Source organism: Bacillus sp. FSL M8-0166, assembly GCF_038008825.1.
Classification (GTDB): domain Bacteria; phylum Bacillota; class Bacilli; order Bacillales; family Bacillaceae; genus Bacillus; species Bacillus safensis.
The window spans coordinates 3,220,656-3,451,341 of sequence record NZ_JBBOZZ010000001.1 but is presented as its reverse complement, the minus strand read 5'-3'; the positions used below and the strand labels follow the sequence as shown (position 1 = coordinate 3,451,341).

General features: G+C 41.8%; 222 protein-coding genes, 1 tRNA gene, 1 other RNA gene and 1 other annotated feature (2 of these 225 only partly in view). Of the genes, 50 read left to right on the top strand and 174 right to left on the bottom strand.

The features are described 5' to 3' along the window. Nucleotides 1-600: the 3' portion of a metal ABC transporter permease gene (locus NSS92_RS17750; protein ID WP_267586644.1), read on the top strand. Its footprint begins 273 nt before the window's first position; 600 of the gene's 873 nt are visible here — the last part of the coding sequence; the start codon falls outside the window, past its left edge; it ends in the stop codon at nt 598-600. A 13-nt stretch (nt 601-613) separates the two neighbouring features. Further along, nucleotides 614-1,552 (top strand): metal ABC transporter substrate-binding protein, encoded by a 939-nt coding sequence (locus tag NSS92_RS17745; protein WP_267586645.1) that lies wholly within the window; start codon nt 614-616, stop codon nt 1,550-1,552. Between the two features lie 37 nt (nt 1,553-1,589). On the opposite strand, the gene NSS92_RS17740 is transcribed toward NSS92_RS17745, so the two are convergent. Continuing rightward, nucleotides 1,590-2,138: a hypothetical protein gene (locus NSS92_RS17740; protein WP_034280914.1), complete on the bottom strand. Its 549-nt coding sequence runs from the start codon at nt 2,136-2,138 to the stop codon at nt 1,590-1,592. 89 nt (nt 2,139-2,227) lie between these two features. Here NSS92_RS17740 and NSS92_RS17735 point away from each other — a divergent pair, with 89 nt between their 5' ends. Then, nucleotides 2,228-2,833 carry a TetR/AcrR family transcriptional regulator gene (locus NSS92_RS17735; protein WP_340869676.1) on the top strand — a complete coding sequence of 202 codons (606 nt, stop codon included), beginning with the start codon at nt 2,228-2,230 and terminating at the stop codon, nt 2,831-2,833. A gap of 19 nt (nt 2,834-2,852) precedes the next feature. Here NSS92_RS17735 and NSS92_RS17730 read toward each other — a convergent pair whose 3' ends face one another. From NSS92_RS17730 to NSS92_RS17685, 10 genes are all read right to left on the bottom strand, one after another. Next, complete coding sequence (locus tag NSS92_RS17730; RefSeq protein ID WP_267586647.1) at nt 2,853-3,785, bottom strand: response regulator; 933 nt, start codon at nt 3,783-3,785, stop codon at nt 2,853-2,855. Beyond that, a complete protein-coding gene (locus tag NSS92_RS17725; RefSeq protein ID WP_340869672.1) occupies nt 3,782-5,098 on the bottom strand; it encodes an ATP-binding protein in 1,317 nt (438 codons plus the stop codon). The genes NSS92_RS17730 and NSS92_RS17725 overlap by 4 nt, the downstream gene beginning before the upstream one ends. A 116-nt stretch (nt 5,099-5,214) precedes the next feature. Further along, nucleotides 5,215-6,660: an aspartate ammonia-lyase gene (gene aspA / locus NSS92_RS17720; RefSeq protein ID WP_024426050.1), complete on the bottom strand. Its 1,446-nt coding sequence runs from the start codon at nt 6,658-6,660 to the stop codon at nt 5,215-5,217. A gap of 18 nt (nt 6,661-6,678) precedes the next feature. Continuing rightward, nucleotides 6,679-7,956, bottom strand: coding sequence for a cation:dicarboxylate symporter family transporter (locus NSS92_RS17715; protein WP_024426051.1), 1,278 nt, complete (start codon nt 7,954-7,956; stop codon nt 6,679-6,681). A 175-nt stretch (nt 7,957-8,131) separates the two neighbouring features. Next, the gene (locus tag NSS92_RS17710) at nt 8,132-8,266 is read right to left on the bottom strand and encodes a hypothetical protein (RefSeq protein ID WP_267586649.1); all 135 of its coding nucleotides are present in this window, start codon (nt 8,264-8,266) and stop codon (nt 8,132-8,134) included. Further along, nucleotides 8,263-10,698, bottom strand: a complete 2,436-nt coding sequence (locus NSS92_RS17705) for a heavy metal translocating P-type ATPase (protein WP_340869667.1) — start codon at nt 10,696-10,698, stop codon at nt 8,263-8,265. The genes NSS92_RS17710 and NSS92_RS17705 overlap by 4 nt, the downstream gene beginning before the upstream one ends. 80 nt (nt 10,699-10,778) lie before the next feature. After that, a complete protein-coding gene (copZ, locus tag NSS92_RS17700; RefSeq protein WP_024423475.1) occupies nt 10,779-10,985 on the bottom strand; it encodes a copper chaperone CopZ in 207 nt (68 codons plus the stop codon). A gap of 72 nt (nt 10,986-11,057) precedes the next feature. Continuing rightward, nucleotides 11,058-11,363 carry a metal-sensing transcriptional repressor gene (locus tag NSS92_RS17695; RefSeq protein WP_075611915.1) on the bottom strand — a complete coding sequence of 102 codons (306 nt, stop codon included), beginning with the start codon at nt 11,361-11,363 and terminating at the stop codon, nt 11,058-11,060. Nucleotides 11,364-11,469: 106 nt separating this feature from the next. Beyond that, the gene (locus NSS92_RS17690; protein WP_267586651.1) at nt 11,470-11,925 is read right to left on the bottom strand and encodes a DUF6376 family protein; all 456 of its coding nucleotides are present in this window, start codon (nt 11,923-11,925) and stop codon (nt 11,470-11,472) included. A gap of 256 nt (nt 11,926-12,181) precedes the next feature. Then, the gene (locus NSS92_RS17685; protein ID WP_340869662.1) at nt 12,182-13,783 is read right to left on the bottom strand and encodes a histidine kinase N-terminal 7TM domain-containing diguanylate cyclase; all 1,602 of its coding nucleotides are present in this window, start codon (nt 13,781-13,783) and stop codon (nt 12,182-12,184) included. A gap of 239 nt (nt 13,784-14,022) precedes the next feature. On the opposite strand from NSS92_RS17685, the gene NSS92_RS17680 reads away from it, so the two are divergent. Continuing rightward, the gene (locus NSS92_RS17680; RefSeq protein ID WP_340869660.1) at nt 14,023-14,262 is read left to right on the top strand and encodes a hypothetical protein; all 240 of its coding nucleotides are present in this window, start codon (nt 14,023-14,025) and stop codon (nt 14,260-14,262) included. Nucleotides 14,263-14,467: 205 nt separating this feature from the next. On the opposite strand, the gene ssrA is transcribed toward NSS92_RS17680, so the two are convergent. The 7 genes from ssrA to NSS92_RS17645 all read right to left on the bottom strand — a co-directional run bounded on the left by ssrA (nt 14,468) and on the right by NSS92_RS17645 (nt 19,825). Then, nucleotides 14,468-14,830: a transfer-messenger RNA gene (gene ssrA / locus NSS92_RS17675) on the bottom strand. Between the two features lie 174 nt (nt 14,831-15,004). Next, on the bottom strand, nt 15,005-15,475 hold the full coding sequence (gene smpB / locus NSS92_RS17670; RefSeq protein WP_012011279.1) for an SsrA-binding protein SmpB: 471 nt from the start codon (nt 15,473-15,475) through the stop codon (nt 15,005-15,007). 139 nt (nt 15,476-15,614) lie between these two features. Beyond that, nucleotides 15,615-17,954, bottom strand: coding sequence for a ribonuclease R (gene rnr / locus NSS92_RS17665; protein WP_340869657.1), 2,340 nt, complete (start codon nt 17,952-17,954; stop codon nt 15,615-15,617). A 19-nt stretch (nt 17,955-17,973) separates the two neighbouring features. Then, on the bottom strand, nt 17,974-18,720 hold the full coding sequence (locus tag NSS92_RS17660; RefSeq protein ID WP_267586655.1) for an alpha/beta hydrolase: 747 nt from the start codon (nt 18,718-18,720) through the stop codon (nt 17,974-17,976). Nucleotides 18,721-18,844: 124 nt separating this feature from the next. Then, nucleotides 18,845-19,078, bottom strand: a complete 234-nt coding sequence (secG, locus tag NSS92_RS17655; RefSeq protein ID WP_003212746.1) for a preprotein translocase subunit SecG — start codon at nt 19,076-19,078, stop codon at nt 18,845-18,847. 185 nt (nt 19,079-19,263) lie between these two features. Then, a complete protein-coding gene (locus NSS92_RS17650) occupies nt 19,264-19,554 on the bottom strand; it encodes an AbrB/MazE/SpoVT family DNA-binding domain-containing protein (protein ID WP_340869655.1) in 291 nt (96 codons plus the stop codon). Between the two features lie 37 nt (nt 19,555-19,591). Continuing rightward, the gene (locus tag NSS92_RS17645) at nt 19,592-19,825 is read right to left on the bottom strand and encodes a helix-turn-helix domain-containing protein (RefSeq protein WP_024719830.1); all 234 of its coding nucleotides are present in this window, start codon (nt 19,823-19,825) and stop codon (nt 19,592-19,594) included. 154 nt (nt 19,826-19,979) lie between these two features. Between NSS92_RS17645 and NSS92_RS17640 the strand changes: the two genes are divergently transcribed. The 3 genes from NSS92_RS17640 (at nt 19,980) to NSS92_RS17630 (ending at nt 21,306) form a co-directional block, all read left to right on the top strand. Then, nucleotides 19,980-20,375 (top strand): helix-turn-helix domain-containing protein, encoded by a 396-nt coding sequence (locus NSS92_RS17640; protein WP_034280928.1) that lies wholly within the window; start codon nt 19,980-19,982, stop codon nt 20,373-20,375. A 138-nt stretch (nt 20,376-20,513) separates the two neighbouring features. Continuing rightward, nucleotides 20,514-20,915, top strand: a complete 402-nt coding sequence (locus NSS92_RS17635; RefSeq protein WP_324290830.1) for a helix-turn-helix domain-containing protein — start codon at nt 20,514-20,516, stop codon at nt 20,913-20,915. A gap of 70 nt (nt 20,916-20,985) precedes the next feature. Next, entirely contained in the window at nt 20,986-21,306 is a 321-nt protein-coding gene (locus NSS92_RS17630; RefSeq protein ID WP_024423485.1) for a winged helix-turn-helix transcriptional regulator, read from the top strand. A 72-nt stretch (nt 21,307-21,378) separates the two neighbouring features. Here the strand turns inward: NSS92_RS17630 and NSS92_RS17625 are convergent, their stop codons facing one another. The 4 genes from NSS92_RS17625 to NSS92_RS17610 are packed head-to-tail and all read right to left on the bottom strand — an operon-like array spanning nt 21,379 to nt 24,836. Continuing rightward, nucleotides 21,379-22,068 (bottom strand): ABC transporter permease, encoded by a 690-nt coding sequence (locus NSS92_RS17625; RefSeq protein WP_142945215.1) that lies wholly within the window; start codon nt 22,066-22,068, stop codon nt 21,379-21,381. 21 nt (nt 22,069-22,089) lie between these two features. Then, nucleotides 22,090-23,007 (bottom strand): osmoprotectant ABC transporter substrate-binding protein, encoded by a 918-nt coding sequence (locus NSS92_RS17620; RefSeq protein ID WP_267586658.1) that lies wholly within the window; start codon nt 23,005-23,007, stop codon nt 22,090-22,092. Nucleotides 23,008-23,020: 13 nt separating this feature from the next. Next, the gene (locus NSS92_RS17615) at nt 23,021-23,674 is read right to left on the bottom strand and encodes an ABC transporter permease (RefSeq protein WP_024423488.1); all 654 of its coding nucleotides are present in this window, start codon (nt 23,672-23,674) and stop codon (nt 23,021-23,023) included. A gap of 13 nt (nt 23,675-23,687) precedes the next feature. Next, nucleotides 23,688-24,836 (bottom strand): betaine/proline/choline family ABC transporter ATP-binding protein, encoded by a 1,149-nt coding sequence (locus NSS92_RS17610; protein WP_267586659.1) that lies wholly within the window; start codon nt 24,834-24,836, stop codon nt 23,688-23,690. 269 nt (nt 24,837-25,105) lie between these two features. Here NSS92_RS17610 and NSS92_RS17605 point away from each other — a divergent pair, with 269 nt between their 5' ends. Next, nucleotides 25,106-25,642: a GbsR/MarR family transcriptional regulator gene (locus tag NSS92_RS17605; protein ID WP_095410056.1), complete on the top strand. Its 537-nt coding sequence runs from the start codon at nt 25,106-25,108 to the stop codon at nt 25,640-25,642. Between the two features lie 55 nt (nt 25,643-25,697). On the opposite strand, the gene NSS92_RS17600 is transcribed toward NSS92_RS17605, so the two are convergent. Next, nucleotides 25,698-26,330, bottom strand: coding sequence for a MarC family protein (locus NSS92_RS17600; RefSeq protein ID WP_267586660.1), 633 nt, complete (start codon nt 26,328-26,330; stop codon nt 25,698-25,700). A gap of 122 nt (nt 26,331-26,452) precedes the next feature. On the opposite strand from NSS92_RS17600, the gene NSS92_RS17595 reads away from it, so the two are divergent. Together NSS92_RS17595 and NSS92_RS17590 are read left to right on the top strand one after the other, a co-directional pair. After that, a complete protein-coding gene (locus tag NSS92_RS17595; protein WP_340869642.1) occupies nt 26,453-26,701 on the top strand; it encodes a hypothetical protein in 249 nt (82 codons plus the stop codon). Between the two features lie 15 nt (nt 26,702-26,716). Further along, a complete protein-coding gene (locus NSS92_RS17590; protein ID WP_340869639.1) occupies nt 26,717-27,181 on the top strand; it encodes a GNAT family N-acetyltransferase in 465 nt (154 codons plus the stop codon). Between the two features lie 22 nt (nt 27,182-27,203). Here the strand turns inward: NSS92_RS17590 and NSS92_RS17585 are convergent, their stop codons facing one another. From NSS92_RS17585 to NSS92_RS17525, 13 genes are all read right to left on the bottom strand, one after another. Continuing rightward, nucleotides 27,204-27,485, bottom strand: a complete 282-nt coding sequence (locus tag NSS92_RS17585) for a hypothetical protein (RefSeq protein WP_048237467.1) — start codon at nt 27,483-27,485, stop codon at nt 27,204-27,206. Then, on the bottom strand, nt 27,482-27,850 hold the full coding sequence (locus tag NSS92_RS17580; protein ID WP_340869636.1) for a hypothetical protein: 369 nt from the start codon (nt 27,848-27,850) through the stop codon (nt 27,482-27,484). Before NSS92_RS17580 ends, NSS92_RS17585 begins: the two co-directional genes overlap by 4 nt. Further along, nucleotides 27,847-29,244, bottom strand: coding sequence for a hypothetical protein (locus NSS92_RS17575; protein WP_340869634.1), 1,398 nt, complete (start codon nt 29,242-29,244; stop codon nt 27,847-27,849). The genes NSS92_RS17580 and NSS92_RS17575 overlap by 4 nt, the downstream gene beginning before the upstream one ends. Continuing rightward, complete coding sequence (locus tag NSS92_RS17570; protein WP_267586666.1) at nt 29,216-29,983, bottom strand: ATP-binding cassette domain-containing protein; 768 nt, start codon at nt 29,981-29,983, stop codon at nt 29,216-29,218. The genes NSS92_RS17575 and NSS92_RS17570 overlap by 29 nt, the downstream gene beginning before the upstream one ends. Before the next feature lie 58 nt (nt 29,984-30,041). Continuing rightward, nucleotides 30,042-30,311 (bottom strand): hypothetical protein, encoded by a 270-nt coding sequence (locus NSS92_RS17565; RefSeq protein WP_039181508.1) that lies wholly within the window; start codon nt 30,309-30,311, stop codon nt 30,042-30,044. 256 nt (nt 30,312-30,567) lie between these two features. Further along, nucleotides 30,568-31,860, bottom strand: coding sequence for a phosphopyruvate hydratase (gene eno, locus NSS92_RS17560; protein WP_003212752.1), 1,293 nt, complete (start codon nt 31,858-31,860; stop codon nt 30,568-30,570). A 30-nt stretch (nt 31,861-31,890) separates the two neighbouring features. After that, nucleotides 31,891-33,426, bottom strand: coding sequence for a 2,3-bisphosphoglycerate-independent phosphoglycerate mutase (gene gpmI / locus NSS92_RS17555; protein ID WP_267586667.1), 1,536 nt, complete (start codon nt 33,424-33,426; stop codon nt 31,891-31,893). Continuing rightward, nucleotides 33,419-34,180: a triose-phosphate isomerase gene (gene tpiA / locus NSS92_RS17550; RefSeq protein WP_017359213.1), complete on the bottom strand. Its 762-nt coding sequence runs from the start codon at nt 34,178-34,180 to the stop codon at nt 33,419-33,421. Before tpiA ends, gpmI begins: the two co-directional genes overlap by 8 nt. 30 nt (nt 34,181-34,210) lie before the next feature. Continuing rightward, nucleotides 34,211-35,395, bottom strand: a complete 1,185-nt coding sequence (locus NSS92_RS17545) for a phosphoglycerate kinase (RefSeq protein WP_340869629.1) — start codon at nt 35,393-35,395, stop codon at nt 34,211-34,213. 213 nt (nt 35,396-35,608) lie between these two features. Further along, nucleotides 35,609-36,616 carry a type I glyceraldehyde-3-phosphate dehydrogenase gene (gene gap, locus NSS92_RS17540; RefSeq protein WP_007500174.1) on the bottom strand — a complete coding sequence of 336 codons (1,008 nt, stop codon included), beginning with the start codon at nt 36,614-36,616 and terminating at the stop codon, nt 35,609-35,611. Between the two features lie 31 nt (nt 36,617-36,647). Then, a complete protein-coding gene (locus NSS92_RS17535; protein WP_267586669.1) occupies nt 36,648-37,685 on the bottom strand; it encodes a sugar-binding transcriptional regulator in 1,038 nt (345 codons plus the stop codon). 309 nt (nt 37,686-37,994) lie between these two features. Further along, nucleotides 37,995-39,368: an amino acid permease gene (locus NSS92_RS17530; RefSeq protein WP_340870073.1), complete on the bottom strand. Its 1,374-nt coding sequence runs from the start codon at nt 39,366-39,368 to the stop codon at nt 37,995-37,997. Nucleotides 39,369-39,507: 139 nt separating this feature from the next. Further along, nucleotides 39,508-40,701, bottom strand: coding sequence for an ornithine--oxo-acid transaminase (locus tag NSS92_RS17525; RefSeq protein ID WP_267586670.1), 1,194 nt, complete (start codon nt 40,699-40,701; stop codon nt 39,508-39,510). A gap of 209 nt (nt 40,702-40,910) precedes the next feature. On the opposite strand from NSS92_RS17525, the gene NSS92_RS17520 reads away from it, so the two are divergent. Further along, the gene (locus NSS92_RS17520; protein ID WP_340869622.1) at nt 40,911-42,350 is read left to right on the top strand and encodes a sigma-54 interaction domain-containing protein; all 1,440 of its coding nucleotides are present in this window, start codon (nt 40,911-40,913) and stop codon (nt 42,348-42,350) included. A 30-nt stretch (nt 42,351-42,380) separates the two neighbouring features. Here NSS92_RS17520 and NSS92_RS17515 read toward each other — a convergent pair whose 3' ends face one another. Both NSS92_RS17515 and rpoN read right to left on the bottom strand, forming a co-directional pair. After that, nucleotides 42,381-43,118: a FadR/GntR family transcriptional regulator gene (locus NSS92_RS17515; protein WP_340869620.1), complete on the bottom strand. Its 738-nt coding sequence runs from the start codon at nt 43,116-43,118 to the stop codon at nt 42,381-42,383. A 172-nt stretch (nt 43,119-43,290) separates the two neighbouring features. Then, the gene (gene rpoN / locus NSS92_RS17510; RefSeq protein WP_340869618.1) at nt 43,291-44,589 is read right to left on the bottom strand and encodes an RNA polymerase factor sigma-54; all 1,299 of its coding nucleotides are present in this window, start codon (nt 44,587-44,589) and stop codon (nt 43,291-43,293) included. Between the two features lie 70 nt (nt 44,590-44,659). Between rpoN and yvfG the strand changes: the two genes are divergently transcribed. Next, nucleotides 44,660-44,875 (top strand): protein YvfG, encoded by a 216-nt coding sequence (yvfG, locus tag NSS92_RS17505; protein ID WP_024423509.1) that lies wholly within the window; start codon nt 44,660-44,662, stop codon nt 44,873-44,875. Between the two features lie 20 nt (nt 44,876-44,895). On the opposite strand, the gene NSS92_RS17500 is transcribed toward yvfG, so the two are convergent. The 19 genes from NSS92_RS17500 to NSS92_RS17410 all read right to left on the bottom strand — a co-directional run bounded on the left by NSS92_RS17500 (nt 44,896) and on the right by NSS92_RS17410 (nt 65,276). Next, nucleotides 44,896-46,221 carry an MATE family efflux transporter gene (locus NSS92_RS17500; protein WP_340869614.1) on the bottom strand — a complete coding sequence of 442 codons (1,326 nt, stop codon included), beginning with the start codon at nt 46,219-46,221 and terminating at the stop codon, nt 44,896-44,898. Between the two features lie 141 nt (nt 46,222-46,362). Then, nucleotides 46,363-47,178, bottom strand: coding sequence for a nickel import ATP-binding protein NikE (gene nikE / locus NSS92_RS17495; RefSeq protein WP_340869611.1), 816 nt, complete (start codon nt 47,176-47,178; stop codon nt 46,363-46,365). 13 nt (nt 47,179-47,191) lie between these two features. Beyond that, nucleotides 47,192-48,007, bottom strand: a complete 816-nt coding sequence (gene nikD, locus NSS92_RS17490; RefSeq protein ID WP_340869607.1) for a nickel import ATP-binding protein NikD — start codon at nt 48,005-48,007, stop codon at nt 47,192-47,194. A 4-nt stretch (nt 48,008-48,011) separates the two neighbouring features. Next, a complete protein-coding gene (nikC, locus tag NSS92_RS17485) occupies nt 48,012-48,845 on the bottom strand; it encodes a nickel ABC transporter permease subunit NikC (protein WP_340869605.1) in 834 nt (277 codons plus the stop codon). Beyond that, nucleotides 48,842-49,786 carry a nickel ABC transporter permease subunit NikB gene (gene nikB, locus NSS92_RS17480; RefSeq protein WP_267586678.1) on the bottom strand — a complete coding sequence of 315 codons (945 nt, stop codon included), beginning with the start codon at nt 49,784-49,786 and terminating at the stop codon, nt 48,842-48,844. The genes nikC and nikB overlap by 4 nt, the downstream gene beginning before the upstream one ends. Nucleotides 49,787-49,804: 18 nt before the next feature. Then, nucleotides 49,805-51,427 (bottom strand): nickel ABC transporter substrate-binding protein, encoded by a 1,623-nt coding sequence (gene nikA / locus NSS92_RS17475; RefSeq protein ID WP_340869602.1) that lies wholly within the window; start codon nt 51,425-51,427, stop codon nt 49,805-49,807. 149 nt (nt 51,428-51,576) lie between these two features. Beyond that, nucleotides 51,577-52,755: a DegT/DnrJ/EryC1/StrS family aminotransferase gene (locus tag NSS92_RS17470; RefSeq protein ID WP_340869601.1), complete on the bottom strand. Its 1,179-nt coding sequence runs from the start codon at nt 52,753-52,755 to the stop codon at nt 51,577-51,579. Beyond that, the gene (locus NSS92_RS17465; RefSeq protein WP_340869599.1) at nt 52,755-53,441 is read right to left on the bottom strand and encodes an acetyltransferase; all 687 of its coding nucleotides are present in this window, start codon (nt 53,439-53,441) and stop codon (nt 52,755-52,757) included. The genes NSS92_RS17470 and NSS92_RS17465 overlap by 1 nt, the downstream gene beginning before the upstream one ends. Next, complete coding sequence (locus tag NSS92_RS17460; RefSeq protein WP_340869597.1) at nt 53,401-53,997, bottom strand: sugar transferase; 597 nt, start codon at nt 53,995-53,997, stop codon at nt 53,401-53,403. The genes NSS92_RS17465 and NSS92_RS17460 overlap by 41 nt, the downstream gene beginning before the upstream one ends. A gap of 20 nt (nt 53,998-54,017) precedes the next feature. After that, a complete protein-coding gene (locus NSS92_RS17455) occupies nt 54,018-55,532 on the bottom strand; it encodes an MATE family efflux transporter (RefSeq protein ID WP_340869595.1) in 1,515 nt (504 codons plus the stop codon). Between the two features lie 28 nt (nt 55,533-55,560). Next, nucleotides 55,561-56,589: a polysaccharide pyruvyl transferase family protein gene (locus tag NSS92_RS17450; RefSeq protein WP_445661647.1), complete on the bottom strand. Its 1,029-nt coding sequence runs from the start codon at nt 56,587-56,589 to the stop codon at nt 55,561-55,563. 5 nt (nt 56,590-56,594) lie between these two features. After that, nucleotides 56,595-57,617, bottom strand: coding sequence for a glycosyltransferase family 2 protein (locus tag NSS92_RS17445; RefSeq protein ID WP_340869594.1), 1,023 nt, complete (start codon nt 57,615-57,617; stop codon nt 56,595-56,597). A 27-nt stretch (nt 57,618-57,644) separates the two neighbouring features. Further along, nucleotides 57,645-58,748 carry an EpsG family protein gene (locus tag NSS92_RS17440; RefSeq protein WP_142945246.1) on the bottom strand — a complete coding sequence of 368 codons (1,104 nt, stop codon included), beginning with the start codon at nt 58,746-58,748 and terminating at the stop codon, nt 57,645-57,647. 14 nt (nt 58,749-58,762) lie between these two features. Beyond that, the gene (locus NSS92_RS17435) at nt 58,763-59,893 is read right to left on the bottom strand and encodes a glycosyltransferase family 1 protein (protein ID WP_340869592.1); all 1,131 of its coding nucleotides are present in this window, start codon (nt 59,891-59,893) and stop codon (nt 58,763-58,765) included. Next, nucleotides 59,886-60,725, bottom strand: coding sequence for a glycosyltransferase family 2 protein (locus NSS92_RS17430; RefSeq protein WP_340869590.1), 840 nt, complete (start codon nt 60,723-60,725; stop codon nt 59,886-59,888). Before NSS92_RS17430 ends, NSS92_RS17435 begins: the two co-directional genes overlap by 8 nt. Further along, complete coding sequence (locus NSS92_RS17425) at nt 60,718-61,866, bottom strand: glycosyltransferase family 4 protein (RefSeq protein WP_340869588.1); 1,149 nt, start codon at nt 61,864-61,866, stop codon at nt 60,718-60,720. Before NSS92_RS17425 ends, NSS92_RS17430 begins: the two co-directional genes overlap by 8 nt. Further along, nucleotides 61,832-63,706, bottom strand: coding sequence for a polysaccharide biosynthesis protein (locus NSS92_RS17420; protein WP_267586689.1), 1,875 nt, complete (start codon nt 63,704-63,706; stop codon nt 61,832-61,834). The genes NSS92_RS17425 and NSS92_RS17420 overlap by 35 nt, the downstream gene beginning before the upstream one ends. Nucleotides 63,707-63,871: 165 nt before the next feature. Continuing rightward, a complete protein-coding gene (locus tag NSS92_RS17415) occupies nt 63,872-64,555 on the bottom strand; it encodes a CpsD/CapB family tyrosine-protein kinase (protein ID WP_267586690.1) in 684 nt (227 codons plus the stop codon). After that, nucleotides 64,545-65,276, bottom strand: coding sequence for a YveK family protein (locus NSS92_RS17410; protein ID WP_340869585.1), 732 nt, complete (start codon nt 65,274-65,276; stop codon nt 64,545-64,547). Before NSS92_RS17410 ends, NSS92_RS17415 begins: the two co-directional genes overlap by 11 nt. 257 nt (nt 65,277-65,533) lie before the next feature. On the opposite strand from NSS92_RS17410, the gene slrR reads away from it, so the two are divergent. Further along, the gene (gene slrR / locus NSS92_RS17405) at nt 65,534-66,004 is read left to right on the top strand and encodes an HTH-type transcriptional regulator SlrR (RefSeq protein WP_251215945.1); all 471 of its coding nucleotides are present in this window, start codon (nt 65,534-65,536) and stop codon (nt 66,002-66,004) included. Between the two features lie 85 nt (nt 66,005-66,089). Here the strand turns inward: slrR and NSS92_RS17400 are convergent, their stop codons facing one another. From NSS92_RS17400 to NSS92_RS17385, 4 genes are all read right to left on the bottom strand, one after another. Then, complete coding sequence (locus tag NSS92_RS17400) at nt 66,090-66,314, bottom strand: phage holin (protein WP_024423530.1); 225 nt, start codon at nt 66,312-66,314, stop codon at nt 66,090-66,092. A 144-nt stretch (nt 66,315-66,458) separates the two neighbouring features. Beyond that, nucleotides 66,459-67,355 (bottom strand): iron-hydroxamate ABC transporter substrate-binding protein, encoded by an 897-nt coding sequence (locus NSS92_RS17395; RefSeq protein ID WP_340869580.1) that lies wholly within the window; start codon nt 67,353-67,355, stop codon nt 66,459-66,461. 20 nt (nt 67,356-67,375) lie between these two features. Next, nucleotides 67,376-68,377 (bottom strand): FecCD family ABC transporter permease, encoded by a 1,002-nt coding sequence (locus NSS92_RS17390; protein ID WP_340869579.1) that lies wholly within the window; start codon nt 68,375-68,377, stop codon nt 67,376-67,378. Next, entirely contained in the window at nt 68,374-69,399 is a 1,026-nt protein-coding gene (locus NSS92_RS17385; protein ID WP_267586692.1) for a FecCD family ABC transporter permease, read from the bottom strand. The genes NSS92_RS17390 and NSS92_RS17385 overlap by 4 nt, the downstream gene beginning before the upstream one ends. A 323-nt stretch (nt 69,400-69,722) precedes the next feature. Here NSS92_RS17385 and NSS92_RS17380 point away from each other — a divergent pair, with 323 nt between their 5' ends. Next, nucleotides 69,723-71,132 carry a polysaccharide deacetylase family protein gene (locus tag NSS92_RS17380; protein ID WP_324290836.1) on the top strand — a complete coding sequence of 470 codons (1,410 nt, stop codon included), beginning with the start codon at nt 69,723-69,725 and terminating at the stop codon, nt 71,130-71,132. A 14-nt stretch (nt 71,133-71,146) separates the two neighbouring features. Here NSS92_RS17380 and abc-f read toward each other — a convergent pair whose 3' ends face one another. The 3 genes from abc-f to NSS92_RS17365 all read right to left on the bottom strand — a co-directional run bounded on the left by abc-f (nt 71,147) and on the right by NSS92_RS17365 (nt 74,977). Beyond that, nucleotides 71,147-72,706: a ribosomal protection-like ABC-F family protein gene (abc-f, locus tag NSS92_RS17375; protein ID WP_340870068.1), complete on the bottom strand. Its 1,560-nt coding sequence runs from the start codon at nt 72,704-72,706 to the stop codon at nt 71,147-71,149. Nucleotides 72,707-73,098: 392 nt separating this feature from the next. After that, nucleotides 73,099-74,265, bottom strand: coding sequence for a macrolide family glycosyltransferase (locus tag NSS92_RS17370; RefSeq protein ID WP_340869577.1), 1,167 nt, complete (start codon nt 74,263-74,265; stop codon nt 73,099-73,101). A 636-nt stretch (nt 74,266-74,901) separates the two neighbouring features. Then, nucleotides 74,902-74,977: transfer RNA gene (locus NSS92_RS17365), tRNA-Arg, on the bottom strand. A gap of 252 nt (nt 74,978-75,229) precedes the next feature. Between NSS92_RS17365 and clpP the strand changes: the two genes are divergently transcribed. Beyond that, nucleotides 75,230-75,826: an ATP-dependent Clp endopeptidase proteolytic subunit ClpP gene (clpP, locus tag NSS92_RS17360; RefSeq protein WP_340869575.1), complete on the top strand. Its 597-nt coding sequence runs from the start codon at nt 75,230-75,232 to the stop codon at nt 75,824-75,826. Nucleotides 75,827-75,884: 58 nt separating this feature from the next. Here clpP and NSS92_RS17355 read toward each other — a convergent pair whose 3' ends face one another. Then, nucleotides 75,885-76,463, bottom strand: coding sequence for an LOG family protein (locus tag NSS92_RS17355; protein ID WP_340869573.1), 579 nt, complete (start codon nt 76,461-76,463; stop codon nt 75,885-75,887). Nucleotides 76,464-76,600: 137 nt separating this feature from the next. On the opposite strand from NSS92_RS17355, the gene NSS92_RS17350 reads away from it, so the two are divergent. Beyond that, nucleotides 76,601-76,942 (top strand): MazG-like family protein, encoded by a 342-nt coding sequence (locus NSS92_RS17350; RefSeq protein ID WP_340869571.1) that lies wholly within the window; start codon nt 76,601-76,603, stop codon nt 76,940-76,942. Nucleotides 76,943-76,969: 27 nt separating this feature from the next. Here NSS92_RS17350 and NSS92_RS17345 read toward each other — a convergent pair whose 3' ends face one another. Further along, the gene (locus NSS92_RS17345; protein ID WP_340869569.1) at nt 76,970-78,592 is read right to left on the bottom strand and encodes a SulP family inorganic anion transporter; all 1,623 of its coding nucleotides are present in this window, start codon (nt 78,590-78,592) and stop codon (nt 76,970-76,972) included. A gap of 37 nt (nt 78,593-78,629) precedes the next feature. Continuing rightward, nucleotides 78,630-79,211, bottom strand: coding sequence for a beta-class carbonic anhydrase (locus NSS92_RS17340; protein ID WP_340869567.1), 582 nt, complete (start codon nt 79,209-79,211; stop codon nt 78,630-78,632). A gap of 552 nt (nt 79,212-79,763) precedes the next feature. On the opposite strand from NSS92_RS17340, the gene NSS92_RS17335 reads away from it, so the two are divergent. Both NSS92_RS17335 and NSS92_RS17330 read left to right on the top strand, forming a co-directional pair. Next, nucleotides 79,764-80,741: a 2-hydroxyacid dehydrogenase gene (locus NSS92_RS17335; RefSeq protein ID WP_340869565.1), complete on the top strand. Its 978-nt coding sequence runs from the start codon at nt 79,764-79,766 to the stop codon at nt 80,739-80,741. A gap of 375 nt (nt 80,742-81,116) precedes the next feature. Continuing rightward, the gene (locus NSS92_RS17330; protein WP_024423547.1) at nt 81,117-81,605 is read left to right on the top strand and encodes a ribonuclease; all 489 of its coding nucleotides are present in this window, start codon (nt 81,117-81,119) and stop codon (nt 81,603-81,605) included. A 50-nt stretch (nt 81,606-81,655) separates the two neighbouring features. Here the strand turns inward: NSS92_RS17330 and NSS92_RS17325 are convergent, their stop codons facing one another. The 17 genes from NSS92_RS17325 to NSS92_RS17245 form a co-directional block, all read right to left on the bottom strand. Beyond that, entirely contained in the window at nt 81,656-82,399 is a 744-nt protein-coding gene (locus NSS92_RS17325; RefSeq protein WP_340869562.1) for an arylamine N-acetyltransferase family protein, read from the bottom strand. A 38-nt stretch (nt 82,400-82,437) separates the two neighbouring features. Further along, on the bottom strand, nt 82,438-82,695 hold the full coding sequence (locus NSS92_RS17320) for an HPr family phosphocarrier protein (RefSeq protein WP_024423549.1): 258 nt from the start codon (nt 82,693-82,695) through the stop codon (nt 82,438-82,440). 26 nt (nt 82,696-82,721) lie between these two features. Then, a complete protein-coding gene (whiA, locus tag NSS92_RS17315) occupies nt 82,722-83,672 on the bottom strand; it encodes a DNA-binding protein WhiA (RefSeq protein ID WP_034281025.1) in 951 nt (316 codons plus the stop codon). 17 nt (nt 83,673-83,689) lie between these two features. After that, the gene (locus NSS92_RS17310) at nt 83,690-84,649 is read right to left on the bottom strand and encodes a gluconeogenesis factor YvcK family protein (protein WP_340869558.1); all 960 of its coding nucleotides are present in this window, start codon (nt 84,647-84,649) and stop codon (nt 83,690-83,692) included. Then, nucleotides 84,650-85,537, bottom strand: coding sequence for an RNase adapter RapZ (gene rapZ, locus NSS92_RS17305; protein WP_041108504.1), 888 nt, complete (start codon nt 85,535-85,537; stop codon nt 84,650-84,652). Between the two features lie 39 nt (nt 85,538-85,576). After that, nucleotides 85,577-86,041 (bottom strand): 8-oxo-dGTP diphosphatase, encoded by a 465-nt coding sequence (locus NSS92_RS17300; protein ID WP_340869556.1) that lies wholly within the window; start codon nt 86,039-86,041, stop codon nt 85,577-85,579. Nucleotides 86,042-86,398: 357 nt separating this feature from the next. Next, the gene (trxB, locus tag NSS92_RS17295; RefSeq protein ID WP_048238006.1) at nt 86,399-87,349 is read right to left on the bottom strand and encodes a thioredoxin-disulfide reductase; all 951 of its coding nucleotides are present in this window, start codon (nt 87,347-87,349) and stop codon (nt 86,399-86,401) included. Between the two features lie 234 nt (nt 87,350-87,583). After that, nucleotides 87,584-88,972: a C40 family peptidase gene (locus tag NSS92_RS17290; protein WP_340869554.1), complete on the bottom strand. Its 1,389-nt coding sequence runs from the start codon at nt 88,970-88,972 to the stop codon at nt 87,584-87,586. A 364-nt stretch (nt 88,973-89,336) separates the two neighbouring features. Further along, the gene (locus tag NSS92_RS17285; protein WP_340869551.1) at nt 89,337-90,797 is read right to left on the bottom strand and encodes a tetratricopeptide repeat protein; all 1,461 of its coding nucleotides are present in this window, start codon (nt 90,795-90,797) and stop codon (nt 89,337-89,339) included. Between the two features lie 130 nt (nt 90,798-90,927). After that, nucleotides 90,928-91,557: a bifunctional phosphoribosyl-AMP cyclohydrolase/phosphoribosyl-ATP diphosphatase HisIE gene (gene hisIE / locus NSS92_RS17280; protein WP_340869550.1), complete on the bottom strand. Its 630-nt coding sequence runs from the start codon at nt 91,555-91,557 to the stop codon at nt 90,928-90,930. Continuing rightward, nucleotides 91,554-92,312: an imidazole glycerol phosphate synthase subunit HisF gene (gene hisF, locus NSS92_RS17275; protein WP_340869548.1), complete on the bottom strand. Its 759-nt coding sequence runs from the start codon at nt 92,310-92,312 to the stop codon at nt 91,554-91,556. The genes hisIE and hisF overlap by 4 nt, the downstream gene beginning before the upstream one ends. Then, nucleotides 92,309-93,046 carry a 1-(5-phosphoribosyl)-5-[(5-phosphoribosylamino)methylideneamino]imidazole-4-carboxamide isomerase gene (gene hisA, locus NSS92_RS17270; protein ID WP_267586705.1) on the bottom strand — a complete coding sequence of 246 codons (738 nt, stop codon included), beginning with the start codon at nt 93,044-93,046 and terminating at the stop codon, nt 92,309-92,311. The genes hisF and hisA overlap by 4 nt, the downstream gene beginning before the upstream one ends. After that, the gene (hisH, locus tag NSS92_RS17265; RefSeq protein ID WP_340869544.1) at nt 93,043-93,681 is read right to left on the bottom strand and encodes an imidazole glycerol phosphate synthase subunit HisH; all 639 of its coding nucleotides are present in this window, start codon (nt 93,679-93,681) and stop codon (nt 93,043-93,045) included. The genes hisA and hisH overlap by 4 nt, the downstream gene beginning before the upstream one ends. Continuing rightward, complete coding sequence (gene hisB / locus NSS92_RS17260; RefSeq protein ID WP_041115604.1) at nt 93,681-94,265, bottom strand: imidazoleglycerol-phosphate dehydratase HisB; 585 nt, start codon at nt 94,263-94,265, stop codon at nt 93,681-93,683. The genes hisH and hisB overlap by 1 nt, the downstream gene beginning before the upstream one ends. Beyond that, entirely contained in the window at nt 94,265-95,551 is a 1,287-nt protein-coding gene (gene hisD / locus NSS92_RS17255; RefSeq protein WP_340869540.1) for a histidinol dehydrogenase, read from the bottom strand. The genes hisB and hisD overlap by 1 nt, the downstream gene beginning before the upstream one ends. Then, nucleotides 95,548-96,195 carry an ATP phosphoribosyltransferase gene (gene hisG / locus NSS92_RS17250; RefSeq protein WP_059376603.1) on the bottom strand — a complete coding sequence of 216 codons (648 nt, stop codon included), beginning with the start codon at nt 96,193-96,195 and terminating at the stop codon, nt 95,548-95,550. Before hisG ends, hisD begins: the two co-directional genes overlap by 4 nt. 1 nt (nt 96,196) lies before the next feature. Continuing rightward, nucleotides 96,197-97,363 carry an ATP phosphoribosyltransferase regulatory subunit gene (locus tag NSS92_RS17245; protein ID WP_340869536.1) on the bottom strand — a complete coding sequence of 389 codons (1,167 nt, stop codon included), beginning with the start codon at nt 97,361-97,363 and terminating at the stop codon, nt 96,197-96,199. A gap of 232 nt (nt 97,364-97,595) precedes the next feature. Here NSS92_RS17245 and NSS92_RS17240 point away from each other — a divergent pair, with 232 nt between their 5' ends. Continuing rightward, on the top strand, nt 97,596-98,390 hold the full coding sequence (locus NSS92_RS17240) for a C39 family peptidase (RefSeq protein ID WP_340869534.1): 795 nt from the start codon (nt 97,596-97,598) through the stop codon (nt 98,388-98,390). A gap of 40 nt (nt 98,391-98,430) precedes the next feature. On the opposite strand, the gene NSS92_RS17235 is transcribed toward NSS92_RS17240, so the two are convergent. From NSS92_RS17235 to hprK, 8 genes are all read right to left on the bottom strand, one after another. Further along, on the bottom strand, nt 98,431-99,063 hold the full coding sequence (locus NSS92_RS17235; protein WP_340870065.1) for a DsbA family protein: 633 nt from the start codon (nt 99,061-99,063) through the stop codon (nt 98,431-98,433). Continuing rightward, nucleotides 99,056-99,697 carry an NAD(P)-dependent oxidoreductase gene (locus NSS92_RS17230; RefSeq protein WP_340869532.1) on the bottom strand — a complete coding sequence of 214 codons (642 nt, stop codon included), beginning with the start codon at nt 99,695-99,697 and terminating at the stop codon, nt 99,056-99,058. Before NSS92_RS17230 ends, NSS92_RS17235 begins: the two co-directional genes overlap by 8 nt. An 87-nt stretch (nt 99,698-99,784) precedes the next feature. Then, nucleotides 99,785-100,213 (bottom strand): Rrf2 family transcriptional regulator, encoded by a 429-nt coding sequence (locus tag NSS92_RS17225; RefSeq protein ID WP_024423567.1) that lies wholly within the window; start codon nt 100,211-100,213, stop codon nt 99,785-99,787. A gap of 69 nt (nt 100,214-100,282) precedes the next feature. Then, a complete protein-coding gene (locus NSS92_RS17220) occupies nt 100,283-100,801 on the bottom strand; it encodes an acyltransferase (RefSeq protein WP_024423568.1) in 519 nt (172 codons plus the stop codon). Between the two features lies 1 nt (nt 100,802). Continuing rightward, nucleotides 100,803-101,453 carry a pyrophosphatase PpaX gene (gene ppaX, locus NSS92_RS17215; RefSeq protein WP_024423569.1) on the bottom strand — a complete coding sequence of 217 codons (651 nt, stop codon included), beginning with the start codon at nt 101,451-101,453 and terminating at the stop codon, nt 100,803-100,805. After that, entirely contained in the window at nt 101,450-102,394 is a 945-nt protein-coding gene (locus NSS92_RS17210; RefSeq protein ID WP_340869529.1) for a nucleoside recognition domain-containing protein, read from the bottom strand. The genes ppaX and NSS92_RS17210 overlap by 4 nt, the downstream gene beginning before the upstream one ends. A gap of 19 nt (nt 102,395-102,413) precedes the next feature. Further along, entirely contained in the window at nt 102,414-103,238 is an 825-nt protein-coding gene (lgt, locus tag NSS92_RS17205) for a prolipoprotein diacylglyceryl transferase (protein ID WP_340869528.1), read from the bottom strand. Nucleotides 103,239-103,249: 11 nt separating this feature from the next. Next, nucleotides 103,250-104,182 (bottom strand): HPr(Ser) kinase/phosphatase, encoded by a 933-nt coding sequence (hprK, locus tag NSS92_RS17200; RefSeq protein WP_024423572.1) that lies wholly within the window; start codon nt 104,180-104,182, stop codon nt 103,250-103,252. 177 nt (nt 104,183-104,359) lie between these two features. Here hprK and nagA point away from each other — a divergent pair, with 177 nt between their 5' ends. From nagA to NSS92_RS17185, 3 genes are read left to right on the top strand one after another with little or no spacing between them, the layout of a single operon-like run. After that, nucleotides 104,360-105,550 carry an N-acetylglucosamine-6-phosphate deacetylase gene (gene nagA, locus NSS92_RS17195; protein ID WP_340869523.1) on the top strand — a complete coding sequence of 397 codons (1,191 nt, stop codon included), beginning with the start codon at nt 104,360-104,362 and terminating at the stop codon, nt 105,548-105,550. Next, the gene (gene nagB / locus NSS92_RS17190; protein ID WP_340869521.1) at nt 105,550-106,275 is read left to right on the top strand and encodes a glucosamine-6-phosphate deaminase; all 726 of its coding nucleotides are present in this window, start codon (nt 105,550-105,552) and stop codon (nt 106,273-106,275) included. The genes nagA and nagB overlap by 1 nt, the downstream gene beginning before the upstream one ends. Before the next feature lie 18 nt (nt 106,276-106,293). Continuing rightward, nucleotides 106,294-107,019: a GntR family transcriptional regulator gene (locus NSS92_RS17185; RefSeq protein WP_340869519.1), complete on the top strand. Its 726-nt coding sequence runs from the start codon at nt 106,294-106,296 to the stop codon at nt 107,017-107,019. Between the two features lie 29 nt (nt 107,020-107,048). Here NSS92_RS17185 and NSS92_RS17180 read toward each other — a convergent pair whose 3' ends face one another. The 5 genes from NSS92_RS17180 to NSS92_RS17160 form a co-directional block, all read right to left on the bottom strand. Beyond that, on the bottom strand, nt 107,049-110,903 hold the full coding sequence (locus NSS92_RS17180; protein WP_340869516.1) for a metallophosphoesterase: 3,855 nt from the start codon (nt 110,901-110,903) through the stop codon (nt 107,049-107,051). Between the two features lie 94 nt (nt 110,904-110,997). Further along, nucleotides 110,998-111,384 (bottom strand): phage holin family protein, encoded by a 387-nt coding sequence (locus NSS92_RS17175; RefSeq protein ID WP_024423577.1) that lies wholly within the window; start codon nt 111,382-111,384, stop codon nt 110,998-111,000. Further along, entirely contained in the window at nt 111,385-111,579 is a 195-nt protein-coding gene (locus NSS92_RS17170) for a PspC domain-containing protein (protein WP_024423578.1), read from the bottom strand. A gap of 6 nt (nt 111,580-111,585) precedes the next feature. Further along, a complete protein-coding gene (locus NSS92_RS17165; protein ID WP_340869513.1) occupies nt 111,586-112,677 on the bottom strand; it encodes a DUF4097 family beta strand repeat-containing protein in 1,092 nt (363 codons plus the stop codon). Nucleotides 112,678-112,688: 11 nt separating this feature from the next. Then, the gene (locus NSS92_RS17160) at nt 112,689-113,024 is read right to left on the bottom strand and encodes a hypothetical protein (RefSeq protein WP_267586720.1); all 336 of its coding nucleotides are present in this window, start codon (nt 113,022-113,024) and stop codon (nt 112,689-112,691) included. Between the two features lie 197 nt (nt 113,025-113,221). Here NSS92_RS17160 and NSS92_RS17155 point away from each other — a divergent pair, with 197 nt between their 5' ends. Beyond that, nucleotides 113,222-113,452, top strand: a complete 231-nt coding sequence (locus NSS92_RS17155) for a hypothetical protein (protein ID WP_024427654.1) — start codon at nt 113,222-113,224, stop codon at nt 113,450-113,452. A 31-nt stretch (nt 113,453-113,483) separates the two neighbouring features. On the opposite strand, the gene uvrA is transcribed toward NSS92_RS17155, so the two are convergent. From uvrA to NSS92_RS17140, 3 genes are all read right to left on the bottom strand, one after another. Then, a complete protein-coding gene (uvrA, locus tag NSS92_RS17150; protein ID WP_048237530.1) occupies nt 113,484-116,360 on the bottom strand; it encodes an excinuclease ABC subunit UvrA in 2,877 nt (958 codons plus the stop codon). Between the two features lie 7 nt (nt 116,361-116,367). Next, nucleotides 116,368-118,353, bottom strand: a complete 1,986-nt coding sequence (gene uvrB / locus NSS92_RS17145; RefSeq protein WP_340869505.1) for an excinuclease ABC subunit UvrB — start codon at nt 118,351-118,353, stop codon at nt 116,368-116,370. 292 nt (nt 118,354-118,645) lie between these two features. After that, a complete protein-coding gene (locus tag NSS92_RS17140; RefSeq protein WP_024426229.1) occupies nt 118,646-118,891 on the bottom strand; it encodes a CsbA family protein in 246 nt (81 codons plus the stop codon). Nucleotides 118,892-119,172: 281 nt separating this feature from the next. On the opposite strand from NSS92_RS17140, the gene NSS92_RS17135 reads away from it, so the two are divergent. The 6 genes from NSS92_RS17135 (at nt 119,173) to NSS92_RS17110 (ending at nt 127,106) form a co-directional block, all read left to right on the top strand. Beyond that, a complete protein-coding gene (locus NSS92_RS17135; RefSeq protein WP_340869503.1) occupies nt 119,173-121,704 on the top strand; it encodes a PEP/pyruvate-binding domain-containing protein in 2,532 nt (843 codons plus the stop codon). 90 nt (nt 121,705-121,794) lie between these two features. Continuing rightward, complete coding sequence (locus tag NSS92_RS17130) at nt 121,795-122,367, top strand: TetR/AcrR family transcriptional regulator (protein ID WP_267586724.1); 573 nt, start codon at nt 121,795-121,797, stop codon at nt 122,365-122,367. 40 nt (nt 122,368-122,407) lie between these two features. After that, nucleotides 122,408-123,742: an MFS transporter gene (locus tag NSS92_RS17125; RefSeq protein WP_267586725.1), complete on the top strand. Its 1,335-nt coding sequence runs from the start codon at nt 122,408-122,410 to the stop codon at nt 123,740-123,742. 273 nt (nt 123,743-124,015) lie between these two features. Next, nucleotides 124,016-124,999 carry a YncE family protein gene (locus NSS92_RS17120; RefSeq protein ID WP_267586726.1) on the top strand — a complete coding sequence of 328 codons (984 nt, stop codon included), beginning with the start codon at nt 124,016-124,018 and terminating at the stop codon, nt 124,997-124,999. Next, entirely contained in the window at nt 124,996-125,682 is a 687-nt protein-coding gene (locus tag NSS92_RS17115) for a response regulator transcription factor (RefSeq protein WP_340869498.1), read from the top strand. Before NSS92_RS17120 ends, NSS92_RS17115 begins: the two co-directional genes overlap by 4 nt. Beyond that, on the top strand, nt 125,679-127,106 hold the full coding sequence (locus NSS92_RS17110) for a HAMP domain-containing sensor histidine kinase (protein WP_267586728.1): 1,428 nt from the start codon (nt 125,679-125,681) through the stop codon (nt 127,104-127,106). The genes NSS92_RS17115 and NSS92_RS17110 overlap by 4 nt, the downstream gene beginning before the upstream one ends. Nucleotides 127,107-127,287: 181 nt before the next feature. On the opposite strand, the gene NSS92_RS17105 is transcribed toward NSS92_RS17110, so the two are convergent. Beyond that, a complete protein-coding gene (locus NSS92_RS17105; RefSeq protein WP_267586729.1) occupies nt 127,288-128,637 on the bottom strand; it encodes an amino acid permease in 1,350 nt (449 codons plus the stop codon). Nucleotides 128,638-128,712: 75 nt separating this feature from the next. Beyond that, nucleotides 128,713-128,938 (bottom strand) — a binding site (T-box leader). Between the two features lie 89 nt (nt 128,939-129,027). Beyond that, nucleotides 129,028-129,702, bottom strand: a complete 675-nt coding sequence (locus NSS92_RS17100; RefSeq protein WP_251215979.1) for an NAD(P)H-dependent oxidoreductase — start codon at nt 129,700-129,702, stop codon at nt 129,028-129,030. A gap of 228 nt (nt 129,703-129,930) precedes the next feature. On the opposite strand from NSS92_RS17100, the gene NSS92_RS17095 reads away from it, so the two are divergent. Beyond that, nucleotides 129,931-130,296, top strand: coding sequence for a winged helix-turn-helix transcriptional regulator (locus NSS92_RS17095; protein WP_267586731.1), 366 nt, complete (start codon nt 129,931-129,933; stop codon nt 130,294-130,296). A gap of 10 nt (nt 130,297-130,306) precedes the next feature. Here NSS92_RS17095 and NSS92_RS17090 read toward each other — a convergent pair whose 3' ends face one another. The 3 genes from NSS92_RS17090 to ctpB all read right to left on the bottom strand — a co-directional run bounded on the left by NSS92_RS17090 (nt 130,307) and on the right by ctpB (nt 133,699). Further along, nucleotides 130,307-131,494: a PDZ domain-containing protein gene (locus NSS92_RS17090; RefSeq protein ID WP_267586732.1), complete on the bottom strand. Its 1,188-nt coding sequence runs from the start codon at nt 131,492-131,494 to the stop codon at nt 130,307-130,309. Between the two features lie 68 nt (nt 131,495-131,562). After that, a complete protein-coding gene (locus NSS92_RS17085) occupies nt 131,563-131,916 on the bottom strand; it encodes a swarming motility protein SwrAA (protein ID WP_007500014.1) in 354 nt (117 codons plus the stop codon). A 343-nt stretch (nt 131,917-132,259) separates the two neighbouring features. Then, nucleotides 132,260-133,699: a carboxy-terminal processing protease CtpB gene (gene ctpB / locus NSS92_RS17080; RefSeq protein WP_340869494.1), complete on the bottom strand. Its 1,440-nt coding sequence runs from the start codon at nt 133,697-133,699 to the stop codon at nt 132,260-132,262. Nucleotides 133,700-133,852: 153 nt separating this feature from the next. Between ctpB and NSS92_RS17075 the strand changes: the two genes are divergently transcribed. After that, entirely contained in the window at nt 133,853-134,593 is a 741-nt protein-coding gene (locus NSS92_RS17075; RefSeq protein ID WP_024423598.1) for a sulfite exporter TauE/SafE family protein, read from the top strand. 49 nt (nt 134,594-134,642) lie between these two features. Here the strand turns inward: NSS92_RS17075 and NSS92_RS17070 are convergent, their stop codons facing one another. The 5 genes from NSS92_RS17070 to NSS92_RS17050 all read right to left on the bottom strand — a co-directional run bounded on the left by NSS92_RS17070 (nt 134,643) and on the right by NSS92_RS17050 (nt 139,192). Then, nucleotides 134,643-135,905, bottom strand: coding sequence for a murein hydrolase activator EnvC family protein (locus NSS92_RS17070; RefSeq protein WP_267586734.1), 1,263 nt, complete (start codon nt 135,903-135,905; stop codon nt 134,643-134,645). A 110-nt stretch (nt 135,906-136,015) separates the two neighbouring features. Next, the gene (gene ftsX, locus NSS92_RS17065; RefSeq protein WP_267586735.1) at nt 136,016-136,906 is read right to left on the bottom strand and encodes a permease-like cell division protein FtsX; all 891 of its coding nucleotides are present in this window, start codon (nt 136,904-136,906) and stop codon (nt 136,016-136,018) included. Next, nucleotides 136,899-137,585, bottom strand: a complete 687-nt coding sequence (gene ftsE, locus NSS92_RS17060) for a cell division ATP-binding protein FtsE (protein WP_024423601.1) — start codon at nt 137,583-137,585, stop codon at nt 136,899-136,901. Before ftsE ends, ftsX begins: the two co-directional genes overlap by 8 nt. Before the next feature lie 380 nt (nt 137,586-137,965). Then, complete coding sequence (cccB, locus tag NSS92_RS17055; protein ID WP_267586736.1) at nt 137,966-138,295, bottom strand: cytochrome c551; 330 nt, start codon at nt 138,293-138,295, stop codon at nt 137,966-137,968. A gap of 48 nt (nt 138,296-138,343) precedes the next feature. Beyond that, nucleotides 138,344-139,192: a YitT family protein gene (locus NSS92_RS17050; RefSeq protein WP_340869486.1), complete on the bottom strand. Its 849-nt coding sequence runs from the start codon at nt 139,190-139,192 to the stop codon at nt 138,344-138,346. A 189-nt stretch (nt 139,193-139,381) separates the two neighbouring features. On the opposite strand from NSS92_RS17050, the gene NSS92_RS17045 reads away from it, so the two are divergent. After that, nucleotides 139,382-140,116, top strand: coding sequence for an alpha/beta family hydrolase (locus NSS92_RS17045; protein ID WP_340869483.1), 735 nt, complete (start codon nt 139,382-139,384; stop codon nt 140,114-140,116). Between the two features lie 16 nt (nt 140,117-140,132). Here NSS92_RS17045 and NSS92_RS17040 read toward each other — a convergent pair whose 3' ends face one another. The 24 genes from NSS92_RS17040 to NSS92_RS16925 all read right to left on the bottom strand — a co-directional run bounded on the left by NSS92_RS17040 (nt 140,133) and on the right by NSS92_RS16925 (nt 162,216). Continuing rightward, nucleotides 140,133-141,926: a M3 family oligoendopeptidase gene (locus NSS92_RS17040; protein WP_340869481.1), complete on the bottom strand. Its 1,794-nt coding sequence runs from the start codon at nt 141,924-141,926 to the stop codon at nt 140,133-140,135. A 124-nt stretch (nt 141,927-142,050) separates the two neighbouring features. Then, nucleotides 142,051-143,152 (bottom strand): peptide chain release factor 2 gene (gene prfB, locus NSS92_RS17035; protein WP_098677688.1). Its coding sequence is split into 2 segments (ribosomal slippage): nt 142,051-143,079 and nt 143,081-143,152, totalling 1,101 coding nucleotides; the frame shifts between segments, so codons are not numbered across the junction. Nucleotides 143,153-143,219: 67 nt separating this feature from the next. Beyond that, nucleotides 143,220-145,745, bottom strand: coding sequence for a preprotein translocase subunit SecA (gene secA / locus NSS92_RS17030; RefSeq protein WP_095409666.1), 2,526 nt, complete (start codon nt 145,743-145,745; stop codon nt 143,220-143,222). A gap of 198 nt (nt 145,746-145,943) precedes the next feature. Continuing rightward, on the bottom strand, nt 145,944-146,507 hold the full coding sequence (gene hpf / locus NSS92_RS17025; protein WP_024423608.1) for a ribosome hibernation-promoting factor, HPF/YfiA family: 564 nt from the start codon (nt 146,505-146,507) through the stop codon (nt 145,944-145,946). A gap of 187 nt (nt 146,508-146,694) precedes the next feature. After that, a complete protein-coding gene (locus tag NSS92_RS17020; RefSeq protein WP_340869475.1) occupies nt 146,695-148,380 on the bottom strand; it encodes a methyl-accepting chemotaxis protein in 1,686 nt (561 codons plus the stop codon). A gap of 33 nt (nt 148,381-148,413) precedes the next feature. Continuing rightward, nucleotides 148,414-148,794, bottom strand: a complete 381-nt coding sequence (locus NSS92_RS17015) for a hypothetical protein (protein ID WP_039181775.1) — start codon at nt 148,792-148,794, stop codon at nt 148,414-148,416. 13 nt (nt 148,795-148,807) lie between these two features. Then, nucleotides 148,808-149,149, bottom strand: a complete 342-nt coding sequence (gene fliT, locus NSS92_RS17010) for a flagella biosynthesis regulatory protein FliT (RefSeq protein WP_046313066.1) — start codon at nt 149,147-149,149, stop codon at nt 148,808-148,810. Further along, complete coding sequence (fliS, locus tag NSS92_RS17005; RefSeq protein ID WP_340869473.1) at nt 149,146-149,550, bottom strand: flagellar export chaperone FliS; 405 nt, start codon at nt 149,548-149,550, stop codon at nt 149,146-149,148. The genes fliT and fliS overlap by 4 nt, the downstream gene beginning before the upstream one ends. 17 nt (nt 149,551-149,567) lie before the next feature. After that, the gene (locus NSS92_RS17000) at nt 149,568-151,082 is read right to left on the bottom strand and encodes a flagellar hook-associated protein 2 (protein ID WP_340869471.1); all 1,515 of its coding nucleotides are present in this window, start codon (nt 151,080-151,082) and stop codon (nt 149,568-149,570) included. A 20-nt stretch (nt 151,083-151,102) separates the two neighbouring features. Continuing rightward, nucleotides 151,103-151,444 carry a flagellar protein FlaG gene (gene flaG / locus NSS92_RS16995; RefSeq protein ID WP_340869468.1) on the bottom strand — a complete coding sequence of 114 codons (342 nt, stop codon included), beginning with the start codon at nt 151,442-151,444 and terminating at the stop codon, nt 151,103-151,105. Between the two features lie 161 nt (nt 151,445-151,605). Continuing rightward, nucleotides 151,606-151,830 carry a carbon storage regulator CsrA gene (gene csrA, locus NSS92_RS16990; RefSeq protein WP_008360181.1) on the bottom strand — a complete coding sequence of 75 codons (225 nt, stop codon included), beginning with the start codon at nt 151,828-151,830 and terminating at the stop codon, nt 151,606-151,608. Then, a complete protein-coding gene (fliW, locus tag NSS92_RS16985) occupies nt 151,824-152,258 on the bottom strand; it encodes a flagellar assembly protein FliW (RefSeq protein ID WP_041088051.1) in 435 nt (144 codons plus the stop codon). Before fliW ends, csrA begins: the two co-directional genes overlap by 7 nt. 28 nt (nt 152,259-152,286) lie before the next feature. After that, nucleotides 152,287-152,865 carry a DUF6470 family protein gene (locus NSS92_RS16980; protein ID WP_340869463.1) on the bottom strand — a complete coding sequence of 193 codons (579 nt, stop codon included), beginning with the start codon at nt 152,863-152,865 and terminating at the stop codon, nt 152,287-152,289. 46 nt (nt 152,866-152,911) lie between these two features. Beyond that, the gene (gene flgL / locus NSS92_RS16975; RefSeq protein ID WP_340869461.1) at nt 152,912-153,820 is read right to left on the bottom strand and encodes a flagellar hook-associated protein FlgL; all 909 of its coding nucleotides are present in this window, start codon (nt 153,818-153,820) and stop codon (nt 152,912-152,914) included. A gap of 9 nt (nt 153,821-153,829) precedes the next feature. Next, nucleotides 153,830-155,350, bottom strand: coding sequence for a flagellar hook-associated protein FlgK (gene flgK, locus NSS92_RS16970; RefSeq protein ID WP_340869459.1), 1,521 nt, complete (start codon nt 155,348-155,350; stop codon nt 153,830-153,832). 15 nt (nt 155,351-155,365) lie between these two features. Next, nucleotides 155,366-155,848, bottom strand: coding sequence for a flagellar protein FlgN (locus tag NSS92_RS16965; RefSeq protein WP_024423619.1), 483 nt, complete (start codon nt 155,846-155,848; stop codon nt 155,366-155,368). A gap of 18 nt (nt 155,849-155,866) precedes the next feature. Next, nucleotides 155,867-156,130 carry a flagellar biosynthesis anti-sigma factor FlgM gene (gene flgM, locus NSS92_RS16960; protein ID WP_340869456.1) on the bottom strand — a complete coding sequence of 88 codons (264 nt, stop codon included), beginning with the start codon at nt 156,128-156,130 and terminating at the stop codon, nt 155,867-155,869. A gap of 79 nt (nt 156,131-156,209) precedes the next feature. Further along, nucleotides 156,210-156,629, bottom strand: a complete 420-nt coding sequence (locus NSS92_RS16955) for a TIGR03826 family flagellar region protein (protein WP_142945312.1) — start codon at nt 156,627-156,629, stop codon at nt 156,210-156,212. 56 nt (nt 156,630-156,685) lie between these two features. After that, nucleotides 156,686-157,342 (bottom strand): ComF family protein, encoded by a 657-nt coding sequence (locus tag NSS92_RS16950; protein ID WP_340869451.1) that lies wholly within the window; start codon nt 157,340-157,342, stop codon nt 156,686-156,688. A gap of 26 nt (nt 157,343-157,368) precedes the next feature. After that, nucleotides 157,369-157,662, bottom strand: coding sequence for a late competence development ComFB family protein (locus NSS92_RS16945; RefSeq protein WP_267586748.1), 294 nt, complete (start codon nt 157,660-157,662; stop codon nt 157,369-157,371). A 49-nt stretch (nt 157,663-157,711) separates the two neighbouring features. After that, nucleotides 157,712-159,109, bottom strand: a complete 1,398-nt coding sequence (locus NSS92_RS16940; RefSeq protein WP_340869449.1) for a DEAD/DEAH box helicase — start codon at nt 159,107-159,109, stop codon at nt 157,712-157,714. 119 nt (nt 159,110-159,228) lie between these two features. Further along, nucleotides 159,229-160,071: a DegV family protein gene (locus NSS92_RS16935; protein WP_267586750.1), complete on the bottom strand. Its 843-nt coding sequence runs from the start codon at nt 160,069-160,071 to the stop codon at nt 159,229-159,231. 215 nt (nt 160,072-160,286) lie between these two features. After that, nucleotides 160,287-160,976: a two-component system response regulator DegU gene (degU, locus tag NSS92_RS16930; RefSeq protein WP_008348273.1), complete on the bottom strand. Its 690-nt coding sequence runs from the start codon at nt 160,974-160,976 to the stop codon at nt 160,287-160,289. A gap of 64 nt (nt 160,977-161,040) precedes the next feature. Next, nucleotides 161,041-162,216 (bottom strand): sensor histidine kinase, encoded by a 1,176-nt coding sequence (locus NSS92_RS16925; protein ID WP_003213166.1) that lies wholly within the window; start codon nt 162,214-162,216, stop codon nt 161,041-161,043. A 221-nt stretch (nt 162,217-162,437) separates the two neighbouring features. On the opposite strand from NSS92_RS16925, the gene NSS92_RS16920 reads away from it, so the two are divergent. Further along, on the top strand, nt 162,438-163,106 hold the full coding sequence (locus NSS92_RS16920) for a YigZ family protein (protein ID WP_012011434.1): 669 nt from the start codon (nt 162,438-162,440) through the stop codon (nt 163,104-163,106). After that, nucleotides 163,091-164,182 (top strand): LCP family protein, encoded by a 1,092-nt coding sequence (locus tag NSS92_RS16915; RefSeq protein ID WP_340869447.1) that lies wholly within the window; start codon nt 163,091-163,093, stop codon nt 164,180-164,182. Before NSS92_RS16920 ends, NSS92_RS16915 begins: the two co-directional genes overlap by 16 nt. A gap of 35 nt (nt 164,183-164,217) precedes the next feature. On the opposite strand, the gene NSS92_RS16910 is transcribed toward NSS92_RS16915, so the two are convergent. The 15 genes from NSS92_RS16910 to NSS92_RS16840 all read right to left on the bottom strand — a co-directional run bounded on the left by NSS92_RS16910 (nt 164,218) and on the right by NSS92_RS16840 (nt 181,835). After that, on the bottom strand, nt 164,218-165,285 hold the full coding sequence (locus NSS92_RS16910) for a glycosyltransferase family 4 protein (protein WP_267586752.1): 1,068 nt from the start codon (nt 165,283-165,285) through the stop codon (nt 164,218-164,220). Between the two features lie 134 nt (nt 165,286-165,419). Then, nucleotides 165,420-166,616, bottom strand: coding sequence for a teichuronic acid biosynthesis protein TuaH (tuaH, locus tag NSS92_RS16905; protein ID WP_267587100.1), 1,197 nt, complete (start codon nt 166,614-166,616; stop codon nt 165,420-165,422). 19 nt (nt 166,617-166,635) lie between these two features. Next, nucleotides 166,636-167,391: a teichuronic acid biosynthesis protein TuaG gene (tuaG, locus tag NSS92_RS16900; protein WP_041115571.1), complete on the bottom strand. Its 756-nt coding sequence runs from the start codon at nt 167,389-167,391 to the stop codon at nt 166,636-166,638. A gap of 24 nt (nt 167,392-167,415) precedes the next feature. Beyond that, entirely contained in the window at nt 167,416-168,093 is a 678-nt protein-coding gene (gene tuaF / locus NSS92_RS16895) for a teichuronic acid biosynthesis protein TuaF (protein WP_267586753.1), read from the bottom strand. 61 nt (nt 168,094-168,154) lie between these two features. Then, nucleotides 168,155-169,615 (bottom strand): teichuronic acid biosynthesis protein TuaE, encoded by a 1,461-nt coding sequence (gene tuaE / locus NSS92_RS16890; RefSeq protein ID WP_267586754.1) that lies wholly within the window; start codon nt 169,613-169,615, stop codon nt 168,155-168,157. A gap of 39 nt (nt 169,616-169,654) precedes the next feature. Next, nucleotides 169,655-170,584 carry an NAD-dependent epimerase/dehydratase family protein gene (locus NSS92_RS16885; protein ID WP_267586755.1) on the bottom strand — a complete coding sequence of 310 codons (930 nt, stop codon included), beginning with the start codon at nt 170,582-170,584 and terminating at the stop codon, nt 169,655-169,657. Between the two features lie 14 nt (nt 170,585-170,598). Beyond that, nucleotides 170,599-171,936, bottom strand: coding sequence for a UDP-glucose 6-dehydrogenase TuaD (gene tuaD, locus NSS92_RS16880; protein WP_324290845.1), 1,338 nt, complete (start codon nt 171,934-171,936; stop codon nt 170,599-170,601). Nucleotides 171,937-172,015: 79 nt separating this feature from the next. Then, nucleotides 172,016-173,200: a teichuronic acid biosynthesis protein TuaC gene (tuaC, locus tag NSS92_RS16875; protein WP_267586756.1), complete on the bottom strand. Its 1,185-nt coding sequence runs from the start codon at nt 173,198-173,200 to the stop codon at nt 172,016-172,018. Beyond that, complete coding sequence (tuaB, locus tag NSS92_RS16870) at nt 173,197-174,648, bottom strand: teichuronic acid biosynthesis protein TuaB (RefSeq protein WP_340869440.1); 1,452 nt, start codon at nt 174,646-174,648, stop codon at nt 173,197-173,199. The genes tuaC and tuaB overlap by 4 nt, the downstream gene beginning before the upstream one ends. 18 nt (nt 174,649-174,666) lie before the next feature. Beyond that, nucleotides 174,667-175,326: a sugar transferase gene (locus NSS92_RS16865; RefSeq protein ID WP_034281119.1), complete on the bottom strand. Its 660-nt coding sequence runs from the start codon at nt 175,324-175,326 to the stop codon at nt 174,667-174,669. 199 nt (nt 175,327-175,525) lie between these two features. Continuing rightward, on the bottom strand, nt 175,526-176,113 hold the full coding sequence (locus NSS92_RS16860; RefSeq protein ID WP_445661646.1) for a hypothetical protein: 588 nt from the start codon (nt 176,111-176,113) through the stop codon (nt 175,526-175,528). A gap of 137 nt (nt 176,114-176,250) precedes the next feature. Continuing rightward, complete coding sequence (locus NSS92_RS16855; protein WP_340869437.1) at nt 176,251-177,747, bottom strand: N-acetylmuramoyl-L-alanine amidase; 1,497 nt, start codon at nt 177,745-177,747, stop codon at nt 176,251-176,253. Between the two features lie 117 nt (nt 177,748-177,864). Beyond that, on the bottom strand, nt 177,865-179,355 hold the full coding sequence (locus NSS92_RS16850; RefSeq protein WP_340869435.1) for an N-acetylmuramoyl-L-alanine amidase: 1,491 nt from the start codon (nt 179,353-179,355) through the stop codon (nt 177,865-177,867). A gap of 23 nt (nt 179,356-179,378) precedes the next feature. Then, entirely contained in the window at nt 179,379-181,487 is a 2,109-nt protein-coding gene (locus NSS92_RS16845; protein ID WP_340869433.1) for a SpoIID/LytB domain-containing protein, read from the bottom strand. 24 nt (nt 181,488-181,511) lie between these two features. Next, nucleotides 181,512-181,835: a LytA gene (locus NSS92_RS16840; RefSeq protein WP_267586761.1), complete on the bottom strand. Its 324-nt coding sequence runs from the start codon at nt 181,833-181,835 to the stop codon at nt 181,512-181,514. A gap of 182 nt (nt 181,836-182,017) precedes the next feature. Between NSS92_RS16840 and tagU the strand changes: the two genes are divergently transcribed. Beyond that, a complete protein-coding gene (gene tagU, locus NSS92_RS16835; protein ID WP_267586762.1) occupies nt 182,018-182,938 on the top strand; it encodes a polyisoprenyl-teichoic acid--peptidoglycan teichoic acid transferase TagU in 921 nt (306 codons plus the stop codon). Between the two features lie 32 nt (nt 182,939-182,970). Here the strand turns inward: tagU and wecB are convergent, their stop codons facing one another. Continuing rightward, nucleotides 182,971-184,110 (bottom strand): non-hydrolyzing UDP-N-acetylglucosamine 2-epimerase, encoded by a 1,140-nt coding sequence (wecB, locus tag NSS92_RS16830; RefSeq protein WP_340869429.1) that lies wholly within the window; start codon nt 184,108-184,110, stop codon nt 182,971-182,973. Nucleotides 184,111-184,379: 269 nt separating this feature from the next. Here wecB and galU point away from each other — a divergent pair, with 269 nt between their 5' ends. After that, nucleotides 184,380-185,261 (top strand): UTP--glucose-1-phosphate uridylyltransferase GalU, encoded by an 882-nt coding sequence (galU, locus tag NSS92_RS16825; protein ID WP_008343198.1) that lies wholly within the window; start codon nt 184,380-184,382, stop codon nt 185,259-185,261. A gap of 26 nt (nt 185,262-185,287) precedes the next feature. Here galU and tagH read toward each other — a convergent pair whose 3' ends face one another. Both tagH and NSS92_RS16815 read right to left on the bottom strand, forming a co-directional pair. Continuing rightward, nucleotides 185,288-186,889, bottom strand: coding sequence for a teichoic acids export ABC transporter ATP-binding subunit TagH (tagH, locus tag NSS92_RS16820; protein WP_267586764.1), 1,602 nt, complete (start codon nt 186,887-186,889; stop codon nt 185,288-185,290). Between the two features lie 19 nt (nt 186,890-186,908). After that, nucleotides 186,909-187,736, bottom strand: coding sequence for an ABC transporter permease (locus NSS92_RS16815; RefSeq protein WP_267586765.1), 828 nt, complete (start codon nt 187,734-187,736; stop codon nt 186,909-186,911). A gap of 293 nt (nt 187,737-188,029) precedes the next feature. Here NSS92_RS16815 and NSS92_RS16810 point away from each other — a divergent pair, with 293 nt between their 5' ends. Together NSS92_RS16810 and NSS92_RS16805 are read left to right on the top strand one after the other, a co-directional pair. Next, nucleotides 188,030-189,580, top strand: coding sequence for a CDP-glycerol glycerophosphotransferase family protein (locus NSS92_RS16810; protein WP_340869423.1), 1,551 nt, complete (start codon nt 188,030-188,032; stop codon nt 189,578-189,580). A 143-nt stretch (nt 189,581-189,723) separates the two neighbouring features. Then, nucleotides 189,724-190,566 carry a glycosyltransferase gene (locus tag NSS92_RS16805; RefSeq protein WP_340869420.1) on the top strand — a complete coding sequence of 281 codons (843 nt, stop codon included), beginning with the start codon at nt 189,724-189,726 and terminating at the stop codon, nt 190,564-190,566. Between the two features lie 110 nt (nt 190,567-190,676). On the opposite strand, the gene NSS92_RS16800 is transcribed toward NSS92_RS16805, so the two are convergent. The 3 genes from NSS92_RS16800 to tagD form a co-directional block, all read right to left on the bottom strand. Next, nucleotides 190,677-192,953, bottom strand: a complete 2,277-nt coding sequence (locus NSS92_RS16800; protein WP_340869419.1) for a CDP-glycerol glycerophosphotransferase family protein — start codon at nt 192,951-192,953, stop codon at nt 190,677-190,679. Nucleotides 192,954-193,001: 48 nt separating this feature from the next. Continuing rightward, nucleotides 193,002-194,468, bottom strand: coding sequence for an alpha-glucosyltransferase N-terminal domain-containing protein (locus NSS92_RS16795; protein ID WP_340869414.1), 1,467 nt, complete (start codon nt 194,466-194,468; stop codon nt 193,002-193,004). Between the two features lie 95 nt (nt 194,469-194,563). Further along, a complete protein-coding gene (gene tagD, locus NSS92_RS16790) occupies nt 194,564-194,953 on the bottom strand; it encodes a glycerol-3-phosphate cytidylyltransferase (protein ID WP_034281137.1) in 390 nt (129 codons plus the stop codon). Between the two features lie 366 nt (nt 194,954-195,319). Here tagD and NSS92_RS16785 point away from each other — a divergent pair, with 366 nt between their 5' ends. Both NSS92_RS16785 and NSS92_RS16780 read left to right on the top strand, forming a co-directional pair. After that, nucleotides 195,320-196,090 (top strand): WecB/TagA/CpsF family glycosyltransferase, encoded by a 771-nt coding sequence (locus NSS92_RS16785; protein WP_024426277.1) that lies wholly within the window; start codon nt 195,320-195,322, stop codon nt 196,088-196,090. Between the two features lie 11 nt (nt 196,091-196,101). After that, on the top strand, nt 196,102-197,292 hold the full coding sequence (locus tag NSS92_RS16780; protein WP_340869409.1) for a CDP-glycerol glycerophosphotransferase family protein: 1,191 nt from the start codon (nt 196,102-196,104) through the stop codon (nt 197,290-197,292). Between the two features lie 17 nt (nt 197,293-197,309). Here the strand turns inward: NSS92_RS16780 and NSS92_RS16775 are convergent, their stop codons facing one another. The 12 genes from NSS92_RS16775 to NSS92_RS16720 form a co-directional block, all read right to left on the bottom strand. Beyond that, nucleotides 197,310-199,940, bottom strand: a complete 2,631-nt coding sequence (locus tag NSS92_RS16775) for an N-acetylglucosaminidase (protein WP_340869407.1) — start codon at nt 199,938-199,940, stop codon at nt 197,310-197,312. 124 nt (nt 199,941-200,064) lie between these two features. After that, nucleotides 200,065-201,015: a mannose-6-phosphate isomerase, class I gene (gene manA, locus NSS92_RS16770; RefSeq protein ID WP_267586771.1), complete on the bottom strand. Its 951-nt coding sequence runs from the start codon at nt 201,013-201,015 to the stop codon at nt 200,065-200,067. Nucleotides 201,016-201,162: 147 nt separating this feature from the next. After that, nucleotides 201,163-201,984 (bottom strand): carbohydrate ABC transporter permease, encoded by an 822-nt coding sequence (locus tag NSS92_RS16765; RefSeq protein ID WP_024426281.1) that lies wholly within the window; start codon nt 201,982-201,984, stop codon nt 201,163-201,165. Then, nucleotides 201,981-202,952: a carbohydrate ABC transporter permease gene (locus tag NSS92_RS16760; protein WP_340869402.1), complete on the bottom strand. Its 972-nt coding sequence runs from the start codon at nt 202,950-202,952 to the stop codon at nt 201,981-201,983. Before NSS92_RS16760 ends, NSS92_RS16765 begins: the two co-directional genes overlap by 4 nt. Before the next feature lie 56 nt (nt 202,953-203,008). Then, a complete protein-coding gene (locus NSS92_RS16755) occupies nt 203,009-204,274 on the bottom strand; it encodes an ABC transporter substrate-binding protein (protein WP_267586773.1) in 1,266 nt (421 codons plus the stop codon). Between the two features lie 102 nt (nt 204,275-204,376). Further along, a complete protein-coding gene (locus NSS92_RS16750; protein WP_340869399.1) occupies nt 204,377-205,795 on the bottom strand; it encodes a response regulator in 1,419 nt (472 codons plus the stop codon). Further along, nucleotides 205,789-207,231, bottom strand: a complete 1,443-nt coding sequence (locus NSS92_RS16745) for a sensor histidine kinase (RefSeq protein WP_340869397.1) — start codon at nt 207,229-207,231, stop codon at nt 205,789-205,791. Before NSS92_RS16745 ends, NSS92_RS16750 begins: the two co-directional genes overlap by 7 nt. Beyond that, nucleotides 207,228-208,229, bottom strand: coding sequence for a sugar-binding protein (locus NSS92_RS16740; protein WP_340869394.1), 1,002 nt, complete (start codon nt 208,227-208,229; stop codon nt 207,228-207,230). The genes NSS92_RS16745 and NSS92_RS16740 overlap by 4 nt, the downstream gene beginning before the upstream one ends. Before the next feature lie 68 nt (nt 208,230-208,297). Beyond that, nucleotides 208,298-208,753, bottom strand: coding sequence for a GNAT family N-acetyltransferase (locus NSS92_RS16735; protein ID WP_254805997.1), 456 nt, complete (start codon nt 208,751-208,753; stop codon nt 208,298-208,300). Between the two features lie 120 nt (nt 208,754-208,873). Further along, nucleotides 208,874-209,473, bottom strand: a complete 600-nt coding sequence (locus NSS92_RS16730; RefSeq protein ID WP_267586777.1) for a bifunctional 4-hydroxy-2-oxoglutarate aldolase/2-dehydro-3-deoxy-phosphogluconate aldolase — start codon at nt 209,471-209,473, stop codon at nt 208,874-208,876. Next, complete coding sequence (locus tag NSS92_RS16725; RefSeq protein WP_340869387.1) at nt 209,445-210,461, bottom strand: sugar kinase; 1,017 nt, start codon at nt 210,459-210,461, stop codon at nt 209,445-209,447. The genes NSS92_RS16730 and NSS92_RS16725 overlap by 29 nt, the downstream gene beginning before the upstream one ends. A gap of 86 nt (nt 210,462-210,547) precedes the next feature. Continuing rightward, entirely contained in the window at nt 210,548-211,558 is a 1,011-nt protein-coding gene (locus NSS92_RS16720) for a LacI family DNA-binding transcriptional regulator (protein ID WP_340869385.1), read from the bottom strand. A 258-nt stretch (nt 211,559-211,816) separates the two neighbouring features. On the opposite strand from NSS92_RS16720, the gene kduI reads away from it, so the two are divergent. The 5 genes from kduI (at nt 211,817) to NSS92_RS16695 (ending at nt 217,239) form a co-directional block, all read left to right on the top strand. After that, nucleotides 211,817-212,644, top strand: coding sequence for a 5-dehydro-4-deoxy-D-glucuronate isomerase (gene kduI / locus NSS92_RS16715; protein WP_340869383.1), 828 nt, complete (start codon nt 211,817-211,819; stop codon nt 212,642-212,644). A gap of 5 nt (nt 212,645-212,649) precedes the next feature. Continuing rightward, nucleotides 212,650-213,423 (top strand): 2-dehydro-3-deoxy-D-gluconate 5-dehydrogenase KduD, encoded by a 774-nt coding sequence (gene kduD / locus NSS92_RS16710; protein ID WP_340869381.1) that lies wholly within the window; start codon nt 212,650-212,652, stop codon nt 213,421-213,423. Between the two features lie 103 nt (nt 213,424-213,526). Continuing rightward, a complete protein-coding gene (locus NSS92_RS16705) occupies nt 213,527-214,993 on the top strand; it encodes a spore germination protein (RefSeq protein WP_340869379.1) in 1,467 nt (488 codons plus the stop codon). A gap of 3 nt (nt 214,994-214,996) precedes the next feature. Then, on the top strand, nt 214,997-216,097 hold the full coding sequence (locus NSS92_RS16700; protein WP_267586782.1) for a GerAB/ArcD/ProY family transporter: 1,101 nt from the start codon (nt 214,997-214,999) through the stop codon (nt 216,095-216,097). Next, on the top strand, nt 216,094-217,239 hold the full coding sequence (locus tag NSS92_RS16695; RefSeq protein ID WP_267586783.1) for a Ger(x)C family spore germination protein: 1,146 nt from the start codon (nt 216,094-216,096) through the stop codon (nt 217,237-217,239). The genes NSS92_RS16700 and NSS92_RS16695 overlap by 4 nt, the downstream gene beginning before the upstream one ends. A 13-nt stretch (nt 217,240-217,252) precedes the next feature. On the opposite strand, the gene NSS92_RS16690 is transcribed toward NSS92_RS16695, so the two are convergent. Further along, nucleotides 217,253-218,650: a bifunctional glycosyltransferase family 2 protein/class I SAM-dependent methyltransferase gene (locus NSS92_RS16690; protein WP_340869376.1), complete on the bottom strand. Its 1,398-nt coding sequence runs from the start codon at nt 218,648-218,650 to the stop codon at nt 217,253-217,255. Nucleotides 218,651-218,786: 136 nt separating this feature from the next. Next, nucleotides 218,787-220,151, bottom strand: coding sequence for a sugar porter family MFS transporter (locus tag NSS92_RS16685; RefSeq protein ID WP_340869374.1), 1,365 nt, complete (start codon nt 220,149-220,151; stop codon nt 218,787-218,789). A gap of 258 nt (nt 220,152-220,409) precedes the next feature. Between NSS92_RS16685 and NSS92_RS16680 the strand changes: the two genes are divergently transcribed. After that, complete coding sequence (locus NSS92_RS16680; protein ID WP_267586786.1) at nt 220,410-221,375, top strand: LCP family protein; 966 nt, start codon at nt 220,410-220,412, stop codon at nt 221,373-221,375. 163 nt (nt 221,376-221,538) lie between these two features. Further along, nucleotides 221,539-222,420, top strand: coding sequence for a Cof-type HAD-IIB family hydrolase (locus NSS92_RS16675; protein ID WP_267586787.1), 882 nt, complete (start codon nt 221,539-221,541; stop codon nt 222,418-222,420). A 56-nt stretch (nt 222,421-222,476) separates the two neighbouring features. Here the strand turns inward: NSS92_RS16675 and NSS92_RS16670 are convergent, their stop codons facing one another. The 5 genes from NSS92_RS16670 to pgsB form a co-directional block, all read right to left on the bottom strand. Next, nucleotides 222,477-223,700, bottom strand: a complete 1,224-nt coding sequence (locus NSS92_RS16670) for a C40 family peptidase (protein ID WP_340869371.1) — start codon at nt 223,698-223,700, stop codon at nt 222,477-222,479. Between the two features lie 109 nt (nt 223,701-223,809). Beyond that, on the bottom strand, nt 223,810-223,980 hold the full coding sequence (locus NSS92_RS16665) for a hypothetical protein (protein WP_087976066.1): 171 nt from the start codon (nt 223,978-223,980) through the stop codon (nt 223,810-223,812). Beyond that, nucleotides 223,977-225,143, bottom strand: coding sequence for a CapA family protein (locus NSS92_RS16660; RefSeq protein WP_340869367.1), 1,167 nt, complete (start codon nt 225,141-225,143; stop codon nt 223,977-223,979). Before NSS92_RS16660 ends, NSS92_RS16665 begins: the two co-directional genes overlap by 4 nt. Nucleotides 225,144-225,161: 18 nt before the next feature. After that, nucleotides 225,162-225,611 (bottom strand): poly-gamma-glutamate biosynthesis protein PgsC, encoded by a 450-nt coding sequence (pgsC, locus tag NSS92_RS16655; RefSeq protein WP_007497520.1) that lies wholly within the window; start codon nt 225,609-225,611, stop codon nt 225,162-225,164. Nucleotides 225,612-225,626: 15 nt separating this feature from the next. After that, entirely contained in the window at nt 225,627-226,808 is a 1,182-nt protein-coding gene (gene pgsB, locus NSS92_RS16650) for a poly-gamma-glutamate synthase PgsB (protein WP_039181962.1), read from the bottom strand. A gap of 747 nt (nt 226,809-227,555) precedes the next feature. Between pgsB and NSS92_RS16645 the strand changes: the two genes are divergently transcribed. The 3 genes in view from NSS92_RS16645 to NSS92_RS16635 are tightly spaced (each overlapping or abutting the next) and all read left to right on the top strand, a layout consistent with a single transcriptional unit that may run on beyond the window. Continuing rightward, nucleotides 227,556-229,037: a spore germination protein gene (locus tag NSS92_RS16645; protein WP_267586790.1), complete on the top strand. Its 1,482-nt coding sequence runs from the start codon at nt 227,556-227,558 to the stop codon at nt 229,035-229,037. After that, entirely contained in the window at nt 229,027-230,124 is a 1,098-nt protein-coding gene (locus NSS92_RS16640) for a GerAB/ArcD/ProY family transporter (RefSeq protein ID WP_340869363.1), read from the top strand. Before NSS92_RS16645 ends, NSS92_RS16640 begins: the two co-directional genes overlap by 11 nt. Then, on the top strand, nt 230,114-230,686 hold the 5' portion of the coding sequence (locus tag NSS92_RS16635) for a Ger(x)C family spore germination protein (RefSeq protein ID WP_267586792.1). 570 nt of this gene lie beyond the right edge of the window; 573 of the gene's 1,143 nt are visible here — the first part of the coding sequence; the start codon lies at nt 230,114-230,116; the stop codon falls past the right edge of the window. The genes NSS92_RS16640 and NSS92_RS16635 overlap by 11 nt, the downstream gene beginning before the upstream one ends.

Below are 230,686 nucleotides of genomic sequence, written 5' to 3'. Positions count from 1 at the left end.
TCTGCCATCGGCATTGTCTTCACTGCCTTTTTCTCAATCGGGATTATTTTGATTACATTTTTAAAAAGTTCAAGTGATCTATATCATATTCTATTTGGAAACGTTCTAGCGGTTCGGTCATCTGATATGTGGATTACACTTGGTATCGGCATTTTTATTTTGCTAGCCGTCATCGTTTTCTACAAGGAACTGCTCGTTAGTTCATTTGATCCGGTGATTTCTTCGGTTTACGGTTTGCCGAATCGAATGATTCATTATTTTCTTATGACCTTATTGACCCTTGTGACCGTTGCATCACTGCAAACCGTTGGGATTATTCTTGTCGTTGCCATGCTGATCACGCCGGCAGCCACCGCTTATCTCTTAACGGACCGGCTATGGATCATGATTTATTTATCAGCTTTTTTCGGTGCTGTTTCTGCCGTCGTAGGTCTAGGGCTTAGTTTTACGTATAACTTGTCATCTGGTGCTTCCATCGTGCTGGTCGCGACCATTTTATTCGGCAGTGCCTTTATCTTTTCACCAAAGCAAGGCATTCTATGGAGATCATTAAAATCTAAACGAAAACGAACGCACTTAAAAAAGGAAGCGTCTATGTAAAAGGAGGACATATATGAAGAAGGTATTTGCAATCCGTTTGACCGCAGTATTCATTACCCTTATGGTCATCGCAGGCTGTTCTACCCAGCAAAGTAATTCCGGTAAAGATGACGGCACATTAAAAGTTGTCACGACCTACTCCATTCTTTATGACATTGTGAAGGAAGTAGGCGGGCAGCATGTCTCTATTCACAGCATTGTTCCTATTGGTACAGATCCACACGAATTTGACCCACTGCCAAAGGATGTTCAGTATACGACGGATGCAGACCTTGTTCTATATAATGGCTTGAACCTTGAAACAGGAAACGGCTGGTTTCAAAAGCTGCTTGAATCGAGCGGCAAGGACGGGGATGATGCACCTGTAGCCGAGCTGAGTAAAGGCGTCAAAGTGAAGCATTTGTCTTCAAAAGGCCTTGAAAGCCAGCAGGACCCGCACGCATGGCTGAATGTCGAGAACGGGGTCCTTTATGCCCAAAATGCCCGAGATGCGCTCATTCAAGCAGACCCTGAGCATAAAGAGGATTACGAAAAAAATGCAGAAGCCTATATCAAAAAGCTTCAAGCTCTTCACGATGAAGCAAAAGACAAATTTGATCAGCTGCCAAAAGACAAAAAGCTCCTTGTCACAAGTGAAGGAGCATTCAAGTATTTTGCAGAGGCGTATGGACTGAAAGCCGGCTACATTTGGGAGATCAACACAGAAAGTGAAGGAACACCTGGACAAATGAAGCGCATCATTCATTTTGTTAAAGATCATCAAGTTCCTGCCCTCTTTCTTGAAACAAGTGTTGATAAACGCAGCCTTGAAAGCCTCTCTGAGGAAACCGGGGTTCCGATCAAAGGAAAAGTCTTCACTGACTCTATTGGAAAAGAAGGGGATGATGGAGACAGCTACTATAAGATGATGAAATGGAATATCGACACCATTTACAAAGGGCTGTCATCATAAGAAAAGACAGGTGGAGTGAATCCACCTGTCTTTTTTGTCAGCCTGTTATATTTTCTGGATGTTTTTTCGGCCAAATGACGTAGCTGATGCTAATGATGAAATCAATAGTTAAGATCATCCCCCATGTATTGACAAGCTGCATCAGCGCTTCCGTCCGCTCTGGTGCTTGGATGAGATAGGTCAATCCATATAACAGCCCCGCTCCAATAACATAAGAAATGAAATGCCGCGCCCAGCCGACCATTTCATACACAGACCGCTCTTTCCCGTACTTTGGTTTTCCCTTTGGCTTAGGGCCTCCTGCAAATCGATAAGCAAACCGGGCATCTGCCCATTTCACCATTTGATGGCCAAAGGCCAGACTCACACCAATATAAACAGCCGCAAGCCCGTGGATGACACTCGCCACAGCCCCTTGCCTTAAATCTATATAAGTTGCAGCAAGAAGGATTAAATCCAAAATCGGCGTACAGACAAGAAAGAAAGCACCCAACTTTTTCTGTTTAAACACATAACGCAGCGTTAAGCCCATTAGAATAAACAGCCAAAAACCAATTTCACATGCCACAATCAATAACCCGACCAATTTTTCCACATCCTTTTTTAATACGATTGTATTAAATAAAAAATAACACAGATGTGTTAAAAAAACAACAGCTATGCTAAAATCAATGTATGCCAAAAATCGTCGATCACCATAAACAAAAACAAAAGGTCGCTCAAGCTGCAATGAGAGTGATTAAACAAGAGGGATTGGAAAGCGCTTCTGTACGAAAAATAGCAGTAGAAGCTGGAATTTCAGCCGGCTCTATGCGTCATTATTTTTCCACACAGCAAGAGTTATTTCTATTCTCTATGCATTTAATTCAGGAAAGAGTCAAGGAGCGGATTACAAGGCTTGCATTAAACGGTTCAACGGAGGAAAATGTCCTCACTTTATTGGAGCAGCTTCTTCCACTTGATGAAGAAAGAAAATTTGAAATGGAGGTGTGGCAGGCTTTTACAGTCAAGGCGCTGACTGAACCAGATCTACAGCCGCTCAATGCAAAGATGTATGACGAGCTTTTCCAAACGGTTCAATATTGTTTAATGAAATTGAAAGAGGATGGGCTGCTGCTAGATGATATCGATCTTTTATTAGAAACTGAGCGGCTTTATACGGTCATCAATGGGCTTGCATTGAATGGAATTGTACAGCCCGAACGATTACCGCCTGAGCTCATACGCTCCATACTGCAGATGCACCTGCAATCCATCACAAAAAAAGACATGTCTCCCTAATTGGAGAGCATGTCTTTTTTTAATCTTCCATAAAAATACGTTTTGCTTCGTAGTAAAGCACCTGCACAAATTTCTTCACATTGATGCGGGTGTGTTCTTCTCTTCCGCTCGTCTCTTTGGTCAATTCACTCATTTTCTTTCGAACGATGGTGAAATCGAAAAATTTAGATGCGTAATTTTCAAACGTTGGATGCGAAAAATCGGTTAGCCCAAGTGATGCGATGTGTTTTAATGATTGGTTGATCGCGCGCCTTACCCGCTGTTCAGCTGCCTTTGCTTCTCTTGCGATGTCTGCCGATGTGTAGGGATCACTTAATTTATCCTCCGTAATCCCAGTGAAAATGATCTTTAAAGAAGGAAAGGAATCATGATGATCAGCATGCAGCGCTAAATACTGGTCTGTAAACAGAATCATATCTAATAAATCTTTAGACCCCTTCTCACCAACAATACCAAGCTCCGCCAGCAAAAACTGACCTGCCTCTGCAAGACTTTTCCCCCGCTGCTTCGTTTTCGTCTGACCGCGCTGCTGAAATTGCATGACCGATTTGAGTGAGTGCTGAATATTTTCAATTGAATGCTCCAAATGAAGACGTTCAATCATGAGATGGAGGACACTTAAGACCTCTACACGATTGATCGGCTTTGTCACATAATACTCGACGCCAAGCGTATACGCCTGTCCGATTAATTCCTTTGTTTCAACCTGTGACAGCATTAAGTATTTCCCATGAAACTCATCCTTGATCGCTCGAATCGTTTCAAGCCCGTCCCTTTCCGGCATCAATAGATCAATACATAAGATATCAATGTGCAAATCATTTAAGTAGCTGGCTGTTAACTCTGCGCCATCCTCTGCTTCCCCGGCGACAAAGCCAAGCTCTTCATCTTCAATGAGCTGAGCCAGTGAAGAGCGAACGGCTTCATCATCATCAACAATAAAAAATCTCATCTCCCAATCCCCTCTTTTCTACTGACTTGATCTACTGGTATCGTTAATGTGAAAATCGTTTGTTTATTTGGGATACTCTTCATCTCAACACTTCCGCCAAGCTTCTCCGCAGTATCTTTTACATAGGCAAGCCCGATACCGCTCGATGGATTCCCAGCCTGGTCGTATTTCAAAGTGAAGCCTGGTTTAAAAATAACATGATGATTACGTTCTTTAATGCCAGGTCCGTTGTCGCTGATTTGAAAAATCACGTGGTTCTCTCTCTGAGAAATAGAAAGTGACACCTCACCCTCTACAGGAATGGCCTCAACAGCGTTGGATACGATGTTATTTAACAAAGATAAAATGGTATACACGTGATAGGCGGGGTGCTGCCCATCTTCATCATAATGAAAGACAATGTTTTTTTTAAGAGATTCTGTGTAATTTTCATGAATACGTATCACAAGATCAGCGATATGAGAAGGACTCTCATAAGCCTGGAAATTTTCCTCATGAATCAGCTTTGATAAGGCAGAAAAAATCCGCTGGTTATCCTTTTTGATTTCATGCACCTCTCCTGCAATTTGCAAGGCTGTTTTACCGAGCTTTTTCAAATCCAATGATTCCACATCCTTTGCGTGGTGAAGGGATTGATACAATTGATAGGATGTGGCCGTAATATGCTCAGCATGTGCGAGTGTTTTATGAAAATATGTAGATTCCGTGTAAAGGTTGGAAAGGAGCATCAGCAGATGTTCCCTTTCCTTTTTCATCTGACGCTCTCTCGCCTGCTCTTCATATAATCGAATCATTGTATAACAAGCCAACACGAAAAAGCTTCTGAAAATCGCCAAAACAAATAATTGAAACAGCGTCCGCACTGTTAAAATTTCATCCATGGTGCCTCGAAGTGCGATGATCTCAACAACGCTCGCGCACAGCTCCATGATGATGCCTGTCGCTCCAATCAGCCAAGGCTGATCGCGGAAACGTCTCACCTTCAATAAATAAAAGAGTGTGCCATAGACGACATAATAAAGCAGAGAAGGAAATCTTAATGAAACCGCCTCTTCCAGCGGAAGATGCCCTGTCACGGCTGTATCAAGCAGCACGCGAAACGCAAAAACAGATATCCCAGCAATGATCCCGCTTGCCCATGCCGGGAATCTTTTCATTTGAAGCAGGATAAAGAAAAAGACAACGGTTCCAAAGCTGACCCGAAAGCTGTCCTCAAATGGATAAAATTTAAACTCTCCGCCAATCGGCGTTAGCACAATGAGCAGCAATATTAAATAAGGCTCTGTATTCAGCCATTTTTTCAGTAGATTCAAACGCAGTCACATCCCTAATAATTGACGATAGTATACTATGTGAGCTAAAGAAAAACAAACCTCCATGAAAAAGCGCACACCGGGATTTTGCCGGTGTGCGCTTCTCATAATGCCGCTTAATCTTCTAAACGATCCTTTTCTAAAAGTGATGCGCCAGCAATACCTGGTTTTGTCATTTCAAAAGGATTTAAGATGACATCAAGCTCTTCCTCTGTTAACACATCATTTTGCAGACAAAGCTCACGTACAGATGCGCCTGTAAGGATGGCTTCTCTTGCAATTCGTGCAGCCGCTTCATAACCAATATGCGGATTCACCGCCGTCATGACACCGGCACTCTTTTCTACATATTCTTTTAATCTAGATTCATCTGCTTTTAGGTCACGCAAGCAGTTGTCCACGAAGGACTCGAATACATTTTTCATCATGCTGAGAGATTGAAGCAGGTTGAACACTAACACTGGTTCCATGACGTTCAGTTCAAGCTGGCCAGCCTCTGATGCAAGACAGATTGTATGATCGTTCCCAATGACTTGGAATGCCACTTGGTTCATGACCTCAGGCATAACTGGGTTGACTTTTCCTGGCATGATGGATGAACCTGGCTGTCTCGGCGGCAAGTGCAGCTCACCAAAGCCTGCTCTTGGACCTGAAGCCATCAGACGAATATCGTTCGCCATTTTGGACATGTTCATCATACATACTTTAAGCGCTGCCGATACTTCTGTATAAGCATCCGTATTTTGCGTTGCATCGACTAAGTCTTCAGCACCAACTAACGGTAATCCGCTAATGTCAGATAGGTAGCCAACCACTTGGCGAATATATTTAGGATCTGCATTCAATCCAGTTCCGACTGCTGTTGCACCCATGTTGACTTCATATAAATGCTGTCTAGACTGTTTGATACGTTTAATATCACGAGCAAGAACTTTTGCATACGCACTAAACTCTTGTCCAAGTCTGATTGGAACAGCGTCCTGAAGATGCGTACGTCCCATTTTGATGACATGATCGAATTCCTGCGCTTTTTCGGTCATGACTTGATGCATGTTTTCCATCGTATAAAGTAGTTTTTCAATCATATTCAATGTTGAAATATGAATCGCTGTTGGGAAAACGTCGTTTGTTGACTGCGACATGTTCACATGCGTGTTTGGACTTAGCTCAGTATAAGCGCCTTTTTCCTTTCCTAGTAGTTCAAGCGCTCTGTTTGCAATGACTTCATTGGCATTCATATTCATTGAAGTGCCAGCCCCGCCTTGAATTGGATCGACAATAAATTGATTGTTCCATTTTCCTTCGATGACCTCATCTGCGGCTTGAACAATTTTTTCTCCAAGACCAGAATATAGTCGCTGTGTATCCATATTTGCAAGTGCGGCTGCCTTTTTGACAATCCCTAATGCTTTGATGAGTTCCTCATGAATACGGTAGCCTGTAATTGGAAAGTTCTCCACTGCACGTAATGTTTGAATTCCATAATATGCTTGAGTGTCTACTTCCTTTTCACCTAGAAAGTCTCGTTCGATTCGAACTTGCTTGTCCTGTAGCTTCGTCATTTGAAAAGATCTCCTTTTTTACGCTGCTTTTGTTTGTTGTTTTAATTCCTCAATATACTTCTTCGATTTCTCTTGATCAAATACTTTTTCCCACTTAGACATGACAATGGCTGCAAGTGAGTTACCAAATACGTTCACTGTTGTACGAACCATGTCAAGAAGTCGGTCGATTCCAACGATGAAGGCAAGTCCTTCAAGCGGCAGTCCCATAGCACCAAGAGTTGTGATGACAACAACGATCGATGCACCTGGTACACCAGCCATTCCTTTAGATGTCAGCATTAAGATTAATAGTAACGTAATTTGCTCATAGATGGAAAGCGGCATGCCATACATTTGTGCAACAAATATCGCAGCAATGGATTGATAGATGGCACTTCCATCTAAGTTAAAGGTGTAGCCTGTTGGAATAACGAACGACGTGATCGCTTTCGGGCAGCCGAACTTCTCCATTTTGTCCATTAATCTAGGCAGTACAGCTTCTGAACTTGCTGTTGAGAATGCAAGAATGATTTCTTCTTTTAATACTTTAAATAGTGTAAAGACGCTTGTTCCAGCCATTTTCGCAATAATGCCAAGTACAACAATGACGAAGAATGCCATTGTACCGTAAACGACAAGTACCAGTTTACCTAGCGGGAGAAGCGCTCCGACCCCGAATTTGATCACCGTCACACTGATGAGCGCGAATACACCAAATGGTGCAAACTTCATCACTTTATTGGTCACCCAGAACATGGCTTCGAGTATACCCTCAAAGAATCCTAATACTGGTTTTCCTTTGTCTCCTACTGCGGCAATTCCTAATCCGAATAAGACTGTAAAGAAGATGGTTGGTAATAGATCACCTTCTGCAATAGATTGGAAAACGTTTGTTGGTACAAGATGCACCAACGTTTCAGAGAAAGTCGCTTTTTCAGAAGAAGCCTTAGATGTCTCTTCATATTTAGAGATATCGCCTTTCTCCATGTTGCTCATATCAATTCCTGTACCAGGATGGAACAAGTTTGCTGCAAGCAGTCCAACTGCTAATGCAATCGTTGTCACAATCTCAAAGTAAAGAATTGTTTTTCCGCCGAGTCTTCCGATCGTTTTCATATCTCCTACACCTGCAACTGCTACAATCAACGCAGCAATAACAATTGGAAGAACAATCATTTTAATTAAATGGATGAATATATCGCCAATTGGCGTTAACACATTAATAACGGTTTCATTTTGATAAAACAACGCTCCTACGACAACACCCAGAACAAGTGCAATGAGTATTTGAGAAGCTAACCCTAACTTTTTCATACGTGAACCCCCTTTTATTGATAACGCTTTCTTTGTTGCTTAATCGCATCTTAACGACGAACCTACAAAAAACGACAAAAAAGAACAAAAAGAAGTGAATTTTTTATGAAAAATCTTTAAAAAGGTGGGTTTTTCCACAATATTGTTAAAAAAAGACTTCGCTTTTGGCGAAGTCTTAATGATTTTGCATCTGTTCACTTGGTGTATGTTGATTTGGATAAAATTCATCATAAATCGCATATCCAATAAGCACAAGAGCAACATAGAGCAATGCACTAACGGTCCAAACCCATTTGACATTCATTTTCATTCTGCCACTCCCTCTCTGACTGGCTTCAATCGCTGCAATCTGAGCGCATTCAGCACAACGGACACGGAGCTGAAGGCCATTGCCGCTCCTGCAAGCCATGGCGCAAGGAAACCAAATGCAGCGATCGGTATCCCAATACAGTTATAGGCAAGCGCCCAAAATAGATTTTGTTTAATGTTTCTCATCGTTTTTTTACTAAATTCCAGCGCATCTGCAATGGCATGGAGATCTCCTGTCATGAGCGTAATATCTGCCGCCTCCATGGCTACGTCTGTCCCTGTTCCAACCGCCATCCCAATATTTGCTGTTGCCAGGGCTGGGGCATCATTGATACCGTCTCCGACCATGGCGACTTTTTTTCCTTGTTCCTTAAGTGCCGTAATGTGAGCTGCTTTTTCTTCAGGAAGCACTTCAGCAATGACGTGATCAATGCCCGCCTGTTTCGCAATCGCCTCTGCTGTTAGTTTATTATCACCTGTCATCATCACAACGTGAATCCCCTGCTCTTTCAGACGAGCGATGGCTTGTGGAGAGGATGATTTGATTGTATCTGCGACCGCGACAATGCCGGCGACTTCGCCGTCAATCGCAACGAGCATGGCTGTTTTCCCTTGCTCCTCCAGCATTGTGACAGATGCTTCGACTTGATCATATTGGATATGTTGTTTCTGTAATAGCTTCCGTGTACCAATGAAAAGCTTGTGCCCAGCGGCTATTGCTTCAATTCCATGACCAGGATCTGCTTGGAAGGCTTCAACTTCGACCGCTTCAAGATCTTGTTCCTTCATACCGTCTGTGATCGCCCGGGCAAGCGGGTGTTCCGACTGCTGTTCTGCCGATCCTGCTAGCTGCAGCAGCGTATCTTCTGTCCAGTTGGCATATGCCAGTACATCTGTCAGACTAGGCTCTCCTTTTGTCACAGTCCCTGTTTTATCTAACACGACCGTGTCGAGTGATTGAGTCACTTCTAAATGCTCTCCGCCTTTAAACAGAATACCTGATTCAGCCGCACGGCCGCTGCCAGCCATAATAGAGGTTGGTGTCGCAAGGCCGAGCGCACACGGACATGCGATGACAATGACGGCTATAAAGGTTTCAAGTGCTGACGTCACATTTCCTGGATCAACAAAGAAAAACCATATGAGGAATGTGAGCACAGCAATTCCTACAACAATGGGAACAAATATCTCTGATATTTGATCTGCCATTCTTTGAATTGGTGCTTTTGAGCCCTGCGCTTGTTCTACGACTCGGATAATCTGTGAAAGAGCCGTCTCTTTCCCGACTTTCATCGCTTTTATTTTGATAAATCCATTTTTATTCATCGTTGCCCCGATGACCATATCTCCTGCTGTTTTATCAACCGGCAGACTTTCTCCTGTAATCATGGACTCATCTATTGCCGTTGTCCCCTCTATGATCTCTCCATCTACCGGCACTTTTTCCCCCGGTTTGACAAACACAAGATCATTCGCTTTCACGTCAGAAATAGGCACAGTCATCTGTTTGCCATCTCGCTCGATAACCGCTTCTTTCGCCTGTAAGCCCATCAGCTTTTGAATCGCTTCTGATGATCTTCCTTTTGCTCTTGCTTCCATTAATTTTCCGAGCACGATCAACGTAATGAGAACAGCACTTGTTTCATAATAGAGAGCTGCCTCATGTGTGCCTTGAACCGCTGACTGAATGCTTTCATATAAACTATAGAAAAACGCGGCAGATGTCCCAAGAGCGACAAGAACATCCATATTGGCACTTTTATTTCTTAAAGCCTTATACGCCCCTACATAAAAGGGCCATCCGACAATGAACTGCACCGGCGCTGCTAACGCCAGCTGTACCCATGGATTCATGAACGCTTCTGGCAGCCAAATAAAGGATGTGAAAGAAAAATGGCTGACCATTGCCCAAAGAAGCGGCAGTGATAAAATCATCGAGAATAAAAAGCGTGCCGTTTGCTTTTCTATTGCAGCTTGCCGGTGATCTTTTTTTCCTTCCTCCGCTTGATCTGCGGCTGGTTCAATTAAAGAATACCCAATAGACTGCACCGCATCTTTTATGTCATTTGTAGACGTTTGGCCCGGATGATATGTGACCTGAAGTGTCTCAAGCGCAAAATTTACAGACCCGTGATCGACACCGTCCATTCGGTTAATTTTTTTCTCAATTCGGTTTGCACAAGCCGCACACGTCATTCCCTCTATATCAAATTCTGCTTGCTCCATCACCACATCATAGCCAAGAGATTGAACTTTTTGCTTCAAATCATCTGGTGTTAGCTTCTCTGTTTCATAGACAATATGGGAAGTTTCAAGCGCCAAATTCACACTGGCATCCTCCACACCTTCCAGCCTGTTCAATCCCTTTTCGATGCGGCCTGCACAAGCAGCACAGGTCATCCCCGTAATTTGAAAGTCAATTTCTTTTTTCATTGATCTCACCTCTCCACATACTCCATGGGGGTATTATTTTTTGAAAAAAATACGTGCTGTAATGCAGCACGTATACTTATTTATACGACATCATATCCCTGTTCTTCAATCACATCAGAGATACGGTGTAACGTGACTTGATCTGGGTGAAATGAAACCTCGACCTGTCCTTTGTCTAAATGGACTTTCACAGATTCAACACCTGCTAATTCTCCTACATTTCCTTCGACTGCTTTCACGCAATGCCCGCAAGACATGCCCTGCACTTGAAGTGTTGCTTGTTCCACTTCTCATCGCCTCCATCAATCATTTTCTACAATTTACTATACCCTAGTAGGGTATAAATGTAAACATAAATGCTACGATTTTGTCAGTTTCGTAAAGACTGTCATTAACTCTTCAATGGCTTCATCCCCATTACCGCTCTTGATAGCATCTGCAACACAATGATGTGTATGCTTTTCCATCAAATGAAGACTGACTTTTTTCAAAGCCGCATTGACTGCAGAGATTTGATTCACAACATCTATACAGTAACGATCGTTTTCAATCATTTGCTGAATCCCGCGAACTTGTCCTTCCACTCGTTTCAAGCGGTTAATCAATTGATCCTTTTCCTTCTCGGCTCTAGGCGAAGCCATATGTCTTTCTTTATGTTCTGTCATGTAATCACCTTTTTTCCATTATGACTTGTCTTTACCTAAATTAAAGCATATCTCTACCGGAAAAGGCAAAGATATGCTGAGCACCGCATATAAAGCTGTGTTTGTCCTAGTTTGTTAGTTGTTCGATATCCTGCAAAAGATTGACGGACTGCTGAAGCTGTTTCATCAATCCCTGCTGATCCTCCAGTATAGCGGCAACATCAATATCGCCTGCTTTCAATTGCTGTAAATACGCTTGTATCTCCTCTGACAGCACTTTATTTTTTTCAATGATTTGCGCATGCAGGTCTTCTGCCATTTTTGGCGCTGTGACGTCATTAAAATCTTGAATGTCTGCCTTCAATGATTCAAGCTGCTGCGTTAATTCTGCTTTTTTGGCGGCGTTTTGCACAGCTTCTTCAGCGAGTTTTGGAAAGTCCTCTGTAAATTGCTGAATGTCTGTCACATAGTCATTTGCCTCAGTGACATATGTCGTTGTATCGTTGACCTGATCAAGCAAGCCGGAGCATCCGCTTAATACAAGCGTTCCGGAAAATAGGCAAGCCATCACATATTTTTTCAAAATCGATCATCCTTTCATCTGTGGGATTAAAAGCATCATTTGTTCCGCTTCCCTGTCACACAGACGCAAAAAGACCTTAAAAATAGCCAGACCTTTGCCTCATGTGTGATAGGCAAAGGTCTGGCTAACATTGTTCATGCCGGAATGGCCGAGAAACAACGGATGTTTCTGTAGTGACGACCAAACCGTAAAAGCTACTCCCCTTTAGGAAACCGTTCAAATGTTATGTTTATCATATCGAATGTCAGGACAACAGTCAATGCGGAAGATCCTTCTCTTGATACAGCACATGGCCCGTACCAGTTGATGCATAAATCCGGTTACGTCCTTGGCGTTTTGACATATACAAAGCTTGGTCCGCTTCAAAGAGAAGTGTTTCTAATACACAAGGATCATTGGCTGTATGAGCAATGCCAAAGCTCGCTGTCACTCGTACTTTTTCCTCATCATTCTGAAAGAAACTCACTTCAAACGAATGTCTTATTTGTTCCGCGATATGACATGCCTCTTTAAATGAATGGTGCGGCAGACAAAGGGCAAACTCTTCTCCCCCATATCGTCCAAATAAATCGTCCATTTGTAAATGCTCCTGACAAATAGAGACAACATGACGCAGCGCTTCATCCCCAATATGATGCCCATGTGTGTCATTGATTTGTTTAAAGAAATCAATATCAAACAGCATAACAGCCGTATCCTGCGCATCCTCTTCCAAGATCATCTGCGTTCGTTCGATGAAAGAAGAACGATTGAAGATATTCGTCAAACCATCAATATACGCACGACGCTCCAGCTCTTCCTGCAGCAAACGCTGCTCGGTTACATCACTGATCACAATTTGCCTGCCCTCGATCTCTCCTCTTCTATTAAATAGAGACGAAGCAGTCAGATGATAATAATAGGACTGGTCTTTTTCCTTTTTCCACATTAAATCATATTGCGAATGATCCTGCGGAGAGCGCAGCCACTGAATGAACGCTGACTCTTTGATGATTTCTGAGAAAATATCGTCGATTTTATAGCCAATTCCCTTTTTATTCTCAAGTGCCGGAATGATCGATGCAGCAGCGGGGTTATAATCAATGAGTGTCCGATATCGATCTAAAATCAGAACACCTTCAGACATATGCTCAAACACACGCTCCATTGCAATGGGAGAGAGCTTAAAGAGCTGGAACGACATAATTGCCCATAAATAGAGTGCGTTGGTGATAAACATCACCACAGGAACCGGATCAATATGAAGGGGTGTAACGCCTAATAAATAAATAAAAGAAGTCAAAATTGGTAATGACATTCCCACTAACAGTATCAGAATCTGCTTTAAATATTCTTTTTTTGTGACACGTAAAAACCAAAGCAGCATAAAAATAGCAAGCATCGAACAGCCAAACGTATAAACGCCATGAATGATATACCAATAGCCAATCGTAAAATCAGCCAATAAAAACCCATCTACTGGATTCATCGTGATGCTTCGATAAAAGAGTGAATGTAAAGAGTTGGTGAACACCATAATGGTTGTAAGAGTTGGAATCAATAAGATGAGAAGCACGCGGCGCTTTGTGAAATATTGATGGAACCCCGTAAATTGCAGCACAATCAGCAGACTGAGCGGTGCGATAAACGGAAGACCTATGTATTGAAAACAAACCCAGAACATGATTTCTCCAGGGGTACGAGCCAATAACTCAAACGTATGCCCAAAGATATAAATCGCAGTTGCTCCAGACATGAACATAAACAATTGACAGCCAATATACCGATGGCGGTTTGCATGAGCAATGATTGATAATATCACGGACAGAATGCCAGAAACACTCATGATCACAATAAAATGTAAAACAATCGAATCCATGTAAACGCCCCAATTTCAGTTATTTAGAACTAGTCTAATCTTACTATATATGAGGACGTCTCAAATGGGAAGATGTGATTTTGAATTGGTTGGAGGTTTTTTGTAAAATTTCAGGCGTTATCTGTTTGTGATCCCTTATATTTTCACTACTTTTTGCTTCATTTGAGATAGAAGTATGTTGCGCTCGGAGAAATATATGTACAATGTGGAGATCAATGGAGAGGAGACTCGAAAGGAATATGACTTTTTGGGTGATTATGACGGGGCTGTTTATGCTGATTCTTTTAGAAAAACCGTTTGAAAAGAGAAGTTCTGGATTGTTATTTTTGATCAGTTATTTACTGCTGATTGCGGTTTATGTGATTCAGACAACGTTTGTGGAACTTGTGCCGGATGGATTTTTGTTGATGATTGCGGTGGTTGTCGTTTTTCCTTTGTTTGTTCGGTTGGTGCAGTCTTCTTTGAGAAACAGTACATAAGTAAATAATTAAAGAAACTCCAGTTATTCCTTGTAGGAATAACCTAATCAAAAATGTCAATAAATTCAAAAAACATTAAATATCAAAATCAAAACTAACTTAAAAGTTAATATTTATTATTAACTTTCAAGGCTAGTTAACTTAACTTCTTAAATTAGATAAAAAAAGCCCCTTTATAGAAAGGGGCCTTTTTAAATATTTAAAATTATGGAGACGGTGGGAGTCGAACCCACGTCCAGAGACATCGATTACTTAAGCGTCTACGAGCGTAGTCAACATATTTCGTGTTCACTCATCCTCATGCCTGCTGACGGGCGCTTGGAGAGCTAGTCTGATGGATCTCTTCTTACGTCCTCAGACGGAAACGTAAGCGTAGCCTACTTCATTGGGCTCCTCACAGACACATAGGCGATGTCAGGAAGAGCTCGCTGCACTTATTAGGCAGCTAGTGCTAAGTTTTGGTTAAAACTTTTAGTTTTGCCAGTTACATTTAAGTGCGTGTTAACGAGATCGCCTCTCGGCTCGCAGCCTAAGCTCGAACCATCCCTGTCGAATCCGTAACGTCCCCTTGTAAAAGGGATATACGGGATGGAAGTTTAGCTTAACTGCTTCCGTATATAACTATTATAACAATCTCATCGCTCGAAACAACTGGTGGTTTCTGTAAAAACAGCGATGATTGTTTACTGCATAACATATTGTAGCATAATGCTTCCGCCCTCAGCAAGCTATCTGCATCAGGTTAGAATTGCTTTTGACGATCGCGGAAGGCACGTTCGATTTCACGTTTTGCATCTTTTTTCTTCAGATCTTCACGCTTATCGTATTTCTTCTTCCCTTTTCCGATTCCAATCAGTACTTTGGCAAAGCCATTTTTCAAATAGAGTTTCAGAGGCACAAGTGAGTATCCCTCTTCCTTTGTCGCACCAATCAATTTGCTGATTTGCTTGCGATGAAGCAGCAGCTTTCTCGTTCTCAGCGGATCATGGTTATAACGGTTCCCCTGCTCGTATGGGCTCACATGCATGTTGTGAAGAAACACTTCTCCTCGCTCGATTTTGGCAAAGGAATCTTTTAAATTCACTTTTCCAGCACGAATCGATTTGATTTCAGTTCCTTGTAATACAAGGCCGGCTTCGTATGTTTCTTCTATAAAGTAATCATGATTTGCTTTTTTGTTTTGGGAAACAACCTTTCCCTCTCCCTTTGGCATTGGCGTACACCCTCCTTTTGACACAAACACGGTCCAAATCGTACGGATTATTTTATCAAACAATCCAGCTTTCGACAATGCTGACGCCATGTGGTCAAAAAGCAAATAGAGCAGGATGCCCTATTTGCTTTTTGGCACGTTACTTTTTCTTTTTGCGTTTTTGTTTCGGTGCGTTTTCAAATACGCGTTTTTTCTTTTTCTTCTTCTTACGGTTAGTGAACCAGTCGCCGCCTTTAGCGTCTTTTTCCTTATCCCCAGACGCCTTTTGACCCCCGCCGCCTTTTTTCGCTGGTGGATCTGTCCGTTTTTTGAACTTGAAATCTTTTGGTGATTTACGGCGAGTGCCTTTCATCCCGACGATTTCAAAATCAATGGAATGCTCATCTTTATTAACATTAACGACTTTGACAGTGATTTCGTCACCGATACGGTAGACATTCCCTGTACGTTCACCGATCATGGCAAAGTGCTGTTCATCAAAGCGATAATAGTCGTCTGTCATGTAGCTGACATGGACAAGACCTTCTATCGTATTCGGCAGTTCAACGAATAGTCCAAAGTTCGTCACGGAACTAATCATGCCATCAAACTCTTCACCGATTTTATCAAGCATAAACTCTGCCTTTTTCAGATCATCTGTTTCACGCTCTGCATCGACTGAGCGGCGCTCCATCGTGGACGCATGATCTGCGATTTCAGGAAGCAGCTGGCCCCACTTTTCTAGGGTCACTTCATCTGTTTTCTTCTGAATCAAATAGGTTCTAATCAGTCTATGCACGATTAAATCCGGATAACGGCGGATCGGTGATGTGAAGTGTGTATAGAATTCCGTTGATAATCCAAAATGACCAATGCTTTCTGGATCATACTTCGCCTGCTTCATAGAGCGAAGCATCACAGTTTGAATGACGACTTCTTCCGGTTGATCCCTGACAGCATCGAGGACACTTTGAAGTGCACGCGGGTGAATGTTCGTTGACGTTCCTTTCACAATGTAACCAAACGTCGTCACAAACTCTAAAAAGCGCTGAAGTTTCTCAGGATTTGGCTCTTCGTGAATTCGGTAAATGAACGGAACATTCATCCAGTGGAAGTGCTCTGCAACCGTTTCGTTTGCAACAAGCATGAATTCTTCAATTAGTTTCTCTGCAACGGAACGCTCACGAATGACAACGTCTTTCGCAGCGCCTTCATCATCTACAAGCACTTTTGCTTCCTTGAAATCAAAGTCTACAGCTCCGCGCTCCATTCGTTTGTCACGAAGAATCTCTGCAAGCTTCTCCATCTCTTGGAACATCGGAACAAGCGGCTCATATTTGTTTAAAAGCTCTTCGTCTTGGTCGACTAAAATCTTATTCACATCGGAATAGGTCATTCTCTCTGTCGTTTTAATCACACTTTGGAAAATCTCGTGTTTGACGACTTTCCCGTTTCGATCAATGACCATTTCACAAGACAGCGTGAGACGATCGACCTTTGGATTTAATGAACAAATACCGTTTGACAAACGATGCGGAATCATCGGAATGACGCGGTCGACGAGATACACACTCGTTCCACGTTCATAAGCTTCCTGATCAATCGGCGAATTCTCTGTGACATAATGAGAAACGTCTGCAATGTGCACGCCAAGCTTATATTTGCCATCATCCAGCTTTTGCACGGTTACGGCATCATCTAAGTCCTTCGCATCTGCACCGTCAATCGTCACAATCGTTTCATTGCGCAGATCACGTCTGCCTTCAAGGTCCTTTTCATCAATCGTTTCAGGTGTGTCTGCTGCCTGCTGAAGCGCTTCTTCTGGGAACTCACCTGGCAGGCCGTGTTTATGAATGATCGACAAAATATCAATGCCAGGGTCATTTTTATGACCGAGGATTTCAGTCACTTCACCCTCAGCACTCATTCTTCCTTCAGGATAGCTTGTCAGCGTCACAACGACTTTATGACCTTCGACCGCTCCGTTTTTAGCGGATTTCGGAATGAAGATATCGTTTGTGATTTTTTTATCATCAGGGATGACAAAGCCAAAGCTTTTCGTTTCTGTATAGGTACCGACAACCGTCTTAGTATTGCGCTCCAGAATGCGGATAACAGTTCCTTCTTTTTTCGTACCGTTTGATTTGTGGCTGACACGAACCATGACGGTATCGCCATTCATCGCTGTGCCTAGCTCATTTGGGGGAATGAAAATATCATCCTGTCCAAACTCTTCAGGCGTCACAAATGCAAATCCTTTTGCATGAGCAGACAGCTTTCCTTTTACCAAATTCATCTTTTCTGGTACACCGTACCGGTCGCTGCGCGTGCGAACGATGAGTCCTTGATCTTCCAGCGTCACAAGTGCTTTGACGAGCTCTTTATAATCATCAGGATTGGTAATCTCCATCATGACTTCCAGCTCTTGAACGGTTAACGGTTTATACGCTTCTTCTTTCATAAAAGCGAGTAATTCATCCATAAATTCTTCTTTTTGCACACTCTAACCCCCTATATATTTAAATTGACCAATCAAGTGATTCTAAGAATGCATAGACATCCTGATGAACCTTCTCCCGCTCTTTATCAAGCGTGATGACATGGCCCGATTCTTCATACCATTTCAAATGCTTTTCATCTGTCTCTACTTCGTTATAAATGATATTTGCACTGTCTGTATTAATCATATGATCGTGACGTGCCTGCACAACAAAAGTAGGTGAATAAATCATGTCGACATTGTTTCTGACATCTGCAATCAGTTCTTGCAGGCTCTTGAGTGTATCCATTGGTGTTTTCTTGAACGCTTCCATTTCTTGTTCAATTTGGTCCTCTGACTTACCCTCAAATTTCTTATAGTTACGGGCATAATCTAGTACACCCTGGTACATGACTTCCTCACTTTTTATGTACATAGGTGCACACATAGGTACAATTCCCTTTACAGGTACAGTGTAACCTAATTTCAATGAAAAAACTCCTCCGAGGGATAGTCCGCAAACCGCAATCTCCTCATAGCCCTCATCTTTTAAGAATTGATAGCCTTCTTCTACATCTTTCCACCAGTCAGCCGGGCCTGTATGGACAAGCTCTTCTGGCGGCACACCGTGTCCTTTATATTGAGGTGCATGGCATGTGTATCCTCTTTCGTTCAAATAACGGCCAAGCATTCGAACATCGGCTGTATTCCCAGTAAAACCGTGAAGAAGAAGCACCGCCTTTTCTCCACCTTTAAACGTAAATGGTTTTGGTGTAACAACTTTCATGATGTGACTTCCTTTCCTTCTGATATGGTTTATATTTTCCACTTGTATGTATGAAACAAACACAAAAGAGTGCTGATAATAAAAAAAGGTCTGAAAAAAGATCAGACCTTCTGTTACTCGCGCTTTACACGCCTAAATATGCCAATGCAAGTGTTAAGATGAAGAAAAGCACTGACAAAATAACCGTTAATCGGTGAAGAATCAAGTCAAGGCCTCTCGCTTTTTGCTTACCGAAAAGCTGCTCGGCTCCACCTGAAATAGCGCCTGACAGTCCAGCACTTTTACTTGATTGTAGTAATACAACGATGATAAGTGCGATACTGACAATTACGAGTAATGTGATAACAAATGCGTGCATGAAAACACCTCCAGACAAACTGGTACACATAACTTTATTTTACATGAAAACAAGGTGCATGTCACGAAACATCAAAATAAAGATTTCCTATATATTGTCGACTTGATTCGTTATTTTGATTCAATTTCGTTCCAAAGTGCTGATTGCAGCATTTTTATATGCAATTTTCCGTTAAAAACTCATTTTTAATAAGTTGCTTCTTCCTTCAATAGCTGTTTTAATTCTACTAACAAACGTTCAGCTCCTTCAGGACTCAGCATCACGCTTCCATTTCCATAGCTTTTGTTGTACTTCGTCACTTGTCCTGTTAGCACGCAGCTCTTATCTGCATCATATTTTTTCAGCATAATGGTTTGATCTTCTATGAAGATCTCTAACAGCTGCTCTTCTTTAATATTGAGTACCTTGCGCATTTCTGAGGGCAGAACAATTCTGCCGAGAGAATCAATGTGTCTGACCATTCCAGTCCTTTTCAATGACATTTCCTCCTTGATGATGATATGATGATATCATTCATTGACTTTTGTCAACATTTTCATAGTAAAATAGATCTTCAAATTTTTTATCAAAGTAATGAATCATTTTGCCAATGACAAGCTGTCCCGGTTTTCGGTGACCATTTAATACCCTGCTAAGTGTGGCAGGAGAGATGCCAATTTCATCAGCGAGCTGATTTAACGACATATCGTTCTCGATCATATACTGCATGACAAAAGCCCGCCTGATCTGAATCTTTTCGACCATCATTACAACCTCCTATGGAATCATTATGTACAACATGTAAGGCTCTCACATCAAACAGATTCATTAACTTATGTCAACACTTTTACCCCTCTGCTATTTCCTTTGGTCAATGATCATACTAAAATAAGTCATATACTGAAATGTGAGGTTCGATGTCATGAATCACTTTGGTGAACAATTACGCATTTTAAGAGAAAATAGAAAAATGTCTGTCAATCAACTTGCCATGTATTCAGGTGTAAGCGCTGCTGGTATTTCTCGTATTGAAAATGGAAAGCGCGGTGTGCCAAAGCCTTTAACCATAAAAAAATTAGCACACGCCTTGAAGGTGCCTTATGAGGATTTAATGCTGCTTGCCGGTCATATTGAACAGGAACAAGTTCATGAAATGAAACCGAAATATGAGTCCATGTTAAAAATCTATCAAACGGCGCTTCAAAAGGATGTAGAACATCTTCCCATTTTTGACGGGGACAAATGGGAAAGGCTCTCCGCACAAGACATCAGCCAGCTGAATGAATACTTTCTCACGCTCATCAACCAAAAAAGGTGAACAAATAGCGGGGCATAACCCTAATGTACATCCACCATTAACTAATGTCAATATTTTCATGGTGTACTTATTGCCAATAGTCAACAAATCATGTAAAATAGACATATCGAATCTATAACCATGTGAGGTTTTGCGTTGATGAACTTTGGTGCATATTTAAGAGCATTACGTGAGGAAAAGAAGCTGTCAGTGAACCAATTAGCGATGTATTCTGAGGTCAGCGCTGCCGGTATATCTCGTATTGAAAACGGGAAACGCGGCATTCCGAAACCTCCTACGATTAAAAAGCTAGCTGGTGCGTTAAAGGTACCTTATGAAGATATGATGCAGGCTGCGGGCTATATTGAGGAAGCCACATCTGTCCATCAGCTCAAAGGAGAGGATTTGGCTTTATCCAAAATAAAGGAAGCCGCAGCGCAATATGAACTTGGTGATCTCGAAATATTTGATGGTGACATATGGTCGACCCTTTCGAAAAAAGAAATAGAGGACCTCAACCGCTATTTGTTATTTATGTTAAACAGCCGTTCGTCCTCATAAATGTTTAAGCTTTTTGCGCCGATTTATGACAGATTTACGGTATAATGGGGTCAGATTGGAGTGAAGAAAGATGAATCAATCTGACATGTGCCCGCGGTTTGAAAAAGCTGTTGAGTTATTGAGTAAACGCTGGGTGGCACTGATTGTTTTTCAGCTTCTCTCAGGTCAGCAGCGCTTTAGTGAAATTGAGGCGGCTCTGACAAATTTAAGCGGAAGAGTATTATCTGAGAGATTAAAAGAGCTGGAAGCAGCAGGTATTGTAAAACGGGAGGTTTTTGCTGAAACACCCGTGCGCATTGAGTATTCTTTAACAGATATGGGGCGTTCACTTGCACCCGTTTTTGAGGAAATTGCGAAGTGGTCCTCTGAATGGATCACGCTTGAATCATAAATTGTGAACTGCCTGATCATCATAAAACAACCTCCCTTACAGATGTAAGGGAGGTTTTGTCTTTTCAAGCGCTTAAGCAGATGTGATGTTTTTCTCAGCTAACGCTTTTCTTTCTTTTTTCTTGTTTGTCGGGCTTAAATAGCGTTCAAGCCAGCCCATGGCAAGGTCAGCGATAATAGCCATGAGTGCAGTTGGAATCGCACCTGCTAAAATGATGGCTGTTCCGTTTGTGGCGTTTGACCCTCTGATGATGATATCACCAAGACCTCCCGCGCCTACAAATGTTCCAATCGCTGTAATACCGATGGCAATGACAAGTGCGGTTCTTAAACCAGCCATAATGACTGATAAAGCAAGCGGTAATTCAACCATTCTCAGCACTTGCCATTTCGTCATCCCCATCGCTTTACCTGATTCTAAATAGGCATGTTCAATGCTGACAATGCCTGTGTACGTGTTTCTGATAATCGGCAGAAGCGAATATAGAAAGAGTGATAGGATGACTGTATTTGCGCCAAGTCCTAATACAAGCATCAGCACGGAAAGCATCGCTAATGCCGGTATCGTTTGAATGACGTTTGTAATGGCGAAGACCCAATTGCTCAGTTTGCGGTAATGCGCCACAAAGATGCCTACTGGAATTCCGACAATCGCCGCAAACAACACCCCATACGCCGACATGAGAAAATGCCGATAAAATTCTTCTAACACATATGACCCGTTCTGCTGATAATACGTCCATAATTGCTGCAATGTGTCCATCAGCCGTGACACCTCCCAATCTTACTCAAAGTAATTGTGTTTTTTCAGGAAATTCTTCGCAACGGTTGCTGGTTCTTGAAGCTCCCCGTCGACTTGGTAGTTGAGCTCTTGCATTTGTTCTGTATCGATTTTTCCGATCAGCCTGTTGATCACCTTATCAAGCCCTGGATTTTCTTTTAAGACTTTCTCCGGGACTACTGGCGATGCATCATATGGGGGGAAGAACCGTTTATCATCTTTTAAGATTTTGAGGTTATAGGCTTTGATTCGTCCATCTGTTGAATAGGCAAGCACAATATCCATTTTTTCATTCTTTAGTGCATCATAGACTAAACCAATCTGCATCGGATACGTGCTTCCAAATTCAATACCGTATGTTTTCACAAACCCTTCATAGCCGTCACCTTTCTTTTTGAGCCAAATATTATCGACTCCAAATCGGTAATTGTCCGCATTCTTTTTCAAATCAGAGACCGTTTCTAAGTTATTTTCCTTCGCCATCTTCTGCGTCACAGCAAAGGCATACGTATTATCAAATCCATAAGAATCAAACCATTTGTAATCATAGCGTTTCTTAAATTCTTTTTGGACGATGTCCATCGCACGCTCCGGGTCTTTTTCCGCATCCATTCCCAGCGTGCTTGTTAAATCTGTGCCTGAATATCTTGTGGCAGAAATGTCAATATCACCGTTTTCCATTGCTTTCTGCTGCACAGTATTGGAACCTAGGTTTTTCACAATGGTCGTCTTTTTATCTGTGTAATGTTCGATCATATCGCGAACCATATAGGCCATAATTTCTGATTCGGTAAAGTTTTGTGCTCCAATTCGCAGCGTGCCCCCTGAGGAGCCGGCTAGTCCAGGAAGTGAACAGCCGCTTATCAATAGCAAGCATCCGGCAAGCAGTGCACTGATCCATTTTGTTTTTCGATTCTTCACATAAGCCAACTCCTTATGAAACTTCCTTCAATCCTTTTAAGCCTTCTGGTGTTACTTTTTTCTCTAGCTTCATTAATGATAAGTCGATGATGACTGCTAAAATCGTGACTGGAATCGCACCGGCAATAATGAATTCCGGCTGATATAGCTGAAGTCCAATCAAAATGTAGTCACCTAGACCGCCTCCACCGATAAAGGCTGCAAGTGTTGTCCAGCCAATCAAATAAATCGTTGACGTTCTGACACCTGCCATAATGACCGGTACAGCAAGCGGGAGTTCAACAAGACGAATTTGTTCCCATGTTGTCATCCCGATTCCTTTACCGGATTCAAGCAAGTTTTTGTTCACACCTTGAACCCCGGCATACGTATTTCTTAAAATAGGTAAAACCGAATAGAAAAAGAGAGCAACGATTGCAGGTATTTTCCCAACCCCCAAAATAGGAATAAAAAAGGCAAGAATCGCTAAACTAGGGAGTGTTTGAAAGATATTCACAACACCGATGATAAAACCTGCGCCTCGTTTCATTCGTGTGAGAACCACGCCTAAAGGAACGGCAACAAGAATACCGAGCACGACAGCAATTAAGGAAATATATAAATGCTCCCACATTTTTGTGAGGAGTTCCCCACCATTTTTCTCTAGAAAATCGATGATTTGATCCATGTGTCCACCTCCCTTAGTTCATTTCAATGGCAGACGCTGGCGTATCGTCTCCCCAAATGGAGTCGTACACAACATCTACAAGACTTGCCCGTGTCACAATGCCTTTTAAATGCCCTTTGGCATCGACAACCGGTACATATTTAATACCGCGTATTAAGATTTTCCGAACGGTGTCTCTGAGAAGTGCACCTTCTTGCACAGTGTAGAACTCTGTATTTAGGATCTCACCAACGAAAGCCGCTTTTCTGCGGTTCGCATCAATTGTTTCAATATCAATATAGCCTTTTAACACATCATTTTCGTCTACTACAAGCAAGGAATCGACCCGCTTTTCTCTCATGATATAGATGGCATCAGTCAATGTTTGTTCGACTGTAATGGTGACTGGTGACGTGTTCATCATTTGTTCTACACGTTCCATATTCGGATTTGATTGAAGCAGGCGTTCTTTTCCAATGAATTCTTCTACGAACTCGTTGGCTGGGTTACGCAAAATATCTTCAGGTGTGCCTACTTGGACAATCTCTCCATCTTTTAAAATCACAATTCGGTCAGCTAGTTTAATCGCTTCATCCATGTCATGTGTGACGAATACGATGGTTTTATTTAAGGTTTTTTGCAGTTTCTTAAATTCTTCCTGCAATGTATCTCGTGTAATTGGATCAAGTGCACCAAATGGTTCGTCCATGAGGATCAGTGGGGGTTCTGCTGCCAGTGCGCGGAGAACTCCGATACGCTGCTGCTGTCCTCCACTAAGTTCATGAGGATAGCGCTCTAAAAATTCTGGGCCCATGTCGACGAGCTTCAGCAGTTCGCGTGCTCGTTCTTTCCGTTTTTCTTCCGGCCATTTTAAGAGCTTCGGCACAAGTGAGATGTTTTGCGCGATGGTCATATGGGGGAACAGTCCAATTTGCTGAATCACATAACCGATTTCTCTTCTTAATTGAACTGGATCCTTTTTCATAATATTTTCTCCCTCGATAAAAATGTTTCCTGAGGAAGGTTCGATGAGTCGGTTGATCATCTTCATGGTTGTTGTCTTACCACAGCCACTCGGTCCAATAAAACAAATAAATTCTCCTTTTGCTATGTCTAAATCAATATTTTTGACAGCCTTTTTTCCGCCTTTATACGTCTTAGATACATTCTCTAGTTTCAGCAAATGAGACACCTCCAATTAGTCGGATCAATATTTTCAGAAAATTTACACCTTATTTATTATAGTGCAAACTTTATAAAATAAAAAGTTTACGATGTGTTTGTATTGCATAACATTTATTTAAAATTTTCAGTTAACGGCCTGATAGATAGAGATCTCTCCTTTTTCCTCCAAATTACGAGCAAATACTCAATATTTATTGTTTTCATCAACAAACAGGTATATGATATATTGTGTTACAAATTGTCAGTCGTGAAGGGATGAATCGGGGAGTGGACAAGCTAGCGTTAGGCGCCATTCAAAAAGCACAGGATCATTATATTGAAAAAGCTGCCGAGAACATGAATGCCTTTGGTCTTTCTTCTACAGTGGGTAGAGTGCTTGGTATCATTCACATGAACCGTAAACCAATGACGCTTGGAGAGCTATCAGAGGCGACAGGCATGAGCAAAACGAGAATGAGTCAAGTCGTTCGAGAAATGCTCGATTTGAATATTGCGGAAAAGGTTTATGAAAAAGGAATACGTAAAGATCTATATGACGTTGAGCAAGATCAATATCAAACGTTTATTTCCTTGTTTGCAGCCAATTGGTCCCGAGTTGTCAGCAAAAACCGCAAGGCACATAAGAAAACGTGCAAGGAATTGCTGGAGCTGCTTGAACAGGACGACCTGCCAAAAGAGACAGAGGATAAAATCAATCTGCTTCTTTCAGAAATCAAGGAAAGTCTTGATTACTATGATTGGATTAGCCGCTTAATTGAATTCTTTGAAAGTGAAGAAGTGTTTAAGCATGTGCCGAAACCTTAAAAAAAGCTGTTTTATTTTACATCATTGTAGAAAAAAACAGCTTTTTTATATACACTTATGACATAAACATTGGAAACATCCCTTTTAAGCCTGCGCCGATCATCTCAACTGCCACTACAGCAAGAATTAATCCCATTAACCGCGTCACGACATTCATCTCTGTTTTCCCCATTTTCCGCATAATGAAACTTGAATAATGAAAGGCATAATAGGTCATCGCCAGAACGATGACAATGCCGATTAAAATCGCAAACATGTGAAGCATCCCTTGACTTCCCGGGGTTAAACTCATCACTGTAGCGATTGTACCGGGACCAGCGATGATCGGAATCGCCAGCGGCGTAACGGAGACATCAGCCTTCTCTTTGCTTTCTGCCTTTTCTTCAGAATGTGGATTTTGGACATGTGACTCCTTTGCATTCAGCAAATTGTAAGCGATACCAAAAATAAAAATACCTCCGGCGATGCGGAGTGCATGAATATCGATCCCAAACAATTTGAATATGAGCCTCCCTGCCAATAGAAAAGCAATTAGAATAATGAAAGAGACCACAGTGGCTTTTTTGGCTGTCTGGGAGCGTTCTTTCTCTGTATATCCCTCTGTTAAGGTGATAAAAAGAGGCACGTTTCCAATGGGGTTTGATACAGCAAATAATGAAACCACGACATGAATCATAAAGGAAATCAACAGACACCCTCCTTTTTTCATAGTGTCTGCCAATCTGATGCGAATATTCCCTTGTGATGTTAAAACCTGTATATATTTAACCGATGATAATAAGGTTTAACGAAAGGGAAATGACAGCGGATATGAAGCATGAAAACGTAGTTCAAAAAAAGAAACTGTCTACCATTACGAAAAAGCTCAAAAAAGAAAAGAAAGCCTATCAAAAAGAGCTGACAGCAGTGAAAGCCACTGCTCAAACGAATAAACAGAGAGCACAGGCTGCAAGGAAACCAACTGTCAAAAAAGACCCAAATGTCACCCATCATCCTCCCTCACAATGGGTACAAGATCAATATGATTGGGGTGTGAAACAAGGGTATATGAAAGAATAGAAAGGATGAAAAAACATGATACACATTCGACCATTGGCAGGTAATCAGTCTGTACCTATGGATCTTTTACTCTTAGCTGATCCTTCAAAGGAAAAGGTTCTTACTTATGTGCAATCCGGCTCTTGTTATGCCGCGTATCATGAACAGGACGTGATTGGTGTCTATGTACTTTTATCTCTGTCTCAGCAGACAGTCGAAATCATCAATATCGCCGTGAAGGAATCATGGCAAGGAAAAGGAATTGGGAAGCAGCTCATCCGCCATGCCATTGCTGAAGCGAAAGCCGCCGGTTTTCACACGGTTGAAATCGGCACAGGCAACTCGAGCATTCAGCAGCTCGCACTTTATCAGAAATGCGGCTTCCGCATGACATCTATTGACCACGATTTCTTTCTTAAGCATTATGATGAACCGATTTTTGAAAATGGCATTCAGTGTATGGATATGGTACGGCTGTCACTCACTTTGCAAGCAGACTGATGTTTTGTTCCGTCTGCTTTTTTTATGTTCTGCGCTTTTTTACCACATGCTTCACATATTGAATGAAGAAATAGAGCACGGCGCCAGCTAAAAAGCAGACAACACATCCAAAGAGCGTCGCCTCCGAGCTGAATTGATACTCTTCAATTTTCATAATATAAAATGGCATGCCAAACATTGTTGGACTTGATTCAACATGATTGACCTCTAGCAGCAGTAAAAAAACAGGGGTCATAAACACAGCAAATACATACAGCATTGCAAGTGTTAAGCCGCTGGAAAACGAATGAAATACTTTAATCATCTCTTCCTCTCCTTCATCTCTTTTAAACTGGCTGTGATATTTTTCCCGTCTGGGCAAGCTGGATGCAGCATCACCGTATTTAGTAAAGAAAAAAACAGCAGCTGATGACTGACCGGATGCTTCCATATCATAAAAAGCACAATCGAACAAAGCACCGGAAAGAGCGGCCCTGCAAGTGCCACCATCATATTGAAGCTCGGCCGGGCAAATGTTTCATGGACGATCGCCACATGCTTCCAATCAATCGTTATCACAAAATCAAAGGGCGGCCTTTTTTCGATTTTGTTACACAACATGACCATCAGCATATGACCGAGTTCATGTATCACCACAACCGCTAGGAAACTAAACACAAGCTCTATCATCGCAAGACAGGCCTCTTTAACATGACAGCATATATACAGCTATAAAATGCAAGTGAACCTAGCAGATAGGCGGTAGCGAGAAGATACACATCTGTTGAAAGCCACTTCAATAAAAGCATATCGATAAAGCTGAATACAGCAATCATCATCACGATGACAAACAGTTTATTAAACTCACTGATCTTCACAATAAACCCTGTACAGGCCGCCATGGCAGTGATCAACAAAATGGACAAACTTGCGAGGCCATGCCCTTCACTTTCAATGCCTATCACCATAGATGCAAGCCCAATAAACACAAAATATATCAACAAATTAATTGCGTAATAAAATAAAATTCTCGACAATAAATAAGCACCCTTTGATGTATTTAACATAAAGATGGCCCTTTGATTTATATGATATTCTCTGCCAATCATCAGCGGAAGCATGATCAATATTTCCTTTAATGCATACTGCACAATAAAGGCATACAGCCAGCCGGTTTCTACCGGTGTAAAAACAAATGGCAGCCCCGCCGTCAAACAAACGAGAAATAGAAACAAAATGCCCTGTTCTTTAAAAACAGCTGACCGGCTGAAATAGACCAATTCCTGCCGCAGGTGCGTCAGAAAGGAAGATTGCGTTCTGATTTTCTTGTAAGAAAACGACTTCACCTCTGTTTTCAGCTGCAAAAACATCCGATGGACATAAGAAGCCGCTAACCCCTTCAGCCATAGCCAGCCAGCGCTTAGAAGGATCACCAGAAATATGAGATAGACTGATGGCCATACGCGGATCATCTCCATTGCTTTTTGCAAAAGGAGAAACACCAATAGATTCAACACCGCAAAGCCGAGCGTTTGCAGCAGCAAATGCTCTTTTGTTTTTGATACGAAATGGCTCACAGCAATCCGCATCACCATCCAAGAAGCAAGCGCAAGCAGCGCCAGTACACAGCAAGTCATGCATACAGCCGTTATCCAATACAGAGATAGTGCCTGACCACTGATCAAAAGGCCTAATACAATGGGTAAAAAAAGCAGTCCAACCATAAGGAAACAAAAGAGCACCGGAAAGAAATATACACAAAGGACAAATGGCACACTTTGTATCGCACTATTTAAAAAGTAGAATTGATACTCCTGTCGCTTCAATTTATTGCGCGATAAAACAATAGCTGCGCCTAAAAGTAAAAGCGTCATTTTTATCAATTGGAGGTATAGAGCAGCCGGCTCACTTTCTCCTGCCTGTATAAAAAAGCGCAGGCTGATGACGACGTATATCGCATACATGAGCAAGAAAAAAACCACGGCTGCGAGAAGCTGTATAGGGTACTTTTTTGCGAGCTGCTTTCCTTTTGTTGTCAGCATCCCCCATTCTATTTTATGAAGAACGTGTCGTGTCCAGATCATTGAGTAACCTCTCCACCTGCATATAGTAATCTCGATTCACTTCTTTATAAATCTCTTCAAGTGCCTGATGAGGAAATGTCTGATTCGTTTCTTGGCGGGACATATCCAGCTTGACGTCACCATTTCTCAAGATCATAAGATGGTCATAAAGCGTATCACCAAAGCTCAAATGATGGGTTGAAATGAGAATGCCAGCGCCTTGATCTCTCAGCTTCATGAGCACCTTTTTTAAGATGATCATCATATCTGGATCAAGTCCGTTCGTTGGCTCATCGAACACATAATAATCACATGGCCTGAGGAGCTGGGAAATGATCTGCGTTTTCTTTTGATTGCCATGAGACAGCTGAGCGATAGGCTGATCCATATATGAACCCAGCTCAAACAGATCGACGAATGTCTCTTCCCGTGTGACATCTTGCTCATTTGGCAGCTGAAGTAATTGAAAGTATTCCCTCGGCGATAAATAATCGAACAACGAATGGTCGTCAGGAATATAGGAAACATGTTTTTTCAACAAGGAGATATGATCTGAGGATTGAAGGTTCAGCTGTTTACCATGTAAAGTGACGCATCCTATAAATGGCGTCAACCCAAACATGGATTGGATCATCGTCGTCTTCCCCGCACCATTATGACCCAAAAGCAGCAGCATCTGCCCTTTCTCAACATTCATTTGAATATTACGGAGAGAGAAGGTGCGGCTATATGTTTTTTCTTTTAATCGTAATGTCAGCATCATGACCCTCCGTTTGTTTTAGATAGAACAGATGACATTGCATCTGTTCTCATCTCTGTTAAAAACCGCACTGGATTTTAACGTACATGCCCAATAATTTGAACTCTCCTAAAAATTTGGAGCCCTGTCCAAAGGTCTTGCATGCCCAAATCAATGCTCCAAGTGAAATAATGCCCAATATAGCGGCAAGAACATAAATCCAAAATGCGTTTTTCTGTACATTCTTAGAAGTTAGAATTCGTTGCTTCCTTTCATCATATGCCGCCAATAGGTGAAGAACATACATATACACACCTACTGGAAAACGAAGGCTAAAAGGATTCAGCATCTCATCACCCCCTAATATATGTAAAATGATACCACTCCCTTACAGAAAGCATAAGTTCATTTCAGATCATATTTTTAGTCGATTTTTCATGATTTAGTGCTTATAAATGGAAGGGTTTTGACTTCATCTCTAACTGAAGGAGGATTTTTTACAGAAATAGGATAAGCCAAATGAATTAGCCATCGGATTTCGCTCAACACAAAAAAACGCTGCGTCCCGCTCTCATGAAAGAGTGGGACGCAGCGCATAGCTGATATTATTTATTCAAGTTATAGAATGTTGCAATGCCGTGATATTGTGCTGTTTCAGCCAATTGATCTTCGATGCGAAGTAATTGGTTGTATTTCGCCACACGGTCCGTACGAGACGGAGCACCTGTTTTGATTTGTCCAGCGTTTGTTGCAACAGCGATGTCTGCAATCGTGCTGTCTTCAGTTTCACCAGAACGGTGAGAGATAACAGCTGTGTATCCTGCGCGTTTTGCCATTTCGATTGCATCAAATGTTTCAGTTAATGTACCGATTTGGTTTACTTTGATTAGGATTGAGTTACCAACGCCGTTTTTGATTCCTTCAGAAAGCTTCTTCGTATTTGTAACGAACAAGTCGTCTCCTACTAGCTGAACCTTGCTGCCAAGGCGCTCAGTTAATAGTTTGTGACCTTCCCAGTCGTTTTCATCAAGGCCGTCTTCGATAGAGATGATTGGGTATTTCGATACCATATCTTCATACCAGTCAACCATTTCAGCAGATGTTTTCACAACACCTTCGCCTGATAAATGATATTTACCGTCTTCTTTGTTGTAGAACTCAGAAGATGCAGCATCCATTGCAAGTTTCACTTCTTCACCTGGTTTGAAGCCAGCTTTTTCGATCGCTTCAACGATTGTTTGAAGTGCTTCTTCGTTAGAACCAAGGTTTGGAGCGAATCCACCTTCGTCACCTACAGCTGTGTTTAAGCCTTTTGCGCTTAATACAGATTTCAGGCTATGGAAAATTTGAGCGCCCATGCGAAGTGCTTCACGGAAGTTCGGTGCACCTACAGGCATAATCATGAATTCTTGAATGTCTACGTTGTTATCCGCATGCTCTCCGCCGTTGACGATGTTCATCATCGGTACTGGAAGCGTTTTGGAGTTGAATCCACCAAGGTATTGATAAAGTGGAATTTGTAAGAAATCAGCAGCCGCACGTGCTACAGCGATAGATACGCCAAGGATTGCGTTTGCGCCTAATTTCCCTTTGTTTTCTGTTCCGTCAAGTTCGATTAACATTTTGTCAATCGCTACTTGTTCTGTTACATCAAAGCCTAAAAGCTCTGGTGCAATGATTTCGTTTACGTTGTTTACAGCTGTCAGAACACCTTTTCCAAGGTAACGGTCTTTGTCTCCGTCACGTAGTTCTACTGCTTCATATTCACCAGTAGAAGCACCACTTGGAACAAGCGCACGGCCAAAGCCGCCAGATTCTGTGTAAACTTCTACTTCAACTGTTGGGTTACCGCGAGAGTCTAATACTTCGCGTGCATATACGTCAACAATGTATGGCATCGTTATTTCTCTCCTTTTGAATCAATTTTTTTATTTCTGAATTAATGATGTTCCTGTCATCTCTTTTGGTTTTTCAAGACCAAGTAAGTCTAAAAGCGTTGGAGATAGATCGGCTAAAATGCCGCCTTCTCTAAGCGTCGCACCTTTTTTCGTCACGATGACTGGTACAGGATTCGTTGTATGTGCAGTATGCGGCTTTCCTTCTTCGGTAATGAGCACGTCTGCGTTACCGTGGTCTGCCGTGATGATGGCATGTCCGCCTTTTGCCAGGATTGCGTCGACTACAGCTCCTAAGCACTCATCTACTGCTTCAATGGCTTTGATTGTTGGCTCAAGCATACCTGAATGACCAACCATATCCGGGTTAGCAAAGTTCAGAATGATCGCATCATGCTTGTCAGCATTGATGTCTGCAACAAGTGCATCCTTTACCTCATAAGCGCTCATTTCCGGCTTGAGGTCATAGGTTGCCACATCTGGTGAATTGATTAAGATGCGGTCTTCACCAGGAAATTCTTCTTCACGTCCACCACTCATAAAGAACGTCACGTGAGGATATTTCTCTGTTTCAGCAATCCGCAGCTGTTTCAATCCATTTTGAGAAAGCACTTCTCCTACTGTGTTATCCAAATTCACTGGTTTGAAGGCAACATAACCATCAACCGTTTCACTGAAGTGTGTGAAGCAGACGAAGTGTAAATTCTTCGGATGAGCTTCTCCGCGGTCAAACGAGCGGAAATCTTCATTTGTGAAAGTATTCGAGATTTGGATGGCACGGTCTGGACGGAAGTTATAGAAAATCACAGAGTCGCCGTCGTTTACTTTTGCAACCGGCTCACCATTTTCTCTCGTAATGACAGATGGAATAACGAATTCATCGTAGATTCCATTTTCATAGGAGTCATCAACGACATCATAAATGTTTTGATAACTTGGGCCTTCACCATACGCCATCGCGCGGTACGCTTTCTCCACACGATCCCAGCGTTTGTCACGGTCCATTGAGTAATAGCGTCCAGAAAGTGTTGCCACTTCACCGACACCGATTTCTTTGATTTGTTCTTCCAGCTGTTTCAAGTACACTTTGGCTGTCTTCTGACCAACATCACGTCCGTCCAAGAAGCCATGAATGTATACCTTTGTTAAGCCTTCTTTTTTCGCCAGCTTCAGCAGGGCAAAAAGATGCTGAATGTGACTGTGAACACCGCCGTCTGACAAGAGTCCAAATAAATGAAGCGCCTTGTCATTCTCTTTTGCATAAGTCATTGCATCTAGGAACGTTTCGTTTTTCTCAAATTCCCCATCACGAATGGCAACATTCACTCTTGTTAAGCTTTGATATACAATGCGTCCTGCACCGATGTTCAAATGCCCAACTTCAGAGTTCCCCATTTGACCTTCTGGGAGGCCTACTGCCTCACCTGAAGCCGTTAAGGTTTGATGCGGGAATTCGTTCCAGTAGCGGTCGAAGTTCGGTTTCTTTGCTTGGGCAACAGCGTTACCGACTGTTTCGCCTCTTAAACCGAATCCATCTAAGATGATTAATGCAGCTGGTTTCTTACTCATATTGACCTTCCTCCAATAATTGAACGAAAGACTGAGGTTCTAAGCTTGCGCCGCCTACCAAAGCACCGTCAATATCGGATTCTGCCATATATTCTTTAATATTTGCCGGCTTCACGCTTCCGCCATATTGAATGCGAAGACTGTCTGCCGCTTCTTGACCAAATTCGCTTGCAACGGTTTGGCGGATGTGTGCGCAAACATCGTTTGCATCTTTCGCTGTAGAAGATTTTCCTGTACCGATAGCCCAGATTGGCTCATATGCAATAACAGATTCAGCTACTTGCTGCTTCGTTAAACCAGCTAGTGCCTTCTTCACTTGATCAGCGACAAGTTCATTTGTTTTGCCAGCTTCACGCTCTTCAAGCGTTTCACCTACACAAATAATTGGAACGATGCCATGCTTGAATGCAGCATGTGCTTTTTTGTTCACTGTTTCATCTGTTTCAGCAAAGAATTCACGGCGCTCTGAATGCCCAATCACTGAATAGCCGATGCCTAAATCTTTTAAAGCAGCAGGGCTGATTTCACCAGTGAATGCACCATTTTCTTCAAAGTGCATGTTTTGTGCACCAATTTTAAGGTCTGTTCCGTTTGAAAGGCTGTTTAGCTTTTCAAGGAAAAGAGCTGGCGCACAGACAATGGATTCCACTTTGTCAGGAGATGGAATAGATGACTTGACTTCTTCAACGAAGCTGACTGCTTCGCCAAGTGTTTTGTTCATTTTCCAGTTCCCAGCTATAATTGGTTTTCTCATGATTGACACTTCCTTATAGCAGTTTTGGTCTTATTTATCGTTTAATGCAGTAACACCAGGAAGTTCTTTGCCTTCCATAAATTCAAGTGAAGCGCCGCCGCCTGTAGAAATATGGCTCATTTGATCTGCAAGACCAAATTTCTCAACTGCTGCTGCTGAATCTCCACCGCCAATGACAGAATATGTACCTTTTGCTTCTGCCAGTGCTTCTGCGATTGCTTTTGTTCCTTTAGCGAATGCATCGATTTCAAATACACCCATTGGTCCGTTCCAGACAACAAGTTTACTGTTTTTAATAACGTCAGCATACTTGTCTCTTGTCTCTGTTCCAATATCAAGTGCTTCTAGATCACTTGGAATTTCAGAAATTGGCACAATGCTTGTATTCGCATCATTTGAAAAGTCGTCGGCTACCAGAACGTCTGTTGGAATCAGGAAGTTCACGCCTTTTTCTTTTGCACGGTCCATAAAGGATTTCGCTAAATCTACTTTGTCTTCTTCTAATAGAGATTTCCCTACTTCGTGGCCTAGTGCTTTCACAAATGTGTAAGCAAGTCCGCCGCCGATGATGAGGTTGTCCACTTTATCAAGAAGACTTTCAATCACACCGATTTTATCCTTTACTTTTGCGCCACCGATAATCGCTGTAAATGGGCGATCAGGGTTTGAAATGGCTTTTCCTAGAACCTCAAGCTCTTTTTGCATGAGGAAGCCTGAAACAGCCGGAAGATAAGCTGCAATACCAGCTGTGGATGCATGTGCACGGTGTGCAGCACCGAACGCATCATTGACATACACATCGGCTAAATCAGCAAATGCTTTTGATAATTCAGGATCGTTCTTTTCTTCACCAGGATAGAAACGAACGTTTTCAAGCACTAGCACATCTCCTTCTTTTAAGTCAGAGATTTGCTTTTTCACGTTGTCGCCGTAAGCTTCATCTGCTTTTTTCACTTCTTTTCCAAGAAGCTCTTGCAGACGTTTTGCCACAGGTGTCAGACGCAGTTCTTCAGTAACTTGACCCTTCGGACGACCCAAATGACTAGCTAGCAGTACCTTTGCGCCTTGTCCTGTTAAATACTCAATCGTTGGTAATGCTGCGCGGATACGAGTATCATCCGTCACTTCTCCGTCCTTCATTGGAACGTTAAAATCTACGCGGCAGAACACAACTTTGCCTTTTACATCAATGTCTTTTACTGATTTCTTATTCATGCTCGTCAGGAGATCCTCCTTTATTCTGGTTTCCTTACGCATTGGACAAGTCTCTCTTTATCCTTTTCCCATTTTGCCCTCATCAAAACGAGAAATCGTGCAGAACGGATAAATACAGAGAAAAAGGGAAAGGGATGCTTCCCCTTCCCTTGTCCGTCTTCATTATATCGTGTCTCTAGGAAAGAACCAAGTGAGTTCCTTCAGTGTGAGAAATTAAAGACCTTGTTTTGCAATGTAAGCTGCAAGGTCAACAACGCGGTGAGAATATCCGCTCTCGTTATCGTACCAAGAGATCACTTTCACCATGCTGCCTTCCATTACCATTGTAGAAAGAGCATCGATTGTTGAAGAGTTTGCATTACCATTGTAGTCACCAGATACTAATGGCTCTTCGCTGTAGCCAAGGATTCCTTTAAGTTCTCCTTCAGCTGCTTCTTTAAGTGCTGCATTTACGTCTTCAGCTGTTACATCTTGGTTTAATTCAGCAACAAGGTCAACTAAAGAAACGTTAGGTGTTGGAACACGCATAGCGCCACCGTTTAATTTACCTTTAAGTTCAGGCAATACAAGTGAAACAGCTTTCGCAGCACCTGTAGAAGTTGGGATGATGTTTTCCGCAGCTGCACGAGCACGACGGTAGTCTTTGTGCGGAAGATCAAGAATTTGCTGGTCATTTGTGTATGAGTGAACAGTTGTCATCATACCGCGTTTGATACCAAATTTATCGTTAAGTACTTTTGCAAATGGAGCTAAGCAGTTCGTAGTACAAGATGCATTAGAGATGACATCGTGGCTAGCTGCATCGTATTTGTCTTCGTTTACACCCATAACGATTGTGATATCTTCTTCGTTAGCAGGAGCAGAGATGATGACTTTTTTAGCGCCAGCTTCTAAGTGTTTAGCAGCGTCTGCACGTTTTGTGAAGAATCCAGTAGATTCAACAACGATTTCTACGCCTTGTTTACCCCAGCTTAATTTCGCAGGGTCACGTTCAGCTGATACTTCGATTGTTTTACCGTTCACTACTAAGTTTGTACCGTCTACAGAAACCTCTGCATCTAGTTTTCCGTGAACAGAGTCATATTGTAAAAGGTGTGCAAGCATGTTAGCATCTGTTAGATCGTTAACCGCTACTACCTCAACTTCAGGATTATTTAATGCTGCACGAAATACGTTACGTCCAATACGTCCAAATCCGTTAATACCGACTTTTACTGCCATGATGTTTCCTCCTTTTATAGGTAACAATGTTTTATATTGAGGGATCAATTGACTCCCTTAATAACTCTTTTGCGGCTCCTTCGTCTGTGACGAGAACCGTTCGGCGTGGTTTTTTGAAATAAGCTTCAATCGCCCCCGCCTTTGATGATCCACCTGCAACAGCAATGATGTTTGGAATGCTTTCTAGATCATCTAGCTGCATGCCGACGGAGTGCACTTTGTGTACGACCTCACCATCACGATTAAAGTAATAGCCAAAGGCCTCTGTCACTGCGTCATGCTCATCAATCTTTTTTAAATCTTCAGCTGGTGTATTTCGTCTCATCGCCATTGTTTTTGCTTCACCAATACCATGAATAAGCATCGTGGACGATTTAATCGTTTGAAGCACTTCTTTGACGGACGGCTCTTCAATAATGGAAGAGTAAGCACCTTCTGACAGCTGCCCTGGAACAAACAGCAGTTTGTAAGTACCGGAAGCTTTTTCAGCCATGTGGGCACAAATGGTGTTTGCCTGATTTTTTACATTCTCCCCAAGACCGCCTCTCGCAGGGACAAACATCATATCGCGGTTTTTGGCATCAGGGGTCATCATTTCGGCAACGGCTTCCATCGTCGTTCCGCCAGTGACGGCGACGATATTATTTCCAGTAAACCTTTTTTTCATGCATTGGACAGCAGCTCTTCCCATTTCTTGCTTCACCCACGGGGATTCATCACTGTCACCAGAAACGATCATGACTTCTTCCAGGCCTAACTTTCTCTTTAATGTATTTTCCAAAAAGGTTAAACCTAAAACGTCCTTCATCATTCCTTCAAGCATTTCAAGCAAAGCGTGACCCTCACTCGTCAGCATCATGCCGCTCGTTTTGACATCCAGCAGATTTTGTTCTTTTAAAAACTGAACTTCAGCTCGTAAGATTCGCTCGCTGAGACCAAGACTCGTCGCAAGACTTCTGCGGCCAATTGGTTCAGCTAATCTGATGTACTGCAAAATGTCGTAGCGTTTTTGCATAACAATGAGAAGATCTGGCAATAATTTTTTTTGAGCTTCCAATAAATGATTCATGGCTAACGACCCTTTCTTTTCACGTTGGACTAAAAACGTCCCACTGTGACAAAAAACGTCCCGCCACAGCCAAAAAAAATCAATCCCTGCTTTCTTTAATTATTTTAACAGGATAATCTTGCATTTTCAACTCTTACAAACACATTTAGACAAAAAATAGACACATTTTCACCGATAGCCTGCTTGTCATCAAGGTTCTTGCTATGATATTTCTTTTCAAAATATTTATTTTCTTTTATATAAAATGTATTCATGATTGAAAATGTGCATGCTGGTGAGATCAGCATGCACATTTTTTTCAGGACCTGCTTATGTTTTCGTGATGGTTCCAAGCTGTTTTGCCTCTTCCTTCGGTTTGATTTTGAGATAATAAATAATGTAGCAGGCAACCATGAACGGGATTCCGCAATAAAGACCGATCCGCTGATCCTCGATAAAAAATAAGCTGATGAGAACGATGCCAAATGCGATAAAGCCTGCTAGTGGAACAAATGGATAGAGCGGTGTTCGGAAGACGAGATCCTTTACATCTCCGCCGGCCTTTATGAATTGTTTTCTAAAGAAATACTGGGACAAACAAATGGACATCCACACCACAACAAGGACCATACCAGAAATTGAAATGAGCCACACATACACCGTTTTTGGTGCCACAACACTTGTCAGCAGGGATAGTGCAGATACAACCATTGTCACCAATAGTGCATTGATCGGAATTTTACGCTTGGACAGCTTTTTCGTAAAGTCAGGTCCTTTCCCGTCTTTCGAAAGCGCCCAAAGCATACGTGATGATGCATATAATCCAGAGTTTGCTACAGATAAGACCGCTGTGATGATGATAAAATTCATGATATCTGCAGCATACGGTATGCCGACCTTGTCCAGCACGACGACAAACGGGCTGTCGACGGTGCCTGCTGTCTGCCACGGAAGAAGTGCGGCCAGAACCGCAATGGATAAAACGAAAAAGACCATCGTTCTCCAAATAATATTTCGTATAGATCGCGGCAATGTTTTTTCAGGGCTTTCACTCTCTCCTGCTGCAATCCCTACAAGTTCTGTTCCTTGAAAGGAGAAATTGACCGTGACCATGGTTAATAAAATAGCAAAAACGCCGTTAGGAAATAGTCCGCCATGATCCGTCAAATGACGAAATAGAGGGGCTGGTTCTCCATCTTTCAGATGAATCATTCCGAAAATTGCGCCAATTCCAATGATAATAAACAATAGGATGGCAGCGACCTTAATGGCCGAAAACCAAAACTCGGTTTCAGCGAAGCTGCGAGCTGAGATGGCATTCACGGTAAATAAAATCACGCTAAATGCAAGACACCACAGCCAAACAGGGATATCTGGGAACCACCTTTGGAGCAAAATGCCTGCTGACGTAAACTCCAGTCCTATTGTACATGCCCAGCTAAACCAATAAAGCCAGCCGATCATAAAGCCTGTGGACGGACCTATATATTTGGTTGCATACTCCTGAAAGGAACCCGCTGTCGGCATCGCCACCGCTAATTCTCCAAGACACAGCATCACCAAATACATTAACAATCCGCCAATGATAAAGGATAGAATGGCTCCCCCGGGTCCAGCCTGATGGATAATGAGTCCTGACCCAAGGAAAAGACCGGTACCTATGACGCCTCCTAAGGCAATCATAAAGAGATGCCTGCTTTTCATGGAACGCTCTAGTTCATTATGCTGCTCTTGCTTCAAATCATTTTCCCCACTTTCACTCTTCTATTCATCATCCTTTGACAAAATTCGCTGTTCGTTGAAAGAAAAAGGGAGAAAGTGAAGGTTTCTCCCCCTTTGACATTTATGCTTGAAATAATGCTTCAATATGACCAATCGCCCAGTCTAAATCTTCTTTAGATATCGTGAGAGGCGGTGCAAAGCGGATGACGGTCTCATGGGTTTCCTTACATAACAGTCCTGCTTGTTTCAGCTTCTCACAATAAGGTCTCGCTGCATCTGTCAGCTCCATGCCGATAAATAATCCACGGCCGCGCACTTCCTTGATGACAGGACTTTGAATGCGCGTGAGTTTGTCTTTTAAGTATTCGCCAAGCTCCATAGAACGCGCTGCAAGGTTTTCGTCGATTAAGACATCCAGTGCAGCCAGCGACACCGCACACGCAAGAGGATTTCCACCGAAGGTAGAGCCGTGAGATCCAGGGTTAAACACACCTAATATATCGCGGTTTGCTACCACACACGAGATTGGGAATACACCGCCGCCTAAAGCTTTCCCAAGAATCAGCATATCTGGCTCAATGTCTTCCCAGTCACATGCAAACATCTTGCCTGTTCGCGCTAATCCGACCTGAATTTCATCCGCAATGAACAGCACATGTTCTTTTTCACAAAGCGCCTTCGCTTCCTTCAAGAAGCCTTCTGGCGGCATGACAATTCCCGCTTCTCCTTGAATAGGTTCGATCAGAAAAGCCGCTGTTTGTGGTGTGATGGCTTCACGTAACGCTTCAATATCTCCGTAAGGAATCAGTTTAATGCCTGGAAGCATCGGACCGAAACCTCTTTGATATTCTGCTTCTGAAGAAAGAGAAACAGCCGTCATCGTTCTGCCATGGAAGTTTCCAACGCACGCAATGATTTCTGCGCGATTGTCTTCGATTCCCTTGACGTCATAGCCCCAGCGTCTTGCTGCTTTTACAGCTGTTTCTACAGCCTCAGCTCCAGTATTCATCGGGAGTGCCATCTCTTTATTCGTCAGTTGACAAATTTTCTCATACCAAGGACCAAGCTGATCATTGTGAAAAGCTCTTGAGGTCAGTGTCACACGATCTGCCTGTTTTTTGAGCGCTTCAATAATACGGGGATGGCGATGGCCTTGGTTCACTGCGGAATACGCACTCAGCATATCCATATATCGATTGCCTTCAGGGTCTGTCACCCAAACTCCCTCAGCCTCTGAAATCACAATTGGCAGCGGATGATAGTTTGCCGCACCGTATTGTTCGGTTTGTTGAATCAATTCATTTGTCTGTGTCATCGTCTATTCCTCCTTCTATAAGCTAGCCTCTTTTTCATTAGGTTCATCTACACACATATGATATGCAAGGATCGTGCCAACTTTTTGCCCGCATCATGGCAGTGATTGATTTGGTTCTTTGCGCAAAATATTTTTGCATCTGCAAAATTTTTTAGAAGAAACCGCAAAATTTTTCATGTAAAATAGAGGTAACGTCTGGAGGTGGCGCAATGAAAGAAGATTCGTATACTGCAAAGCTCGAAAATGAGATTGATCTCTATAAACAAATGCTCGATTTAATAGATGTCGGGGTTCATGCAATTGACGAGAATGGCCATACTGTTGTCTATAATAAAAAAATGATGGAGATTGAGTCTTTGAAACGCTCTGATGTTCTCCATAAAAATGTATTAGACCTCTTCGTCTTCCAAGACGAAATGCACAGTACGCTTGTCCAAGCGCTGCGTACTGGGAAACAAACTGTTCACGCAAAGCAGACGTATCATAATTACAACGGAAAAGAAATCACAACCATTAATCATACATACCCGCTCGTTCGAGACGGCCTCATCCAAGGAGCAGTTGAAATTTCGAATGATGTGACCAAGCTGGAACGGTTGATTCACCACAATATGAAGAAAAAAGGAAGCACACGATTTACCTTTGATTCCATTATTGGACAAAGTCCTGCGTTTTTAGAGGTGATTGAGCATGCAAAACGAGCGACACGCACCTCTTCCTATGTGCTCATTGTTGGAGAAACAGGAACAGGAAAAGAACTATTCGCTCAAAGCATTCATAACGGCAGCAGCCGGTCATCTGGACCATTTATTACCCAGAATTGCGCGGCACTGCCTGATAATCTCATTGAAAGTCTGCTCTTTGGTACGCAAAAAGGGGCTTTTACAGGCGCAACTGATCAGCCCGGCTTATTTGAACAGGCACAGGGAGGTACACTGCTTCTAGATGAGATCAACTCATTAAATCCTGGTCTTCAAGCAAAACTGCTGCGCGTATTACAAGAGAAGCGTGTGAGAAGGTTGGGCAGCACAAAAGAAATCGCAGTTGATGTAAGAGTCATTGCCAATATGAATGAGGACCCTGTAGATGCAATCGCAGGCGGACGCATGCGCAAGGATTTATTTTATCGGTTAGGTATTGTCACCTTATTTATTCCGCCGCTTTCTGAGCGAAAAGAAGATATTCCTACGTTTGTCAGTCATTTTATTCAAAAATATAATGAGCTGTTTCAAATGAAGGTGAAGGCGGCTGACGAAGAGGTACTAGCCCTTTTTCAAGCGTATGATTGGCCGGGTAATGTACGAGAACTGGAGCATGTGATTGAAGCGGGGATGAACATGATGATGGATGAGGATTACTTAAGCATGCATCATCTTCCATATCATTTTAGATTTAAACATAGGGAAGGTCGTCCTGCAGCGCACTTACAGACGAATCCTTTGCAGCATACCGCAGCAGCTGACACGTTTATTTATACAAGCCCAGAACATACGACTGATTTTCAAACCCAAATGGAACGATTCGAAAAACAATACATCGTCCATTACTTAGAAAAAATGGACGATAATATTTCACAGACTGCAAAGATACTGGGCATGAGCAGGCAAAGTCTGCAATATCGCATGAAAAAGCTGCATATTTCTCGTTAATAATAGAGCTGTGCCCTCATTCGGCACAGCTTACTGTGGTTCTGACTCTTCTGCCGGTTCTTGAATCACATCACTCAGCAGTTTTTCTACATTTTTTAAATGCGTGAGCATCGCTCTTTCTGCTTCTTCTGGCTGTCTTGCCAAGACTGCTTTGTAAATGTGTTCATGTTCTTTGTAAAGCTGCCGAATGGAGGCTTTCCTTGAAAACAAGACGACTTTTCTCGTTTCCCGCATCGTTTCTACCAGCAAGGTGGAGACCTGATTCATTAACGCTTTTAATAAATCATTCTTTGAGGCTTTGGCTATGGCAAGATGGAAGGAGAGGTCTGCCTCTTCACCAGTTTCTTTATGTGCTTCTGCGAGTTTCATTTGTTCAAGTGCCTCACGCAGCTGATGAAGGTCATCGTCCGTTCGCATGAGCGCTGCTTTTTTGACAGCACCCGTCTCAATAATGGTTCTTAATTCAAGGAGCTGTGTGACATCATGCTGCTCCATCAAAAATGCTGGAGACAGGCTAAATGTGAGCTGCTCAGGATCAAACTGCTTCACATACGTGCCTTCCCCTTGCTTCATCTCTATTAATCCGATCGCTTTGAGAGCAGACAGTGCCTCTCTTACAGCAGAACGGCTGACTTGAAAGCTTTCTGAAAGCGCTTGAACCGAATCTAATTTTTCCCCTGGAAGAAGCTCACCTGTACGAATGGATTCAATTAATGCATCCGCAATTTCTTCATATATTTTTTTCGTTTTGATTTGTTTATATTTCAATTGGTTTCACCTCATCACTGTTGTCTATCCCTATCGGCTCATGCCCTATCTTATACTTTACCCCAAAATTTCCGATCACACGTCTCCCCTCTTTAATTTTCAAGAAATCTTTGAGCTGCCTTGCTTTCAACAAAAAAAGAAGCACGTGCCATGTTCTGGCAAGTACTTCTTTTTAATCATATCGCTTCCGCAGCGTAGAGGACGGAAGATTCATTTGTTCGCGATATTTTGCAATGGTTCTGCGCGACGCGCGGATACCAAAGGTTTGCTGAAGCAGCGTCATGATTTGCTGATCTGAATACGGTTTTTTCTTATTTTCCGTTTGGATGAGCTCTGCAATGTGCGTTTTGACTGTATAGCTGGACGCCTCTTCTAGCGAATGCCCTTCTAATTTTGCCTGGAAAAATTGTTTCATTTCCATGAGACCATAAGGGGTTTGCACCATTTTCCCTTTTACAGTCCGGCTCACTGTTGACTCATGCACTTGCAGTATATCTGCGATCCGCTTCATCGTAAGCGGTTTCATTTTATGTTTCCCTGTAAGGAAAAAATCCGTTTGATGTGAGATAATCTCACGAACGACATGAGTCATCGTTTGCTTTCTTTGCTTCAGCGCTTGGACAAGCCAGTTGTACTGCTGCTCTTTTTCCTTTAAATACGTGTATGCTTCATGCCGCTTTTGTTCTTGAATCATGGCGAAATAGCCTTCATTCATTTCAACGTCTGGAAAAGCGCGCTGATTCAGCTCAAATGTGATGTGATCCTGCATCACATTAATCGTCACATCAGGCTCTATATACACATGCTCTTCATCATATGAGAAATGAAGGCCTGGTCTTGGTTCAAGCTGAGACACTACATCTTGTACCGCTTGGAGCATTTTCATTGAAACGCCTGTTTTCGCCGCAATTTCCTTCCAAGCCTTTCTGGCAAAAAGAAAGAAATGCTCTTCGATGATCAGCTCGGCTTCATACCAGCGTTCCTTTTTTCTTCTCAGTTGAAGGAGGATGCATTCCTGCAATGATCTTGCGCCAATACCGGCAGGCTCTAGGGATTGCAGCTGATGAAGGACGGCTTCTACTTCTTCAGCTGGCACCTCTAAGACAGCTGCCATTGCGTCAATCGGCTCATTTAGATAGCCATTGGAATCAATGGACTCAATCATAAAGTAAAAGATTCTTTGATTCTTTTCACTTAAATTTAAATCAATCGCCTGTCTTTTTAAAAACATTTGCAGGCTTTCTTTTTGATGGGTTCGATACGGCTCTGTCATTCGATCTTGTGATTTTTTATGATAAACTGGTTGGTAGCTGTCCGTGTCTTTCCGCTCAATCAGAGGGTTCTCAAGTGCTAACTGGTCAAGATACTCGCCGAGCTCTGTGCAATTCAGCTGCAGCAGCGTAATGGCCTGCCTGAGTTCTGGTGTGAGCACCTGCTTTAATACCTGTTCTTGTTGCAGTTTAAGGCTCATTGTCTCCCCTCCCTCTCATCATTTTACATGAAGATTGACGGACCGTATATACGAAATAGGAGTGATTTCTATGTCTGAACTTTTTTCCGTTCCATACTTTGTCGACAACTTGAAACAACACATCGCCATGAACCAAAATGAAGACAAGGTTCATGCCATGAATGCCTATTACCGCTCCGTGGTGTCAACACTTGTTCAAGACCAGCTGACCAAAAATGCGGTTGTATTGAAGCGAATTCAGCATCTTGATGAAGCCTATCAAAAGGTGAAAAAAGAAAGCGAATGAACGAAAAAGAACACCCTTTGTCAAGATGGCAAAGGGTGTTTATCATATGCGAAAAGTTTCTGATCCAGCCTCGATTTATACATCATCAAAAAGCCAGACCGCCCTATAGTATAGATGATAAAAGCAAACCATAGGCCATGATTGTGCCAAATGGGCGTGACCGCGGTTTGAACTACGATAAACAAAATCATCGCAAACAGCATCGAATTTCTAACAGGGGCAATTTCTGTCGCACCTGTAAATACGCCGTAAATGACCAAACCGAAACAAGCTGCAAACGGATAAAGAACGAGCCAGTCTGCATAGCGTAATGTCACATCAAGCAGCTGAGGGAGATTTGTAAACAAGCTCAATATCGGCTCTTTTAATAGAAAATAAACCGCCGCAATGACACATGCCATGACAAGTGCCCACTGCCTCGAAAGGGTTAAGGTTCTTTCATAGAGGGAGCGGTCATTTGCACCAACTGATCGGCCAACAAGGATGCTGGACGCATTGGCAAAACCATCGAACAAATAAGCCATGATGTAGTGAATTTGAAATAAGATGGCGTTCGCTGCCAGCAGCTCTGTACCAAAAGAAGCGCCTTTTGCGGTAAACATGTTGATGACCACCAGCAGACAGATCGTACGAATAAACAAATCTTTATTCACATGAAACATTTTCCGCACTGCCTGAGTATCCATGATTTTCTTGATGGAAGGCATCTGGATTCCGTTTGACGAATGTTTCATGATGATCCATGCCCCTAACACAAAAGCGGTTAGTTCAGATATCAATGTCGCAGCCGCAACTCCTTTGACCGCAAACGAAAACACATGAACAAGCAGAAATGCAAGAGCCATATTCATGACATTGATCAAGATTTGTAAAGAAAGGGCTTCTTTCATTTTTGCCATCCCCATCAGCCAGCCCAATATGACATAATTCATTAAAGTAAATGGCGCTCCCCAAATGCGAATATGAAAATAGTCTGCGGCAAATTGACGGACATCAGCATCAGGAGAGATCACTAGAAAGGCAGATTGAATGATCGGCCATTGCAGGGCAATAAAACAAAGTCCGACGATGATGGCGACGAAAAATGGTCTTAAAAAAGCAAGAACACCTTGCTCCTCATTCTGCGCTCCGTTTGCCTGGGCGGCAAAAGCAGATGTACTGACCCGCAAAAAACCAAACAGCCAATATAAAGTACTAAAAATGAGACTGCCAACTGCGACGCCTCCAATATAAGCGGGGTTTGCAAGCTGACCGACAACTGCTGTATCAACAGCTCCAAGTAATGGAGTAGTCATCGTAGAAATCGTTAAAGGAATGGCCAAAGCTAAATACGCTCGATGGTTCACGCTGCCACCTGCCTTTCATGAAAAATAGCCTCTTCTAAAAGAGGCGCAGTTTGCCTGCAAAGGGCTAAAATGCTTTATGTTCGCCCTTTGTCTTTTTTTCAGCTTGAGACCTACACGCTGAGGCATTGATAAAATGAAGATTTACCGAACCGGTCTGCCAATCGTTCGTGACAAAGGATGGTCTGCGAGCATTGCATTTCTCATTTTCCGCACCGCTTCCTCTTCTGATGAAAAGAATTCATCCTTTGATTGAAATTGGACAGCAAGCTCTCCTTGATCAAGAATCGCCAATTGATCACTTAAGTGATAGGCTGCTGTCATATCATGTGTAATAAATAAGTAAGCCACACCCAGCTCCTTCTTTAATTCTACTAATAAATCTAAAATGACAGCCTGTGTGACCATGTCTAAGCTGCTGACAGATTCATCAAGTACAATGAGCTTTGGCTGGAGCAATAAGGCTCTAGCGATGTTGATCCTTTGCAGCTGGCCGCCGCTGAATTGGTGTGGATATTTAGACAAATCCTTTTCACCGAGCCCGACTCTTTCCAGCCAGTGAATCAGCACGTTTTTACGTTCCTTTCGGCTCATAGTTTCATAGTTTTCAAGCGGCTCAGATAAAATTTGTTCGACTGACCACCTTGGATTTACCGCCGAATAGGAATCCTGAAACACCGCTTGCACATGCCGGCGAAAATGCTTACGTGTTTGCTGATCTGCACGATAGACATCCTGACCTTCAAAAAGAACCTGTCCAGCTCTTGGTTTCTCTAGACCAAGTATGATGCGGCCAAGTGTACTTTTCCCTGCGCCGCTTTGCCCCAGCAGCCCAAGGCAGGTGCCTTCTTCAATAGTTAAATCGACGCTTTTCAGGACAGGGGCCGCTCCTTTTTTTCTCATTAGAAACGACCGGCTGGTGTATGCATGACTGACTGCTTTCACTTCTAATAAATGCAAGGGCCTTCTCACCTCAAATCGGGCAAACAGCTGGGATCGATGGACGAGCTGCTAATAGTTTTTTTGTATAATCATGCTTTGGTTGTTCAAAAAGCTCAAGAACTCCTGCCTTTTCAACAATTTCTCCTTGTTTCATGACGACAACTTGATCTGCCATTTCAGCAATGACACCAAGATCGTGGGTAATCAGTAAAATGGCCGTTCCATAGTGATGACGAATTTGGTTCAGATGCTGAAGGACCCGTTTCTGATTGTGTACATCTAATGCAGTTGTCGGCTCATCTGCAATGATGAGGGGCGGGTGCATACAGGCAGCCATGGCGATCATGACACGTTGCAGCATTCCTCCGCTTAATTCAAAGGGATACTTGTTGAACAGCTGGTCTGGCTGCGGCAGGTTCATTTGCGCTAACGCATCCATTGCCTGTGCTCGTGCCTGCCTTTTACTGACAGCAGTATGCCGGCGGATCGTTTCAACCAGCTGATGGCCGATTGTCCATACTGGCGTAAAGCTGTTCATTGGATTTTGCATAATATACGAGATGTCTTTGCCCCGAATGGACCGCATATCCTTTTCACTTATACCGATCAATTCTCGTCCTTGTAATGTGATACTGCCAGTGACTTCAGTTGTTTTTCGATCAAGCATATGTAAGATCGACATACTTGTCACTGTTTTCCCGCAGCCGCTCTCACCAATTAATCCAAGGATTTGACCGCGCCCTACTTCAAACGAGACTTCTTGAATAAGAGGGGTTGTCCCTTGAGGTGTTTTCGTATGCACATGCAGGTTCTCTACTTGTAAAATGGACTCTTGCACATTGATCATTCCTTTACACACGGCGTTTGATGCCATATTTCTCTGAAAGGGCTTCTCCTAGTAAATTAAACAGAACCACCACAGCCATGATCACAAGACCTGGGTACAGCATTAACTGAGGATTCGTTTGAATGTAAGACTTCCCTTCATGAATCATCGCTCCCCATTCAGGCATAGGAGGCTGAACCCCTAATCCGAGGAAAGACATCGCAGAAATGTCCATAATTGCCCAGCCCATTTCAAGTGTTCCAATAACTGCTAATGGCGGCAGAACATTTGGAATCATATGCCTTCTCATGATGTTCCAGTGCGAAGTCCCACTGATCTTCGCAGCTGCAATAAAGTTCTGTTCTTTTAAACTGAGCACCATTCCTCGGAAGACGCGCGCATAATACACCCATTGCACAAGCATCAAGGCAAGTACGACTTGAGAAAGTCCCGGACCGAAGATGCCGACTAATCCAAGGATCAGCACGAGGTTTGGAAATGCCATGACGCCGTCACAGATTCTCATCAATACGTGATCGATCCAGCCGCCTTTGTATCCTGAAAACAGGCCGACAATTAAACCAATGAATAACGAAGAAAGAAAGATTAATAACGCACAGCCGAGCGAAACACGCGCACCATATAAAATACGAGATAAATTGCATCGTCCTAATTGATCTGTTCCAAGAGGATACTCCCACGAAGACCCCTTTAGCTTCATCGCTAGATTGACAGCAGCCGGATCATGTGGAGCAATCCATGGTGCACATATTGTCACAATCAGCAGGAGACCGAGCAGCAGGGCGCAGATCGAGATCATCTTTTGATGAGCGAAGAGATGTTTTACTTTTGTCATCATTGCTGGCGGCCTTCCTTTCTAGAAATACGAGGGTCAATGATTAACTGGACCAAGTCCACGATCAAGCTGCTCACGATAAAAATACAGGCTGACATGAGGACATAAAATTGAATGACAGGCAGATCCCGGTTAAAGATCGCTTCAATAAAAAAGCGGCCAAACCCTGGCCATGAGAAAACGGCCTCTACAATAATGGTTCCGGTCAAGAGCTTGCCAAGGTTCACCCCAAGTCCGGTCAGCATCGGCGATATCGCAATTCTGAACACATGCTTGAACATGATCGATTGTTCCTTCAATCCTCTAATTCTCGCATATTGAACGAAAGGCTCTTGAAGCGCCTCACTCACACTTGACCGTAACAGCCTTGTATACGTAGCAATTAAAGGGACTGCCAGTGTGATCGACGGCAGAATGAGATGCTCCCATGTTCCGATTCCTTCAACTGGTAAAAGGTCGAGCTTCACTGAAAAAAAGAAGATGAGCAAATACCCCAAGACAAACGTCGGGATAGATGCTCCTAAGAAAGAAATGAGCCGGCTCACATGATCAATGGCGCCATTTTTCCTCATGCCGCTGAAAAAGCCGAGCGGAATGCTGACACAAATAGCGATCAGCAGACTGGTAAGAGCCAATTGAATCGTCGCCGGTATTCGATAAATCACCTCATCAACGACAGGCTGATTGGACATATACGACCGGCCAAAATCAAGATGAATGACTTTTTCAATGGTATGAAGATACTGCATATAAAATGGTTCATCTAAGCCAAATTCACTTCGTTTTTGCGCTAATATTTCATCCGTAGGCTGGATATGAGCCGCTGCTAAATATGCCTCAGCCGGGTCAACTGGCGAAAGGTGAATCATACCAGTTGTGAGCAGTGTGGCTAATAAAAATACAGGAATAATTGATAGCACTCGTTTGACGATATAGCGGCCCATTTCCTTACCTACCTTCTGTTACTTCAGCTTAATGCCTGTGAAAGGATGTTCATCACGATTCGCAGGGAACTCAAAGTCCTTCACAGCTTTTTGATAAACGGCTGTCTTTTTAAAATAAGAGATTGGCACAATTGCCCCTTGATCCTGTAAAGAGGATAAAACGGACGAATACAGTGCTTTGCGTTTCTTTTCATTTGTTGTTGATGGAATTTCGGTCATTTCTTTGATCAGCTTTTCCTTATTTGGGTAGGCTGAGATGGCTTCTTTGAATCCAAAACCATCTGATGAGAGAACGTTCATAAATGTATGCGGATCATACGGCGCTCCGTAGTTGCTAAAGAAGTTCATATCAAACTTATTGGCTTTAAAGCGTTGAACCTGTGTTGCCAAATCCACACCCTCAAGTTTGACGCCAACGCCAACGGCTGCCCATTCTGCTTGCAGCGTTTCCGCCATCGCTTTTTGAATCGATTCCGCTGAGTCATACATCATACTAAACTCAAGCTTTTTCCCATCTTTTTCACGAACGGATTTTCCTTTTGGAAGTGTCCAGCCCGCTTCATCCAGCAATGCTTTGGCTTTGTCCACATCATATTTGAAAGACTTCACTTGAATGTGTGACGTATACGGCATGTTTGTCGGCAAGATGTGATCTGCTTCATCCTCTAAACCTGAGGTGACCCCTTCTACCATTGATTTTTTATTGAAGGCATATTGAAGGGCATGACGCACTTTCTCATCTGACAGCTGATCCACTTTTGTGTTCATAACAAGCTGTCTCGTTGCAACAGGCTCTGACATTTTCGTTTCATACTTGCCGCTTGCCTCCAGCTGTTTGTAGGAATCAAGGCTAATGGTTCCTTCTCCGTAAAGTAAATCCACATCACCTTTTTCAAATGCCATGACTCTCGTTTCCGCATCTGGGATGACCTTTACCTTGATTTCTTTTACCTTTGGTTTTTCTCCCCAATAATGATCGTTTCGTTCGAAAATGGCATAATCATCTTTCTTATATGTTTTTAAAACCCAAGGGCCTGTCCCCACTGGTTTTTCAATTCCTTTTGACGTATCTCCATTTTTAGGGAAACCTGCTTCACCTAAGAAACGAACTGGACGAACAACGGCTAATTCTTGCACAGTTGGATAGTATGGTGCTGTTAATGTGAGTTTAAATGTCTTTTTATCAACGGCTTCTGTCTTTTTGATTTTCTTAATGACACCTAACCAGCTATGTAAATCTTTATTTTTTAAAATCGCATCGAAGTTCTTTTTGACAATGCCCGCATTAAATTCAGAGCCGTCTGAGAATGTCACTCCGTCTCTTAAATGGAACGTATACACCTTGCCATCCTTTGAAACATCCCATGATTTCGCTAATTCCGGTTTCAGCTTTCCATTCTTTTGATAGCTGACCAGCGGCTCATAAATCATTGATTGCGCAAACAATTGTGATGGATTGTATATGTGCGGGTTCATTTCACCGATATCTCTTGGCCATGCCATTGTGATCATATCAGGATGATCCTTATTGCCTTCTGCTCCATTGTTTGTTTGAGAGCAGCCTACTAGTAAAAAGAAAATAAGCAGGAAAGGTAACGCTGTATTTATTTTAATTTTCGGAAAACTTTTCCAAATAGACATAAGTTGATCCTCCTAATTGATGCTGATAATCATTTTCATTTTAAGGAGGAAGGCACCTGTTGTCAATATCATATTTGAAACGAAATGACAACATTTATTCCGATTTATTCCATAAATTGAGGAATTTGATAGAAAGAGAGGCAGGCTGCTTACGTATGAGCAGCCTGTGAAGAGGTAAATGTTTTTTCTCGCAGTACGTCGTGGAGTATATGGATGATACGCTCCTGATCTGCCTCTGTCATGCTCGTTCCAGACGGAAGACAAAGCCCCCTCTCAAATAACAGCTCAGATACAGGAGTCCCTTTTTCCGCAGTATAAAAAGAGCAATGACGAAAGAGCGGCTGCTGGTGCAGCGGCTTCCATACATGCCTTGCTTCGATTTGTTCTTTTTCTAAAGCACCAATGATATCTGCTGGAGACAATTGTTTATCACGATCAATGGTCAATGCCGTCAGCCAGCGGTTGGATTTCGTTTCTTGATATTCTGGCATCAAATGAAGACCTTCTGCTTCTGATAAAGCGTCCTGATAACGGTGAAAAATGCGGCGCTTTTGTTCAACACGCTCGTCCAGTACTTCCATTTGTGCAATCCCGACACCTGCTAAGAGGTTGCTCATGCGATAGTTGTATCCCATCTCTTGATGCTCATAGTGCATAGCATGTTCTCTGGCCTGTGAAGCAAGAAAACGGCATCGTTCAATTGCAGCTTCATCATCACTCACAAGCATTCCGCCCCCTGACGTTGTAATGATTTTATTTCCATTAAAAGAATAGATACCGAACCTGCCCATTGAGCCGCTTTTTCTTCCTTTATACAGCGCACCTAACGATTCAGCCGCATCCTCAATGACTGGTACATCATATGCTTCACACAAAGCCATGATCTCGTCCATTTTTGCGCTTTGCCCATATAAATGGACAACGATGACCGCGCGGGGTTTTTTCCCAAGACGTTTTGATTCAACAAAGGCTTTCTCTAAAGCGAGCGGGCACATATTCCACGTCTCTCTTTCAGAATCAATAAAAACGGGCTCCGCTTGTTCATATAAAATCGGATTTGCCGTTGCAACAAACGTGAGGGTGGAACAAAAGACAATGTCTCCTTTTTGAACACCTATCAGCTTTAAAGCAAGGTGAATCGCTGCTGTTCCTGAGGATAAAGCCGCTCCTGTCTTCACTCCTGCATAGTCCGCCACTGCCTGCTCAAATTCATTCACAAGCGGTCCAAGCGGCGCAATCCAGTTGCTCTTGAAAGCTTCCTCTATTTTTAGAGACTCTTTTCCGCTCATATGCGGAGGAGATAAGTAAATTCGCTTTCTTACTTTCATCACTTCCCACCTTCTCTCCGATCTTTGATTTCCATTGCAGGAATTCCTACAGCGACCTTCTGATCATGTATATTTCTTGTCACTGCCGCTCCAGCGCCAATGACCGTCCAGCTTCCGATCGTTGTACCGGGTGTTACCACGGCACCTGCCCCAATATGCGCACCCTCCCGCACGGATACACCGCCAGTCAGCACCGCGCCTGGTGACAGGTGCACAAACGATTCGAGCATGCAGTCATGCTCTACGATAGACCCTGTATTTATAATCGTATGCTCACCGATGGCTGCATCTGCTTGAATCACTGCCCTTGCCATCACGACAGTCCCCCTTCTAATGACAGCTGACGGACTCATAACCGCCTCTGGGTGAATAAGTGTGGCATATGCTGTGTCTTCAAATGAGAGGCGTTCCTTGATGAGCTGTCTGATCTCATTTTGCCCAATCGCAATCAGCCATTTCATATGAGGCATTGTCTCTCTCAGCTTCTCACTCATGGAGATCGGTCCATACAAAATCCCGCTTTGAGTGACCGTCTTTTCAAATTGATCATCTAACACCGCACATAATGAGTAATCGGAATGTGCAAAAATGACATCCTGAATGACTTTACTATGTCCTCCGGCCCCAATTAAACCAATGGTTTGCTCATGACATATCGGTTCCTTTGAATTTTTCAGCTGTGGCATGATGTGGCTGCTGCACCCCCTCTGTTTTCATGACTTTCAGCAAGGTCATCCATAAAATTTTCATATCGAGCCAAAACGATTGATGCTCGACATACCAAAGGTCATAGGTGAATTTCTCCTCCCAGGAAAGCGTATTCCGGCCGTTTACCTGTGCCCATCCTGTTATGCCGGGCTTCACAAGATGACGCCTTGCTTGTTCTTCTGTATACATAGGCAAATACTCCATCAAAAGCGGTCTTGGCCCGACGAGACTAAGCTCTCCTTTGAGTACATTGACAAGCTGCGGCAATTCATCAAGACTAAGCTTTCGAATCAAGGCGCCGGTTTTTGTTAATCGCAGATGATCTGGCAGCAGCACCCCATGTTCGTCGCGTTCATCGGTCATCGTCCGAAATTTATATAGCATAAAAGGCCGGCCATACAGACCAGGCCGCTTCTGCCGAAACACCACAGGCGTTCCAATTTTCCATCTAATCAATCCATAGATGAGAAGAAAAAGAAGACTGCCTGCGATGAGCAGCGTCAATGCCACCGTCACATCTATCACTCTTTTCATTATTGCATCTCCTTTTCATATTAGCGGGAGACCGCATGTTTTACCTTACGCATCAGCTGCATCCGCTCTCGTTTCGTTCCTGCAAACAGATACAAGTAGCCCATATAGAGAATGAAACAAAGCCCGCTAATACAAAACAGCTCCCACCATGAAGTCACGTTATATACCGCCTGAATCCCTGCGCAGACGCCCCAAATGAATAGCGCTCCTGCAAGCGGAACCAGCGTATGTTTATAAAAGATGGTGTGTTTCTGATTCGTGATGCTGGCCGTATAAAATGGCAGAAACACGATATTTTTGATCAATAAAACCATTGCCCCTGCTGATGCAATGCCATATAAACCTAGCTGCAGCATATGAGTCAATCCATAAGCAAAAAGCACATTCGACACACCTAATATAAGTGTGACAACCGCAGGAACTTTCAATCGATTAAACACGGTCGGCACATATGTGAGCGGTAAAAACATCAAGGTCAAACATAAATAAGCCGCATGAATCATGAGGAGCCATTTCAGCTCTTCAAAGGCAGGCCCAAGCCATAAAAGCATGAGCGGACCAGCAAGACCTCCTAGAAGTGCGGCTGGGAACGCAACAAATAAGCCGCTCCACTTAATAGCGTTTGCAGCATATTGAATGAGTCCCTCTTTGTCCTGATTCGAATAAAATTTTGTGATCGTTGGTGCAAACACAACGGCCAGTGTCCCTGCCAGTGTGCGTAATAATAATGGAAACTGTAAAATCGCCGCATACTGGCCCGTTGCTTCAGCTCCAATGAGCAAGTTGGTCATCAATAAATCAATTTGTAAAAACAACAAAATCCCCATTTGCTCAAATGAATGCCAGACCCCTGATCGAACAAGAGTGAGACTAGACGATAATGAGACGTGCCGCCACTTAAACGAAAACCAAGGGATGAGTTTCTTAAAATAATAGATACCGATTCCCATAGCCGCTAAGCTTCCAATGACGGCCGCAAGTGGAATATGCCAAATGGCTGGTGTCGTCCATGTAAACAGGATGACAATCATCAGTGCCCTCAAAAACATTTGAATCGCCTGTCCAACACTTGATACATAGAGCTTATTCGCATAAAACGGTGCAGCCCCAATGCCAGACATGACGAAATTGAGCATAAATAAAAGACCCCCTAAAACAAAGGCGGTCTGTGTGTCTTTTGCGAGATGAACAGGCACATGAAGCCATTCAACCAGCTGATGAGACACGAAAAGACAAAGCAAAAAGAGACTGATAGATAGTAAAAACGAACTGACGAAATAGGAAGCGAGATAGCGCTGCGCCTTCTCCATCTCTCCTTTATGAGCCGCCACAGAAAAAAATCGCACAACAACCGCACTTAACGAAGCCGTAATGACCGATAAATAGTTGATCATATTTTGCGTCAGATGGATTAAGCCAAATGCTTCCACTCCAAGCGTATGAACAATATAAGGTGTTAAACAAACAGACATGAGCATCATCAGGACAAACGTGATTAAGTTCGCACTGGCATTGTAAAGAAACGCTCGATTCATTGTGCTTTCACGCAGCGTTTAAGAGCCCTCATCCAGCTTCCTCTCCCTTTTGACCGCTTGTTTTCATCAGCTGATGAACTGCCTCTTTCACAGCTGCCTCATTTGGTTCTTTTAAAAGGGTCATAAACGGAAGGTGAGCTACCCACTCAAATCCCTCCATCACCTTATGATCAAACGATCTAAGGACAACACACGGTGTATGAGTGATCGCACAAAAGATCATGCCATGCAGACGATCTGTCACGACGACCTGTGCTTGTTTTAACTCCGTCCACAAAGCCGATAATTCATCTAAGCGAGTTGTTCGATCGACTCGTTTGCCAATTGTCGTCGTGATCAAACCGACTTGATCATATGTCTCTTGGATATGCTGCTGCAGCTGCTGGCGCTCCTCCTTTGTGAGATATGCTTCTTGATCCTCACGCAGACAAAGCAAAACCCCTTCACGTGTTTCATCCTTTGATGATTCGTCTAATGACAGCACCATATCAGGCTGTTTCCACACATCTAGATCGGGAAAATGCTGCTTCATCCATTCATAGGTTGTTTGATCTCTTGCCATGAGGAGCAGTCTTGGGTGCTGCTTATACGTGTGAATGGCGCGGCGCTCCTCTCGTTTCCCTCTCTTTGTTTCTGTAAAATGTACAGTGGCAGGCAGCTGAATCATGGGATAGGACTGGAAGGTCTTGATGATAAATTGTCTCGTCCATTCTTCGTACCGGTATAAATCCCCCATATTGCCCCCGCCGATCATACAGACGATATCTTCTGGGTGCCGGCTGCGCTTTAGCGGACGGGCAAGGCGATAGATCTCTTTCATGTCCACTTCTATGATGTCATAGGCTGGAAAGTGTTTCTTTAAAAAACAATAACTCGCATAGGCAATCGCATGATCCCCTAAATTATCATGTCCCGGCAGCAGTGTGAGAATGATTTTCTTCTGATGACTCAGCTCTGGCAGCCTTTGGCGGCTCAGTCTATACTCAAGCGGATATTTGATCTTTAAGAGCAGCCACTCTGCGGCGTTCGCCTTCAATTGCTGCAATGTCAATCCCATCACCCCTATTTCCTTGTCTGATATTCGATCCATTTTTGATAGCTTGAAGCCGCAGCAGAAAGCGGATAAATCAATCGGCACTTAGCAAGAAATAAAATCATTCGCTTTCGAACTGTGAGCTTCGATGGTTCTACTTGTTTGACGGCATGCTGAAAAGTATCGTGTGTCACCATTTCCCGCATGTGATCAAGCTTTTCCTGAATAGAGAGGGCATTTTGGCTCTTCCATTCGTTGAGCATACAATGAAGTGTATGATTGACGATAAAAAAATCTAATGCTTTCTCATACAGAGAGATGTCATCATGCTCTTTTAAAAACGAACGCTGCGCATGATAAAAGGTCAGTCCATGATGAAAATACTGCTTCTGATATCGCTGCACAATAGATGACAGATGAACTCTGTAATAATAAAGGGGCTCATGAACAAAAGCGATGCTGCGTGATAAAGAAAAACAGCGCAGCGTCACATATTGATCTTCAATGTTCTCAAGCTCACCCCGTAGCGGAAATCGAATGTGGTGTTCTTCCATAAAGGCACGCCGATACAGCTTATTCCATGAGAAGCCAGTCAAGTCTCCATGTAATAACGCTTTGATTAAATTCGTTTTTTCGGCTGACTGCTTGTCTAACAGCGTCGTTGGTATCGTTCGCTTTGACTGTTCAAATTGAATCCAATACTCACTCACGACAAGATCTGCCCCGGTCATTTCAGCTTTTTCATACATAGCTTCACAGTAATGAGGAGCGAGAATATCATCTGAATCCACAAAGGCGAGATACGTCCCTTTCGCTTCCTCGATGCCCCGGTTTCTCACAGCGCCTAACCCTTGATTGGGTTGATGGATTACCCGGAAACGCTCATCACGCTCAGCAAACGCTTCAAGCCATTCACCGCTGCGGTCGGTCGATCCATCATTGATAAGAATGACTTCTATATCCGAAAAGCTTTGAGCTGCAATTGATTGAAGACATTGCTCCACATATTGACTCGTATTGTAAACTGCGACCAATAGACTGATAGCTGGCATTACAACATGCCCCACCTTTCTTCAAATCTACTTTGTAAATATCGTTCTATACGGCAAAACCGAGGAATCGAACGGCATCAGCATGATGCTGTACAGAATATAGCAAACAGCAATCCCTACATACATAAAAACATTAGACCGCTGATCAAAAATGCGTGTGAAATATGGCAGTAAAATGAGCTGATACAAGCCAAAATAAATATGAAATCTTGCATAAATGACATCCTTCGTTGCAAGGATGCCAAACAAGAAACCAAGCAAACAAAAATTCACAATGTAATCACTCTCAGGCGTCAGCTCACGAAGTCGTTTTCGATAAAAGAAAGCAAGCAGGAGCGGCAAAATCAAGACACCGATTTTTGTCACATTCATTCCATTCGTATTTGTTGTGAGCCATTCCTCGTAATGACCATATGAACTGCCTTGCAGCATCACCACAAACACCGAGACAAAACGGTCATAAAGAGCGGTTAAACCTAAGAAAATCAGGCATAAGACCAGCATCATCCAAGACCAAGCCTTTGTTCTCACGATAAAATACACAGGAATCATGATGAGGGCCGATGAATGAAACAATGAACATACAAGGACGAGCGGAAAATACAATTTCCACTGACCATTGATCACCAACCGGATGGCATAAAAAAGAATCGCTGCCACCATATACTGACGCATGCCATTAAATGACGCATAATAATGAAAGGTCCCAAGAAAAAGCAGCATACTCAGCTCAAATGGACGGCCATATTGAATAAGCGTCTTGATAATAAAAAAATAAGTAATGGCCCCGACTGAAATATACATGATTTGCGGATCATGAGACAGTTGATTAAGCATCCATAAAATAAACGTAAACCCTGGATCCGTTGCGGCCTTATCCACACCGAATCCGAATATATGCCAAGGCCTTTCATAGTTGATGGAGAACTCATACATCTGTCCATATGTGACAAAATCGGTTCCTACTTTATACCGAATACCAGCTACGATACAAAGAAACAAAAATGGAAAAAACACCAGAAGTTTGTTAGGCCGCCATCCGCTTTGAATGGTATCATCACGTCTGCCGTAAAATGCGGCAAAGCTCGACCATAAATAGACCATGATCATGTTCACCAAATAAACCGCCATCTACCCTTCCTTCCTTACAGTCCATATATATTCATTACACGTGTAATATTCTGTTTCACATCAAATCCTCTTTGTTCAAGCTGAGAGGTAATGGTCTCTTGAAGAGGAGGTTCTGCATGATACGCTTCAAGCACCGCCTTCATCCATTCATGCGCGGAATCTCGGAGTGACATCCTTTTCACAAGCCCGCAGCCTAAATCTACTTCCTCTGTAATATGATCTGAAATCACACAAGGAAGCCCAGACGCCTGTGCTTCCACTAATACAAGGGGAAGACCTTCAAATAAGGAAGGCATCACAAAAACATCAAATGCTTTCATATACTGTGGAACGTCTGATACGACGCCTGTAAAGACAATGTCATCCATCAAGCCTGCCTTCTCCGCATACGATTCGACTACTTGCTTCAGCGGTCCATCCCCTACGAGGACAAGCTGAAATGAAACCCCTTGCTTCTTTAAGGTCTGGGCCAGCTCTATAAAAAAAACATGATTTTTTTGCTCATGGAACCGCCCAATATGACCGATGACCATATTTTTTTCGCGAAGATGAAGCTGCTTTTTGATCTCTGCCTTTTCGTCTGGATTGGGCTGAAAAAAAAGGGATAAATCAATCCCATTTGGCAGCACCTCAACTTGTCCGTTCTGCATTTTTTTCTGTCCAAATAAAAAGACACCAGCATCCTCGCCGCATGCAACAAGCTGTGTAGAGAACGCAAAGATCAGCTGGCGAAATCCTTTAAGCATCATATGATCCAGCCTGTTTGGCGACTGCTTCCACGCTGTATTATGCGAATGGCAAATGCGCACCTTCACACCCGCTAGTTTGGCAGCAAGTGCGGAGAAGCCTGTTTGAAAATCCGTATGTGCATGCACTGCCTGATAAGGTCCTGTTTGCTTGATCGTCTTTGTCAATGTTTTCACAAAAGTCACCGGAGAGGACGCTCCAATACTCGGGACGTAAAAGATGCGTCCCCCAAGCCGGCGAATTTCCTCATCATAATCACAGACGTCCTGCCGGTGGGTAATGAAATCAAATTGAAGGACATTCCTGTCGAGTGCACGATAGATATTCATGATCATCGTTTCAGCTCCGCCGCGGTTCATCCCGCCCACAATATGAAGCACGCGCCTTGGCTCACTCATCCCGAATCGCCCTCCTCTTCAACATAGACGACGCCAGCTTCCGGCGATGATAAAGCTTCATGACCTTCGGTGACAAGCAGGCACGGACCACCGGTTTTAGAGCAAATAAATAGTCAAGCGGCGACAGCTTTAATACCCAGCATGCTTTCAAGACGAGCCAGGCATTATCCATCGAATATCGAAACTTTCGCCGCTGAAAGGCCGCTTCATCCTCTCTCACCAGATATAACGGCTCTTGTAAATTAAAACCTTTCCTCCCAGCAGCAAAAAAGCGGATCCAAAGATCGATATCTTCCATCCGCCTTGTTGTTTTCACAGCGCGATATCCATGTAAAGCCTTGTAAGCAGAAGCCCGCATCATAATGGTCCCATGACAAAAAGGAGTCCCTCTTGCCATCACCTTCCGATCAGGCTCTGAAACAAGTGCCCGCACACCCTTTGTTCCCGATTCATCAAAAACCGTCATCGCCGTACCGACCACATCATATTCAGGATATGTATCGAGGAAATGAACCTGTTTTTCTAAACGAACAGGCACAGAAATGTCGTCGCCATCCTGCCTTGCAATCAACTCTCCCCTCGCTTCAGTCAGGCAGCGATTGAGACTGGCAGCGAGCCTTTGATTTTGTTTATTGCGGATTAAGCGAATTTTTTCAGGATGTCGTTTTGTATAAGACAGCACTTTCTCATAAGTGCCATCTGTTGATGCGTCATCACATATGATGAGCTCCCAGTTTTCATAGGTTTGATGAAGAATGGATTCAATGCTTTCTTCTACTGTCTCTTGGCAATTGTAGACGCCCATGATAATAGACACCTTTGGTTTACGCATGCTGTATCACCTTCTCTGCTTGATCCATATAGATTGTATAAATTTCTTCCATTGCACTGACCGTCTGCTCCTGTGCAAATGCATGAGCCATAGAGCGTCCCGCTTTTCCCATGAGAAGCAGCTGATCCTTTTTGTCATAGAGCTGCTGCAAATAATCAGCTAAACCATTCACATCTTGCGGTTTAACTAAAAAACCATTGACGCCATGTTTGACAAGCTCACAATGCCCTCTATTCTCCGTTGCAATCACGGGTTTTTCTGCAGACATCGCTTCAAGCAGGTTCATGCCGAGCCCTTCTCTCAAGCTGGTGGAAACACACACATCGCTCATATGCATCCATTCCTCCATTTGTTTGCAAAACCCAGCAAAGTGGATATGCTTTTCAAGATGGAGCTGGCGGGTAAGCTTTTCATAGTTTGGCCTCATGGTCCCTTCCCCGGCAAACACGATCTTCATATTTGGTATTTTCCTAGACAGCTGTGCACATGCTTTGATGAGCATTCCTTGATTTTTATTCATGTTTAATTCGCCAGCACACAGCACGATAAAATCTTCCGAGGAAAAGCCATAGGCTGCGCGAAGGCGCTGCTTCTCTTTTTCATCGACAGGTGCGAACCGCTTCATATCCACACCCATACCGGGCACATAATAAACAGATGTCCGCTCTTTTGATAGACGGTCGGCTCTGTTAAAATCTTCTCCATTAATGGTGATCAGAGCGTCTGTATAGCGGGCGAGAAATTTCTCAATTGGATAATAGAGCAGCCAGTTTTGAAGCGGCGCTCCCTGCCAAAAGTGAAAGCCATGTGCCGTGTAAAGAACCTTCGTTCCTTTTTTGCGCATGCCTTTGGCTGCGAGCCTGCCAATGACACTTCCCATTGGGGTGTGGCAATGGATGAAATCATAATGCTCTTTCGCTAACAGCTTCTTCAGTTCTACATACGCAAGCCGGTTGCGTACATGAAATGGAGAACGCTGAATCGGAATCGAGTGAGCTTGATTCACATAGGGCAGCTCCAGCTGGCCATTTGCCGCTGTATGCACTTCCCATCCTTGTTCCTGAAACCACCGGAAATACGGAAGATGAAAGGCCTTAAAGTGATAATCAACCGTTGCGCAAAACAAGACTTTTTTCTTCATTGGCAAGCACTTCCTCCTCTCGTTTCATCTGATCGGACAACATATCATGCGACTCAATGGCAGCAAATAATGCTTGTCTCATTTGCTCTTCACTCATCATGTCAAATTCATGGATAAAGCGGTTCAGCACATATGGGTCACCATCCAGCGCATGGCCGATATGAATTTTCGGGAAGATTTGCTCCTGTGCTTTTTCATGCTGGTTGAGTAATTCCTCGTACATTTTCTCTCCAGGACGAATGCCTGTGAAAGTGATCGGAATCTGGTCTGTGGTGTAGCCTGAGAGGTGAATGAGGTTTTCTGCGAGGTCCACGATTTTCACTGGCTCCCCCATATCTAAAACAAAAATCTGTCTTCCTTCTGCCAGTGCACCTGCCTGAATCACAAGCCTTGATGCTTCTGGGATAGTCATAAAATATCTTGTCATGGCTGGGTGCGTGACCGTCACCGGCCCGCCTTGCTCAATTTGTTTCTTAAAAATAGGGATGACGCTCCCCCTGCTTCCGAGTACGTTTCCAAATCGAACGGCGACAAATTTTGTTTCGCTGCTTGCCCCCATTTGCATGATCAGCATTTCAGCAAACCGCTTTGTGGCTCCCATCACATTGGCAGGGTTGACCGCTTTGTCAGATGAGATGAGGACGAATGTTTCAATGCCGTGCTCATGTGCGGCTTCTGCGACATTTTTCGTCCCGATAATATTGTTTTTCACGGCTTCTTTCGGACTGATCTCCATGAGCGGAACATGCTTATGTGCCGCAGCATGATAAATCATATCCGGCTGAAATTGACCAACGATTTCACTCATTTTCTGTTTATCTTGAATATCCGCAATTTGTGGATAGAGTCTGATGCTGCCTCCATACAATTCTTTCAGCTCTAGTAAAATAGAATGAATGCTAAATTCTCCATGTCCCACAAGTACAATCGCTTGAGGAGCAAACACACAAATTTGACGGCAGATTTCTGACCCAATCGATCCGCCTGCCCCTGTGACCATGATCGTTTTTCCTTTTAAATGTACAGTTAGACGGCTCGTATCTAATTGAATCGGTTCTCTTCCTAACAAGTCCTCTGGCTGTACATCCCGTAATTGATTCAGCGCATGGGTTCCTTTTAAAATCTGCTCCATTTCCGGCATGATCTGTGTTTTGACTCCGGTCGCTACACATTCCTTATACAGCCCTTTTAAGGTGTGGCTGCTTTTGGACGGAATGGCGATGATGATCTTCTGAATATCCATCATGACGACAGCTGTTTGAATTTGTTCTTTTCCTCCTATGACAGGCAGACCCATAATTTCAAGCCTATGCTTCGTCTTGTCATCATCGATGAAGGCGACTGGCTCAATATGTACATCACTCGATTGCTGAAGCTGACGAACGAGCATCGTCCCCGCTGATCCGGCGCCAATAATTAATGCCCGCTCCTTTTCTGTCTGAAGCCGTTTTGCCCCGTCATGAAATAGCCTAGAAGCCATACGAGATGCACCGATGAATAAGATATGAAAAAGCCATACGATGAATAAAAACCGAAATGGCCATGTCTGCACGAAAAGGTACAGCATCGTCATCGAAAATAAAAAAGAACACACAAAGGTCTTCATTAAAGAAAATAGCTCTCTTACTCCTGTATAAGCCCATACTTGCTTGTACACATGAAACATGCAGGCAAATATATGGTGCCCAATGAGCAGACTGAGCGAAGAAATGGCGAGCATTTCAAATGTATAAACGGTTAAAGCCGCCTCTTGGACAAATTGAAAGCCAAAAAAGACGGCAACTAAGATGAGATATGAATCTAGTGCTACGATGATTGATAATCTTTGGGCGTAAGTCAACGCTCCTCCCCCTTTTTAAAGCATCACTATTCTTACATAACATGGGCATCAAACCCGTCCTCACACCCCACTACTGATGACGAGCATCTAAGGCACCGGTTATGCCCACAGCAGGATCGAGTGCCTCCATTGTTAAAGATTAGGAGACATCACCTATCAATCTTTTTAATACATGTACAGCCTGCCCTTTTTCTCTTTCTTGCCATTTAGCATAGCTCCAAGCAGTTTACTTGTTGTTCCCTCTAATACTTCTTTTGATTTCTTCACAGCAGCTATCTTTGTTTTGCCGCTTAAGACAACGAGAATGCTCCCATCCGTCCGGTTCGCCAAGATCTTTGCATCTGCAACTGGCAGAAGCGGCGTGGAATCAACAATCACCATGTCATATTGCTGTTCAATCTCATAAAAGAGCTGCTTCATCACAGAAGAGGAGAGCAGCTCAGCTGGATTCGGCGGAATGGTTCCGCTCGGAAGCAGCTCTAAATGCTCAATCGGTGTCGGTAAAATGGCTTCTTCCAAGCTGCAATTATTTAATAGCACATTCGTCAAACCGGTGTGATGATCCAGGTCAAAATATTCATGAACGGCCGGCTTTCGCAAATCAGCATCCATGAGCAGCACCCGCTTGTTCTGCTGTGCAAAAACAGCTGCTAAGTTTGCAGCCGTAAATGATTTCCCTTCCTTCGGCAAGGAGGAGGTCACCAATATAGATTTCAGCCTTGTTTGAATCGATGTGAATTCGATGTTTGTTCGGATCGTACGGAATTGTTCCGCAATGACAGAGTGGGGATTTAATACAGAAATACAGGATAAATCTCTCTTTTCTCTTTTCTTCCTCTTAAAGATCAATGTTCTGTCCTCCCGTTATGACGGACTGCTTGTCTTTTTTGGCCCTCCTGTCTGCCTGCATTTGATAGACACTGCCAAGCGACGGCAATCCGATCTCTTCTCTTATTTGATGTGTTCGTTTTACAGTATCATCGAGTAAATTCATGAAGAAAATGAGTGTCATTCCCCCTAATAATGAGGCGCCTAGTGCCAGAACGATATGAACGAATTTCCTTGAATTCATCAGAATCGTGTTGGACTGCTTGGCTTCAGACAAAACATTAATACGATCCATATTCATGGTTTTTTTGATTTCTTCTTGCAGCACCTCTGTTGCGGTATTCGCAATAGCAACTGCCTTTGCGCGATCCTCATCTTGTACAGAAATATTGATGACCTCAGACTCATTTTCTGTACTTGTGGCAATTTTGTGTTTTAGTCCTTCTGCTGATTCTGTGAGATGGAGTGTTTCTTTTACTTTTTCAATGACGATTGGGCTTTTTAATAAAACTTGAAAGGTACGTGTATATTGAAGGTTCATCTGAATATCGTTTAAATCTGCTTGTGCGTCATTGCTGCGTTTATGAACAAGAATTTGAGTGGTTGCCTGATATACAGGAGTCGAGACATAGAACTGATAATAGGCTGAAATGCCCGTTACGATCAGGACAATCAGGATCAAAAGGGCCATTTTCTCTTTAATGACAGAAAACAGCTGCTTAAAACCTATATTCTCATTCATAGATACCTCCCGATTTCATCATAAAAAGGTTATATATGGTTTCTTTTTGTTAATGATTGGATTATAAAAGATAATACCCGCAAAGAAAAATGTCATAATAGGTCTTATAGTTCTTTTTAAAGAACGAAATCGTTCGTTTTCTTTTGTTTACTTCCTGATTCTTACGTTTTTGAATTTTATAAAGAACAATTTATTTCTTATAATGAACGAAAAGGTCGCAGAACTATTCGCCGGGGAGAAGGGAGATCATTGATCGAATGATAGGCAAGGTGATACGCATTTACCGAAAGAGAAAAGGATACTCGATTCAGCAGCTGGCTGAGGATGCTCATGTCTCTAAGTCATATTTGAGCAAAATTGAGCGTGGTGTCCACAGGAATCCATCTGTCCAGTTCTTAAAAAAGGTATCCTCTTCACTAGAGATTGATTTACAAGAACTGTTTGATGCAGAGACAATGATGTTTCATTACGCTGAGGGTGGTGAACACGAATGGCGGGAGCATATTGTGAGTGCCGTCCAAGCCGGCATGCCTAAAGAAGAGCTCTATCAGCTGCTCCAAACGTACCGAAAGGAGCAGGAAGAAAAGTCGTTACATGTCACCCATAGAAAGCTGACTGATTCAAATATCGCAGAGTGGAAGCGTCTAATGAGTGAAGCGAAAGCGATTGGCTTAAGCATTGAGGAAGTAAAAGCATTCCTCAACAACATGGGAGAACGCCGGGCGTAAGCCTTTCAGGAAGAATGATTGCGGGGAGAGGCGTTTGACGCTTCGATGAAAAAGAGCCTTTGATTATGAAAGGCTCTTTTTTCTCTTATTCTTCTTTTTTTGTTCGTGCTTTTTTCGTTATATCATTGTTTTTCCAATAGGCCCATAGTGATGTAATCCCCAAAAAAGCCAGCGTGATGAATTGCTGAACGCCTTCTTCATCAATAGGAATTGGGCTTTTTCCCGCAGCGGTTAGCGCACTGTTAACAAGCGCCAGTAAAAGCAGCACAAGCCTTGCGATTGTACCTGCACTAATTTTTTGAACCTCCAACTGTAACCCCTCCCTTTCCTCTTCGCACGGGCGGTATTGCTCGTTCTCTCTCATATGTATGCAGCAGCCGAATGAATAGAAGAACGAATCAAAAAAAGAGACATCATTCCTATATGCAGAATGATGTCTGATTTCAATTGCTCTTTATTTAGAAAACATCTCTTTTGCTTCATCCAATGCCATTTTATTGCCTAGAGCTGAGTAATCGAGCCACGGCTGATCGGCAATCGGATAGACTTGGTTTTTCTTCACTGCTTTTAGACCCTTCCAAATTGGAGTCTTTTCTAATTGCTTGAATGCCTGCTGCGCTTTATCATCACGGTTCACAACGACAAAGATAGCATCAGCATCATAATCAGGAAGAACCTCTTGAGAAATCACTTCAAATGGGCGCTTGCTGTCCAGCTTTTTCACACCATCGACAGGTGTCAGGCCTAAATCCTCGTATAAAATAGGACCCATTGGGCGCTTCATGCTAAATACGCGAAGCTCCTTTGCTGTCACACGGATCGCCATGACTTTTCCGTTTCCAATCTTTTTCTTAATGAGCGATTTGACTTCTTTTGCTTCTTGATTGTAATTCTTAATATATTGATCCGCTTCTTTTTCCTTATTGACGTGTTTGGCGATTTTTTTCAAATGATCCCGCCATGTGCCATCATTTAAGTTAAACACTTCTGTTTTGGCGATCTTCTTATATTTCGATAAGTCTTGTCCGGCTAATTCTTCATCAACATAAATGACATCTGGTTGTAACGCAAGCAGTGATTCCATATCTGGATCAGATGCAATGCCGAGCTTCTTCGTATGACTCAACTGCTTTTTCGCATGTGGAAGGAAATCTTTTAAGTCTCCTCCTACAACAGAGCCCGCCGGCTTGATACCGAGTGCTAACAAGTCATTTGTTAAATGAATAGACAAGGAAGCAATCTTTGGTGTTCCATTGTCCTTTTGATTTGTTGTATTCTTTGTTTCCTGTTGTCCGCAAGCGGCAAGCAGTAAGAAACAGAGCGTTAATCCAAACACTAGTATTTTTTTCATGATGAGTTCCTCTTTCGTGTTTATTTCGTTTTAGTTAATAAATAGAGAAAATATGGGGCACCGATAAAGGCCACGACCACACCCGCTGGTATGGCATTTGGGGCAAAGATGGAACGTCCGATTGTATCGGCACTGACCAAAATCAACAAGCCAAGCAGCGCACTAACTGGTAAAAAATACTGATGAAGTGAGCCGACAAGCCGTCTGGCCAAATGCGGGGCGACGAGGCCAATAAAGCCAATACCGCCTGTCATCGAAACACTTGCACTCGCCAGTCCAACCGCTAAGGTCAAAAGGAGGAGACGTTTACGCTGGACACGTACACCTACACTTGAGGCAACAGCATCTCCTAATGTCAATGCATTGAGCGTGTTTGACTGCATCAGCGTAAGCGGCACAAGGCATACAATCCAAGGCAGAAGTGCCAGCACATGAATCCAGTCTCTCCCCCATACATTGCCCACAAGCCATCTTGAAGCAAACGTGTATGTATCTTCATCCAGCTTCAATGACAAATATAAGGTCAATGCACTAAATCCCGCAGCAACCGCAATGCCAACTAAGATCAGTCGGATAGGAACAAGCCCTTCATGCCGGTCATATGCAAGAAGCACGATGACCGCTGCCGCAAGCAGTCCGCCGCCAAACGTAAAGAGCGGAATAAGAAGAGACGGATTGCCTTCAAGTGCGTGAAAATATGTCACAAACACAATTAAGCCAAATGCTGCCCCTGCATTCAATCCAATAATCCCAGGATCGGCCAGTGGGTTACGGGATAAGCTCTGCAAAATGCCGCCAGCAATGCCAAGACCAATACCAGCTAACATCGTCACCACAATTCGAGGCAGACGATAGTCAAACAGCACCGTTTCACTTTGGAAATCTCCAAAGCCAAATAACGTCTTGACGACCATGACAGGGCTTAGTTTCAGCGTACCGGTATTTAAACTATACAGCACAACAGCCACACTCAGGCAAAGCAAAACGACTGTCACGACAAGAGCACGCTGTTTCTCTCTCATGACAGGTTCCTCCCTTCTTTTCTGGCAATGTATAAGAAGAAAGGAACACCAACAAGTGCCACCATCACGCCAATGGCAAGCTCTCTTGGCGGATTGACTGTACGGCTGGCAAGGTCTGCAAAGACAAGCAGCATTGCGCCTAATATCGCTGACATTGGAATGACAAAACGATAGTCTACACCAACAAGCTTTCGTGCAATATGCGGGATGACGAGACCGACAAACCCAATCGATCCGACTGCTGATACAGAAACCCCTGCTAATAACACAGCAGCGGTCATTCCTAGTATTCGCACTTGTCGTGTTTTCACCCCTAAATTTGCCGCTGTATCTTCACCGAGCGATAGTAAGGAAAGTGACCGACCTAATAGCATGGCCCATACGATCACAATCAGAATGACCGGGGCAAGAATCGTCAGCTGCGGCCATTTCACACCAGCTACCCCGCCTGCATACCAAAAAGCAAGATCCTGACTCAGGTCAAAATAAATCGCGATACCAGAACTGAGCGAATGAAGCAATGCGGCTACAACCGCTCCTGCTACAGTGAGTCGCAGCGGTGTCAATACGCCGCCAGCCGCCCCAATCGCAAAGATCAGCAGCGTACTGAGCACAGCACCAATAAAGGAAAAAAACATCAGTGCTGAATAAGGCATTCCTGGGAAAAAAGCAAAACAGAGAGCGACCACAAACATCGCACCCCCATTAATGCCCAAAATCCCCGCATCTGCCAGTGGATTTCTTGTGATGCCCTGCATAAGAGCACCCGCTACGGCAAACGCCGCTCCCACTAGAGCTGCCCCTAAAACACGAGGAAGTCTTAATTCATGGATGATCTGCTGCTCTGTGACATTTGACTGGTAGTCAAATACAGCTGTCCAAACCGTTTGCAGAGACAATGTTTTTGCACCGTATGACACAGCAAAAAACATGGCAGCCGCTAAACCAATGACGGCGAGAAAAAATATCAAAAAGAACAGAATATGTGATGATCGTTTTTGTTGAGTTCGCTTATCCTGCAAAATCGGTGTCATCCTTTTCTTCATTAAAAGTCAGTTTGAAAATGAGAATCATAATCAACAAAATTATAGCCGTCAGCCTCTAAAAAATCAATGTACACCCTTTTTTTTAATTAATGAAGGTATGTGCGGAGCATCGGGGTGGGAGGTTCTTTTTGCCGCTCAGTACGACCTATCATTTTTTCTCATAGTTTAATAGGAAAATAGTTGACATTTCGCATGAATATCCCCTAAAATTACAAAAGTAAGTCAAATGTTATAAAAATATTACAAACAGATGTCAAACTAATAAAGAATGACCCGTCATGAGAGGAGATTTGAAAGTTGTGTCAGTAAAGGGAAAATGGAGTATCGTCCTATTTGCGCTTGCAGTCGTCATTGGAGCAGTTGCTTTCTTTCAAAATCAACAAGCAAGCGGTACAGAGAAGAAAAATGTAAAGCAGGATACAAACTATAAAAACGTCGAAATTGTCACTCTCGTAAATGACGGGAAATTTATGAGATATGCAGTCAACTATCCTCTTTTTCATCAAAAAGAGCTAGATGACAAGATTCAAAGCTATGCCAATTCAGCATTAGAGCATTTCAAAAAAACATTCAGTGAAGCAAAAGATATCGATGAAAATAAACGCTATGAACTGAATATTGATTATGAAATGGTGCATTATGCGAAGCAGTCTGCTGCCATTCGCTTTACAACCTATACGTATACTGGCCAGCAAAATGGAACCACCAATCATCTCACGATTAACTTTGATTTTCAGAAAAAAACCTTTCTTGACACAAAAGATTTATTTCTGCCTAAAACCAATTATTTAAAGAAATTATCCTATATTACATATACGGAGCTTCGAAAGGATAAAACCTTATCTAAGGATCAGCCTCTCCTTCAGAAAGGAACAGCCCCTGATGCTCAAAACTTCAGTCAATTTGCCTTGAAAGACAAATATGTAGAATTTTATTTCCCTGCATCTCAAGTAGCCGCGGAGGATCTTGGGCCGCAAACACTCGCAATCAAAAAGACATTGCTGAAGGACATATTAAAGCCAGAATATATGGATAAAATCAAAAATAAAAATGAAATGAAAGAACCGAACCCAAAAAGAAAAGCCGTCAAGCTGCCGCAAAAATCAAAGCTTGACCCGAATAAAAAAGCCATCGCACTTACATTTGATGATGGACCGAATCCAGCGACAACCTCAAAAATTTTAGATGCGCTGAAGAAAAATAAAGGACATGCCACCTTTTTCGTATTAGGCAGCAGGGTGCAATATTATCCTGGAATGCTTGCCGACATTCTAAAAGGCGGGAATGAGATCGGAAACCATTCCTACAATCACCCTTTATTAACAAGACTGCCTTTAGAAGAAGCCGTGAAACAAGTGAAGGACACCCAGCAGCTGATAGAGAAAGCTAGCGGATATACACCTACACACTTTAGACCGCCATATGGCGGTACAAACCAAGACATCAATCAGGCGATTGGGATGAAGGTCACTTTGTGGGATGTTGATCCTGAGGATTGGAAAATCCGCAACAGCCAGCAGATCACAAACCGCGTTCTCTCACATGCAGCAGATGGCAGAACGGTGTTAATGCACGATATTTATGAAAGCTCAGCTCAAGCTGCCGTAAAGATCATCCATGAACTTACCAAACAAGGCTACCAGCTCGTCACAGTGAGTGAACTTGAACAATTAAAAAAAGAACGACATGAACAAACCCCTGTAGAGTAAACAGGGGTTTTCTTTTATGACTCCAAAGACTTTTTTTGTTTCAATAATGCTTGAAATGTCTCTTCAAGCTCTTGCGACGGCTCAATACTTAAACGGCTGAGCACTTCAGACAGCTGCATATCAATTAACAGAAGCTCCTCTTCTCTATTTGTCACAGCTGGTTTTTCTTTCTTTTGTTTATATGCTTCATATGTGCCGTCAAATCCTTCAATACGTTCCTCGTGAATATGGAAAATACGAGTGGCAACCTCCTCAATCAGCCTGCGATCGTGGGAAACAAACACAACGGTACCTGGGTAATCCTTTAATAGACCTTCAAGTGCTTCAACTGCCGCCAAATCTAAAAAGTTCGTCGGTTCATCCAGCATGAGAACATTGGCATCACTGACGAGTAAGGACGCAAGCATGGTCTTCACCCGTTCTCCCCCGCTTAATACCTCAACAGGCTTGTGCACATCATCCCCTCTAAATCCTAGTCTCGCTAAAACCGTTCGAACCACTGTCTCGTCTTGAACCGCCTCTTTCAGCGCATTTTGTAAAATCGATTCATCTACCTTCAGTCCTGAAAGATCCTGACGGAAATAGGCTAGCTTGACAGCCTCTGAGCGAGTAACTCCGGGATGTCCATTCACTAACATACGGAGAAATGTCGTTTTGCCGCTCCCATTCTTTCCGATAATGGCAACTTTGTCTCCGCCCCTCACTTCCACATTCGCCTGCTTCCAAAGCAGTTTACCCCCCGCCTTGCCTTCTACATTTTCCACTCGCAAAATGGTACGGCTTGCTACTTCCTTCATCGTATGCTGAGTCATTTGAATGGGCTGAATATCCTTTATCTTCTCCACCTTTTCTAATTTCTCCATCCTTGTTTCAATGGATTTAGCTGTTTTCTCCAACTTTTTTTGCTTATTTGCATAGTAGGGCTTTGCAATTTTAGGCCCTGAGGATTTCACCTTTTGGGAGGGCTTTGTCGCTTTGTCCGCCTTTTTCTTTTTCTTTTCCAGCGCATGCTCTAACTGTTTTTTCTTTTGTGTATAAGCTTCGTACGCTTCCACCTGCTGACGATGTGCCAGCTCTTTTTGCTGTGCAAAATGCGTGTAGTTGCCTTTGTAATGATGAAGCTGTCCATGATCCAGCTCCCAAATCTCCGTACATATTGCATCTAAAAAAGCACGATCATGTGAAACAACAATGAGAGCACCTTGATAATGACGCAGCTTTTCTTCCAGCCACTCAATATGCTCTGTATCCAAATGAGTTGTCGGTTCATCTGCTAATAAAAGGGCAGACGGCCGGCTTAATGCTCTTTCAATATAAGTCTGGGTCATTTCACCGCCACTCTGTCTGCCGTCTCCTTGTTTCAATTGAGGAAGCAGCGTACAGACCGCTGTGGCTGCAACTGTGCCGCTGTCTGGTGTTTCCTGCCCCGCCAGCACATTCATTAAAGTCGTTTTCCCGGTGCCATTTGACCCTACAAGACCAATACGATCACCTTGATGGATGGCTAGCTCCTCAATATCAAATAACAAGCGATCTTTTCGAAATACCTTTAACTGATTGGCTTTTAATAACATCCAATCCTCTCCTTTCATATCAGGAGACATGAAAAAGCCTCCCATTCTCAGAATAGGAGGCAAAATGGTGTACAAAAATAAGCGGATTGATCCAGTATGGTGTGCCGTTCATATTTGAACACACACATCCCACGTATCAATCACCTTACTCTTTGATTCCCAAGCTGTACCATCCTATTCTGAAGCTAAAAAATGAAAACGCAGCAAACATGGCAAACCGATCGTTTGCTCACTGCCTTCGTTCGTTCATTTTGCTTACAGGTCATAGGATTAGTACTTCATTGCATTGGGTCACCCTTCCGTCGTTTGTTACGTATACGATAAAAGATTGGTTATTTTTTGTCAAGCGGGGTCCCATTTGAATAGGGCAGCCACCTTTGAAAAAACGTTATCTATTGAGTCTGTTTCGCTTGCACGAATTGGTCGATCACCCTTAATGCTTTTTCTGTTCCACCTGCTGCTTGGAAGCTTTCTTCAATTTTCTCAATCCCCGCACGGTACGTGTCACTGCCTAAAACCGTCTCAACAGTTTCTCTTAGCTGCTTTGCTGTCAGCTGATCTTTATCAAGTGCACAAGCAGCAGATAATTCGGTCAGTCTTTGTGCCACCATCGGCTGATCTTTGTCGACTGGAATGACGACCATCGGAACGTGGTAATGAATACCTTCATTGACACTATTCATCCCGCCGTGCGTTATAAACACATCTGTCAGTTCGAGCACTTCAAGCTGCGGCACATAAGGTTCGATCAGAAAATGAGCAGGCGCCTCTTTTAAGAGAGAACGATCTACTTTTTCACCTGTTGCGATAATCACTTTTCCGTCAAAGTCTGCAAAAGCATCTATACACATATTAAAAAATGCTTCTGTATCCCCAAGAACGGTACCCATGGAAATAAAAACGACTTTTTCTTGCTCAAGTGCTTCCAGCGGGAAATCATGCTGGTCAGCTCTTTTTAGAAAGCTCGGTCCAATGAAGACAAACGAATCGTTTAATGAATCAACAGACGGCTGGAAATATTCACTTGTATACACGATATTCAGTTCTCCACGGTTTTTCATGAATTGCATCAAACGCGTCGGCTGAACGCCAAAACGCTCTTGTATTTTTTCTAACAGATGATCGGCTTTCTCATCGTTTCTGTATAACGGTGTATCAAAATGCGCCTCTTGCAGCACAAAAGATGGGTTGGAACCGATGCTCGGAATGTGCAGGTAATCTCGAACAAGCTCCCCTGCCCCAAACATATCAAAGTAGACCAAATCAAATGAATGCTTCTCGGAAAGTGTTTCCACCACCTCTAAAATATCATATGATGTTTGCAGCATGGCATGAAAGAACGGCTGCATAGAATCTAAATCTCCTTCTTCCACATGTAATGTCCGAATATAGTCTGGATGTATATGTACGTGAGCGCCTAAGCGTTTAATTCGTTCCTCATAATGTACAGTTGTGACCGCATGCACTTCATCGCCTCGATCCGCCCATGCTTTGATGATTCCTAACATAGGGTTCACATGTCCTTCAGCTGGAAACGTAATCAATAAAATCTTCGCCACAAGAAATCCCTCCTCATTGTCAATTCTCTTCCATGTTAATCATATACAGTGAACTGGCTCAAGAAATACGCCTGAAAAGGGAAGAAATGAGTCTTACGTCCAGTATTTCATGGAGGGACATGAACATAACGCCTTCTCACGAGCAAACATCCAATATAACCCTTTATTATTTATTTTTGTATAATTAGTCATAATATTATTTTCAGCTTCATATTGGAGGGATATTTTGTGAAAGTCTTGGAGAAATACAGTTATTTAATTATCATTCTTTGTCTGGCAGCAATGATCGTGACAAACTTCACTGTGAATGACAATACAATAAAAAATACTGTATCCGTGATTGGATTTATCATTGTTCTTCTTACAATTATATCTGCGGCTATTTACAGGAAAGGCCAGAAAGGCAGATAACCCTTTATTCTAAAGCAATAACCCCCACTCTTATGTTAAGAATGGGGGTTATTTTATTATACTCGGATAGATGTTGCTGTGTTGCAACAAGATCATTTTTTCACTTGCTTCTCCTAGCTTTATTAGAAAAGAACGATCAATCCGATTGAGCACACAAAAACCCCTCTCCATATGAAGAGGGGTTCATGACAGACCTTTATCTTATCTACCTAGCAAGGTCAAGTACGCGCTCGGAGGGATTCGAACCCCCGGCAGACGTGGTACCGGAAACCACCGCTCTATCCAACTGAGCTACGAGCGCACGATATGTTTTTGAACGTCAGCATATCAAATTATAAGGGAAATGCTGCAAGAAAGCAATGATTAATCATTCGTCGTGATGATGTATTTTCTTCTTTTGGATACATAGACTAATATGCTGGTTTGAACTGGAATGATTTTGGGGAAAATGGATAGGGGTATTTGAATTTAGGTCAGCGTTTTGTTTGACCTTTATTGACCAAAAATGTATCATTGAATTACATACTTACCTAAAAGGTGAAGGAGGAACATTATGAATTTAATACCTACAGTCATTGAGCAAACAAATCGTGGGGAAAGAGCTTACGACATTTATTCTCGTCTTTTAAAAGACCGTATTATCATGCTTGGTTCTGCGATCGATGACAATGTTGCCAACTCCATCGTGTCACAGCTGCTTTTCTTAGAAGCTGAAGATCCAGAAAAAGATATTTCTATCTACATTAACAGCCCTGGCGGTTCAATCACAGCTGGTATGGCCATTTACGATACGATGCAATTTATTAAACCAAAGGTATCAACTATTTGTATTGGTATGGCTGCATCTATGGGTGCGTTCCTGCTTGCTGCTGGTGAAAAAGGTAAGCGTTATGCTCTTCCAAACAGTGAAGTCATGATTCACCAACCACTAGGCGGTGCCCAAGGTCAAGCAACAGAAATTGAAATTGCGGCAAAACGAATCCTTTCTTTACGCGATAAACTGAACCAAGTACTTGCTGAACGTACTGGTCAGCCAATTGAAGTCATTGAGCGCGACACAGATCGTGACAACTTCAAAACAGCGGAAGAAGCACTTCAATACGGACTCATTGACAAAGTCTTGACCCGTAATACAGATGACCAAAAATAATGATCACAACACAAACCGTCTGCTCCTTGAACAGACGGTTTTTTGTTTTCATCATACTTTAAGACAGTTCCGTCCATTTCTGCTGAAGAGACGGTGTTTGGTAAGAAGCCATCTGCGTGATCAATTTCTCCGGTTCACTCGAAGCATGTAACAATTGAAGGTGTGATTCATTCGAAAAACCTTCCTGTACACTAAATTTCACCATGTCCATGAGCGGGTTGAAGTAGTCATTCACTTGATACAATCCAATCGGCTTTTGATGGATGCCGATTTGCGCCCAGCACAGCACCTCAAATAATTCTTCATATGTACCAAAGCCGCCTGGCATCGCAATAAACCCATCGGCCAGCTCGCTCATTTTCGCTTTTCGTTCATGCATGCCTGTTACCTCAATTAACTCTGTCAGCTCTTGATGCACGACTTCTCCTCTAAAAAGCCCCTTAGGCATGACACCGATCACTTGTCCGCCATGTCTCATGACCTCATCGGCAATAGCGCCCATTAACCCAATACGCGACCCGCCATAAACAAGACGAATGCCCTGCTTCGCCATATAAGCACCCAGCTCCACAGCCTTTTGTTTGTAGACATCATTTACACCTGGATTCGAACCAGCAAACACACAAATCGTTTTCATCAAAACAGCTCCATCTCTCTCTATGATTTCTTCACCCACTCATTCTACTATAATGATTTGTAAAGAAACAGCCGTTTCTTCTATATATAGTGTAAAATCAAAAGAGTGAATACCATATAAGGAGCTGTAGATAGAGAATGCAAACAACCGAGATGGAGAAGTGGATCAAGGATTTTTATCAAACGAGAAATTGGACAGAATACGGGCCGTTTATCCGGTTAGGCTTCTTAATGGAAGAAACGGGAGAACTCGCTCGTGCTGTTAGAGCAATAGAAATCGGACGAGACCGGCCTGATGAGCAGAGACAGGAATCACCTGAGCTGAAAAAAGAACTCATTGAAGAAATGGGAGATGTCTTAGCAAATCTCCTCATTTTAGCGGATCAATATGATGTCACAATAGAAGAGGTCTTCAGCGCTCATCAACAAAAACTCAACAAACGCTTTTCTGGAGAAAAAGAGCCAGTAAAAAACACGTGACCAAGCTGTCACGTGTTTTTTTACCCCTTAAAGATGCTGTGGTGAAATGTCATCCGTTCGTTCAAAGAAATGCTGTTTTCCGATATGATGGAATAGACCTGTTCGATGCAAAAGCTCCTTAGGTTGTGATTGAAGTCCAACAATCATCAGCTTTCCATTATGATGCTTTAACCGATTGGAGATATTCATTAGAACCGCTTCTGCCGATGTGTCCATGTAATTGACTTTATTCATAAGCAGGATGAGCGTTTTCGGTTTTGTTTGAACATGGTCCAAAATCGAATTTTCCAATGAATCTGTTGTTCCGAAAAAGAGCGGCCCTTCAATGGAATACATACTGATCCCTTTCTCGTCTGTCTGTTTTTCTAAAGCAGCTGCTGTTTCCATTTGAGGAACGGCGACATTGGAATGAATATTGGTCGTCTGGCTCATTTTTTTGATAAAAGCGATAAACGCTAAAATGAGACCAGCGGTGACGCCAATAATTAAATCACCGATGACCGTGAGCAGAAAGGTCACGACAAGTACAAGCGAATCGGCATTTTTCACTTTCACAATATTCATAAACTCTTTTCTCTCACTCATATTCCAAGCAACAAACATTAAAATCGGTGCCATTGCAGCAAGTGGAATCATCGACGCATACGGCGCAAATACCATTAAGATCAGCAAGACGACAACGCCATGTACGACACCAGAAATCGGACTTGCCCCGCCATTTTTTATGTTGGTGGCCGTTCGGGCAATAGCTCCCGTCGCTGGAATTCCCCCGAAAAGCGGTGCCGCCATATTGGCAATTCCTTGCCCGACAAGCTCCTTATTGCTGTCATGCTTAGAACCTTTCATATTATCAGCGACCATTGCGGATAAAATCGATTCCACGCCGCCTAAAAGCGCAATGACAATTGCTGGAGGCAGGAGGTATATCATTTTTTCAATCGTCAATTCAGGAAAAGCGAAGGTTGGCAGCTGACGAGGGATTTCACCATATGCAGAGCCAATCGTTTCAACTTGTCCTTGAAAAAAGAGAACGGCTAGAAACGTTGAAGCCAATAGACCTAATAGAGCACCAGGTATTTTGGGAATGTATTTTTGTGCCGCCAAAATCACGATGAGCCCGATGACGGCTGTGATGATGGCGAGACTATTTGCGGTCCCAAGATGGACCACAATTTCTCTCATATTGAGGAAAAAGCTTTCATGTTTTTCAACACCCTTTAATCCGAGGAAGTTGGCAATCTGTCCTGAAAAAATAATGACAGCAATGCCCGCAGTAAAACCGATGATAACCGGACGAGGAATAAATTTCATAAGCTTCCCTAGTTTGAATATTCCGAATAATACAAGCATACAGCCTGCCATAAAACCGGCAATGAGCAAGTTTTCAATACCGTACTGGCTGACAATCCCGAATAAAATGGGAACAAACGCCCCAGTCGGCCCGCCGATCTGATACTTTGAACCACCAAACAATGAAATCAAAATGCCGGCAACGATGACTGTGTATAATCCATATTCTGGTCCGACACCAGATGCAATGGCAAATGCCATGCCTAAAGGAATTGCCACAACGCCCACGACAAGCCCAGCGATTAAATCGCGTCTAAACTTTGATGAATTGTACCCTTCAAATCTTCCATAAAAACGCATGGTATGTGTTGGCCTCCTTCAAGTATGTGTAGATGATTTAGGTATACTGCGCGTCAATCTGTTTGTCTTTCACAACGACATCCAGCTTGCCTGTTGCTGGATCAATCACCAGTCCATGAACAGCTACATCACTTGGCATCAGTGGATGCTCTTTCACTAATTTCACACTTTGGGTCACGCTCTCTTCAACCGAATCAAAGCCTGTCAGCCAGCCCTTTAAATCGACTCCTGAGTTTTTCACAATGCTTAAGCATTTCTCTTCGATTCCGCGTGCTTTCGCCTTTTCAAGTAAAGGGTCCGCCGCAAGACCTGCCATTCCGCATTCATGATGCCCTACAATGCATACTTCCTCTGCCTTTAGCTCATAGATGGCTAGCAGGATACTCCGCATTACACTGCCGAACGGATGTGTCACAATGGCGCCTGCATTCTTAATGATTTTCGCATCCCCGTTGCGAAGCCCCATAGATTGCGGCAATAATTCCAAAAGACGGGTATCCATGCACGTTAAAATGACCAATTTTTTCTCAGGAAATTTCCCCGCTTTGAAAGGCTCATAATGTCTCTCATTCACAAACTCTGAATTGTGCTGAAGAATCTGTTCTAATTTAGATCCCATTTTGCCATCTCCCATCTTTTTTAAGTAACGTAAGCCCGCGCCTGTCCCCCTTTTCTTTCTTGTGTTCTCAAGCATAGAGAAGAAAAATGATAGAAAAAAAAGAAAAAAATGAGAAAACGATGAGAAGAAATATCATCATTTTCTCTATTTTACGCTGCATCCCAACGGATTCGCGGGTTTGTTTTCAATCTATTGTTCTCATAAAACCAAAAGACAATAAAATGGTTTAGTAGAAAATGACCATCCCGTTTAATACATTTCAAATATAATAAATTTTCTATCAAAAAGTCTCGATCTATTTTCCAGTTTGTCAGATAATCTCTCATAAATTCTTGCAATTTCACATGTCTCATCTACCATCAGCTTATTTTTATATAGATAAAAAATGCATCAGATGGCATATGAATATACTTTTTTAATAAGTAAATGTCTTTCTTTACCGTTATTTCAGTATATTAAATATTGAGCTGCTAACATTCAAACGTGTTCTGCCGAAATGGTTGCTTTATAATAAAAGGAGTAAGATGACCATGTGAAAGGAGCGAATTGACTGTGACACCACACATTTTTGTCGCCAAACCCTTACCTGCTTCTTTTGAGAAAATGCTAAAGGAACATTGTACATACGAGGTTTGGCAATCCAAAGACCCTATTCCAAGAGACATTTTGTTTGAGAAGCTGCAGCACGCTGATGGTCTTTTAACGTCTGGAACAAAAATCGATCAAGAGCTGTTAGATCACGCACCAAAACTCAAGGTGGTGAGTAATAACTCTGTCGGCTATGACAATTTCGATATAGAAGCGATGAGGCAAAGAGGCGTGATTGGTACGCACACTCCTTATACGCTCGATCATACCGTGGCTGACCTTGCCTTTTCGCTCATTCTCTCTTCTGCGCGAAGAATCGCCGAGCTGGATCGTTTTATCCGTGAAGGAAAATGGACGAAATTCGTACAGGAAGAAGAGATCTTTGGCATTGATGTACATCACCAAACGCTAGGTATTATTGGCATGGGACGTATCGGAGAACAAGTGGCCAAACGGGCAGCACATGGTTTTGATATGAACGTTCTTTATCATAACCGAAGCCGGAATGAAAAGGCTGAATCGGCGTATGGCGCTGTCTATTGTGCATTTGATGATCTTTTAAAACAAGCTGATATCATCGTGTTGATTACACCGCTGACCGAGGAAACATATCATATGATTGGGGAACGAGAATTGAAGTTAATGAAGCAAACGGCTTTATTTGTAAACATTTCCCGCGGGAAAACAGTGGATGAAAAAAGCCTCATTCAAGCACTTCAGGAGGGATGGATCAAAGGCGCTGGTCTTGATGTGTATGAGCAGGAACCGCTTCGAGAGGATCATCCTTTCAAAGAGATGAACAATGTCACCCTAGCCCCTCACATCGGTTCCGCTACTGAAACAACAAGGGATCTCATGCTGAAACGAGCCATTCATAATGTGATTCATGGAATAGATGGGAGGGCGCCTGTTGATGTTGTGAAGGAGCTTGCTTCATCTTGAACAGCAAAGACGCAGAAACTGCGTCTTTCAGATTGTTGACAAAGGGCTAAAATGATCTTTATTTTAGCTCTTTGTCTTCTTTTCAGCGTGATAGAAAACCTTTGCAGTCTAGGAAGGACGAGCACTGGCGCGGAGCGAATTTGACATTCGTGAGCACCAGCGCGCAGGACTGACAAAGAATGCGAGGGTTTGTCTACACGCTGAAAGACGCAGAAACTGCGTCTTTTTATTTATTTCTTTAGGAGACATCAGGAGAAAAGACTCATTTTAGCAAAGATCCTGATTCTTTACATTTCCTTCATGTTCGGGTGCTATAATATGAGCTAGACAAGCATCAAGAGGACGGCATCCGATTTCCTTAATAGGAGGATGAAGATGAAAAGATTGAGTTCGGTTTTTACTATGTTCGCTCTGATCGCTGCTATTCTGTTTTCTGGATTTGTCCCGCAGCAAGCTCATGCAGAAACACCTCTTACACCAACAGCCACAACTGAAACTGCTTCTATTCAGCTCACGCCAGATGTGCGTACCCTTGCCGTCATTAATACGTTTGATGGTGTAGCAGATTATTTAATTCGCTACAAACGACTGCCTGATAACTACATTACGAAATCACAAGCAAGTGCGCTCGGATGGGTGGCATCAAAGGGAAATCTAGCAGAGGTTGCGCCAGGTAAAAGCATTGGTGGAGATATTTTCTCAAACCGGGAAGGACGCCTTCCTTCAGCAAGCGGCCGAACATGGCGTGAGGCAGACATCAACTACGTTTCAGGCTTCCGCAATGCTGACCGTCTTGTGTATTCAAGCGACTGGCTCATTTACAAAACAACAGACCATTACGCGACTTTCACACGTATTCGATAATCAATAAAAAAGACAGCCCTGTTTGATCTAGGGCTGTCTTTTAATATGATTTACGGTATAAGCTTTTTCACGTAATCCTCAAAAGGAATCGGAAGCGGCTTTTTCGACACTTCTTCATGTTCATGTGTGGTGACATGATCCTCAGTAACGATCACACGTCCTGTTGGCGTGAGCTTTGACGCAAGCGGTCTTTTGTTAAATGGAGAGGATTCATTTTCATAAATCTCGTGTCTCATTTGGGCCAATACAGCCTCGTCCACCTCGTTCAACGTGAAAGCATAGCCTGTTTCAGCGCCATCTCCCTTATCTAATTGGAGCAGATGTGTCCCTTTTTCGGTTTCCTCAGCTTTGACGCGAAACCGAATTGACGCTCCTTCCACCCAATCTTCTGTAAAAGGCACAGGCTGAAGAGGTAAATTCACACCAAATCCCGCATCAATGAGGAAGCGTTCGTTGTGATGCTTCAACATGATGGCTACGTGCGTACCATCAATTGCCCACGTATCCGCTTCTTTGTTATACACTGTGCCTTGAAGAAGCTGTACAGAGAGCCCTGCCTCTTTTAACACATAGTATAAGAGAGGATTGAGATCGTAACAAAGACCTCCTCTGTTTTCTTCAAGAAGATGCTGCTTCAACCCTTCTTGATTCAAAGCGTAGGATTGTTTGTTCAGAACAGATCTATTTTCGAACGGAAAGGTATAAGCCATTTTTTTTAATAATACAGGCAAGTCTTTAAAGGTGATGGACTTGCCTTCATATCCGATCTTCTGTAAAAAAGCTGATTGAATCATGACAATCCCTCCTAAAAAAACTGAGCCTTTGAAGAGACTCAGTTTTCTTGATTGATAAAATCTGTTAACGCCTCAATGGCTTCTTGTTCATCCGCACCATCTGCAATCAGTGTGACAGTAACCCCAGAGCTGATCGCTAGACTCATGAGACCCATAATGCTTTTCGCATTGACTTTTTTCCCATCTTTCTCTAGAAAAATATCAGCACCAAAGCGATTGGCTTCTTGTACGAACAAAGCGGCTGGACGTGCCTGCAAGCCTGTTTTCAGCTGGATGGTGACCGTTTTTTCCACCATATGATCTGCCTCCCTTTTTCATTCTCCTATTTGAGTGTAACAGCTTGTCCGTTTCGTAATTGTTCTGCGATTTGATCTAGCTTTCTTAAACGGTGGTTAATCCCTGACTTGCTGATCTTGCCGCTTTCCACCATTTCTCCAAGTTCCTTCAGCGTGACCTCTTGATAGTCGACTCGCAGTTTAGCAATTTCACGAAGCTTTTCCGGCAGGGCATCAAGTCCAATTTTTTCATCAATGAATTGAATGTTCTCGACCTGACGCAGTGATGCACCAATCGTTTTATTCAAGTTTGCTGTTTCACAATTGACGAGCCGGTTGACGGAGTTCCTCATATCTCGGACGATCCGCACATCTTCAAAGCGAAGCAGTGAGTTATGAGCGCCCACAACACTTAAGAATTCCGTGATTTTTTCTGCTTCCTTCATGTACGTAATGTACCCTTTTTTGCGCTCAAGTGTTTTACTATTGAGATGAAATTGATTCATCAGCTCACAAAGGGCATCATTATGTTCTTTATATAGTGAAAAAATTTCAAGGTGATAGGAGGACGTTTCTGGGTTATTCACAGAACCGCCTGCTAAAAAAGCACCTCTCATATAGGAGCGCTTGCAGCATCTTTTCTTCACAAGCTCTTCTGAAATATTGCGCTCAAATACAAATTGCTCACCTAATATTTTTAAATCCTCTAAAATGGTTCTCGCTCGTTCTACCAGTCTGACAATATACACGTTATTCTTTTTCAATCTCATTTTTTTACGGACGAGCAGTTCGACTGTCACATCGTATTTCTTCTTGAGCAGCGTATAAATCCGTCTTGCAATGGCTGCGTTCTCTGTCTGTATATCTAAAATCAATTTTCGATTAGAGAAAGATAATGAACCGTTCATACGGATGAGGGCAGAAAGCTCTGCTTTTGTGCAGCAGTCCTTCACGTCCAGATTAGTCAGCTCTTTTTTTGTTTCGGATGCAAATGACATCCTTGCCACCCCCATTCCTATTTTTTCTGATGCAGCAGGTCGACAAGCAGCGAGGCTACTTTCAGCGTGTCGTGACGAATGACATGCTGGTCGTATGTAATGATTTCTCCAGGGATCACTTCTAGTCCCATTGCTTTCAGTGCATCTGTGTCGAATTGTACAGGCTGTGCCTGTTCCTCTGCATATTTTGCTTTGATTTCTTCTGGAATTGCTTTATTGTTCACAAAAATCGTATCGATAAATGGACGATCCATATGATCATTTAATGCCTGTACATGATCAGCTGCACTGTAGGAAAGCGTTTCCCCCGGCTGCGTCATGACATTGCAAATATACACTTTTTTCGCCTTAGAGCGAATCACTTCTTCTCCAATATGCGGGACAAGCAAGTTTGGCAAAATACTTGTATACAGGCTGCCGGGCCCAATGACGATCAAATCCGCCTCACGAATGACTTGAATGGATTCTGGCAGCGGTTCAATCGTATCGGGTGTGAGGAACACTCGTTTAATTCGCTCACCATAGGTGGGAATTTTCGATTCTCCTGTCACCATTTGCCCATTTTCTAATTCCGCATGAAGAACAACACTTGAATTCGCTGCTGGCAATACTTTACCTCTCACATTTAAAACCTTGCTCATTTCAGTAACGGCATGAAAAAAATCACCGGTTATATTTGTCATGGCCGCAAGAATGAGGTTGCCGAGAGAGTGGCCTGTTAAGTCATTCCCTTTGTTAAAACGGTGCTGAAATAAATCTTCTACAAGCGGTTCAACATCAGAGAGAGCCGCAAGGACGTTTCGAATATCTCCTGGAGGAGGAATATTCAAATCATGCCGCAGTCTGCCTGAGCTGCCTCCGTCGTCAGCAACCGTTACAATAGCGGTAATGTCCACTGGCTTCGTTTTTAGCCCTCTGAGCAAAACAGATAAGCCAGTGCCGCCGCCAAGAATGACCACCTTTGGTAGTGTCGTCATCTATTTTCTGCTTCTCTTTTCAATGTCCCGGTGAGTGACATGTGTATAGTAATCGTTTTTAAAATACTCGGATAAATAGTTGGCCAGCGTCACAGATCGATGCTGTCCGCCTGTACAGCCGATGGCGATCACAAGCTGGCTCTTTCCTTCTCGTTTATAGGACGGAAGCATAAAGCTGAGGAGATCGATTAATTTCTCTGTGAATTTTTGTGTTTCAGTCCATTTCATCACATAGGAGCGCACTTCTTCATCGTTTCCAGTCTGTGGACGCATGCTCTCAATATAGTAAGGATTCGGCAGGAATCTCACGTCAAAGACAAGATCAGCATCAATCGGCAGGCCGTATTTAAAGCCAAAGGACATCACGTTTACTGTAAACACCTGTCCTTGATTGGTGGCAAAATGCGTGACAATTTTTTCTCGCAGCTGTTTTGGTTTTAAATCCGATGTATCAAAAATCATTTGAGACCGGCCTTTTAACTCCTCTAACAGCTCGCGCTCCATTGCAATTCCTTCGAGCGGCAAACCTGTTGTCGCAAGGGGATGCGAACGTCTCGTTTCTTTGTATCTTGAGACCAGCACCTTATCATTTGCATCTAAAAATAGAATTCTTGGCGTGATCCAGTCAAGATCACCCATTTCATCTAAGGCGGCAATTAAGCTGTCAAAAAATTCGCGGCCGCGCAAATCCATCACAAGAGCGACCTTGCTCATCTTGGAATTCGATTCCTTCATGAGCTCTAGGAATTTCGGTAAAAGTGATGGCGGCAGGTTATCAACGCAAAAGTAGCCTAAGTCTTCAAAGCTTTGAATGGCGACGGTTTTTCCCGCACCTGACATTCCTGTAATAATCACAAGCTGAATATCTTCTTGTTTGTGTGTATTCATGCCTGCTCCCTCTCCTTCTTTATGAAAACGGTTCATGTATTATTCTCCCTGAGGATCTAACCGATAAGCAATCAGCTCAAAATCGGGTGTATACGTAAAAGTGCCATGCAGAAGCCCTTTTCCTTTGAGCATGAAGTCAAGAATATGGGAATCTCCTGGAGCCACCGGCAAATGAGGCACATCTTTTACGTCATGCCATTTTAAAATGCCTTCCTCTGACTCTGTTACGTTTTTTCCAGTAAATGAATCTGCCATAAAGGTGAACATCATCCACTCTTGAACGATTTGATCGCCTTCTTTTATGATAAAGGTAAAAACACCTTTTAGCTGCGGATTTAAAATATAAATACCAGTTTCTTCTCTATATTCTCGAACGACTGAATCCTTGACCGATTCTCCGCTTTCCATTTTGCCGCCCGGCGCTACCCACCAGCCCCGTCTTGGCTTTTGCAGCAAGAGAACTTGATCTTCGTGATGCAGCACACAATTGGTTACTCGTTGCATCAGCTGTCACCTACTCTTTTATGTCTTTAACTTATTATACAGGTTCAACCTGACTCCCACAATGAACATGCCCGTTCTTCCCTGAAAACAGACCGGTTTTCGTTTGAAAGATGTCACGGGCAATTTCTCTACTCTTTATTTTACAGCATCTAACGGTTCTCCATGCGTCATTTGTGAACATCTCGTGAATTTCTGATTTTAGGCAAAAAAAAGGACACGGATTTACATCCGTGCCAAACATGTATTCCTTATAAAAGGGGGTCAATTACTAGTTTTATCATAACGGAAAATTATTTCACCCGTGTTACATTCCAGTTAAAAGCCCATGACGCTATATTAAGGATTTACGACAGCCTTTTATTTCGTTGCTTTGAGTTTTTCAGCAAGCTCTTCTACATAATGCTGTGCGCTTTGTGCTGCAATACTTCCGTCACCTGTTGCTGTCACAATTTGACGAAGTGTTTTTTCACGAATGTCACCAGCAGCGAAAATTCCTTCCACTCTCGTTTCCATTCTTTCGTTTGTTTCGATGTAGCCTTCTTTATTTGTAATACCGAGATTTTCAAATGGTTTAGACAGTGGCAGCATTCCGATATAGATGAAGGCGCCGTCTGTTTTAAACTCTTCTTCTTCACCAGTTACCGTATCAATCAATGTCACACTGCCGACTTTCCCGTTTTCTTCATTGATCTGTTTCACGGTTTTGTTCCACATGAAGTCAATTTTTTCATTATCAAAGGCACGCGCTTGTAAAATGCTTTGTGCACGAAGTTTATCGCGTCTATGGATAATCGTTACTTTAGAAGCGAAACGTGTGAGATACACACCCTCTTCTACCGCAGAATCTCCGCCGCCAATGACGACAAGCTCTTTGTTTTTAAAGAATGCGCCGTCACATACTGCACAATATGATACGCCGCGTCCGCCAAGTTCTTTTTCACCTGGTGCACCGATTTTTTTGTATTCAGCTCCTGCCGCAATAATGACAGAGCGTCCTTTGTATTCTTTTGAGCCGGCTTTGACGATTTTGTATTCTTCACCGTTCACGATTTCTTTGATATCGCCATATGCATACTCTGCACCGAATTTCTTCGCATGCTCAAACATTTTATTTGAAAGTTCCGGCCCTAAAATGCTTTCAAAGCCAGGATAGTTCTCGACATCTTCCGTATTCGCCATTTGTCCGCCTGGAATTCCTCTTTCAATCATTAACGTTGAAAGATTTCCCCGTGATGTATAAACAGCGGCTGTCATTCCGGCAGGACCCGCTCCAATGATGATCGTATCGTAGATTTTTTCTTCTGACACAACTGTCACTCCCTCTTCAATTGCTGCTCGCATTTCTTATTAGAATGCCCTTGGGTGATGCTTCCATTCATGACAGAGAGCATCATTTCCACTCTTAGCTTTTATTCCTTACCCATATCCTATTAAATCTGCGGGCAATAAGCGAATCATTTGCTCATATCTTCAAAAAAAGAAAAAGCTTCCTTAAACTGCTGTTTAAGGAAGCTTGTTTACGGTTATATAAAAAGTAATGATTTATTCAACAACTCTTCTTACAACACCATTGAATGCTTTTTTCCAGTATACGTTGTTCATTGAGTCAACTGAAACACCGCGAGAGCTGTTATCGTTCAAGAATGAACCGTTTCCTAAGTAAATACCAACGTGTCCATTTACTTTATACGTATCAAAGAACACAAGGTCTCCGCGTTTCATGTCAGATGCACTTACAGCTCTTCCTTTACCTACAAGCGTATCTGTTGTTGTACCACCAACTGGTCCAAGGTTGATGCCTGCTGATGCGAATGCCCAGCGAACGAATGAAGAACAGTCAAAACGACGTGCGTCAATATCGGCTTGTGATCTGCCGCCGCCCCATTTATACGGTGATTGTCCAACAATAGTAGAACCTGTGCTGATCGCACCTTCGATTCCGCCAACGTTACTGCTGACAGGTGATCCGCCGCCAGAAGATGGCTTTTTGCTTGGTGAACTGCTGTTGGTGTTATTGTTGTTGTCATTAGATGATCCACTGTTACTTGAAGACGGACTGCTATCGTTATTTGAGCTGTTGTCTTCCGCTTGGACACTAGCTTGACGCTGCTGCTGTTGTCTTTGTGCTTTTTCTTCTTTTGCTTTTTGAGCTGCTTCTCTTGCTTCTTTTTCAGCTTGTTTTTGTGCAGCTACTGTTGCGTCTTTTTCAGATGCAATGCTGTTAGCCTCACTGTTTAACTCGCTGATTTCAGAAAAAGCACTTCCTTTTTGCTTTTTCACTTGCTTGAACAGCTTGTCTTTTTCATCAAGCTGTTTATTCAAGTCTGATTGAAGCGTTTCAAGCTTTGCAAGTGTGTTTTGCACATTTTCAAGCTTTGTGTTTAATTCGTTTTCAGACTTTTGAAGCTCAGCTTTGTCTTTTTCCTGCTCTTTAATGATTTCACTGTCTGCATTGATCAGTGTAGATACTGCACCTGCACGGCTGATGAAATCGCTAAAGCTTTTTGCTCCTAGTAATACATCTATGTATTTCGTAGAACCGCCGCTCTCTTGAATGGCACGTACACGCTTTTTCAAGAACTCGTTTCTTTCTTCAATACGTTTTTCTGTATCAGCAATTTCTTTTTTCAGTGCTTTGATTTCTTTTTTTGTTTTTTCATTTTCTTTTTGTTTTTCTTCGATTTGATCACTTGTTTTTAAAGCTTTCTCGTCAATATCTTTAAGCTTTTGTGCAAGTGCCTCTTGTTTTGCTTCAAGCTTTGAAAGCTCTTCTTTTTTCTTTTGAAGGTTCTTGTTTACCTCAGATTGCTTGCTGTCTAGTTCTTGTTTCTTTTGTTCAAAGTTCTGTGCGTTTGCTTCATGCGTAAATGGAATAAATAAACCGCTCGCTCCGATCACCGAAGCTAAACCGAAAGTAATAAACTTTTTCACGAATAGTTCCTCCTTTGACAATTTCCCAAGCGACATTAGAAAGCAGCAAATTCTCTGCGATCAATCTGTGCTCTCTATGTCTTTCTTCCTGATTGTTCAGTCAGATGTTGACCAGATTGTTTCTATCACTAGGTGTTTCATTATGTATAGTAAAATATTTAAATATCTATCTTTGTTTTAATCCACGATTTTCATTATACATGAGACATCGACAAAATGAGCTAATATTTTTATTACATTTATGTTTCAAAAACATGTCGTGATTGTCATACTTCGCCAATTCCTTGCAAATCCCACCTTTTTATCCAAGAAAAAAGCATGACCTTTTCGGCCATGCTGGGATGTTCTGAATCTATTTACCTATTTAATCGATTAACGTACAGATCTCTCGTTCGTATTTTGACAGTGTTTGAACACTGATCTGAAAAGCGGACGCAACGTCTTTTTTGCTGACAGCTGATTCTTCTTGTTCATTCATCCATAAATAATAAGATGCGGCTGCCCAGGCAGGCGCATTTTTCTTATCAATACCAGAAGCACGTGCCTGCTGAATAATATGGAATAACCAAAAATAAGGCATATGGCTGTCAGGCTGAACCGCTTCCTCCAAACTGGATGCCGCCTGTTTTGCAAAAACGGCATCTTCTGAAAAAGACTTTTCTTTCATTTCATCTTCATACAAAAGCAGTTCTATAAATTGCTGTTCAAAGGCCGTTTTCGCTGCGCGTGCATCAAGGACAGACTGCAGAACGTCACGTTCCCCTTTTTGTTTACTGACATAATACGCAGTCAGCCGTTCCTCAATCGAGACCATTGTCTCAGTCTCCTCAGGTTTATCCTGCCACGGCTTGATTTCATCTGCGTCGATATCTTCTTCGACCATCTTATCCCAAACCGTTTGGGCGAGCGTTTTGTGGCCTGTATGATAGGCTGCGCTTGCCAGCCAGTATAAAAATGTACTATCTCCCTGAAAACCTGTTTTGTACAAAGAATAAAGCCATTTAAAGGCCCATTCAAATTCTCCCACAAGGGCAAATGTTGCGCCAAGCTTATAACGCTGTTCACTTAGTATTGGATACACGTGCGTTAATTGCTTCGCTAACATGTTGACCTTCTCTTCTTCTTTTTCATAATGGTAGAAGACAAGCTGATTGCAAAGGGCATGCAGATTACCGGGATTTTCATGAAGGACCCGGTTCAACATTTCTTTCGCCTGATGGATTCGGCCAGAATAAAAATAGGCCAAAGCGAGATTATTATACGCTGACCAAAATTCTGGATACTCAACAATCATCTGTTCCAGCATCTCAATGGCTTCATCGAGTCTGCCGCTTTCTAGCAAATGGTTTGCTTGATCCTGCTTCACAATCAGGTCATCCTGATCATAAGGAAAATCTTCGTCCTCTTCGCCGCTCATATCGAGCAGGTCAAGGAGGTCGTCATTTTCATCCGCAAATTCCCCGTTCTCTTCCAGTGCGGCATAAGCAGTAGCTGATTTATATGCCTCATGAAACAGTCCGAGATTGGCATAATTATTGGCTTTAAAATAGTGGCACTCAGACATGTTTTCATCGATGTGTTCAAGGATGAAATCAAGCAGTTCGTTTGATTGCTGGTAATGACCCATTTCAGTATAAATAATGGCAAGCTGTGACAGCATTTCTACATTTTCAGGCTCAAGTACGATGGCCCGCTGTATCAGCTTACTTGCCCTAGACAAATTTCTTTCTCTATATGCTTTAAGACCTTTATGAAAAAAGTAATGCCCATCTTGAAATAGCTGGACGACTTGTGTGTGATTATTTTGAGAAGTGTATTTACTCACCGATACCCTCCATTTCGAACAGTGTACCGTGTGTAGTATAACATACTTCACTAGTCGTCACATAGAACAAAAGGAAAGGAAGGATTTGTTTTTCATTTAAAATGAAAAAGCCAGGGTTATCCCCGGCTTTTCATTCACCTTGATGACGCTTTTTTAATACCTTTAATACATCATCAAGCGGCAATTGCTGTTCACGTAATAATACAAGAAGATGATAGAGGAGGTCAGCAGTTTCCCATTTCAATTCTTCTTGATCCCGGTTTTTTGCTGCAATGATCACCTCAGACGCTTCTTCCCCTACCTTTTTCAGGATTTTATCGACCCCTTTTTCAAATAGATAGGTTGTATAAGCACCTTCTGGCATTTCCGCCTGACGCTTTGCAATAACCTGTTCAAGTTCATTTAAAATTGCAAAACGATCCTGCTCTTCGCTTTGGCGCTTCACGCCTTCTTCCGAAAAACAGCTATAGCTGCCAGTATGGCAGGCTGGGCCGCTTGGCGCGACAAGGACAAGCAAAGCATCCTTGTCACAGTCATATCGAATAGAAGTCACTTGCTGGGTATGTCCAGAGGTGGCGCCTTTGTGCCAAAGCTCGTTTCTCGACCGGCTATAAAACCATGTTTCACCGGTCTCCAGCGTTTTTTCATAGGATTCTTGGTTCATATACGCAAGCGTCAATACTTCCTTACTTTGAGCATCCTGTACAATTGCAGGAATCAGGCCTGCTTCATTAAAAGTTAATTCATTTGCCTGTTTCATCTGACCTTCACCCCGTGTTCTCTCAAATATGTCTTCACCTCATGAATGAAGGTTTCTTTATAATGGAAAATAGAAGCTGCTAATGCTGCATCAGCTTCTCCTTTTGTAAATGCCTCCAGCATATGCTGGGCATTGCCAGCGCCGCCAGAAGCGATAACTGGCACAGTGACTGCCTCTGATACAAGCTTTGTCAATTGATGATCAAAGCCTGTCTTTTCACCATCGGCATCCATACTTGTCAGCAAAATCTCTCCTGCACCTCTCTGCACAGCTTCCTTCGCCCAGTCGCTGACCTCTAAATCTGTTTGACGGCGCCCTCCGTGTGTATAGACCATATATGCTTTTTGCTCTTCATCGTATTTTGCATCAATTGCGACAACGATACACTGGGAACCAAAAAAGTCAGCACCTTCTGAAATCAGTTCCGGTCTTAACACAGCTGCTGTGTTGACAGATACTTTGTCTGCACCCGCTCTTAATATACGCTTCATGTCATCAAGATGGTTAATCCCGCCTCCCACCGTAAATGGTATGGCAAGAGTGGACGCGACTTGTTTGACCACATCCACCATCGTTTTCCGGCCTTCATGAGAAGCAGAAATATCAAGAAAGACGAGTTCATCCGCCCCTTCCTCATCATAGATCTGCGCTAATTCGACCGGATCACCAGCATCCTTTAAGCCTAGGAATTGCACCCCTTTGACAACACGCCCTTCCTTCACATCAAGACATGGGATGATTCGTTTTGTCATCATATGCGGTCAAGCCCTTCAAACGCTTCTGTTAAAGTAAACTGCTTTGTGTAAAGTGCTTTTCCAACGATTGCACCAGACACACCAGACTGTTTTTGCGCTGACAGCTTTTGAAGATCAGCTACTGCGCTGACACCACCTGAAGCAATCACTTGTTTGCCGGTTGCTTCTGCTAAGCGAACCGTGCTTTCCACATTTGGACCAGACAGCATTCCATCCATTTGAATATCGGTAAAAATAAAGACCTCTGCGCCTTCCTTTGCCAATTCCCTGCCGAGTTCCTCCGCCTTCACTTTAGACGTTTCAAGCCACCCTTCAGTCGATACAAAGCCATTTCGCGCATCAATCCCAATCGCTATTTTCTCTCCATATTGCGCCAGCATTTTTTTCACAAAGGCTGGGTTAGATACAGCTGAGCTGCCGAGAATCACTCTATCTACGCCGCTCTTTAAATAAAAGGCAACATCTTCTTCTGTCCGAATACCGCCGCCGATTTGCACCTTCACATCTAAGGAGGAAGCAATCGCCAGCACATGCTCATGATTGACACGTTTTCCTTCTTTTGCACCATCTAGATCGACAAGATGAATCCATTTTGCTCCTTCTTTTACAAATTGCGCGGCCATGTCGAGCGGTGAATCTCCATAAATGGTTTCTTGATCATAATCTCCTTGCACAAGACGTACACATTTGCCATTTCTCATATCAATCGCTGGATATAATGTAAACTCACTCATTTGCTCACCCTCTGTTCGTTTGCTAATTGAATAAATTGTTTGAGCAGCGCCATTCCTGTTGTACTGCTTTTTTCAGGGTGAAACTGTGCACCAAGCACATTTCCCTTGCCAACAACAGCTGGTACTTGAACACCATAGTCCGCGCTTGCTAATTGCTCATCTGTATTCATATCACTCACATAATAAGAGTGAACAAAGTACGCAAATCCTTCTGGTACACCGTCAAACAATGGGGAGGGCTGATGAAATGTGAGCTCATTCCACCCCATATGAGGTACCTTCAGCCTTTGCCCGTCCTGATCACGATCCTTTAAAAGAACGACACGCCCTTTTAACAGCCCCAATCCTTTTGTGTGTCCTGCCTCTTCGCTTTCTTCAAATAACAGCTGCATGCCAAGACAAATGCCGAATAACAGCTTTCCTTCCTCTACGACTTGATGGATAAACGCCTCAAGTCCTGTCTGTTTTAACAGCTGCATTGCATCACGAAACGAACCTACTCCGGGCAAAATATAAGCATCTGCTTTTTTCAGCTCCTCCACATCAGAGGAGACGATATAGCGGGCACCTGCTCGTTCCAGTGCTTTTGATACGCTGAACAAATTTCCCATTCCGTAATCAATGACTCCGATCATTAGAGCATCCCCTTTGTTGACGGTATCCCTTTCACTCGTGGATCAATGGTTGTTGCTTCATCTAAGGCACGTGCCATCGCTTTAAAAATGGCTTCAATTATATGATGTGTATTGGTTCCGTAGTGAACAATGACATGAAGATTGATCCGGGCTTCAAGTGCAAATTTCCACAGAAACTCATGTACTAGCTCTGTATCAAAGGTACCAACCTTTTGACTCGGAAAGGCCGCTCTCATTTCCAAATGAGGACGATTACTTAAATCGACCACGACCTGGGCAAGTGTTTCATCCATCGGAACAAAGCTTGATCCATACCGCTTAATTCCCTTTTTATCGCCTAACGCTTCCTTAAACATTTGCCCAAGTACAATGCCGATATCTTCTGTTGTGTGGTGATCATCAACATCCGTATCTCCTTTCGCATCGACAGTCAAATTAAAGTGTCCATGCTTCGTAAATAAATCAAGCATGTGCGTCATAAAAGGGACATCTGTTTGAATATCCGCTTTTCCTTCTCCATCAATTTCTAGCGCTAATGAAATGTTCGTTTCATTTGTTTTTCTCGATGTTTTCGCCTGTCTCATTACGATTCCTCCCGCTTTCTCGCTTCAATCGACCTTGCATGTGCTTCAAGCCCTTCTAATCTGGCAAAAGCCGCAATGCTTTCCCTGTGTGTTTCAAATGCCTCTTGACTATATGAAATAATGCTCGTTTTCTTTTGAAAATCAGTCACACCAAGCGGGCTGGAGAATCGAGCTGTTCCGTTTGTTGGCAGCACATGGTTCGGTCCTGCAAAATAATCGCCCACCGGCTCTGGACTATAGCGTCCTAAGAAAATCGCCCCAGCATGCTTGATTTGACCAAGAAGTGATTCTGGATATGCTGTCAGCACCTCTAAGTGCTCAGGTGCTAATTGATTGACGACGTCTACTGCACGATCGATTGATTCTGTCACGTAAATACGGCCATGATCTTGTATGGATTTTGCTGCGATTGATTTTCTCGGCAAAGTATCCAGCTGCTTTCGCACTTCAGCCTGCACGCTTTCAGCAAGTGTCTTAGACGGTGTCACCAAAATACTAGATGCGAGCGCATCATGCTCTGCCTGCGAAAGTAAATCCGCCGCTACCTCATGCGCGACTGCTGTTTCGTCTGCTAGAACTGCAATTTCACTTGGGCCTGCAATCATATCAATATCTACCTGACCAAATACTTCCCGCTTTGCCAGCGCGACATAAATGTTCCCTGGACCTGTGATTTTATCAACAGGCTTGATGCTGTCCGTTCCATAGGCAAGTGCCGCAACCGCCTGTGCTCCGCCCATTTTATACATCTCAGAAATACCAAGCTCCTTCGCAGCAGCCAGTACAGCGTCAGAGAGACGGCCATCTTTCCCAGGAGGTGTCACAAGAACGATTCGTTCAACGCCAGCGACTAGCGCAGGAATCACATTCATTAATACAGATGATGGATAGGCAGCTGTGCCGCCGGGGACATACACACCTACCGCATCAAGCGGTGTTACCTTTTGTCCAAGCATTGAGCCGTCCTTTTGGTGATAAAACCAAGAGGACGTCAGCTGGCGCTCGTGGTATGTGCGAATATGCTTTATTGCCGTTTGAATAATTTGAACCATCTCTTTGTCCAAGCGGTCGCAGGCTTTTGCCATTTCATCTTCTGTGACAAGTGGATCTTCAATCAATACCCCGTCAAATTGCTTTGTAAAAGACCGTACAGCTTCATCACCATTTGTTCTCACTTCTTGTATAATGCGCTGAACAGCCTGACGCTGCTCTTCTGTTCCTGTATCTAAAGACCGTTTGAGTGAGAGAGTATCTGTCTCACCTTCTTGTATGCAGGTGATGTTCATGATGATTCCTCCCCTTCTCCTTCAATGATTCTTGCAAGACGCTGCGCCATTTCATCGATCACCGTATCCTTCATCCTATAGCTCACAGGATTGACAATAAAACGTGACGTGATATCACAAATATGCTCCGTTTCCACAAGGCCATTTTCCTTTAGTGTTTGACCTGTGGAGACAATGTCCACAATGCGATCGGCAAGCCCAATGAGCGGTGCTAATTCAATGGAACCATTCAGCTTAATGATCTCCACCTGTTCCCCTTGCTCTCTAAAATAGGATGATGCGACATTTGGGTACTTTGTCGCCACACGCGGCGCGACACCACCCCAGCTCGCTCCCGGCAATCCAGCAACAGCTAAATGACATTTACTGATGTTTAAATCGAGCACTTCGTACACATCACGAGCTTCTTCGAGCATGACATCCTTCCCTGCAATGCCAACATCCGCCACGCCGTGCTCTACGTAGGTGGTCACATCCATTGGCTTAGCTAAAATAAAGCGGAGGTTTTCTTCTGGTACATCAATGATTAATTTTCTTGAATCCTCGAATTCCTCCGGCAGCTGGTACCCCGCCTGTCTTAACAGCCCTGCTGCTTCTTCAAATATCCGGCCCTTTGGCATCGCCATCGTCAACACTTTACCCATTTTACTCTTCCTTTCTAGCCCCGATAAAATAAGTCACCTGCTCAAATGCCTTGGTCATCGCGTCAATATTTTCAATCCCCGCTAAGTCTTGCAGGACGATCTTTTTCCCTTTTGACCGCTCCTTTTCTGCAAAAGCAAAAGCTTCCAGTCTTTGTTCTTTGCTAAAAATCACAGCCTCCTGCGGCTCAACGATTTCTTTTGCATCGAGCGCTTCAAGAAGACGGTCTAGTCGAAGTCCGAACCCTGTAGCTGGTGCAGGTGCATCAAAATGAGCAAGCAATTGATCATATCTACCGCCGCTTCCGATGACCGACCCAACATCATCTGCAAATACTTCAAACAAAATACCCGTATAATAGCTCATATGACTCACCATGCTTAAATCTAAACGGATATATTCTGTACAGCCGTAATCTTCAAGTGTCTCCCAAAGCGACTTTAACTGTGCAAGCACCTCTTTTCCTTCTTGTGAAACGACGATTTCCTCTGCCCGCTCTATGACCTCTTGGCCGCCTCTTAACTCTAAAAGCTGTAACAGCCTGGTTTTATCGATGGAGGAAAGCGGTAATTGTTTCACATGCTGACGGTATCCTACATAATTCTTTTCATATAAGAAGCGGCGAAGGACGTTTGCACGCTCTGTATTTCCGAGTACATCGACAAATAACGTCTCTGCTAAAGCGACATGCCCGATCGCGATTTTGAAGGATTGAAGCCCGGCATTTTTCAAGGCAAATACGGCAAGCGCGATGACTTCAGCATCTGCACTAATCGAACCATCACCAATCAATTCAATTCCGACCTGCTCAAATTCTGACGGTCTTCCGCCTTCTCTTTCCTGGGCACGGAACACACTCGCTGCATACCCAACACGAAGCGGATACGCCTGCTGGTGAAGCTTGGAAGCCGCCACTCTTGCAATCGGACCCGTCATATCAGGTCTTAGTACAAGGGTTTGCCCGTTTTGATCAAGCAGTTTAAAAAGCTGTGTATCAGTAATCGCCGATTGAACACCGACTGTATCGTAAAATTCAAGCGTTGGTGTCTCCATCAAACGGAAACCCCAACCAGTCATGACCTCTGTTAAGGAATGTCTCACTTTTTTCTTCGTCTCATACAATCCAGGTAATGAATCCCGCATACCATATGGTTTCTCAAACATAAACATGTTCTTCCGCACCTCCAACACATTAAAACGAAAAATTCCGAATCCTTTAGTTCGCTAATATGATAATATGCTAACAAAATAAAGTGATTAAATCAATCATTTTTATTTCTCCCTATTTTCATCAACATATTCTGTAATTATTACATTCAAGTGACACCTGTGCCTTTTCTGCATGTTCAGTGAAAGAACGTGCTATAATACTTAAAAATATTCAATAACACAGGAGATTACAGTGAAGTTCATCCAGACATTAATCTTAACTTTGTTGTGCGCATGTCTTGTTTATTTCGGCTTTATATACGTTTCACAAATCGACCAAGTCAAGAAAACAGCTTCGCCGCAAGAAGCAGCAAAAGAAAAAGAAAACGATACGGCACTTGCGGCTGAAGAAACTCGTTCAACGAAAAAAGCAGAAACCACACATCAATCATTAAAAGGAAGCAAAAAAGCCATGGACGTCATCCTCTACAATCAAATGGATGCACCAAGGCTTTATAACGGATGCGAAGTCACGAGCTTAGCGATGCTGCTTCATTACAGCGGCTATGAGCATGTAACGAAAAACGAATTGGCAAATGAAGTAAAACGTGTTCCGCTCACTTATGAAAATGGCTTAAAAGGAGACCCTCATGACGGATTTGTAGGCAATATGGAGAAAGGACCGGGTCTTGGTGTTTACCATGAACCGATTTATCAGCTTGCGAAAAAATATGCGGGCGATCAAGTTGTCGACTTAACCGGAAAGCCTGTTAAAAAGGCCATCTATCAATCACTTGAAAAGGGCTATCCTGTCTGGGTGATTACGACATCCACCTTTGACAAAACAGATAACATCGAAACTTGGAATACACCAAATGGCAAAATAGATGTAAGCTTTAATGTGCATAGCGTGGTCATCACAGGCTATGACAAGGAGCATGTCTACTTGAATAATCCATACGGAGAAAAGAATCAGAAAGTCGACCGTGATCGGTTTGAAGATTCTTGGGAACAGATGGGCAGTCAGGCGATTATCATAAAAGCGTAAAAAAACAACCTCTATGCAGATAGAGGTTGTTTTTAATGATTTATTTTTCTAGTAATTCCTTCAGGCGGGCTTCAAGCTTTTCAGCTGTCATCGCACCTCCACCCAGGCTGAAGTATTCATCCCCTCTTTTTAATAAAAGTGTAGGATAGCCGTTCACATGAAGTTGATGAACCTTCGCAAAGTCGGCATACGCATCATTCATCGCTTCTTTTGTTTTCATGCGTTCAATGACTGCGTCAGGATCAAGATGATGCGCCAAAGCGATCTCCCGATACGCTTCTTCATCACTCAAGCTTTTTCCGTCTTGATAAAAAGCCTTTTGCATCGATGAAGCCAAGTACAATGCGCGCTCAGGTGCGATGGATCTTAATGCAGAAAAACCAATAGCCGCAGCCTCAGAGTTTAAAAGAAACGTTCCGTTTGCTAAAAGCTCCTGATAACGTTCACCAAACTCGACACCAGTCAGCTGACTAATACGCTGATTTGCTTCTGAAATGTGTGGATAATCCTTTATTGGAAGACTTCTTTCCCCCACAAATAAACCGCCCGACACAAGTGTTAGTGATATCTCCGGATGATTTTCATGCAAAGTCCGGATACTGTTTGAAAATCCATAACACCAGCCACAATACGCATCCCACACATAGATGAAAGACAATTCTTGCTTATTCAGCTTCAGATACAACGGTAAAACGTTCTCCAACATGGGCTGCCTGCTCCACTTCATCAACCAGCGCAATGGCGTAGTCAGCATAGCTTACATAGCTGTCACCTTTAGAATTGACAATCAGATGATCTTTCCCTTTTACGTAAGAACCTGTACGTTTGCCAGCTGGATGAAAGAATGCAGCTGGGCTGAGGAAGGTCCATTTTAATCCCTCTGTCTGTTGAAGATCTTTTAGGTTTTCTCCTTGCTGTGAAGCCGTAGCAGCATACTCTTTTGGAAACTCTGGTGTGTCCACTAGTCTTGTTGTTTTCGCCTCATCTACAAATAGACTTCCTGCTCCGCCTACAACGATCAAACGAGTCTCAGGTGCCTCTTTTAAAATATCGATCAGCTTTTTCCCAGCTTCTACGTGAAGATGCTCCCTTCCAGCAGGTGCGCCAAATGCATTTACAATCACATCAAAGCCTTTGATGTCTTCTGCTTGCAAGTGAAACACATCCTTCTCAAGTACAGCTAGTGATGAATCTGTCACCTTTTGTGCATCACGGACGATTGCCGTTACTTCATGTCCTCTTGATTGAGCCTCTTTCAAAATTTCTTGTCCTGCTTTACCTGTTGCGCCAATAATTCCAATTTTCATGTTAAATCCTCCTGCAATATGGTTTTATGTTGATAAAGAAAGGTGTAACTAATACGGTTACAACAGAGGTAAAAAAAATTGAATAGATCATCCAATTTTTTTGATTAGCACATGCGTTAGTTCACTTAATTTGATCTCAGCAAGTACTTGCTCCATCGCACTTTGAGCGCGGCATAAAATTAATTCAAGCACCGCTTGAATATTTGCACCGATCGGACAGTCAGGATTTGGGCTTTCATGAATTTGAAACAATTCTCCCTCATCCACGACTTCAACCGCTTTATACACATCGAGCAGTGTGATGTCGTCTTCACTGCGGTTCAGCTGAGAACCACCTTTGCCAAGACTCGTTGAGATTAGGCCTGCCTTTTTTAATTTACTCATAATGCGGCGGATGACCACTGGGTTTGTATTCACACTTCCCGCGATATCCTCCGATGTCTGTAATGATCCTTTTTCAAGTGATAGCAAGGCCAGAATATGGACAGCGACAGTAAATCTGCTGCTGATTTTCATGTTTTCTCACCTCTGTTGTAATCATTATAGTTACACCATGTCGCATTGTCAACAAAAAAGTCTGCCGAGCTACTCAGCAGACGTAGATTGACGTGCTTCCATTTCTTCTTTCGTATAAATCATGCGCATTGGATTTCCTCCAACAAATGAGCCTGCTGGCACATCCTTATGAACAAGTGTACCAGCCGATACGATCGCTCCATCCCCAATGGTCACACCAGGTAAAATAGTTGAATTAGCTCCAATTAAGACTTCATCACCAATATAGACTTCCCCAAGTCTGTACTCTTTAATCAAATACTCATGGGACAAGATGGTCGTGTTATAGCCGATCACACTATTTCGACCGACAGTGATTTTCTCAGGAAACATAAGATCAACCATCACCATTAAGGCAAACGCCGTATCCTCGCCAACCTTCATACGAAGAAAGGTTCGGTATATCCAATTTTTCATTCCCATAAAAGGCGTGTACCTTGCCATTTGAATAAAAATGAAGTTTTTCACCACTTTGAAAAAGGGAACTGTCCGATAGACTTGTCGTAGCGAATTGACCCCTTTTACAGGATAACGATCTGTTTTTCTCAACTTAATCAGCTCCAACAATCGCCAGGAGATCACTCATTTTCTTCAGCATGAAATCAGGGCGATGCTTTAAAAGGGCCTCTTCTCCCTTAATAGACCAAGCAACACCTGCCGTTTTTGTCCCTGCCGCTTGACCAGACAAAATGTCGTGATAATTATCACCGACCATCACCGCTTCATGCGGATCACTGCCAAGCTTTGATAATGCCAGTTGAACAGGCTCCGGATGCGGCTTTTCATTTTGTACATCATCGAGCGTCACAATGACCTCGAAGAACGGCTCCAAACCGGTCAGCTTCAATCCCATTAAAACCGTATCCCTTATCTTCGTTGTGACAATACCAAGCTTAAATCCTCGATCCTGCAGGACTTTCAATGTGTCTATAACGGTCTCATATTCAGTCACAAGCAGATCATGCTGTTTATGATTAAACGTGCGGTACATCTGAATCATATCATCCGTCAAATCAGGGTCCATCGCAGAGAATGTATCAAACAAGGACGGGCCAATGAAATGAAGAATATCCTCACGGCTGTACTGACCAGGGTAATAATGATCCAGCGTATGCTGAAATGAAGCAATAATTAATTCATTTGTATTGATTAATGTGCCATCTAAATCAAATAGCACTGTGTTGATCGTCGATTCGTTCATATAACTTCCTTTCTAACAGCTGCAAGTTCCCGTTTCCGCCAAATATAGCTAATAGCAGCTGTCAATAAAATTGCAGAAATCAGGCGTATGACAAGAAGCGGCCATACTGGAATACCAAGTGGAATAAAAATCAGCGTATCCTCGACCACCGCATGGCAGGCAACGAGGAAAATAAAGGCAAGAGTTAAGTCCTTTTTACTCACACCGTCCTCTTCCACTGCCTTCATCATCACGCCGGCTCCGTACGCCAGACCAATCGTTAATCCAGCCACCATCGTCATAGACGTATTCTCTTTCATTCCAAGCATTCTAGTAAAAGGTGACAGCCACTTAGACAGCGTATGAAGCCACCCTAAATCTCTCATGAATTGAATGATGATCATGAGAGGGATGACGATACAGGCGAGCTGGAGCACACCGAGTACAGCTTTTTGTAAAGCAAGAAGGACGATCATGTACCAGCTAGAAGGCACATCAGCCGCCTGAGCTGCCGTCAGCAGTCCATATTGCGCCGGCTCCTCGCCTCCCTGCCAAACGAGATGAATGACAATAGCCGAAATAACAGCAAGACTGATTCTGACCAACAAAATCACAGATACTCTCAGTCCAACCTTTGCTGCCACTGTCGATTCGATGATCAGGTTATGGCAAAAGGACAGCATCACTGCCAAAATAAACACTTCCTTCACAGGAAGCTCTAATGTCAAAATGGCTGCAATCCCCGCATACAAGTTCAGCATATTTCCTAATACAAGCGGAATAGCCGCTTCTCCCGAAAGACCAAACACCCCCATAAATGGCCGAATGAATTGTATGATCCAAGCCATTACAGGCGTATGCTGTAAGATACTGACGAGAATGGTAACTGGAAAGATGACTTTGCCAAGTGTCCAAGTTGTCGATAGCCCTGCTTTCAAGCCGTTTTTCCATGTCTCTCCCATCTCTTCTGATCCCCCCTGCTTAATTCGATGAGTTGTTCTCTTTATACGGAATCGATGCGTATCCTTTCATTCTTCTAAAGAAAATCAGTAGTACAGCCACTACGAATATCGCAATCGAAATCATCTGTGCGATTCGAAGATGCTCTGTCAGCATTAAGCTGTCTGTTCTCATCCCTTCAATGAAGAAACGGCCGATTGAATACCAAATTAAATAAGACAAGAAGATTTCGCCTCTTCTTAGCGATGTTCTGCGTAGTAAAATCAATATGACAACACCGGCAAGATTCCATAACGATTCGTATAAGAACGTCGGTTGATAATAGGTCCCATCAATATACATTTGATTAATGATAAACTCAGGCAGATGCAAATTTTCTAAAAAGGCTCTTGAAACTGCCTCACCATGCGCTTCTTGGTTAATAAAGTTCCCCCAGCGCCCAATTGCCTGCGCTAGTAAAATACTAGGTGCTGCGACGTCAGCTATTTTCCAAAAGGATACCTTTCTCACTTTTGTAAAAACGATGGCTGTCAGCACGGCACCGATCAGCCCGCCGTGAATCGCAATTCCACCATTCCAAATTTTAATGATTTCGTTTGGGTGCTGCTGATAGTAATCCCATTCGAAGGATACATAATAAATTCGTGCACAAATAATCGCTATTGGAATGGCAAATAAGATTAAGTCAATAAACATATCTTTATTGATTCCTCTTTTTTCACATTCTCTCAGTGCGAGCCAGAGTCCAAGCAAGGCCCCGACCCCAATAATCACACCATACCAATGAACCGAAATAGGTCCAAGCTGAAAAGCGATCGGATCAATTGGCTGAATTGCTTCGTTCATATAGTCAACTCCTATTCATCCTGCCCATTGTCTTCAATGACATCGGCAAGTTTACTTGTAAATTGTTCCGCTGCATTATGTCCCATACGTTTCAGTCTGAAGTTCATCGCAGCCACCTCAATGATGACAGCTAAGTTTCGACCTGGCCGTACAGGGATCGTCAGCTTCGGTACATCTGTATCGATGATTCGCATTTTCTCTTCTTCAAGTCCTAAACGATCATACTGTTTGCCTTGTTCCCAAAGCTCAAGGTTCATCACAATCGTAATTCTCTTATAGCTTCTGACAGCGCCTGCTCCAAATAAGGTCATCACATTAATAATGCCTAACCCGCGGATTTCTAAAAGATGTTCAATCAGCTCTGGTGCGCTCCCGACTAACGTATCCTGATCCTCTTGACGGATTTCCACGCAATCGTCTGCGACCAGCCGATGTCCCCTCTTCACTAATTCTAAGGCTGTTTCACTTTTTCCTACTCCGCTTTTCCCAATTAATAATACACCTACACCATATACATCTACGAGCACACCATGAATAGCAGTCGTTGGTGCAAGTTTACTTTCTAAAAAGTTGGTCAATCGACTCGAAAGTCTTGTCGTTTTTAGGCTAGATCGTAAAACGGGCACGCCATTTTCATTTGATGCTTCAATTAATTCCTTCGGGACATCACGATCTCGTGACAAAATAATTGCAGGGGTAATATCTGTACAAAGAGACATCATTCTCTGCTTTCGCTCGCGTTCTGGGAGCTGCTCAAAAAAAGAAAGCTCTGTTTTCCCTAAAAGTTGAACTCTTTCTTTTGGGTAATATGTAAAATAACCAGCCATTTCAATACCTGGTCTGGAAAGATCACTGATTGTAATGGGACGATTAATCCCTTCTTCCCCACTTACCAGTTCAAGATGAAATTGTTCCATTATGTCCTTCGTACGAACTTTCGGCACGCTTCTTCCTCCTTTTATCACAGGCGATTCAGAAATACAGCTCTATTTTATCACTTTCAATGATGAACCCAAAACAGTATTTTATCCTGTTCCTGTTTCACCGCTCTAACTGGTATAGACAACTATACTTAAAAAGAGTAAACTTAAAGCAAAGATAACGAATAAGGGGGCTCAAACATGAGCGGTTCTTTATTGCTCTCCAATATTCATATTGTGACAAAGACAAAGATCATTGAAAACGGTTTTGTCGGTTTACGCGATGGCAAGATTGACTATATTTCAACATCACCACCGACAGGAAATTATGAAAAAGTATATATTTCCCGGGAAAACTTTTATTTACTCCCCGGAATGATTGATATTCACATCCATGGAGGCTATGGTGCAGACATGATGGATGCGACGGCAGAAGCGATGAATACACTCGCTGACAACCTACCGTCAGAAGGAACGACAAGTTTTTTAGCGACAACCATCACACAAAACCATCATGAGATTGAGCAAGCACTTAAAAATGTCGCTCAGTGGAAACAAAGTAATGAAGCACAAGCAGGAAGTCAGGCACAATGTATAGGAATCCATCTCGAAGGTCCATTTATTTCTAAAAATAAGGCAGGGGCACAGCCTGTTCAATGGATTAAACAGCCGGACATCCCGCTTTTTAAAAAATGGCTGGATGCTTCTGATCAGCTCATTCGAATTGTCACGTTTGCGCCTGAGGAAGACACAGATTTTGCATTTCTTTCCCTATTACAGGAAAAGAACATTATCCCTTCTATTGGACATACGAATGCCCATCATGACATGATGAATTTAGCAGCTAAGCATGGTGCACGCCATGTAACGCATCTTTATAATGCACTGAGTTCATTTCAGCACCGTGAACCGAACGCTGTAGGTGCTGCACTTACGAATGAGAACCTTCATACCGAGCTGATCACAGATGGGATTCACTCCCATCCTCTTTCCATCAAGCTTGCGTATTTGGCGAAAGGAAGTGATCGTTTAATCATGATCACAGACTCGATGCGTGCAAAAGGACTCGGGAATGGAACGTACGAATTTGGCGGTCAGACGGTCACAGTCAGCGGCGAAAAAGCATTGCTGGACAATGGTACACTTGCAGGATCGATTTTGTTAATGAAAGATGGCGTCAAACGAATGAAACAGCTCACCGATTGTGAGTGGACAGAAATTGCGAAGATGACCTCAACCAATGCGGCCGCTCAGCTGGGACTTGACCAACAGCTAGGTTCGATCGAAGTTGGAAAACTAGCAGATTTGGTGATTTGGGATGAATCTGGTGAACTGATGATGACGATCTGCCGTGGACAAATCGTCTTTGTAAAAAAGGAGGCCAACCACTAATGAACATCATCGAATTTGAAAGCAAAGATCAATTAGGAAAAGAAGCAGCTGCCATTATTGCAAGGACAATAGCTGCTAAACCCGATGCCGTACTCGGCCTAGCAACGGGCGGTACACCGATTGATACTTACAAAGAGTTAATTCAACTTCATCAAGCGCGTCAATTGTCTTTCAAGCAAACAAAAACAATCAATTTAGATGAATATGCAGGACTTGATCCAGAACACGAAAATAGTTATATGACCTACATGAAACGTCATTTATTTGATCATATTGATCTCCCTCACGATCAGTATTTTCTTCCAAATGGCAATGCAGCTCATTTAGAAAAGGAATGCTTAAGATATGACCAGCTCATTGAGAATGTGGGCGGTATCGATCTTCAGCTCCTTGGAATCGGTCAAAATGGACATATCGGTTTTAACGAACCAGGTACACCTTTCAACTCAAAGACTCATGTCGTGCAGTTAGATGAAAACACAAGACAGGCCAATGCAAGATACTTTTCTTCTATTGATGAGGTACCTACACATGCCATCACGATGGGAATTGCGAGCATTCTTTCAAGTAAAAAGATTCTCCTTCTTGCTTCAGGAAAATCAAAAGCGAAAGTGATACAATATTTAGAACAGGCAGAGATTCATCCAGACTTCCCAGCATCTGCACTGAAACTTCATGAAGATGTAACGGTTTTGATTGATCGAGAAGCTGGATCACTACGCTAAAAACGAGAGGATTTTCACATGTTTATTGATAAGCAGTCACCTATTCCGATGTACCATCAGATTATGGAGAACCTGAAAAAACAGATTGAGGATGGAACATTAGCACCTGATACACTCATTCCTTCTGAAAGAGAATATGCCGAACGCTTTGGTATTAGCCGAATGACTGTCAGACAAGCCTTATCGAATCTTGTGAACGAAGGATATTTGTATCGACAAAAAGGAAAAGGCACCTTTGTTAGCCGAAAAAAATTTGAACAGCCGCTTCAAGGCTTAACAAGCTTTTCAGAGGATATGCGCCAGCGTGGACTCAAAGCATCAAGCCAGCTGATTGACTTCAAAAAAACCGCATGTCCAGAGCACTTGCTGCCAGTCTTACATCTGTCAAATAGCGATGCAGTATTTGAGCTCAAACGGATACGCCTTGCAAATGATGAACCGATGGCGATTGAAACGAGCTATATACCTGAAAGATTTGCCGGAGATTTAACAAAGAAACATTTAACTGGCTCTTTATATGAATATATAGAAACTCACACTGGCCATGTCATTGCCCATGCAAAACAGGAACTTGAAGCCAATGTTGCGTCAAAGGAAGAAGCAAACTTGCTGTCTATTTCAACAGGCGATCCTGTGCTGTCAATAACAAGAACGACTTTTTTTCAACAAGACATTCCATTTGAGTATGTCGTTTCTGTTTATAGAGGGGATCGTTACAAGCTCATTCATACAATGGAAAGATAAACAGTGCCCCTGACACGGAGCACTGTTTTTTATTTCCTAAGAAATTTTGTTTCATCATCATCTTTTGTATGAATTTTCCATATAGGTGAGATGGCTTTTCCTTGAAAACGATCTTTTGCTACAGTGTACCAATAATAATCTTCATTTGGCTTTAAGCCCTTCCACTCAAAGCTCGCTTTTTTGCCGCTTTTTATGCCTCGCGCCTCTCCTAGAAGAACATTCGTATACACATTGAGTTCAAAATAATTGGTTTTGACAGATTTCATTTTCGGTGTCAAATCCACATCGATTGAAAATTCATCTTGATCTCCATACGTTTTAGGATCATAAAAATGCTCTTGATTCAAGTAAGGAGAGTATGTCGTAAAGTGAAGCTGATTTTTTTCTTGATCGGCTGTTATCACCCTCATAAACCCTTGACCACCTTCAGGTCCTGACTGATAATCGGCGAGTATTTGATATACTTTCCTGTCTACTTTTCCATCATGGTCATCATCAAGCTCATCTACTTTCCTGCTTGCTCCATGGTAATGACCGCTAAATACGGCCACAATATTAGGATGGCGTTTCACCACTTGGTGGAAGATGAGGTCACCAATCGGGCTTCGGTTGCCGCTCACTAACAAATACTCATGGAAATTTAAAATGACGATACGATCTGGATGCTCAGAAATTACACGGTTTAACCAATCAATTTCATCTTGCTTAATCCCCCAGCCCATGTACACCATCATATAATCATTGCCGCCGTCAGAGATGAGATCATAATGACCTTTATTGTTTCGATAGGATTCACCATAGTAAGGCTTATCAGCAAAGCGTTTTTCCCCGAAATATTTCCCGTATTCCGCATATAAACCGTCCTTGTGTCTAACATCATGATTTCCTGCTAAAACACCATAGGGAATGTGATTCTCATCTAATACACGCATAAATGTATCAGCACGGTGCCATTGCTTATCCTTTGAATCATCCACAATATCGCCTGTATGGAACACATATTGAATGTTTAATTTTTCCCTCTGATCTCTGATCCATTCGACCATTTGTTTAAAGATATGAGGATAGCTCTTTGCATAATATTGAGTGTCAGACATCCATACCATCTTATATGGCTTTTGCGATTTGCTGATTTCATCCTGTACTAGCAAATCAAACGTTTGATTCTTCATGTACTGTCTCACTGACAGCAGCCCTTTCAGGTAAAATTCCTTTGAGTCTTTGGCAAAGTGATGAGTGATTTTATCCCACTTTTCCTGCTGGTGATTCCATGCGTACATTGTCACCTTTCTACCTGACAGTGAACTCCCTTTCCATACAGCTTCGACGACATCCTTTTCACGCACATCATGATGAACCTTAATTTGAAACCGGTGATAAGGAAAACGCTGTAAATCCTTCGTTTCAACTGCCTTCCCATCAACAAATGCAATGCGGTTCCTTTCTTGATCAGAAAAAATCATTTCCCCTTTTTGGAGATAACTCTTTGGCGGTTCTGTCTCTGCTGCATATTTAAAAATCTTCATTGAAGGATGCAGCGATGTATATTGATAGGCACGATAAAAAGAGTAATCTAACTTATCATTCGTTGGATCCTTGGTTAGCACAGTTTGCTTTGATGATTTCATTTTCGTCTTATCTGCCACCCGTTCTGGTGTTTCAGGATGCTCATGTACCGTCTTGAACTCTTTTTTCAACGTCGACATGTTCCCAGCAGCGTCTTTTGCTTTGATCGTAAACGTGTGCTTCCCAGGCTTTAATTCACTAGAGGAGGTCTGATATGGCAAAGAAACTGGTTTGCCATCTACATATGCCTTCAACTCCTCTATGTCACTCCAACGATCCGTTACTTTTGCTTTTAATGTAAAGGCGCCTTTATATTGATCCTTTGCTTGTACGTTGATTTTGATTCTCGGCCCAGTGTTATCAACTTTCACACGTACTGAAGCATGCTCGTCTGGGGTTTTGGCCTCAATTAGGTGCGGCCCTTCTTTCAGCCTTTTTGTGTCCCACTTTATATAGGTTGAGACATAAGCCTCTTGTGGAATCTCAAATTGAAACGTTCTAACCTTTTTTGCGTTCCCGCTGTCTCCCATTCTCCATTCTTTTTGCGGCTTCGCATTGATTGGCGGAATTTGTGTTCCATTCGATAAGATCATCCTGACGTTTTTCAATTCAAAATCATCATGATTCTCTCCAGGAAGCCGGTCCATCGGAGAAGACTTGGTGCCAGCGTGGAAAGAGATCGTTTGGAGACCTGCCTTTTTTATCTCTTCTTCGGGTATTGGCATTGTATAGGTACGATACACTTTTGTCGAATCATCAAAAATAGAAAGTAAACGCTTACCTATAGACACACCATTTTTAAAATATAAATTTGTTCCTTTGACATCGAATGCGATATATGGATCTGCTTCAAGGGCAGAGGATACTTGCTGATTCCGTTTTCCATCTATCCTCAATTCGATGTTTTTTTTCTGATCAGACGTTGCCTTTAATGAAAATAACCCTGAAACCGTATCTCCCTCTTCTACATTGAATCGGAGACCGTGGGCTTTGCTGACCTGCTCCACATCAATCGTCTTTTTCAACGTCTCGGCTTCATTTTCGCCGTCTGACGCTTCAAGCTGATATTCCAATTGTTCTTTCCCAATCAACTCAGGTGAATAAATAATATGATGAAATAACCGGTCATTATGGTCTTTTTGCAGCAGTATTTCCTTAAACGGATCTTTTCGATTCGTTCGATAGCGCAGCTTGACGGTTTTCACGGCCTGATCATCTTGGACATCTGCTTTAATCTCTACACTTTCAGTTGGTTTCACCGGTTTCCTTACCGTCATATCTTCAATCACAGGTTTATGGATATCTTGAGTAATTTCCTTTTTCTCAGATGGAATTTGTGCTTTTAGCACTTTACCTGGAGTGGGTTCTTCCTCAATTTTCGAGATCAGCTTCATCTGCGTAGTACCATCCATTGGATACTTAAACAGCAAGGATTTATGCTCGCTAAACCATAATGGCTTCAAACGAAATGCGGCAGAAGAAATCTCTTCACCTATATTTGTTGTGATTGAAACAAGACGAGATTTAGAGTTGGACAGCCCTTTGCTCTCGATAATGGATAGATGCTCGCCCTCTTTTAATTGGCTTTTGTACATGGCATTAAAGTCCGCTGCAGTTAAATGCTCCTGCCCTTTCTTTCTCAGCCAGAATACATAAGGTTTTCCAGGTGAAATGGTGACTGGATTTGTGTGAAAGGAATATACATCATCCATTTCGATGCCCTGTGCAGGATTGCGGTAGCGGAGCTGATAATGTTTAAGAGAGATAGGCGCATGTGTCGTGTTATACACTTCGATAAACTCAAAAGCATCTTTGCCTTTTCGGTTTTTTGAATTGACGACAATTTCTGTGATGAATAAGTCCGGAATATGCGAAAGATCCTCTTCAAATCCATTCAAATGAACCGATTTCTCAGCCGTTTTGATCACTGATTTTTGCGTAAGGAACTCTGTATAGTAACGAACGGTTGGATTCCATAATTGATCTGGCGGAATTTTCGCTGTAAATTCTGGCTTCATTCCTGGCAGCCGTTCCATTGGAATCAAGCGGTACCCCAGTTCATCACTTTGTTTATAGTACAAGTTCGCAGACAAAATCTGTTCTTGGTCACTAATGGACGCACGAAACTGTAGATCATGGCTTTTTCCTAGAACCGGGCGGACGTCCACATGAAATTGGTCAAAGATAAAAGGAGAAAAAGGCTTGTCCGGTACATTCACTTCTGTTTGAAGAAAAGGCCCTGCTGAAGCAGGCTGACTGAAACAAAAAAGAATGTTAAAAAAACATAAAAGCATGATTTGTCTGCTCACGTTCACCATCTTGCACCGCCTCCCTTCGGATATTGTGTCTCCTGAAGGTCGTTTTTATGTCAGATGGAACGGAGAAACGATACAAATTTGCACAAAAAAACCGTTAGCTTTTTTTCGCTAACGGCTCTACAATTCCTTTTTGTATCAACAGATGGAAAATGGATAAAATGACAGCCATCCAAATGGCCGTTCCGAACCCATCAATGTTAAAGCTATCTCCCATAAAGCTCGATGTCATCATGAGTGTAATCGCATTGATGACAAATAAGAACAATCCAAGTGAAAGGACGGTCACTGGAAGCGTTAAAATGATCAAAAACGGCTTCACTAAAATATTGAGCAAGGACAAAATGATACTTGCCACAATGGCTGCGCCAAACCCTTCAATATACACGCTACCGAGCCCAGGCAGAATGCCCGAATCAAAATATCCCGCAATGACGATTAAAAGTAATGCATTTACTAAAATACTGACGATCCATCTAAGCATTTATTTAGTGCCTTCTTCCGGAACAACAAAATACCAGATGAAGTAGATCAGGAAGATCGGCATAAATGCTGTCAAAAATCCGATGATGACGGTTAAAATGCGAAGCAGGGATGCATCCACACTTAAATATTCCGCAAGTCCACCAACAACACCCGCTATTTTTTTATCTGTTGCTGAACGATAAAGCTTCTTCATGTAGAATCACTCCTTGTCTGATTGGTGCTTTACTTGTATTGAGCCTGTTTTTGTTTCTGCAAAAATGGATATACTGTGCACCGCTTGTTGATTGGCTTTGATCATTTTCTCTTTTTGTAATGTTTCATTTTTTTCTTTAATCATCTCTGCATCAAGTAATTCGTGAGAGATAGACCCGAGATTGCTTTTCAGCTCAGCGGTTACTGCACATTCACGCGGAATCTGAACGTCCACACTGCCTGTTGTCGTTTTCGCATAGATGGAACGGCACTTTTCATCTGACAGCTGAACAGCAATATTTCCATTAAAGCTTTGAGCATCAATTGATTCACTTTTCCCGCGCAGGTCTATGAGCCCATTGATGGTTTCTACTTCAATCATACCACACTCGTGATCTGCCAGTTTGATTTGTCCGTTTGCTGTTTCAATTCCGACTTTTTCTGCTTGTAACGAAGCAAAAGAGACAACCCCATTTGTCGTTTTCGCGGCAAGTTCTTTTGTCTTTAGCTTTTCCCCGCGAATCGGTCCATTAAACAGCTTGACCTTGATCTTATCGTATTGGATACGCGGTACGTATAATGTAACATTGACTTTCATCGTCTTCTTTTCGGTTCGAATAAAAAATTTATCTCCCTCAAGCCCGCAGTCCAATTGATTGAGAAATTGCTGTCTTGCCTGCTCCCCATCCTCTGCACGGTAAATTTTCGCATGACACTCTGCTCGAATATCTCGATCGTCCCAAGGCATCACGTTGAGGCTGCCGTTCGCCAATTGAATATCTAAATGGGAAAGCGATGCGTCCTTGAACTGAAAAATGTGCTCAACATCAACGGACTGTCCAAAGTTCAAATCAAGATCCACGTCTTTTACCTTTTTCACCGCAGAGTCTAACCAGCCAAACAGCTTTGCCCCAAGATTTTCGGTGCCGTTTCCTTTGCTCTCTGCTCCAGCTTTTTCTTCATGAAAGGTGTGATCAGCCGCAGACTTTTCTAATGAGACTGACTGACCTTCTTCTAGTTTTTCCAGCAGCGTAATTGCTTCTTTTGCTGATAATACTCCGTCTTCTACTAATTTTAAAATTCGTTCTTTTTCATTCATACAAAGCCCTCCTAAGATTTGATGGATTGAAGTACTTTAATCCCTTGAATGATATTCCAAATGACAGAGATCAAAAAGCCAATGACTACTAAAAAAGACAAGATGAACACCGTGATGACTGGAATGAGCGAGTCACCTGCCTGTGTCGTCAATAAAAATGGGATAGACCCAAAAATCAACAGAATGCACGCTGCGACCGGCAAAAGATGTGACCATAATGCCCGCAATGCGTGCCGCTTCGTTTGCTTTTGATCTACTACAAAAAACGCCACGATCGGTACGATAAACGGCATAAAAAATACACTAAAGTAACAAATAGAAGCAATAATCGACTGATCTCTATTCATATATATTCGCTCCTTCATAACGAAAATTCCTTTCTAACTCATACGTTTATTGCGTATAAAAAGTTTCAAAATCATTCGATTTACATATGACCTTAGACACAAATTATTTCTTTTTGCACCTAAGAGTAGATTCTTCACAGATTACCCTTTAAAATATGTTGAAAAGATGGTGATTATCATTATAGGGGGTAATTATTTTGACAGATCATCATAATTCAAAACATACGGCTCAAACGCTTTTAGACCTTATACAGAAACAGAAAAGCATGAACAGCGATATGATCAAGGAGCTTGAGACCATTCATCCGTCTCATCCAAAGTATGGTGATATCCGTTATTTAAAGGTACTGCTCGACAGCAGCAGCACCCATATTTTAAAGGATTTAACGCACCTCAGTAATTTAATGCCGAAGGAAGATGTGCAGTAAAAGAAAAACCCCTCTTATCGAGGGGTTTTCTTTATGAAGAAGTCACACTTTCCGTTTCTTTAACCAACTGTTTCATGCGCTTACGGTCACGCTCTAAAATAGGCTTCAAGTATTGACCTGTGTAAGATGCTTCTTCTTTTGCAATGTGCTCAGGAGTGCCAGAAGCAATGATCGTTCCGCCGCCTGCACCGCCTTCTGGTCCGAGATCAACAAGGTAATCAGCAGCCTTGATAATATCAAGGTTGTGCTCAATGACCAACACCGTATCTCCGTTTTCAACCAAACGCTGAAGCACTTTTAATAAACGGGCAATATCATCCACATGCAGTCCAGTTGTCGGCTCATCCAAAATATAAAGAGACCTTCCGTTTGAACGGCGGTGAAGCTCAGATGCCAATTTCACGCGCTGCGCCTCTCCTCCTGACAATGTCGTTGCAGGCTGTCCAAGTGTAATGTATCCTAGCCCAACATCATAAATCGTTTGAAGCTTCCGCTTAATTTTCGGGATATTCTCGAAAAATTGGAGTGCGTCCTCCACGGTCATTTCAAGCACATCAGCAATGTTTTTTCCTTTATATGTGACCTCGAGTGTTTCGCGGTTATAACGTTTCCCGTGGCACACTTCACAAGGCACATACACATCTGGCAAAAAGTGCATTTCAATTTTAATGATGCCGTCCCCGCGACACGCCTCACAGCGGCCGCCTTTGACATTAAAGCTGAATCTGCCTTTTTTATAGCCTCGTACCTTTGCTTCGTTGGTCTGTGCAAACACATCCCGCACATCATCAAAGACACCTGTATACGTGGCAGGGTTGGATCTTGGTGTACGGCCAATTGGAGATTGATCAATATCAATGACCTTATCTAAATGATCCATTCCTTTGATTTCTTTGTGCTGCCCTGGCTTCGCCTTCGCTCTGTGCAATTTTTGTGAAAGTGATTTTAATAGAATTTCATTCACAAGCGTACTTTTCCCTGAGCCGGATACTCCGGTTACAGCTGTAAAGACGCCCAGAGGAAACTTCGCATTCACGTTTTTCAGATTGTTTTCTTTTGCACCTTTTATTTCAATATAGCGGCCGTCTGGTTTTCTTCTCTCAATTGGCAGCGGGATAAATTTCTCACCAGATAAATATTGCCCTGTTAAGGATTTCGGGTCCTTCATGACTTCTTCTGGCGTTCCAGCAGAAATCACTTCTCCTCCATGAACTCCTGCTCCAGGTCCAATATCTATTAAATAATCAGCGGCTAGCATAGTATCTTCATCATGCTCCACGACAATCAGTGTGTTCCCGATGTCGCGCATGTTTTTTAACGTCCCGATCAACCGGTCATTATCGCGCTGATGCAGACCAATGGATGGTTCATCTAATATATAAAGAACACCTGTAAGCCTTGACCCGATTTGAGTTGCCAGGCGAATCCGCTGCGCCTCCCCGCCTGATAGTGTGCCAGCCGACCGGCTCAAATTCAGATAATCTAATCCCACATTATTTAAGAAGGACAAACGCTCTTTGATTTCACGTAAAATGAGCTGAGCAATCTGCATATCTTTCTCAGATAACTCGATTTTTTCATAGAAATCAAGGGCATCAGAGACAGACAAATCGGTGATTTCCCCGATATGCTTGCCATTGATGAGAACCGCCAGCGTTTCTTTTTTCAGACGATACCCTTTACATGTCGGACATGGCTGATTGGCCATATATTTTTCCATTTGCTCACGAATATAATCAGAGCTGGTTTCCTTATAACGCCGCTCAATATTACGAAGAACGCCTTCAAACTCAATTTCATTTTCACGTACCTGACCAAAATCATTTTCGTATTTAAAATAAATCCGTTCAGATCCGCTTCCATATAAAATTTTATCAAATAAATGCGATGGGATATCTTTTACTGGAATGTCCATGTCGATACCATAATGTGTACATACAGCCTCAAGAAGCTGCGGATAGTATTGCGAGCTTTGCGGCTCCCATGGTGCAATGGCATGCTGCCGTAAAGTCAGATCCTTATTAGGAATGACAAGCTCAGGGTCGACTTCCAGTTTAGAACCAAGCCCATCACAGCTCGGACAGGCACCGAAAGGACTATTAAATGAAAACATTCTCGGCTCAAGCTCACCGATAGAGAATCCGCAGTGCGGACAAGCATGATGTTCGCTGAATAACAGCTCTTCTTGTCCAATCACATCAATCATCACTCGGCCTTCGCCTAACCGCAGCGCAGTTTCAAGAGAGTCAGACAAACGAGCAGCAACGCCTTCTTTGACCACAATTCGATCAATGACCACTTCAATGGAATGCTTCTTGTTCTTTTCAAGCTCGATATCTTCTGAAAGGTCTTCCATCTCTCCATCGACTCTCACTCGCACATAGCCCTGCTTCCGAATTTGATCAAGTACTTTCACATGTGTTCCTTTGCGGCCGGATACAACTGGCGCAAGCACTTGCAATTTTGTTCTTTCTGGATATTCTAAAATACGATCTGTCATCTGCTCAATCGTTTGTGACGTAATTTCGATCCCGTGTATAGGACAAATAGGTTTTCCGACTCGAGCATACAAGAGACGCAAGTAATCATAAATTTCAGTGACAGTACCAACTGTTGATCTAGGGTTCCGGCTCGTCGTTTTCTGGTCAATACTAATCGCCGGAGAAAGACCTTCAATGGCATCTACATCCGGTTTATCCATTTGCCCAAGAAATTGGCGTGCATACGCTGAAAGAGATTCAACGTACCTGCGCTGACCTTCTGCATAAATGGTATCAAAGGCAAGTGACGATTTTCCTGAACCAGATAATCCCGTAATGACCACTAGCTGGTCACGCGGGATATTGACATCAATATTTTTAAGGTTGTGGGCTCTAGCACCTTTCACCTCTATTCGTTCCATAGCCATCAGGCAATCATCCTTCCGCTTTTAGCTCTAGCAATAGATCTCTTAATTCTGCTGCTTTTTCAAAATCAAGCGCTTTTGCTGCATCTTTCATTTCCATCTCGACTTTTTCGATCACTTTTTCTCGTTCTTTTTTGCTCATTTTCGAAAGCTTTGGTGCTGCTTTTGTTTCGTATTCTTCTGTATCCTCATGTATCTTTGTTGCCTTAATAACATCTCGAATTTTCTTATGGATCGTTTGCGGGGTAATCCCAAATTTCTTGTTATATGCTTCTTGCTGTTCTCGTCTTCGTTTCGTTTCTTGAATCGCAATGTCCATCGACTTCGTCATATTGTCTGCATACATAATGACCCGGCCTTCTGCATTTCTCGCTGCACGGCCAATCGTCTGGATGAGGGATCTTTCAGAGCGCAAAAAGCCTTCTTTATCCGCATCTAAAATGGCCACGAGCGACACTTCTGGAATATCCAGTCCTTCACGAAGAAGGTTGATTCCAACAAGCACATCATATTTACCGAGACGCAGATCACGGATAATCTCAATCCGCTCAAGGGTCTTAATCTCTGAATGCAGGTAATTCACCTTGATTCCGATTTCTTTTAAGTAATCTGTGAGATCCTCAGACATTTTCTTCGTCAGCGTGGTCACGAGCACACGCTCATTTTTCTCAACTCGTGCATGAATTTCTCCAATTAAGTCATCAATTTGTCCTTCAATCGGACGCACTTCAATAATTGGATCAAGTAAACCTGTTGGGCGGATAATTTGCTCCACGACCTCTGGTGTTTTCTCAAGCTCGTACGGACCAGGCGTTGCTGATACATGCACAATATGGTTGATATGCTTTTCAAACTCATGAAAGGTGAGCGGTCTGTTATCAAGTGCTGATGGCAGGCGGAATCCGTGATCAACCAACACTTGCTTTCTTGCTTGGTCCCCGTTGTACATGGCGCGGATTTGCGGAATCGTCACATGCGACTCATCGACAACAATCATAAAATCATCTGGGAAATAATCAAGCAGTGTGTAAGGTGTTGAACCAGGAGGACGCAAGGTCAGATGTCTTGAATAATTCTCGATTCCTGAACAAAAGCCCATCTCTCTCATCATCTCAAGGTCATATCTTGTCCGCTGCTCAAGGCGCTGCGCTTCAAGCAATTTTCCATTTTCACGAAGCTTTTCGAGCTGTTCTTCAAGCTCTTGTTCAATATTAATAATTGCTTTTTCCATTTTTTCTTCTCTTGTGACGAAGTGAGATGCTGGGAAAATAGCCACATGATCACGATCGCCAAGTATTTCTCCAGTCAGCGCATCCACTTCACGAATACGTTCAATTTCATCACCGAAAAACTCCACTCTGATACAATGCTCATCTCGTGAAGCAGGAAAAATCTCAACGACGTCTCCTCGGACTCGGAAGGTTCCGCGCTGAAAATCTATATCATTACGAGAATACTGAATATCCACCAGCTTACGAAGAAGCTGATTGCGTTCAATCTCCATTTCAGTACGCAAAGACAGCACAAGCTCCCTGTATTCCTCTGGCGAACCTAAGCCATAAATACAGGACACACTGGCAATGATGATGACATCTCTTCTCTCAAATAACGAGGACGTAGCCGAGTGTCTCAGCTTATCAATCTCATCATTGATGCTGGCATCCTTCTCAATAAATGTATCGGTCTGAGGCACATATGCCTCTGGCTGATAATAATCATAGTAACTTACAAAATATTCAACAGCGTTATTCGGAAAAAATTCCTTGAATTCGCTGTATAACTGACCGGCAAGTGTCTTATTATGCGCAATGACAAGAGTCGGTTTGTTCACTTCTTTGATCAGGTTGGAGACAGTAAAGGTCTTTCCCGTACCTGTAGCACCTAACAGCGTTTGATGCTGTTTCCCCTGGTGGATCCCCTCAACAAGCTTTTCAATCGCCTTTGGCTGATCTCCTTGGGGCTGATAGTTAGAAACTAATTCAAAGCGGTCACTCACATCAAAGCCTCCGTTTCGTTACGAAATCTATCTAATGAATATATTATCATAAAAGAACACAAAAATACGAACTAAAGTTCGGCTCTTACTTGATTTTTATTTCCAATACAGTCATACCCTCTCTCCCATGGCAAATAACCCTCTTAAAAAAACCTTCCTTTCAGTATGGAACATTTTGGAGTGAGATATTCGATGAGCAGAAAAAGAAAGCTGCGCTTACTAGAAATCGTAAGCACAGCTCTTGATTAAAACATGTCAGCTTTCAGCCATCATGCTCTTGATGGCGATGACATCATTGATTTTCTTCAGCTTTTTCTCTTTTTTCGATTTCTTTCTTAGCCATAAACAAAGCCCCAGCTACTAAAGAAATAATATCTAATCCCACAATAAAGTAGGTTTCTGTATAGCCCTTCATGTACGAAGCAAATAAAAGCGCTGCTGTTAACGCAATGCCCACGTAATGATTGTAAGTAACCTTTGAAAATAAAATAACGAGCAAGAAAGGAAAAACTAGTGCAAATATGGCTTTTGTAATCACAAAAACCCTCCCTCTTCATGGTCTACTTCCTTGATTATAGTAAAGATTGGCATATTGAACAATTCACAGTTTTCAATTTCGCCTTTTTTCTTCATGTTCGGAGACTTTTGTTGTAGAAGAAGAAGGAAATTAGTGAGATTGTCACCTTTGTAAAGATAGGTCTTTCCGTCTTTGACAGTTACATCCAATAAATCCTATCATTAAAATGATAGTGCGCACTATCATTTTGAAAAATAGAGAGACATACAAATCATTGGCTATTTGGATAAGGGGGCATTCCCATGTATTCAGTTTTATTTCATGCGGCTGAAGAATCCGCATCACTCGCAGGGGCAAAAGGACTAAATTTAATCAAATTAAACAATCAAGGCCTGCCAGTCCCAGATGGATTTATTATTAAAACCAACAGCTTTGCAAGCTTTCTTTCATACCACAATCTGCAGCCAGCAGAACAAAACCTTGCTCAAAAAATCAAAGAAGCATCGTTTCCTTCACAAATGGAAGCAGAGCTGCTTTCGTCCTTTCAATCATTGCGGAAGACTTACCCCTCAGTTGCAGTCCGATCCTCTTCTGTTGCTGAAGATCTCGAAGGCGCCTCATTTGCAGGACAGTACGAGACCTATTTAAATATCAAAGCAAATGAAGAATTTTTACAAGCGGTCAAAGAATGCTGGTCTTCTTATTTTGCAGCGAGAGTCACAGAATATAAGGAAGAAATGAATGAAAATGAGGAAGAGATGCCGCTCATGGCCGTTGTCGTTCAAGGATTGATCCATTCTGACGTCTCCGGTGTCATCTTTAGTGAGAATCCAGTATCGGGGAAAACAAATGAAATGATGCTGACCGCAAGCTACGGATTGGGAGAAGCAATTGTCTCCGGTCTTGTGACACCAGACACGTTTATTGTAGATAAAGAGAACTTTTCGATTGAAAAAACACTTGGGGCGAAAGAGCTGCAAATTGTTCCTTTCCAAGAAGGTGTCATCGAGGAGCCTGTATCGAAGGAAATGGCTGGCCAGTTTTGCCTGAACGATGATCAATTGAAAGAAATCACACAAATCACGAAACAAGTAGAAGAACTTTACGGACATGGAGTCGATATCGAATTTGGAATTGCAGATGGGTCGTTTTATTTACTTCAAGCAAGGCCGATTACTACAACTCTTCCAAAAACAGTAAATGAAACAGCAGGTGCTTCTTTTCAAATGAAGCCAGAAGAGCTGAAGGATTTCTGGATTTCAATGGATGATCATATGCCTGGTCCAACGAGCCCTCTTTTCTCAAGCCTGATCATACCAGCCTTAAAAAGCGGGATGAAGAAAAATGGAGAAAAGTATCAAGTACCTGATATGAACATCAAAGATATTAAGCTTTACAGAGGCCATCTATACTCAGCACCGGATCTGCCAGAAGCGCAAGAGGGAGCTGCACCCGTTTTTGATGAACGTATATTTGAGTTATTTCCGCATTTAAGTGAACGGATGTATGAGATTCTAGAGAGAAATTTCTTTCCATTTTATGAAAAACTCGATCGCCAAATGAATGAACCTATGACCATTGAAAAAGCCATCATTGGTTTTGAAGAATTAAAGGATTTTTATATCCAAGCATATGATGATCATTTTGATATCGTCATACCGCAAGTCATACTATCAGCCATCATTGAAGACATGCTTGTCACGTATACCGGTGATCAAACACAAGTCGTCTTGCTGCACGAAATGATGATAGGCGTGATGAACAAATCTCTTGAAACAGACAAGCTGCTATCTGATATGGCAAAGGATGTCCTTCAAGATCCAGAACTTCATCAGGCATTTATTCATCATGAAAAGAACCCGGACCTGTTATATGCACTCAATCACTCGGAAAAAGGAAGGCATTTTATTTCGAAATTGGAGGATTTTCTCAAAGTTTACGGCTGGCGATCTGTTAAAAGTCATGACCTTACGGATGAGACTTGGGCAGAAAACCCGGAGTTTATATTAGATATCATCAGAAATAACATCCAGTCCCAATGTGATTTTGATGAAGAATTTGCAAAAGCAGTTATCAAAAGACAAGAGACGTATAAACATTTTATGAGTCAAGTGAAGGATGAGTCGTTTAAAACAAAATTTGAGACGCTGTATCAATTTGCCCTTCAAGCAGCGAATATCCGAGATGACCACCACTTCTACATTGATGCAATGTTAGATGCAAAAGCCCGGGTATATCTATTAAAAATTGGTGAGCTTCTCGCAAAAAAAGGAGCCATTCCTCATCAAGAAGATCTTTGGTATCTCTACGATGAAGAGGTACAAAAAGCGCTCACAACGTCTATCTCATTCGATTCGGTTATCCAGCAAAGAAAAATGGAAATGAAAGAAAATGAAGCCATTCAACCACCAGCTTACACCGGCACACCAACTGAAGCTGAATTGCAGCAAGTGGAAAGAATGCTTGGTTCATTAAGAGAAAATCAAAACAACACACAAGATGTGATCCATGGAATTGGCGCATCCAGCGGTATTGTTTCCGGAAGAGTAAAAGTGATTACTAGTGCTGAAGAATTCTCACAATTCCAAAAGGATGATATTTTAGTTTGTAAAACGACCACACCTTTATGGACGAGCTTATTTAGAGATGCGAAAGCAGTCATCACCGATGCTGGAGGCATTTTATCTCATTCAGCTATTATTGCAAGAGAGTATATGATGCCAGCTGTCTTAGGTACTAGAATAGCAACTGAAACACTTCAATCCGGTGACCTTGTGACAGTAGATGGCAGCAATGGACGCATTCAGATATTAAAGCAGCTTTCACGTGCATAAACTTATCATTTTGGATGATATTGGCGGTCATAGGTTTTATCGGTATACTTACTTTGTTGCAAACACATTCATAACCTGAGGTGAGTATGCTTGTTAAAATCTACAAATCAACGAATCATTCGCGCAACAATGGATTTATTAACTGAAAAGGGCTATCAAAAAACAACAACCAAAGAAATAGCGACAAAAGCGAATGTGAGTGAAGCAACTATTTTTCGCAACTTTAAAAACAAACGCGGCGTCATTGCTGCCATTATGAAAATGAAATCAACACCGACAAAAACCCTAGAAGCAGAGTTCAAAGACGATTTATACACCGATTTAAAGTTTCTCGGTACCTATTTCCTTGAAGATTTGACTTCCAAAAAAGAATTTATTTATATCAGCATGCGAGAACCGGCTATGTATAAAGATTTAACTAGTCATGAGAAGATTTATCCTCAGGAACTAAGAGAAATGCTGATACAATATTTCAAAAAGATGGGTGCCCAGCATCATGTATTAAAAGGAAATGAAGACATTTATGCAGACATTTTCATTAGTACGTATTTCGGATTTTTCATTCAGCAGCTAGAGCAAGATTTTCAACTCGTTCTCACACAAAAAGAAGATTTTATTGAAACATGCACACACATTTTCATGAGAGGAATTTCTCCCGCTTAAAGGGTGAAATTCTTCTTTTTTACAAAAGGTGGTATACACATTGAGGTTAAAAAAAGAGAGTTTCATCATCTATTCTTTGTTGCTTGGAGCTATACTAGTTCCAGTCAACTCCACGATGATCGCTGTCGCTCTATCATCCATATCAACTTATTATGATCAATCCCTTGCAAACATCACTTGGGTTGTCACGATTTACCTTATTGTCATGGCAGTCACTCAGCCTATTGCTGGTAAGTTAGGAGATATATACGGACACCGGCGAATGTATTTAATTGGGGTCATGCTCTTTTTAATTGGCTCAATTGGATGTGCTTTAGCACCTAACCTAACTTTTCTTATCACTTTTCGTTCCATTCAAGCAGCTGGCGGCGCTATCTTAACACCGAATAGCATTGCATTGATTCGTGCAACAGTATCCCCCGAAAAACTGTCTAAAACAATGGGATACTTTGGGTTTGGAGCTGGTATTGGTGCCGCACTTGGACCTTTTATTGGTTCGATTCTTATTCAGAGTTTTGATTGGCACTCAATATTCTTTGTCAATATCCCATTCTTGTTCCTTACACTTGTTACCGGCGTATTCCTCATTCCAAAAACAAAGCATACACGCTTACAAGCAAGTGTAGACATCATTGGTTCATTGTACTTAACCATCGGGATTGCCACACTCATTTTATGCACAAAAAGCCAATTGCTAAATGAATACTTGATCTATGGAATTCTAGCGTTGATCGTGATTCCTTTATTCTTTAAACATGTACGGAAAGTAAAGAATCCGATCATCGATTTGTCACTTTTTAAAAACAGTTCATTTACAAATGCGAACCTGTCAATCATGCTAAGTAATTTTGTGATGTATGCCATCCTTCTGATTATGCCGCTGTTTATGGAACAACAACTTGCACTTTCTCATACACAAAGCGGTATTATTCTATCAGTATTTTCTCTTTGCATGTCTATTAGCGGCTTGTTAGGGGCAAGACTCCATCCGAAAAAAGGCGCGAAAAAAATGATCCGCTTTTCATTTCTCTGTCTCACTTTATCTGGCATCATGTTAATCACACTGAGTCAGTACCCTACCTTACCTCTGCTTATCGTGACACTTGTCGCAGGTGGAATTTCATCAGGGATCGGTATGACCAGTATGCAGATGGCTTCTCTAACATCAGTTGATCAAAGCTTATCTGGTTCAGCATCTGGTATTTTCTCTACCTTTCGATATTTTGGCAGTATCATCTCGTCTACATTGATTGGGATTATGAGTGGTTTTCAATCTTTATTTATTGTATTAATGGGTGCAGGCATTCTTGGTTTCTTTTTATCTCAACGCCTAAAAGCAAAATCAACCTCTCCATCTTCTGAACATTCTGCCTAATGACTCCCTTGCTCTATGTCTATTTAGAGCGGGGAGTTTTCATCATTTGTATCACTGTAAGCTATAGTGATTGCATTCATCAAATCCTGAAAATCATCTTTTAAAGAAGAAAAAATGGCATATGACCAGACAAAAAAGGAACTTCAGGTGCAAATTGTCTCCCTCACTCACCTAAAAGCTTTTTTTCATCTCCTTCAGCATGGATAACTTCAATTTTTTTTCACAATTTTTGTGGTATGATTTTGAAAATAGAGAACGCAAAGGAGCGGAAGAATGGAACGTGTGAAATATGTTTTGATCTGTTTATCAGCTCTACTTTTATTCCTGACAGGCTGTGGAAAAGAACGGCAATTTACGCCGCCAGGCAGCTCTCAATCCATCGCTGTCATCTCTCAATTAAAAAAAGCCTCCTTTTCAATAGTTGATATACAAAAAAATAAAATGCTCTCTTCTGTGGATTTAAAGCACCCACTCACTGATCTTATTCAAATCAATAAAGACGTCATCATCGCTACAAGTAAAGAGGGAGAATCCCTTATCGAAATTAATCTAAAAAACGGGACAGCAACAGATTATATGGATGTGGATAAAGGACTGACTTCCCTTACATATGATGCAGCTTCTCATACATTAATCGCTGCCAACTCACAGAAAAATGTCGTTTATTTTATTGATACGGAGCGTAAAAGAATAAAATCGACTGTGAAAACCGGAAAATCACCTTCTTCTATGACTCTTTCTTCATCAGGTATTTTATTTGTTTTAAATGCAGAAAGTCATACTGTCTCCGTCATAGATATTGAAAAGGAAAAAAATATACGTACGTTCTCTGTACTTAATCGGCCCTCTGGGATTCATTTTGATGGACAGTCTATTTGGATCGGCGGCCATGGTAAACAAGGTACCTTAAATAAGAGAATTTTTGCTTATGACCCTAAAACAGGCAAAAAACAGCGAGAAATAAAGCTGGGCGTTATGCCTGTTGCATTTTTTTCAGAGAAAAATTCTTCTACTTTATATGTACTATGTCATGGAGATCATACGCTATACAAAGTAAATACCAAAACAAATAAGCAGCTTGCTTCTGTTGAAACTGGTCAAAATCCAAATTATATCACCGCTGACACGACATCAATTTATGTGAGTAACTTGGATGACAACTCAGTATCCATCATTGATAAACACTCACTTATCATGAAAAATCAACTGAATGTACCATCAGGACCTTATGCTATCGTGTTGGAGGAAAAGAAATGAAGGAACAAATGCGTATTTTAATCGTAGATGATGAGCTCGATATGCTTGAGTTAATCGGGTCTTTTTTAAAGAGACATGGCTTTCACATTATCACTGCGAATAATGGAAAGGATGCCTTGCATCAGCTTGAAAAGGAATCTGTTGATCTTGTTGTATTAGATATCATGATGCCTGACATGGATGGATTTGAAGTCTGTCAGCGTATTCGACAAACTTCTCAAATACCGATTTTATTTTTAACAGCGAGGAGTTATGAGGAGGACCGAATTAGAGGACTTGAAATTGGAGCGGATGACTACATCATGAAGCCTTTCAGTCTGCGTGAGCTTGCAGCACGAATTGAAACAACCCTGAGACGAATTAGAGGTCTTTCGCTAAAGCGCAGCCGAATACAGATTGGTGACATGGAGATTGATCAAGATGGCAGACAAATCTACCTCCATCAACAGCCCATTAATTTAACAAGAAGAGAGTTTGATTTACTCATGTTTCTTTTGCTCAACCAAGGACAAGTGTTTTCACGAGAACACCTTTATCAAAAATTGTGGGAATCACATTCAACGAGCGGCTCTTTAAGAACAGTCGATACACATATCAAAACGCTGCGACTGAAGTTAAAAGGAGCAGAACGATATATTAAAACCGTTTGGGGTGTCGGCTATAAGTTTGAGGAGGAAGAATGAAGCCATTATCGATTAAAAAGAAAGTACTCTTCTTAATCCTTGCAGTGATCGGAATCGTTGCAGCCTCAGCGCTTGCCCTTACCTTTTACTTATACCAGCATTTATATATTGATAAACAGATCGATTCCTTAAGTTTGCAAGGTAAGAAGCTGGCAGAAATCTATCACACACACGGGAAAGACACGTATTTTACCGACAGAATGAAATGGGCAAATGACTCAAGTCAGGCGAACATTATTTTTACAGATGATCCAATGGAGCTTTCAAGTGGACTTCCTTTTGATACGGACACAAATGATAATCTCATTACGTTCAAGGAACGCCAAAAGCTCCTTCAAGGTGAAACCGTCGTGTTAATTAGAGAACACCCAAAGTTTCACCAAGATATTCTTGGCATCGCCATCCCTGTTTTCTCAAGCAATGATGATCTATCGGGAACTATTTTCCTCTCCATGCCCTTATCAGATGTATATGAACCCTTTATCCAAATTAGATTGACGCTTGGCATATCCATCTTAATGCTTCTGCTCCTGATATTCTTGGTCGGATATAAGAGCTCTAATAAAGTAGTGCGGACAATTAATAAAATGAAAGAAATTGCAATGGAAATGGAATCTGGTGATTTCTCAAAACGAATGGCCGTAACCAAAAAAGGAGATGAGTTAAACCAGCTTAGCCGCTCCTTTAATAAACTGTCTTCAACCCTCGAAAAAGTTGAACAGCACCGCAGGGAATTTCTTGCGAATGTCTCTCATGAACTTAGAACGCCTTTAAGTTATATGAAAGGCTATGCAGAAGGAATTGAAGAAGGGATCATTGATCAAAAAAAAGGAATGCAAATCATCCAAGATGAGGCCACACGTTTAAGCCGGCTTGTACACGACCTTTTAGATCTTGCACAGTTAGAAGGTGACTCTTATCCACTTACGATGGAGCCAATCGTCTTTGCACAGCTCATCCACGATGTTCTTGATCAAATGGCCTTCTTCGCTGACAAAAAAAGCATTACACTCAAACGAACGCTTGAAGAGGATTGCATTGTTTATGGTGATAGCGACCGTCTCCAACAAGTGATACGTAATTTACTGGACAATGCCATTCATTACACGCCATCTGGAAAATCAATATCGATTGAATTACAAGTTCACCAAAGTGTTGCTGAATTGAGAGTGATTGACGAAGGCAACGGTATTCCAAAAGGAGATCTTCCACATGTTTCTGAGCGATTTTATCGTGTAAATAAAGCACGAACAAGAAAGGATGGCGGCTCTGGCCTTGGACTAGCTATTGTTTATCAAATCATCAAAAAACATCATGGGACGTTCGACATTCAATCTGAGCCTGGCATTGGTACGACAGCCATCATTCAGCTGCCAAATACTCCTTTCACTGAAGACGTGCCAACCAAATTACAAATGAGATGAAGACTACCCATGAGAATCAGCTGTCTACATTTGAACAGCTCTTTTTAACAATCACTATTTTTAATCCCTTTTTCATCACATATTCTATTTTTCAAAATGGATAGCTGAATGCTTCAGTTCACGAAATACTGTCACAAAAAAAGCGTGCAAGACTCTTGAGAACGTCCTGCACGCTTTTAAATCAAACAGCTGTTTCAAACCGCTTTCTGTTGATGAAGAAAGAAAGAGTAATAATCAGATAAATGCCCATTGTGACCATCGTTTGGGCAATTGGAGTTGTTGACACAACACCGATAAAAATGGCAATGATCGCAATCACAGAAAACCATGTTGTGAAAGGATACAGCTTCACACGATATCCTCCTGGTTCTACTACACTTCGAGATTTTAAATGCCCGACAGCAATAATAAACCAGATGAATAAGACCGTATAGCTTAAAGATCCCATTAAATAATTAAAGGTTTGACTTCCTACAAAAAGAGAAATCAACACAGCGGCATACAATGTAGATGTACACACTAGGATCGCTCTGACAGGCACCTGCTGTTTTGATAGCTTTGAGAAGCCCTTCCATACACGTCCATCCATCGCTTGCGTATAAAGTACCCTTGAGGATGCGTACAGTCCAGAGTTCATAGAAGACAAGATCGCTAGTAAAATGATACCGTTCATGATGTCACTTGCGTATGGCACGCCAATCGTTGCAAACACGGTGACGAATGGACTCACTTGCTCATTGTTTACTTGATTCCAAGGAATCAAGCTGACGATGATGAAGAACGGCAGTACATAGAAACCAATGATTCGTACAAATGTACTTTGAATGGCCTTTGGGATGACTTTTTCAGGGTTTTTTGTTTCTGCTAATGTAACCCCAATCATTTCAGTCCCGCCATATGAATACACCACAACAAGCATGGCCGCAATTAAGCCGCCCGTTCCATTCGGGAAAAATCCTCCGTGGTCGGTTAAGTTGGATAATCCAGGTGCTGCATGCTGACCAAATGAGACAAACAGCATTGTTAACCCAATGATAATAAATAAAATAATGACAGCAATTTTAATAGAAGCTAACCAGTACTCCGTCTCAGCAAACATTTTAACGGAACAAACATTGATCAATGTCACAACAAGTGAAATGATTAACACAAGTGTCCAAATTGGCACATGTGGGAACCAGTACTGAATAAAGATCGCAGATACAATCGCTTCTGCTGCAATGTTCAGCACCCACATTTTCCAGTATATCCAGTCTAAGAAATAAGCAGGATATTTGCCTAAGACAGGTTCAATTAAATCACGGAATGTTCTTGCGCCAGGTCGTGCAACCGTCATTTCGGCAAGTCCTTGCATAATAAATAATAAAATAAGACCACCAATCATATATGCCAAAATGACAGCAGGACCTGCGATATCAATAGCAGAGCTGCTTCCTTTAAACAGACCAGCACCAATTGCACCGCCAAGTGCGAGCATCATAATATGCCTTGACGTCATCGTTCGTTTTAAATGCACATGTTCCTTTTCCATTTTCTATAGCTCCTTTAAATTTCAATCTTCAGACAAATATTGGATAAAAGCATATAAAAAGGCCAGTCATCTCCTTGAAGAGACGACTGACCTTGCAACCGCGTTACCACTCTAATTGATTCAGCCATAGCTGAATCCAACTTAAAACCCGTTAACGGAGGTCACACGTAAAGACTTACTATTCATTCAGTCTTACCGCTCTTTGAGCGAGTTCAATGATTCGTTTTACTGCGTTGCACCACCCCGCAGCTCTCTTAAAAAAACGGATGTTCATCTACTATTCTCAAGTCAAAGCGTTTATAGTCAATTTGTATATTCATCAAAGATTTTATTTTTTAAATATACTGACTAACCACGCAATTGTCAACATCCTTTTTCAGACATTCTCTTTTAACGAATCCAAACAGCTACTTCATCCATCGGACGGCGCGTTTTGCCGCGCTTCGGCTCAGTCACACGATAACCAAAGGCTGCCATAACAGAAATGTCATACTGGCCATCCTCAAGCAGCCCTTCTTCATCTAGAATACGATGAATCTCATCGTAGCTGAACCCCTCGACTGGGCATGAATCAATGCCAATTTGTGCAGCGGCTGTCATCATGTTTCCGAGGGCAATATACGTTTGTTTTGAAGCCCAATCAAAGAGCGTACGTTCATTTTCCAACAAATGAAGGTCATTCTCTTGGAATTCTTGGTAGCGTCCCTTCACCATCTCGAACGTTTCGTCTGTCATTCCTTTGATTTGCTTGTTGATGTATTCTGCATATGCTGAATCATAACGGGCGTCTGTTCTTGCCAAGATGATCACAAAATGACTGGCAGTTGGAAGCTGCTTTTGCGCTCCCCATGTATACTCTTTTAATTTTTCTCTAAATGCTTCATTTTGAACAACGAGGAACTTCCAAGGCTCAAACCCTACAGAGCTTGGGGAAAGTCTTCCTGTTTCTAAAATGAACGCAAAATCATCCTCTGATATTTTTTTCGTTGGGTCGAACTCTTTTGTCGCATGGCGGAACTCATACGCCTCAATGATTTCTTTTTTTAATTGCTCTTTGTCTCGCATTGTGTTCATCCTTTCTATTGACCAATTAGGGCGTTTGTTTCATCAATCCAATTTCTTTCCATTCCCATATAGAAATTGTTATGATAAGAAAACAAACAGCCCGAATGTGTGATGTGATATCTATATGGTATAAGAAAAGCTTCGAGTGATTCAAGTACGCACATTTTTGTTCGTTAGTTACCATCTTGTTCGTGTATCACCAAATTTGTCTTAGAAAGGAGTGTTAAGATGAGTGCACCATCCAATCCAGTCAGTATTGTCAATCATGGCTGTCCCGTTTCAGTGACGACAAGTGTCATCGGAGGGAAATGGAAAGGGGTGATCCTTTATCATTTGACTTGCGGTCCAAAACGCTACAATGAATTGCGCCGGCTGCTGCCAAGAATTTCTCAGCGTGTCCTCACACTGCAATTGCGTGAGCTTGAACAGGACGGCGTTGTTCATAGAGAAGTTTATGAGGAGGTCCCCCCTCGTGTCGAATATTCACTCACTTCTCTTGGAAATACATTAAAGCCTATCATCTTCGCCATGCGTGAATGGGGCGAATTCTACGGGAAAGAAGCGCGCCCAAAAGAAAAAAGCTGCCATCTCTAGCAGCTTTTTTTTAAGATGAAATTGCCGTTGGCTCTTGCTGTGGATCATCCTTCACAAACAAGATGCCAAGCTGATGATGCTCCCCTTCGTAAGAAGCACGTTTCTCAAATCTTGTCTGACCATTTAAGCCAATGATCTCGAGCTTTGTTAGAGCACGATTGGTTTGAAGAGCTTCATAAAATTCCGAAACGGTTTTGACTTCAATTCCATTCACCTTTGTGATAACTTCTCCAATCTCAAGCTTTAAATCAGCCGCTGGTGTATTTGGAATAATTCCCAGCACCATCAGCCCTTGATTACGTTTAGAGAAGTAGAATGGGGCAGCATTGTCATTGACCCTCTGCTTCCATGAGAGAAAGGCTCTTCCTATCACCGCAATCAATACAGCTCCCCAAGCAATCGGTTCAAACCAAATACTTGCAGCGCCTAATAAAGCGACAGCGAGACCTAGCATGAGAATACGCCGTGCCGTAATTTGAATACTAACAATTGGCAGTGAGCCTTGAATTCTCTGACCAAATCCGATGATATATGGAATCAAAATAAATGAAAAGCTTTGATCATGCACTTGAAGCACCGGCCACCATGGCAGAGAAGAAGTGAATTCACCTGCCGGCATCAGCAAAACAAGCGGTAAAAGCCACAGACGGTTTGCCCGCTGCTGACCAATTAATAGTCCTCTCGCACTCATCACCATAGCAGGCGATGTACGTAAATGCGCCGTTCGATAGGCTAGAATTCCCTCGGTCATTAATAGAAGTCCTAGCAGAATGACAACGGCTGATGCATTCATCATTGAGAGCTGCGGCAGCCAAGAATGACTCACTTGGAATTGCATCAGTCCAAGTGCCGCAATAAAACTGAAACCGAGTGTGTATGCAGACGAAAGCGCACTCGCCTTAAAGAATAAAGAGAAAACGATGGTCATCGCTGCAATCAGCACGATGAATCCAGGGGGGAGGGCAATCCCTAAGCCTACTGAAATGACAGATAGGCAAATCCCTAGAATCCATCCCTTTGAATATGTAAATTTAAGTTCATCGTATACATCTTCTATTCTTGTTTGAAACGCTTTTCTCTCCCGCTTTACGCGGATGTAGCCATGCAATAGGCTGATTAATATCATGAAATAAAAAAGAGGATGGATTAAAAACAGACCGACCGCTTTTAATCCGGCTCCCATCCACTCCGAGCTCATTATCGTTCACCGCCCAAGTCAAGCATTTTCTCTTATTCTATCAAATAAATCGATGCTTGACATCAGGTTTATTTCTCCTGATTCATCCAAAGTGTGACATTCGACAGTGAAAAATCTTTTAAGTAGTGATTGACATCTACATCTAGTATGCCGCCGAGCAGCTGCATCGACCTCTTGATGTCGGTTAAGTTTATACCAAGTCTCTTATGATTATCCATTAAATAATTGAAGTATATCTCAGCACAGTCTTCATCGATTTCGTCGACTGATTCTACCGTTGTGTAATTGACCAAGTACCTGCTTAACAGCATGAGCAGACTTAATGCCTTTGTAGCGGAAAACGTCACATCTTTCGTACGACTCTTAAGTTCCTCTACCAACTCGTAATATTTTTTCTCTCTCACAATACTTGCCCTTTTCAATTGTGTACCCCCATTTACTAGTTCTTTTAAGAAAAGCGCAAACCTCGGTACAGCTTAATGCTCAAGCTGAATATCCGCAAAAAATAAAATATTTAAAATGAGTGCTACTTTTTATTGTAAGAATTATTTATGTAACATACAACTTTCAAAAGTTTCATTTTCATGACATGTTTAAATCAACAGAAAGTCTCTTATATACATATGTTATCGGGTAAAATTGAAGGAATGTTATGTTTTTTGTAAAATAAATGAATATATTTCTCGATATAATTTATTTTTAAGCATAAATTATTACATGTTCATGACACTTATGAACCAAAAAAAGAGGCTATTATTCGCCTCTTTATTTTTTAAGATATAGTGCTTTTAGTGCAGTCTGCAATTGAAGGTCATTTTTTTCGTAAGATTTTACTTCATCCACCATTTTGTTCATCATTTTCGCTGTTTTCAAATCAATGACACCTGATTTATTGAGATTGTATGTGCTTTGGAAGGCAAGTACGGCCTTTTTCGTTTCTTCATCAAAGTATCCATCTACTCTGCCAGGGTCAAATGACAACCCCTTTAACAGCGTCTGCGCTTGTCTTACTTCTTCATTGTTCATATCAAGCTGAAGCGGTTCTTTGAGCTGAAGCGGACCTGCGGTAAAGTAATCTGGCTGATGAATCGCAATTGTCGGTACGACGCCTTTTTTGTGAATCCAATTGCCTTTTGGCGTGAGCCATTTATACAGTGTTAATTTAATATTACTTCCATCTCCCATCGGAACCGCCTGCTGCACAGTACCTTTTCCAAAGGAGACATCACCGACGACTTCATACTTTCCAGCTTCTTTCATGGCTCCAGCAAGTATTTCAGAAGCGGAAGCACTCCCTTTATCAATTAAGACGTTGACTGGATAAGGCTTTTGTTCTTTCAGTTTTGAAAAATATCGCTTCCGGTCGCCATTCCGTTCTGCGATTTGAATATAGGGCTGATCCTTCGTAATAAAATGCTTCAAAATATCTTCCACACTTTGCAGATAGCCGCCAGGGTTTCCTCTCACATCCAGTACAAGGCCTTCTATGCCCTTTTTCTCAAGCTGTTTCAGACTTGATGTGAAATCCTTCGCCGTATCTTCAGAGAAGCTGGAGATCGCAATATAGCCTGTTTTATGACCATTTACCTCTTTTACAGAGGAAGTCACTGTTTCAAGCGGGATTTCTTCTCGTTTGATATGGAACGTTAACTCTTTTTCAATCCCGTTTCGTTTAATTGTTAAGGCGACAGACGTTCCTTTTTTTCCTCTTATTTTCAGCACAGCATCGTTTAAGCTTTTTTCTTTCATTGGCTCACCGTCAATACTTATGACTTCATCTTTCGGCTTTAGACCTGCTTTTGCCGCAGGGGATTTTTTAAAGGCGGAGACGATAATGATCTTTCCTTCATCCATCCCTACTTCTGCCCCAATCCCTTCAAAGGAAGAATCAAGCGAATCAGAAAATTGCTTTGCGGTTTGCTTGTCCATGTATACTGAATACGGATCATTTAACGTCGAAAGCATTCCTTGGATCGCGCCTTCTAGCAGCTTTTGCCGATCCACTTCCTCTACATATTCATTCGAAATAAGGTCATAGGCTTTCTCGATCTTTTCCATCCCATTCTCTTTCGCCTTATCACTTGATTGAGCTTGTCCAGCTATTGCAGCGGCTGCTTGCGGTGACTCCCCCTCTTTATGAGTCATCACACCTGCACTTATTAAGAGAACGACACTTGCTATAATAGATGCGATTTGTTTTTTCATATTTGGCCTCCTTCTTCAACTCTTCCTGATGACCTGAGTTATTATATGCCAGAAGAAGGGATTTCATGTAAAGACATTCTCCCGTGAAGGCTTGACGAATCATTTTATTAGGTGTAATTTTTATTTTGTTATGATTGAGAAGGAGTCTTCGCTATGTATATTATCTTGACGATGCTTTTATTAGGAATTTTATTAGGTTTTGTAGGAGCAGGCGGGGCAGGATTTGTCATCGCATTGCTTACGTTAATTTTTGATATCCCTATCCATACAGCACTCGGGACGTCATTAGCCGCCATGGCATTTACGACACTATCAGGTGCATACAGCCACTACCGGGAAGGGAACATTCAGCTGAAATCTGGTTTAATTGTCGGAGCTCTGGCTTGTATTGCTTCTTTTGCTGGGGCTAAGGTTGCTCCTTTTATTCCAGAAGAGAGTCTGCACTATTTAACAGCAGGGATGCTTTTTTTATCCGCTGTTTTTATGATGATCAAACTATTTGTTCTTAATGAAGAGGCTGAACAGCAGCCGCTTTCTTCACGTCAGTTAATGACAAGAGGCATTATTTTAGGCCTTGTGTCAGGGATGCTGTCAGGCATGTTTGGTATCGGGTCTGCGCCATTTATTCAGGTAGGACTTTTGATTTTACTGAAGCTGTCGATTAGGCAAGCGGTTGGCACGACAATGCTTGTCATTATTCCGATTTCCATCGGCGGTGGAATTGGATATATTTCAGAGGGCTATGTTGATTTTATCTTGCTGATCCAAATTTTAATAGGGACCGTATTAGGCGCATTTATCGGCGCGAAATTCACACGCCTTGCACCAAAGCTCTTATTGAAATCAGCTGTTCTGTTAACACCTATTATTGCCGGATTACTGCTGCTATTTTAATTCTATCTAGACCAAAAAAGCCGATAACATCATGTTATCGGCTTTTTGATTAGCGGATATATTGCGCTGGATTGACTGCATTTGATTTTGCACCATTCCATAATCCTTTATGAATTTCAAAGTGAAGATGCTGACCATGCGATTGGCCGGTATTTCCCATATAGCCAAGGAATTGTCCTTGTTCGACTCTCTGTCCTGTTGACACACTTCTTGTAGACAGGTGGGCATATACGGTTTGATAGGTCTGTCCATTGATATTGTGCGTAATGAACACAACATTTCCGTAGCTCGATGAGTAGCTTGAGTTCGTGACTGTTCCAGATGCTGCTGCATAGACAGGAACTGTGCCCTTTGCTGCAATATCTAATCCGAAGTGGTTTCCGCCAGAACGTCCGCCAAAGCCTGATGAGAATCGGCCAGCAGCTGGTTTAATAAAGCCTGAGCTGCTTGCTGGTGTATCAGATACTTGATCTGAGCCGCCGCTGTGAGATGCAGGTGCATTTTTTTCAGCTGCTTGTTTTGCTTTCTTCGCTTCTTCCTTTTGTCGGTGTGCTTCCTCAGACTTCACAGCCGCTTTTTGATTCGCTAGGATTTCTTGTTCATTCTCAAGCTTTCCTAGTTCATCATGTGCATGATTTTTTTTATCTGTCACATCACCTAAAATGTTTTCTTTTTCTTTGTGCTTCTTAGATAAATCTTTTTTCAGTGCTTCTAGCTCTTTCAGAGATGTTTCAAGTCCACTTAGCTGATTATTTAGCTCTGCTTCTTTTTGCTCCACCAGCTTTAAATCATTTTCATGTTCTGTAATCATGTCTTTGTCTGCTTCGACAATGGTTGTGACAGCCCCAACACGACCGACAAAATCACTAAAGCTGCGAGCACCTAGCAGCACATCTAAATAGTTGATCGTACCGCCGCTTTTTTGCATAGAACGAATTCGGTCTTTGAAAATGGCTTTTCTTTTTTCAATTCGCTCATTGATGACTTGAATGTCTTCTTTTAGCTTCTTGATCTCTTGCTTCGTTTTTTTAACTTCTTTCTCTTTTTCAGCGACTTTTTCAGTTGCAGTACTTACCTTTTGGTCAATTTGTTCAATTTCTTTCTTTAGCTTTGATTCTTTCTTTTCAAGCTTTGCCAGCTCTGACTTCTTCTTCTTCAAGCTTGATTCAGTCTTCGATGTTTTCTCTTCGATTTGTTGACGTTTTTGATCTAGGTCTTCGTATGCGAATGCACGATTCTCGTTCCCTGGAATGTATAGCCACGTTGTTCCAATAAACGCTGCCATTCCAGCCATCATCAGCTTTCTTTTCAAAACGATATTCCCCTCCCATGACAACTGTCGACATGAAGAGCCGACCGGATGAATTGGATCAACCGGTCACATCTTCTATAGAATTCTCGAATGCTGCCATCAAAATATATTTATACTTTTAAGAATTTACGGATAGACGTTAAGCTTCCCCATACACCAATGATTGCACCGATCACTAGCAGGATCAGTGATACTTGATAGACAAACGGGTTGTATGGAAGCATTGAAATAAATGAGCCTTGTACTCTCGGTGCGATCCAGCCCACTGCATATTGATACGTGCCAAGCAATAGAGCAATAGGTATAATGGAACCAAATACACCAAGCAATAATCCTTCAATGAAGAATGGCCAGCGGATAAACCAGTTCGTTGCACCTACGAGCTTCATAATCTCAATTTCTTTACGTCTAGCAAAAATCGTAATTTTGATCGTATTGGAGATTAAGAACATAGCTGTAAATAACAGCCCAATAATGAGCACAATGCCGACATTACGCGCTACTCCGACTACATTAAAGAGTCGGCTGACCTCTTCTTTCCCATAGGTTACTTTATATGTACCCTTTAAGTTTTCTAATTTCTTCGCTACTTTTGGTGTATCGTGAGGATCTGTTGTTTTCACAATAAACACATCGTTTAATGGATTTTCTTGATCAACAAGTCCCATGGATTGTCCATTTTCTCCAAAGCTTTTAATCAGTGCTTTCAGTTCGTCATCCTTAGATGAGTACTTCACATTACTGATTTCAGGAATCTTTTCAATTTCTGCTTTTAATTCATCCTGCTGCTTTTGATTCGCCGTTAATTCGATTAATACTTTTACTTCTACTTCTTTTTCAGCGTTCGATGCCATGTTATTCAAGTTGAGCATAATCACAAGGAAAACCCCAACTAAAATCAATGTGACAGTAACCGCACTAATTGATGCAAAAGTCATCCACGTGTTTCTTCCTAGTGAACGGAAGCTCTCACGTAAATGCCGCGAGAGAGTTTTAATCATAAATTCCGTACTCCCCTCTTGCTTCGTCACGCACAATCATTCCATCTTCGATTGCGATGACGCGTTTCTTCATGGTGTTTACAATTTCTTTGTTGTGTGTCGCCATAACCACTGTTGTTCCGCGGTTATTAATTTCTTCGAGCGTCTTCATGATTTCCCAAGAAGTGTCTGGATCAAGGTTTCCTGTCGGCTCATCTGCAATGACGACCTCAGGACTATTGACGATCGAGCGAGCGATAGATACACGCTGCTGTTCACCGCCAGACAGCTGATCAGGAAATTGGCGCGCTCTGTGCTTCAGCTGGACCAGATCGAGAACATCAAGCACTTTTTTCTTAATGATATGAGGCTGTTCACCAATCACTTCAAGAGCAAATGCTACGTTCTCAAACACAGTAAGAGTTGGAAGCAGCTTGAAATCTTGGAATACTACGCCAATTTCTCTTCTTACGTAAGGAATTTCTTTTTCCTTCATTGAGCCTAAATCTTTGTTATTAATTAAGATTTGCCCTTTGGTTGGCTTCTCTTCACGATACATCATTTTGATGAAAGTGGATTTACCAGCACCACTGGGACCAACAACATACACAAACTCTCCTGGATGGATAGAGACATTGATTCCATTGATCGCCTTTACGCCATTAGGATAGATCTTGTAGACTTCCTTCATTTGAATCATGTAATCACCTAATCTTTTCTTATTCGCTGACTAACAGCTTATCATGATGTTTTGACACTTCTCGTCAAAAAACTTATGTATGGTCACGCACATACCCTTCGATACTTACTAACAATTTATGTCCTTTTCATCCAATAAGATGAAAAAATTGAATCGTCTAATTTTCAACAACTCCAATTATACGTCATGAATCGACGCAATGGTATTACATTTATATTTCAAAACTTATAAATAAAAGGTAAATAGAACAATCAAAACCGAAAAACGTGCCTTTATACCCTTATTTTTTAAATAAAATTTAATATAATGCGTTTTCATACTATCTAAAAGTCTTTTTCTACATATAAAAACAAAAAAACCTTGTCGATTAGACAAAGGTTTTATTTTTTCTCTGCAAGCCATTTCGCTACTTCTTTTGCTTGCTTCTCATCTACCATTCCGCTTGGCATAGAGCCTTTACCGTTTTGCGCAATATCTGCGATTTGGCTTTCATTATATTTCTTCCCTACTTCTTTCAGGCTTGGTCCGCCTCCGCCAGATAGGTCTTTCCCATGACAGCCAATACAGTTTTGCTGATAGATCTCCTCACCACTGCTCACAGATGATGCACTTTTGCTGCCTTCTTTGTCACTGCTGCTTGAATTTCCTCCACAAGCCGCGAGAACAAGAAGCATCGCTGCAAATAGCATCGTTAATCCGCCTTTTTTCATCTATTTCCCTCCCTTACAATCATTTGGTCAACGCTATTATATCCTTGTTTACGCCCTTTTAAAACCCTCACCAAGCACCTCTTTTGCATCCATCACAATGACAAATGCTGATGCATCGATTGCTTTTACCACTTGTTTCAACTTTGTGAATTGTGACTGCCCAACGACACACATCAAAATCGGTCGGTCATGATCGGTATATCCTCCGACTGCAGAGATCTTCGTCACACCGCGGTCAATTTGATCAAAAACTGCCTGTCTGACCTCGTCTTCATGCCCTGTAATGATCATCGCCATTTTCGAATGACTGAAGCCAGCCTGTACCACATCAATCGTTTTACTAGAAATAAACACACCAATGACCGCGTACAGCCCCTCTTCGATTCCAAAGACCGTCATCGCAGCCAGAACAATCAAGCCATCCATCATCGCTAAACAGGTGCCTAGCGTGAGTCCTGTGTACTTATTGATGATTTTGGCAGCGAGTGCCGTTCCACCCGTTGATCCATTCCCAAGGAACACGAGCGCTATTCCGATCCCAATGACCACTCCGCCAAAAATAGCCGCTAGCAGCGCTTCATGTGTGACAGGTGCAATATGTCTTGTGACAAACACCATGAAAGGTAAAAAAATCGAGCCGACGAGTGTTTTCACTCCAAATGTACCGCCTAATAAATAAAAGCCAGCGATAAACAGCGGAATATTAAGCCCCCATTGCACATACGCCGCTTCAAAGCCGAATGACTGCATGATGGTACTAATTCCGCTCACACCGCCTGCTGCAATCTGATTCGGCAATAATAACGTATTAAATCCAATCGCCACGATGGCTGATCCGATTAAAATGAACAAATAATTTTTCACTTCGATCCAAAATGGTGAATGTCCCTGCTTCATGTCTTTCTTCCTCCGTTACTTCTGAATGCACACCTATTTTAAGCCCTCTTAAAACGATTGTAAATAACAGCCAAATGCAGTGCTAATGGATTAATACTTTATCACACAGACGGATCAGCGTACTTGCCGGTTGGCATAGGAGTAAATGATGGTATATTTAATATGTACATGAGAAAGAAGGGGCATGCGATGAAGAAAATACTGAAGATAACAGGTATGACATTACTTGCACTGATCATCTTAGCTTTTGGTGCTTTCTATACATGGAGCCGCTTTACATATGGACCATCAGAAGCATTAAAAAAACAGGTGAACATTGAGCAAGTGGAACATACAAACGATGTTTATACATTTGAAGCACCAAAAAGTGATACTGGCATCATTCTCTATCCTGGGGCAAAGGTGGAACCACTTGCGTATGCCTATATCGGGGATACGCTGATGAAAAAAGGCTACTCTGTCTTTATCCCTGACATGCCATTTTCCTTTGCGATCTTCAATCCAAACAAAGCGCAGGACATCATCAAAGATCACCAAACGATCAAACACTGGTATATTGGGGGACATTCACTTGGCGGGGCAGCTGCCTCTATGTTTGCAGAAAAAAATCAGAGCAAGCTTGATGGACTCTTTTTCCTAGCGTCTTATCCAGCATCAGATGACCTGAAACAATCGTCACTAAAAGTCCTCTCTATTTCAGGTGAAAAAGATGGGCTGGCAACACAAGAGAAAATCAAAAAATCGAAAACAAATCTGCCGTCTCAAACCGTTTACCATGAGATAAAAGGCGGCAACCATGCGCAGTTTGGCATGTACGGCAAACAAAAAGGTGATCAGCCTGCGGACATTCAAGCCATATTGCAGCAAAATGATCTCATTCAGACAATGCTTGATTGGTTGAAGCCAGCAAAAAAGCTCCCATAATGGGAGCTTTTCATTTTTATTTTTTTGTCGCTTCTAAAAATTCTTCAGCATCTGCTACAGCCAAACGAATGGCTTCTTCCCAAAACTCTTTTTGGGTAAGGTCCACGCCTAGATGCTTATTGGCTAAATCTTCTACTGTCATTGAAGCAGTATCCTTTAATAATGCAATGTATTTCTCTTCAAACGATGTACCAGCCTGCAATGCTTTTGCATAAATTCCTAACGAGAACATGTATCCAAAGGTGTATGGGAAATTATAAAATGGAACATTCGTGATATGGAAATGCAGCTTAGACGCCCAGAAATGCGGATGGTATTCATCTAATGAGTCACCGAATGCTTCCTTCTGTGCTTCGACCATCAGTTCATTCAACCGGTCAGCCGGCACTTCTCCTTTTTTACGCTCTTCATAAAATCGCTGTTCAAATAAGAAACGAGATTGAATGTTCATAAAGAATGCTACACTGCGCTGCAGCTTATCCTCTAACAAGCTGAGACGCTCCTCTTCATTTGCCGCTTCTTTTAATGAAGCATCAGCCACAATCATTTCTGCGAATGTCGACGCTGTTTCAGCTACATTCATTGCGTATTTGCGATTCAGAATGCGAACATCCTGCATCACTTCCTGATGGAACGAATGACCAAGCTCATGCGCTAGTGTCGCCACATTGGATGGACTTCCTGAGAAAGTCATAAAAATGCGTGACTCTCCGCTGTCAGGGAAATTTGTACAAAAGCCGCCTACCCGTTTGTTTGGACGATCCTCAGCTTCTACCCAGCGTTCGTTAAAGGCTTTTTCTGTAAAAGCAGCAAGCTCTTCTCCAAATCCAGCGAAATGTTTCACAATAAAAGCAGCTGCTTCTTGATAAGGGTAGATTTTGGTCTCACTGCCGATAGGAGCCCCAACATCGAACCAGCTCAGCTTCTCCACCCCAAGCATGTCAGCTTTTCGGTGTAAATAATCAATGAATGGCTGTTTATGTTCATCAATCACAGACCACATCGTATCAAGTGTTTCTTGTTTCATCCGGCAAATATCAAGCGGTTCTTTTAAAATGTGATCCCAGCCTCTTGATTCATACACTTGCAAACGAAAACCAGCGAGGTGGTTGAGCGTACTAGCAAATAAATGTTCGTCTTGCGTCCATGCATGCTCTAAGTTATGGTAAACAGCCTTTCTGACTTCACGATCTGAATCATCCATGGCATTTTCCGCTTGGCCTACAGAGATCATCTGCGTTTCACCATGCTGTTCAAACGGAATGGTGATTTTATTTACTAAGCTGGAATACAGCTCATCCCACGCATGGTACCCATCTACAGCTAGCTTTTGAATCAGCGTTTCTTGTTCAACAGGTAATTGATCCTTCACACGCTCTCTTCGCTCATTTAATATGTAGCGGACATCTGAAAAGGCTGCAGAATTGATCAGTTCTTCCCACTTGTTTGCTGAGATAGCAGCAAGCGCTTGATCAAACAGTGCAAGGATGGTTCCTAAATCAGCTTCCAGCTTGGCAATCATACCTCGAAGGCTGCCTGCCTTCATATCCTTCGTATTTTGAGCTTGTAGACAGGATACAAATGAACCTGCTTGAGACAATTTTTTATATGTAGTTTCATACGTGTCAAGGACAGACATTAATTTGCTTTCAATGTGTGTATCTTCTTTTGAAAAGGCATCTACCTTTTGTCGTAATTCATCTAATAGCTGCTGAATGTTTTGCAGGTATGTCTTAAATTCTGGTGAAGAGCTGCCTCCTTTAAAAAAGGCATTTAAATCCCACGTTTCTTGCAATGGTGTTAATCCCAAAATATTTCCCCCTTTATTTGCTAATTTCATCATACAAAGGATATAGAATCAGTATGTCGTATGTATTCCTTTATATTCATTATATTTTCTCACAATTAAAAAAACCCGGCAAGAAGCCGAGTTTTTATGATAATTTCGAACGTAGGTAAGCATCGATAAATGAATCTAAATCTCCATCCATCACCGCTTGAACATTTCCCATCTCCGTATTGGTTCGATGGTCTTTCACAAGAGAATAAGGGTGGAATACATAAGAGCGGATTTGGCTTCCCCAGCCAATTTCTTTCTGCTCTCCTCTGATTTCATCCAATTCTGCCTGCTGTTCTTCGATCCGTTTTTGATAAAGTTTCGATTTCAGCATTTTCATCGCACGTTCTCTGTTTTTAATTTGTGATCTTTCTGTTTGGCACGTCACGACGACATTGGTTGGAATGTGTGTGATACGAACGGCAGAGTCCGTCGTATTGACGTGCTGCCCGCCTGCTCCGCTTGCACGATACGTATCCACCTTGATATCCTCTGTCCGAATATCAATATCAATTTCTTCATTGAATTCCGGCATGACATCACAGGAAACGAAGGACGTATGTCTGCGGCCAGATGAATCAAAAGGAGAAATACGGACCAAACGATGGACACCTTTTTCTGCTTTTAAGTAACCGTACGCGTTATGGCCTTTGATGAGCAAAGTCACAGACTTAATTCCTGCTTCATCACCAGGAAGGTAATCAAGCGTTTCGACCTTAAAGCCTCTGCGCTCTGCCCAGCGAGTGTACATTCTCAGAAGCATAGAACCCCAGTCCTGTGATTCAGTACCGCCTGCACCTGGATGAAGCTCAAGAATGGCGTTGTTTTTATCATAAGGTTCGCTTAAAAGAAGCTGCAGCTCAAATTCGTTAAACTGCTTCGTTAAGTTCTTCAGCTCTTTTTCAAGCTCTGCATGAAGCTCCTCGTCATAATCTTCCTTTAATAAGTCATGCGTCATTTGCAGTTCTTCATGCGATTCACTGAGCTCATGATAGGAATTCACAGAATCCTTCAGTGCATTGGCTTCATTGATCACGCCTTGAGCCTTTTGCTGATCATTCCAAAAATCAGCCTCTGACATCGTCGCTTCAAGCTCTGCAATTTTGGCTTCTTTTGTTTCTAGGTCAAAGAGACCCCCTAAAATCAGCTAGCCTGCTAGCCATATTTTCAAGCTCTTGTCTAATTTCTACTAATTCCATATCCTTCACCTCATAGATGTATGGGGGCTGACATGAATAGAAAGAGGTTTTCACCTCTTTCCATTACTTATTCTGTCTTCCCATGACAATTTTTATATTTCTTGCCGCTTCCGCAGTGACATGGAGAGTTTCGGCCAATGTCTACAACTTTACGTACCGGCTTCTTCTTCACTGTCTTCTCCTCATCGCCCTCTTGTGGCTGATGAGCCGTTGTTTGACCTTGAACCACTTCTTCACGTTCTAGGTTGTTTTGGATTTCTGATTTCAAGACATACTTGGCCACGTCATCTTCAATTGAAGCAACCATATGCTCAAACATCGCAAATCCTTCCATTTGGTACTCACGAAGCGGATTCGTTTGGGCATACGCACGTAAATGAATACCTTGACGCAGCTGATCCATTGCATCGATATGGTCCATCCACTTCGAATCCACCGCACGAAGAACGATGACTTTTTCAAATTCACGCATTTGTTCTTCGCCAAATGTTTCTTCTTTTGCATCGTACTTTTCTTTAATACGATCCATGATGAAAGTTGTGATTTCATCTGCTTCTTTACCGAAGATATCTTTGACCGTAATGGCACCTTCGTCTAAATAGTTCGTGTTGATTAATTCAACAAGACCATCTAGTTTCCACTCTTCAGGCAGCTCTTCTTTTGGCGTATAAGATCCCACAGCACGCTCAATTGAAGATTGGATCATATTGATGACAATTGATTTTAAGTTGTCAGAATCGATGACTTCAAAACGTTGTTTGTAGATCACTTCACGCTGTTGACGAAGCACATCGTCATATTGCAGAAGCTGCTTACGGGAATCAAAGTTGTTCCCTTCCACACGTTTTTGAGATGATTCAACGGCTTTAGACACCATTTTACTTTGGATTGGTGTAGAGTCATCCATGCCAAAGCGGTCAAGCATCGCCATCGTCCGCTCTGCACCAAATCGGCGCATCAATTCATCTTCCATGGAGAGATAGAATTGGGTAATCCCTGGGTCTCCTTGACGGCCAGAACGTCCGCGAAGCTGGTTATCAATACGACGTGATTCATGACGCTCTGTCCCGATAACAGCCAGACCTCCAAGTTCTTTTACACCTTCGCCAAGCTTGATGTCCGTACCACGTCCTGCCATGTTTGTCGCAATGGTCACAGCACCTTTTTGACCAGCCTCTTCAATAATTTGTGCTTCACGCTCATGGTTTTTCGCGTTTAACACTTGATGAGGAATGCCTTTATTTTTAAGCAGCTTAGAAATAAGCTCAGATGTCTCAACTGCTACTGTTCCGACAAGAACTGGCTGTCCTGTCATATAGCGCTGCGCAACATCCTCAGCTACTGCTTTAAATTTACCATCCATTGTGCGGTAAATTAAATCAGGTCTGTCATCACGAACGACTGGCTGGTTGGTCGGGATTGTCACAACCTGCATGTTGTAAATGTTACGGAATTCTTCTTCTTCCGTTTTTGCTGTACCCGTCATACCCGATAACTTTTCATACATACGGAAGTAGTTCTGGAACGTAATTGTTGCTAGTGTCATGCTCTCGTTCTGCACTTCAAGACCTTCTTTTGCCTCGATGGCTTGATGCAGACCTTCGCTATAACGGCGTCCCTTCATTAAACGTCCTGTGAAGGAGTCAACGATGACTACTTGGCCTTCTTCTACCACATAATCCACGTCTTTTTGCATCGCAACATGTGCCTTCAGCGCCTGAGCAATGTGATGGTTCAGCGCGACATGTTTGACATCAAACAGGTTCTCGATGCCGAATGCTTTTTCCGCCTTCGTCATTCCGCTTTCAGTCAATTGCACACTTTTTGTTTTAATATCATACGTGAAATCATCTTCTATTTTTAATGTACGGACAAATGCATTGGCTTGTACGTAAAGTTTTGTTGATTTCGCAGCTTGTCCAGAAATAATAAGAGGTGTTCTCGCTTCGTCAATTAAGATGGAGTCAACCTCATCGATCACGGCATAATGAAGTGGTCTTTGAACCATCTGCTCTTTGTAAAGCACCATGTTATCTCGTAAATAGTCAAAGCCGAGTTCATTGTTTGTTGAATACGTGATATCAGCGGCATACGCTTCTCTTTTTTCATCTTTGTCTAAGCTGTTTAAGTTTAAGCCGACCGTTAAACCAAGAAATTCAAAAATTTTGCCCATTTCCTGCGCATCACGGCTTGCCAAATATTCGTTGACTGTCACGATGTGGACGCCTTTTCCAGAAAGAGCATTTAAATAAACAGGCATTGTTGATGTCAGCGTTTTACCTTCACCTGTTTTCATTTCAGAGATGTTGCCTTCGTGAAGCGCGATCCCCCCCATGAGCTGCACCTTAAATGGGTACATTCCTGTCACGCGGCGGGATGCCTCGCGAACCGTAGCAAATGCTTCAACCAGCAGGTCATCCACGGATTGTCCTTTTTCAAGTTTTTCTTTAAATTCAATCGTTTTATTTCTTAAAGCCTCGTCAGATAATTTTTCAAAATCTTGAGCGAGAGCTTCGATTTCATTTGCTTTTTTTTCATATCGGCTGATCGTACGTTTCGTAGGATCAAACACTTTGTTTAAGATTCCAAGCATATAATAACGCTCCTCTATTTCATGCAATTTTTCGGCATGTCCAAAAGTTTGACAGGTCCATATTTACCTGCATTTATCATACCATACCTTCTTTCATTTCCAAAGAATTTGCCATAATTTCGCACAAAAAACCCGCCCCTTATGAAGGGAACGGGTTTACTTTATTTAGGTTGTTTTTGAATCCGCATCAACTGATATTTAAGCGTTTGGCTCAATGAGTCCATATTTACCGTCATTTCGGCGATAAACCACATTGGTCAAATTTGTCTCAGCATTTGTGAAAACGAAGAAACTATGACCTAACATGTTCATTTGGAGAATAGCCTCTTCACTATCCATCGGTTTTAAGTTGAAACGCTTTTGTCTGACGATTTCTGTTTCATCAATCTCTTCGTCATCTTGAACTGCTACTTCAGCCGTACCATTTCCTCCAGCAAATAAGTGCTTTTTGGCACCTTGCTCGCGGAATTTACGATTTACTTTTGTTTTGTGCTTTCTAATTTGACGTTCTAATTTACTGGCTGCTAGGTCTACTGCATTGTACATATCCTCATTATGCACCTCAGCTCGAAGTGCTAGATCAGTCATTGGAATGGTAACCTCAACTTTAGATTCTTGATCGTTGTAAAACTTCAAGTTCACGTTGACTGAAGCATCTACATCTGTTTCAAAATAACGCTCCAGCTTTCCAATTTTTTTCTCGACATGATCTCTTAGTGCAGGTGTTACATCGATGTTTTCTCCTCTGACATTGTAATTCATGTAAAGAACGCCTCCTTTAAAATTAAGGATATGTAAACCTATTTCTACTTTTCCCTCCTTTTCTCCTGCTCAAACGTAAAAAAATGTGAATATTTATTGAAATTTGTCGAATTTTGCGGTGCTTCAACTGTTGCTTGATAGGTGATGAATATATATTCGGCTGATTCTTGAAAAAGACCAGCGTTCGTTAAATGGTAAAAGATGAAATCGATTTTTTCAGCGATTGAGATAAGGATTTTAAATCCTCCGCAGCGGCTTTCATCTCTTCATTGGCCGCTAATGATTCTTCAACAGCAGCAGACATGTACTCTGTCTCTTCTGAGTTTCGTTTGGCACCTTCTTCAATGACACCAACCGTTTGAGAAATTTCCTCTGTACTAGCAGAGATTTGTTCTGCAGTGGCTGACAGCTCTTCTGCTTTTATTGAGATATCACGAATAGATTCCAAGATTTCATGGAAGCTCTGTTCAGATAATTGTGATACTTTTACACCCTCTGCTACATCACGCTCAACCTTCGTCATCGATTGTGATGACTTTTCTGTATCTTTGTTCACGTTCTCGAGTAATTGACTAATTTGATCTGTCAGCTGACTAGATTCTTCTGCCAGTTTCCTCACTTCATCTGCTACAACTGCAAAGCCTCTTCCATGTTCTCCCGCCCTTGCTGCTTCTATGGCTGCGTTTAAAGCAAGCAAATTCGTCTGGTCAGCAATGGCATGGATGTGACCTAACAGGTCTTGAATGCCTGTAAACTGCGCTTGTACATGGGTCATTGTGGAATGGTGGTCATTCACAGACTCTTTAATAGAACTCATTTGTTTCACAAACTGTTGAATAAGGGCAGCACCCTCTTCAGCCTTTTCAGTCACTGAAATTGAGTAACCCGAAACATCGGATGTGTGTACAGCTGCATTTTGCATGCCAGTCGACACTTCTTGAATGGCGGATGCAACTTTTCCGACCGCATCTGATTGTTCACGTGAAGCTTCACTGACCTGTTCAATCGAGCTAGATGTCTGCTCACTAGCCGATAACGTTTGACTGATGGTTTCCTCAAATTGAGCAGCAGAATCAGCAAGCTGTCTTGATCCGCTTTGCACCTGCAAAATAAGCTGACGCAAATGAGCTGTCATTTGGTTAAAGGCTGTGCCGAGTTGACCAATCTCATTTTTAGAGGTCACTTCAACCTCTTCAAGGGTAAGGTCACCACCTGCCATCCTTCTTGCAGCATTTGTAACAGAAACAATTGGTTTTGTCATGCGATGAACGAATCTGACCCCAATCACCAAAAGGCCAACAATAATCGCTGCACTGACAAGAATGAGTGTAAGCAATAATTGATTACTATCTTGATTGAGCTGATCGATTTTTTGATCACGTTGTTTTAGCTGATTTTGAGCGAATTCTTTTGTAAAGGTATGTATTTCTTGTTCGATAGGTTGTAATTCTTGACTGAGGCGGGTGTTGAATTCTTTTTGATTTTGCATATTTAATGAATTAAATAATCGATTTGTTGAGGTGTAGTAGAGATAATTTTTTTCTGAGATTTGATCTAATAGATTTTTTGCTTGTTTGACCGTACTCATTTTCGAAGCTTCTGCTGTTTTCTTATTAATATCTTCATATGTTTGCTCAATTTTCTGCAAATTTTCTGCATCTTGCACGACGACATATGTTTTAATCTGTGCTTCCTGCTTTTGCAGAAGCGCTTCTAATTCCAGCGAGGTCTGATAAAGCTTCACTTCCTTGCTTAATAGCGCTTTATAGGATTGATCTGTTTTGTAATAGAGAAAGCTTGAGAATCCTAACATACTGACAAACAATACACATATGACAATAAGCCCAAATAAAAATTGATTTTTTAGTCTCATAATTTCCTCCGAATGGTCTGAATTGGACAAAAATTAATGAATGACATACGGCCTCATACAGGCATGTATTTCATCCATCCACTTTCTATATTCAGGTATAAAATATGATTTCAGGAATGATTGGAAGTGATTTGAAGGGAATGTATAGAAAGCTAGTATATCAAAACTTAAAAATATTTGATCAAACGAACGAATCGTTTTGGCAAAGTGTTCATTTTCAATAATTGAAAGCAGAAGAGGATGTGTTGTGTCTAAATGAAAGAAGGCATGGATCAGATCATTAAAGATCCGATCCCCTTCTGTTTTGTCAAAATCCTTCTCAATTTCATCTAAATATTTTAGACTCTCTTCTATCGTATATAGAAGTTCATAATATGTGGTTAATAAAATATAGTCATTTGAACGATACGCCACAGGTCTCACCTATTTATTTCCGTTTATCGTAGTATACGCCGTCACTCGTTATGGGCTGGTATGGATTTTGATAATTCAGCTGTTTTGTTTTCTTTTTTTGAATGGCTTGAATATCTGCTTTTATCCCATTTTGGATAACCGTTAATTGTTTCGCCATCTGTTGATCTGTTTGAATGATTTCTCGGATTTTCTCTTTTTCTTGATCCGTCAATTCATGCTGTATATCTCTCATTAATTCGTCTCTCTCAATTAAAAAGGCATCAAAGTCTTCAACCAGTGTGTCACTTTGCGGATTTTCCGCTATTTCGGCTGCCATTTTTAATGTTTGATCATGCAGCTGGTCTACAATACTCATAGAGAGCCCCCGATAGAGTGATGACGGCCTTTTCGATCGGTTTGAATGACTTCCTTCCACGCATCACGGAAATCAGTTACGTACTCTTCTACTTCATTCAATATCTCTTCGTCATTTTGAAGATTGGCTTCTATCAGTCTGCGATAAATGTAATCATACATACTTGCCATACTCTTAGATACGTCATAGGAACGATTTAAGGTGCCATTTAATTCTTGAATGATGTTTTGAGCCTTTTTCAGGTTCAAGTTTCTCGTTTCTGCATCCTCTTTTTGAATGGCATGCTTCGCTATTCTGATGAACTTTAAGCAGCCTTCATAAAGCATAAGCGTCAACTCGGCAGGTGTTGCGGTCTCAATAGAATTTTTCTGATAGGCGGCATAAGGGTTCTGTATTGCCATATGTTATAAACCTCCAATTATTGTCCAAGCAGTTGAGAAAGGTAGCCAGATTGGTTGTTTAGCTTTTGAATTGCACTATCCATGGCGTTAAACTTCGTATAGTAACGGGCTTCAACCATCTTCAAACGGTCTTGGAACGTACTCATTCGTTTGGTCAAAGAGTCAAGGTCCTTACCAAGTCCGTATTCCTTTAATTCCATTGTTGTGCTTCCCGCCTTTGTTTGAATGCTCTTCGTGAAGGCAGATAAGGAATTTTGGACACGATAAATGATTCCTTGTTCTTTATATTGCTGCTGCGCTTTTTCTTTATCCTTTGAATCCACATTTAAACTACCTGATATGAACATTTGACTGATCTTCTGTGGATCTGCTTCAATGGCTTCTTTTAGTTTATTGTCATCAATTACAAGCTTTCCTCCATCTTTATATTTATCTGAAGTAGTAATTCCAATTTGTGTGAGGTGAATTTTATTCCCATCACTAGTCGTAATATCAGCATAAAAATCACTTCTTATTTTAGAAGCTCCAGATCGTAAAATAGAATCACTTCTCAGCAAGCCAGACTTCGCGGTCGTTTCCCATAGTTCCACTTCTTTATCAGACATTGCTTTTTTCTCTTCTGCTGTTAAAGGATGATAGTCTCTATTTCTTTTTTCATTGACTTTACCATTAATTTGCTCAACAAGCTCATTGTATTTATCAACAAATTGTTTAATCTTATCAAAGATTGCATCAACATCTGTTGAAACGTTTAAGCTGACAGGCTTATCCGTTGTTCCTTTAAGCTCGTACGTAATACCAGCTTGTGTAAAGGTATTGTTGTTATTCTCCATTTTCAGGCCGTTAATCTCGTATTGCGCCTTCTGTCCTTGAGTGGTCGCAACCAATTTGTTATCTCCATCTACTTGAAAACCTAATTGAGTGAAGAATGAAGCCGAATTGCCATCAGCTGCTTTTATACTGACACCTTCACCCGTTGTCCGAGAAGTAAGAGCGATCGTATCCACGTAGCTAGTTCCATCAAAAATTTGGCCTTTGTAAGCCGTCACACCTAATTGCGAGTTGTTCAGCTTTTTCACGATGTCATCAATTGTATCGGTATCAGAAGTATTGATTGTTACCATTTTTGGTTTTGTTGAATCTGGTGTCGTCACTTCAAACGTAAACGTACCATTTGCAGGTGTAAATCCAGATGTACCAGAGGACTTGAAGACAGAAGCTGTCGCTAGCTGAGTGACATGAATAGAGCCAGAGGTCGCATTAGTTGATCCAGTTGCTGTGACAGCAGATTCATTTGAGCTTGTCACTTTTTTGGCGCCATATGTACTTGGATACCCTAAGCTTAAGCTATTAATCAAATCACCTAATTCTTTGATTTTCGAGTTAACCTCGCGATAGCTGTCTCTTTGCCATTCAAGTGTTTGTTTTTGGCGTGTCATTTTATCCAGTGGTGCTTGTTCGGTTTTCATTAGCTTTGAGACGATTTCATCAATATCAAACACATTTGAGAATCCTGTAATTCGATTGACCATTGTTTATGTTCTCCCTTCATTTACATTCTTTTATCTACAAATAAACCGACAATTTCTGTCATCGCCGCATAGAAATCAAGCCATTCCTTGGAAGGAATTTCTCTAATGACTTCTTCTGTTTGGTTATCTACGACTTTGACATAGTATTCATTGAGTTTTTCATGTAATTCGAATTGAAGATGAAATTGAGTAGGCTCAATGAGCTGGTTTGCCCCTTGAAGAGTTTTTTCAATTTCTTCTTTTGAAACAGCCCTGCCACTTGCTTGTGAGTCAGTGTTTACATTGTCATTCTGGTTATTAGAAACACGGGTTTGAAATGCATCGATAATTGGCTCTAGCGATGTCAACTTACCAACAGACATAGTTATTCAGCTCCTGTGCTTTAATCTATCTTTTATATCGGCTTTGAATTTTCAAATTAAATATAGATGGACCGATTTGTTAAAGTTTCCTATAGACCATGAACATCTGTATCGAAACGCTTTCACACGGAGAAGGGCAGCTGAATGCGATAAAAAAATCCTCACTTTTTTTGTGAGGATAATTGAGAGAGGAGATCTAAGGATAAACTCGCTGCACGATTGTTCTCTTCTTGAATTGACAGGTACACTTCTTTCCTGTGAATATCAATGTGCTTAGGAGCCTCTATCCCGACTTTCACTTGATCGCCTTCGATTGAAATAATCTTGACTTCAATATCATCGCCTATTTGAATCGACTGGTTTAATTTACGAGACAGCACTAACATGAGGATGCCACCTCTAACAAATGTTTTGTATGATAGGCTGAATCATGCAAAATTACCTGCTTGGCTTTCATGTTTTTCCGGTTCACAATAATAGGCGCTCTTAAATTGGCTGTTGTTTTTTCTATAGATGATTCCATTGTTAAAATAACCATTACTTCCACATCATTGGCATCTTCTACTTCTAGAATGTCTACAACCGTCTCGTCTAAATCAAATTCGTATTGATTGAAGAATAAAAATGGGCTGCTGACGATAAAACCTAATGCTGCGTTTTTCAATGATTGAAGAACTAAAAATGGAGACTCTTCTGATAAAGGCAAAATGACAAACTGTTTTTGATCCAGAAATCCTGGTATCCCATTAGAGAAGTTGATGATTTGCTCCTCTTTGATTGTCACTTCACCATGGTATTTTGTTTGAATGATCATAATTCACGACCTTTTTCGTTTTTCTTAACTATACCTTATCACCATTTTGGCCCGTTTCGTCAACTTCTATTTTTAATTCTGGGTATTGTAACATATCAATATTGACCTTACCTGGCTGGTAGTTAACGATTGGTTTATGAGGTGTTGCCTCTATGACTGCCTTTTGCGGCTCCACATCAATTTGAAGCTCAGAAGGCTGATAGTGAATTTTCACACTAAAGAATGAAGGTATTACTCCAATGGTGAATTGCTTTGCTGGAGGACTGCCATTGATTTTGGCAAACTCAGCAATCGCATTCCCACCATTCTCGATCTTGACGAGTTCACTTCCTTCTTCCGCTCTTCGGCCCATTCCTTCTCCAACAGCACGCTTTCCCTCTGCTGCCCATTCCTCAGAACGCCTAAAAATCGACTTGATGTCCATGTCGGCAAATGCCTCGGTTTGATCAATGGTTAATTTCGATGGTGTCCTTTTGATATCCATGACAGCTCGTGGCTGCTGAATCTCAAGGTCCGCTCGTGGCTGCTCTACTTCTTGCCGGGAAGGAGTTGTCGACATTTGAAGCTTTGCATAGGTTTGCTGCATTAACAATCTAGGGATTTGCATATGTTCACCTCCATGATGCAAAAAAGCACCCATCGGATGCTTTTTATTATCTTAAGAAATCAACAAGGGATGGCTGAATGACTTTAGCTGTTGTCGCTAAAGCAGCTCTATTTACCGTCTCTTGTTGAAGAAGATCAAGAATTGCCTTTTCACTTTCAACATCTTCATTATCTGATTTGGCATTTTTCAGTACTTCAAATTGTGAAGTCAAACGGCTTCCTACTAAGTCAACACGATTCGAACGCGCTCCTAGATCAGATCGTTCAGCACTCATCACTTCTTTAAACTGATCGATACTTGCTAATGCATCATCAGAATTCGCGAACGTTCCATTTTTCAATGAGTTTTCTAAATCAGTCAGCATCTCAATAACATTTTGACCGCTGGCCTGTCCACCAAACGCTGAAATTGGATTTGAGTTTACATTTAAAGTGATACCATCAGAAATGTTCGCTTGAACAGCATTTGCATCTGTATAATTTTCGAAATTAAATGTATACGTACCGTCTGCATTCTCAACAACTGGCTTGACATTTGTACTTGTTCCATTAAATACGAACTTACCTAGCATTTGAGTGTTCATCGCATCAATGATTTGCTTCTTCATCTGGCCAACTTCCACTCCAATAGCTGCTAAATCTTCGGGCTGCTTTGTTCCGTTTGCCGCATCAAGCACTTTATCTCGTATATTTGACATAATATCAATGATTTCAGTGACACTTGTTTCCGATGTATCAATCCAGTTTTGTGCTTCATTTAAGTTATTTTTATATTGTTCATTTCGAAACAAGGCAGTACTATATTGAAGGCTTTTCACTGCTGCAACAGGATCATCAGACGTTTTCGTGAAACGTTTGCCTGTTTGTGCCTGCTCATTAATTTTAGAAAGTTTTTCATAACTTTTACTAATATTTCGAAGTGAGTTTTGAGAAATCATACCTTGTGTGACTCGCATCAGTTATCCCTACCTTCCTACGACACCCATGCCGTTTATTACCTTATCCAATACTTCATCTTGTAATGTCATAATTCTCGCAGCCGCATTATATGCATGCTGAAATTGGATCATATTCGTCATTTCTTCATCGATGGAGACAGCACTAGTCGACATTCTACGTTCATTGGCTGAATTGACAAGAGCAGCTGAACTGCTTTCAAGCGTCATGTTCTTTTTCCCTTGTATCCCCATCTCAGCAATGACATTTTGGTAGTAATCTTGAATGGTCGTTGTATTGCCGCCGATTGGTAACTTTAAGTCTTGTATATTAGCTAATTTCGTAGCATTCGAACCGTCACCTTGTGTTTGGTTGAGAGATGCTGCAATATTATCTGTTGATGCTAAAATGACATCGCTCACTTTAATACGAGCTGCCAAACCTTTATTCAAATCATTGTTATTCTCGATGTCAAAAAAGTCTTGTCCACTTGCACCAGTTAACGTGTACCCCTGCTTATGTACATCGTTAAATGTATCCATAAATACTTGTGCTACTTCATCCAGCTCTGCAAGCATATCTGGATACATGCCTTTTTCAGCACCATTTGACATGTAGCCGTAAACCTCAACAAGTGCTTTTACTTTTCCGTTTACTTGTAATTGATCCGCTGCAATAGTTGTTGTTCCGAATTGAAGTGAGTTAACAAGTCCCGTTGTATTATCGTAAGAGATTTGCAGTTCAGACTTTTCGTTCGTAATACCATTCAAAATGTTTCCTGCAGATTGTCCATTTGCACCGATAATGTCGATGTTGACAGTTCCTTCAGCAATTTTGAGTGCATTACCGCCAGGTGGATTGTAGCTGACCTTAATATCAACAAGTGAGGATAATTGATCTACCAAAGTATCACGTGTATCATAAAGATCATTTGGAAGATATCCATTTGGCTCAACTGCTGCAATCTGTTTGTTCACTTCATCTATTTGAGATAAAAGAGTGTTTACATCTTTGGCTGTTGAATCGAGTTCCGTTTTCAAATTCTTTTGTATCGTTGTTAAAGAAGAATTGAGCAGACGGAATTGGTCAACTAAAGCCTGTGCACTTGTTTTAACAACTGTACGTGCAGAAGCCGTATCAGCATTTTTAGTTTCCGATAGCACCTGTAATGATTTCCAAAGGTTATCAAAGGCTCTGTTCAAGCCTTCATCCGTCAAATCATTCATAACCCCTTCCATCTGTGAAAGGGCATCTGACTTCGTTGAGTAGTAAGACAAGTTGTTGTTATGATCTCTATATTGCAGATCTAAAAAGCTGTCTCGAATTCTTTCAACCGTTCCAACTTGTACACCTGTCCCCATTTGACCATACGTCTTGCCATCATAAACAGAAATGACTGGATAAGGATTTTCTGCTTTAAAGGTCACTCTTTGTCTTGAGTAGCCCTCCGTATTTGCATTGGAGACGTTGTTTGATGTGACATAAAGCCCTGCACGCTGGGCTGTGATTCCTCTTTTTGCCGTTTCTAGTCCCATGAATGTAGAACCCATTGGTATCCTCCTTGTTTACGCCTTTGAATCAAACAAAGCCCTTTGCTGTTTAGGCTTTGAACTCTCAAGACCATTTTGTCCGTAATTCATATTTTCTTTATTAGGGTTAACCAGATCGAATGTCAGTGAAATAAATTGAAGTGACTGCTGAATAAGCTGTTTGTTCAGTTCATTTACATCTTTTAGTTCCACCATGATGTCATTTAATTTCTCATATAATGAAATGAGCTCTTCTTGATCTGTACCTTCAGCCTTTTCGATACATGCAGTGATGGTTGGCGATTGATCACTTTGTAAAAATTGAACGGTCGCTTCAATTCGTTTTTCTTCTAATTGAGAAATGGCCTGAATATACTTTTGCTCTAAATTCAGAACCTCTGAAAGAGCATCAATCTCATTACTTTTCAGCATTTCTGTTTTATCCTTAGATAGCTTTAAAAGCTGTTCATGCAATCCATAGAGACGATGCAGTTCTTCAATAATTATTTTAACTGACATTCACGCTGCTCCCTTTTGTTATTGTTGTTTATAAAAATTCAGCATTTTATCTGCAATGCCTTTTGTATCTACTTGATATGTTCCGGCTTCAATGCTTTTTTTAATTTGGTCAATTTTATCTTGGCGTTCTCTCATAATATTCGGCACCTTTTGCATTTCGATTGCCTTTTTAGAAATTTCGACTTTATCAGTTGAGTTAGCTTGATTCGATTGCAACGTTTGTTTCTCATATGTTTTCTTGTAAGGATTTACTGGTTGTGTTCCATATCGATTAATTTTCACGGGATTCCTCTCGCTTTCCGTTACAGTCTGTCTTGATTCTATCCATTTTATCGACCAAACTGCAACTTAGTTTAGGGAATCAGTCGTTTTTAGGATTAATGGCATAATAGGTGTCTTTTTTCCTAGATTCAATCTCCCTTTTACGCTCCTCTTCTTGGTTCATTTGGCTGATTTGCGAATGAATATCCTGTTCACATTGGCTGCATAGCTTGTTTTTCCTGATCGCTTTGCCACATCTTTCACAAGGATAATTAATATTCGGAAATTGACTAATTTGCAGTCTTTTCAAACGAATAAATTTCAAGATTAATTCTTCATCAACTTCTGTTGCATCTACTATTTCAGCGATGGTTGATTGTCTATTACTTTGTTTTCTCAAGAATTTATATACAATATCAAATGAACGTTCTTCTTCTTCAAAGCATTTGTTACAAACCGTTTGGATGGTGGTTTTTAAAAATAGCTGATTACATTGTGGACAGTTTGCCAATTGATTCATAACCAAAACCCCTTACGTTATTTTCTTTTCTTATTATCGGTTAATTATCATGATTTTTAACTACGTATCAACGTAAAAGAAGAAACACTTTTGGCACCTGCGTCTTTCAAAATTCTTGCCGCATCATAAATGGTTGCTCCCGTTGTATAGATATCATCAACTAATATAATATCCCTTTGAACAATCACATCTGTTTGCTTTATTTGAAACAATCCTTTTTGATCTAGGCGTTCATTTTTCTTTTTTTTGGACTGCTTACTTTGATGTATTTTCACGAGTGGCTGCAATATCGGCTTACCTATCAAGGAAGCGATGACAACGGACTGATTAAACCCTCTTTCTTTTAGTCTTTCATTACTTAAAGGGATCGGGATCAGCAATGGGTCTTTTATGCAGAAGGAACGTTTAAATGCTGCTTGTACATCTCGTTTAAACAGCTCAACTAAAGCCGTATCACCCCGAAATTTAAAGCGGGCAAGGACATCTTTCATCAACTCGTTGTAAGTATAAACTGACCTATTTTTTATAAGGACTTTAGTAGAATCAGGGCGTTCATTCCATCTATCACAGTCTTGGCACATTTGATCATTTAACTGCGCCCTTCCACAGGTTGGACAAATAGGACGCTCAATCTTTACTAAGTGATTCTTACATGCTACACAAAGCCGATCATCATTTAATAGAAGTAATGATTTCCATGTAAAAGCAGGCACAAAATGCCCATCGCAAATTGAGCAAATCAATTGGTTTCCTTGTTCAGCAGCAGGCGATTTTCGCACCTTGGAAATGCGGAGACCTTGGAAGCTGCTTCTGTCAGAATGACCAGCATAGCCGTATTCTTCTGTTTATCGACCATCTCAGATTTACTGTAAGATATTTTATCGATATCTGTTATATATTGTGGTTTCACTTGATTCAGTGAAATTGCTAATACATCTTCTATACACTTTTCACAATGACAAATCATGTTTAATTGGTTGAGATATTGATAGAGAATTTCCTTGAGTAGTATTTCTTTTGCATTGAGTAGCATATTTTGTCTCTCCTGCCATTTGTGTATTGTGAATATAATGTACCATGATTTAGTTGAAGCCACACTGTTTTTCAGAAAACTCTTTTGCAGCCGTATCATTCATTCTTACGATATGCTTCTTTGCTTGTTTCATACTTCTCGTTAAACCAAAATGAAAAAGGAAAACATCTCCTGTACAATAATCGGGATGTCTGCCCACTCTTCCAGAAATCTGAACAAGTGCACTCTCTGTAAAAATAGTAGATTCCGAACCTAGTACCCCCACTTGAACATTCGGAATGGTTACGCCTCTTTCTAAAATAGTGGTTGTAACTAGTACATCGTATGCGTAATCTCTAAAGTGCTGAACCTTTTGTTTCCTATCTGGATCCTCGGCAGATACTCCCTCCACGTTTAAGGAGTGTTCTCGAAGAATCTTCGTTACCTTCTTCATGGCAGCAATTGAAGGAACAAAAAGTAATACTCTTCTCTTATTTGCAATATGTCTCTGCATCCAATTCATCACTTTAGAAGGAAGCTGCTTCTTTTTTAATTTCTTTTTCCAATGTCCGATCCATTGAAAGGTCGGGACGGGTAATGGTTGCTGGTGAAAACGCAGAGGAATTTTTATCGCTTCCAGTTTTCCACGAGAAACCTCTCTCGTTATTTTTTTAGAGGGTGTCGCACTTAAATAAATCCTTACCCCTCCGTTCTTTCTCATCGCCTTTAGAACAGCAAATTGGAGACGTTCATCCATTGAATAAGGGAAGGCATCGACTTCATCTACAATGAGCACATCAAATGCATTTTTGTATCTCATCAGCTGGTGGGTTGTGGTGATCACAAGCGGTGCTATTTGAAACCTTTGTGAACTGCCTCCATAAAGTACGGCTATTGTTATCCCTTGAAATGCTTTTCTAAGCCGTGGTTCGAGTTCAAGCACAACATCTGTTCTAGGTGTCGCAATACAGACACTCATTCCTTGATTTAATGCATATTCAATTCCATGAAAGAGCACTTCCGTTTTCCCTGCCCCGCAAACCGCCCAGACGAGTAGGTCAAATTTGTTTTTAATAGCTTCGATCATTCTTTCTGATGCTCTTTTTTGTCCTTTAGACAGCTCTCCCTGCCATGTTAATTCGGCTCGATATGTTTCTACCATTTGTGGACCTGTCCATTCATAAAGAAATCCACATTCAGTTACTTTTCCCATCATGATGCATGATCTACAGTACACACAATCCTTTTGACACACTTCACATGGAGAGTGAGCAAAGTACCGCTTATGTGATACACCACACCGGCAGCATGTAAAACCACCTGCTTTCCTCTCAATGGCAGGTGTTCGATTGACTAAGCCTTTCTCCTCCAGCCAATCTAAATTGGACTGTGAGCACCTTGTTTCAACAGTGAGCAGATGGCGTGAATGCAGCTGCTGCTTTAGTTTCATTGCTTTGTCCATGTTCAACTTCACCAAACACCTTTCAATTGATGTTTGCCTATTATGCGCAAAGACATGACCTTTCGTCCAACAGGTAAAATAGAAAAACAAAACCCCTTTTCCATAAGAAAAGAGGTTTTTAGGATTTATCTAATCACCCAGCCAAGGGCTAAAGAGCCTTCACCTAGATGGGTGCCGATCACGGCGCCAAAGTAGCTTTTATAAAATTCAACATGAGGATATTTTTCGGATAAGTGCGCAATTAATTCTTCTGCTTCTTCTTCTCTATTACCATGTATCAGAGTTGCTCTCATCGGAACACCACGTGATGCATCTTCATCAAATAATTCAAAAATACGTGAAATGGCTTTTTTACGTGTGCGAATCTTCTCAAAAGGAACAATTAGCTTGTTGTCAAAATGCAGAATAGGCTTTACCTTTAAGAGGCTTCCAATAAAAGCCTGAGCACCATTTAATCTGCCGCCTCTTTGCAAATGAGTTAAATCGTCTACCATAAAATACGCCCGCTGACTTTCTTTCAGGTAATTTAGATGTGCTAACACTTCTTCTAAAGAAGCACCCTCTTGGATTTTTTCAGCAGCTTCTAACACATAAAAACCTTGTGCCATACAGCTTGTTTCTGTATCAAACGGATAAATGTCAATCCCGTCAACTAAATCATTCGCTGAGGCAGCACTATTGTATGTTCCACTAATTCCACTTGAAAGGTGAATACTAATCACGGCGTCGTATGTTTCACTTAGTTTTTCATATAAGGCTATTAATTCACCGAAAGCAGGCTGAGAGGTTGTTGGAAGATCTTTGTGTTTTTTGATTTCTTCATAATATGTCTTCCAGTCCATTTCTATTTCTTCACGGTAGGATTCGCTGCCAAAGATGACGTTGAGGGGAATCATATGAATATCATGTTTATCACGCAGCTCTTGTGGTAGATAAGCAGTACTGTCTGTTACAACGGCTATTTTCATTCTTAAATACCTTCCTTATTTGTTAAGTTACTCTTTTTTATTTTAAAAGAATGATCATTTTTTCATTAGATTTATAATAGTAATCAAAAAAGCCTGCCTAATCAATAGGCAAGCCCGCTATATCCGAAAAATACTCCTACCCTGCCCACCATTTCTCTCCAGCTAAAATGTGAGAGAACCAAAAACAGGCGAAAAAGGAGTACTTGTCCGGAACATTATCTCATTTCTACCCAGCCGTTTTTAATAGCTACAACAACAGCTTGTGTTCGGTCGTTTACATTCATTTTTTGCAAAATGTTACTCACGTGGTTTTTGACTGTTTTCTCACTAATAAAGAGCGATTCACCAATTCCTCTGTTGCTCTTTCCGTCAGCTAACATTTGAAGAACTTCACATTCACGTCTAGTTAAAATATGAAGTGGTCTGCGAATTTCAGGATATACCTCGTGCTGTGGATGTGCTGAAACGCCACTAGTCGCTAGGCGTCGGAATTCATTTACTAAGTTATGAGTGACTTTCGGATGTAAATAAGAGCCTCCGTCAGCTACAACTTTCACTGCTTCGATGAGTGTGTCTGCATCCATTTCTTTTAACAGGTAGCCTCTCGCCCCTGTTTTCAATGCATGTGTTACATAGTTTTCATCGTCATGAATAGATAGAATAATGACTTTTGATTCGGGATAAAGCTCAACAAGCTGCTTTGTAGCCTCAACACCATTTACATTCGGCATATTAATGTCCATAATGACAACATCCGGATGATAGTGTTCTACGATACGTGCAGCTTCGTCACCGTCGTCTCCTTCTGCAACTACTTCAAAAGTAGGTTCAAAATCTAAAATCCGTTTGACACCTTCACGGAATAATTGGTGGTCATCAATAATTACAATATTTACTTTAGTCACAAGCTACGCCTCCCCATGTTTATTGTTCTACACCTGAACTTTATGGTCAATATGTCTTTTGACTCTATTTTACAATTTTATTTTGCAATGTTAATGGCACGCGAATCATGATGAATGTCCCTAGACCTATTTTTGAGTCTATGGTCATTTTACCTTCTAGTAAGTCTACGCGTTCTTTCATGCCAAGTAAACCGAAGGATTTGTTTTTGTTTGTTTTCACATCTTTCATATCAAAACCTTTTCCATCGTCTTTAATAATTAAGGTCACAAAGTCTTTCGTTACTTCTACTTTGACAGAGATTTCTTCAGCTTCAGAATGCTTTAATGAATTTGTGACAGCTTCTTGGGCTAGTCTAAACAGTGCTACTTCAAATTGAGAAGCAATTCTTTCGCTTTCTGTATCACCTAGGCATTGGAACGTAATTTTGGTTTTCCCATCATATTCTTCAATTGTGTTTAAGTATTTTCTCAGTGTCGGAATCAGACCCAAATCATCTAAAGCCATCGGTCTTAAATCATAAATGATTCTTCTCACTTCGTACAGTGCATTTCGCACATTCTGTCTGAGACTTCTAATTTCTTTAAAGCCTTCTTCTGTACCGCGGTCTCTAAAAATTCGTTCAATTAATTCGGAACGCATCATCACGTTTGCCAGCATTTGAGCAGGGCCGTCATGAATTTCCCGAGACACTCTTTTGCGTTCTTCTTCTTGGGCTTCAATAATTCTGAGACCAAAATCTTGTTTTGCTTGAGCATCTTCAAGTAAAACACCGACCTGGCGTAAATCCTGGTTGAGATAGTTGAGAACAACTGTAATCTGACTCACAAGCGTTTCAGAACGTTCAATGACGTCTTGTAAGCTTAATAATCGTCTTTCCAGATCATCTCTTCTTTCTCTCAGCTGCTTCTCACGCTGCTGGATCATGGTTAGTTCCACTTGCAAGTTATGTGCTTTTTCGTAGGCCTCACGTATTTCTTCTTCGCTAAATTTGTTGAAGTTTCTGCTGACCTCAGATAAGCGATTTCTAGCATGTCTTGTATGGACTTCCAGCTTATCCCCAAAATCAATTACTTCGTTTACTTGCTGCTTGATTTGCTTGAGCTCTTCTACTAGGCTTTCATATTGTTGACGGGACTGTTCGCCTATTCTAAATACTTCGTCCTTGCTGCCATCAACTGTACTTAGCATTTTCATGATGATTGAATCCAATAATTTCGGATCCATTTTGGGTGTTGTCATGGCTTTTCCCTCCCGTAACAGTGATGTCATCTTTTTTTATTATAAATGTCATTGATCTGCATTTTATGTCGAATTATAATGAAAGAATGCGTATAAATTATGAAGTTTTTATGACGACCCTTTTTCCGCTCCTATCATCATAACAAAATACGCTGTAAAATTCTAAAACCAATGCAAATTTTCACTAGTCTTACAATTTGCTTGTCAGGAGGGTATGTCTTTTGCTGAATCGCTATCTTACAGTAAAAAGTCGTGGCGAGCATGAGATCGTCATTGAAAAATCACGTTTTATTTGTCATATACAGCGTGCTGTCTCAGAAGAAGAAGCACAAGCATTTATACAATCCATTAAAAAACAACATTGGAATGCCACACATAATTGTTCAGCCTATCTCATTGGTGAACATGACCTGATTCAAAAAGCGAATGATGATGGTGAACCAAGCGGTACAGCAGGTGTGCCGATGCTTGAAGTGCTAAAAAAACGGAAGCTGAAAGATACAGTCGTTGTGGTCACTCGTTATTTCGGCGGTATTAAGCTTGGTGCCGGTGGATTGATTCGTGCCTACGGAAAATCTGTATCAGAAGCTATCAACCACGTTGGTATGGTAGAGCGCTGTTTAATGCGTACAATGCACACAACAATAGATTATACATGGCTTGGAAAGGTAGAGAATGAGCTTAGAGCCTCATCTTTTCAGCTAAAAGAAATCCATTATGCAGAAGATGTTATTTTTGAGACATATGTCGAAGAAACACAAACAGAGCAGTTCATTGAGTGGATGACTGAGCTGACAAATGGAAAGAGTGTTACAAAAGAAGGCGAACTGATTTATTTAGAAAAGGACATTGGTCCGATAAAGGAGACAGATGAATGGCACAACGAGTAAAAGTGCGCGTACGAAAGAAAAAGAGTAAGAAGAAGAGAATTATCAAACGTATTCTGGTCTTATTTTTGCTTCTTATCATCTGCATGGGCGGATTTGCGGTATATAAAATCGTCAATACACTTCAAGCTGCTGACAAAACATATGATGAACTAGAGCGCGGAGAGAAATCGAAGCTTCGTGATGCTGTCATTGATATTAAGAAAAAACCTTTCTCTGTACTATTTGTCGGAATTGAGGATTATGCCACAAAGGGTGATCATGGCCGTTCAGATTCACTCATTGTCGCAACGATTAATCCCCAAGACAAAACGATGAAAATGGTTAGTATCCCTCGTGACACACGCGTACAGCTTGCAAGTGATACGACAGGAAGTAAAGAAAAGATCAATGCAGCATTTGCTAAAGGTGGTAAAGACGAAACGATTGAAACTGTCGAACAATTCTTGCATATTCCGATCGATAAATATGCAACCGTTGATTTTGACGGATTCAAGGATGTCATTGATGAGGTCGGCGGAATTGATATTGATGTTCCATTTGACTTCGATGAAAAAAGTGATGTTAAAAAATCGAAAAAGATTTACTTCAAAAAAGGCAATATGCATTTAAATGGGGAAGAAGCACTTGCTTACGCACGGATGAGAAAACAAGATCCACGTGGTGATTTCGGACGTAACGATCGTCAGAAACAAATTTTACGTGCAATGATTGATCAAATGGCGAAGCCAAATAACATTGCGAACGTCGATAACATTGCTAAAGAAGTCAGTGATCACATTACGACCAATTTCCGTATCACAGAAGGTCTTGCACTTCAGCAAATCTACAGCGGATTTAAAGGAGACGACACAGAAACGCTTTCTATTAAAGGATCAGACCTTTATTTAGGGCCAAATCGCACGTATTACTTTGAGCCAGATCCAACCAATCTAGCTAACGTACAAAATGAATTACGGACGCATTTAAAGCTTCCTGCTGAATCTTCAACTGAAACAGATTCACAAACCAATCCGTCCTCTGGTGAAACAGGGTCAAGTGATACACCTAACTCTTCAACCAGCACACCTGGACAATAATAAAAACAGCCCAGTTCCTAGGAACGGGCTGTTTTTTACTGTCTTTTGACCATTCGTTTATAAAATTTCGTAAATGGTTTGAACTCTTCATTCACCAAACCTGTGACTTCCGCAATCACTTGCATGAACATGACCAGTAAAAAGATAATAATCAGTGATAGCCAAATGGTGGCGCTTGTCAGCAAAATCGCACTTAAGCTAAAGACTAAGCCAATCATATAAATCACGATGACAGCCATGCGATGAGACAAGCCAAAGGCCATCAGTCTATGATGAATATGAGATTTGTCAGGTGCTGAGATCGGCTGTTTGTTTAATATTCGTCTAATGATGGCAAAGGTGGTATCGAAAATAGGGACACCTAAGATGATCACTGGGACCACAACACTAAACAAAGTGACACTTTTGTATAGCCCTAAAAGTGACAGTACCGAGATCATATAGCCTAAAAAGAGCGAACCGGTGTCACCCATAAAAATCTTCGCCGGATGAAAGTTGTAAAAGAGAAAGCCGATGGTACTGCCAATGACAACAAGAGATAAAGAAAGAATCAGAACTTTATCAGCTGAAAATGCCATCACGGCAATGGTTGATAAACCGATGACAGAAATACCGGCAGCCAGTCCATCAAGACCGTCAATTAAATTAATGGCATTTGTAATTCCGACAATCCATAACACGGTTAGGGGATATGCCATCCAGCCTAACTCAATTCGATCTGTTAAGAAAGGAACAGAGAAAAAGTCCATTTTTAAGCCCGTGCTTACAATCAGACAAGCAACAAGAACTTGTACGAGAAATTTAAATTTTGCACTTAAATTATATTTATCATCAAATATACCTAGAATGACGATGAGTACGGCACCAACTGAAATTGCTGTAATTTTATTATGTAGAAACAGCCCGCCTGCTAATGCTCCAGCCGCTACCCCAATAAAAATTGCCAAACCGCCCATTCGAGGCATTACTTTATCATGAACTTTTCGTTTATTCGGCTGGTCCACTGCACCAATCTTAATTGCAAACTTTTTGACGATTGGTGTCACAATTAAAACTGTAGCCAGAGAGACAAAAAACGCTAATAAGGCGCGTTCGTAATCCATAGGTCAGTCTCCTTCTAAATTGAAATCTGTATTTTGTATATTGGCCGCTCTTTCCATTATACAATTGAATAGAGGATGATCACAAGCTCCCCCTGTGAAGAAGAAACAAATAAAAACGCACAATCCCTGATGAATTATGCGTTTTCTTTAATATTCGTTAGTTCCACCATGTTTGTGAACAGCGCGTGCCAATCTTTTTTCTTCGCACGGCTTTGTCTTAGATGTCTATAGGTCATGTCGTCTTTTTTGCTGATCACTTTTTGGCAGGCTTCTACGAAGAGTGCAGGATCTTCGCCCTCTAAATATTCATACACATCATTCTCTTTTAGCCTTTCCGTTGACGGAAGATTTAAACCGACAACCGGTATTCCTGCGGCTAAAAATTCATATAGCTTGAGCGGAAACACGGCTTGATTGTAAGGAGATTGTTTGTACGGCATCATGCCTACATCAATCAGTTTCATATACGCAGGCACTTCTTCTGGTGCAACAGCACCTGTCCAAATCACATTCGGCAGTTTAAGTGCATGCTGAAAAGATGGATCGCCATTTGTTCCATCCGGACCGACAAATAAAAATGTCCAATCAGGCTGCATGCGAGCAGCTTCTGCTATCATGTCAAAGTCCAGCTTCGGCTTGATGCCTCCAATAAAACCAAGAACAGTTCCGTCTCTTCCTTGCAGCACATCCTCCTTACACGGAAGATTGCTTTTCGCAAACACATCATACTCGACGCCATTTTCCACTGTAAACACATCTTTTGGTTCGCCCATAAGACGTTTTTTGATTTGATCGTGTAAGTATTGAGAAGAGCATGTAATGCTGTGTGCGTATTTGATGATTCGATTTTCTGCTTTGACAATGACACGCTGCCTCATATAAGAAAGTAAATTATTTTTGCCGCTTATCGGCTCTCCCCACAGGTCACTGCAGTCATAGACAATATGTTTCCATTCAAATAAAGAAGATAAGAGCGGAAAGCCCGGAAACGTATACCATAAGCAAACAGCGATTCCCTTCTTTTCCTCCTGCCGCAAATGCTCAAGAAGAGGGGACAATTTATGCATATAGAACATGTCTTGATATCGGCCAAAGCGGAAAAATTTGCTCTTGAGCACATCAGGAATGGTCAATTGCTTCATTCGATCGGTTATGGGCTGAAAGGGAGCTGTGTGACGGGATGCAGATGGGCATACCCAGATGACCTCTTTCGTTTCTGGATCAGATGCTAGAAATTCCGCCAGTCGATGCCTTCTGTACCTCAGGCCGTCCTGTCCCCATTCTCCCGTCGCTACGATAACATGTATGATCGAGTCTGCTTTCACCTTTATCACCTTTTTTCCCTTCTGTTTATAAGCGCTTCTTCACAGCATTTGTCGCATAGTGCATAAAACACCAAGATGCTTTGACAAAATGAAGCTGCTCAATTTCTCTGTAGACGAACCACGTTTTTTTCGCCGCTTTCCACTTGTTACTAGAGATCGAGTTTCCAACGATCCGGTATTCACTGAGCGGTTCACTCATACCATAGGCTGTAAATCCTCTTTTTAATATGGACAGCCACGTAGCTAGATCCTGTCTTGTGCGGATGTTCGGCATTTCTATATGTCCTATCTTCTGTACATCAAGCATCACCGTTAAACAGCCGATAATGGTGTTTTTCAAGGCTTCATCATAAGTTAATCTTGCTGGTGCAGTGACAGTTTTTTCTAACGGTTCTCCATTTTCTGCAATGATGTCATATGCCGTGAATGTAAAGGCATAATCGTTTGTCAGCATGAAGTCTACCTGCTTTTCAAGCTTCGTCTCTTTCCATTTATCATCGCTGTCTAAAAAAGCGATGAAGCGGCCTTTTGCCTGTTTGATGGCTGCGTTTCTGGCGATAGCGGCTCCCCCATTTTGCTCTAAATAAATGACGTTGATTCTGTCGTCTGCTTCACTTAAGTCCCCAAGCAGCTTCCTTGTTCCATCTGTTGAACAATCATCTGCGATGATCAGTTCCCAATTAGAATAGGTTTGGGCAAGGACGGAATGAACTGTATCCGTTAAATAACGTTCCGCATTATAGGCCGGTGTAATGATTGATACTAACGGTTGATTGTTCACCTAAGACTCATCTCCAGTTCATCATTAAGATTCTTTGAACACTTCGGGTAAGACCACAAACATGAGCGAGATGCTAAAGCCAATGACAAGTCCAAGCAGTGCCCGCTTTTTCGCTGACATGCCTTTATTGCCTTCATCAAGAACTTGGGCAGGATCAACAATCTTCGCCTGCTTCATTCCAAGCTTTGTAGACTCCAATTCATATAAAAATCGTTCTTTATCTACTTTGGAATCGTTGCTGACAGATTCGTCCTCTAGAGCAGATAATCTACTTTCAATCACCTGCTGCCTTTTTGTAAATAATGCTTTGTCTTGCTTCAGAAATGTATCCGACACCTGCTTCACGACAGCTAAAGCATGATCCTTATCAGCATCTGTGAAGGACAGCTGTAATTGTGTATCTGATTGATTGGTGAGGATGAGGCGGCTTTTCACATCCTGCCTTTCTTCTTCTTTAACATCACTGAGCGCTTCATTCAAAAATGCATCGCTTTTTAATAGAGATGTCACTTCTGCGATATTGTTATACACTCCGTCATCATATTTACCAAGTGTGAAGGTAACGGCAGCTGTGTAACTAGACTGCTGCACTGTTCCTTTGGCAAAAAAGAATCCAAAAGCGCCTAATACGACAGGCAGCAGCACAAGCCATACAATATACTTTTTGATTCGCTTCCCTATTCTAGATATGAAACCAGACATGTTCATTCTCCCAACATTGACGTATTTGCTTTTTCATTAGTGTAGCCATACTAGCGCAGCATCACACACGGTTTACCAAGCGCTGTTTGTTTTTCAACATATTCACCGCTGCGATTACGAGTCCTAAAAAGACCCAGTGGAAATATAAATTCGAGACAGAACTAGGACTGATACTTGAAACGAGAAAGCTCAGCATGGCAGCAAACAAACCTTCAATGATCATTTTTGCTGATCTTGTGTCAGCCCATTGGTATTGTTTATACAGCGTGAACATGAGATAAGCGTAGACTGAAATATAGCCCAGCATGACCGCAAATCCAAAGTTCGTCATCACTTCCAGCAGCCAATTGTGCACTTCAACGACTTGATCTGTATCAAAGATCGAAAAGTGGGCTAAGTAGTAAGATACATTCCCCGCTCCGACACCGAACCCGTATGAATCCGTAAAGAAATGCCATGCATTTTTGATCAAATTCGCTCTCGCAATGTTGGATGGGAGTGGTTCACTAAAAGAATGCGCGACCTGAGAAGCGAGAAACAAGTCATAAAAGACTGAATAAATCTTGGCTGAAAAAACAGCGATACAGATAACACCAAGTCCGCCTGCTGCGATGAGTGACCACTTTTTGAGAAAGCGCGGCATTAGCAGCCACACATAGATGGCCGCTCCTGCAAATATGCCAAGCAGGCTGGCGCGGGATTCTGTTAACAAGATGAGATACAGTGCTGCGATGGCACCAAATAATCCAAATGCTTTGATATAACCATTTTTCATTTGCCGCATACACGCTAAATATAAGAAAAAGCTAATCGATAAAAACGTCGCGAAGTCATTTTGATTAAAAAAGACAGCTGTAGGATAGTGCTGTTTATACGCCGGCCCAAGATACAATGAAGTATTCGGTAAATGGTTCAAAGTAAAGTGATTATAAAACCCTATCCCCATGACAAATACAGTCATGACGAGCCAAATGCTATAAAACGTGATCACTTGATCCATTCGCTGAATGTACATGACCACAAGAAAGACAAATCCCATCCCCATCGCAAGCAGGGACATATATTTGAGACCGTCTGTGACCGAATGAGCCCACAGCAGTGAGATGAGCCCGTAAAGAAACCATGCAGCGAAAAAACCAAGAATCCCTTTTACACGAATCTGCTGCCACTGCGATATGTACGTCCCCTTATCTCTCATCCGCCATATAAATAAAGCAAAGGCGGCAATGAGCATGATACGGTAGAGAAAAAGACTAAAGAACCCGGCACTAATTGAAAAGAAAGCGTTGTTGAGAAAGGTCAATGCAATTAAAAGATAAATGGCTGACATGAACACTTGCTCACCGTTCATGTATAGTTTCATCAACACGAGAAAAGCTGTCAGGACCAAAAGCAGGACCGGAATGGCGACGATCTTTTTTAACCCGGCGGGCTGCGCAGACGCCATTTGTAGAAGTCCTAGCCCTGCTGCAAATAATATACATCCGATCATGATTTGCCATGCTGTTTGTTTCACACTCATACCCATTTTCCTCCTAAGCAACCCATCCGATTTGAGGGATTAAGCCTTGACTTCCTGTTTATAGTAGGAAATGGTACGAGCCAAACCTTCCTGTAAACTCACAACAGGCTCCCATGCTAAGACTTGTTTCGTTTCCTCATTTGCCAATGTACTATGCACGATATCTCCTGCACGCTGCGGCTTGTAAATCGGTTCAAGCTGTGATCTCGTTACCTGTTTCATCGTTTGAAACAGTTCATTTACAGTGATGGAATCACCACACGAGATATTTAAACAAACGTTTGATTGGGCTGTTAAAGCCGCAACATTCGCTGCCGCTAGATCACCCACATAGATGAAGTCTCTTGTTTGTTCCCCATCTCCAAAGATAAAAGGGGCCTCATCCTTTGCAAACTTATCAGAGAAAATAGAGACAACACCGCCTTCGCCAAGTGCGTCTTGGCGCGGACCATATACATTGCTGTATCTGAGAATACAATAGTCCACATCATAGAGTGATTTTGCCATTTCTAAATAGCGCTCTACTGTCAGTTTTGCTAAGCCATAAGGTGAACCAGGCTTCAGCCGGTGAGCGGTGTCCACTGGCAGATACACCGGGTCTCCATAGACAGCTGCTGATGAGGCAAAGATCACTTTCTTCACTCCTGCTTCAGCCGCGGCTTTCATGACGTGCAGAGATCCTTTTATATTGACCTCTTCGTCATATACGAAATTCTGAACGGAAACGGCTACACTTACTTGTGCTGCAAGGTGAATGATATAATCCGGTGCGATTTGTTTGATCAAATCAATCGTCGCTGGCTTTGTAACATCTGCCTCCATGCATTGCACGGAAAGATGGGCAATATTTTCTCGAGATCCAGTTGAAAAGTTATCAAGAACGATGGGCTCATAGCCTTTTTCTAGTAAAGCCTCTACCGTATGTGATCCAATAAATCCGCTTCCCCCAGTAACCAATACTTTCTTCATCCAAGCTCCCCCTGTTATTGTGCCTTCGATACCAATTCTGCTTCCCATACACTCGGGCGGCCGATAGACTGGTAAATAAATCCTCTCTCTTTCATTTCTGCTGGATCAAACAAATTCCTTCCATCAATTACAATCGGTGAACGAAGCAGCTGCTTGATCTGGTCTTTATCCATCTTCTGTACGTCATCCCATTCTGTTAGGATGAGACAGGCATCCGTATCTTTTACTGTTTCATACAGATCATTGCTGAAGACCGCCTGCGGACCAAGCTCCCGTTCTGCTTCCACATAAGCAATCGGATCATAAGCTTTCACAAAAGCCCCTAGCTCTCTCAGCATTGGGATAATATCTAATGCAGGCGCTGAACGCATATCATTTGTATTCGGTTTGAATGCGAGGCCTAAGACAGAAATGGTTTTTCCTTTAATATCACCGAACACACTCATCAATTTGCTGACAAGGTGGGCTCTTTGGTTGTTGTTCGTTTCAATGACAGATTCGATCAGCTTGAACCGGTACCCGGATGTTTCGGCAATTTTGAGAAGAGCCATCGTGTCTTTCGGGAAACAGGATCCCCCAAATCCAATGCCTGCTTTTAAAAATTTATGCCCGATGCGGCTGTCTAATCCAACTCCTTCACTGACTTTTTCAACGTCAGCGCCTACCCTTTCGCAAATATTTGCAATGTCATTAATAAATGAGATTTTTGTGGCAAGCATGGCATTTGCAGCATACTTAATCATTTCAGCACTTTCTAAGTTGGTCTCCACAACCTCTGTTTGAAACGGATCATGCAGCCTTTTGATGATGGTGGAGGCATGAGTGCTAGTCGAACCAATGACTGCCCGCTCCATATTCATCGTGTCTTGAATCGCAGAGCCTTCTCGGAGAAACTCTGGATTGGATACGACATCAAAAGGATATTTGCTGCGCGATGCCTTTTCAACAATGGCTTGAACGAGACGGCCTGTTCCAACGGGCACTGTGCTTTTATTGACGATGATTTTATAGCCATTCAGGTGTTCACCGATCGTTTGAGCGACGGCTTTCACGTACGTTAAATCCGCTTCCCCCTGTGGTGTCATCGGTGTTCCTACGGCAATATAGATAATCTCTGATTCCCTAATAGCGGCAGGAATATTCGTTGTAAAAAACAGTCTTCCTTCTACTGTATTCTTTTCAATCAATTCCTTTAAACCTGGTTCATAAATGGGAACGACACCACTTTTTAAGCTGTTGATTTTTGATTCATCGATGTCACAGCAGATGACACGATTTCCGATATCAGCAAAACAAGTACCCGATACTAACCCGACATACCCTGTTCCAATCACAGCAATTTTCTTCAACATTTTTCATCCTCTCAATAAAAGCATATTGTCCGTTCCAAGCTGTTTATCTATCTATCATTCTTTGCACATTTCATCTTGTTTAAACGATGGGTGTTGATTGATTGAGCACCTTCTCATATTGCTGAATGAGAAGCTTCGCATTATGTTCTGATGAATATTCTGTATGAACCATTTCATGAAGATCGTTCTTCACTTGCTCATTCCATCTGTTTTCATAAAGGCAGGCGTGAATCGCCTCTTTCAGCTGACGCGTCGAACGAGGTTCAACGAGCAGGTGTTGATAGGTAGAAAATAAGGATGGAAGACCACCAACCCGTGTTGCAATGACAGGTACTTTTAAAGCGAGCGCTTCTAGAACGACGGTTGGCATTCCTTCACTGTAGGAAGGAAGTGTAAACAGATCAGCTGCCATTAAGTAGTCTCTCACCTGCTCATTCGGCACCTGCCCTGGAAGTATAATGGATGCTTCAGCCCGTTCTGTGAGCTCTTTTGCAAGGGGGCCTTTTCCGACAAAGACTGCTTTCACCCCATCCATACTGCTGACAGCATCAGCTAATTCAAGCAAACCCTTCTCTTTTACTAATCGCCCGACGAAAACAACGAGCTTATCTTGAAGCGGTAAACCTAAGTGCTTTCTGATGCCTTCTTGATCTTCTTCCGTTCTGGAAAATGATTGGAGCGGAATACCAAGCGGAAGACATTTTGCTTCTACCTTCGTCATCTCATTTGTCTTTTTAGCCAGCTCCTCACTCACTGTCAGAACAGCAGATGCCTGCTTCACCGCCGTTTCAAAGGCTGCCTGTGCCCCTTTGCTATAGCTCGGATATACGTTCACATCACTGCCGTGTAAGGTCAGAAGATAAGGGATTTTCGTTTCTTTCTGAATAACAGCAGCCGCTCCGCCAGACGGCATGGCAAAGTGCGCATGGATAAAATCTGGTGACAGCTGATGACGCTGCATTGCTCGGAGAACGGAAGCCGCTATTCGTTTACTCGGCTGCGCCCATTTCAGCTGTCCAGGGAGCGCTGGATAAGGCGGTCTGTATACCGTCACTCCGTTTCTCACTTCCTGTTCAGGCAGATCTCTTTTCTGCCGATAGGATGCCTTGAGCATCCGTAATACCGGCGGATTCACTGGATTGGGACAAATGACAGTTACTTCTATTCCTTGTTTGAGCAGCTCCTGCACTTGCGTTTCATGAAACACGCCCTCACTCGGATGTTTTTCACTAGGATATACACTTGTCAGCCATAGCACCTTCATGACGAACGACCTCTTCTCAATAATTTGCCTGCAGCCTGCGGATACATTTTGATGAGCAGCAAGCCATACAATGCAGCACTGACACAAACAGTCAGTAGTAATTGAAGTGAAATATCTGCTGATGTCAGCTTCATCCCTTGATGTAAAGCTACCGCACAGACAGCCATGAGCAGCGTCATGACAGCGGGCTTTCCAAGTGATTTTAAATACACCTTCATATCAAGCTGAATGACATATGCCATCAGCCATCTGCCGACAATAAAGTTGAGCAGGCTGACACCTGAGTAGATCCAAGCTACTGTGAGGAGACTGCCTGTCGTGACACCTGCATATAATGCGCAGCCATACACGATGAGCATCCCCGTATCCCAATAAAAGGCTAAGTCCGCTCTCCCTTTTGCAAGAAGGATTGAACCGTTTGGATTCATCAGCACACGCAGCAGGCCGACAATGCACAATATATTTAAAACCGGAACAGCTACTAGCCATTTCTCTCCAAACACGACTTCTATAAAGCTGTCTGATACGGCAGCAAGGCCGATTAATAATGGAAAACTAACCAATGCGAGCATATTCGTCATACTTAGGAAGCCCTCTCGCAGCATGGAGTGATCACGCTGACTTTTTGCGAAAACTGGGAAAGCCACTCTCGTCACAATCGGATTTATCTTCAGCACGGGTATTGTCACAATTTGATACGCCAAGCTGTAAATACCTAACGCTTCCGCTCCAAGAAACCGGCCGATTAAAATCATGTCGATGTTTGATCCTGCTCGGTTGACCAGTCTGGATGCGAGCTGGAATGCACCGAATGAGAAAAATTCCTTCACTTCTCCTAATGCAAAAACAGGTGCTGGACGCCACTTCTTCCAATAAGCCGCTGCATACATAAGACCTTTTCCTGATTGCAGCAGTACTTGAGAAATGACATAGGCGACAATCGGATTCATGAAGAAGGCGAAAACGAGTAAAACGAGCAGCGATATGATGGTCGCAATGGTTTCAATGGTGCTTAATGTTTTAAAGGCTAAGTCTTTTTGCATCATATATTGGTACTGCTGGCCAATCGGTGCGATCAGAAACATGATCGATAATAGCTTGAGCAGACCCTCTAGCTCTGGCCGGTTATAAAAAACGGCTATCATTGGGCTTAGCAGGATGAGCAGACAAAACAAGAGAATCCCTGTGAGCAAGTTGATCCAATATAATGTAGATAATTGACGTTCTGTCGTTTGTTCCTTTTGAATGATCGCTGCCCCAATTCCTAGATCAAGCAAAATCTGCGTAAATATTGTGACAGTTGTGATCATGCCAACAAGTCCAAACTCCTTGAGTGACATCACGTTCCCTAAAAAGGCGAACTGTGCGATTTGGATGATGGTGATGATCAATGCGGACAAGCTTGTCCATTTTGCCCCGCCTATCATGCGTTTTTTCATACTTGCCATTTCTCTTCCCTACTTTACTTATCTGGCTCCGTCACCAGTCATGATGACTTTTAACGTTTTTACCATAATCTTCGTGTCGAGAGAAAATGTCAAGTTTTGAATATACTGTAAGTCGTGTGTTAATTTTTCACTTGGACTCATTTCATATCCGCCATTTACTTGAGCAAGACCTGTCAGCCCCGGCTTTACCGCCAATCTTTTTGTGAAGCCTGGAATCGTCCGATTAAATTCTGCGGTAAACATCGGTCTTTCCGGACGAGGACCTACGATACTCATTTCTCCTTTTAACACATTGATAAATTGCGGAAGTTCATCAATTCTTGTTTTACGGATGAATGCCCCCACTTTGGTGATACGCGGGTCATTTTTTTGCGCCCATTTCGCTCCTCCGCTTTCTGCGTCAGTTCTCATCGATCTGAGCTTCCATAATTTAAAGTAAACACCGTCTTTCCCGACCCTTTCCTGCATATAAAAGGCTGGCCCTGGTGTTTCCAGCTTAATCAAAAGAGCAAACAGCAAAATGATTGGCGTACTCAACATCAATCCGATGAACGAGAACATTAAATCTATGAAACGTTTTGCAAATAAATAACGAACCATATGTTCTGTTAGGGCAAAAGAGTGATTTCGTCTCACTTCATATTCTCTGTAAAGATTCATCGCTTTCTCTGCACTCACTGACCTGCACCTCACCATTCAAAGTAGTTGTTGTGTAAAGAGATGTTCTATGAAAGTCAGTTTAGCAGAGCAACATTAAGCAAATGTAAATGCGCTGTTAAGTCTTGTAAAACTGTGTTAAGAATGTGCACTTATATCAAGTTATGCCCTTTTCAACGTAAAAAAGACCCGCAATTCTGCGGGTCTCCGGGTCTTTTCTTTATTTTGCTTTTACAGATTCGATCGTTTTCAATCGAAGTGTTCCGTTTGCATCTTTTGTATAGGTTACTTTCACTTTTGATTCTTCTTTTAAGCTGTTCACTTGTTTAGAAAATGTATTTCCGAATTGAATAGCTACTTCTTTCCCATCAATGTTGACAGCAATTGTATGTCCATCAGCCAAACCGACATATGTGCCTTCTTTGGTGACTTCATTTTTCTTACTAGTCGTTGATTCTTTCTTTGTTTTAGAGTCACCTTTTGAGTCAGCTTTTGATTGATCTTTAGCAGGTTCTTCTTTTGTGATTTCTTTGCTTGAGCTGTCTTTTGCCTCTTCATCAGATTGACCTGCTGGTTCTTCTGTTTTAGCAGCTGTTTCTTTGCTTTGATCATCTGCTTTTTCATTTTTTGATGATTGATCTTCTGATTTTTCGTCTGCAGCCTTATCTTTGTTTTGATCGGCTGCTTCGGTTGTTTCTTTTTTGCTGTCTTCCTTTTTGTTATCGCTTGATTGATTTGTTGTGCCGCACGCTGTGAGCAATACACCTAGAAGCAATACTAGAAACGGCATTGTGATTAATTTTTTCAAAATCGTCACCTCTTCATGATTTGTCGGTTTGCTGTCGTTTGAAGATTTATGTGTAAACCATTCACCTTCTATGTTTCAATTATAACAAACATAACCAAAAATGAAATGTATTTTTAACTTGACACATCATTCATGATTCATTTTACGTTAAAGTAGTTGGACACACCAGTTGCAATTCCAGAAGCCAGCCGATCCTTTGCAGCGGATGATTTTAAAATACTCGCATCAATTGGGCTTGTCACAAAGCCGGTTTCTAGCAAAATACTCGGCATTCTGGAATATTTGATGACGTAGAACCCTGCTGTTTTCACTCCTCGATCCCTTGTTCCAAGGGCGCTGACCATTTGAGGCTGAACCTTTTGTGCCAGCTTGATACTATTAGCAGCCGCATATGTCGTATCATAATACGTCTCTGTCCCATTCGCACGGCTGTTATCATTTGCGTTGGCGTGGATACTGATGAATATATCAGCACTGGCCTGCGCTCCTTTACTGACACGTGTCTGCAAGGAGTCAAATGTATCAGATGTTCTCGACATGACAGTAAGGGCACCCGCTTGATGAAGCCTCGACTGAAGCTTTAATGCGACTTCTAAATTAATGTTCTTTTCAAGCAGGCCATTCCCTATCGCTCCAGCATCCTGCGCACCATGACCTGGATCAATAAAAATCGTTTCGCCTAACACCGCATTTTTCAGCTGCGTGATGACATTGGTTTGAATGGTTGATGTTCCGCCTACCACAGAAAAAGCTGACATCTGATTTGCTCCAATGACTTTTCTGATGGGATTCGGCACCGTTTGAGCGTCTGTGAGAAGAAGAGTTTGTCCCTGTTTCGCTGCTATACTTGCCGCAGCTGCCGCATCTGCATAGGCATACCCATGACTCATAAATGTTTGACTTGTCTTCATTGGATACGTTTTAGCAATTTGGGCAGCTACCTCATACCGATTGGCTCCAGTTATTCTTACTGGTGATGGAAGCTTTTGAAAAGTGGTTTTATTGACACTTGCTTCTCCGCCGATCACAATGGTCCGCTTGACCGCTTTGTTTTTTAATAGATTGGCTGTTTCTTGGCGCAATCCTTTTGCATCTGTTAATAAAATGGGATAGCCTTGTTTGGCAGCGTATGGAGCAATCGCGACAGCATCAGCATAAGCAGAACCATTCACGACGACAGCTGCACTAGCACTCTTCATCTGCTTAGCCACATTTGCCGCCAATTCATAGCGGTTCTTTCCTTGAATACGGGATACGGATAGATTCATCGCTTTTAACTGCTTCACGACTTTTTCAGAAATACTCGCAGTCCCGCCAAGAATTGTTACCCGCTTCGTTTTCAGCTGCTGCAACCCTGTCTTTGCTGCACCTGAAAGACTGCCAGCATTCGTTAAGAGGACTGGGGCCCCTTGCTGATAGGCATAAGGCACAGCACTCAGGGCATCTGCATAAGCATCACCGCCCACAAGCACAACGGCAGGCGCTTCCTGCCAGCCCCTTTTCGCGGCATTTACCGCCACCTCATACCGATTGTTTCCTTCTATCCTCGATAGAGTGTGCTGAGCAAAAACGGATGGTGTATATAAACATAGTGAAATAGCAATCAGTAAAATACATTTGATATCAAAACGCATGAAGTCAACCTCCTTGGTTTGAACCCTTCACCTAGGAACTTCATGAACTTTTGAAAAAAGGCTGCCGAGTACGTTCTCGAGCAGCCTATCTGAGGCACCCCTCAGGTTTGTGTTTTCTTATCTAAAATAACCTGACACGCCGCTTGAAATGCCTGACGCTAATCGATCTTTATACGTAGCAGATTTCAAGATGTTTGAATCAACTGGACTGGAAACAAAACCAGTTTCCAAAAGAACGCTCGGCATCTTAGAATATTTAATGACGTAGAAGCCAGCTGTTTTCACACCACGATCTCTTGTACCAAGTGCACTGACCATTTTAGGCTGGATGTTTTGCGCCAGCTTCAGGCTGTTTGCAGCCGCATAGGTTTTGTCATAATACGTTTCTGTTCCATTTGCACTGCTGTTATCATTTGAGTTCGCATGGACACTGATGAAGATATCTGCATTTGCTGACGCACCTTTGCTCACTCGTGTTTGAAGACTATCAAATGTGTCTGATGTTCTTGACATGGTAACAAGTGCACCAGCGTTGTTTAATTTCGTATTTAAACGCTTTGCTACATCTAAATTCAAATTCTTTTCATATAATCCGTATCCTACAGCTCCTGAATCATGCGCACCATGACCTGGATCAATGAATACTTTTTTACCAACAGCCGGGTTTTTCAACTGGTTCACAACAGTTGGTGTCACTGTATTTGTACTGCCTACGACAGTAAATTTGGTGATTTTCTTGCTGCTCACTGTTGCTCTTGTTACTTTTGGCAGCGTCTTTTCATTCGTTAGAAGCAATGCTTTGTTTTGCTTCGCTGCGATTCCTGCAGCAGAAGATGAAGTGGCATAGCCAAATCCTCTTCCTACATAGGTATTATTGACGCTCATATTATACTTTTTCACAATATTTGCCGCGACATCATAACGAGTCGAGCCTTTGATTCGCGTTGGAGATTTCAATTGGTTATAAGCTGCTTTTGTGACGTAATTCTCTCCGCCGACTACAATGGTTTGTTTCACGTTGCTTGCTTTTGCAACAGAAGCGATTTCAGAACGAAGTCCCTTTTTATCTGTGTATAGAATTGGGAATCCTTTTTGAGCTGCTACAGGTGCAATTGCAATCCCATGTGCATAGAAAGAACCCTCAACGACAACGACGCCTGCTGGCTTGTTCATTTTTTTCGCGATATTGGCAGATAGCTCATATCGGTTTTTTCCTGAAATTCGCTGTGTGGAGATGCCCATTTTCTTCACTTGGTTGACCACGTTGTTTGACACACTTGATGTGCTGCCTAAAACGATCACCGTCTTTGTTTTTAATGAAGTTAAGGCTTTTTTTGTATCACCCGAAAGGCTTTTACTGTTTGTGTAAAGAACTGGTCCATTTTTTTGGTGTGCAAGTGGAATTCCTGCTGTTGCATCTGCATACGCAGTTTTCCCTACTAAAACGACTGTACTTGCAGTTCCCCATCCTTTTTTCGCTACGTTTGCCGCTACAGCATATCTGCTCCCGCCATCAATTCGTGAGACTGAATTGTCTGCCAATGCTGTTGGAACGATAACGAAAATGGCGATGAGGCTGAGGATGGCTGTTTTCATCATTGAGCGCATCTTCTATGTCCTCCTTTTACCCTTTAATAGTTTGTTAGTTTTGTTCCTGGATAGTAGAACGAGAGTATGGAAGAATATGAGTTTCCAGATTCAGCTCTCGCTTTGGCTCCGTATTGGCTCATACCAATGCCGTGGCCATACCCTTTTCCTGAAATCGTGAAGTCATTTGTATTGTTTTTGACTGACGCAAACGTGCTTTTCACCTTTGTTGCGCCCATAACGGATCTAAATTCGGTCATTTTCATACTTGCCGTTGTGCTTTTGTTTACTGCATACGTGCCTGTTTTGTTTTTCAGGTGATATGTCAGTTTGATCGATACCGTCTTCGCTCGCTGGCCTTTTGTTTTCCCTGAGAACGTCAGGCTTGAGATGGATGCGATTTTCATATCAGATGCAGCGGTTTCTTTGTTTTTGAGCAGCCATGATTTCAGGCCGGCAAGGTCAGCTGCATTTGTCTCTTTTGCTTTAGACCACTCAGATGCTGCTGTGCTGGCAGTCAATGTCGTGCCTAGTTGTTTCTTAGAGAGTTTCAGTGTCCATGGATTGACTGGATCTTTTGGATCCTTTTTGGCCACTAAGTATGGCAGTGCATTTCCCCATACTTCTTCACTTGCCTCTGTATAACCGCCATTGCTAGAGTAATAGGTTGCTGAAATGAGCTGATTGTTGTATTTCAGAACCTTTCCTTTTGTAGCATCGACAGCTTTTGTCGAATTTGTGTACCAGTTATATCCCCCATATACTTGGAAGGCTGTTGTATCAGGGACGACTTTTCCAATACTTTTTACCGAATACGTTCTAGCGGCAACCGCCTGTGCTTTTAACGCTTCAACATTCCAGCTTGCAGGCATTTCATTTGGTACTACACCTTTTAGATAGTCTTCAAATGGAATATTTTCGAGAGTCGGCCTGATATACCCTGATTCAATTGCAAAGTTTACACTGCCTAAGTACGGCTTCCCTGCAACTTGAAGGACATTTTTCGTTGAATATTTCTCAGGAACAACTCTTACCGTGTTATACGTCTTTATGCCTTTTAATGAAATTTTTCCGTTAGAAATATTCAATTGGTAGTTTTGATTTTTTTTCAGATAGACTTGTTTGGCTAATGAATTTTTCAAGCTATCTTTAATCGCACTTGTGCTACCAGCAAGATGATAAGCATATGTACCTTTTTCTTTCAGCAGTGCTTTTAAAGACGCTGTGACAGAATCGGGTTTCACATACACAACGGTACTGTTAGATTTTGCAGCCAATTGCGACAGCGGCATAGCATAAATATAGCTAGAGGCTTTTGCCAAATAAACTTTATCTGCATTAATATTTAATTTCTTTATAATATTCACAGATAATTCGTAGCGATTGGCACCGCTGATTCTTGTCACCTGTGAGGTTTTTTTGATTTGATTTTCAACTTTTTGTCCAGTGCTTTTTGTACTGCCGATGATGATCACTTTACTTGGCATTCTATAAGACGGAATGGAATCTTTTTTTGTTAAAAGGATAGGGTAGCCCTTTCTCGATGCGTAGGATGCAATGGCAATCCCATTCATAAATGAGTTCCCGCCGACAACGACAGCTTGCTTATAGTTACCCATTTCTTTAGCGATTTTTTGGGAGATTTCAAACTTGTCTTTTCCACTAATGCGTCTGACTTTGCCATACTTTTTAATAGACTTCTCAGCAGCTGTTGAAATACTTTTCGTATTTCCGACAATCAGAATGTTATCCGGCTTCATTTTCTTCAGCTGGTTTTCTGTTGTTTTCGTAAGCTTTTCAATATTCGTATACAAAATAGGTGCGCCCAGTTTGTATGCTAACGGTGATACAGAAATCGCATGATCAAACGCATCTCTGCTCACAATGACAACAGTTGAAGGATTTTTCCATCCTGCAGATGCAATACTGTTGGCTACTTCGTATCTATTTTTGCCATCATATCTTTTCGTCACAGCAACATTTGATCCTGATAGCTTGTATTCCCCAGTTGTTGAAATATCCATGCTTGTTTTGTTTCCGATATAATTAGACAATTTCACTGAAATTGTCGAGCTGGCCATGGCAGACTGAAGGGGTGCAACTAATAGAGTCAGTGTTATTAGGACAATTAGTGTAATGCCTGTTTTCTTCAATTTTGTTCATCCCGCCCATCTTTTTTACTTCTGTTTTTCAATCTTCTGGATTTCCTTTTGACCACTGTCATTAATAATGTAAGAGATTTCTACTGTGTCTCCTGGTTTAAATTCATTTAACACATCTTTAAAATTATCCGTAAATTCATAGCTTAAGGTCGTATTCACTTTTTTCACTTCGACTGTATGTGCATCAGCCATTCCAATAAATTCTGCTTTCTCTTCCAGTACCTGAGGAGTTGAACTGCTTGTCTTGTTTTCTCCTGAGGACTGCTCAGCCGTTCCACATGCTGTAAGCACGATACCTAGTAGCAGTATTAAGAACGGTAAAACGACGATTTTCTTCATTTTTTTCACCTCATGTCTTTGTATCGTCTTATAACTTATTATTTTAAGGTAAATTTAAGGTTTTTTGAAACCTTTTTTTTGTTACAACGTCTATATCTAGGTTCAGAGTAAAAAAATAACTTGTTTATCAAGATTCGTAAACCTATAATCATGGAAGAATCATAGAAAAGGTGAGGGACATTATGAGAGCTGAAAGAAAAAGAAAGAAAAAAAAGGTTCTTTGGATTGTTTTATCGATTATTGGCTTATTCGTATTAGCAACTGGCGGATACGCATATCATCTTTGGAACACAGCAGCATCGACCGTCGCAGGCATTCAGGAGAATTTAAAGAAGTCAGATAAGCGTGACAAAGATGTCGATTTAAGTAAGAAAGACCCGATTTCTATTTTAGTCATGGGTGTCGATGAACGAAAAAATGACCGAGGCCGTGCAGATACGTTAATATACATGACAGTAAATCCGAAAACGAAAACGACCGAGATGGTGAGCATCCCGCGTGATACCTATACGAAGATTGTCGGAAAAGGCACAATGGATAAAATCAACCATTCCTATGCATTCGGCGGTACACAAATGGCAGCAGATACTGTAGAGGAACTGCTTGATGTACCTGTTGATTACTTCGTTAAAGTCAATATGGAAAGCTTTAAGGATATTGTCGATACACTTGGCGGTATTACGGTGAACAGCACATTTGCATTTAGCTATGACGGCCACTCATTTGGTACAGGAGAGATTAACCTGAATGGGGATCAAGCCCTTGCCTATACGAGAATGAGAAAGCAAGATCCAAAGGGTGACTTCGGTCGTCAGCAAAGACAGCGCCAAGTCATTGAAGGCATCATTGCAAAAGGCGCCAACATTTCATCTGTTACGAAATTCGGCGATATGTTCAAAGTCGTGGAAAACAATATGAAGACAAACATGTCATTTGACGATATGTGGACGATGATGAATGATTATCGTGATGCAAGACAGCATGTAAAACAGCACGAACTGAAAGGATCGGGCGCACGTATCAATAATATTTATTACTACCAGCTTGATGACAGCAGTCTTGCGAATGTGAAGAAGGAATTGAAGGAAAGTTTAGAGCAGTAAAAAAGAAGACTACAGAAATGTAGTCTTCTTTTTTATGATTGAAATGGAACTGGTTTTTCTTCACTTAATCCAAAACGATGGAGAAGCTCTTCGACAATTCGTTTTGACGCTTGTCCATCACCATATGGATTAGACGCCTTCGACATGTTGTCGTACTCTTTCTGATCGACTAGCAGCTGTTTTGCCATGTTGTAAATGGTCTCTTCATCTGTACCTGCGAGCTTAAGCGTGCCAGCTTTCACGCCTTCAGGGCGTTCTGTTGTATCACGAAGCACTAATACTGGCTTCCCTAGAGATGGCGCCTCCTCTTGTACACCGCCAGAATCCGTTAATATAAAGTGTGAGTTAGCAGCGAAGTTATGGAAATCAACGACTTCAAGCGGCTCAATTAAGTGCACACGATCAAGATCACTGAATTCTGTCTGAGCCGCATCACGAACAGCGGGGTTTAAATGTACAGGGTATACAACCTGAACATCTTCAAACTCTTCTACAATACGTCTAATTGCTCTAAACATGTTTTTCATCGGCTGACCGAGATTCTCCCTGCGATGGGCCGTTAACAAGATCATTTTATCTGTACCTATTTTCTCTAAAATAGGGTGTTGATACTGCTCTGTAACCGTTGTTTGCAATGCATCAATCGCAGTATTCCCTGTCACAAAAATAGTTTCTTCTTTTTTATTTTCGATTAAAAGATTCTGCATTGCCTCATGGGTAGGAGCAAAATGAATATCCGCAATGCTTCCTGTCATTTGACGATTCAATTCTTCTGGAAACGGTGAGTACTTATTATGTGTTCTTAAACCCGCTTCAACATGACCGACTGAAATTTGGTGATAAAATGCGGCCAAGCTACCCGCAAACGTTGTTGTTGTGTCTCCATGAACTAACACAATATCAGGCTTTTCTTTTTGGAATAATTGATCTAGCTTCAATAGTGCATTTGATGTAATTTCAGATAATGTCTGGCGTTCTTTCATAATATTTAAATCATGATCTGGTTGAATGTCAAAAGCTTTCAACACTTGATCAAGCATTTGCCGATGCTGCGCAGTCACAGTGACTGAGGATTTGATTTGCGGATGTTTATTCAGTTCAAGGACAAGGGGTGCCATTTTAATTGCTTCAGGCCTCGTCCCGAATACAGTCATTACATGTAGTGTTTTCAATAGTCGATGCCTCTTTCCTTCTCATTTATCATAAGTGTATTATACAAAAGAATAGGAGCGAATCCTAATCATTCTATTTTCAATTTTTACATTGCCTTTACTCTTTTCAACATAAAAATTTACACGAACTCTTTACAATAGATATTGAATCAGATCATACATTTATCGTAAATCATTTGTCATTTCTATCATTTGTAAGTTACACTTTATGAAAGATGAAAAATGAAGTCAAATCATTTTTTCTATATATAAGGAAGGTGCAAAGTTCATTGAAAAAAGTACGTAAAGCCATAATACCAGCTGCAGGTCTTGGGACACGTTTCCTCCCTGCAACAAAAGCGATGCCTAAAGAAATGCTCCCAATCGTTGATAAACCAACCATTCAATATATTATTGAAGAAGCTGTTGAATCAGGAATCGAAGACATTATTATCGTCACTGGAAAAGGAAAGAGAGCCATTGAGGATCATTTTGATTTTGCACCAGAGCTAGAGCGTAATCTTGAGGAAAAGGGAAAAAGCGAGCTCTTAGAAAAAGTGAGAAAATCCTCTAACATTGCTGACATTCATTACATACGGCAAAAAGAACCTAAAGGACTTGGACACGCCGTTTGGTGCGCACGCAACTTTATTGGTGATGAACCTTTTGCTGTTTTATTAGGTGATGACATTGTTCAAGCCGAAACACCTGGGCTTCGCCAGCTGATGGATGAATACGAAAAAACTCTTTCATCTGTCATCGGTGTTCAGCAAGTAGCAGACAGCGATACACATCGCTACGGGATCATCGACCCTCTTACACAAGAAGGCCGCCGCTACCAAGTCAAAAACTTTGTTGAAAAGCCGCCGCAAGGAACAGCACCATCGAACCTAGCCATCTTAGGGCGCTATATTTTCACGCCAGAGATCTTTATGTACCTCGATCAGCAAGAGATTGGTGCAGGCGGAGAAATTCAACTGACAGATGCCATTCAAAAGCTGAATGACATCCAGCGCGTATTTGCCTATGATTTCGAAGGGAAACGATATGATGTCGGCGAGAAGCAAGGCTTCATTGAAACGACGCTTGAGTTTGCTCTTCAGGATGAAGAATTGAAAAAGAAACTCATTCCATTTATGAAACAGCTTCTCGAAAAAGAAGAAGTGAATTAAAAAAGCTGCCGGCATCGGCAGCTTTTTTATTTAATGACTGAAATAGTCAGTGTATGCTGTTCATTATCAATGACAAACAGGTTGTTTTCGCCCTTCACTGCGAATTTTGTTCGTTTCTCATTCATCCAGACATTCTGTTCTGTCAGCCCAAGTGTGGAAGGAGAGATTGGCATAATGTCGCGAAACACAATGGTGTTTGCCTGACCCTTTTGAATGACATAGTCTGTTTTCTCTGTGGTCAATCTCTCAATCGTATCACCTTGATCATTTTTGACTGAAATCAGCGTTTGCATTCTCTGCTTAAGCACAGATTCTTCTTTCCCAAGGAAAGAAAGTAAATACTCATACGACCCTGCCGATGCAGGCGATACATAGGAATTAAACTGTCCTGGTCCAATGGATAATGACTTTAATTCCTCTGCTTTTTGAAGCGCAGCAGGTTTGACAAAATACGTTTCTGAAGCTGTTTTAATTTGAACAGTTTGTTTATTTTCAGCCACAGCCTGTACTTCTTGTCCAAATGGCAAGGTGACATCCGCCTTTTTTTTCATGGCTTGGTCTTTGTAAAGTGTGAGTGGATCAGACGTGACAATCACCTGTTGATCCACCTTTTTCATATCGGGCGCTCCTTTGGTCTGCGTGTTCTTCGACTGAGGCGCTTCTGTCTTATCTGATGGGATTGCACCAAATGTCGCCAGTGTACGAAGCGGGCGATCTGAAAACATCGATAAGGCAAGCAATAACGTTAAGACCGCTAAAACTGTCACTTGAAATGCGGGTCCGAACAGTGAACGCCGTTTTCCGTTCTCTTGATAACGAGACACCTTTTTCGTCTTTTGTACGCCTTTTCTACCTTCTTTGTGTTCCAATTGGTATTTTTGTTTCTCTTTCTTAGAAAGCTTGTTAAACCAGTCAACAAACTCCTTATATTCCTTCACGACCTTATTCGTATCATCAAACATGCGAAGCTCACCATAATGCATCCAAGCCACCCGATCACAGATTTTTTGAATTTGGCTAATAGAGTGACTGACAAAAAAGATCGTCTTTCCTTGTTCTTTGAATTCTGTAATACGGTCCACACATTTTTGATAGAAGGTTTGGTCTCCAACAGACAGCGCTTCATCAATAATCAGGATATCTGGATCGATATGCGCTGAAATGGCAAAGCCAAGGCGCGATTTCATTCCGCTTGAATAGCTCTTTACAGGCTGGTCAATAAAGTCACCAATATCCGCAAACTCTACGATTTTTTCATAAAGCTCGTCTATCTCTTTATTCGTCAGTCCCATCATTAAACATTTTAAGCGAATGTTATCTTTCCCGCTTAATTGATTGTTCAGCCCTGCCGCAATGGCAATTAACGAAGGCTGGCCGTCCATATCAATTTCACCATTTGTCGGTGGAATGATTTTCGCTAGAAGGTTCGACATTGTCGATTTCCCAGATCCGTTAATCCCTACAAAACCAATCGTCTCGCCTTCATATACATCAAAGGACACATCGCGAACAGCAAAAAAACCTTTTTCATTTTTATTAGGTAAAAACAGCCCTTTGATCTTATCCGACTGTTTTTTATATAGGACGTATTGCTTGGATACGTTTCGAAACGAAACCTTTAGTTTCATCGTATAATCTCCTTACTTTTTAAAGAAAATCGACAAATTTATCCCTAAATTTCATATGAAGCAATGAACCGACTGTTAAAAGAAGAAGCGTGATCAGCCAAAAATAAAGTGTGTATTTGACATCATGGAAGAACCATTCTCCCTTTAACAAACTATTTCTAAAACCATCAATAATGTAGAAAAGAGGATTCAATCTTAATATATCCCCAATCCATGCTTTGTCTCCAGTGAGCTTCTCTGAGATATTCCAAAAAATCGGCAGCAAAAAGAAAAGTAATCGTGTCACGGATTGTAAAAGAAATTGATAGTCTCTCACGAGTACGCTAATCGTGGAATTAAACAAACTAAACGAAAACATAAACGCGATCATACAAATAAGATAGTATATATATTGCAGCCAATGCGCGTCAGGGTATATGCCATAGGAAATCAGCACAATCAGATAGACACCCATCATAACAAAGTAGCTGAACAAGTTTGACATAATCACCACAGACGGCAGCGCACTAATCGGAAAATTCATTTTCGATACCATATTAATGCGTTTAAACACACTGTTTGATCCATCAAGAATGGTCGGACTAATGAAGAACCAAGGGATTAAACCGGCAAGCATCCAGATGATAAATGGAACCTCCATGTCTCCAATGGCAATTGGCTGTCCTCCGCGAATGCCCATACCAAAAACAAACCAGTAAGCCAGCATCTGCATTAATGGATTTAAAAACTGCCACAAAACACCCAAATAATTCATCTGATATTTTGATTTTGTTTCATAAACAGCAAGTCGCATAACCAGCGGAAGTGAGCTGATTTGCTCTCTTAATATTGTAAACAATGCGTTCATTCTAATCTTCCTTAGATATAAGTTTTTGGGATTGCCTCTTTTAAAAAAATCACCGCTCATAATTGTAACAGATGTTGAGAAATATTTCACTTTTCAAATCTAATGAGTATATTAAATAGTAGGGAAATTTGATCAAAATAAACGCTGGTATTTTCAGCAATTCTAGGTTACTAATTACCTTATTATATCATTGCTTTATAATTGCCATTAGAATATAATTATCAGGATAATTGCATTTCCAAAATAAATATCATTTTCCTATTATATATATTAAATGAAGGGGCTTAACATTAATGAGAATCAAGCAATTCAAAAAAATCGTTACAAGAAAGATTAAATTTATTTTAAATCCACTAATTGAGTTTTCCAGAGATTCACGACTTCGTATTAGAAGTAAATACACCTCCTATTTAGAGAAAAATCCGGTTAGAAGTAATTATATTCTATATGAAGCTTATCATGGCAAAAGTATTTCTGGAAATTGTTACGCAATTTTTCTAGGCTTGATGAAAGATAGTACTTTTAAAGATTTACATCATGTTTGGGTCATTAATGATTTTAATGATCCAATGATTGCAGAATTAAAGCAGAAAACTTCTAATATTTCCTTTGTTAAAGTTGATAGCAACGAATATCTAAAATATTTAGCAACTTCTAAATATTTAGTTAATGATACGTCATTTCCTTTTTATTTTATTAAAAGAGAAGAGCAAGTTTATATCAATACATGGCATGGAACTCCTTTAAAAACTTTAGGGAAGGATATTAATAAAAGATCAATGTCTGGTCATAAAAATATCCAAAGAAATTTGCTTCATTGTGATTACCTTATTAGCCCGAATACTTTTACGTATGAAAAGTTACTAAAATCAAATGATGTATTTGGGATATTTACTGGGAAAATTGCAAATATCGGTTATCCTAGAGTAGATTTAACATTAAACACAAGCAGTGAAAGTGTGAAAGAAAGATTAGACCTACCTTTTAATAAAAAAATTGTACTTTATGCTCCAACATGGAGAGGAACAATAGGTGCCGAAGAGGATACTTGCTATACATTGCATAGTGAAGTTGTGAAAATTCAGCAGGCGCTTGGCGATGATTACTTAGTACTTTTAAAATCTCATTACTTTTCTTATAAATTTTTTAAACAGAGCGGTCTTGAACATCTTTGTGTTCCAAACTGGATTGATACAAATGAACTTTTATCTGCTATAGACATTTTAATTACAGATTATTCAAGTATCTTTTTCGATTTCCTACCTTTAAAAAGACCTGTCTTTTTCTATATGCCTGACTTACGTGAATACGAATCAGAGAGAGGTTTTTATTTAGATATAACAAAACTTCCAGGACCTATCTGTGAAAGTATAATTGATTTAATTGACAGCTTAGGCCAACTAAACAGTTTAAATAACTTCAATAAGCAATTTGAAAAACAATACAAAGAGTTTTTAGATGAATACTGCTCTTATGATGACGGAAATGCTACTGATCGACTCATTGACATAATATTCAAAAAGAAAAATCAAGATGATTTAATCAAGGTTGAAAGCAATAAACAAAAATTACTTCTTTATTGTGGAGGCTTCTACAATAATGGTATAACCGTTTCAGCGACTAATTTATTTGATCAGATTGATTACAACAAATATGAAGTTGTTGTCATTGATAACTCAAATTATCATAAAGATAAATGGATGAACATACAAAAGCTACATCCTAATGTTCATATTATTTATAGACCTGGTTTTGTTAATAGAACATTAATAGAAACATATAAACAGAACCTAATTTTCCGCCGTGGTATATACGATAACAAAATGTTAAAATACACTCGGTAAACTCATACAAGAGAGAATTAAAGAGAATTATTGGTAATACGAAGTTTGATGTAGGAATAGATTTTGGAGGATATAACAAATTTTGGACTCTTCTTTTCGCATTCGGAGATTTTAAAGTCAAAAGTATTTTCCTGCATGCTGACATGATGAAAGAGTATAATAAGAAAGTGAATCACAAATATAAACATCGTGGTAACCTAAAAGTAATTTTCTCACTGTACAAGTTTTTCGATAGAATTGTTTCAGTTGCCGAATCGACTAACATAGAAAATCACTTGAACTTAAGCCCTTATATTCCTAATGCTTTAGAGAAAATGGTTTTTGTTAATAATGTAATCTCGCCTAACAAAGTACTTCAAATGAAAGAAAATAAAGAGATTATAGAATTTAATAATGAGAGATATTTAATTACTTATCAAAATGATAAAAACGAATCCATCGGTCTTAATCTATCTGGGATACCACTTCCAAATAAGGAGTATATCAACTTTATAACTATAGGAAGATTATCTCCTGAAAAAGGGCAAAAGAAATTAATTTCTGCTTTTTCACAATTACACAAGCAATACCCAAAAGCTGTATTGTATATTGTGGGTGAAGGGCCTTTAAAAAGAGAATTAAAGGATCACACAAAAAAATTACATCTAGAACATTGTGTGTTTTTTGTTGGACAACTCGAAAATCCATTTTCTTTACTAGATGAATGTGATTGTTTTGTATTATCTTCAGATTATGAAGGGCAAGGCTTGGTTCTCATGGAAGCAATGATTCTAAAAAAACCAATTATAGCTACCGATGTAACTGGAGTACATTCCGTCTTAGAGGGTGGATATGGATTATTAGTTGATAATAATGAAACTGCGCTATTTAATGGTATGTCTGATTTTATCCAGAATAGTATGGAACAAAAATCCTTTGATTACGAAAAGTATAATAGCGAGGCGCTAGACCTCTTCTACAAAAATGTCTGTACAAAAGCTAATTAACCACTTATATACAGAATAAAATTATATGTATTTTAAAAACACCTTTGGATAATGGTCAAGTATTGAACTTGATACCTTCCAAAGGTGTTTTTCTATCTATAAGAAAACAATCAAAAGCGTTGCGAATTAAAGACTACTTCAACCACCCGCTTCGATGACTCCCCGCTCTCTAAGTAACAGAATTTCTCATAAAACGGTGCAAATGATTCTGGTAGTTTAAAGGTCGGTTGTTCTGTTTCTCTTACCCATTCAATCACGCTTGATGTCTCTTTTACAAGCGGTCCTGGTGCTTCTTGTTCAAAGTCGAAGTAGAAGCCTCTCAATTTGTCACGATATGTTTCGATGTCTGGCACATAGAACAGCATCGGACGTTTGAGGTTTGCATAATCAAAGAACACAGATGAGTAATCTGTGATGAGCAGATCTGAAATCATATAAAGGTCTCTAATGTCTTCGTAATGAGAGAAGTCATAGGCAAAGCCTTCATATGGCCCTAAATCAAAGTTTTCAGCAACTAGATAGTGCATACGCAGAATGATAATATATTCATCTCCGATTGCAGCTCTCATCTCATGCAGATCAAGGTCTAAATCAAATTTGTACTGCCCTTTTTTATAAAATTGATCGTCTCTCCATGTCGGTGCGTATAAAATCAATTTTTTATCGAGCGGCAGGTTCATTTTTTGTTTCAGTGATCTCTTCGTTTCTTCATTGTTTTGATTGTGAAGGAAGTCATTTCTCGGATATCCTGACTCAATCATAGTCTTTTGGAATTGGAACGCACGTGTAAAGATTTCAGTCGAGTAGGCATTAGGAGAAATGAGATAATCCCAATTCGATGCTTCTTTCGTGAAATTCTTCTTGTATTTCTTCGTGTTTGTTCCAGGCATATGCACCTCGTCCATGTCCATTGCCAAACGTTTTAACGGCGTACCATGCCAAGTCTGCAAGTATGTTGTGTGATCTGGCTTTGGAACCCATAGCGGCAAACGGCTGTTTACGACCCAATACTCAGCTCTTGCCATCGCAAAAATCCATTTCAATGACAGACGATTGATATAGTAGATGCCTTTTTCCTTAAACGGTGCTTCATGACCCTTTTTAACGCTCCAGATCAGCGTATATTCAGGGTGATGTTTTTTCATATACTCATAAATCCCACGCGGGTTACAACTGAATTGTTTTCCGTTAAAACTTTCAAATACAACAGTTTTCTTTTTCACAGACAGCTTACTCGCCAGCTTAAAGGTCGTTTTAAACGTTCTTGTCACAAGGCGGTTACGGACTTTTTTGATTTTGCCGATCTGCTTTTTGAATTTCTTCCATTTGCTTTTGACGTAATACTTCGCACGTGTTTTCATTGTGTAATCATTAATTCGTATGCCAAGTGTTTGTCTCTTTTTCTTTCGGTACACTTCATATCGAATTGGTACATCGTTTCGTTTATGAATTTGAACAAGTCCTTTGAGTTTGTTCGAGCGGTCTCCAAGCACTAAAGAAGTGGTTGTTAACGTTTCCTCTGCTCCGTTCACATCGCAGATAAATTCAAGATAGAAGCGATATACAAGGCGTTTGTTCAAAGAATAGGTCAATTCCTCTAAAGGAACTTCTGCTAAAAATTGATAAAGCTGTGGTACATGTTGGTCATCACGGTATTCGATCACTTCATCTTTTATATGGGTGATATTGACCGGAAAACGATGCTCAATTGGTTCTTCACCATTTTTCTTCAATAGAAGCTTTGCTTCTTTGATCTCATACGGATGTTCTGCACTTAGAACGCCTGCATAACCGGACAAAGATAACATACATCCTTTGTTGAGCTCGATATGATTGAATTTCACAACCTTCAGCTCACGCTTGATTTTCAAAGAAGCATTCCCTTTGTCTGTGCGGTATGGAATGATATACAGCATGGCGTCTTTATTTTCTAAAAAAGTCAGCTCAGGCTTTTCTATTTCCATTTTTAAACGGCGTTTATAGTATGACGTTTTCTCTTCAGATTCAATATCTGTATTGAGATCCGCTTCTTTTACTTCTTCTTCCTCTTCTTCTGAATCAGAATCATAGGCTGAGTCCTCAAGCTCGTCTTCATCCTCTTCTTTGTTTGCGCTCAGATAATCCGTGACATACAGGTTATATGTCTGGCCTTGCTCTAACGCAAGCGGCAGCGACGCTTCATTCAATTCCAATTTGAATAAATTCTCTTCTTGATGAACAAGCGGAAGGAAGAGTTCTTGTTTTGATACTCTCTCCCTCATGAACAAATAAAATTCTCTATCTGTTAATGGCATGTCATCGTTGATGCGAATCAGCATTTCTAGTTTATCATGGTGATTTTTTAACCCTTCAACGACACTCTTCTTATGAATTCCCTCTTCAATCATTAATCGTTAATCTCCTCTGTTCAGAAATCTTACCGTTGTGTTATATCACTATTTCACTTTCCAAGAATAGTTGCCTTGTTTCGTTTGATATGACCATCCATCGATGGACGATGGTTTATTCGTAAGCAGCTCACCTTCTATTTCTAGACGCTGCAAAACCTCTTGAAGTTTTTCTGTTTTAAAACGAATGTAAAAATCCACAAATTTCGTTTGGTTGATTTCAATGTTTTTCTTTGTTTGAAAATGGCCGATTGGGAAGCTGACTAGATGGTTCTCATCGATTGTTTGAGAGATGATTTCAGCTCCATTCACTCGATCATATCCTGCGAAATCAATTTGCACATGATCCGCATGACCCATTTCATCTTTTAACTCGAGTTGAAGATGAAGAACATGATGCTCAGAGCTTAGATCACGCAAGACCCATTTCATGCGGTCCACAATCCCTCTCAATTCATCTTTATGCTCACGATTTTCGAGCATATGATGAATCGCCGTATTCCAAACAGTCTTTTCGTCAGAAGGAACAAGATAAAAATAGGCTTGTTCTCCCAAGACTTTCTCGACATCTTCTTTATGCTTAGTATCCCCAAAAAAGACAGCATCCACTTGCTGTTTTCTTATTTGTTTAAATAATTCTCCATATTGAGAATTGACTTGATGCATATCTTCTTCATAATGTGCGTGATGCACAAATGCAGCGTAATAGGCTGTTTCAGGCTGATCGATTTTAAACAGGTGGCGGTCTTGATCACGGTCCTCTGTGATCATCAGTTTCAAACGGTCATTTTGTGATTGAATGCTGGATAGCCATAATTGTTTAATATCCGTCTTCTTTGTAAATGTTTGAATTCCTGTTTTTTTATACCAATTGATATGCCGAACTGGATTCTTTTTTACATCTCCATGGTAGATGAACTCCATATAAATGCTGCCATCGTCATTGATCAATTCCTCTAAGTATAGTGCACCTGTATGTGGAACAAAGCTTTGTACTCTGCATAAAACGCCCTGCCAATTATATTCTTCCCTTTTCACCAATTGCTGCTCTTCATTATATTGTTCAATATAACAAATGGGAGAAGAAGATCGTTCATATCTCGTCACCTGAATCGTGGATTCATCTGCCGGAATCACTGCTTCATTGATCGAATGCGATGATTCACCGACAATAAATTCCGAGTAACGTCTTTTACTACCGCTTTCCGGTAGAATATAGTGTTCATACACATTCAAGATGTCAACCCCAGGAGAAAAGATCTCTTCCATGCGGTGAATACGTTCCTTCACATTTGTATCATAATTCAAAGTTAAAATTGCAGTACGTTTATGCTGATCAGCCAATGGCTTTATTCTTGCCTTTAAAGACTTCGTTAAGCTCTCATCCTGTTTTGGTACATCACCCATAATAAAGTAGTAGTCCATATCAGGCATGTCAACTGATGTCATTGTTTCATGTTGTTCAGGTTGATCCAATGTGTCTTCAACTTTTTTCTTCATCCAATTTTGAAACAAAGGAAGCTCTCCTTCATAATATTGTTGACTTTCTCATTGTATTTTACATGAAAAAGTACTTCTTACCAAAAGATAAGAAGTACTTTTTTGATCTATTAAAGTCCAGCAATTTCTTCTTTAATTTGGGTTGTCGAGATGCCTTCGGTTCTCTTCAAGTATACGACTTCGCAATGTTCTTTTAAGAAATCGAACTTGCCTTCCCAGTCATCTCCCATAACAAACACATCAATATCATGCTCTTGCACATCATGGACTTTTTGATCCCAGCTGTTTTCTGGAATGACTTCGTCTACATAACGAATGGTTTCAAGAATCAGCTTTCTATGCTCGTAACTGTGATAAGCTTTTTTTGATTTTTGTAAATTAAACTCGTCTGTAGAAATGGCCACCACTAAGTAATCTCCAAGCTGCTTTGCACGTTCTAGCAGCTTAATGTGCCCCCAGTGTAATAAATCAAATGTACCGTAAGTAATAACTTTCTTCATTGCAAACATAAACTCCTTTCTTTCATCCTTATTCGTCTGCTTCAAGCAGTAATGTTATCCGTAATCCTATTATCATCGATCATTTTTTCGCTCTTCGGAACTTCATTATATCACAACGCCTATGAAAGGTTAAGAAAATGTAAAGACAAACTATTTCCAATTTATTGGGCGCAGGAGGAAAAGTCCGAGGAATCAATGTTTCACAAAGGATCGTCCAGATGAATTGATGAAAATGTCATGAAATTTAAAGGTTTGTAAAGTTATTGTTAATATTTCATGGAGCATCTGTGATAAAATGATGAGTAGACGAAGAATGAATTTACAATGAACGTTCATAGATAACAAGATAAAAAGGAGGTCTAAACAATGCAAACAGAAGTGGTCTCTAACCTTTCTTATGTAAACGGCGACTTAGATGAATTTATCAGCTATATGAATCAGCACCATATTTCTCAGAGAAGAGGCGCCATGATTGCGACTGTCAATCCAGAGATAGGCTATGCCGTCATGAAGGATCATGCGTACCATCAAGTCGTCTCGTCTGCGGATTATGTACTGCCGGATGGTGTAGGCGTCGTATTGATGTCTCGCATGACCCAAAGTCCGCTTAAGTCGAGAATTGCCGGCTTTGATGTCTTCATGTCTATGCTTGATCTAGCAAACAAGCAGTCTAAAAGAATCTTTTTATATGGTGCAAAAAAAGAAGTGCTTGAGGCTGTGAAACAGCGAATTGATACGGAATATCCAAATGTGGTCCTTGCAGGAAGCTGTGACGGATATCAAGCCGATAAACGTTTCGTAGCGAAGCAAATCGCGCGCTCGAAACCTGATATGGTGTTCGTTGCTTTAGGTTATCCAAACCAAGAGAACTTTATTTATGAATACCGCCATTTATTCCCGCAGGCTGTTTGCATCGGTTTAGGCGGAAGCTTTGATGTATTTAGCGGAACGGTGAAGCGTGCACCACGCTGGATGATTAAGACAAATACAGAATGGCTGTACAGATTGATTGTGAATCCATGGAGATGGAAACGAATGCTGAATATTCCTAAGTACGCTTTTGCCGTCTTAAAGGAAAGCAAAGGAAAAAAACGTTACTATCCTGAGCAAGTAAAGGATCAGACGAAGCAGCTGTGAGAGACTGATAAATGATGAATATACGCTCAATGATGATTTCATGTTACGCAGCTTTTATTTCTTTCATTGGATGGCTGATGAGCGGCGTGAAACCGCGTGAAAACCAGGTGACGCTGCTTGTTTCATTCCAAGAGAATGCGGCTGCTCTCATTCATACTTATCAACAACAGGCGAACATGACAATGAAGCTCACTGTCCTCTATACGAAGCATGCTTCTGCGATAGAAAAGGACGGGCCTCATCTGTCATTTCGCTATTTTCATGAAAAAAATCCTCTCCATCTCATTCAATGTATGTATACGATGTTTAAAAGCAAGGTTGTCGTGACGGATAATTATTTTCTCATGACGAGTGTGCTCAGAAAACGGCCTTCTACCACCTGTATTCAAGTTTGGCATGCCAATGGAGCTTTGAAAAAGTTCGGGCTTGAAGATGCTTCAAATTTTGGCCGGAGCCCACGTGACATTGAACGCTTCAAACGTGTCTATGCGTCTTTCGATTACATCGTGACAGGCTCAGATCACATGCGTGAGATTTTCAAGACCTCGTTTGGGGTCAATGATGAACGCTTTTTACCAACTGGTGTACCACTGACGGATGTGTACTATGAACAGCACCAGCCTTCCTTGAAGCTGAATGATGTGCCAAAAGGGAAAAATATCCTGCTCTATGCACCGACCTATCGAGACTTTGCAATGGACGGTCTTGTCCTGCCTTTTTCAAAAGAGCAGTTGCAAACTGACCTGAATGGCGATTACATTCTGCTCGTCAAGCTTCATCCTGCGGTCAAACATTTTGCGAAAGCAGAAACAGACGGTGAATGGATATTTGATGTGTCCGATCAGCCGCTCTATCCATTGCTTTGTGCTTGTGATGTCCTGGTGACAGATTATTCGTCGATTGTGTTTGAGTATGCACTGCTCGAAAAGCCTGTCTTGTTCTTCACTTATGACTTAGACACATATCGGGAGAAACGCGGCTTAGTCGATCGGTATGAAGACATCATTCCTGGAAAGGCCTGCGCCACTCAAGACATGCTCTTGCAGGAGCTTTTGCACCTAAACGCATCAACCAATAAAGAACGAATCAAAACCTTTGCTGAGGAATGGAACCAATATTCAAAGGGACAATCAAGTCAGCAGCTCCTCTCATTTATTGAACAGCAGCTGCTCTTACACAAAAAACGTCCGGCTTCTCAATAGGAAGCACGGACGTTTTTTTATTTGTTATACACCGGGATATCGTAATACAGCGTATAGTCATCAAGCAGGTTATACAAACTATACATGCGAGTGACTTGCTTAGAAGCCCAGCCAATATCTGTTGCATATTGATGAGTCGCTGCAGCTGACCAGCGCATTTTATAAATTGTATCTTGCTTGTATGTGGCATTATTGATATAGCTGTTGCCAATGAATTTTGCTCCGCCAATAATGGCAGCCTCTGGCGTGAACCATTGTTGTTCATACGCATACTTTGCACCAAGATAGTTCGGATTGCTGTCATATGCGCCAATGCCATACATGTTATATACTTTCTTTCCATTAAACATTGTACCATTCGCTAAAATGGAACTTCCGTTACCCGTTTCAAGCAGCGCATGAGAAATAAGATAAATTTCGTTGATATGATATGTTTTTGCTGCTGTAATAAAGGCTTGTCCTTTACCTGCAAGAATCCCTTTGCCTGCTAAAATCTTTGAATTGACCTCTGCCGGATTGAGATTCGCAGTTTCAGAGAGTTTCAGGAATTGAAAATAAGATTGCGTGCCTTCTGCAATATTAGCTGGATCTACATATTTTTGCACCTCTGCTGCACTTGCATTTCTCCAGCCGAGGTTGATCCTGATCCAGTTCCCTTCTTTTCCAAGCTGTTTCACTTTTGCTCCTTTATTCAGCTGTGCCACAATGTTGCTTGCAGAGCTCGAATCAGGTGTAGAACGGACATTTAAGCCGTCCGTATTCACCGTAGATGTTGCTTGGTCTACATATGGTGCATAGACATAAGCCGCACCATCTGTCTGTGGTGATACCTTCATTTGTTTGTTGACCATCTCATTGACAGTAAGGTTGTAGTTTGTTTGCATGACCATTGGGCCATTTTTAATTTTTACGGCTGTGGCTGTCCAGCCATATTGGCTTTTCACAAAAGCAATGGCTTCATTTACAGTTGGTAACCCTGTAAATTGCTGCGTAATGTTGATTTTGTAAGCTGGTTTCGTTATTGTTGTATACGCAGCAGTTTCATTCCGTTTTTTGAAAAATGCCATGCCTTGGTCACGAAGTGCAGCTGTTGAGATGACACCTGTTTTGATCTGATATTGAGCATAATCGGCTGCACCTGTTTTTTGAGCAGCAGCCTTCATTTTTTGTTTCGTCAAATAGCTGAGTGCTTGATTCAGTTTTGTCTGATTCACTGTCGGCTCTGTCGTGATACGGTATTGCTTGACCGCTTCTGTCAGCGTTTTTGTACTGCTGGCAATGCCATTTTTCTTGATGATCTCTTGAGCCTGCTTCACTTTACTTTGTTCATATACAGGTGTTGTCTTGAGACTATACGTTTTGCTGACAGCTTGTCCCTTACTTGCCTTGATGCTGCTTGTCAGCTTCTGCGTTTTTAAGTATGCGGCACCTTTATTCACTTTCGCTTGGTCCACTGCTTGATTGACGACAAGTCGATACGTGCTGTCTGATACCTTGCCTGTTTTTTTCGTTGTGGCAGATACTTTTTTCTTTTGGAAGAAAGCCGCTGCTTTTTTCGCTTGATCATCTCCTAAAAGGTTCCCCGTCACTACTTGATATGGCTGTGTAGAAGAAATCTTTTTGGACGTGTAGCGCCATTTCTTTTTCTTGAAAAAGGCCACCGTTTTTGAGTAAGCTGTATCGTTCAATTGATTGAGCTTCACGATATAATTTTTTGTTTTTCCCACTCGCTGGACAGTACCTGCAGCACCGGTTTGCTTCTTAATCTGAGCCGCAGCTGAAGCTGCTTGTTTGTTGTCTTTGAAATAGCCTGATTCAAAGCTGTAGACATTTTTTAAGGCACCTGTCTTTTGAACCTTCCCGCTGATCTTTTCTTCTTTTTGCAGCTGAGTAAGGAGCGTCTGTGCTTTCGACTGGCTCGCTTGTGCAGCAGATGTGACGATGTAATACGGCTTACCCGTTGTCACCGTTTGAAGCACTGCTTTTAAGCCTGATTCCTTTTGAAACCCTTGCAGAATGGTATTCGCCTTACTTTGTCCAACAATACCGCTTGAAATCAGCTGATACACAGTGCCAGCTTTCGTTTCGGTTTGGTATGTACTGGTGACGCCTGCCTGCTTTTGCAGCTCGGTTTGAATATTTTTAACTTTCGTTTCAGAATCAATGGTTCCTGATATGACCTGATAAGAAGGTCTGCTTTGATTGATGACTTCATAGGAGCTATTGAGCCCTGATGTTTTTGTTAGCTCAAGTGAGAGCTTTTTCGCCTGACTTTCATCATTGACTGGGTCAGATACGACCTTTTGTAAAGGAAGGCGGTCACCTACTGGAGACACCGTACCGCTCATGCCCACTTCTTTTTTTAATGCAGCTGCACTTGCATTCGCTGCTGCTTGCGACTCATAACCTGAAGCAGTGAGCTGATAGGTCGACGTATTTCCTGAGGTTTGATAAGTGGCTGTCCACTTTTTGTCTTTCTTCAGTGTTTCCACTGCTTTTTTCACTTCTGCTTCAGTTGTAAATACTTTTGAGGTGTTCATCGTATAAATGGATTGATCGACATAGGAGGCTGCTTGCGCTTCTTTACCCGTGTGTAATGTCATACCAAAGGCAGCTGCGAGTAACATAATCTTGATGGTTTTTTTCACGTTCCCTGTCCCTCTCTTAACTTTGCATAATAGTCTACTAATCTCTTTATCGACAAAAACAAGTACTCTTTCAAGTCATTTATGCAATAGAAAAATAGAGGACCCCCTCGAAGTCCTCTTTACCTTATAAATGCGACACAATCAGTTCACAAGATCCTTCAATTGAGAAGTTTCCTGTTTCAGCCGGCAGAATAAAATGAGCGCCCTTTGGCAGTGGATATATGTTTCCGTCATGCTCTAAAGACCCTTCTCCATGAATCACACTGCATAGCAAAAACGGATAGTCCTGTGAAAGCTCTACTTTTTGATCAATTTCCCATTTATACACAGAGAAATATTCTGCTTCGACAAATGTACGAATGGTCACTCCCCGGCGTGTTTCAACTGATTCATCTGCATACCCGTCTACATGAGGAACCGTTGTGACATCAATGGCTTGCGCAAAATGAAGTTCACGTTCGTTGCCATCCTGGTCTTTTCGTTCATAATCATATACGCGATAGGTTGTATCTGAGCTTTGCTGCGTTTCAAGGACAAGCGTTCCTTCGCAAAGCGCATGAATGGTACCGCTTGGCACATAATAAAAATCACCAGGCTTAATCTTCACCCGCCGCAAAAGACCTTCCCAATCCCCGCTATTCATCATGGTTACAAGCTCAGTTCTTGTTCTTGCATTGTGCCCATAGATCATTTCTGCTCCTTCTTTGCAATCAATGATATACCAGCACTCTGTTTTTCCAAGCTCGCCATTTTCATGTCTTTCCGCATAATCATCATCTGGATGAACTTGAACGGACAAGTCTTGGTTTGCATCTAAAATTTTGGTTAACAGCGGGAAGCGGTCGCCTTCTATCCCCCCGAACAATTCTCTATGATTGTCCCAGAGTTCGATCAGCGTTTTCCCTTTATATGGACCGTCTTGCACGACACTTGGCCCGTTTGGATGAGCAGAAATTGCCCAGCATTCTCCCGTTTGATCAGAAGGAATATCATAGCCAAATTGATCCCTTAAGGCTGTACCTCCCCATATTCTCTCCTTCAATTCAGGCAGTAAAAAAATTGGTGACTGCTTCATTCAGGATGACTCCTCCCTTTGCTACCCTTTGATAATCCTTACCCAGCTTGATGAAAACTAGTAAGTCTCAACTTTTATTATGACGCTATCTAAAGAGAAGTCAATCCTTTCAGTACACCGAATGAAAACGATATCACAAAAAATGTTTTACCCTTTGACAGAGCCTGCGAGAAGCCCTTTGACAAAGTATTTTCCAAGAAGAATATAGACGAGTAGTGTCGGCAGCGCAGCCAATATCGCCCCTGCCATTTGGACGTTCCATTGCACAATTTGACTGCCTGATAGATTTTGCAAGGCAACCATCACCGGCTGATGCTCCGCAGTGGTCATCGTGACTGCAAATAAAAATTCATTCCACACATTTGTGAACTGCCAAATGGCCACCACAACAAATCCTGTGATCGAAAGCGGAAGAATCATATGTCTGAAAATCCCGATAAAACCTGCGCCATCCATTTTCGCCGATTCAATCATTTCATCTGGGATGCTCACATAGAAATTTCGGAACATGAGCGTTGTGATCGGAAGTCCGTATACGACATGGACGAGCACAAGCCCTGGAATTGAATTATACAATCCGACTTCACGCAAAAATTGAATGAGTGGGATCAGGATACTTTGATATGGAATAAACATCCCAAACAGCATCAGCGTAAAGACGACTTCTGATCCTTTGAAACGCCATTTTGATAGGACATAGCCATTCATTGCACCTAAAACAGCTGACAATAAAGTAGCAGGAATGACAAGATAAAGAGAATTCATTAAATTGGGCGCCAGCTTTTCAAACGCGATTTGATAGCTTGAAAAATCGATAGTAGATGGCAGCGACCACATTCGCTCAAGGGTGACTTCACCTAATGGCTTCAAGCTTGTGACGAGCATGACATAAACAGGCATCAGAAAAAAGAGACTGCACAAAATCAATAAAGCATAAAGGACTGGACGGACAAACCATCTGGCTGTCATGATGAAGCCCCCTTCCGGCTCGACAGGAGATATGGCACGATAAAGACCGCAACAGAGATCAGCATGACAACCGCAATGGCGGCACCGCCTGCATAATGGTTTCCTCTAAAGGTCATTTCAAACATATACACGCCTGGAACATCCGTGACAAAGTTCGCACCCGGTCCTGTCATCGAGTAAATCAAATCGAAGATCTTTAAAGAAATATGAGCCATGATGATAACGACACTTGCAGTAATCGGTTTTAAAAGAGGGAAAATGATTTTCCAGTAAATCTGCCACTCCGTTGCGCCATCCATTCTAGCAGCCTCTCTTACTTCCTCTGGAATTCCTCTTAGACCCGCCAAATACATCGCCAGAGAGAAGCCTGTCATTTGCCAAACAGCTGCAATCACAACAGCAATCATAGCCGCAGGTACACCAAACTCAATTTTCCCCCAGACAAATCCGGCCAATATGTTTGTATCCGTGTACCATTTAGGCTGGATACCGAGCGTTTTCAAAAATAAATTCACCCCAGTTGACGGGTTTAAAATCCATTGCCATACGACTCCTGTAACAACGAAGGAAAGGGCCATCGGAAAGAAGAATAAATTCCGAAAAAGAGATTCCCCCTTGATCTTCTGGTCTAGTAAAATCGCAAGTGCGAGACCAGAGGCAATGACAGCCCCAATAAAAAATAAAGTGAAAAAGACCGTGTTTCGAAGATCTGATTGAAAGCGGAAATCTTGAAACAGCATGAAATAATTGCGAAGACCCGCGAAAGAGAAATCAGGAACAAGCGTGGTCCAGTTTGATAATGACACATATCCTGTCCAGCCAATAAAACCGTAAACAAAGATGAATAATAAAACTGCTGACGGGGCTAAAAAGAGCAGCGCCAGCAGCTGATCTCCATTCCATTTTTTCCGCATACGTTTGACTTTGGGCACAGGTGTTTTTGTCATCGGCGATGTGTCTATGCGCATGAAGCTACACTCCTTTTTAAAAAAGAGGCGGTGCCTAGCCGCCGCCTCCTTCGTCTTTATTTCATTGCATCTTTTAAAGATGAAACAAACTGGCTGCTGTCTTTTTGTGTCACGAAGATATTGACGGCTTGATTCGCTTTTGTCACAAACCCTTCTTCAGCAGCTGAGCCATGAGCAAGAGACGGCGCCAGCTTTGACTCTTTAAATGCCTTCATCGCCGATTTTCCGTATTCATCATATTTTGATACATCTGCATCCACACGTGCTGGAATCGATCCTTTTAGCGGATTAAACGCATCCTGTCCTTCCACAGAACCTAAAACAGATAAGAACTTCTTCACGTTTTCTGGCTGTTTAACCCCCTTTGGCAGTCCAAATGTATCGGTGATCACCATAAAGCTTCCCTTCGTTCCAGGAGTCGCCGCGTATCCAAAGTCTTGATTCACCTTCAAATCAAGATCATTCACAAAGTATCCCTTCGCCCAGTCACCCATGACATTCATTGCCGCTTCTCCTTTTGCCACGAGCTGTGAGGCATCCTGCCAGTTACGTGAGCTGTGATCATCATTGACGTATTCAAGCATACGTCCAAAGATGTCTGCCGCTTCCTTCACTTTTGCGTCATCCATTTTCATGTCGCCAGCCCAAAGTTTTTGATAACCATCTGCCCCTAAAACACCCAGCAAAACACTTTCAAACAAATGAGTCGCTGCCCAAGGCTCCTTATCTCCAAGTGCAAGTGGTGTGATCCCTTTTTTCTTTAATGCATCTGCTGTTTTGAAAAATTCATCAAATGTCGTTGGCGGCTCTAAGCCTGCATCATCAAATACCTTCTTGTTATACCAAAGCACATTGCCCCTGTGAATGTTCACCGGCACTGAATAGATTTTCCCATCTTTGCTGACTAGATCAATCAGTGATTTTGGAAATTTGTCTTTCCAGCCTTCTTTTTCATATAAATCATCCAGCGGCTCCATTTTGCCTGCCGCGACCCAGCTCTCATTCAGCTCCGCCCCGCCATGCACTTGAAACGTAGCAGGCGGATCATTCCCCTGCATCCGGCTAGTCAGAACAGCCTTTGCATTCGTACCAGCACCACCTGCAACAGCTGCATTTTCAATTGGAATATCTTTATTCTCCTCTTCAAACAATTGAATGAGTGCCTTCAGCCCGTCTTCCTCACCTGCTCCTGTCCACCAAGAGAAAATTTCGAGCTTTTCCGCTCCGCCTTCTTTTTTTGCATCTGAGTTCGTCGATGAACTGCAGGCAGTGACGATAAGCATACAGATTGCCAGCAGCATAAATCCTAATTTGAACTTCATAATTGATCCCCCATCCCTATTTTGTAAGCGTTATCAAAATAAGTATAATGGAAGATCCTTGCTTTTTTTCAGGCAAATTTCTTCACTTTTTTATGAAATTCTTCATTTTTTTACGGCCTGATTTCGATATTCCTTCGGTGAACAACCGACCATCTTCTTAAACACACGGCTGACGTAATTAGGATCTGTATATCCTGCCTGATAGGTAATTTCTTTTAAGCTAAGCGAGCTGTCTATGAGAAGCCTTTTGATTTTATCCAGCCGGCAGGCTGTCACATACTCTTTAAATGTCAGACCAGTCTCGTCTTTAAATCGTTTTGTGAAATAGGTTGGACTTAAATCAACATAAGCGGCCGTTTGCTCAAGCGTGATCTGTTCACAATAATGCGTTTTGATGTAACGCTTTGCCCGTTCGATGTCATTTATGGTCTGGGTTCTGGCTTCATACACGTCAAATAGGTGTTCACAGCACTGGCGGCATTCAGCTGCGGTGCTGATTGTCAATATCGATAGGTCTGTACGGAGACGTGATTTGAAGAGAATCAGCAGTTCTTTTACTTGTGAAATCGTCGCCCCCTCTAATTGAAAGGCATCAAATAGAGCCAGCGCATCTTCCCTTCTCCCTTCTTCCAGCGCCTGCATCATGCTGTCTGCAAGCTCCGGCAGATGAATCAATGGACCGGGCTTCGCCTCTGTTTGGTAAAAGCCATAACGAACAACGCCGCCACTCTTTTTTCGCTGATAATAGGAAAGCTTCGCCTCTGCTGCACTTTTCTGAAGTTGAAGCGGGTTTGAGACTGGATGCCCTATGCCAACGACAGGTGAAGGCTGACCGCTTGTCATGGCAGCTCGAATGGCTTGCAGGATCTCTGCCTTTAGCTGGCCTGATCCTTGATGACTATAAATGAGGCATGTAAGTAGTTCACTCCCCATTTGAATCGGTACCGTATGAAATCGTGCTGATTTCTGTAAATGAATCATTAGCTGATCCCCGCCTGTCCCCTGAACAGCGATGATAAGACCTGCTTCATATTCGGAAAATAGTTGTTGAAACTCCATGGCGGTATAAGATTGACCGTTCATGACATGGGCTTCAAGCCACTTTGACCGCTGATCGGCCGCTGCCGCCTGCCGCTGAGACGTCTCCTGCTGAATCTCTGCTGCTACAAATCGAATGGCTGCGATGGTTTCGTCTTTGTCAGCTGGTTTGACGAGGTATTGTTTCACCCCTTCCTGCATCGCTTGCTTGGCATAATCGAATGTATCGTAGGCTGTCAGCATAATGAATTTTGTATGAGGACTAATTGCTTTGATCTGTTTGATCGCTGTCAGTCCATCCATTCCAGGCATCTGAATATCCATGAGCACAAGATGAATGGAATCAGATCGCACGCATTCAACCGCCTTCTTTCCATTTTCAGCTTCTCCTGCTATATGACACTCTGGAAGCCATTCGGTTAAGAACTTCCGCATCGCTAGTCGTTCTATTTTTTCATCATCGACAATCAGCACGTTCAGCATGCTGGTCCCTCCTTCATCGGAATAGCCAATTGTATGGTGGTGCCTTCGTTTGGCTTTGAATCAATTTGCAGGGCATCTTGTACCCCGTAAAACAAGCGCAGTCTTGACATCACATTTCGAAGACCGATTCCTGTCGAGTGGCCTTTACTCAATATGTTCGGATCTTCCTCTTCTTTTTCTGAAAGCAATCTTCTTTTCTCTTGTTCATTGATGCCCATCCCATTGTCCCGAATCCGAATCATTACATAGCCGCCTTCTTGATAGATCGAGAGCTCGACAAGTCCCTCTTCCTCCTTCGGCTCGACGCCATGAATGAAGGCATTTTCAACAAGCGGCTGTAAGGTGAGACTTGGGATATGTACAGATAAACACGATTCATCGATGGACGTTTTGCACGTAATACGATCGGAAAATCTCGTTTCTTGTATATGAAAATATTCTTTCACCACTTTCACTTCTTGTTCCAATGTAACGGATGTACTGAGAGCAGACAGCGAATACCGCATCAGCGTGGAAACAGATTGAATCAACCTCGATGTGGCTTCCGCTGATTCTAAGTAAGCCATACGTGAAACGATGTTTAATGTGTTAAATAAAAAATGCGGATTCATTTGATTTTGCAGCGTTTTTAGCTTCATGTCTTTGATTTTTTGATCCAATGCTGCCTTTTGTTTTATCTCTTCAATCATCATTTTCATCTCTTGCCGCATTCGCTGAAAGGCTTCATTTAAAACAGAGATTTCATCCTTTGAGGTAACATGCAAATTCACTCCATCAAAATTTCCTTCTGATACTTCTTTTACGCTTCGGGACAGATGAACGATTGGTCTTGATATCCCGCCAGCAATCATGTACGCCATCCATAAGGCGACCCCGATTGATAATGTAAACAGGCACAAGGTAAAGAGCGCATAGGTTTGATGCCTTTTTTGAAGAGATTGATAGAGCACCTGATACTCAGATAATTCATCATCAAGCAGGGTCATCGTCTGCTCTTGTATATAGGAGGAGACAGTTCTCACTTCCTTCACACTTGCAGCATATTCTTCGATTTTCCCTTCTTTCACATGTGTCATGGTCGCATCACTTTCATTGATGAGCGTCCGCATCATATATTGATATTTTTCAATTGAAGGAATCGCCGCATGAAGCCCGGCATCCTTTCGCAGCGCTTGATCGTAGGATTTCATTTTCTGTTTTGACGTAAGATATTCTTTGGCAAACTGCCGATCCTTTTCAATGGCATAGGCATTGACCTTTTCATACATCGTTTTCGCCTCTGTTGATATATCATTGAGCAGGAGAAAAGAGCGGAAGCTCCTACTATATTCTGATGTGATTTTTGAACTGCTCCAGTAGACAAAAAAAGCGGCTACGTTGCCAAGGAGCACAAGGATTAAAAATGCCAATAACAGCTTACTTCGAATCTTTCTCATGGCTGCATTCCCTGCTTTCTGTCTGTCTGCTGAAGAGGCAGATCCCCGCGCCGGATCACACTCGTTCCCGTGTACTGGAGCGGTTCTTCTTTTTCACCTTGCTGCAAACGAACAAGCGATTCAACCGCTTGATAGCCCATTTCATAAGGATGCTGCACGACCACGGCATCAATTGTTCCATCATCAAGCGCCTGAATCGTATCAGGCAATGTGTCAAATGCAAGCACATAAAAATCAGTGGATGATCGATACTGTGCGATTGCTTGAATGATGCCTGCACCATCTAATGCACTTGTGCCATAAAATGCGGTGAGCTTCGCATGATCGTTTAATAGTTTATAAGCGGCACCTGAGGCACCTGACTTCGTAATGGCTGATTCTTCTATTCCAGCAATATGAATGCGTTTTTCAGCAGAGACGGCATCTCGAAAACCCTTGACGCGCAGCTTTTGATGAATGGCATCAAGCCTGCCTGTGACAATTCCTACATACTGTTCACCTTTTGTATCTGCGATGAGTGCCTGCCCTGCGATAAAGCCTGAATAGTAATTGTCCGTTCCTACATACACTTGACGCTTGCTCCCTTCTGCATCCGTATCGACGGTGACGACATCAATGCCTTTTTCCCTCGCCTTCTGAAAAAGCGGTTTGTATTTTTTCGCATCAAGTCCCTGCGTCATAATGCCATCAACATGCCCAGCGATCGCCATATCAATGGTTTTCAGATGATCGTCTACATCCGCTTGCTTTGGACCCAAATATTCTAGATATACGTGATGAACGTCTGCCGCATCAGCTGCTCCCTTTTGTACAAGCTGCCAGTATTCGTTATCAAGTTCCTCCGGTACAAGAACAAAATGATATTGATACGTTGACGCCGCTTTATCAGAAGCGCTTTCAATTTTAAATAAATCTTGACCTAATAACGTTAAAAAGATGACAGATACCATACAAAATGTGAGAAATGCGCCCATTCCAATCCACTTAGATAATTTCACTGCATCCTCCTCCTTTCCACTATTTCCGCATAAAAAAAGAGCTGCTTATAAGCATACTCTCTCGACCTCTATAATTCCTTTGTCATAAATAAACTGTTTGGATCTTCTTGATATGTACCAAAAGGCGGACAATACTGAAATCCAGCGCTCTCATATAGTTTTCTTGCTGGTTCAAAGAAAGCCATTGCCCCTGTCTCTAAGCTGACACGTGTATAGCCGCGCCGTTTTGCTTCTTGGAGAAGATGATTCAGCATATACCTCGCTACACCTTTTCGCATATGGAGGGCTGCGGTTCTCATCGATTTGATTTCCCCATGTTCACTTGACAGCTCCTTTAATGCTCCGCAGCCAAGAAGCTCTTCTCCATCCCGCACACTCCACACGGTAACATCCTGTTTTTTTAAATCAGTTAATGGAAGGGCATGAATGCTTTCTGGCGGCGAATGCTCCTTCATCTCTTTTATATGTGCGGTAATCAGCTGGTCAATTCGTCCATCCGTGAGTTCATCTTGTAGAATGTACATTTCCATCACTCCTTCACGATCATTGTACGTGAAGGAGTGAATGTTTACCTGCTGTTATGTCAGATAAACGAACAAACAACCGGCACCCATCAGCCAGTTGTTTATTCGTTTTACAAGTATTTATGAAGAAAGAACTGCTTGTAACTCCTCTGCTGTACTGCTTTCAAGCTGACTTCCGACACCGACAGCCACCGCGCCTGCTTTGAGCCACTTCGGAACATCAGCTGGATGAATACCGCCCGTAGGAATAAACTCAATCTCTGGAAATGGACCTTGTAAATTTTTCATATAGGACAAACCGAAGGAGCCGCTTGGAAAAAGCTTGAGCAAGCAGTAGCCATCTGCTTTCGCCTGCATGATTTCACTTGGGGTAAGAACCCCTGGTACATAGAGTGTGTCGTAAAATGAGAGATGTTCTCCAATCATAGGAAGATATCCTGGACTGACGATAAACTGTGAGCCTGCCTCAATGGCTGATTGTGCCTGCTCCAGCGTCGTAATTGTTCCCGCACCTACAATGAGGTCCTGCTCCTGCTGAAAGGCTGCGATAATGCGTTCAGCATTTGGCGTAGTATACGTCACTTCAATGGCACGGACTCCTTTTTTCTTTAAACGCTCAATCATTGCAATGCCTTCTGTTTCACTACCCGCTCTCACCACTGCGATCAATTTACAAGACGCGAGCTGCTTTTTAACGCTCAAACTTGCTGACTTTCCCATATCTCTCATCCCCTTTCATGTACTCCCGCCTTTGATATCGCTTGGCTTCTTTCATAAAAGCTTGAAGCTCCTCCCGGGTAGGCAGGCCATCCTTATCGCCAGGAGACATCACTGCAAGTGCCCCGACTGCATTGCCTCTTGTAATGGATTTTTCATCTGATAAGCCGTCAAGCAAGCCGCTGATGACCCCCACTGCAAATCCATCACCAGCACCGACAGTATCTACGACTTCCTGCACATAAAATCCATTCACAATTCCTTGACCGGCTGCACTTTTATAAAAGGCACCTTCTGCCCCTAGCTTAATGACCACTAGTTTGACACCTTTTTGCAAATAAACATCTGCAATCTCTTCTGGCTCGTGATAACCCGTGAGCCTTTGCCCTTCTGCAAGCCCTGGAAAAAACCAATCCACTTGCGAAGCGATATGATTCACCGTCTGAATCATATCTTCCTCCTCTTCCCATAGCTGAATCCGAAGGTTTGGATCAAATGAAATGGTTTTGCCCGCTTCCTTCATTTCTTGAAGGGCACGAAAAGAAAACGCTCTCATTTCACTGGATATGGCAGGCGGAATACCAGTCATATGAAGGTGGCCTGCCTGTTTGAAATAGGCGGCGGGAAAGTCGCTTGGACTCATTGTGCTCGCAGCAGAGCCTTTCCGATAATATGTGACGTCAGGATCTCCATCCATCACTTTTGATTTAAGTAAGATTCCCGTTTGATACCCATCATTTGAACGGAGCACTGCACTTGTATCGACCCCTTCATTTTGAAGCTCTTCTAAAATAAATGTGCCAAGTGAATCTGCTCCGACTTTGCTCACCCAGCCCACATGAAAGCCCAGCCTCGCCAAGCCGACAGCCACGTTACTCTCTGCACCAGCAAGCGCCTTTTGGAATGTATGCACTTGATGAAGCTCTCCGACTTCCTTTGCATAAAACATCGCCATTGATTCCCCAAATGTGACCGCATCCAATGCTTTCACTCATTTCTCCCCTTTCTCGGTACCGGTTTCAAGTTAGTTAAAAAAGAGAGAGCATGCACGTATGTATACTCTTCTCTGCCTATCATTTATAAAGATTTCCTTACTATGATTTCTCCATCAAGCTGAATGGTTTGGGGCGCACTTTCATCCCCTTCAAGCCGTGTCTTGATTTTTTGCATGGCTGCTTTCCCCATTTCATGAGATGGTTGGGCGACCGTTGTGATTCCAGGTCCAATCAGCTTATACCATTCTGTATCATCAAACCCTGCAATGCCTATCTCTTTAGGAATCTTCACCCCAAGCTCTACAAGTTCACTAATCAGCTTCAGCATGAGTAATCCATTACCGGCTAAAATCGCTTTTTTCTGTTCGTTTGATTGTAAAAAACGGACAATCTCTTCGAGCATTTGTTCCTTTTGCTTTAAATCAATTTCTGCAATGATCGGCTTCTTATGTTTACTCAAAGCTGTCTGTTCATATGCTTCCTTTCGTTCTTCACGAGGGCTGATTCCATCGACAGGCTCAGTAAAAAAAGCGATGTGATCATAGCCTTTCTCATACATTTGTTGAAGCAGCCGGATTGTGATATCACGGTTGTTCGTGGTCACTGTGTCGACTTTCAGTTCAGGCAGCTTTCGGTCCACAAGAACAATCGGCACACCGTTTTTCTTAAAATCCTCCAGAATGTCATTGTTCTGTCCTGTCGTATTGATGATGAGCCCTTCAATATAATGTGCATTCAGCTTAAGAAGCATTTCCCGTTCTTTTTCTGGACGATTATCTGTGTTGCACACCATGATGCTGTATCCATATTCATCACAAATCTCTTCGACCCCGCGAAGTGTTGCCACAGAGAATGGATTCGTAATGTCGGCTACAATAAACCCAATGACCTTGCTTTTTCTGACTTTCAGTCCTTGAGCAAGCTGACTCGGGCGATAATGGAGTTCCTCAATGGCTTTCTTGATTTTTTTTACCTTTTCTGAAGAAATTTCATTTGTTCTGCCATTGATATATCTGGATACAGTTGATTTTGAGACCCCTGCATAAGATGCAACTTCGTTAATGGTCACTTTCGTTTGCTTTTTCTCTTTCATTCAAAAAACTCCCACAATGGATCTTCTCATTTGGTTCGAAACCGATTTCAAATAAACTTAAAAAGAGCATATCATAATTGAATGCTTTTCAGAAGGTTTTTTTGCATGATGATAACAAAAATTCGTCTAATCAGAGAAAAAGAAAGCGATTTCAACTTAACGGTTGACGGCGCTCTCTTTTTCCTCTAAAATTTTCCTTGAAACCGATACCAAATAAATATCAATATTTGTTTCAGATGGAAAGGGAGGCTTATCCAAATGGAAAATCGTTATGCTGTACATCCTGAGCAGGTCAAACGTTTTACAACAGAGGAACTTCGTCGTCATTTTCATATTCCTACGCTATTTGTCAGTGGTGAATTAAAGCTCTATTACTCACACGAGGACCGCGTGGTGATTGGCGGAGCCATGCCGGCAGCAGAGCCGATCACACTAGATGCTGGAGACTTTTTACGGACGGAGTATTTTCTTGAAAGACGAGAAATCGGGATTGTGAATGTCGGCGGACAAGGAACGGTCACTGTTGATGGTGAGACCTTTGTGCTGGAGCATAAAGATTTCTTATATATTGGTCTTGGTCACGAAGATGTACAGTTTGCTAGTTCATCAGGCGAGCAGGCCAAGTTCTATCTAGTATCAGCCACGGCTCATAGAGCGTATCCTACGCAAAAAGCAGCCATCGCTGAATTAACACCAAACCACTTAGGGGAAGCAGCTGCCTCCAACGTGCGAAACCTGTATCAAGTCATCCATGCAGACGGCATCCAAAGCTGTCAGCTCATGATGGGCATCACTCAGCTTGAAACCAATAACACATGGAACACGATGCCCGCTCATATTCATGATCGCCGGATGGAAGTGTACTTATATCTTGATATCGAAGAGGATGCACGAGTCTTTCATTTTATGGGGGAGCCATCTGAAACAAGACATCTTGTTGTGGCCAACGAGGAAGCAGTCATTTCACCTGCCTGGTCCATTCATTCAGGCTCAGGTACAGCGAATTATTCATTTATTTGGGCAATGGCGGGCGAAAACTATACGTTCAAAGATATGGACTTTGTCCCAATGGATCAGCTGAGGTAACGAGGATGATGACAACATCATATGCAGCGTCCCTCTTTTCCCTTGAAGGAAAAACAGCCCTTGTAACAGGTCCCGGAACCGGCATTGGGCAAGGCATTGCCGTGGCGCTTGCCAAATCAGGTGCAGATATCATCGGCACATATCATCACACACCGCTTGAAGAAACAAAGGCGCTTGTCGAACAGGCAGGCCGATCATTTCATGCGGTTCAGGTTGACTTTTCTAGCCCTCAGTCTGCAAAGCAGGATGTCGACGCCATATTAAAGAAGCATACGATTGATATTCTCATCAATAATGCTGGAACGATCAAAAGAGAGCAGGCGGCTCACTATTCAGAGGAAGATTGGCATACAGTCATGGATGTGAATATCAACAGTCTCTTTTTCCTCACGCAAAAGGTTGGACAGCAGATGCTGAAAAACGGGCAAGGGAAAATCATCAATATCGCCTCCCTTCTATCGTTTCAAGGCGGCGTCTTTGTCCCCGCCTATACAGCAAGCAAGCATGCTGTCGCAGGGCTGACGAAAGCTTTTGCCAACGAATGGGCGAGCCAGCATATTCAAGTGAATGCGATTGCTCCTGGGTATATTGCGACCAATAACACACAAGCCATTCGGGACGATGAAAATCGAAATGAAGAGATTCTCAAACGAATCCCCGCCGGACGCTGGGGAAAGCCTGAGGATCTAGCCGGTGCTGCTGTTTTCCTTAGCTCACCAGCTTCTGATTATATGAACGGCCACATTTTAGCTGTTGACGGGGGCTGGCTTGCGAGATAAATATACGAGAGAATTCCTATTCGGGGATTCTCTTTTTTCTATTTGCATAATTCTCCACCTTCCGAGTCACTCTATAAAAAACATGTGATGAGGGTGAGGTATTATGAAAAGTCGTATTGAACAAGATATAACGTCCGTCATTAAGCGTGTCAAAAGCTTTGCCGGAAGAAGTGATGATATCGTGTTCCACTCTTTTTCATTTGGTCCTTCCACTATTTCTGCATGTCTCGTGTACGTTGAAGGACTCACAGAATTTGAATTGCTTTCTAAGCAAATCATTTCACCAATGCAAAAGGATTTGGACATCACTGAGGTTGGTTCTACTACACTTTCCTCCCTTTCAAAAACGTTCTTTGGCATTCAAAGTGATGTGCTGGATGATATGAACCTTGCCATCGAGCAATTATATAGCGGCAAGGCTATTTTATTTGTAGATGGAGCGGCTCAAGCGCTTGCACTCCATACGAATATTTTTCAATTTAGGGAAGTAGAAGAGCCGCAATCTGAAGTTCTTGTAAGAGGACCACGGATCGGATTTATTGAGAATCTTGAAAAAAACACGGCTTTACTCCGTGAACGGGCAAATGACCCTAATCTTGTGATTCAAAAGGTGAGTATCGGTACTCGCAATAAAAAATCCGCTGCTCTAGTGTATGTTCGTGATATTGCTGATCCTAAACTAGTAGAAGATGTTCTATCACGCATGGCCGAAATCAAAATGGATGACATCCCTGAAACCGGCTATATTGAACAGTTGATTGAGGACAGCCATATCTCCATTTTTCCACAGATTCAAAACACAGAACGTCCTGACCGGGTGATTGCATCTGTGCTTGAAGGCAAAGTCTCGGTTTTGCTCGATGGGACTCCTTTTGCCCTCATATTACCTATGACACTTACAGCTTTAATGCAATCACCGGAGGATTATTATCAGAGGTGGACAAGCGCGACTCTTTTGCGTTTACTTCGTTATATTGCCGTGCTGCTCACGATTTTTTTACCCGGGCTTTACATTGCACTTGTCTCTTATCATCCCGGTTTATTACCGACAAGAATGGCACTCACCATCGCAGGCAGCCGGCAGAATGTTCCCTTCCCTCCTGTTGTCGAAGCCATTCTCATGTCTTTTACGATAGAGCTTCTGCGGGAAGCTGGACTACGGCTTCCAAGAGCCATTGGACAGACAATTGGACTCATTGGCGGCGTTATTATTGGTCAGGCAGCTGTCCAAGCCAATATCGTCAGTGCCTTAATGGTGATTATTGTGTCGCTGACCGCACTGGCTGACTTCACGGCACCGTCATATGACTTTAGTTTCCCACTGCGTATTTTGCGGTTTATGGCCATTTTTAGTTCAGCATTGTTTGGATTATACGGTTTAATCATGTGTTATTTATTTGTACTTTGTCACTTGATGCAGTTAAAGACCTTTGGTTTTGACTATTTCACACCAGTATTGTCTTCACCGTTTTCAGATTTAAAGGATACGTACGTTCGTTTACCAATCGGACTATTTAAATCCAGACCTAAAACAGCAAAAATAAAAAATCTCAAAAGACAAGGAGATTAAACGATGTACAGACCTGAAAGGCTATCATTGTTACAAGTAACCATCCTCTGCAGCTCTACAATGATAGGCGCTGGAATTTTAACCATTCCACGCAGTTCTGCCAATTCAGGATACCCTGATGGCTGGATCATTGTATTAATACAGGGAGTCATCTTTGCTTTCGTTGCTTTTTTGTTGGGGTGGATTGCCGAAAAGAATGCACCAGACACGATTTTTGAGTCAAATACAAAAGGAGCAGGGGCATTTTTTGGCACGATCTTTAATTTAATGCTGATCGCCTATTTACTAGGCATTGTCGGCTTTGAGGCACGTGTTCTCGGCGAAGTGGTTCAGTTTTTCCTGCTGCAATCGACTCCCATGACCGTGATTGTCATGATTTTTCTACTTGTGGCGATCTATCATTTGAAAAGCGGTATCTTTCCAGTCGTCAAAATGGTGACCTATATTTATCCGATCACCATGGTCATTTACATAGCCCTCATGCTGTTTAGTTTAAAAATATTTGATTTTGATTATTTGCGCCCTGTGATGGCGCATGGTTTTAAAGATTTTAGTAACCTGTTCTCTCAAACCTTTATTCAATTTACAGGGTTTGAAGTGATTTTGTTTGTTGTCCCGCTCATTTATAAAGACAAATGGTCTAAGGCAAAATGGGCGGCTGCGATCGGGGTTGGAATTACTTCTCTTGTATATTCCCTCACCCTCTTTATAGTGATTGGCTCCATGACAGTAGGAGAAACGAAATCTCTCACTTGGCCGACGGTTTCCCTCATTCAAGCGCTTGAACTTGAAGGGGTGTTTATCGAACGATTTGATATTTTCTTACTGACAATTTGGACGTGCCAGCAGTTCATTTGTATGCTTGGCTTTTTCCAATTTGCGATTAAAGGCTGCTTCACCGTTTTTAAAACAACCAATATAACGAGACTGCTATGGCTGCTATTTTTAATTACATCAGCACTCTCACTTTTCCCTAGAAATATCAATGAAGTCTTTTACTTCTCTACTTTACTCGGCTACGCATTGTTCGCGGTTTTAGCCATTCCTTTTATTACAGCTATCCTGCTGATGATACGCAAAAAATGGGGAGGTCGTTCTGCATGAGAGGAAGGCGTATACTGTTATTCTTTTTTTCCTGTTGCCTTTTCCTTTTATCAGCAGGCTGCTGGGACTTAAAGGATATTGAAAAACTATCATTTGTACGTGGTGTTGGCATTGATGAGGAAGATGAGAATGGAGTTAAGCTGACCTACCAAAACCTTGTACCGAAAACAGGTGGAACACAAGAAGCCGATTCTCCTGGCTATGTGAATGTCGTCTCGAAGGGAAAAAATGTGCTGGAGGCTGTCAGTAATGTCGCCTTGAAGGACCCGCCGATCTATAGTGATCACCTGAAAATCTTCTTGTTTGGCAGAAATCAAGCGGAGCATCACGATATTCAAGGAACACTTAATCATTTTATTCGAGATGATGAGGTTCGGCGCAGCAGCTATCTCCTCGTGTCACGAGATGATGCAGCAAAAGTGATCAATCAAAAGTTAAAATCTCAACAGAAGGTACCGGTTGAGCATATCTTTGAAACATCCAAAAACCGAAGTTTTAATGGAAAGATCTTACTGCCAACACGTATTGGCCGGGCGTCTGATTACTTTCAGATGGGTATAAGCTTTCTTGTGCAGAGTGTGGATGTGGTAAACGGCGAACTCGCCTATGATGGGGCAGGGATCATTCATGGAAAAACGCGGAAGCTGATCGGTTTTATTCCAGCGAAAGATGTCCAATCTTTAAATTGGGTGATGGATGGTATTTCGGGCGGCGTTGTACCTGCCACCTATAAAGGCTTTCCGATCACGTATGAAATTAAGAAATCCCAAACCAAGGTTGAACCATATCTGAAAGATGGAAAGATTTCTTTTCACATTAGCGTACAAACAAATGGAAAATTATCAGAGGATCAATATCCCCCTGAAAACTCATACGATGAACAGTACATTAAACGATTTGAGCGGATTTTTTCTCGTAAAATTAAAGAACGCATTCAAAAAGCGGTCAGTCATATGCAACATGAAGTAGGTGTTGATCCCATTTTTTTAAGCCGGCATTTTCGTATTAAGTATCCTGAATATTGGGATCAGCATCGAGACGAATGGGACACACTATTTCAAGAAGCAGACATAACATATGATATAAAAGTGAGCATCTTGAACTTTGGTGCAGAAGGCGCAACAAAAAGCTTCAAATGGTAATGCAAAAAGGCGGTTATCCCGAAGGGGAACCGCCTTTTTTACGTACAACCATTAGAATCTGGTATAGCGTCACTTGATCAGACAAAGCGTTTGTTTGAAATCCAAGTGACGCCCCTATTCTTGCTACTTCGTCAAAAAACAATTGGACGTTTTGATCAATCTGTACATTGATTCGCTGTTCGATCACGCGTTCAAACAATTGGTCTGGGAAAAGCGCACGCATCGTATTTGGTGTGAAGAACCGCATATGGGTTCGGTCTAAAATTCCAACATCTTGATACGTAAAATCCCCTGTCATTAACGGGAGAAGCACCTCTGCATGCATCATGTTAGGCAAACAGCAAATGATGACGCCGCCTGGCTTTAAAGATGCGTGCGCTTGCTCAATGATGTGCCAAGGATCTGACACATGCTCTAAAACATCTGAAAAAATGACCACATCAAAAAAGGCCTCTTTCTCTGACCATGGGTATTCATCCGCATTTGCCTCGATGACTTCTTCATAATACGCCTTTGCGACAGCTGCTTTTAATGTATCCGCCTCTACCCCGTACATGTCAACAGACTGACGATTCATTAATTCAAGCCCGGTTGCCCCTGCGCCGCACCCAACATCCAGCACGTGTGCAGCGTCCTCAGGGAGTAATTCCGCAAAATAAGGATGAGGAGTGATCAAATTTAGATCTATGCCCCACTTATCTAAAAATCGATGTCTGTTCTCAGTAAACAGTGTTGAGATGTTCGTTTCTTGATTGGCATTGAAGGTAGCATGACCATGATGATGCACAAATGAATCATGGACAATTTGCAGCTGATATCCTTTCAGTAATGAACGTAAACAAAGATCGTCATCCTCAAATGATCCATAAACGAACCGCTCATCAAATAACCCCACATCCTCGATCAGCTCTCTTTTCACGAGCAGGCAAAACCCCACAAGCCGGTGCACATAAGTTCTTTGACCTTTTCTCTTAGCCGTATATTCCTTAGCAAAGGCTGGGAGCTCCTTTACATCTGTATACGACGGCTGGACCATCTGAGGGCCGCTCACATAATTGGAGACTGGCCCCACCATCCCAATCCGTTCTGATGCGAATAAGGCCTCTTTTAATGGAGTAAGCCAGTTTTCCGTCACGATCGTGTCATTATTTAAAAAGAGAATGCTGTCTCCTGAAGCTTCTTTTGCCCCTTGATTACAGCCCTTTGCAAAACCTTGATTCTCTTCATTATCAATAAATATCACATCTTCCAGCTCTCTTACATATTCCTTCGTGCCATCAATTGACGCATTATCGACGATGATGAGTTCATATTGGTCGCTGCTCGTATGCTGTTTAATGCTCTCGATACATGTTTTCGTTAAATGCAGTTCGTTGTACGTCAGCATGACAATGCTTGTTTTCCCTTTCATCTCATTTCCACCTTTCACCCGCCTGTTCCATATGTATGTGATAGGCAGCACGTTCAGAAGATGAGGGAATGTCCTTTCTTGATTAAACGTTTGTTTAACATAGGAAAACCAGCTGCTTGCAGCAGCTGGCCATTGTTTACACCGTTTTTCCTTCGTCACCTGCGACGGCACGATTTCTCTTTTTTAGATCTTCTTCAATTTCTTCAAGACTTTTCCCTTTCGTTTCGGTCACTAAGTATCTCACAAACAGGAAGGCGCCTACGCCGATGACCGCATAGATGAAGAAGAGATTACTGATGCCAATCGCGCTTAATAAAGCTGGGAATGTAAGCGAGATGATTAAATTTCCCGTATGAAGGAGGAAGGTCGAGACACCTGTACCGATTCCCCGGACATGTACTGGGAACAGCTCTGGGAGCATCACCCAAACGACTGGACCCCAGCTGACAGCAAAGATGACGATAAAGAGACCTAAACAAATAACGGTTGTCCATCCTGCAGCAGTTGACCCCTCGAAAAATCGGTTGACCACTGACAGGACAATTAAACTAAGAACCATTCCCGCATTCCCAAATAGGAGCAGCGCTTTACGTCCTACACGGTCAATGATTTTGATGGCGACAAACGTCATGATGACATTCACTGCACCAATTCCGACGGTTCCTAAAATCGCCGCTGAATTCCCAAAGCCAACGCTTGTGAATGTTTTTGGTGCATAGTAAATGATCGTATTTGTACCGATAAACTGCTGCAGGAAGGCTAGACCGACACCGGCAATCAATGCTGGGCGTACCCATGGCTCAAATAATTCCTTAAAACCGCCTTTTTCTTCACTTTCCGCCTTTTGAATATCTGAAATTTCTTCTTCAACTTCTTGCTTACTTTTTCTGAGTTTAGATAATATCTCCTTTGCACGGTCAGCCTGTCCGTGGACAAACAACCAGCGGGGACTTTCCGGCATAAACAAAATCCCACATAATAAAAGAACAGAAGGAACAACCGCAATTCCAAGCATCAAGCGCCATGCCTCTGCATCCGCTAAAGCGTAGTTCACAATATAGGCAAGAAGAATACCAAATGTGATCATGAGCTGGTTTAAAGAGGACAGTGCCCCTCGTGATTCCTTTGGTGCAAGTTCAGATAAATATAATGGAACAATCGTTGTCGAGCACCCGACGGCGAGCCCTAGTACAATTCGGAATAAGACCATCACTTCCGTATTCGGGGCAAAGGCTGTACCAAATCCGCCAATAATAAACAAAATAGCTGCTGCGATGATGGCTTTTTTTCGCCCAAATTGGTCTGTCAGCTTTCCAGAAAGAGAAGAACCAAGCATCGCCCCGATTAAAATTGAGCTGACGACAAGCCCCTCTGTAAAAGCGTTTAAACCTAAATCTTCTTTCATAAATAAGATGGCGCCAGAGATGACACCTGTATCATAGCCATATAAAGCACCGCCAAGGGCGCCGAAGAAATAAAGCCATCCATTCCGATTTTTCATGATCATAACCCCACTTTTGTCTCTGTACTCTATGAAAAGTCATTTTCCTCACTTCCTGTCATTTCAAACATTTCGATGTTTTATGACAAATATATTTCATTTGTATATCTTTGAAACTTTTTACGAGAAGGAAACGTCAATTAAGCGTTAGTGAAAAAAATGTCGCACTATATCCCGTTTTAAGGTATATTTGTTTTAGTTTGTAAGCATAAAGAAGGACATCTTTACTATAAAAATCATAGCGAGGGTTTAAAATATATGGATCAATCACGAAGTAAACGCAAAGGGAAAAAGCGTTTAAAACCATGGGTGAAAGTCACTCTATTTATATTTGGTATTCTTTTACTGACGACCGCTTCTGTTACTGGCTATGCCTACTACAAAGTAACAAATGCTGCCAAAAAGGCACAAGTATCTCTAGATCGCGGTGCACAATCTGTGAAACGAATTGAAGCATTCGATCCAGGAAAAGACAGCTTTTCTGTCTTGCTGCTTGGAATTGACAGCAGACCGGGCGAAACAGTGAAACAAGCACGAAGCGATGCAATGGTGTTAGCGACCATTAACCGCACAAATAAAACCGTTAAATTATTAAGCATTCCTAGGGACTCATACGTTAATATTCCAGGCCACGGTTTTGATAAAATTACTCACGCACACGCATTTGGCGGTGCAGATTTAACAGTGAGTACAGTTGAAGATTTACTAGATATTCCGGTCGATTTTGTCATCCAAAGTAATTTCGTAGCATTTAAAGAAATCGTTAACGAATTAAACGGTGTTCCTATTAACATCAAGGATGATTACCTTGTGAAACAGATTAAAAAAGATACAAAAGGCAAGGTTGTGCTTCAAACTGGAACTCATACACTAGATGGTGATCAAGCGCTCGCATATGTGAGAACAAGAAAAGCAGATAGTGACTTAATGCGTGGACAGCGGCAAATGGAAGTGTTAAAAGCCATTTTTGATAAATCAAAATCATTAACATCTATTCCGTCATACGACAATATCATTGATACACTCGGTGATAATGTGTCAACCACGCTTTCTATGAAGGAGTTAGTCGGTCTTTTCCCTCTATTGACTTCATTGAAATCGGTTGATACCATTCAGCTTAAAGGAACTGATTACCAGCCAAACGGGGTTTATTATTTCCAATTGGATCAAAACCAGCTGAACGAAGTGAAAACTGAATTGAAGAAGCAGCTTGAATTATCATAAATAGAAGCGTCCCTTTGGGGCGCTTTTTCTTATTTCCTTGATCATTCGCTCATTTTTGTTTAGCCTTGATAGTGAGGAATCAACCATCCTTTTTTATGAGATTGAAGGAAATCGTACATACTTTGAAGAGGCTATTGCATGAATGAAGGAGGATTTGACAGCGATGAAAAAAATGATTGCAATTGATTTAGACGGTACACTCTTAAATACAAAAAGTGAAATATCCGCTGAAAACCGAGAGGCATTGATTCGTGCGAAGGATGCTGGCTATATTGTAACCATCTGTACAGGGCGGGCAACTTTTGATGTAAAAGAGCTGCTTGGCGATTTGGACATCCCCATTATTGCGGCAAACGGCGGGACTGTTCATACAGAGGGATACGAGCTCTTCAGCCGAATCACACTGGACCAAGAAGCGGGCAAGCGGGCTGCAAAGGCATTAGTGGAACGAAACATTTACTTTGAAGTCTATACAGATGATGCCCTCCTCTCTCCTTTTGATGGAAAAGAGAAGCTGAAAGCAGAATTTGATCTGATCGAAAGCGCAAACCCAAATGAGGATCTCGCTGATCTATGGGAAGGAGCCATGACGCAATTTAAACAATTCGGCATCAAACCAGTGGATGATATCCGTCAGATTTTTGAGTCGAATGAACCGACCTATAAATTACTCTGCTTCTCGTTTGATATGAAAAAACTGCACGAAGCTCGAAATCTTCTGGCAGATATGCCCGAGCTCTCATTGACCTCGTCTGGAAAACATATTATTGAGGTGCTGCCAAAAGAGTCTGGAAAAGGACATGCCCTGAAAAAGCTCGCAGCCCATTATGGTGTAGACCGCTCACATATTTATGCAATTGGCGACAGCCCAAACGATCTTTCTATGTTTGAAGAAGCAGGCCACCGCATTGCAATGGGAAATGCGGTAGATGTCATTAAAGAAAAGAGCACCTACATCACAAAAGGAAATCATGAAGATGGTGTCGCTTATTTTATTGATCTTCTTTTACAAAATCAATTCCATGAAAAAAAGACGCTTGTCTGATCAGCGCCTAGAGAGAATTCTAGAAGTCCGATATAATTGTTGATCGGGCTTTTTCTTTATTTTTTGATTCTAACAGCCGTTTCATATTTGTCCTTCCAGTACGTACTTGTTTTCATATTGGTTAAGACAACACCGTTTGAGACAGTCACATGAATGACTTGATTTGATCCTGCATATATCGCCGGCATCAATGATTTTCCGCTGAAGAAGACAAGATCTCCCGGCTTAAGCTCAGAACGTTTCACAGGTGTACCTGCTTTAACTTGACCTGATGCATAGCGAGGCAGCTCAATGCCAAGCACTTCTTGATACACGTACTGCGTGAACCCTGCTGTATCAAATCCTTGCTTTGGGTTCGTACCGCCTTTGACATAAGGGACTTCACCAATATACGTAGCGGCTTTTGATACGATAGGGTCCTCTTTCGCAAGCTCCAGATCTGTTAATCGTTTCGCACCTGTCCATTTCTCGCGCCAATACGATTCAGACAAATAAGAAATTGTCACACTTTCAGAACGGCTCGCATGAATAAAGCGGTCGCCTCCAATATACATACCTACATGAGAAATTCCGGGCTTATATGTGTTGCTAAAAAAGACAAAATCCCCAGGGCGAATATCGCCTAATGCCACTTTTTCTCCTACGATCCACTGCTGTTCAGCACTTCGAGGTAAATAAATCCCAAGTGATTTTTCAAATAAATACTGTAAAAATCCTGAGCAATCGAATCCAGTCTTTGGATCTGCTCCTCCAAATACGTAAGGAATACCTAAATATGTCATCGCATCTTTCACAAGAGGGTCATTAGAAATTTCTTGCGTGCCGGGCAGTCGTTTGACCGCATATAATCGATCAGTCCAATATTTGCTTTTGCTGACATCTGTTTTCACCACACCTTGACTAAGCGTGATGTGGATGACCTGATTGTTACCAGCGTACAACGCCACATGTGTCGGGATATCCTTCGTTTCTTCAAGGCTTCGGAAATACACAAGGTCACCAGGCTGGGCTTTTTCCCATGATACCTTTTTTCCAATCTGATATTGGTCGATGACCTTTCGCGGCAAATCAAATGTTTCTGATGTCTTGTACACATATTGAATAAACCCAGATGCATCAAAGCCCGTTTTTGGATCCGTTCCTCCTTTATGATAAGGTGTTCCAATCAGCTTTTCCGCTTGCTCCAAAAGAGATGGTGTTTGAGCAGATACTGCTGATTGGGACATGAACATCAGCCCTACGAGCACACACCCTCCAATCAACATTCCTTTCCATTTCATGATCCTTTCCCTCCTTTCTTCTATAGTTTCGGCATGACACCTTTCATTTTACACCCTATTTCGACAAAAAAAGAGCACGCGATATGCGTGCCCCTTCATCCTTTTTAGGTTATTTACCAGCTTCCGCTTTTGACTGCTTTTGCTGTTCAATTTTCTGCATTTCAACCGAAATCTTTTGTTTTTCGTGATCTGTCAGACTGTCACTAAATTTAAAAGCAGACATAAAGACAAAGACTAAAATTAATGCAACAAACGGCCAGCTTGCTTTTAGGAATTTCATTTCTTCTCTTTCCCTCCGTTTTCTTTTAAGTTTTTAACTTTATCAGCGTGATCTACTTCAAAGAAAATGTGTCCGTCTTTTTCTTTCCAATCCGCATTCGTCCCATTGGTCAGCATACGGATAATGGCTTTTGATTCTAGTGATCCTGCTTTTACTGGAGCAGGTGTTGCTTCTTTGATGTACATTGGGACAACTTCAAATGTCGCTTTTCCATCTTCATTCAGATGATACTGAACAAGTGCAGAATCACGTGTTCTTGACCAGCCTTGGTCAAAAATAAAGTTTCCTAGGCTATAGAAAATCGCCGTTCCATTATAGACTTCCATTGGTTCAAGAACATGCGGGTGAGCACCGATAATGATATCAGCACCGGCCTTAGACATCGCTCTTGCCAATTCTCTTTGTCTATCGTTTACTTCATTGTTGTACTCCTGTCCCCAGTGAGCATGAACAACGACAATATCTGCCTTTTCAGCAGCCTGCGAAATCATCGGAATAAAGATAGATGGATCGGCTGGCAGAATACCCGCCTGGCGATTCGTTGCTTTAAAATCTTTCCCATACACATCTGTAAAACCAAGTGTAGCAATTTTGACACCATTTACTTCTTTGTACGAAATGTTCTGCTTCGCATCTTGGAGGTTACGACCTGCACCTGTATAATCCATGCCGGCTTGTTCAAAGGCATTAATCGTGTTGTTCAGCCCTTTTTCACCATAGTCTGCCGCATGGTTATTCGCAAAGTTTAAGACAGAGAAATTTAAATCCTTCAACGCTTGGACAGAATCTTCATCTGTTTTTAAATGAATATTCTTTTGGGCTGCCTGCTCCTTATCTGAAGCGACTGGATGCTCAAAGTTGCCTGTCACATAATCTGACACATCAAAATATGGCTTGGCATAGCGAAAGAGGTGCTGTTTTCCATAGCGGTCTGTTACTTTCTCTACGTTTCTTCCAAACATAATGTCACCGACAAACGAAGCGGTCAGGATGTTTTCTGGATTCTTTTGTACAGTTGGCACTTGTGCTTGCCCGATAAACGTAAATAGAAATGTACAAGCAATAACGATCGGTAAAGCAATCAGCACGTGTTTATTCGTCTTTTTCTTTTGATTCTTTGTGATTTTCAGCAGCTTTTCCTGAAAGCTCAATTTTTTATTCATCATTGGACACACCTTATCTTAAAATAGATAGTAAACATACATGATGGCAAATGTTGCACCACTTAGAAGTAACGTGCTTCCAAGGGTAATCGTAAGACCTTGTTTTTGAATCGTATTTGCAATCAATCCAGGGACGATGATTCCGATTCCGCGGAATTCTGCTATTTCAAATGGGACCACTGGATAGAAGAAATCAAATATGAGCTTTAAGGCAATCCCTGTAATCAGCATCGCAGCAAACTTTCTGCGTCCGTACAAAATCATAAATTTTGATAGACCAAAGCGAACGATGACGTACGTAAGCAAGCTGACAGACAAAACGACTAAAATGAAAACTGGCTGGTTAAATACAAGCGCTAGATAACCTGGTACAACAAGTCCAGCTGGTACGATTCCTGTTTTTTCTGCAAAGATTAAACTAAGTAGAACACCTAAAATTAACGAGATATAAAGATCTGATCCGAACATTTTCTATATTTCCTCCTAGCTGACAAGCTGCTTAATTTTGTATTCTTGAATTTTTTCGATTAACGGTTCAGCGGCACCATGGATATTGCCGACTCCATAAACCACTCGATTATGAAGCTTTTTCTCAAGCATATTCATAATTTGTTCTGTAGATTGATATTCAAGGTTGTGTAAGTGGTCAGCCGGAATTTTCCCTTCCTCATATGCCTTTACAATTGGATCTGTTGTTTCACCAATTAAGACAAGGTCACTTGCTTCAATATAAGGAAGTACATCCTCCGCAAACTGGATCGTTCTATCTACACGATCCGCACGGCAGTTCATGATAATAATCGGTTCATCTGTTGGATATCCAATTTCTTTCACACGCTTCCAAATGTTCAATGTAGAGGATGCGTCATTTGCCGCGAATCCATTTACAAAATGTCCAGGCGTTTTCGCGTCCATTAATGGAAGAATTCTCATTGCTCCTGGATCAGGCGGCGCATTTAACATTCCTCTGAATGCCGTATCTTCATCAATCCCTAATGCTTGGGCAACACCAAGTGCAAGTGAAGCATTATCTGGGAAAACCATGTACTCAAATTTCCGCAAAAACTCATCGGAAATCTTGGAATTATCTGCAACAATGACTTCTGTGTTGCGTTTTTTCGCAATCTCTTTAAAGAAATCCGTATATTCACTATCCGTAATAACCAAGTGTCCATTGTAAGGAATTGTCGCTGTAAAGGCTTCTGCTATTTCATCAAGTGTCGGCCCCATGACGTCCATATGATCTTCAAGAACGTTTACGATCACGCCAATATTTGCTTGAAGCAGCTCTTCCTGAAAGATAATTTGGTAATCTGGATTTACCGCCATACATTCACTGACGATGGCATTTGCTCCTCTTTCAACTGTTTCTCTCATTACTTCTTTCTGCTCTCCGATATTCGGTCCTTGCGGTTTCCTTTTAATCGGTTTCTCCTCTGGCGTATCCCAATAAATCATTCTCGCATCCGTTCCCGTTGTTTTGCCGACAGTTTTATAACCTGCCTCCATTAAGATACCGGTTGTCAATCTTGTGACGGTAGACTTTCCGCGAATACCATTAATATTGACGCGCACCGGCAGGGCATCGATATTTTTCTGATGACGCTTCTTTTCAATAAAGCCAATCCCTAACATGATGACACAGGCTATAACGATTAACCACATCGCTTATCTACATCTCCTTTTTTTATGAGTGTGATATGTAAATTCAATCAACAGTATATCTGTTCAGCATAAAATCACAATCGGTATTATGTAACATAATCTTTCACTTCCTCGTATGCCAAATTCCTCTAATCAGAAGGCTTAATTGCCTACTCATCCTTCAAATGAAAAGGCCAAAAGGCGGACAAAAATCAGTCTGAATTTCTGCTGAATTCGAGAGAAAGCGTTACCATCAATGATCCGAAAATCTTTTGTCCTTTTCTCCCTAAATTTTTTGACAATTATAAAGATGTATTTTGAATCAATGTTTTAGAGCCCTCTCTTCTCTATAACATCAGTCATATCAGCGCTTTAAATGAATAGTGCGTGTTTTGGAATGTTTTATATTTTTGAACGAATAGGTTAGAAAGTCATTCTCATTGGTCAGATTGCTGCGCGTTGACCTATGACAAAGGTCACCTCTAAAAAAATCAAGTCATCTGCTTATTTTTAGGTCACAAAAAATTGGGATAAGATGTAAAAGGTTGATCATTTCGGTGTACCTTCTCTTTACGATATTCACACCTTATGACCTAAACACTGAAACATTATTCATTTGTTTTTATCAAGATTCATCATTTCTTAACATTTTTAATGTGAATTTAGTTGAAAGTTGTCAGTTCATGTCATGCTTTCCCCAACGGAAACGAATAAAATTCGCTTCTCCGCTTACACTATGGTTAAAAAATCTGTGAGAGGAGGCTAAAGATGCCAAACGCCAATGAGCAAACACGCCTGCATTTTTTATCAGGCAGCTTTGAGGAAAAAATCCGTATCTTGAAAAAAACATTTCAGCAAAGCGGCGACTTTGAGTACCGAGAGTTGATGGTGAATGAAACGAAATCTGCACTGTTTTTTATTAAAACAAGAATAGATGAAGGAAAACTAAATGATTTCATTATCGGCAACTTGTTAGGCTCTCCCGGAAAACAGGATTATATAAAATCTCTTAGCACAGTTGAAACAGGCGACTTGACACTGATTACAGACAGTATTATTGCAGGAAGTATTGCCTTTCTTGATGAAAACTCCTCGCAAATCAAGCTATTTGCTGTCGGACAGCCTCCGCTGCGCTCTATTTCTGAACCTTCTTCTGAAAGTATTATCGCAGGCGCACATGATGGATTTGTTGAAAGTCTTAATACTAATATCTACTTACTGCGTTCGCATTTAAATGATCGGAAGCTCGCCATTCAATATCATAAGGTCGGTACAAAATCAGAAACAAAGCTTGCGACGGTTTATATATCTGATATTGCCAATCAAGAAAAGGTTGAAGAGGTCAACAGACGGATTTCTTCTATTAAAGTAGACACACTGATAAGTCCTGGCTCTATCGTTGAGGCAATTGAGGAAGATTCATTTTCTATTTTCCCGCAGCTGATTGACACAGAACGTCCAGACAAGGTAAGATCTGCGATCCTTGAAGGCAGGATCGTCGTACTCATGGATGGCAGTCCAATGGCCATCATTCTGCCTATCACCTTCTTTAGCTTCTTTCAGTCACCAGATGATTATAACAGCCGCTGGATTCCTGCTACGTTTATTCGTATTCTGCGTTATCTTGCCTGCATCATCGCAGTCATATTGCCATCTTTTTATATTGCTGTTATTGCGTTTCATTATGAGGTTGTCCCAGATGAACTAGCCATTACGATGAAGAACTCTATTATCGGAATTCCCTTTCCTCCATTGATAGAGGCCATACTGATGGAGATCACGATTGAACTTATACGTGAAGCTGGGGTGCGTCTGCCTAAACCAATCGGGCAAACCATTGGAATCGTAGGAGGTTTGGTTATCGGGGATGCGGTTGTACAAGCAGGACTTATTTCGAATGTCCAAGTGATTGTAGTCGCTGTGACGGCCGTCGCTTCATTTGTACTTCCGTCGTTTGAAATGACGTCCACCATCAGGATGCTTCGTTTCCCGCTTATGTTTATGGCATCAATGTTTGGATTTATCGGCATCTCATTCGGACTATCTCTCATGCTCATGAATTTATGCCGCCTTGAATCACTAGGGGTGCCATACTTATCACCTGTTGCTCCATTTAACTGGCAGGATTTAAAAGATACTGTGATTCGCCTCCCAATGTGGATGTACAAAAATCGTCCTGTTTATTTAAATCCGCAAAAGAAAAAACAAGTTGAACAACTGAGAGGGTGGACAAAGAAAAATGAAAAATAAAATATCTCCCCCTCAAGCGGTCTTTTTTATCATCCAGTCTCAAATTGGTGTTGGTATTTTAGCACTCCCCCATTTGCTGATGAAAGACATGGGGCACGATGGCTGGATGGCGATTATTTTAGCGTGTTTCTTTATCCAAATCATCAATACGATTTTTCTTTATATTATCTACAAGTATCCACAAACGTCATTCTTCCAAGCGCTGATTGAGGTCTTTGGAAAATGGATTGGACACGCCTTGGTCGTGCTCTATACGGTATACTTTGCCTCGGTTTGCATCGTTGTCCTTTCTATATTCACAAGGATTCTTGGCATATGGGTACTCCCGCTCACACCAAACTGGGTGATTATCCTATTACTGATGATATGCATTATCTATATCGCAAAGGAGCAAATTACAGCCATTGTCAGGTTTAACTTTATCTTAACTCCTTTTTTGCTCATGCTCTCTCTATTGATGTTCTATGCATTGAAAGGAACCAATATTGATTACCTCCTGCCTTTTTTCCAAACGGGTATCTCCCAATTTCAACTTGGATTGAAGGACGTAGTGCTGTCAATGAATGGATTTGAGATGATTTTGATCATCTCTCCACTGATGAAGGGCACCATTAAGGAACGATATAAAGTGATGACCATTTCAAATATATGCACGACGCTTTATTACCTATTTATTACATTGATTTCTTTTATGTTTTTCAGCCCGGCTGAGCTTGATGTGATTCCAAATCCTGTTTTGTATCTATTAAAAACCATTACATTCGGAGTCATTGAGAGGACAGATTTAATTTTTCTCAGTTTCTGGTTCTTTGTCATTTTAGCTACACTGAGTAATTATCTGTACTTTTGTGCAAATGGCGTGTCCATTCTTTTAAAGAAAAAAAATCACAAAAAATATGTCTACTATTTCGCCATTTTGATTTATGCTGCCAGCTGTTTTCTTTCAACTGATAACTTTAGAATTCAGCGCTTTAATGAATTTACCACCGTTGCACAATATTCATTTATATACACGCTTCCGATCATGATGGCCGTGATCATCTTGATCAAACACCGCAAAAAGAAGGTGAAATCACATGCATCATAGGTACATGTTGACACTGCTTATGTGTGTTTCCCTCATTTTCATGCCTGGCTGCTGGGATCAAAACCTATTAAAAGACATCTCTCTTGTTTTAACTTCAGCTGTTGATCAAGGAGAGGATGACAATGCGAGATATTCGATTACCTATCGAAAGGTGCAGCAGTCTCAAAGTATGCAGCAAGGGAATTCTGGCAGTTATTTAACCACTGTTCTCACAACCGAGGCGCCTACTTTAAGAAAAGCAAGAAGCAACTTTAGCCGGAGTGTAGACCAAAAAATTGATATGTCGAAAATGCGGGTGCTGCTGATCGGTGATGAATTTGCCCAAAACAGGCTGCTCCCTTACTTAGATATGTTTTATCGCGATCCCAAAAGCCCTTTACTCGCTAACATGGCGGTGGTTCAAGGAGGGAGCTGTGTGGACTTAATTAATTCTCTGCTCAAGGAAAAACTCATTGTGAGCGACTATTTAAACAACCTGATCACTTCTGCATCACACTCCTCCCAAGTTGCACCTAAAAACATTCAAAATGTCCGGTCCAAAATGCTGCAAACCGGCGAGGAC

What these genes read in the sequence shown, in the direction of transcription:
- manA (WP_267586771.1), bottom strand. Translation starts at nt 201,015, where the DNA reads ATGAAGCAGTCACCAATTTTTTTACTGCCTGAATTGAAGGAGAGAATA.
- NSS92_RS17570 (WP_267586666.1), bottom strand. Translation starts at nt 29,983, where the DNA reads ATGCTGACATTACGATTAAAAGAAAAAACATATAGCCGCACCTTCTCT.
- uvrA (WP_048237530.1), bottom strand. Translation starts at nt 116,360, where the DNA reads ATGGCTATGGAACGAATAGAGGTGAAAGGTGCTAGAGCCCACAACCTT.
- csrA (WP_008360181.1), bottom strand. Translation starts at nt 151,830, where the DNA reads ATGTTAGTGCTGTCTCGTAAATTAAACCAGTCGATTCAAATAGGCGAT.
- NSS92_RS17110 (WP_267586728.1), top strand. Translation starts at nt 125,679, where the DNA reads ATGAAGCCATTATCGATTAAAAAGAAAGTACTCTTCTTAATCCTTGCA.
- hisIE (WP_340869550.1), bottom strand. Translation starts at nt 91,557, where the DNA reads ATGAAACAGGCAAATGAATTAACTTTTAATGAAGCAGGCCTGATTCCT.
- NSS92_RS16720 (WP_340869385.1), bottom strand. Translation starts at nt 211,558, where the DNA reads ATGAAAGAGAAAAAGCAAACGAAAGTGACCATTAACGAAGTTGCATCT.
- nagA (WP_340869523.1), top strand. Translation starts at nt 104,360, where the DNA reads ATGAGCGGTTCTTTATTGCTCTCCAATATTCATATTGTGACAAAGACA.
- hisG (WP_059376603.1), bottom strand. Translation starts at nt 96,195, where the DNA reads ATGGGTAAAGTGTTGACGATGGCGATGCCAAAGGGCCGGATATTTGAA.
- NSS92_RS16805 (WP_340869420.1), top strand. Translation starts at nt 189,724, where the DNA reads ATGATGAAAGAGTATAATAAGAAAGTGAATCACAAATATAAACATCGT.
- NSS92_RS17590 (WP_340869639.1), top strand. Translation starts at nt 26,717, where the DNA reads ATGATACACATTCGACCATTGGCAGGTAATCAGTCTGTACCTATGGAT.
- NSS92_RS17310 (WP_340869558.1), bottom strand. Translation starts at nt 84,649, where the DNA reads ATGACGACACTACCAAAGGTGGTCATTCTTGGCGGCGGCACTGGCTTA.
- NSS92_RS16665 (WP_087976066.1), bottom strand. Translation starts at nt 223,980, where the DNA reads ATGAAATTCCTAAAAGCAAGCTGGCCGTTTGTTGCATTAATTTTAGTC.
- tuaF (WP_267586753.1), bottom strand. Translation starts at nt 168,093, where the DNA reads ATGTCTGGTTTCATATCTAGAATAGGGAAGCGAATCAAAAAGTATATT.
- tuaC (WP_267586756.1), bottom strand. Translation starts at nt 173,200, where the DNA reads ATGAAGGTGCTATGGCTGACAAGTGTATATCCTAGTGAAAAACATCCG.
- NSS92_RS17575 (WP_340869634.1), bottom strand. Translation starts at nt 29,244, where the DNA reads ATGATCTGGACACGACACGTTCTTCATAAAATAGAATGGGGGATGCTG.
- secA (WP_095409666.1), bottom strand. Translation starts at nt 145,745, where the DNA reads ATGCTTGGAATCTTAAACAAAGTGTTTGATCCTACGAAACGTACGATC.
- gpmI (WP_267586667.1), bottom strand. Translation starts at nt 33,426, where the DNA reads ATGAGTAAGAAACCAGCTGCATTAATCATCTTAGATGGATTCGGTTTA.
- NSS92_RS17160 (WP_267586720.1), bottom strand. Translation starts at nt 113,024, where the DNA reads ATGAATAGAGATCAGTCGATTATTGCTTCTATTTGTTACTTTAGTGTA.
- NSS92_RS16935 (WP_267586750.1), bottom strand. Translation starts at nt 160,071, where the DNA reads ATGAAAATAGCCGTTGTAACAGACAGTACTGCTTATCTACCACAAGAG.
- NSS92_RS17530 (WP_340870073.1), bottom strand. Translation starts at nt 39,368, where the DNA reads ATGAAAAGCAGGCATCTCTTTATGATTGCCTTAGGAGGCGTCATAGGT.
- tagU (WP_267586762.1), top strand. Translation starts at nt 182,018, where the DNA reads ATGAGAGCTGAAAGAAAAAGAAAGAAAAAAAAGGTTCTTTGGATTGTT.
- whiA (WP_034281025.1), bottom strand. Translation starts at nt 83,672, where the DNA reads ATGTCATTTGCATCCGAAACAAAAAAAGAGCTGACTAATCTGGACGTG.
- NSS92_RS17135 (WP_340869503.1), top strand. Translation starts at nt 119,173, where the DNA reads ATGTATTCAGTTTTATTTCATGCGGCTGAAGAATCCGCATCACTCGCA.
- NSS92_RS16955 (WP_142945312.1), bottom strand. Translation starts at nt 156,629, where the DNA reads ATGAATCAATTGGCAAACTGTCCACAATGTAATCAGCTATTTTTAAAA.
- NSS92_RS16645 (WP_267586790.1), top strand. Translation starts at nt 227,556, where the DNA reads ATGCCAAACGCCAATGAGCAAACACGCCTGCATTTTTTATCAGGCAGC.
- pgsC (WP_007497520.1), bottom strand. Translation starts at nt 225,611, where the DNA reads ATGTTCGGATCAGATCTTTATATCTCGTTAATTTTAGGTGTTCTACTT.
- NSS92_RS17445 (WP_340869594.1), bottom strand. Translation starts at nt 57,617, where the DNA reads ATGCCAGCTATCAGTCTATTGGTCGCAGTTTACAATACGAGTCAATAT.
- NSS92_RS17435 (WP_340869592.1), bottom strand. Translation starts at nt 59,893, where the DNA reads ATGAGTGAGCCAAGGCGCGTGCTTCATATTGTGGGCGGGATGAACCGC.
- lgt (WP_340869528.1), bottom strand. Translation starts at nt 103,238, where the DNA reads ATGAACGAAGCAATTCAGCCAATTGATCCGATCGCTTTTCAGCTTGGA.
- NSS92_RS16765 (WP_024426281.1), bottom strand. Translation starts at nt 201,984, where the DNA reads ATGACAGCCAGATGGTTTGTCCGTCCAGTCCTTTATGCTTTATTGATT.
- NSS92_RS17525 (WP_267586670.1), bottom strand. Translation starts at nt 40,701, where the DNA reads ATGACACAGACAAATGAATTGATTCAACAAACCGAACAATACGGTGCG.
- NSS92_RS16680 (WP_267586786.1), top strand. Translation starts at nt 220,410, where the DNA reads ATGGATCAATCACGAAGTAAACGCAAAGGGAAAAAGCGTTTAAAACCA.
- NSS92_RS16675 (WP_267586787.1), top strand. Translation starts at nt 221,539, where the DNA reads ATGAAAAAAATGATTGCAATTGATTTAGACGGTACACTCTTAAATACA.
- clpP (WP_340869575.1), top strand. Translation starts at nt 75,230, where the DNA reads ATGAATTTAATACCTACAGTCATTGAGCAAACAAATCGTGGGGAAAGA.
- NSS92_RS17440 (WP_142945246.1), bottom strand. Translation starts at nt 58,748, where the DNA reads ATGGCGGTTTATTTGGTGAACATGATCATGGTCTATTTATGGTCGAGC.
- kduI (WP_340869383.1), top strand. Translation starts at nt 211,817, where the DNA reads ATGGAAAATCGTTATGCTGTACATCCTGAGCAGGTCAAACGTTTTACA.
- NSS92_RS17695 (WP_075611915.1), bottom strand. Translation starts at nt 11,363, where the DNA reads ATGACAGAACATAAAGAAAGACATATGGCTTCGCCTAGAGCCGAGAAG.
- aspA (WP_024426050.1), bottom strand. Translation starts at nt 6,660, where the DNA reads ATGACGAAGCTACAGGACAAGCAAGTTCGAATCGAACGAGACTTTCTA.
- NSS92_RS16760 (WP_340869402.1), bottom strand. Translation starts at nt 202,952, where the DNA reads ATGCGCATAGACACATCGCCGATGACAAAAACACCTGTGCCCAAAGTC.
- secG (WP_003212746.1), bottom strand. Translation starts at nt 19,078, where the DNA reads ATGCACGCATTTGTTATCACATTACTCGTAATTGTCAGTATCGCACTT.
- ppaX (WP_024423569.1), bottom strand. Translation starts at nt 101,453, where the DNA reads ATGAACGAATCGACGATCAACACAGTGCTATTTGATTTAGATGGCACA.
- NSS92_RS16700 (WP_267586782.1), top strand. Translation starts at nt 214,997, where the DNA reads ATGTACAGACCTGAAAGGCTATCATTGTTACAAGTAACCATCCTCTGC.
- nikA (WP_340869602.1), bottom strand. Translation starts at nt 51,427, where the DNA reads ATGTCTATTTGGAAAAGTTTTCCGAAAATTAAAATAAATACAGCGTTA.
- NSS92_RS17630 (WP_024423485.1), top strand. Translation starts at nt 20,986, where the DNA reads ATGAATCAATCTGACATGTGCCCGCGGTTTGAAAAAGCTGTTGAGTTA.
- NSS92_RS16840 (WP_267586761.1), bottom strand. Translation starts at nt 181,835, where the DNA reads ATGAAGAAAATCGTCGTTTTACCGTTCTTAATACTGCTACTAGGTATC.
- NSS92_RS17330 (WP_024423547.1), top strand. Translation starts at nt 81,117, where the DNA reads ATGAAAAGATTGAGTTCGGTTTTTACTATGTTCGCTCTGATCGCTGCT.
- NSS92_RS17455 (WP_340869595.1), bottom strand. Translation starts at nt 55,532, where the DNA reads ATGAATCGAGCGTTTCTTTACAATGCCAGTGCGAACTTAATCACGTTT.
- NSS92_RS17345 (WP_340869569.1), bottom strand. Translation starts at nt 78,592, where the DNA reads ATGCGTTTTTATGGAAGATTTGAAGGGTACAATTCATCAAAGTTTAGA.
- NSS92_RS17535 (WP_267586669.1), bottom strand. Translation starts at nt 37,685, where the DNA reads ATGAATCATTTATTGGAAGCTCAAAAAAAATTATTGCCAGATCTTCTC.
- NSS92_RS17340 (WP_340869567.1), bottom strand. Translation starts at nt 79,211, where the DNA reads ATGGGATCTAAATTAGAACAGATTCTTCAGCACAATTCAGAGTTTGTG.
- gap (WP_007500174.1), bottom strand. Translation starts at nt 36,616, where the DNA reads ATGGCAGTAAAAGTCGGTATTAACGGATTTGGACGTATTGGACGTAAC.
- NSS92_RS17585 (WP_048237467.1), bottom strand. Translation starts at nt 27,485, where the DNA reads ATGATTAAAGTATTTCATTCGTTTTCCAGCGGCTTAACACTTGCAATG.
- NSS92_RS16945 (WP_267586748.1), bottom strand. Translation starts at nt 157,662, where the DNA reads ATGCTACTCAATGCAAAAGAAATACTACTCAAGGAAATTCTCTATCAA.
- rpoN (WP_340869618.1), bottom strand. Translation starts at nt 44,589, where the DNA reads ATGAGCCTTAAACTGCAACAAGAACAGGTATTAAAGCAGGTGCTCACA.
- eno (WP_003212752.1), bottom strand. Translation starts at nt 31,860, where the DNA reads ATGCCATACATTGTTGACGTATATGCACGCGAAGTATTAGACTCTCGC.
- nikD (WP_340869607.1), bottom strand. Translation starts at nt 48,007, where the DNA reads ATGATCAATGTGCAAGAGTCCATTTTACAAGTAGAGAACCTGCATGTG.
- NSS92_RS17595 (WP_340869642.1), top strand. Translation starts at nt 26,453, where the DNA reads ATGAAGCATGAAAACGTAGTTCAAAAAAAGAAACTGTCTACCATTACG.
- flgL (WP_340869461.1), bottom strand. Translation starts at nt 153,820, where the DNA reads ATGCGAGTCACACAAGGTATGATTTCTCAAAACTCACTTCGAAATATT.
- NSS92_RS17185 (WP_340869519.1), top strand. Translation starts at nt 106,294, where the DNA reads ATGTTTATTGATAAGCAGTCACCTATTCCGATGTACCATCAGATTATG.
- NSS92_RS17470 (WP_340869601.1), bottom strand. Translation starts at nt 52,755, where the DNA reads ATGAAAGTAAGAAAGCGAATTTACTTATCTCCTCCGCATATGAGCGGA.
- NSS92_RS17640 (WP_034280928.1), top strand. Translation starts at nt 19,980, where the DNA reads ATGAATCACTTTGGTGAACAATTACGCATTTTAAGAGAAAATAGAAAA.
- ctpB (WP_340869494.1), bottom strand. Translation starts at nt 133,699, where the DNA reads ATGAAAAAACAAATCGCATCTATTATAGCAAGTGTCGTTCTCTTAATA.
- nikB (WP_267586678.1), bottom strand. Translation starts at nt 49,786, where the DNA reads ATGGGCCGCTATATCGTCAAACGAGTGCTATCAATTATTCCTGTATTT.
- NSS92_RS16910 (WP_267586752.1), bottom strand. Translation starts at nt 165,285, where the DNA reads ATGGATTACGAACGCGCCTTATTAGCGTTTTTTGTCTCTCTGGCTACA.
- slrR (WP_251215945.1), top strand. Translation starts at nt 65,534, where the DNA reads ATGATAGGCAAGGTGATACGCATTTACCGAAAGAGAAAAGGATACTCG.
- tuaD (WP_324290845.1), bottom strand. Translation starts at nt 171,936, where the DNA reads ATGTTGAAGAAAATTGCTGTGATTGGAACAGGGTATGTCGGGTTAGTA.
- NSS92_RS16925 (WP_003213166.1), bottom strand. Translation starts at nt 162,216, where the DNA reads ATGACAACACCCAAAATGGATCCGAAATTATTGGATTCAATCATCATG.
- NSS92_RS17165 (WP_340869513.1), bottom strand. Translation starts at nt 112,677, where the DNA reads ATGAATGAAAAAGAACGAATTTTAAAATTAGTAGAAGACGGAGTATTA.
- NSS92_RS17395 (WP_340869580.1), bottom strand. Translation starts at nt 67,355, where the DNA reads ATGAAAAAAATACTAGTGTTTGGATTAACGCTCTGTTTCTTACTGCTT.
- NSS92_RS17095 (WP_267586731.1), top strand. Translation starts at nt 129,931, where the DNA reads ATGAGTGCACCATCCAATCCAGTCAGTATTGTCAATCATGGCTGTCCC.
- rapZ (WP_041108504.1), bottom strand. Translation starts at nt 85,537, where the DNA reads ATGAATACACACAAACAAGAAGATATTCAGCTTGTGATTATTACAGGA.
- NSS92_RS16730 (WP_267586777.1), bottom strand. Translation starts at nt 209,473, where the DNA reads ATGGGAAAGTCAGCAAGTTTGAGCGTTAAAAAGCAGCTCGCGTCTTGT.
- hpf (WP_024423608.1), bottom strand. Translation starts at nt 146,507, where the DNA reads ATGAATTACAATGTCAGAGGAGAAAACATCGATGTAACACCTGCACTA.
- NSS92_RS17120 (WP_267586726.1), top strand. Translation starts at nt 124,016, where the DNA reads ATGGAACGTGTGAAATATGTTTTGATCTGTTTATCAGCTCTACTTTTA.
- NSS92_RS16660 (WP_340869367.1), bottom strand. Translation starts at nt 225,143, where the DNA reads ATGAATAAAAAATTGAGCTTTCAGGAAAAGCTGCTGAAAATCACAAAG.
- hisD (WP_340869540.1), bottom strand. Translation starts at nt 95,551, where the DNA reads ATGAACATCACCTGCATACAAGAAGGTGAGACAGATACTCTCTCACTC.
- hisA (WP_267586705.1), bottom strand. Translation starts at nt 93,046, where the DNA reads ATGAGTGAGTTTACATTATATCCAGCGATTGATATGAGAAATGGCAAA.
- tagD (WP_034281137.1), bottom strand. Translation starts at nt 194,953, where the DNA reads ATGAAGAAAGTTATTACTTACGGTACATTTGATTTATTACACTGGGGG.
- NSS92_RS16750 (WP_340869399.1), bottom strand. Translation starts at nt 205,795, where the DNA reads ATGCTGAACGTGCTGATTGTCGATGATGAAAAAATAGAACGACTAGCG.
- NSS92_RS16690 (WP_340869376.1), bottom strand. Translation starts at nt 218,650, where the DNA reads ATGAAAGGGAAAACAAGCATTGTCATGCTGACGTACAACGAACTGCAT.
- NSS92_RS16885 (WP_267586755.1), bottom strand. Translation starts at nt 170,584, where the DNA reads ATGAAGAAAGTATTGGTTACTGGGGGAAGCGGATTTATTGGATCACAT.
- nagB (WP_340869521.1), top strand. Translation starts at nt 105,550, where the DNA reads ATGAACATCATCGAATTTGAAAGCAAAGATCAATTAGGAAAAGAAGCA.
- NSS92_RS17715 (WP_024426051.1), bottom strand. Translation starts at nt 7,956, where the DNA reads ATGAAAAAGTTAGGGTTAGCTTCTCAAATACTCATTGCACTTGTTCTG.
- pgsB (WP_039181962.1), bottom strand. Translation starts at nt 226,808, where the DNA reads ATGTGGTTAATCGTTATAGCCTGTGTCATCATGTTAGGGATTGGCTTT.
- NSS92_RS16810 (WP_340869423.1), top strand. Translation starts at nt 188,030, where the DNA reads ATGAGAATCAAGCAATTCAAAAAAATCGTTACAAGAAAGATTAAATTT.
- NSS92_RS16685 (WP_340869374.1), bottom strand. Translation starts at nt 220,151, where the DNA reads ATGAAAAATCGGAATGGATGGCTTTATTTCTTCGGCGCCCTTGGCGGT.
- NSS92_RS17325 (WP_340869562.1), bottom strand. Translation starts at nt 82,399, where the DNA reads ATGATTCAATCAGCTTTTTTACAGAAGATCGGATATGAAGGCAAGTCC.
- NSS92_RS16735 (WP_254805997.1), bottom strand. Translation starts at nt 208,753, where the DNA reads ATGTACATTCTACAAGATGAACTCACGGATGGACGAATTGACCAGCTG.
- smpB (WP_012011279.1), bottom strand. Translation starts at nt 15,475, where the DNA reads ATGCCAAAGGGAGAGGGAAAGGTTGTTTCCCAAAACAAAAAAGCAAAT.
- fliT (WP_046313066.1), bottom strand. Translation starts at nt 149,149, where the DNA reads ATGAGTATTGTAGACCAGCTGCATGATCAAACATTAAAAATGGCAGCC.
- NSS92_RS17635 (WP_324290830.1), top strand. Translation starts at nt 20,514, where the DNA reads ATGAACTTTGGTGCATATTTAAGAGCATTACGTGAGGAAAAGAAGCTG.
- ftsE (WP_024423601.1), bottom strand. Translation starts at nt 137,585, where the DNA reads ATGATTCAAATGAAGGAAGTCTACAAGATCTATCCTAATGGCGTAAAG.
- NSS92_RS16745 (WP_340869397.1), bottom strand. Translation starts at nt 207,231, where the DNA reads ATGAGAAAGATTCGAAGTAAGCTGTTATTGGCATTTTTAATCCTTGTG.
- NSS92_RS17170 (WP_024423578.1), bottom strand. Translation starts at nt 111,579, where the DNA reads ATGAAGAAGCTTTATCGTTCAGCAACAGATAAAAAAATAGCGGGTGTT.
- NSS92_RS16785 (WP_024426277.1), top strand. Translation starts at nt 195,320, where the DNA reads ATGCAAACAGAAGTGGTCTCTAACCTTTCTTATGTAAACGGCGACTTA.
- NSS92_RS17460 (WP_340869597.1), bottom strand. Translation starts at nt 53,997, where the DNA reads ATGAAAAGAGTGATAGATGTGACGGTGGCATTGACGCTGCTCATCGCA.
- yvfG (WP_024423509.1), top strand. Translation starts at nt 44,660, where the DNA reads ATGTCTGAACTTTTTTCCGTTCCATACTTTGTCGACAACTTGAAACAA.
- nikC (WP_340869605.1), bottom strand. Translation starts at nt 48,845, where the DNA reads ATGATGACAAAAGTAAAACATCTCTTCGCTCATCAAAAGATGATCTCG.
- NSS92_RS17705 (WP_340869667.1), bottom strand. Translation starts at nt 10,698, where the DNA reads ATGAAAAAAGAAATTGACTTTCAAATTACGGGGATGACCTGTGCTGCT.
- NSS92_RS17075 (WP_024423598.1), top strand. Translation starts at nt 133,853, where the DNA reads ATGTATATTATCTTGACGATGCTTTTATTAGGAATTTTATTAGGTTTT.
- NSS92_RS17615 (WP_024423488.1), bottom strand. Translation starts at nt 23,674, where the DNA reads ATGGATCAAATCATCGATTTTCTAGAGAAAAATGGTGGGGAACTCCTC.
- NSS92_RS16850 (WP_340869435.1), bottom strand. Translation starts at nt 179,355, where the DNA reads ATGCGCTCAATGATGAAAACAGCCATCCTCAGCCTCATCGCCATTTTC.
- NSS92_RS17355 (WP_340869573.1), bottom strand. Translation starts at nt 76,463, where the DNA reads ATGAAAACGATTTGTGTGTTTGCTGGTTCGAATCCAGGTGTAAATGAT.
- NSS92_RS16965 (WP_024423619.1), bottom strand. Translation starts at nt 155,848, where the DNA reads ATGTCAGTTAAAATAATTATTGAAGAACTGCATCGTCTCTATGGATTG.
- NSS92_RS16640 (WP_340869363.1), top strand. Translation starts at nt 229,027, where the DNA reads ATGAAAAATAAAATATCTCCCCCTCAAGCGGTCTTTTTTATCATCCAG.
- NSS92_RS17300 (WP_340869556.1), bottom strand. Translation starts at nt 86,041, where the DNA reads ATGCAACGAGTAACCAATTGTGTGCTGCATCACGAAGATCAAGTTCTC.
- NSS92_RS16695 (WP_267586783.1), top strand. Translation starts at nt 216,094, where the DNA reads ATGAGAGGAAGGCGTATACTGTTATTCTTTTTTTCCTGTTGCCTTTTC.
- NSS92_RS17020 (WP_340869475.1), bottom strand. Translation starts at nt 148,380, where the DNA reads ATGAGACTAAAAAATCAATTTTTATTTGGGCTTATTGTCATATGTGTA.
- NSS92_RS17225 (WP_024423567.1), bottom strand. Translation starts at nt 100,213, where the DNA reads ATGAAAATCAGCAGCAGATTTACTGTCGCTGTCCATATTCTGGCCTTG.
- NSS92_RS16800 (WP_340869419.1), bottom strand. Translation starts at nt 192,953, where the DNA reads ATGATTGAAGAGGGAATTCATAAGAAGAGTGTCGTTGAAGGGTTAAAA.
- NSS92_RS16855 (WP_340869437.1), bottom strand. Translation starts at nt 177,747, where the DNA reads ATGCGTTTTGATATCAAATGTATTTTACTGATTGCTATTTCACTATGT.
- NSS92_RS17390 (WP_340869579.1), bottom strand. Translation starts at nt 68,377, where the DNA reads ATGAGAGAGAAACAGCGTGCTCTTGTCGTGACAGTCGTTTTGCTTTGC.
- NSS92_RS16755 (WP_267586773.1), bottom strand. Translation starts at nt 204,274, where the DNA reads ATGAAGTTCAAATTAGGATTTATGCTGCTGGCAATCTGTATGCTTATC.
- NSS92_RS17680 (WP_340869660.1), top strand. Translation starts at nt 14,023, where the DNA reads ATGACTTTTTGGGTGATTATGACGGGGCTGTTTATGCTGATTCTTTTA.
- tagH (WP_267586764.1), bottom strand. Translation starts at nt 186,889, where the DNA reads ATGAAACTAAAGGTTTCGTTTCGAAACGTATCCAAGCAATACGTCCTA.
- NSS92_RS17245 (WP_340869536.1), bottom strand. Translation starts at nt 97,363, where the DNA reads ATGTTTATGTTTGAGAAACCATATGGTATGCGGGATTCATTACCTGGA.
- NSS92_RS17050 (WP_340869486.1), bottom strand. Translation starts at nt 139,192, where the DNA reads ATGAAGCAGGGACATTCACCATTTTGGATCGAAGTGAAAAATTATTTG.
- NSS92_RS17465 (WP_340869599.1), bottom strand. Translation starts at nt 53,441, where the DNA reads ATGCCACAGCTGAAAAATTCAAAGGAACCGATATGTCATGAGCAAACC.
- NSS92_RS17745 (WP_267586645.1), top strand. Translation starts at nt 614, where the DNA reads ATGAAGAAGGTATTTGCAATCCGTTTGACCGCAGTATTCATTACCCTT.
- NSS92_RS17735 (WP_340869676.1), top strand. Translation starts at nt 2,228, where the DNA reads ATGCCAAAAATCGTCGATCACCATAAACAAAAACAAAAGGTCGCTCAA.
- tuaB (WP_340869440.1), bottom strand. Translation starts at nt 174,648, where the DNA reads ATGGCAAGTATGAAAAAACGCATGATAGGCGGGGCAAAATGGACAAGC.
- fliS (WP_340869473.1), bottom strand. Translation starts at nt 149,550, where the DNA reads ATGGCAATACAGAACCCTTATGCCGCCTATCAGAAAAATTCTATTGAG.
- tpiA (WP_017359213.1), bottom strand. Translation starts at nt 34,180, where the DNA reads ATGAGAAAACCAATTATAGCTGGGAACTGGAAAATGAACAAAACACTT.
- NSS92_RS17565 (WP_039181508.1), bottom strand. Translation starts at nt 30,311, where the DNA reads ATGCTGAATCCTTTTAGCCTTCGTTTTCCAGTAGGTGTGTATATGTAT.
- kduD (WP_340869381.1), top strand. Translation starts at nt 212,650, where the DNA reads ATGATGACAACATCATATGCAGCGTCCCTCTTTTCCCTTGAAGGAAAA.
- NSS92_RS17100 (WP_251215979.1), bottom strand. Translation starts at nt 129,702, where the DNA reads ATGCGAGACAAAGAGCAATTAAAAAAAGAAATCATTGAGGCGTATGAG.
- hisB (WP_041115604.1), bottom strand. Translation starts at nt 94,265, where the DNA reads ATGAGACAGGCGAAAACATCGAGAAAAACAAATGAAACGAACATTTCA.
- NSS92_RS17230 (WP_340869532.1), bottom strand. Translation starts at nt 99,697, where the DNA reads ATGAAAATTGGAATTATTGGCGCAACAGGTAAAGCAGGACAAGAAATT.
- hisF (WP_340869548.1), bottom strand. Translation starts at nt 92,312, where the DNA reads ATGATGACAAAACGAATCATCCCATGTCTTGATGTGAAGGAAGGGCGT.
- NSS92_RS17520 (WP_340869622.1), top strand. Translation starts at nt 40,911, where the DNA reads ATGAAAGAAGATTCGTATACTGCAAAGCTCGAAAATGAGATTGATCTC.
- NSS92_RS17660 (WP_267586655.1), bottom strand. Translation starts at nt 18,720, where the DNA reads ATGAAAGTTGTTACACCAAAACCATTTACGTTTAAAGGTGGAGAAAAG.
- NSS92_RS17730 (WP_267586647.1), bottom strand. Translation starts at nt 3,785, where the DNA reads ATGAGATTTTTTATTGTTGATGATGATGAAGCCGTTCGCTCTTCACTG.
- NSS92_RS17430 (WP_340869590.1), bottom strand. Translation starts at nt 60,725, where the DNA reads ATGCGTAAACCAAAGGTGTCTATTATCATGGGCGTCTACAATTGCCAA.
- ftsX (WP_267586735.1), bottom strand. Translation starts at nt 136,906, where the DNA reads ATGATTAAAACTCTCTCGCGGCATTTACGTGAGAGCTTCCGTTCACTA.
- cccB (WP_267586736.1), bottom strand. Translation starts at nt 138,295, where the DNA reads ATGAAAAAAGGCGGATTAACGATGCTATTTGCAGCGATGCTTCTTGTT.
- NSS92_RS17090 (WP_267586732.1), bottom strand. Translation starts at nt 131,494, where the DNA reads ATGAGCTCGGAGTGGATGGGAGCCGGATTAAAAGCGGTCGGTCTGTTT.
- NSS92_RS16915 (WP_340869447.1), top strand. Translation starts at nt 163,091, where the DNA reads ATGGCACAACGAGTAAAAGTGCGCGTACGAAAGAAAAAGAGTAAGAAG.
- NSS92_RS17410 (WP_340869585.1), bottom strand. Translation starts at nt 65,276, where the DNA reads ATGAATGAGAATATAGGTTTTAAGCAGCTGTTTTCTGTCATTAAAGAG.
- NSS92_RS17545 (WP_340869629.1), bottom strand. Translation starts at nt 35,395, where the DNA reads ATGAATAAGAAATCAGTAAAAGACATTGATGTAAAAGGCAAAGTTGTG.
- NSS92_RS17625 (WP_142945215.1), bottom strand. Translation starts at nt 22,068, where the DNA reads ATGGACACATTGCAGCAATTATGGACGTATTATCAGCAGAACGGGTCA.
- NSS92_RS17710 (WP_267586649.1), bottom strand. Translation starts at nt 8,266, where the DNA reads ATGAAAATGAATGTCAAATGGGTTTGGACCGTTAGTGCATTGCTCTAT.
- NSS92_RS17645 (WP_024719830.1), bottom strand. Translation starts at nt 19,825, where the DNA reads ATGATGGTCGAAAAGATTCAGATCAGGCGGGCTTTTGTCATGCAGTAT.
- NSS92_RS17045 (WP_340869483.1), top strand. Translation starts at nt 139,382, where the DNA reads ATGAAGAAAATACTGAAGATAACAGGTATGACATTACTTGCACTGATC.
- fliW (WP_041088051.1), bottom strand. Translation starts at nt 152,258, where the DNA reads ATGATCATTCAAACAAAATACCATGGTGAAGTGACAATCAAAGAGGAG.
- NSS92_RS16815 (WP_267586765.1), bottom strand. Translation starts at nt 187,736, where the DNA reads ATGAACGCATTGTTTACAATATTAAGAGAGCAAATCAGCTCACTTCCG.
- NSS92_RS16780 (WP_340869409.1), top strand. Translation starts at nt 196,102, where the DNA reads ATGATGAATATACGCTCAATGATGATTTCATGTTACGCAGCTTTTATT.
- NSS92_RS17210 (WP_340869529.1), bottom strand. Translation starts at nt 102,394, where the DNA reads ATGGGAGAGACATGGAAAAACGGCTTGAAAGCAGGGCTATCGACAACT.
- NSS92_RS17425 (WP_340869588.1), bottom strand. Translation starts at nt 61,866, where the DNA reads ATGAAGAAAAAAGTCTTGTTTTGCGCAACGGTTGATTATCACTTTAAG.
- NSS92_RS17685 (WP_340869662.1), bottom strand. Translation starts at nt 13,783, where the DNA reads ATGGATTCGATTGTTTTACATTTTATTGTGATCATGAGTGTTTCTGGC.
- NSS92_RS17350 (WP_340869571.1), top strand. Translation starts at nt 76,601, where the DNA reads ATGCAAACAACCGAGATGGAGAAGTGGATCAAGGATTTTTATCAAACG.
- NSS92_RS17115 (WP_340869498.1), top strand. Translation starts at nt 124,996, where the DNA reads ATGAAGGAACAAATGCGTATTTTAATCGTAGATGATGAGCTCGATATG.
- flgK (WP_340869459.1), bottom strand. Translation starts at nt 155,350, where the DNA reads ATGGGTTCTACATTCATGGGACTAGAAACGGCAAAAAGAGGAATCACA.
- NSS92_RS17320 (WP_024423549.1), bottom strand. Translation starts at nt 82,695, where the DNA reads ATGGTGGAAAAAACGGTCACCATCCAGCTGAAAACAGGCTTGCAGGCA.
- NSS92_RS17450 (WP_445661647.1), bottom strand. Translation starts at nt 56,589, where the DNA reads ATGGGATTGACATTGCAGCAATTGAAGGCGAACGCCGCAGAGTGGCTG.
- NSS92_RS16980 (WP_340869463.1), bottom strand. Translation starts at nt 152,865, where the DNA reads ATGCAAATCCCTAGATTGTTAATGCAGCAAACCTATGCAAAGCTTCAA.
- NSS92_RS17105 (WP_267586729.1), bottom strand. Translation starts at nt 128,637, where the DNA reads ATGGAAAAGGAACATGTGCATTTAAAACGAACGATGACGTCAAGGCAT.
- hisH (WP_340869544.1), bottom strand. Translation starts at nt 93,681, where the DNA reads ATGATCGGAGTCATTGATTACGGAATGGGAAATTTGTTCAGCGTATCA.
- NSS92_RS17175 (WP_024423577.1), bottom strand. Translation starts at nt 111,384, where the DNA reads ATGCTTAGATGGATCGTCAGTATTTTAGTAAATGCATTACTTTTAATC.
- NSS92_RS17580 (WP_340869636.1), bottom strand. Translation starts at nt 27,850, where the DNA reads ATGATAGAGCTTGTGTTTAGTTTCCTAGCGGTTGTGGTGATACATGAA.
- NSS92_RS16705 (WP_340869379.1), top strand. Translation starts at nt 213,527, where the DNA reads ATGAAAAGTCGTATTGAACAAGATATAACGTCCGTCATTAAGCGTGTC.
- abc-f (WP_340870068.1), bottom strand. Translation starts at nt 72,706, where the DNA reads ATGTTATTAAAAGCCAATCAGTTAAAGGTATTTCGAAAAGATCGCTTG.
- NSS92_RS17180 (WP_340869516.1), bottom strand. Translation starts at nt 110,903, where the DNA reads ATGGTGAACGTGAGCAGACAAATCATGCTTTTATGTTTTTTTAACATT.
- tuaE (WP_267586754.1), bottom strand. Translation starts at nt 169,615, where the DNA reads ATGAGTGTGAAACAAACAGCATGGCAAATCATGATCGGATGTATATTA.
- NSS92_RS16670 (WP_340869371.1), bottom strand. Translation starts at nt 223,700, where the DNA reads ATGAAATGGAAAGGAATGTTGATTGGAGGGTGTGTGCTCGTAGGGCTG.
- flaG (WP_340869468.1), bottom strand. Translation starts at nt 151,444, where the DNA reads ATGTCTGTTGGTAAGTTGACATCGCTAGAGCCAATTATCGATGCATTT.
- NSS92_RS17000 (WP_340869471.1), bottom strand. Translation starts at nt 151,082, where the DNA reads ATGGTCAATCGAATTACAGGATTCTCAAATGTGTTTGATATTGATGAA.